Below are 230,686 nucleotides of genomic sequence, written 5' to 3'. Positions count from 1 at the left end.
GGGATCAATGAGTATACCTGAATGCTTGCCAGAGAGCCATTGGTGGCGCGTTGAGCATTGCGCAAACAGCCCTCAAACTGGAAACCAAGCCGTCGGGGAATAGCCGCGCTACGTACATTGCGCTCATCGCAGCGAATAAAGACCCGGTTCGCCTGTAGCTCAGTAAAGAGAAAGTCAGTTGCCAGGCGAACCGCCTCCGTCACATAGCCCCGACCGGTCGCCGAGGTGCGCAGCCAGTAGCCAAGCTCAAATGAGCCCGCATCCCAATCATGCGGATGAATGCCAAATCCGCCCAGAAAACGCCCCGTGCAGGTATCCCACATATGGAGCGGCATATCCTCACGCAAGAGCCAGTTCGCCATTCCTCGCATGATCCACGGGCGCACTTCCTCCAGCGTCTGATAGGCATCGGCAAACGCCAGCCAGGGCCGTAGTTGAGCTCGCGACTCCGAAAGCGCTTCAAAATACGGTGCAATGTCACTTTCGCGGAAAGGGCGCAGCGTCACACGCTCTCCCCGTAATTCATCAAATAACTTCAAATGTACCGGTCTGATTACACTTGCCATCATGCTATCTGCTCATCTCATGTATTTCGGGGGCCGCTTCCGCTTAGCCCCCGAAAAAAAACAATGTGCTACAGGTATTTTTCAAACCAGCGCAAGATACGCTCATCGATATCGATATTATGTTTGCGTTCGCGTGGTCCATGTCCCTCACGTGGATAAATGACCGCCTCAACAGGAACGCCGCGATCCATCAACGCACGATAGAAACCATATGCCTGATTTACCGGGCAGATAACATCTTTCTCGCCATGCAAGATCAGGCATGGTGTCTGCACCTGTGCAGCATATGTAATCGGTGACCAGCGTCGATACGCGTCAGGGTTGCGCAAGTAATCTGCCTTCATAAAGCGTATATCCCAGTCCGAGATAGCAGATTGCGCATGGAAGCTATGCCAGTCGGTAATGCTGGCCCCGATGACCGCCGCCTTAAAGCGCTGGGTCTGCGTTACAGCCCAGGCCGACATAAAGCCGCCATAGCTCCACCCCATAATACCAATGCGGTTGGGGTCGACCAGTCCTTCATTGACCAGATACTCAATGCCAAACAGGATATCCTGATAATCATTGCCACCCATATCGCCGACGACCGCATCAGCAAACGTCACGCCTCTCCCCCAACTTCCGCGAATATTTGGGCGGAACACGGCATAACCAGCGCCTGCCAGCAACTGCGTCCAGCGAAGCGCCGCGTCATCGATCCAGGCTCCTGACGGCCCCCCATGCACATGAACCACCAGCGGTGGCAGTTCGTCCGTCTTTCGTACCAGTGGCATAGTCAGTAAGGCGTCAATCTCCCAACCTTCCAGGCTCGAATAGCATAGCCGCTTCGTTGGAGCCAGGGCATAGGTTGCCTCAAAGACAGGATTAAGCTGCGAGACGCGCCGCCACTTCAGGGATTCAGCGGACTCTGAAAGCTCGCCAAGCCAGATATCGGTAGGTTCCTGTGATGTCGTGTGCAGTACCAGTAGCGAACGTGCATCAGGAGTGATTGAGACATCGGATGCCGCTTCCAGCGGGAAATCATGTTCCAGATAGTTGATGGTTCCGTTCTCGACTTCCAGCGTTGCGACGACATGGGTGACTCCCTGATAGGCAACAAAGAGCAAACGCCGACCATCAGGCAGCCAGGTACACCAGCACGGGCTGTACTCGATTCCCGGGGTCAGATCACGCGTTGTGCCATCAGCAACCGAAACCAGAAAGATATCACCAGCGCCATGACAGCGATCACTCCAATCACCCGAAATGTACGCAAGATATCGACCATCAGGCGACCACGCAAGATTGCTGGCCTGACGATCCAGCAAAGAGAGCTGACGCACAGAACCGCCATGAGCCGAAATCACGCCGACCTGACCGGCGTACCAGCCGTTTTCACCCGGACCGGTAGAATAATAAAGAGCCAACTGCGAGCTATCTGGGGACCAGGAGAATTCCCAGATGCTCAATTCGGGACATGTCAGAGGATAAGGTGCATCACTATCAATATGGACAGCCCAGAGACGTCGATAGCGATCGGGGGTCAACACCAGTGGATCACCCTCCGGTTCATCGCCTTCCAGTGTGGTAAAAGCCAGATACTGGCTATCGGGCGACCAGGCAAGATCAAGCACACCATTTGGCATAGTGCAGACGCGTCGGGGCTCTCCCCCGGCAGCCGGAGCAAGATATATCTGCGCCTTTTCATTTTCACCCTGAGGGGTTGAAATATAGGCGATATATTTTCCATCCGGTGACCAGCAGGGAGCTTTATCACCCTGAGTCTCTCGGGTTAAGGGTCTGGGTTGCGCCTTCTCTCGGGACAGATCAAGCGTATAGAGACGATCAATACGATACGTCTCCTGCTCACGCCACTCGCCCAGAATAAAGGCGGCTTGCTTCCCATCAGGTGAGATTCGCACCTGCATCGGGGAGCGCAGTTGCAGCCGAGATCCCGGCTTCAACGGGATGCGATCGGGTGGAACTGAATGAAGACTGCTTATTGTCGGTGTTGAAACACTACCCATAAAGTCTACTCCTACTTCGAGATACGAAGGGACAAGCATCAAAGATAGTATAACAGAAACGCACCGATCAATAGAGAGTAATTTGACACAGCGAGAGTCACAGCAAAACTTCATTAACCACCAGGAGAAAGGATGAAGTAATGAAACTGCAAACACGCCTCGCGCGTGGAGAATATAGGCTGAAATTCCAAACATTCAGAGAGTAAAGGGACGCAGCTTTTGCCTTGTCTCGTTCTATAGATAGAATTTGGAGGGAGAGATGCCCAGGTTGCTCGAACGAAAACAGACCCGTGCAGATAAAACGAAAGATACCATCAAGGATCTGAAAGGATCTGCACAGGCAACTTATGGAAACATGCAAAACAGCGTACGCAACGGCTTTGGGAAAACCCAGGCAGCCCTGATCGGGGGTCTGGCTCTCGCTCAAGGTCTGTTAAAGCTGAACCAGAAACGCATGGAAAAGCAGGCCAAACAGTCGCGTAAGGATCTGAACACGCTCATGAAAGAACAGGTTCAGCCCCGCCTGAACGCCACACAGGCAACCCTTCAAAGTGGCATGCAGACCGCGCAAAGCGTTCTGGGCGAAAATGCCCGAAAGGCGCAGCAGAACTTGAAGTTCTTACAGGAGAACGTGCAGAGCGCAATGGGCAGCGGCCTGCAAAAGACTCAGGGCCTGCTGGATAAAGGTTCCAAGCAGGCAGGGAAAGCGCTTGAACAGGTCTCTAGTAGCGCCAGAGACATGAAAGAAAGCATGCAGGACCAATACCAGCGCTACCAACGCAGACGTCAGCGCGCACGAACCATGTTCCGTGTAGGGCTGCTTGTCGGTATCGCAGGTGCGCTGCTCCTCACGCCCTATCCCGGCTCTGAGGTCCGTCAGCGGATTGGAGAGCAGTGGCAGAAAGTCCGCGGCTATCTTGGCATGTAAGCGGAAAAGGAATCACAGTTGAGGGCACGCCGTTGAAAAGGCGTGCCCCTTTTGTATCTCTGCTATAGATTGGTTAGCGGCGACTCCTCATAGTGGTGAAACAAATCTGCTGGATCATCATAAATGGCAATTGCTCCCTGTAAATCCTGATCGCTCCATCCCCCACAGCGCAGCGCAATCGTCTGAATACCAACTTTCTTCGCCGCCTCAATATCATACGCTGTATCACCAAGCATCACCAGTTGTTCCGGGGCCAGCCCGATACGCTCTACTGTCGCCTGCATCACGTCGGGTGATGGCTTGGAGCGCGGTGCATCCTTTGAAGAGGTCTCTTCCTCGAAAAAATGGCTCGCATATGGCCCAATAACCGCAAGCAGGGCATCCAGCTCATCCTTCTCCGCCGAGGTCGCAATAGCCATTTTCAGCCCCTCATCATGGATATGGTGCAGCAGTTCACGCGCCATTGGAAAGGGCTTGAGGTCGGGTAGATAGCGCTCCATAAAGATCTTCTTCCGTAACTGGCTGATCTGCTTCCCCTTCTCGCTGTCCTTCTCAAGTCCGACCGTATCGGGCAAAAGTTTATCTCCTCCCATGCCAATCAAGGGACGCACTTTGTCAAAGGGCACCTGATATCCATAGTGCTGAAATGCCTCAACCCACGCATACGCATGCGCATCATTACTATCAATCAAGGTTCCATCTATATCAAAGATCACACCCTGTGGATGAGCCATTATGCCTTTACTCCTTTACTATTCAGCCAAAAACACTCAGTAACTGTAGCACGTTTCAGGACAAAGGCCGGTTCAGTTCCAGAAATAAGGGTACGAGCAGGCAGACAAAAGAGCACCGGCGGTAACAGAGCGCATTCCCCTGCTACCGCCGGTGACGTCCTCATCCCTACCTGACCCCTGCTTGATAAGGTCATCCTTACGTTCCGACGTCAGGCCTGAGCCATTTGCAGTTGAGGTGCCAGTGATTTACGCAACAGCATCTTCGCCCGATGGAAGTAGGTCTTTGCTGTCGCTTCAGGCATACTCAACGCCTGCCCGATTTCCGAAAAGCTCAGTTGCGAGGCGTAGCGCAACAGCACAACCGAGCGGAACTTCGGCGGAAGCGTCTGGATGGCAGATTGTAGAGTCGACTGTAAGTCATGTCGCTCTACCTCTTCTTCAGGCAAGGGGTGAGGATCTGGAATATCGTTCAGGAAGGAAAGGTCATTATCGTTATTCTCGGCCGACGCTTCCAGTTGTGAAAACTGAATGGCATAGCGTTTGCGACGTCTTAACTCGTCAATACAGCAGTTACGCGCTACCTGAAACAGCCACGGCTTAAACGGCTCACCGGTTCCCAATCTCGGCAATGTCGTATAAAAGCGCAAGAAAACCTGCTGCAATACATCACATGCCTGGTCATAATCACCCAGAAAGTGATAAATAAAGTTAAATAACGGGCTCTGATACCGTTGCACCATTGCTTCAAACGCTCTATTATCACCTTCAAGCACTTTCTCGGCAAGAATCGCGTCTGACAATTCGGGGAACACCTGAGCAGTTGTATAGTCCTGTTTCCGCAGCACAAGAAACCTCCTCAATTCTCTATGTACCAGTTCTCTATGTACCAGTAAACTTACCACGTTCTTTTATCTGCATTCATTTCTCTTGTTTTATCTCTCTGTAATTAGGGTATCTCGTTTCGAGAGGAAATACAACCAAATTCAGCACTGATAAACTCTGCGATAAACAGTTATAATCAGAAACTAAACTTCTGAAGCTGAATCTAAGATTTTTCTTAATTTTAACAAATGGACCTAAATCAGATCGATTTATTGTAGAGTTTCAATAAGTAGAAGAACGAAAGGAGCGGGGAAGAAGAAGGAGAGACCCCCTTCTTCCACCCGAATTCACAAGCGATCAGGCATGTTCCTGACGCCGAAGCTCGATTTTGCCATTGCGAACCCGCACCGCAAATGTGGGCTGTGCATAGACAGCCGGGCTATTAGCGACACTACCATCACACATATGGAAGCCGGAATTATGCCAGGGACAATAGACCACGCCATCTTTATACTCTCCCTTATCCAGAGGGCCGCCCATATGCGAGCAGGTCGCAGCAATCGCATAGATTCGTTCTCCATCCTTCAGCAGGACGGCGGGAACCCCGGCCACCTCAACGCGGGTCAGTTTGCCGGGCTCTAACTCGTTAGCGTTCATTACTGGCACAAAATCATCACTCCCACCCTCGGGAGCCACACGATTGACCATAATCGCATCAGAGAAGGACAGCTCACCACCCAGATACGCCGAATAGAGAGAGAGTGCATAGCCGGTCGAGGAGAGCGCGATCGCGGCATTACGCCGCCCTGTCTTGCGCAACAGCGCGGAGGCAAGTTGTAACACCAGGGTCCCGCCATTGAGCAGAGCATGCATGGTTCCAGTACGCCGCTCCGGTCCATCCGTATCGACCCAGTTCGTCGCTCCGGTCACAGCAGCAGCACCAGCGCCAGTAATACCCGCCCAGAGCGTCAGATCAGCGGCGCGAGCAGTGCCTTTCTCCTTGTCGGCCATCCAGGCGATATCAAGCAACAGGCTTGAGGTCCAGCACCCTAGAGGAAGCACAACCAGGAGCGGGTGCAACGGGTGCCCAAGCCAGGTACCATTCAACAGATCCTTCGCCTTATACGTGGATGATCCCGGTGCACCAAAGAATTTGGCCAGTCCATCCTGAAGAGGCTGCGCCAGTTTATCCAGCCACGGCAGCCGATTAATCAGCCGCATGCTCCAATGGCGCAAAACCGGCCCTCGGGGTGGAGTATCAACCCAGCTTGTCGTAGGCTTTGTTTTGATTTCTGTAACCATCTTATTTACCCATCCTTTCCTGTCACCTGTAACCAGCAGTAGTCATTTAACGGCTTGACACCCACAATTGAGCAGGGGACCGCTGAGCAACGTCGCGAGAGGATGTAGTCTAACATGGCCCTGTTGTGTGCATAGAAATGGCGAGCACAACGTACCGCGGCCTCGAAAGAGCGAAACTGAATCACGCTCCCATCAGCCGGGAAAGAGACATGCTGGAAGCCTCTGCCCTGAAACCAGGGCAGATCTACCATACGAGGCGCGAGAATAAGAATCTTGCCTCCATCTCTGGTCACACGGCGTAATTCAGCCAGACCGGGCTCGCCACCCTGCTCATCATCCGCGGTAAAGGCGGAACAGGAGAGCGCAATATCAACGCTCTTATCAGCAAGCGGCAACGCATCGAAGCGCCCGGCAAGACACCGCACCCGTTCCCCCAGGGGGTCCTGCTGACATTTGCACTCTAGCAAGTGACGCAGGCCCGGAGACGGCTCCACTGCATAGACCTGACGCGCTCCGTGGCGCAGACAGGCAAAGGTTGCGCGACCGGTCCCGGCTCCAGCATCCAGAACCACCCGATCTTGTATCTCGGACTGAAGCTGACGAAGTAGCTCAGGATGCAGGCGCTCTCCCTCGGTCAATTCCTCATAGAGTTCGGGAGTCTTCCAGTAGGTCAAGTCCCAGAAGAGCGCTTTCAACAGACGTCGACGCGCTCGTTCTCGGCAAACTGTGGATATCGGCTGATGCAAGGCTTGCTCAAACATGGGGAGCCGTTCGGCGGGAAGCTGTGCTCGCACCCGCTCGACAAAAGCAGGAGCAGCTCCATCCTGCATACTCCAGGCGAGGCCAGGTACGTCAAAAGCAGGGGAAGAAAGAAGATGATGAAGCATCTCATCATCAAAAACGTCAAGATCATGTATCTGAAAGGGATAAGCGTCGATTGTCTCAGGAGTCGTTCGCCGGGAACACACAGAACTTCTATCCTTTCCGAAAAATCTCCGCCGCTTCTGACCCGCCTCCTGGTGGATCAGGAAACACCTACAACACGAAAAGAAACGGCAGAGAGTTTCTCGGAAAGCAGTTCACATCAGGCCAATAGCCTATTTACGAGCTCATCTGTAAAGCGGAGCGAACAGAATGGATCAAGACATCAAGATCAAAGGGCTTGCTCAAATAGCCGATAGCCCCCATCCGTTCGGCTTTCTCCGCGGCATGCCCTCCAGCGGTCATTGTGAGAATAGCAATGGAATCTCCATACGCAGAATGCAGACCCGCGGCAACACCATGCCCATCAATCACCGGTAAGCCAATATCCAGCAACACCAGAGCAGGCTTTGATTGCAAAGCGCGCTCCAACGCCTCACGACCATCCGCGGCGGTCTCAACTGCAATCCCCTCATCTTCCAGCATCCATTGGATGGTCTCTCGCAAATCTGCATCATCTTCAACCACGAGAACGACCTTCTCACTTGTTTCCGTATCGACGGTTAGCGGTGTCACAATTGTATTCATCGGCTCTAAACACTCGATCCCTCTCTATTGGCGCTTCATACTAGATGGGAGAGGACGGTCAGCGGTATCTCCCCCGAAAAAAGAGCTTACAGGAAGGTTTCTGTCTTACAACAGCACATAGCATTGAATTCGCATTCTTGCTTCAAATATAAGCGGTATTCAAGGAGTTGTCAATTCTAGAAAAGAACAGAAACGTCTCTTTCTATTGTAGAGTTAATCAGAGGAGACAATTGCAATTATAAGCTCAACAACAAAGGAGAAGAGAAGCAGCCAACTAAAGAGTGCCTGTCTTCCTAAACGGTATCCTCCTCATAGAATATGCTCTTTCAAGAAACATTTTCATTGCACTTTTTCTGATCTATTTGGCAAATATTTATACTGATTATATCTAAAGAGAGGTGACCAGGCGATACACTCTACGAATAACACAGCAATGAAAGGAGTACAGTATGCGTACAATCACAGATTGGGGAACAGCTATCTGGCAATCTTTTGTCAATGCGATGAACATGATTATCAGCTTCATCCCCAAACTGATAGGCTTTCTGGTGATCCTGCTTGTTGGCTGGATCGTCGCTAAAGCGATCTCGAAAGCTGTGACCTGGCTGTGTCAACGCTTCAACGTCGAAGCCGCTGCCGACCGCATCGGACTTCATCAATTAGGCAGAAAAGCGAACATGCACATGGATGTCTCGGGAATACTGGGCAAAATTGTGTACTGGTTTGTTTTCTTAATTTTCCTGGTGCCTGCCTTTGACTCTCTCGGCCTGGGCTCGATCAGCAGCCTTCTTGGAACGATCGTTTCCTACATTCCGAACGTCTTTGTAGCCGTGATACTGCTCTTCCTGGGTGGTTGGATCGGCACCCTCGTTGCCGACGTCATCCGTAATACCACTGCCGTTAGCCGCATGGGAAATCCGAACATCTTTGCCAATATTGCCCGTATCGCCATCATCTTCTTTGCTGCTATCGTCGCTCTCTATCAGCTTCGGATCGCACCGGCCATCCTTCAGACACTCTTTACCGCCATTGTCGGCGCGCTGGCCCTGGCATTTGGTCTGGCCTTCGGTCTGGGCGGACGAGAGAGTGCACAGCACTGGCTGCACCGTGGAGAAGAGCGGCTTACTGCGGGGAGAAGCACGGCGCCAGCCGAGTCGAGAAAGCCAGGTGGGAGCGCAGGGGGTGGAGGTCGTCTCCAGAGCGCGGCTTCCGCGCCAGCAGACGAACAACTACGAAAGGGAACCTTTACGCAGAAACCGTATAACGAAACCCCTCCCTACAAACAGTAACGATCCGCAGGAAGAAGCTGGTTGCGTTCCAGCTTCTTCTTTATTTTGTGCACTATTTCTGATACAGAGGCAGAGAAAACCAGAACGTTGAGCCTTTGCCCGGAACACTATCAACGCCCACACGCCCGTTATGATACTCAATAATCTTCCCGGCGATATGGAGTCCCAACCCCAGACCGAGGCTTGAGCCATCTTGCACCCGTTCCACCTGATAGAAACGTTCCCATATCTGTTCCTGCTCCTCAGGTGTTAGTCCCGGGCCCTGGTCGTGAACCAGCACAATCACCTGATCCTGCTCAAGCTGTACCTCAACGGTAACAGGGACCTCGGCCCCCGAGAACTTACAGGCATTCGACAGATAGTTCGTCAATACCTGCCCGATACGCGTGGGATCAATCCGAACCGGAACCGTCTCGACTTCTTCAGGAAGCCGCAATCTGATCTCGCGTCTGCGTGTCCCCTGCTGTTGCTCCTCCACTTTCTGCTGAACAATCGGCAATAGGTCATGCTCTTCCAGCACCACTTTCAGTTTATTGGCCTGGATCCGGGATACGTCCAGTAAATCACCCACCAGGCGATTCAGGACGGCAACCTGACGCTCGGCCCGATCCAGCAGATCAAGCGGGTTTGTCTGTCCACTGCCCGGCTTCTCTCCCCGCTTGCGCAACACTCGCTGAGCAAGCTGCACACTGGCCTTCACGGTCGTTAATGGCGTGCGCAACTCATGCCCGGCAATACCGAGAAACTCTTCCATGCGCTGCTGTGTGCGACGAATCTCTTTCTCGCTACGCTTCAGCTCGGTAATATCATGGGCCAGCCCTACAACGCCCTCTAGCTTCTGATGCGGGTTATAGACATAGAAGGGGGCAGCGCTAAAAGCCATATCACGCTCATTCCCGTCTACATCGATCCAGCGCACCGGCTGCTCAACAACAGTTTCCCCCTTGAAGGCACGCCCAATGGCCAGTTCGTCCGCCGTAAGTTTCTGACTCTCAGGCGAAACAATATGATAGGGCTGAATCAATTCATCGGAATACCGCTTTGCTTCGATCTGCAAAGAGGGAAACATAGTCCTGGCCGCTCGATTCAGCAGGATTAACTTTTTCTCTGCATCGAAGATCATTAGTGCATCGGGGATGGCATCAATCACCGTATTTAAAAGGGCACGTTCAGAGAGCAATGAGTCCCGCAACATCTCGGCAGTGCGTCGCTCACTCTCTTTGGTACTCGCCAGAATACTGACACAAGCTCCAATCAAAACAAACAGGAAAGAGCCCATTACACCACGTGGCTCAATTGGTAAGGTATTGGTAGAAGGGGTCAGCATCACAAACAGAAGCAGTGCTCCCAGCACTGTCGTAATCAATCCCGGGCCAGCTCCCCAGTTCAGTGCAACAAAGACAACCAGCAGGGTAAAAGGAAGACTGGGGAAGAATGCGCCGGGAAGCGTTTGCAAGAGCAACAACAGCAGCGCCAGCCCCGCCAGGAGAACTACCGGCACAAAATAGCAGGCCAGCGGCCCCCGCAGATAGCGCGGCACCCATACAGGAGCAAACGTATGAAGAGAAAACCAGGAAAGAACCCGTGCAGGCATACTCGCAATCTTCCTTCTCTGTCGTGTTATCACGTTTCTCCTGGTGAAATAATCGTGCGCCGCCTCGTTACTCTGACCCTCTATCGCCATGTTTTTGACTCCTCCTGGAACTGAGAAGATCCCGCTTCGCGCAGACATAAGCCCTGTCTCGCTTTTACCTCAACGGGAACTCACATATAATACGGGCGTGCTTGCTAATCCGTTGAGCATAGCTTCACGGTACCAGGAGAGGAGTGCGACCCTTGTAGACGCACCCCCACTTCTCCTCATCTTTTGCTTTAGGGCCAGCTCGTTTCGGTAAACGGCGTAATCAACGCCTCCTGTAAGGCCGAGTCAGCCGGAACCCGCGTGGCAAAAACAATCAGTTCAGCCACATTTGCCGGATCCTGCAAGTTTCGTTCTTCCGGCATCGGAATTCCCTGTTCGGCAAAGCGATCAAAGAAATGAGTCTTCATGCCGCCAGGAATAATGGTCGTAACACGAATCCCGTGCTCACGGCCCTCGACTCCCAGACCCCGACTAAATCCGACCAGCCCCCACTTGGAGGCATGATAGGCTGATGCATTGGCCCAGGCACGGGTGGCCGCCGTTGAAGCAACATTGACAATATGCCCGCTCTTCTGGCGCTGCATATGCGGGAGTGCCGCCTTCGCGAAGAGAAACGGGCCACGCAGATTGATCGAGATAACCTGATCCCACTGTTCCACACTCATATCAGCGACCGAAAGGGTATGGTCGATTGCCGCACAATTGACAACAATATCCAGACGCCCAAAGCGCTCTACAGCAGCCTGTACTGTCTCAAAAACAGCCGCTGCATTACTGACATCACACGGAAAAGCCGCCACTCTCCCATCTTTTTGCTGAATTGCAGTACATACACTTTCAAGCTCTTTTTGCTTGATATCGACACACGCAACCATACACCCCTGCTCGGCAAATGCACGTGCGGTCGCTTCACCCAGACCGCTTCCGGCTCCGGTCACCAACACCACTTTATCGCGCAGTGAAATCGGTTCTATTCCCATATTAATTCCTCTTTTCTCCTCTTTTTGCATAGTGATTCTTTATAGTAGAGATTGGTGTCAATTCACCGATCTCCTCCAGTAATTCAGCAAACAGTTCGGTTGCATTGTGGCTTCGATCCACTACAGAGGTAGGCAATCCCAGATGATACGTGCCGCTCGGAAGAATACCACAACCTCCGTACTTCCGAATTAGCAGGAATTGCACAACCACTTCTTCTCCTGCGTGATTCACTGGCAGACGCTTCCACCAGGAAAACCCTCCTACGCTCAGCAGCTTGGCACGGTCAAAAAGCACATTGGCCCCGCCAACCCACGCAACCTTGTACCGTACCGTCTCCCCATTGTGGACAAGCTGCTGTTCCAGGTGAAGCGGATTCGCCGCGTTATTCACAAGGTGGCGATCCCAGGGCAGATTCTCAGGAGTGAATTGCTCCGGCCTGACGGGGCCCTCCCAGAGCTCGATATGCTGCTGATGGGGGCGATAATCATCCAGGTAGCCAAGCCCGGTCGCGGGGCAGCCAACAAAGCCGCACCCTTCCTGTTGCAACACGGAAAGCATCCGCTCCATGACGGTTGGCTCCAGCAGCACATCATCATCAATAAAATGGACATAAGGTGCGCTGCTCTGTTCAAGCAGAAATTGACGCTGCTCCGCCATGCCTCGTTTCTCCGGATGGCGCAACAGCGTGACCTGGTGCCCACGCCAGCGCAGCGCCCGGACAATCGTCTGTATCTCCTCACTATCCAGAAAACAGGCCTCCTCCTCTGTCTGATCAGAGATAAAGATATTGAAATCCTGAAATGTCTGCCCGAACAGGCTGGTCAGCACAACCGCCAGAGCAGTCTTGCGTCGATAGGTCGGTATCAAGACATCTACCAGAGCCATTCGCGTTACCTCCTGCTAGAAGCCCGGGTTATCGTCGATACGGGCTGCCGCCATTCCTGCAACAGCGCTTGATACAGCTCCGCCGTGCGCCGAGCGGCAACCGGCCAGGTAAACTCACGCTCAACTCGCTGGCGGGCAGCCTCTCCCATGCGTTCACACAATGCCCGATCCTTGAACAATTGATACAGACGCTCAGCCAGTGCAGCGGGATCACGTGGCGGAACCAGTAACCCGGTTTCGCCATCGGCAATCGTAAAGGTAATGCCGCCAACCGCCGAACCGATTACCGGACGTCCGCAAGCCTGCCCCTCAAGCGGAGTCAGCCCGAACGGCTCATACCAGGGAGTCGTAACCGCAACGTCGCCTGCACAGTAGTAGTAGCGCAACACCTCCGGCTGCCGTTTCCCGACAAAGACGACTCGATCCGCAACCCCCAGTTCAGCAGCCAGTTCCTGTAACGCCCCGATCTCTGGAGTCAGTGTAGGATCTGGCTCCATTGACTCGCCCCCTACAAGCACCAGTTTGACAGAAGGAAGCGGTCCATGCTCATGCAGCAGGATCGCAAGCGCACGCACAATATTTCGTGCATCCTTGCGGGGCAGCATGCGACCAACATAGACAATCACAAAGTCATCGCTGTGCAGTTCACAGGTTACACGACGGCGGGCCTCTTCGCGGTTCACCGGGTAGAACAGGGAGGTATTGACCGCTGAGGGAATCATCACTATTTTGGCGGGATCAGCCCCATAATCTTCAATCAGTTCGTGTTGTTCCCCGGGACACTGAGCAATCAAACGATCAACACGCTGGATAATTTCATGCTCTACCTGGATACGCTCGCTCGGACTGGTATCCGCCTCCTGTTGATGACGGCGCTTGGTGATCCCCATCGCATGAAAGATCTGGACAGCGGGAATCCGTAGCCGCTCACGGAGCTCTGCCGCGACCCAACCGGAGAGCCAGAAATTGCTATGGATCAGATCATAGTGCGTGCCGCTCCGCTCCTGAAAACGCAGAAAAGCATCGCGGAACTCTGGCATCAACGGCCAGAGCTCGTCTTTCAGCATGAAGGTAGCCGGACCCGCTGTCAGATGGATTACCCGCACGCCCGGCGCCCATTCGATCACTTCTGGTGTATCCGGGTTATCACGCCGGGTAAACACATCCACGGTATAGCCCAGTTGCGCCAGGTTTCGGCTGATCTCATCAACGTAGACGTTCTGCCCACCCGCATCAACACCTCCAAGAAGGGCAGTGGGATCGGCATGTTCACTGAGAAAAGCAACGCGTCTCGACTTCCCCATAACACATTCTTCCTCTCTCATAGGGAGACTACCGGGATTGTCTTCTTTCCAGAATCCAGAACCCGCTCAAAGGCCGCATTCCAAGCATGAGTAAAACGTTTCAAACTGAAGCGCTCCTGAGCGATCGCCCGGGCACGCGCCCCGATCTCGCGCGCGAGCGACGGCGAACGAAGCAGCTCCTGCATAATCGTGACCAACTCATCAACATTACAGGAGATAAAACCACTCTTGCCGTGTTCTATAACGGTGGGGAGCTCGGTTGTTGCCAGCGCCACGACCGGCATACCCAGCGTCATTGCCTCAATCACAGCCAGCGGCAAGCTTGTATAGCGAATAGGGCTGAAGAGGAAGCGGTATTGCGCCACCAGGCGATGCAAATCACGATAGGGCACATCACCGAGTCCCCCCAGTTCCTCCGTCTGCATCCCTGCCGCATCCAGCGGGATCCGCTCACGCACCTGCTGGAAAATGTCATACCCGGCAATACGAGGACGCTTCTGCATCCCGTTAATCACCGTGATGCCGCGCTCGATCTCGCCTGTATAGTGAGCAGAAGGATCGATCGCCACGCTATGCTCGATCACCATCGTGGGAGTTCGTCCGTTATCCCACATCAGGTGGTTATAGTGCGTGACATGGACCAGCAGCACCGAGGGATCATCAATCGGATGCTTTGTATCACAGGCGTGTGGCTTTGGTGTATTATGCTCAAGGTAGATTTTCGGTAAACGGCGCTGAGCCGGGCTCAGAATCTCCTCCTGATCTTCATAGTAGTTCTTCGGGGTCTGGAAGATAATCAGGTCAAGATCCAGATTCCGCACCTCTTCCGCCGGAACCTCATGCACAGAGTCGGGCAGGTCAAAAGTCGGCCCTCGCCCACCATAGCCCTCCGGTCTGCCAGGCTTTACAGGCAGGTACCATTCATGTGGAATACGAGCCAGCGCATTGAGATAACTTCCATGAATATGCCAGATCAAAATCTTTAAGCGTTTCATAGCATCCTCATCATTTCTGCTCTTTATGAATGAACTTGAACCGGTGACCGCAGCGCAGGTGCCGCAGCGCGAAGCTGTCTTTCAGCCAGATCAAACACCCGGGCGGGATCGAGCCAGCGCATACAGCGATGATCGATCGGGCAGGACCAGTAGCTACAGGGACTGCACACGACTGGACGCCGAACCAGCTTATGTTTTTCCTGGTCCAGCGGCTGCCAGCGATGATAGTCGGCAGGCCCGAAAAGCGTAATTGAGGGACAATTAACCGCATAGGCAATATGAGCAGGACCGGTATCATTCGTGATAAACAGGTCCAGCTTACTGAGCAGCGCCCCTAACGCGCCAAGAGAGGTCTGCCCCACCAGCGAGATAGGGTGTGTCTGCATCAGGGCAGCCACCGTCGCAACGGTCTCTTCTTCACCCTGGCTTCCTGTCAACAGGATTTGCGCCTGACAAGTTCTGGCAAGCATATCACCAACCCGGGCAAAATACTCGGCGGGCCAGCGCCTGGCCGAAGGTCGAGCGCCTGTATGCAGCGCGATCCAGGGGCGTTCGGCTCGGGGCAAGGCCCGCAACAAAGCCGTTGCCTCCGCGTGATCCTGTTCGTACAGAGGGAACTCCAGCCAGGGATCAAGCCGCTGACAACCAAGTATTGCAGCGAGACCCAGGTTACGGTAAATCTCATGCACATCATCGGGATAGGGAGCCCCTACGGTCAGTCCCTCAGGTTTCCCGTATGCTGGATCATAGTAGCCCACAGTGACCTCTGCCCGAAATTCTAGTGCCAGCGCATCGCTTGTTCGCCCGTTTCCATGCATCTGAATGACCAGATCATAGCCATATGCCTGCTGTGCTCGCAGAAACGCCTGCGACCGGGTCTCTTCATAAGACACCTCTTGAATGCCAGGGTAGCCCTGAAACTCGACAAAGCGATCAAGGTAGCGCTGAAAACGCCGCACAAACTCCTTCGCCCACGGCAGCCCGACCAGTGTGATTTCAGCCTGCGGAAAGCGATGGCGAATAGCCCGCAGCGCTGGAACCGCAACCAGCAAATCCCCCACGCTGAGCGCTCGAAAAATTGCAATACGACGCGGCTGCCATACTGGTGGAAGCTGCTCCCGCTGCAGGCATGCAAGCAGCTCAGACCCGGTTCGCGACATGGTTCCCTCCTTTCACGCTCTCAAGCAGCGTCTCCTCATCAAGCGGCGCACCAGTAAGCAGTTCATTGGCTGCCATCACAACCTGTTCAGGCGAGACCAGCCGCAAACACTCATGCTGATACGGGCAGATCCGGCTATAACAGATCCGGCAAGGGACATCATGATAGAGGAGCCGATGCGCCACCCGCCACGGTCCCCACTGTTCGGGCGGATTCGTCAGGGCAAAGAGCGCCACCACCGGCGTCTTGACCGCAGCCGAAATATGCATTGGGCCAGTATTATTGGTTACGGTCAGCGCAGCTTGCTGAATTAAGGCACAGAGCTGATCGAACGGAAGCACGCCAGCCAGAGGCAGCACCGAGGCCCTGTTCTCAGGCGCGACCTGACGTACAATGCCCTCCACAAGTTCCTGTTCCTCCGGCCCACCTGTGACCGCCACAAAGACCTGCAAGCGCTCTATCAGCAAATTGATGACCTGCGCATACATCTCAGGGGGATACGTTCGGGCTGGCATACTGCACCCGGGATGTACCACAATGAAAGGGCGTCCCTGTAGAAGCGGCGAGAGACGCTGCTGTATCTCCTCGCGAGCAGACTGCGGCACACGTAACACTAGATCCTGTTCTTGCGTTGTCATGCCAATCGAGCTCACCAGATCAAGACCACGCTGCACCTCATGCATCATGCGTTCCGGGTGCTTATGACGTGTGGTCAGCAGAGAGCCGGGGCCATCAATTGAGGCGGCAACCCGCAAGGGAATCTCGACCAGATAGCAGAGATAGGCTGCCGGGAGCGAGCTCTGTCGGAAAGAGGTAAAGATGATCGCTCCATCAAAGCGCTCTTCTTTGAGGCGGGCAATCATCCGCTGCTCACGTTCCGCATCAAGCGGTAGTTTGTGCCAGGGGTCCATCCAGGGGGCCTGATAGACCAGCACAGAATCAAGATCCGGGTCTAAACGGCCCACCTGCGCACCAACCGGACCCGCCAGAAGTGTGATTGAGGCGTGTGGAAGTGCCTGTCTGACAGCATGAAAGGCCGGCGTCATCAATAAGACATCGCCCAGATTATCCAGCCGCACAAGTAATACCTTGCGGACTGAACGCCAGCGCTCATCAAGCATAGCATTTTCTCTTCCGTGATATGTTTCCATCGATAAGCCAGCCCTCTCTTTTCTCATTGACTGCGTGCTTCAATATTCAGCTTATGCTGCTCTGCAAGAGTCACGATCCGGTGGATCACGCTGCTTGTGCTGACCGTTCCAATCAGGGGCACAATCACGATCTGGCCACCGACGGCCCGTACAGCCTCTGCTTCCGGTAATTCCTCATCAGCATAATCGCCACCTTTGACATGAAGATCAGGGCGCAAAGCACGAATAAGCGTGTTTGGTGTATCTTCATTAAACAGCACCACATGGTCCACCATATCAAGCGCGGCTACCAGCGCCATGCGATCGCGCTCACGAATAATGGGGCGTCCCGGTCCTTTGAGGCGCCTCACGCTGGCATCACTATTGATACCAACAACCAGAATATCCCCAAGCGCTTTCGCCTGCCGCAAGAACTGCACATGCCCGGCGTGTAGAATATCGAAGACCCCATTGGTAAACACGATACGTCGCCCCATCACACGCTCGATTGCCAGTAATGTTGCCAGGCGGGTAATCGCCTCCTGATGATCGGCGCCATAGGCCGAGCCAAATGAGCGGGCATGTGTGGTATATTCTCGAACACTGACTCGCTGCAACAATTCCTGCAATTGCACAATGGCGGTTCGTGGCCGACTAACCGCGATGGAAGCGGCATCCAGGCCAATCTGCACCGCGGTCGGAAGAGGCGCCCCGGCAGCCAGCGCCAGAGCCAAAGCAGAGGCAAACGAGTCTCCGGCTCCGACATCGTAGGCCTGAGCGACCGAATGAGCGGGCAGGAAAAACTCCTGTTCCTGACGCCCCCGCACAAAGACGCCATGCGGTCCCAGCGTGATCGCTACATGTTCTACCGAGAGCATCGCGAGCATTTCTTGAGCCAGAGGACGCAAGACATCCTGTAATTCCTCACGCTTCAGAGCGGTCAGCGGTTGTATCGGGCTGCCAACCAGTGTGCAGGCCTCTCGATAATTTGGCGTCACAATGGCTGCAGGCAGTTTCCGAAAACGCTGTAGGGCTTTCGAGTCGATAACAAGAGGCTTTGGCTGCTCAACAAAGAGATCATACAGGCGATCAAGCACAGCATCATTGCAGACCCCGTAACGATAATCGGAGATCACTACCAGTTCACACCGCTGATAGCAGAGCTCAAGTTGCTGTACAAGCCGTTGCTGACACGCACGCATCGCCTCAGGGTTCAGGTAATCCTGCGCCGCCCCCTCATCGAAGCGCACCACATATTGCCCTCCCGCCAGAATACGCAATTTATGCAGCGTGGGAGCCTGCGGATGCTCGATCAACCAGCGATCAGAGACGCGCAGCCGCTGCAACACCTCACGCAACATCCGTCCGGTACTGTCGTCGCCAAGCATGCTTACGAATAGCACATCAGCCCCTAAAGCCTGCAGGTTTGCCGCAACGTTGGCCGCTCCGCCAGGAATATGGCTCTCCGCCGTTTTATGCACGATTGGAACGGGGCCCTCGCTACACAATCGGGTAGCATCTCCCTCAAGGTAGGTATCGAGCATGGCATCACCAAGTACCAACACCCGCTTGCCACGAAACCGCCGCACCAGCTCAACTGAGGGAACTTCCGGGATGGGTGAGTGCGTATTTTTTAAATGGTCCATGCCTCTCCTCCGAATGCTCTGCTTTCCATGCCTGAGGGCGATAGAGCAAATCCAGTTCTGTGCTATCTTGTAGGGCGGTAACAGCCTGTACAATCCGCAAGGCATGCAGGGTATCACGCGCCACGAAAGCCGGACAACGCGACGGAGAAGCAGGCGGTTGCTCGGTCCCAAGATCAACCAGAACGGTACGGCATCCTGCCCTGTTTCCTGCTTCGACATCATCCAGAATGTCACCAATAAACCATGATGCCTGAAGATCAATGTCGCGTTCTGCTGCAGCACGCAGGAGCATCCCCGGCTGCGGCTTGCGACAAGCACAGCGAAACGCCAGCTCTGGAACCACGCCGTCTGGATGATGGGGACAGTGGTAGAAACCATCTAAAAAGACACCTTGAGCGGAAAGGTTGGCAGAAAGAGAGGCATGCATGCGCTGTAAGTCGGCTTCAGTAAAATAGCCCCGCGCAATTCCTGACTGATTGGTAACGACGATCAAGAGAAAGCCCATTGCCTGTAACTCGCGCAGGGCGGGCGCAATCCCATCGTACAGGCGTAACTGTTCCGGCCGAGACGGGTAGTGAACAGAATGGACCAGTGTTCCATCACGATCCAGAAAAACTGCTCGATTCATGCGTTCTTCTCCCTCACTGCTACGCGGAAAGCTGGACTTCCGCAATATCGCAGAGAATATGCGTGACAATCATATGCAATTCCTGTGCTGTGTCGGTTTCTACGACCGGGACACGCACCGTTATATCGGCAAGTTGTTCCAGGCTGCTCTGACGCTCACCGGTCACTGCTACAACCGTTAGTTCCTTTTCGGCGGCCACCCGTGCGGCACGAAGCAAATTCTCCGATTCGCCACTTGTACTGAATGCAAGAAAGAGGTCACCGACCTGTCCAAATGCATCGATCTGGCGCACAAACACATCCTGAAAACCGTAATCATTGGCGACAGCCGTCAGAATGGAGCTATCGGTTGTCAGCGCCAGGACGGGATAGGGTGCACGCTCACGTTTAAAGCGCCCGACCAATTCTGCCGCAAAGTGTTGCGCTTCAGCGGCGCTACCACCATTTCCGGCAACCAGCACCTTATGGCCACTCTTCAAGACCTCAACCAGCCGGGTAGCTACCTCGGCCAGCTCTTCGGCACGTGTTGCCAGTTGTCCGATTGCAGACGCAAGCACCACTTTACGCCGGGACAGCGCGTTCACAACCGAGGAATGATGGACCGGGTGTTCTGGCTGTGGCAAAGAAAGCGCCATGGCTCTTTTTGCTCGACGATACATGCTTTATCCTCTTCTCTCTATCTCACCTGGGTATCAAAACCATGCCTCATCACGTTGATGTGTTCATTACCGAATAACACGAATAAAATACGAATATCGCTTTACATTTATTTATCAAAATGTTCCACAGCAACTACGTTATCGATTAAATAGTAACCTCAGGTTTTTGCATTTCACAAGTCAGCAATACGATTATTAATGTTTCTCTAAACTTCTACTAATCTTTCTCATACTTCTCTCTTTTTTATAGAATGACCCGGAAGAAAGTACCTGAGACATCCGAGGCTAAAGGTGCGTGATATACTTGGGATACAGAGATTGAAAAAACTGCATTCTCATGGAAGAAGGGACGAAGAGATAATGCCCGACGAGCATTCTCAAACAGCATCGAACAACGCCGATAGCCGCCCGACCGTCAAACTCCCACAACTTACCGAAGCCGTTGAGAAAAATGTCAAACCAGTGATGGCTGAGGCCCAGCGCGTTGCCGCTCAGACATCCGTTTCGGGACGGAATGCCGTCTCACGCGGGACGATTCTACTGGCCTTCTACCTCTGGCTGCTTTCTGGAGTTGTAATGCTCTCATTTATTGCTCGAAAGACACGCTTTTTTCCTGGCGACCGGGAGATTACAGAAAAACTACAACGCCTCCGGTCTCCCTGGATGCGAATCTTCTTTCACAGCGTCTCGGAGATCGGGTTTCCCAGATGGGCAATCCCGCAGATTCTTGGATCAGCAGGCGTTTTCTGGGCCCTTCGCTTTCGGCTGGAGGCACTCTTCTTGCTGCTGACCAGCTCTTCAACCCTGCTCAACGCGATCGTCAAACGCCTGATTAAACGTCCCCGCCCATCCAAAGAGCTGGTAACAGTGGCAAAAGTCATCAACGAGCCCAGTTTCCCGAGCGGACATGTGATGCACTACACCAACTTCTATGGCCTGCTGATCTACCTGCTCTCCACAAACTGGCGCTCTGGCCGCCTGCGTAACCTATTGATCTCACTCTTTCTGATCCTGATCATCAGCATTGGTCCGTCCCGTATTTATCTGGGAGCCCATTGGCCCAGTGATGTGCTGGCTGGCTATATGTATGGTGGGCTCTGGTTCAGCGGCCTGATCGCACTCTATTTGCGAGTGAAAGCCTGGGTTCATCCGGGTCAAGGGAAGAAAGCGCCAAAAGCAAGCCTCCCGTTGCGGCAGCCCGGCGACGAGGAGGATAACCAATAAAAAAAGGCCATCCCATTTCCGAGATGGCCTGTGCGGTTAGAGAGCAATATCTTTCTTGAAACTGACCCTTGTGGGAGTTAGCCGAACAAGCAGCTCCCCCTCAACGCTGTTGCGCTTTCCATACGCCTCGCCTCGATCAGCTCCCATGTAGCGGGCACCGATGCGAGTTGCCCAGTAGCGCAACTGCTCTCTATCCTCAACAAGGGTCGCATCTCCTTCGATCAGCACATAGCTGAAAGGCGGAAGTTCATCATCAATACAGAGGCTGGCCCGAGGATCGCGCCTGATATTGTGCGCCTTCACCGATTTGCCCCATGTAGTGAAGACAATGTCATTGCCGTCAAGCAAAAACCAGACAGGAACCACATGCGGGCGACCATCGGCACGAACCGTCGCGCACTTCCCGGTACGAGTACTATAGAGCAGGAATTCACGAACTTCCGGCGTTAAGTCAACCATAACAACGATTACCCTTTATCCTTATTCGACCAAATTTAACCGACGTTCTTTGCCAGAGAAGGCTTCTGGACGCTTTCCTCTTCCCGATAGGAAAGCTGATCGACTTTGCCTCGGGGGAAGAAGAGCGCTACCACTACTCCCAGTATAGCGACTATCGCTACAAGCAGATAAACCCAGTCGAGACTTTGTGCCAGTGCTTCCTGCAACTGAGTCAGGATCTGTTGCGGCAAGAGCGCGCGCGCATCAACGTTCACCAGGATATCGGCAGGGGATACGTCTTTTGGCAGCCGAGCCATAACATTCGGATTGCTGTTCAGCACCGGCGTGAAACGGCTGGCAAGTTGTGCATTCAGCACCGAACCCATAATTGCGATTCCGATCGTGCCGCCCATTGTGCGCACGAACTGCGTTGTAGCCGTCGCCACACCACGTAGATTCCAGGGGACCGCGCTTTGCACCGAAATGATCTGTGTATTACTCGCAAGGCCCAGGCCTCCACCGACCAGCGCCATCCCCAATCCCGTGTAGATCGGAGATGAGTGCGTCGTCATAAAGGTGAGCATGACCACACCGATCGCGGTCAACGTCGTGCCGATAGTGCCAATCAAGCGATAGCCATAGCGCAGAATTAACTTTCCACTGAGCGCCGCCGCAATCGGCCAGGCAAGCATCATCGGTGCGAGCGCGATTCCGGCATCAGTTCCGGTACCGCCTTTGGCACCCTGCACAAACAGCGGAACATAGGAGCTCAGCCCGAAAAGAATCGGCCCAATCACCAACCCGCCCAGGCTCGCGATCGCGATCACCCGGTTCTTAAAGAGAGACAACGGCAACACAGGTTCCGCAACACGCGACTCTGTCACAAGGAAGAGTGCCAGCAGCACAGCAGCAACCACAAACAGGCTAATACTGGGTACCGAGAACCACGGCCACGCATTGCCCCCCTGCTGGATCGCGAAGAGCAAGGCTACAATTGCTCCGGTCAGGGTCGCTGTTCCCATATAATCAAGCTGATGCTTTGTGCGCACAATGTTCTCGCGCAAGAAGATCGACAGCAGAACGATGCTGATCAAACCGAACGGGATATTGATGAAGAAGACCCAGCGCCAGCTAAAATGGTCAACGATCAGACCCCCAATCGCCGGCCCCACGATACTGGAAATACCCCAGACACCACTGAACAGGCCCTGAACCCGCGCCCGTTCCTCGACGCTGAAGATATCACCAATAATGGTCAACACGATGGGCTGCACCGCACCGGCCCCAAGTCCCTGCACCGCACGCGCAATGATAAGCTGCACCATTGTCTGCGAGGCACCACTGGCAGAAGAGCCAATCAAGAAGAGCAGCGAACCAACAATAAAAATGGCCTTACGGCCATAGAGGTCAGCAAGCTTCCCATAAATCGGCACTGTCGTAGTCGAAGTAAGCAAGTAGACGGAAATAACCCAGGAGTAGAGCGAAACCCCTCCAAGTTTCCCCACAATACTTGGCATAGCTGTCCCAACAATCGTGGCCTCAAGCGAGGCAAGGGACATCCCGAGCATCAGGGCAACTATCACAAAGAACTTCGATGATTTCTGCATGCGAATATTCCTATTTTAACTTCAAAATGAAAAACACAGCTACAATCCCCAATCATAGAAGATGTTTACACTTCTTAGTAACACAAGGGCTTGATAGGAATATTCCCGACCTCACATCCCGCCTGCACAACACAGAGCCAGCGATGTCATCAGCGCATCCGCTGCAAAAAAGCCAGCGGGGAACGTTTCTCTCCTCGTCTCGGGTGCATCGAGGGAGGGGGAATCTCGGGTCTTGCAGCCTGGAGAGGTGGAATATAGACAGGAGTGGATGGTTGAACACGACGCGACCTCTCACGCAACACTAACCCCGGTGGACATTGTTTGAGAATGCGTTCCAGGCCCTGCTTTACTGCGATTACATTGAGCGGACGTTTGCGTACATCGGGATCTACCATCGCCAGCAGCAGCGAATTAATACCCAGATATTCAGGAAGATCCAGCGGTTCAAACGAAAAAGGGGTATAGGAAGGGTCCTGGCCACTCAGGAGATAATGGAGCGTTGCTCCAAGACTGTAGATGTCGGTCTGAGGGGTGGATTGCGCCTTACCATATTGTTCAGGAGCAGCAAAACCGGGCGAGCCCAGCGCGACCGTATCTTTTGTCTGCCCCTGCTTGAAAATACGCGCAATGCCAAAATCAATCAGATACACCTGCCCCTGCCGCGTGCGCATGATATTAGAAGGCTTGAGATCCCGAAAGATTATCGGAGAAGGACGGCTATGCAAATAATCCAGAACGGTGCAGAGCTGGATACCAATATGCATCACTTCGGCAACAGAAAGACGATTGCCCGGCATCTTCCGCAGATAGTTCTCCAGCGATAAGCCCTCAATAAAGCTCATCACTAGAAACCAGTTCCCATCCTCGGTAAAGTAGTCAAAGATGCTCGGCAGATTTGGATGCACCAATTTTGCAAGCAAAAACGCCTCCTGCTTGAAGGCCTCAGCGGTTTCCTGCTTCTCTTTCTCACTCATAGCACGGCATCGGAGCTCTTTAATTGCGACCAGGCGATTTCCAAACTCGCGATCCTCGGCCTGATATACCTTCCCATATCCGCCACTGCCCAGGTGGGCAAGTACATGATAACGTCCCTTTAACACACGCTCTTCGGGAGTTACAGCATGCGAAAGCGCAAGAGGGTGCCCACATACAGTACAGAACCGCGCCTGTGGCCTGTTCGTAGTGCCACAACCTGTGCAGAGGTACTGTGCATCGGTCGCCATTATTACTCCTTAACCAAGAAAGTAACCTTCTTTTTCTAAAGCAATTTTACCAGAAAATATCCTAAAATAGCTACTGTTCTGGCCGAAAGAGAAAGATAAGAGAGAAAAAATACTCATCCACCAGTAATCATAACAGGAAACAAGGCTGACATACAGTGAGCTCTTTCACAGCGAGGTGTCAATTCCGCATATTGGTGCGCTCCTCCTCGAAGCGACCGCCATCACTCCTTTTGAGCTGTCCTAAAACAGGATGAAATGCCGAGATTCAAATTTTTACCCGGCATTTTTGCAATAGTTTAACACGCTCTTAACATTGGGATAACATTGAAATTCTACTATATTATCGATCTCTTGTGGTTAACATACTTATCCTTATAGCAAGGAGCATATCATTATATGCAAGTACGAGAAAGCAACGCTGCTCAAGTAGACCCCCACAGTATGGGAGCGAAGGACGTTTTAGAAGCATTAGACAACAGTAAACTTTCCGGCTTTCACTGGAAAGCCATGATTACCTCGGGAATGGGCTTCTTCACTGATGCCTACGACCTGTTCATCATTGGTGTGGCACTCCAAATTCTCACTCCTCTGTGGAATCTCACCCCCTTTGAAATCGGGCTCGTTGGCAGTACCTCGCTGATCGCAGCGGCGCTTGGCTCGATCGTCTTCGGTCGCATGGCAGACTTTATCGGGCGCAAGACCATCTATGGCTGGACACTGGTTATTCTTGCCATCGGTGCGTTGGCCTCCGCGTTTGCCCCTAACCTGATCTGGTTGCTGATCTTCCGCTTTATTCTGGGTCTTGGTATCGGCGGCGACTATCCGCTGAGCGCAACCCTGATGAGCGAATACGCAAATAGAAAAGACCGCGGCAAGCTGATTACAATGGTCTTCTCAATGCAGGGACTTGGCCTGATCTTTGGGCCCCTGATCGCAGTCCTGCTGCTTGCCCTCAACATCAATCATGATCTAACATGGCGCATTATGCTGGCTCTGGGTGCGGTTCCGGCCCTGGCAACCTTCTATATGCGACGTAACATCGCTGAGACGCCGCGCTTCTCCCTGATGATGCATGGGGACGTTGAGGCTGCTGCGCAGACCGTTCAGGAAGTGACCAGCAACGACGCCAGCAAGAAACAAAAGAAACAGGCTGTAGCCAGGAAGCAAAACAAGAAATCATCGCTCGCCGTGCTGCTGAAAGGGCGCTATCTGCCGTGGATTATCGGTACTGCCGGCACATGGTTCCTGCTGGATATCGCATATTATGGCACCACCATTGCAAGTCCGCTGGTGCTGAAGTCGCTCAACGCACATGAGAACCTGATCACCAACACACTGTACACACTGATCATCTTTGTGATCGCAGCAATGCCCGGTTATATCATCGCCGCCTTTACGATCGACCGTCTGGGACGCAAACTGATTCAGGCTCTTGGGTTCGCGATGATGGCGATCGCTTACGCGGTGATCGCGCTGGTTCCGGGGATGACGCACCTGACGGTTCCGTTCCTCATCGCCTTCTCGGTCTCGTACTTCTTCACCGAATTCGGACCGAATGTCACAACGTTCGTCTACCCTGCCGAACTCTTCCCGGTTGAGGTTCGTTCGACAGCACATGGCCTCGCCGCCTCTATCGGTAAGCTTGGTGCGTTCGCTGGTGCTGCGATCTTCCCGGTCTTGCTTGAAACGTTCCAGCTCTCGGGTGCAATGGCAGTCGCTGCTATCGTCTCGGTACTTGGACTGCTGCTGACCATCTTCACGCTGCCTGAGCCAAGCGGACGTTCGCTGGAAGAGATCTCAGGCGAAATCGAGCTGCTTCAGGAGCAGACAAAAGAAACTGTCAAAGAGCGCGAAGTGGTCGCACTTCACTAGAGCAGTGCAACCTTCAAGAGATCCTATGTAAACGAATGTACAGTAAATAAAGAGCACCGGCCACCGCTGTGGGGACTATCCTCAGCGGTGGTATTATTTGGTGCAGCACAGAGACGTGATTATAGACTCCCTCCTGACGCGCAATGAAGCCTTCCTGAAGCTGAAAGCAACTCTCGCCCTCTACACGGAAAGGCCGTGCCCCGCAGAAACGCGGTCCGTTCCCTTCTGCGAGCCAGCGGACTCGCACCTGTGAGCTTCCCTCTTCAAAAACATCAACGGGCTGATAGGTAATCGTGGGCGTACTCCGAAAACGCCACAGAAACCATTGTCGAATCTCCTCGTGTCCGCGTCGGGGCGCTGGCATCCCCGAATCAGCTAGCGTTGCGTCTTCCCGATAGAGCGACACCAGCCGTTCAACCTCATGCGCGTTGAACGCTCGTACCCACGCGGCAACAGCAGCCGATTGAATATGCTCCTCTTTCACAATTCTCTGATTCCATGCCCTTCTACAGATGGCACATCCCTATACATATGTATGTTTATTTCATCATGTATCATAGTATATGCTAAGCAATGTTCATGATTGTGCATGTATATGCGGGTAATCTCTACTATAAAAAGCGCTCTCTTTTTCGGAGGAACGATTGCAAAGACAGGTATGGATTACAAATGATACTTTTCATGCTGATGTACAGTATATAGAAACGCTCTGGAAGCGCCATTCACTGAAAAAACTGGATCTCCCGCTTATTGATATCGGCCAGGGCATGCCACTGGTCTTTGTGCCCATTCTGGAACACCTTGAATTTGTTTATGCCCGGCAGGTACGCAGCCTCAGCCAGACTCGCCGCGTGGTGCTCTATCGTCGTAGAGAAACACGTCAACCTCCTGCGATCTCCCTGCAAGAGCGAGCGGAAGAACTGCGTGAGGTGCTTGATAGCCTGTATATTGACCGGGCTGATCTGGCAGGACATGGAGATGCAGCGATGGTCTTGTTGACCTTTGCCCTACGCTATCCGCAACGATGCCGCTCGCTCATCATCATTTCGCAAGGAGCTGACTACCAGATCTCTCCACATCCGCTTATCTGGCTGTTACATGAGCTGCTGCTGCGCCTTCCGATCGAGGGGATCGTTCCCACCTCTTTGCTTCAACGTACTGTGATCAACTACATTACGTCATGCGCGAAAGAGAACACCACCGCCCCGGCACTTCCCCGTCGCCTGATTGAAGAGCAGTTCCACAAGATTCAATTGTGGCCGCTTGTCTATAAATATTCGATTCTACCGGTTATCCATACCTTTGATATTCGGGAACAGCTCGCAGCGCTTTCCACACCCGTTCTGCTGATTAATCGGGCAGATGATGCGCTGGCCCCGGAAGCAAAAACGGCCTGGATGGCACAACAGCTTCCAGATTGCCGCGCCTACCATGTGGTGCCGGGCCGCGAGCGCTTTTTTCTGTATTCGCAGGCCGAAGTTGTAACGCCGTTGCTCCACCACTTTCTTGAGCAAGTTGACCACATAGGAGAAGGGAAAGCTGTATGAGCGAGACCACACGCCGCGTAGTGATTACTGGCCTCGGGGTCATTGCCCCCAATGGCAATACCCGAGAAGCCTTCTGGCAGGCATGTATACAGGGACATTCGGGTATTCGACGAATTACCCGCTTTGATGCCAGCGCCCTCCCGGTCAAGATCGCGGGCGAGGTTCACGACTTCTCACCCATGCAACACGGCCTGACACCAGATGAAGTGCAAACGCTGACGCGTCCAACACAATTCGCGCTGGCAGCGGCGAATCAAGCACTCCATGATGCCACACTGGATACCAACTTCTGTACCGAAGAACGCGAGCGCACCGGCGTCTATGTGGGCACAGCAATGTCCTTCGTTGAAGAGGGGGAACGACTCTGGACGCATTTTACAAACTATGGACGCTACGATAACGAAGAGGTAAATGACGCGCTTCAGATCTGCATTACACCCGCCACACTGATGCCCGATGCCGCCGCCGTCAGTATTGCCGCCCATCATCGCTTCTATGGCCCCTGCGCCACCATCGCAACGGGCTGTTCAGCCGGCGCTGATGCTATCGGTGAAGCGTTCTGGCTCATTCAGGAAGGACAGGCTGATCGTATGCTTGCTGGAGGGACCGATGCCGCAATCTGCCCTATTGGTTTGAACGCCTTCAGTGTGATAGGAGCACTCAGCACCAGCTATAACGATAGGCCGAAAGAAGCATCCCGCCCATACGATCAGAAACGAGACGGCTTTATTATGGCCGAAGGTGCTGCCATGCTGCTATTGGAAGAGCGTGAGCTTGCGCTTGCGCGTGGTGCGCATATCTACGCCGAAGTTCTTGGCTTTGCCTCTAATAGCAACGCCTATCACATGACCTCTTTACCGGAGCATGGAGAGCCACTTCAGCAGCTTCTTAAGCAGGCTTTAACAGAATGCGCTCTTTCGCCCGCCGACGTGGATTATATCAACTCACATGGAAGCTCCACTCAGCCCAACGAGCGGGCCGAAACCGCAGCATATAAAGCGGTTTTTGGGAAACGAGCCTACGCTATCCCGATCAGCGCCACAAAATCCATGATCGGCCACACGCAGGGAGCTGCCAGCGCCATCGAGGCAGTTGTCACCGCTCTGGTGCTGGATCAGCAGCTTATTCCTCCAACACTGAATCAGGAATACCCTGACCCTCTCTGCGATCTGGACTATGTACCCAATGTTGCCCGTTCACACCCGGTCCGTATAGCGCTCAGTCATTCCAGTGGCTTTGGCGGGGTGAACAGCGTTCTTGTTTTCGCACAGACAGGGGAACATGATGAGCAAGCAAAATAAGCGAGTGGTCATCACCGGCCTGGGAGTTATCGCACCAAATGGAACGGGAAGCACGGCCTACTGGCATGCCATCAGCAATGGTATTACCGGGATCAGACCGCTGCCAGCGGAACACGAGGCCTTTCCGGGTGGCGTTGCAGGTACTGTTGAGCCATTCTACCAGGAACAGACTCTCGACCGCAAGCTGATTCACCGGAGCGACCGCATGACGCACCTTGTCCTGACGGCACTACATGAGGCACTTACTGACTCCCGGCTTCAATTGAGTAAGGAGAACCCTCACCGCATCGGAGTTGTCATCGCAAACACGATGGGAGGAATTGGGTTTGTACTGAGGCAACTTCAGGCGCTCTACACGAAAGGCCCGCATTTTGTCAGCGCGTATACTGCCATTGCCTGGCTGAATGTCGCTAATGTAGGTCAGGCCGCTATTCATTATGCCATTCAGGGATATTGCAAGACGCCCATCAACGATACTGCCGGAGGGCTGCATGCGCTGTGCATGGCAACGCAAGCGATCAAAAGAGAGGTCGCCGATGTTATCCTTGCAGGCGGCTGCGAAGCCTTTCTCCATCCGCTACTCTTGCGGATCTTTGCACAACGCCAGATCTGTGTTTCCGGCAACGATCCCCGGGCCTATCGCCCGTTTGATCGCCGGGCCGCGGGGTTAATTCTGGCTGAGGGTGCAGGCATCTGCATACTTGAGGAGTATGAGCATGCATGTCGGCGAGGGGCTCCCATCTATGGCGAAATCATCGGAATCGGCCAGACCAATAGCGCCGACGGGCTGACCATACCTTCACCCGATGGTCGGCAGTATGCCCGGGCACTCCAACAGGCTGCCGATAGGCTTCAAAGCGATGAGCTTGCATATATCAGTCTGGATGGTCGTGCCCTACCAGCCTTAGATCAAGGAGAGGTTGAGGCACTCACATTGACCTTCGGTGCAGATGCCGCCTCAATCCCGGTCAGCGTGCCTCGTACCATGATTGGGCATAGCTATGCCGCCGCCGGAGCGATTGATGCTATTACAGCCTGTCTGGCGCTTCGGCATCGACAGATCCCGCCAACCGTTCACTGTGAAGAGCCTGGCTACCCCTTGAATATGGTTCGGGAGCGAGCGCGCCCACTGGATCGAGGGACAGCCGTGCTATTGGGTGCACGGGGAACAGGTGGAAGCAATATCGCGCTGCTTCTTAAGCGATGTGATGAGCAATCAGGAGAGTACACTTGATGCAGGAGACACAGATTGTTGTGATCGGCGCAGGCCCAACCGGACTGACAGCAGCCAACCTGCTCGGGCAGGCGGGAATCAGAACCAGGGTTTTCGAGCGTGCTCCGGGCCTCTGTGACCATCCCCGTGCCATTACGCTTGATGATGAAGGGCAGCGCGTGCTTCAGGCAATTGGACTCGTTTCTAAACTTCCAATGAAGCAGGATATTCAGGTACGCTATCTCTCTGGATGCCGGACTCTGGCTCGGGTCGCGCCGAAAGAGCAACCGAATGGCTTTCCTCCAATCGTCACTTTTCATCAGCCAGCTCTGGAAACCCTGCTCTTCGACGGCCTGAAACGCTTTGCCACGGTCTCTATCCACTTTCATCATCGGGTAACAGCCATTCAACAACAGAAAGATGCGGTAACTGTCAGCGGGCTAACAGAGCAGGGGGAGCGCTTTCAGGTTCGCTGTAATTATGTGCTTGCCTGTGATGGTGGACGAAGCGATACACGCCATATGCTCAATATCCCGCTACGGAGACCATCACTGCTCCTGTTTGGGAGTCCACAGCGCTGGCTTGTGGTTGACTGTATTGATGACAATGAGGACAGCACCATCTTCTTTTTCTGTAACCCTGCTCGCCCAGCCGTCACAGTGCCCGCACCCGGCAGGCGCAGACGCTGGGAATTCATGCTCTTCCCACATGAGCATGCGCTTCCAACACGGGAAGAAGTGCAAACACTAATTCGGCAGGCACGGCAATCGCTTCAGCCCTCTGCTCGCCCGCATCCAGCACATATTGAGCGCCACACCATCTACACCTTTTACGCGCTCTATGCACAGCGAATGCGCTGTAATCGTGTCTTCTTGCTCGGTGATGCCGCCCATCTGATGCCCCCTTTCGGAGGCCAGGGCCTGAATAGTGGCCTGCGCGATGTCCATAATCTCTGCTGGAAGCTCTGCTTTGTGCTCCAACGGGGAGCTGCTCCAACACTGCTCTCCTCCTATGAGCAGGAACGCCAACCGCACATCTCACAGATGATTCGTTTCTCTTCCCTGCCTGGCACGCTCATAATGAGCGTGCCACAGCCCCTGGCACGCATACGCGACCTGTTGATACGTGGGATCATGTTCTCTCCGATCCGCCATGCAATACGTGAGATACGGATTAAACCACAGCCATGCTATCAGAAAGGGCTGTTCCTGCCAGCATCTGAGAGGCGTTTTATCGGGCGCATTTTGCCCCAGGCAACCGTTCAAACGGAGCAGGGGCAAGTCTGTTGCTTCGACGAGATTGCAGGCAACCATTTCACGCTTATTAGACTATACGAAGATCCCACGACAGCATTTCAGGCGCTGGAAGAATGGTACTTCTTCAACTGTGTATGCATCTGTGTTCTCCCGGCCAGTCAGCCATTACCCGGCCTTCGGCTTCCCTCCACATTGCGTTGTGTACAGGACAGCATGGGAACCATCGAGCGCCTGTACAGAGGGAAACGTGACCTCTTCCTGCTGGTACGCCCCGATCGCTTTATTATGAGCGCCTTCACGCTGAAAGAGGCCTCGACTGTGCTCAAACGCCTGCACACGCTGCTTGGCTACAATATCGATGCCGGGGGCACGCTTTCGCCGCCTCCAAAGAGCAAATGATAGAGCGCCTCCTGACGCAAAGCGGCGCTACGATAGATCTTCCCGCGAGCGAGATCGGGATGTATCGGATCTCGAAGGTGAGGCTGTACCTTCGCCACATCCTCGATCTCTCCCATTGCCTCCAGCGCCAGCAAAGCAGCTCCACGCGCTGAAGCCTCCTCATCGCTGGAAAGATAGAGATTTGTGCCCAGAGTATCCGCGATAACTTGCTGTAGCGTCTTTGAGCCAAGCAGCGCCCCACCACTACCAAGCAGCCTCGGCATGTCTGGCTTATCAACCTGCAAGGCCAGCAATAAATATCTATAGACAATCCAGAGACGATAGGCCAGCGCCTCGGCCCCAGCCCGCATAATCATTGCTGGAGTTGTATGCAATGAGAGCCCCGAAATCGTCATCCGCGCTTCCGAATGCCAGCCAATGCTGCGTTCGCCTGCCAGAAACGGCAAAATAGTCAGACCATGCGAATCGGGTTCCAGTTGAGCCGCCTGTTGATCAGCCTGTTTTAGATCGGGCAATTGGAGCGTTTCACTAAACCAGCGCAACAGATTGCCGCCCTCACTCAACGCACCACCAAGCAGCCCACGCTTCTTATCGATCAGATACAGCCAGAGCCCATGTGGCGGCGTGACTTTCGTGGGGTCAACCACCGCCCGCATGGCACTTGATGTGCCGATGGTCAGCGCCCAGTAGCCAACGCCGGACGCGCCAGAACCCACATTTGCAGCGGCGCCATCACCTACAGGCAAAAACCAGGGCACATCTTTGAGCACGGGCCAGCGCTGAGCATACTCCGGGCGCAAACCTTGTATATACTTCTGAGACTCGCTTAATGATGGCAACTGCTCCGGTCGAACCCGCACAAAGCGCAGGAGTTCCTCATCCCAACATCCCTCTCTGGTCAGCAGCAGACCGGTGCCGGAAGCCATTGAGAGGGTTGTCATTGAGCGACCAAGCAGCCTATATAACAGATAATCGCCATAGGAGAGCCAATACTTCGTCTGCTGAAATACATCCGGCTGTTTAATCGCCATCCAGAGGAGTTTGGCAGGCCAGTAGCTAGCATGAAAACCAACCCCCGTCCGGGCACGAATCGTCTGCTCATGAAATTGCTGACGAAGCAGTCCGACCGAGGCAACCGCACGGGTATCATTCCAGGCGATAACAGGAGTTGTTGGCCGGTTTGTTTCATCGACACCAAGCAAGGAGTGCCAGAAAGTATCGATCGCTACCGCGCCAATCTGCTGAGCGCCGGGACCACAATGATGCAGTACCTCATCAATCGTGCGCACGACAAGTTCAGTTAGCGTATCGGCGTCAACAGAGACTTCTCCTTCGTTGGACGTCTTCATCTGGTAGGTGTATTGTGACTCACTCTCAGGAAGTACCACGCCTCGTGCATCCACCAGCAGCGCACGAGTGGATGACGTTCCTACATCCAGCGCCAGTATAAATGGCGGCTTGAACCGGGACCATTCTGTTTTCAAAGAGACATCATCTGTCATTCGTTAACATCCTACTCTATCCGATGTCCCGCAAGCGCAGGCAAGCAAGGCAGGAGAGTGTGACGCGGTCACTTCCCTACGGAAGCCGACAGAAAGCGAGCAATAGGGGACTCAGAAGAGTTCAGAGGACCCATTTCATCAACCGGTATCACACCCTCCTGCTTACTATTTACACGTATTACAAAAAGCAAATGATTGTCAAATAGCCAGATACTAGAATATCGAGGATGTTCATTTTCACTTGTTAGTCAGACAAGACTAATTGCACTAGCCGATGAGTAATTCTTTTCTAGATTATGTGGCTACCTGGAACAGCCAAACGTTCTGTGAACAGAACAATAACTTCTAGATTCTTTTTCTCTTCTATACAATTGTGGAGGTTGCCGTATGTTCTACAGAAGAAAACTATTGCTTGCTCTGTTAGAAACTTGGGGAGGAGCTCTATCAATTAAGGCTTGTAATCTACTTCTCTGCCTATTTTGTTTGAATAAAGGGAAAAATTACTACGATTTTTTTCCGTACCAACACAGCTATCTTAGTTTCACCCTTTTACAAGACAAGCATAGATTAACAAACCTGGAATTTCTCGCAGTGGAGCCTGACTTTCATCTTAATCAAGATCATTCATACAGGGATCAAATCAAAGCAGAAGATAGAATATTACTTCAAAAACTGGTAGCGAAATATAAACGATCCTCAGAAGATGCATTATATGCTTCTCTCCTGCACGTATTACAAACCCAGGTTCCCGAACGCAATAATGTTCAAATTACCAACCTGCCAGCTCTCCAAACACCACACTTATTTACTATAGGATACGAAGGGATCTCCATAGATGCTTATATTAATACCCTATTAGCGCATCATATCGCCGCTCTAGTGGATATCAGAAAAAATCCCATTTCAAGAAAATTTGGTTTTTCAAAACAACAGCTTATTAATGAGACAAAAGCCTTTGGCATTCAATACATTCACCTTCCCGATTTAGGAATAGAGTCATCATTAAGAAAAGACTTATCAGACTATCAGGCATATTCGCAGCTTTTTGACTATTATTCACAGCATATTCTCCCCAAACAAAAGAAATCCCTGGAACGCCTTAAGCAAATAATAAGCGAATATTCCCAAGTTGCGCTTACTTGTTTTGAAGCCGACCCACATTGTTGTCATCGGCATAAAGTAACGGAATATCTAAGCCAAGATCCTAACTTTTTCGTCCCTGTTGTCCATATAACTAATAAGGATATTCAAACTAAACCCTTGGTAGATAAATCTAATATTCCCTCTCGTATAGTGAAACAGATAAAAAATGGGGTATACTATATTTCATAATGTACTTGTTTCCATCTCATCAAAGGAGGGAACCTTGTATCTACCTTATGAAATACCTAATGCCCGTGTCCTTATATCTGTAAAGACCTATCCTCTTCCATCTAATAAGTACAATGAGTTAGTATGTACAGCAGGGTTTCTCTCAGATGGGAAATGGATCAGGATATATCCGATTCCATTTCGAGATATGCCATATGCTCAACAATATAACAAATACCATTGGATAACGCTTGATTTAGTACGAAATGCTCGAAAGGATTTTCGTCCCGAAAGCTATCGCCCAAAGAGTGGTTTGGAAGCCATCAAAATAGAAGGGAAAATAGGAACAAATGATTCCTGGGAATCTCGAAAGAAATATGCGCTAAAAGAAGTTTTTACATCTATGGACGAGATCATCCGTCTTGCCAAAGGAGAAGAATCAAAATCTCTAGCTACGCTCAAACCTAAAGAAATTCTAGATTTTGTTATTGAGGAGCAGCAGGAACGTGAATGGAAAGAACAATGGTTAAATCAGCTCAGGCAATACAACTTGTTTGACCTGGATGAAAAAGGAGCAGGGAAAGAAAGAAAGGTGCTGTCCAAATTACCATACAAATACTATTATCAATTTCTCAGTAAGGGTGATAAGAAGCCAAGAAAGCTTATGATCGAAGACTGGGAGCTAGGTGCACTTTACTGGAAAATGTTCAGAAAAACAGGCAGCGAGCATGAGGCAAATCAGAAAGTAAAGAGAAAATTCTTAGACGAATTTTGTAATCAAAAAGATCTTTATTTCTTCCTTGGCACAACGCTACAATACCATAAAATAGCTCTCAATCCCTTCATTATTGTAGGTTTGTTCTACCCACCAAAAGCAACAAAATCCAATGAATTCAGTAAGACTACACCAAGTTATGTACTTGATTCACAGACTTTGAATCAATGCTCTCTATTCGATGAATATCCATAGACTCTTATGGAGCATGGATACTCCAAATATGTGAAATATCCATGCCCACACAGGAAGACGTGCAGAGCAAGCCAGAAGTCCCGTTAACAGTCAGGAATCTGCCAGTTAATTTCCGGTTTGCCGTCCGCACGCAGGTACTCGTTGATCTTCGAGAAGGGACGGCTGCCAAAGAAGCCCTGCCGCGCCGACAGCGGAGAGGGATGCGCCGATTGAATGATATGGTGTCTTGAGGTATCAATCAGAGCAAGCTTCTTCTGGGCGTAACTTCCCCAGAGCACGAAAATGACCGGCTCGGGCTTTTCGTTTACCTTGCGAATAATCTCATCGGTGAACTTCTCCCAACCATGATTCTTGTGTGAGTTGGGGGAATGGGCTCGCACTGTCAGCACTGCATTGAGCATCAAAATGCCCTGCTCGGCCCAGGGAGCCAGGTATCCACATTTCGGGATACGGAAGCCAACATCTGCATGCAGCTCTTTGTACATGTTCATCAGTGAGGGAGGCGGCTTAATGCCTGGGCGCACCGAGAAACAGAGACCATGCGCCTGGTTGTTGTCATGATAGGGGTCCTGACCAAGCAGCAACACATTGACTTTCTCATATGGGGTCAGGCGTAATGCGTTAAAGACATCCTCTTCAGGAGGGAAAACGGTATGTTTCTGTCGCTCTTCATCAACAAACTGCTCTAGCTTTTTGAAATAGGGTTTCTCAAACTCATCGGCCAGAAGCTGCCGCCAGCTCTCAGGAATATCTATCTGCATGTACTCTACATCCTCTATTATGATTTTTCAGCCCGCAATAGTGGCTGCTCTGCTCCTCTTTTCTTTTAACCTGGAGGAAAAGCGGTAATTCCTCTTCAGTGTAAACGAGGAAAGCCGATGCAGACAAGTTCTCCCTTTTTCAGGTACTTTTTTCTCTCCAAAAACAGCGAAAAGCTGCCGCTCAGAGAGCCTGAACGGCAGCCAGTAGACGACGATAGAACACTACGGGTTCTCTGTGAGGAATTTATCAATCTGCTCAAGCTCAAGATCTGTCAGGCGAAGCTCAGCAGCGGGTAACAGGTTTTCAATCTGCGCTGGTTCACGCGCACCGACAATTGCCCCGGTCACGGCCGGATTACGAAGCGTCCAGGCAATCGCGACGACGCCGGGAGGCACGTTATGCGGGAATGCCAGATCACTCAGCAAACGCTGCAATGCAAGATTGCGCTCAAGGCGCTGTCCCTGAAACTCGGGATCACGCTTGCGCCAATCGTCAGCAGGCATTTGCTCCAGGCGCTCTTTTGTAATCGAGCCAGAAAGCAGGCCGGAAGCCATTGGAGAGTAGACAATCACTCCCATATGCTGCTGCTCGCAGTAGGGTAGAATCTCCTTCTCAGCATCGGGGTGCACAAGCGAGTAAGGGGGCTGCAAGGTCTCTACAGGCGCGATTTTGCTGATCCGCTTCAACTGCTCAACCGAGAAGTTTGAAACACCAATATGCTTTACTTTTCCCTCTTCTTTCAGCCGTACCAGTGTTTCCCATCCCTCCTCGATCTCATCTTCGGGGTCAGGCCAGTGAATCTGATAGAGGTCAACCGCATCAACACCAAGTCGCCGCAGACTACCCTCAAGCTCCTTCCGAATAGAGTCAGCTTTCAGGCTCCCATAGATCTTCCCCTGCTGATCCTGCAAGCGTCCGCATTTGGTGAAGATATACGGCTTCTCCTCATGGTTTCGTTGTTTCAGCGCCTTCCCGACGACTTCTTCGGAGTGGCCTATCCCATATACAGCCGCCGTGTCGATCCAGTTAATACCCAGATCCAGAGCACGGTGAATCGTCTTTATCGACTTTTCGTCATCCTGCGGTCCCCATCCAAAAGCCCAGCCGCCACCGCCCATTGCCCAGGCCCCAAGACCGATAGGAGTAATTTGCATGCCAGTTTTGCCAAACTCACGAGTCTGCATACAACCATCAACCTTTCTTTCAAGAAACTAGCCCATAGCACACATCTTTTAACACGGATGGTTCAGTATTCATGTTACAGTACGGGCCATAAGCACAAATAGATGAAACGATTTTTGCCCTCGGGAGAGAAGAACCAAAAAGAAAGAAGGCCACCCATAGATGACCTTCTTTTCCCGACCAGACGATCAGTATTATTTGTCGTGTTCTTTGTCTGCCAGTGCCTCTAATAGCATATCGCCTTCCTCCGGTGTGATCCGTCCCTCAGCAATCATGCGTAGAATCGCTTCGCGCTCCTGCTCAATATTCGCAGCCTCTTTCTTCTCGCCCGGTGTCTGTTCAGCGAGCGAAGGTGGCACGGGTGGCACGGGCGGCTGCATCCGTTCCTGTTCGGCTGGCGGCACCGGAGGCACAGGCGGCTGCATCCGTTCCTGTTCGGCTGGCGACGGCGGCGTTGGTGGCGTTGGTGGCGTTGACGGCCTCCCGTATTTAGGAGGAAGTGGAATATGAAGATTGCGCAATGCCTGTTCTACAGCATCAAGCGCTCCATACACGCCTTCGGCCGCGGCCCTACTCGCCTGATCGATCATCCGCTGAATGCGATCGTCATCCATCCGCCATTCACGATCATTAATGCGCACATGTACCTTCCCCGCCTGTTTACTGGCCTGGCGCGCAAGCTTTGCGGCCTTCTGCTCCTGCTTTTGTGTGAACAGGTGAGCTCGGCGGAGCTGCTCTTCCACTTTATGAGAGATATCCTGACCAACAGGAGCAGTACCACGCAACGCATTCTCAATAGTGCGTCCGAGTTCTTCCCCCAGGCGCCCCATCTCCATACTGAACTGCGCCATATCTTGCTCAAAGCTCTCCCATCCCCAGGCGCTGCTACTGGTGCTGCTGTTGCGCGGGCCCTCATTGCTCCGGATCTGTAGATCGCCGCCAACCTGAAGCGTCAGTTTCGCAAGCCCCTCACCATAAACCAGATTGACCACGCTCCCTCTTCGACTCGCCGGGATAGAGCGTCCGCTAATCTCTCCTCCGACACTGGCAGAAATGGTCAGGTTGGGACTTTCCGGCAACTGAATCATCGCATCTCCCCCAACGACGACATGTGTTTCTTCATCGGTCGCGAAAGCAGCCTTCAGGGAAAGATCGCCGCCCACGCTCGCGATCTGTACGCGTCCACCGATTCCCTCCAGCGTCGCATCTCCACCAACACCAGCAAGCTGTACATCGCCAACAACACCCATAATTGTCACATCAGATCCGATCGCTCCCAGGGTCACATCACCCTGGATGTCACGCAGTGTACAATCGCTACTCACATTGCCGACCTGAACGGAGGACGCGCCAACAACCGTGAAATCGCCGTCCACATTGAACAGGGCAATGACACATTGTGCTCCCCCTGAGAAAGTAGCGTCACCGGCGATATAATTGATCTTGACCTCGGAACCACCGTCAATCGTGAAATCGCCATTTACGACACTCAGTTGTATCTGAGCGTTTCCAGCATGCTTGAGTGTGCAGTCCCCATCAATTGACCCCGCCTGGAGCGTTGCGATATTTCCATCACTCACCAGATCACCACCAACATTCGCTGCGATACATTCCTGCACATCCCTCAAAGCCAGGTCACCACCAACCGGCCCCACACGCAAAGATCTGACATCACTCAAGACCGCATCGCCTCCAATTGGGCCCGGGATCTGCAAGATGTCCATCCGCTTAGCAACCAGGTCACCACCAACAGAATCAAGAGAGACATTTCCTTTAATGTTGGTCAGGGTGATATCACTGGCACAGTGATCCACCCGCAGGTCTCCATTCAGGTCTTTCACAGCAATATCGCCATCTACAGCAGCGACTTCCACATGCAACACATTATTCATTTCCACATCGCCCTGAATGCGGTGCGCAACAATGCTCACCTCATAGGGAACCCATAATTTCAGGGAATCATCGCACCCGCTAATCAGCAATGTCTCCCCTTCTGGTACAAGCTGCGAAATAGTCTCTCCGCAGGCAACCTTGATTGCCTGTTGACTCCATCCCTCAACGGAGAGATTATCGCTCACATCGCTGATTACCACTCGTCGTATGGCCTCGGCAGGAAAAGTCTGTTCCATCGTCAAAACTCCTTTAGTATGATGCTCGCCACAACCTTTCCCCTCTACCAGCAACCGCTTCAAGGACAGAACATCCCATACCGGCTTGCACTGTGCAACCGGCTGATACGGTTTCTTCTTCAAGCTTGTCTCTTTATAGCGCCCAGGCTACTCTACAAAAACTTCAAAGCGTTCGCCTTTTTCCAGATCCTGAAGATCCAGCAAGCGGCCACTTGCTCCCTCTTCCAGGCCACGCAGCAGATCCTCAGCCGCATGGGCATCCATCTGAGGCACAAGCTGTAAACCCAGGCGCAGGCCAGTCAGGACCACCTTTACGGGCATGACCGCAACAATATTGCGATGCGGCTTTCGTACGGCGTCCTGCTGCGTCACTCGGAATCGGACAACCCGCTCCCGCCTGGGCCTCAGGCGCTCTAACTCTCGCGCCCGTATTCGCTCTTCCTCTTCAAAGACATCCAGTAAAGCGGCCGCCTCTACAGCGTTTAACTGTCCGTTCTCTACAAGCTGCAAGATCCGGTCACGCTCTTCTTTAACCGCAGACATGAACCTTTATCCCTTCAATAGCCGCATAGCCTCCTCAACGGTAATCTCTTTTGCGGCCAGACGGTCCAGAATCGCTTTTCGATCAACTCGGCCCGCGCCCTCATTCTCAGGCGTTCCACCAAGCGCGGCAACGATCTCATCCAGGCGGCTCCGAGCTGTGTTGTAGGCAATATTCAGTTCCATTGCAAGACGCTGAATATTTCCGCGATACTTGACCATCATCTCAACAAAATCCAGTTGCTCACGGGTCAATCTTCCAATCCAGCCCAGGCTAAACTGACCTTCGATCACAATGCCACTTTCCGGGCATTCCAGCCGGGTCACAACAAGTTCCTGACCGCTGACCGGATCACGTGTAATCAGTGGGTGCATCTATTTACTCCTTCACCAAACAGGCAAGAAAGCTCATGGCAGATCACATGAGAGAACATGCACATGCTTCTCCGCAGGCCGCTTTTCACAGCGCACCATCCACGTGCCCAGGACAATAAATCCTCGTCCTACACAGGCGATGGCGTGAGCCCCCGCTTCGGTGATGCTACGCCGATTACCACTAAGCAGCATCTGGCACTCTGTTTCCATCTCTAGCCTCTGTAGACGCTGCTGCCATACAGCGCTATGTGCATGATAGTTGAGCATCTCGCCTCCATCCTTCTCTATAATATTACTTATCGTTCTGCAAAAATTTGATGAACTATATGGTAATAATAACATCACCTCACAAATTTTGTCAATACTATTGGCAAATAAAATCAAAATCTAGACATTTTTTACCACGTATCTGGCAAGCTTTGAAGGAAGCCCGACGGAAGCGCCGGCAGCATATGTATTACCCTCTGTGCGTCTATAACCGTTTACACGTGATTTTTGAGGGAACTAACACCGTAATATCAAGAGAGTCGAGCAAAAACATCCTGTTTCATCTTCAATGCCGGGTAGCGAAACAGTAGATCTTCTATTTTCTTCAGCTGATTGAAGGGATTTTTCTATGTCTGCAACTCTTATGGGCGGAAAGAAAGCCGGTCCACAGCGTATACAGCCGCTCTCAATCGTGACATTAGCCATCTGGCGTTTTCGCCACACCAGATTTCTGCTTCTGGTGACAACACTTGGCTTGATTGCTGCGGTGATGGTTGCCTGCGCCGTGCCACTCTTTACTCGAACCACGATTACTGCTGGCCTGCGTAACCTCCTGACCAGCAGCCTCTATACCGGAGGACAGCCCGCCGGGCAACTACAATACACGTTCTCGTCCTGGGCCTTTACCTCCTCCTATGTAGATGAGGTGCTGCGCGATGATATTCGGGGTGGGCTGCAACAGAATCAGCTTGACCAATTCCTCTCCTCGAGCATCGAGACCATTCACTATACCTATGGCCTGCAACTTACCACGAAACTCAAACCAAAGCCAGCTCAAGTAACGGTTACCTCCGGGGACTTCGCGACCATTGCCCCATCACATATTCAGCTTCGTCAGGGGCGCATGCCCAATCCTCACAGCAAAGAGCTTGAAATCATTATCACCCCTGACACCGCCGATATTTTTCATCTACATCTCAATCAAACCCTGAATCTCACGCTCCCCTATGCCCTACAACCAGGCATCACTGAAAAGCAGAAGGCACAGCTCGGAGAGCTGCAAGTGACGGCTCATATTGTCGGCATCTTTTCGGTTCCAGATCAGGACCGCCCCTTCTGGGATGGAAACGATTTTACCGTTATTGATCTGGGCAACGGACAAAGCGGGGCCTTTTTCCTGACTGATAACATGCTTCTGCGTCAGATCTACGATCAGGCAAACGAGAAGGGGACACAGGGCAAAGCAGGAGGTGAACCGGGCATCTATCAAATTGCCGACAGCGCCTATAGCTTCCCGGCCACTATCTGGCGGTTGAGTATCGACCCACGCAAAGTCAACGCCGATCAATTGGATACACTGGCAGAGCGCTTCAAAGCCTATCAGAGCTATCTCAGCAACAAATACGGCAATATGACGCTCAACAATACCACTATGCGCATCCTGAATCGGCCAACGATCAAATACGGCGGATCGCTCTTTATTTACAGCGAGTTGCTGCGCTCGAATGAGACAACGGGCATTCTGGATCAATACCGAGAACGCATTTCTGTCACCACCTTGCCGGTAAACATTATTGCCATACAGATTATCGCGCTTGTGCTCTTCTTTGTAAGCCTGAGCGTTAGCCTGCTGATCGACCGCCAGACGGAAGCAATTGCCGTCTTGCGCAGCCGGGGAGCCAGTGGGGATCAGATTTTCGGCTCGCTCTTTCTTCAGGGGATTTTCCTCTGCCTGGTCGCGCTGCTGCTTGGCCTGCCTCTGGCCCTCCTGGCCGCCTTTTTTCTGGCACAACAGGCATTACCCGAGACCGACAAGAACGCGCTGGATGTGCTGACGGCCGCGCCGTTTCAGACATTCGTCCAGGCGCTTCCCTATGCCCTTATCATTCTGCTCATCTGCCTTGTAACTCTGTTTTTCTCGCTCCGCCGCAGCGCCTCTATGGACGTACTGGCAGTACGACATGAAGCCTCGCGGCCACGCCGCCAGTCGCTCTTTATGCGTCTGCATCTTGATATTGTTGCCGCACTCATCGCCCTGCTTGGCTACGGCATCGCCATCTACGCAGGTAGCACCAGTGCCCAACTCGATGCCAGGGCACAAACGCTGTTACTCACGCCACTGACACTCCTCGCACCCATTCTCCTGATTCTGGCAGGGGTATTTCTTTTTCTGCGTTTCTATCCTAAACTGGTTGCGCTTCTGGCAGGCATCGCCAGCCGCTGGAACAGCTTCTCTCCTGTACTGGCTCTAGCCCAGATGGCTCGTAATCCCGGACAAAGTATCCGGATGATCCTGTTGCTCTCGCTGGCGACCTCCTTTGCCATCTTTACGCTTGTCTTTAGCGCTACGCAGGAACGCCACGCGGCGGAGACAGCCAGCTATATTGCCGGCGCTGATATCCGCGTGAATCTACCTTTTACCTACAGCCCGGAATCCGCGGCACAGCTCCTTCAGCGCTTACGACAGTTGCCAGGCGTGCGTTCGGTCTCGACAGGCTTTAACTCTGATGGCTCAATCAACGGGACCACAGGTGATATTCCGCTCTCGCTCCTGCAACTCCGGGCAGTCGATGCTACAACCTTTGCACAAACAGCCTACTGGCCCGATCATGCACAACTTGAACAGATGATGAACCGTCTCGTCTCGCTACGAGAACAGGCCAAACAGCAGGATGTCGTGCCCGTCTACGTTGATGAACTGCTCTGGCAGCAACTGCACTTAAAGGAGGGAGCGACCTTTGAGGCACAGATCAATAACCTTACGGCACGCTCAAATGCCTGGTGCTCGGCAAGGTTGCGCATATCCCGACGATCACCGATAGCACAGCCGGTCAGTTGAGCGATAGCCCGCCACCTCCTGGCGGCATCCTGCTCGACTATCAAACTTACCTCAACTACTATCAGAAGCTTTCAAGCGACTCCAATCTGAACAGACCACTCAACATCAATCAGCTCTGGTTCCGCACGACGGATGACGAAAGCGTGCTGAAGACGCTGCGGAGTGAGCTGGAAAAGTACTCTCACGATAGCTTTGATCGGCGCGCGATTAAGCAGAGCCTGGACGTTGATCCTCTTAACCTGAATATGCTTGGCATTCTAACCCTGGGCGCAATAACCGCTCTGCTGTTAGCCACCGTTGGTGATCTCATTGCCTCGGTGCTTGGCATTCGCCCTCGTCTGACCAATTTTGCAGTGCTGCGTGCTCTGGGAACTGCTCCGCGCCAGCTTGCCAGTATCATCGGCTGGGAACAGGGCTTTATTTACATCCTGGCTATCTGTATCGGGCTCCTCTGTGGCAGCCTGCTGACCTTCACTATTGTACCCAACCTGATTCATATGAGCTTCCCGCGCGTTGGTATATTGAGCTCGCTATCACCCGGTGATTTCTACGCATTACAGCAAATCATACCGGGAACGCCGGTGCTGTCACCGCTCTTACTGATCGCGCTTGGCCTGCTTGTACTCACGTTTGCCGTTGCGCTCTGGCTGATGCTTCGCACCGTGGCCAAACCCTCTATGAGCCAGGTGCTGCGCTTAAATCAAGACTGAAGGGACATCGTATGGCAAAGATGAAGAAACAGCCTGTCATCAAAGATACTATGCCCTCTATTCTGACGCTGGTTCGCTGGCGCTGGAAGCAGAGCCTCTTTCTATTGCTGGTAGCCGGGCTCGGTATACTGGGCTCAACGATTCTGATGAGTATGGTGCCCCTGTTCTCTGCTGTCACAGCAACCGCAGGACTGCGCAGCACCCTGGCAACCACATCACAGAATAGAGAGCTAACCTTTGATTCCCGGCTTCATGGCCTCTCTACCAGTAATTTCGCCGCGCTACAACAGCGTTTTCACGAATTACTGCAAAAGCCACTCGGCCCCTATCTTTCTAAAGAGGAAGAGCATAGCTTTCTGGTCCCACTACTGACCATCGAACGGCCCACACCCCGCAAACAAGGGGATCAAATGAATATTTTTAGCTCACCTGCCAAACAACTGACAACGCATGTGACGATGATCGGGGGCCGGCTCCCTGACGATACCAGCGAGCACATTGAAGTGATGGTTACTCAGGAGAGCGCCAAACAGTTGCATCTCAAGATTGGAGATACCATTGAGCTACAGCTTTCTATGCTGACCAGTGCACAGAGTCGCACGTCAACCACGCGACCGCTGACGATGCGGCTTGTGGGCATCTTCGAGCCTGCTCACAAGGAGGATCGTTTCTGGCACAGTGTGGCCCTGCAACCCACGCCTGCGAGCGACTGGACCTACTATACGGCTGTTGCAGGTGAATATGGGCTGCTAAACACGTTTGAACAGCTTGCGCGAGAAGCCGGGCAGCGCACCATGCTGCAAACCTCCGAGATCGAATATCATCACACCTATTATCTCAATCCCGACGCCTTTACACCTGCCACCATTCCTGATTTCAATAATCGGGCTCAGACAGTACAGCGCACGCTGCGTGAAGCCTTTCCCACCTTTATAGACAGTCAGAAGCTGCCACCACCACCCTATGTGAGCAAGCTGCAACTGACGGGAAGCCTGATCCCGACCGGAGAAGCAGATACCATCCTTGATCAGTTTCAGACCCAGATCGCAATTGCCCGCACCCCAGTCCTTCTTTTGTCACTGCAAATTGTGGCCCTCATTCTGATTTTTATCAGCATGATAGGGCAACTATTGGTTGAGCAACAAACAGAAGCAATCGCCGTTCTTCGCAGCCGGGGAGCCAGCGCCCAACAAATCTTTGGCTCACTGGCAACCCAGGGTATCGTTCTCTATGTGCCCGCGCTGCTGCTCGGCCTTCCCCTCTCGTTGTCCTTAACCATTATCCTGACACAAACCCTGTTGCCTGCACAGTATCAGAGCTCCCTGAGCGTCATTACCACGCGCCCCTTTGAGGCACTACTTGAAGCCAGCCCGTACGCGCTTATCGGTGCAGCACTGGCACTGCTTTCAATGATGCTCACGCTGCGGCAGGCGAGCCGTATGGATGTGTTGAGTGTACGCCATGAGACGGCCCGGGCGACACAGAAACCGTTCTGGCTTCGCTTCAATCTGGATATCATCGCAGCTATAATCTCGCTCTTTGGCTACGGCATCTCTCTCTATGTGAGCGGAACACGCAACCTGCTGAACATCCAGGTTGAGACGCTACTTGCGGGCCCACTCTCGCTGATTGCGCCGATCTTTCTGCTGATCGCCTGCGTTCTGATCTTCCTGCGCGTGTTCCCATTTCTGCTCCGGCTTGGCGCTTCTCTGGCACGACAAGGACGAAGCGCAGCCCCGATGCTGGCGTTGGCGCAGCTCTCACGTGCCCCCGGTCAGCCACTTCGCATGACCCTGTTACTCTCTCTGGCGACGGCCTTTGCAATTTTCACCCTCGTTTTTTCCGCTACCAACATTCAGCATATATATGATTTGGCCAGCTATCAGGCTGAGGCAGATATCAGCGGAGAGATCAAGCCAGTCGCTCAGGATATAGAGCAGATGAAACACACGCTTGAGGCGAAAACCCGCGAATATAGTGCGCTTCCCGGCATTGCTGCGGCCTCGGTTGGCTACCAATCGAATGGAGCAACCGCAGGCTTCAATAATAATGTCTCCTTCCTGCTGAAGGCTGTCGATCCGAAAACGTTTGCCCGAGTCGCGTTCTGGCCGCCGCAGGCATCACGCCAACCGCTTCCTGAGCTATTACATATCATTGAGCAACCGGCCAGCAGTCCTATCCCGGCTCTCATTGATCGCGTCATGGCGGACTCGCTTAACCTCTCACCGGGCTCAACCTTCACTGCGCTTGTCGATGATCTCAACCTGACACTGAAGGTTGCCGCTATCGTCGAGCATATCCCCCCCGCTATTGACGCCCTCGCAAACATCAACAATGGTATTCAGCGCTCAACGGGCGCAATTCTGCTTTCCTATGAGAATCTTTCCCGCGTCTATGCTGACACAACCATGCACCAGAAGCAGGAAGCGTTGCAGCAAAAGAACGAGGAGCGAAAGCAGAAAGGACAAGCGCCAATCGATCCATCAACGCTTGCGGTTCCCCCGCTGCCAGTCAACTATGTCTGGTTCAAGACAAACGATCTGCCAGAGGCACAACAGCAATTTCAGCAAGCGCTGGCAGCATCGAGCCATAACCTGCTGAATATGAAGAGCCGAGACGATCTGCTTCACGCGATAAACACCGACCCGCTTACCCTGAACCTGTTCGGAGTGCTGATAGCCGGGGCTTTTACCACGCTCCTGCTGGCGTTGCTTGGGAGCCTGCTCACTACCTGGCTGAGCGCACGCAAACGCCTGGTCAACTTCGCCGTAATGCGGGCCCTGGGAACCTCACCCAAACAGATAGCCAGCGTGCTGACCTGGGAACAGGCGATTATCTATACCGCTTCGGTGCTGCTCGGGCTTGCCTTTGGTGTCCTGCTTGCCTTTACAGTGGCTCCGGTCCTGACTGCAAGCACGATGCCAACCACAATGATAGGGCACTTCTCAGAAAATGAGCTCTTCGCGATACAGCATCTTTTGCCACCACAGATCGTGTTCCCGAATACGCTTCCGCTGGTGCTTATCGTTCTGGCACTGCTCTGCCTTGTGGCACTACTCGTGATGACACGTCTCGTCTCGAAGCCTTCGTTGCATGCCACGCTCCGTATCAATGAAGACTGAGAAAAAAGGAGTTTATATGACTGAACCTATTGTGCTCTGTGAGAATCTGGTCAAAATCTATAAAGTGGCTGATCTGGAGGTAGTGGCCTTGCAAGGGCTTGATCTGGAAGTCCTGCCCGGAGAAATGCTCTCTATTGTCGGTGCATCTGGCTCAGGGAAGAGCACCCTGCTGAATATACTCAGTGGTCTGGATGTGCCCAGTGCGGGCCGCTGCGTGGTTGATGGAAACGATCTAACGCGCCTGACCCCGACCCAGCGCATTCACTATCGGCGTCATATTGTCGGTCAGGTCTGGCAGCAGAGCGGGCGGAACCTGCTTCCCGAATTAACCGCCGAAGCAAACGTCGAGCTCCCTCAGATGCTCAGTGGCGTTGGGCGCTCTCAACGGCTGCGCCGCGCGCATGAACTGCTCGATATGGTTGGCCTCGGCGATAAATACCAGAAGAAGCCGGTCCAGCTTTCAGGCGGCGAGCAGCAGCGCTGTGCGATTGCTGTCGCTCTGGCAAATGCTCCCCGTGTGCTTTTCGCTGATGAACCAACAGGTGAGCTCGACTCGGTGACAGCCAGCGAGATCTATAAACTGCTGCGCTCCCTGAACGAGCAATTAGGTCTGACCATCATCACCGTAACCCATGATGCGGCACTGGCCGCCAACGTTGACCGCACCATAGCCATTCGCGATGGTCGTACCAGTACCGAAACGGTGCGACGCGAGAGTGAGCTTGAGGAGCTGCATGAGCATATGCAGGAGGCAAGCGCCATTATCGGCCTTTCAGCAAAAACGCATCGCGAGTCGATCTTGATTGACCGGGCCGGACGCCTGCAACTGCCAAAAGAAGCGCTTGAACGGCTCCCCTTCAATGGACGGGCTGAGGTGCGTATTACTGAAGACCATGTAGAGCTCTGGCCGCTGCTGCCAGAGACGAACGGCAATAGCAAGCATGGAGTAGCTACAAGCAGAGAAAACGAGGAGTGAACCCATGACCGCAGAAACCGCCAGGGCTCTTGTTGAAGCCCATGCCATCACCCGGGATTATCCTTCGGGGGGCGGCATTGTACATGCCCTGCGAGGCATCGATCTGATTATTCAAGCCGGGGAATTTGTGGCACTACGAGGCCGCTCCGGCTCGGGCAAAACCACGCTGATTAATATTCTCATCGGCATCGATAACCCGACGACCGGCGACGTGTTTGTGCTCGGACACCATCTCAAAGAGTTGAACGAGAACGAACGCGCTCGCTTGCGCCGAGAGAGCATCGGCATTATGTTTCAAAACGCTCATCTGTTCCCGGCATTGACCGCGCTGGAAAACGTCGAGCTGCCATTGCGTCTTGCACGGACCCCGGGCAAAGAGCGCATCCGCCTTGCCCGCGAAGCGCTGGAACATGTCGGGCTTGGCAAACGCTGGAACCATCGCGGGCTTGAACTCTCCGGGGGAGAACAACAACGTGTCGCCCTTGCCCGCGCCCTGGTGCATAAGCCACGCTTTATCGTCGCCGACGAACCAACGGGGAATCTGGACTCGCTGACCGGACGCGATATTGCACAGCTCTTGCGCGATATCTCTCACACGGAAAAAATTGGCATGCTGATCGCCACGCATGATCCCATTATCTATAACAGCGCGGATCGTGTCCTTCAGATTAATGATGGTCTGATTGCTGAGCACCAAAATAAGACTACGGGCGACCCGCAACAGAGCCGATTTCAGATGCGAACGTAGTGTCAGACAAACAAGAGAGGTGGACCGCTTCTGGCCCACCTCAGTTTCTATCCTTTGCGTGAGGATGAGAGCGGCGTATCATCACTGCCATACGCTCGAAACGATTGCACAGCCTCAACAATGCTCCCGCTCAACGCGAGCGCGATGCCCAGACCATACCCCCACAGGCCAAAAATAGGAGCGCCATGCACAGGAAGTGCCTGGTGCGCATTATCCACGTCTTTATAGAGAGCAGCAAAAGCAACCACACACAGTCCAATACCGATAAATGGCAGAATGACAGAGCGTCCCGTTTTCTTGCTCCTCTGGCGCAACAACTGCACAACCGCAAGCACAAATAAAATGACAGCAATTCCGACTTCGAGCGAAGAGACCAGCACAACCGTCATTGCGGTTGGACTCTGCGGCAATCCGACCTGCGAGCTTCGTTGGATCAGCTCCGCGAAGGAGGTAAGCATCTGTAGATTTGCAATGATACTTCCAGTAGGAAGAACAAAGACGATGATTGATACAAGACTACCTAACAGGAGAAGACCATTCCCGAGAAACTTTTGTATGCTCATACATATTACCGCCTTTTTCAGATACTTTTTTATAAGAAGAATGCATGCACTTTAGAAGAATACTTCTTCATTATGCCATGCGCTGCCGAAACAGACAAGCGCATATCGGAGCTTCCACAGGAAGACGGCGGAAGCAGACATACATGCTGAGCATGAGAAGAGAAAGGCAGTAATGAACAGGACTATGGTCATACTTCAGATGAAGAACGTCAGGAGATCTCGTCCGATACTGATCGTTCCAGCGTAGCCACGGGCCCGCGCCTCTCGCTGCAATGCCGTTGCATCCAGCTCTCGATACAGGTGCGAGCAAAGGATATGCTTCGCCTGAGAACGCGCCGCCAACTCAACAATCTGCTCATCCGAGAGATGCCCGGAGTCAATCACCGCAAGGTCAACGCCCTGTAAAAAGGTAATCTCCTGCTGATGAAAGTGCGAGTCACCGGTAAAGGCGTACTGTTTCCCATTCCAACGAAAGCGCAAACCATGATTGCCAGAAGGCGGCAAACTGAGAAACTCAAAGGGATATGGCCCAATCGTAAATGCTCCCTCTTCAAGCTCATGCACCAGAACACGATAGCCCTTTGTCTGAAAACTGGAAGGACTGAACAGGCTTCGCATGCCATCAAGCCAGCGCCGCAAGCCCGGCGGTCCATAGATATGCAAATCATCTTTCCGAGGCTGAGCAGGTGACCATGAGCCTGCATGCAAGAAGGGGATCAGGTCTGACACATGATCCGGGTGAAAATGAGAAATCACAATATGGTGCAATTGATTGTGCGGTATCCCCACTTCAAGTAGACGCTGTACGATTCCATGACCACAATCAAAGAGGATAGGGAAACCATCCAGTTCCAGCAGAATGCTTGAGGCACGGCGTTCAAATTCGATCTGACAGGTTCCGGTTCCTAACAGGGTTAAACGGCTCATACCAGTTTCCTCATCTTTTTTTCAGAGATACCAGCAGTGTACGTTGCCCCCTTTTCCCTGTCAATATGCTTTAAGGCTTGGTCCGGCTTCCCAGGCTTATTCCGCAAACCTATTGACGAGACTGCCTTCTCAGGATAAAAATAGAGAGAGAACAATGCAGACAGTTAAGGAGAGGACTCCATTGACAGAACCCGTCGTTCAGCCTTTTACAGAGCAGGATACTGAATGGAAAACACGTTTCTTTCATGAGCACTGGGGCGGCACCCTGATGATCTCACGGGGCGTGACTCATCACCTTGATACCCATCCCGGCTTTATCGCGCTGCTTGAGGGTAATCGTGCCGGTTTACTCACCTATTATATTCAGAATCAGGAGTGCGAGATTACCTGTCTTGAGAGTCTGAAGGAAGGGCGAGGCATCGGCACTGCCCTGATCGAGGCTGCCAAAGCAGCGGCACGCGATGCCGATTGCACACGCCTCTGGCTGATCACCAGCAACGACAACGTTGATGCGCTTCGCTTCTATCAGAAGCGCGGCTTTACACTTGTCGCCGTCCATCGTGATGCCATCACCGAAGCGCGCAAGCTCAAGCCACAGATCCCCCTCACTGGCAACTACGGTATTCCTATACGCGATGAGATCGAGCTGGAGTGCCCGCTTTCAGGAGCTCGTTAAAAACACTTTTTCTGCTTTATACAACAATATATCGGTTTTATTCGATATCCTTTTCAAGAAAGGAAAAGGCCGAGTACAATAAAGGAGAAGCATTCCAGGCAGATGCTCGCTGATGCGCACCCCCCTGGATACTATTCCATCGGTCTGGAGAGGAGACACAATGCTTTTCCTGACAGAGCCAAGCATGCAGTACAAGGATCAATACATTGCCGCCATTCGCGAGTTTCAAAAAGAAGGACGACACCTGTATAACAGCATCCAGACGTTAAACAACAACTTTACGGGATTCCTCCAGAAGCTTGAGGCGCAGCGGAATATTCGCCCTTATCCTCCCGATCAGGTTCCTTCTACTGATCTCTGGCTCATTGACGACAACGAATTCATTGGCAGACTCTCCATTCGCCCGGTCCTGAACGACTTCTACCTGAAACTAGGTGGTCATATCGGCTATGAAATCCGCCCCTCCAAACGCTGCCAGGGCTATGGCAAAGAGATTCTCCGCCTGGGCCTGCAAGAAGCGAAGAAATTAGGGCTTGCCCGTGTGCTCATCACCTGCGACGTCAATAATATCGGGTCGAAAAAAGTGATTGAAGCCAACGGTGGTCAATTTGAAAATATCGTCTCTGTTGAAGGCTCAATGATTCCCAAACTCCGGTACTGGATTGATCTTGGTTGACACTCTCGCTATAGTATAGGGGTCCTTTATATTGTACTGTCGAGATGAGAGCAAGAGAGAATGAAAGCAACCAGCCTTCAGATCACATCTATCAAAGACCCGAAAGTTGTTGAAGCCCGTGAGCTGCATTCGGCCTCGGGACGCCAGCGGCACCAGAAATGCCTGCTCGAAGGCAGCGACGCGATTCGCTGGGCGCTGGAAGCCCATTTTCCCCTGGAACATGTCTTTTTCAGTCCGGAACATGAACGACACGAGCTTCAGAACCAGCTCACACAGGCCCGGATTCCCTGCTATACAACGTCCGATGGTGTGCTGAAGAAGATCAGCGAGACCACCTACCTGATCCCCTATCTGGCGGTCGCCCGGATTCCCGCCGAGCCGACTTCCACAATGGGTGATTTTATTCTGGTGCTGGATCGCGTGGTCGACCATGGCAACATTGGAACCATCATCCGTACCGCCAGCGCCTTCGGCATCCGCGATATTGTTTCGACCACACCAGACCTCGATTTGTTCTATAAGAAAATCATCGATGCCTCTCGTGGACGCGTCTTCGAGACCCATGTAAAGCGCTATCGGAGCGATACTGAGACCGTTGCTGATCTCAAACGCCGGGGCTATCAGATTATTGCGACCAGTCCGCATGCACGCGAGTTGCAGGCAATGGCTCCTCTGCAAGCCAAACCTATTGCACTGATTGTCGGCAACGAAACCGAGGGCATTTCCCGGGAAATCGAACAACAGGCCGATATTCTTATCCAGATCCCGATGAGCGGGCAGGTAGAGTCGCTGAATGTCGGAGTAGCAACCGGAATCAGCCTCTACGAACTGAAATTCAGGATGGTGTTGACAATGCTGATTCACTATATTCGTTCAAATATCGGGCGTGAAGTCAATGTGACCGGACGTATTATTCAGCAGGCCTTTGACGCCTATATTCGCCGTTTCTCAGATCTTACCGGCCAGCAAGCTATTCTGCTCATGATGCTTGTTTGCGACCAAAAACTGTCACACGCGGAGATCACCCGCGAGACCGGAGCCTTCGGCGATGAACTGACCACGCTCCTCACCCCCCTGATCGAGCAAGGGTACGCCCGCTATACCAGCGACAAGCAGGATGAGATCGCGCCAACCGAGACGGCACAGCGTACGCTTGCCCAGTTGTGGGCAGTGATCGAACGCGCCGAGCAGGCCATTCTTGACGGTTTCTCCGAGCCGGAAAAGCAACAATTCAATGATTACCTGAAACGTATTCAGGAGAACTGTCAGCGGTTACTCTCCTAAAAGTCGCTTCTGCGACCTCTTGTCCGCAGCAAAGTGCACACGTGTATAATAGCACTCCTGCTTTCACTCATTTCGCCGTTCATTGAACGGCATTTCGGGCAGATTGGTGTTGATAGCGTCATCGGTCGGGGCTCAACCTTCTGGTTCCAGCTTCCCCTTCAAGAAGTCCAAAAAAGGAGGCTGTTCCACTGTTGGAACAGCCTCCAATCCTGTTTAGCGAGCCTCCTGTGACATTCCTTCCTCGCCACTTCCCAGAAAACAGACATCACTCGGCCCGCGAATAGAGAGCCACCAGGGTGATTCAACAGCGAGTTCTTCAACAGAGGGCTGTGCAGGATCGCGCTCCTTCTTCGGCAGACGCGCCATCATGGGATCTTGTTGCGAGAGCGCATAACGTGGTCGCAGCGCGTCTCGATCACCAAGCGCCACTCGATCCATTGCTGCGCTGCGCCCTCCCAGTGTACTGTATACAGGATGTGGCGCGTACGATTCCAGCGGCTCGCTGACCAGCGTGGCTGTGATCTGCTCCTGGCGCCGACGCGCCTCCGCCAGTTGCGCTTGCAGCGCTTCCCAGGCCCGCTGCTTCTCTTCAAGCTGACGACGCAGAAACTCCTGCTGCTGTTGCGCGGCTCGCTCTTTCTCCTGCCTCTCCTGCTCGATCTGCTGCAAGCGTTTCTCCAACGCCTCTGGTGTCATCATAGGATCGTGTGCCATTGCCTCCCGTTGCCGGTGGGTAATCACTCCCCGAGAAAAGGCGCTTTCTTCGTGGAAGAGATAATGTGATGACATCGGGTCAAGAGCGCCCGGAGGAGCCTCTTCAACCATACGAGCAAAATTGCTGAGGTCCGTCTGCAAAACGCTCTCGAAGTAGGAATTGACCCACAGCGTCTCACCGAGCTTTCCCAGAGGGCCGGTCGGCGGCTCATACGAGATATAGACAGCGACTTCCGTGCGATTCGTCCCCATTGGGCGGAATTTCACCTTCCCAGAATTGCGTAGCCCTCGCGTTGAGCGCCACCCGACCTGTCGATTGGGTATCCAGTCTTCATTTACAGCATCCCATTCATGCGTTGTTACCACCTGCACTACCCAATGGCTACGCTGCTCATCATAGTAGGTGACTTCCTTAACAAAACGCATAAATTTCGGAAAATCATTAAAATGAGTAAAGAGCTGATATACCTGCTCTACAGGAGCTTTTACAACAACCGAGGCGGAATGTTCTACCATAGTTTCCCCCCTTTGTGTGGCAACAACTTCTTAGACCGGGGTTCCCTGATATACACATCACACGATGAAAAGACACACTACGTTGCACAAAATCGAGAATACACCGTTGAGGGGGAGAGCTTCACTGCTCTTAACCATTTCTGCTCGCTGTTGCGTCTTCGCAAGCAATCACCCATCGCATAGCGACACATTTTAGTATACCATATTACCTAATTTTCCTCCATCCTTCGCACAATATCATACCTTCACCACTATTTAAACTCTTCCATTAAGAGATTATCAGAAATCTGTTACCCTTCTTTCTTTTTTTATACGGATCAGAAAAATAGTGATACTATAAAAGACGCTTTACAGGAGTGATACGTTCTATCAACAGGGAATGCAAAAACGAAGAGGAACACACAGAAATTTGTCTTTTGGATGAAGTTCTGATTATGTATGGAAATCAGAACTCATAGAAACGCAGGCATTTCCCTGTTTAGCGAAAGTGTGTGAGAACCGTCTAGCGTCTGCGGCGGGCTATCTCTTCCTCGGTCGTATTGGTTGTCACCAGTTCATAGAGCAGCGCGACATCCTCTTTCGGACGCAACACCCGGCCTAAGCGCTGGATATATTCGCGCTTTGTGCTATTGCCGCTGACAATAATCGCGACTCGACAATCAGGCACATCAACACCCTCATTCAAGACGCGGCCCGTCACCAACTTGCTATAGCGGCCGGAGCGAAAGCGCTCAAGAATCAGACGGCGCTCCTCAGCCGGAGTCTTATATGTAATACTGGGGATGCAAAAACGACGACTGACCTCATCCACCACATAGTTATATTCCGAGAAGAGAATCACCTGATCCTGCACATGCTGTTGCAGGATGCGCTCGATCTCGTCATACTTCGCGGGTGCGTTCAGAGCGATATTTCGCGCCTCACGCCAGGCAAGCATGGCTTCACGTGCCTCCTTATCTCGGGCACTCATATAGATGATCTTCTGCTGAAAATCCTCGGGGCTACGAATCACGATCCGCCGTCTTCGCAAAAAGGAGGTATAGATCTTGCGCTGTGCAGCATAACGCTCGGCATCCTCTTCAGAAAGCGCCACATCTACCTTGATTTCACGGAACTGAGCAAGATAGCGCTCTTCCATAAGCTGATCAGGCGAACGACGATAGACCTCCGTCCCAATGAGCTCCACCAGATCGGCATGTGCCATATCACTGCGCTCTGGCGTTGCGCTCAGCCCGAGGCGTAGCGGCGTAAACGCGCTCTCTGCGATCAGGCGGTAGGTTGGGGCAGGCAGATGATGACATTCATCAAAAACCAGCAGACCAAAATGGCGAAGCTCCCGAGGATACAGGGCCGCCGAATCATAAGTCATGATCGTAATCGGCTTGATCTCTTTTTCGCCGCCACCAAAAACGCCGATGTCACCAGCAGGCACATTTAATGCAGCACTCAGCGCGGCTCGCCACTGCTGAAGCAGGTCAATAGTTGGCACAACAGCCAGTGTCCATAGCCCCGTCTCGTGAATCGCCAGCGCTGCCAGAAAGGTTTTACCGGCACCGGTTGGCAACACCACAACGCCCATATTGCCTGTTGCCAGCCAGGCATCAAGCGCCTCCTGCTGATAAGGACGGGGCTTCATCATCAGTTCCGTTTTGAAGGGTAAGGCTGGCATCTCCTCAAAAGCAACCTGAAACGGTATCTGCCGGGCAGCGAACGCCTCCTTGAGGTACCGCAGATAGTAAGGCTTCGTCCGGAGAAACGGCTGTCGTCTGTCGCGCTCAACCTCGGCACGAATCAACGCAGGCAGAGCCTCGCCGAATAAATGATCAAGCAGCGCTTCCTGTGGCAGCGTCTGCAACTCAGGGGGAACCATCAGCGTCAAATCACGTCCCCGCAACTCCAGAGAAATAGCGTTCATGCTTTTTTCCATCCTTCCCGACAAACGACATATGCTTCTTTTCTCTCCAGCCTACACCGATCCGGAAATATGTCGGCTCTCTTTTTTTACCCGGATTCATCCAAAAAGAGAACCGCCGGACGTTCCGGCGGCTCTCCAACACTGAAAGGTTTCAGCCATCCCGATAGTTCTATATCGACGCGCATTCAGGATTGCTGAAGGCCTATTCGCGCTTCCAGTTCGCGCGCGACGCTATAGGGGTCACGCTCGCGCCTGATAATCTTATCGATCAGACTACTCCATTCATCCTCGCTCACGGAAGCCGTGAGTGCGTGAGAGACAGCCTGCAAAATCAACGCCCGAAGCTCGCTCTGCACCTGTCGCTGCTCTCTCGTCTCCATCATGCCGCTTTCGTGCAGGAACGTCCGATGCTCCTGAAGTCGATCGGCTAACTCATCAAGGCCGCTCTCTTTCAGGGCTGACGTTTTCACGATGGGAATACGCCAGCTTGACTTCTTGCGATTTGGATCGAGGCTGAGCAGCATCGCAAGCTCCGCTACCGTTTGTTGAGCGCCGGGTTTATCCATCTTGCTGACTGCAAAGATATCAGCGATCTCAAGAATGCCGGCCTTAATTGCCTGGATGTCATCACCCATTCCGGGAGCGACCACCACCACGACACTCTGTGCCGTGCGCATAACCTCAACTTCCGCCTGACCGGTTCCGACCGTCTCGATAATGATGGGATCATAGCCCGCCGCGTCCATTGCTCGGACCACATCGCGGGTTGAGGCGGAGAGCCCACCCAGGCTCCCCCGGCTCGCCATACTGCGAATAAACACATTTGGGTCGCCAGATAGTTCCAGCATGCGGATACGATCACCCAGAATGGCACCGCCGCTAAAGGGGCTGGTCGGATCAACAGCCACAACAGCAACCTTCTTCTCTCGCTTGCGCAATTCGCGAACAAGGCGCGAAACAAGCGTGCTCTTCCCGGCCCCCGGAGAGCCTGTAATACCGATGATATGCGCCTTCCCGGCATGCTGATGGAGCTGTGCCAGATAACGAGTGGCAACCGGGGCTTCACTTTCAATCAGGGTTACCATGCGCGCCAGTGCGCGTCTATCACCGTTGAGTAAGCGTTCTACGATGTTTTGCAATGTGACACCTATACCTCGGTCGCGAGTCGCTCAGGCTGAACATTTTCTTTCACAAACTGAATAATTGTTTCGGTCGATGTGCCCGGGCCAAAACAGCCCTTGATGCCCATTTCCTTGATCGCAGGAATATCCTCATCCGGCAAAATACCGCCAGCGGCGACCAGCACATCATCAACGCCATTCTCGCGAAGCAATTCCATGACACGCGGGAACAGCGCCATATGAGCGCCGGATAGAATGCTCATCAAAATGGCGTCTACGTCCTCCTGAATGGCAGCCTCAACAATCATTTCAGGAGTTTGCCGTATGCCTGTATAAATGACCTCCATCCCCGCATCACGCAGGGCGCGAGCGATCACTTTTGCTCCTCTGTCATGTCCATCCAGACCTGGTTTCGCTACCAGAACTCGTATTGGGCGTTCTCCCATTAAGAGACTCCTTTGTCTGCTATCAAGTTCTGTACTTGAGGCAGGAATATATAATGTGTTTGTTTGCCATGAAGCGTTGCATCATAGAGCCTGTAAATTGCCTGTTCCAGCTCTTCATACAATGCCTCTTCTTTTAATTCTACTACGGCGCCTATCGCTCCGCAAGCAGTCTGCATTTCTCTGGCTAGCTGTATGATATGGTCCCGCTCTTCTCCAACATTCCAGGGAATTGGCAACGAACGTAACACATGCTGCTCCAGTTGCGGCTGCACCCACTTATACGCGCTATGCATCACATAGATATAGTTTCGCAACAGCCGCGAGTTGAGCAGGGCCAGCAGGTAATACAGAGCATCGAGCCCATCAGGGCTGCTCTCCGGCTGCTTCAATTGCACACAATAGAGCGTCTGAAGAACGACATGACCTTGCAGATCGAGGGTTGCCTGTAAGCTACCTGTACTTTTGACAACCAGTAACTTGGGGGCAAGATAGCGCTCAAGTGGCTTACTGATAGCATGACGGGGAAGCCAGCGGGCAGCCTGAAGCGGCGCGTAGGGACGAACATCAACCCCACCACGCAAAACCGGGTAATATTCGCCCTCTTCAGGACACGCGGCTAGCAAGCGTTCATTGCGCTTGCTCAACTCCTCGCCACGCCGGATCGAAACCAGCTCGCCCAGGAGTACCAGAGGCGCATGAGAGCGCTTGCGAGGAGTACAGGTAATCGAGTGAAGACGTTCTATCATCGTGTTTCGGGAGACATCCAGCAGATAGCGAAACTCAGCCCCTGGCTGACGAACAAGGGTCGCCTGACTGACTGAGCCATGCAGCATCTCGCGTCGAGAAAAAAGGCATTCTGCCAGCTCATCACGCTCCACATCGATCGACGTGTGCTGCTCCTGCAACAACGTCATTGTTTTGTGCCAGGAAGATCGTCGCCAGGCAATCTGATGGTGTGCCGCGGGGGGGCATTTCTGCGCAACCAGCACGACAGCCCCAACAAACGCGCTAAAGACTCCCGCAAGGTGCCAGATATGATGGATCGTTGTCTCTTGTAGCAACTGCTGACGGTGAAGCGCGGCATTGGCTCGAGCGAGCAACGCATCCGGCACTACAAGCCCAATCCAGCCGCCAGGCCGGACAATTCGCAATCCCAGCTCCAGAAAGAGCAAATAACTATCAAGCTGTCCTTTTCGATGGGTCGCACGATAGCCACTGAGATCGGTATTCTTGGCCGCAAGATAGGGAGGGTTCGCCAGAAAGAGATCAACATTCTGTGTGTCCTCCCAGGGAAAGGCTAGCGCATCCGCCTGATGAATATGCCAGCGAAAGGAAGGGCGCACATTGGCTTCCTCTAGCGTTCGCGCAAGCTGCATCTCAGCCAGAAAACAGGAGACAGGATCAACATCAAAGCCCCAGATATTACGGCGGAGCAGTGCCCGGATCCTTCGCTCAGAAAACCCCTGCTTTTGTCCATACAGAAGCAATCGGCGGGCAGCTCCGGCCAAAAAGTTCCCTCCGCCACAGGCTGGATCAAGCACTCGTAACCGTGAGAGATCCTGTTCGGCACTGTAGCCACAGACATCTAATATCTGCTCGACCAGGAAAGGCGGAGTAGAAAAATGTCCCCAACGCTTGCGCTCGGTGGATGACAGGGAGATCTCATACCAGTTCTGGAAGTCTTTTTCTATCATCTATTCTGTGCTACTTATTATCCATTTTTCCTTCTTAATGCCTCCAGCGCTTCCTTTGCAGCCAGCTTTCCAGCCTCTTTAATGCTGGAGGCCCTCCCCATCCCCAGGAGATGCTCTTGTTCATAGACGCCAACCAGAAAGACGCGATCATTGTTGCGTCCACTCTGTTCCAGGACACGATAGCGCGGCAGATTGCCAGTTCGCTGTAAAATGACCTTCTGTAATTTTCCTTTTGGGTTGATATCGGCTTCCTGACTGACCTGTTCCACCACAGGCAGAATAACCCGAGCAATAAAATCACGCGCCACTTCTGGTCCCTGATCAATATGGATCGCGCCCACAATTGCTTCTAACACATCAGCACAGAGCGAGTCTCGTGAGCGCTCATTGAACGTGCGCAGGTTCGCCAGATCGATACGAATAAAGGGAAACAATCCTAGCTTCTGCCCGATACGGGCAAAGACCCGCCGACTGACAACCTCCGACTTGAGCGCGGTCATCTCACCCTCTGTTGCATTGGGGTAGGTGCGATAGATATGTTCAACAACGTGAGCGCCAATAATGGCGTCACCCAGAAATTCCAGCGTATCGTATGAATCATGTACCGCTGTTTCTACACAACAGGAATGATGTGTGATCGCCCGTTGTAAGAGTGTGCGATCATGAAACTGCACCTGTAGCAGTTCTTCCAGCGCGGTGAGATCAGCTACTTTTTCATTATCTCTCATGATACATCATTATATATCAGCATCAGCACGAGGGTCTATCCGCTTTGCCTTCTTTCCTTCTTGCTGTACCGACACAACATCAGGACGCTTCTACGATCCCGGTCCCTCTCCAACGCATATACATGCCCATAAATATACTTCATTATACGACGACACCTCTCCGTTTGTCGTCATACAGAATGCACAAGTGAGACTTTCTTGACCTCGCAGAATGCTGTACAATCCGTTTAAACGAAAGGTAACGTATACCCGGGGAAATGGTTCACACTCCCCTGAATAGTATAGAAGGTTCGCCGAAATAACATGGATAGAATCGCTACACATCCGCGCCTCCTGCTCGGGATCTTTTTGCTGCTCGGTCTGCTAATGATCCCCGGCACAGTCAGTGCACATCCTCTGACAACGCAGCTCCTGCGCGCAGAACCGACATCAGCAGCGCTGCTCTCGGCTGCTCCATCGCAGGTCAGACTCTGGTTCAATACCGCACTACAGCCCGGACAGAGCGTTGTTGCCGTCGTCGATGCCCATCAGAAGCGAGTCGATCGAGGTATATCGCTGGTTTCTCCATCAAACCCTGACGAACTGACAGCCCGGCTACAAACCCCCCTTCCTCCCGGAAACTATTTCGTGGTCTGGCGTGTCTTTTCAGCAACCAATGGGCAGATTCTGAGCGGAACCTACTCGTTCAGCGTGACAGAACCAAACGGTGTTGTCCCCGCATCGACTGCGGCACCACACCTCACCTTTCAGGGCGAGCGCCTGCTGATAAATGGGGCCGCAACCAGTCCGCTTCTGCCGTCTCTGCTTGCCGCTATCATGGTATGTGTTTTGCTGGCAACGCTCTTCTTCTGGTTTGGAGCCCAATGCTGGCATCTCTGGCTTACCTTCGCTTCTGGACAGCCTGACGGCTATGCTGACACTCAGACAAAAGCGCTCAACCGCTTTGAACAGCACTTTTCCTTTCCGACGCTGACCCTTTTCCTGCTTGCATCTGCCGGGACGCTGGTCGCGCAATCCCTGCAAATCCAGGGACAGAACTGGGCACAGGCGCTCTCGCTCACAAACATCACCGCTCTGCTTGGCGGCTCATACGGGCTGCTCTGGCTGGCCCGTATCATCATCGCCGTCCTGGCAATCGTGCACTCCCTGGTGATGACATCGCTGAAAACACCCTCAACCCGCCTGCTGCATATCTCGACCTGGATCAATTTTGTGCTCGGGCTGGCGCTGCTGGCAACTGTCATCCTGACCGGTCCCGCTGCTGCGAACGAGGCAAACATCCGAACCTATGCCTTGATCGCTGAAGGGGCAACCCTGCTCGGGGCGGCACTCTGGATCGGGGGTCTGCTCTATCTGGTTGGCGTCTTCCTGCCCCAACTGCGAGGCGCTACAGAACAGGTCTCCCTGCTTCTGGCAACGCTGCGGCGCTTCGCGCTGTTTGAGCTTTACGGTTTCCTGCTCCTCATCCTGGGCACAGTGTTTCGGCTCCTTCTTGAAGGGGTGGGCCCCTGGTCCTCTCTCTACGGGCTGAGCCAGATAATCGGTGGAGTCTCGCTTCTTGTATTGCTTGCTCTGACGCTTTTCCTGACGCGTATCCTCATACCGCGTGTCACACAGCTCCGTCAGAGTGAGTCAAAAACCGCTCAGGAAACATCGAAACGACAAGAGCCAGAAGAATCTCAATTTACAGGTAAACTGAACTTCTTCTATAGAAAACTGCTTCGGGGCTTGCACTGGCAACCATTACCCGCTATAGTGATACTCGTATGTATGGGGTTCATGTTTGTCTTTGCGGAACCAGTGCAAACGACAGCACAGCAGCAGACGCCACAGACCGTGTCGAACCGGCCATTCTCGGCAACCCTGGAAACGACCGACCGGGTAGTGACCGTCCAGCTTGCAATCGCCCCCAATCGTTCCGGACCAAATACATTTACAGTGCGTCTTACTGATCGATCAGGAAAACCAATCACCAACGCGCAGGTTTCGTTGCGTACTACCATGCCCGATATGGTAATGGTGACCAGCCCGATTGAGTTCCAGCATGTTGCTTCGGGAGAATATAAAGCCGAAGACGTGCTTGCAATGAGCGGGCGCTGGCAATTCCAGGTCTTGATTCGTCTGCCAGATTCATCACTGCATGAAGCACGTGTCGAAGAAGTCGTTCCATAAGGTAATCAGAAGAAGGATGAAAGCCGAATCGCGATGAGAACAAAGACAAGAACAGCAACCGGGAAACAGCTTCCCTTTCCAGCAGCACTCTTACTCTTGTCCCTTGTCTGTCTGTTAAGTGCCTGTAACGGTTACAATGCTCAGTCTTCTGTCCCACCGCAGGAACGCGTGAATGTTTTTGGTACCAACGCCAACCATCCACACTCGCTCCTGGTCTTTCCCGGCAAAGTCATTCTGCTCGCTACCCATTACGGCCTCTTCCGTTCAGAGGATGATGGCGCGACGTGGCGCGTGGTTGCCGCCGGACCAGGACAGATAATGGATGGCTTAATGACCTATTCGATGGTCAGTAGTCCGCTCGATTCACAGCGCATCTATGTGCTCTCACAGCCCACAGATAAAGCCTCGAAAGGCACTCCCGGCCTATATATGAGTACAGACCAGGGGGCCACATGGCACATGAGCATTGCGGCTGAGAGCATTACAGCGAACAATATTTTCCTCGTCGCAGCGGGCAACAGCTCAGCAGACGAGGTCTATATCTACCTCAACAACCTCGGGAATCTTGGCCTGAAGGTCAGTACCGATGGCGGCCAGAGCTTTACACAGACGGCTCCGCTGCCCTTCCCGATGATTACCAGCCTGCTCGCCGTCCCTGGCCTTCCCGGTACCCTACTGGCAGGGGGCCCAAATGGGTTGGCGCGTAGCACCGATGGAGCCGCTCATTGGCAGAAGATTCCGGGTATCAGCGGGAGCATTTACGAATTGACCGCAACAGGGCCGGGAAGCCCGATTTATGCCAGCGGGGATAGTGGTATCTTTGTCTCAAAGGATGGGGGAAAGACCTTCTCCCTTGTATTCAGCAAATATACCCTCAATTCGCTTACCGCCGCCCCGGGTAATCCGCGCATTCTCTACGGGCGAACTGGCACCGCGATCTTTCGCAGCCGCGACGAGGGTCACACCTGGGACAAGCTCCCGGCATTAAAAGGCAACTACTTCAACCTGACAGCCGACCCTGCCAATCCCGAGCAGGTCTATCTTTCCGAATCCTATCCCACCGCTGTTTTTCACTTCGATCATGTGAGCAACAGCTGGAAATCATTAACGCCAAAACCCGAATAAAGGGGAATAGATAGATCCAACATGTCAACACCAGACATGCAAAAGCCAGAACTCAACCGAGGTCGGGGATATAAAGGACTGAACATGCATAGAAAAAGAATACTCAGTATTGTTGCGGTACTCGCGCTCACCGCGCTCCTCCTCCTGCCCGGCTCGCTACCTGCCTTCGCGGATGGTGGCGCGCCTAATCTGGCCTATGTGGCCGGGACAGCCCGAGGAATCAGCGTGATTGATGTAGCGCAACAACGGGTTACAAAAACGATTAATATGCCCGGCAACCCGCATACGATTCTGCTCAGCAAAGATGCCAGCCTTCTCTATGTCACGCAGCCAGAAGTTGACCGCATCTCAGTCATCGGGGCAAAAGAGGGGAAGACGATTTGCACCACTGATATTCCGGGTCAGCCCTCTCACCTCGTCATTGATCCCTCAACCGGTCTGATTTATACAGGCGGCAAGGGTGCTTCTGGTGTGCGTGAAGTCGATCCCAAAACGTGCACGGTACAACGCACATTTGAGACCAATGGTCCTGTGTATGGCATGGCAATTGCTCGCACATCATCATCACTGACCCACTCGGCCAACCAGCTCTGGATCTCCACGGACCGGGAACTTGAGATCTTTGACACGAGCAAAGGGTCACAGCTTGGCCCTGTGCCAATCGCCGGAAACCCGCAGTATATTTCAATTCCACCCGGCTCCACAGCCTATGTGACCACCCGCGCAGGAAGCATTGTAGCGGTCGATATCAGTACGCATAAGGTGGTGCAGGTGATCGCCGGGGGTAAGTATGGCTCGATGGATTACGACGAGACAACCGGGGAAATCTATGTGCCTGAGCAGGAAAAGAACCGTCTGCTGGTGCTGGCTCCGGTCATTCCCGGCTTTGAAATGCCACGCGAGCCAAACCGGGTGATTAACATTGGCGTGCAGCCTCAATCAGTCGCCATTACCAGTGATGGCCTGCTTGGTTTTGTGGCGCTTGAGGGAGGCAATGTGGCGATGCTTGACGTCCCGGGGCGTACGATCACCAATACGATCTTTGTGGGAGGGCAGCCGAATTTTATTATCACCGGGCTTTATCCGCCATTGGTCGGCGCACCGGCACAGCAGGAACCCATCTGGGGAACGCTTGTCAGCATCACATCATATGTACTGATCGCCGCGCTAATTATTGTTCCAGTGCTGCTCTTCCTGCGCCGACGTCGCATGCATTATCGTCTCCCCGATATCGAGTTCACGCCTTCCACAGTTACCAAACATCAGTACACCACGCCATCAGAAACCAACGCATCCGCCGAGGAGTAACAAAAGTGGGATGGCTGTTAACAAGCCATCCCACTTACAGCAAAACAGCTTGCAGGGAAGTACTGCAAGCTGCTCCGCCCTACAGAGACATATCAAAATAAAGCTACTTATTCGGTTCTTCACATTGCAAGGGCGAAGACACAACAACAGGAAATTGCTCGATTTTCACTCTTTTTAAAAGAGGGTCCACCGTAGGCACAAGGAGGCAGGCCTGATAACGAGGCTCTTCCTCCTGTTGAGTAACAACAGGCTTCTGCACTTCGCTACTGACCCGGGTTGCCAGGGCACGCGTTAAAGCCTGCGTCCCTCCTCCGACAATCACGACCAGTAGTACCAGTGCAAGAGCTCGAATCTGCCACGCTGTAACATGTCGCAATCCTTCGCGCAACGTCTTACGATTCCGCATAGCACTAGAAATTCCCTCTATACGTCCAGGTTAATTCATCCACTCCTTTGGGGGCAACTTGACTCCTGCATCCTTCTTCATGTCACGACCATCCTGCACGATTCGTTTCGGCAGCTCGGTCAAATTCACACGATTCCAGAACGCAGCGGGGAACAGACCGATCCCAAAGGCCAGAGCAGCACCGATGTCGATGCGATCCACAGGTAAACCGGGAGGGAGGTGGAACGGAACCGATGTAATAACCCCCACTCGCACCAGCAAAGCCACAACAAAGACGAGAGCTTCTAGAACGCACACGGCATAATAAGAACCGACTTCTGCTTTTCTTCTCTTGCGATAGATAATCGCCAGCAGCACATTTAAACAGAATAAAAATGCACTGATCCAGAGCGCAACCGTCACAACGGTCATCTGTCGCGAGCTAATTGCGGCTATCACAGTTCCATTTTGTAATGATTCAGCATGCAAAAGCAGTTGAAGCAACCGTTACCTCCACCCTCTAAGATACAGAGAACAATGAACAAATCTGTTTTCTAAGTTCTTTACATACAAGAAACCTGCACATCCCCACATTCTCCCCTCTATAATCAAGAACGATCCGCCTGTAGAGTTTGCTACACTCTACAGGCAAACCGTACTTTTGTCATAGGAGCTGGTTTCATCTTCTCGAATCAGCGTTTTCGTACTTCAAGCTTCGAGAATGCAACTTCAGCATCCAGATAGACAAGCATTCCAAAAAGTCCATTCTTCAGACTTTTCTCGGTGAAGTCTCCAATTTTCTTACCGTTGACGTAGAAGGTGTACTTATCCTTCTGTGCAACCACTTTCAGGATGTTTTCCTTCTTATCCTGCTTATTGAATTCTTTGCCTGGATCCCATTCTTTCAACGGCTCCCCCCACGCCGATTCACCATCTCCTCGGGTCGAATCAAAGAGCCAGAGCTGATACTTTGGCGAGTCATCAGTGTTCCGGATATCAAAGAGATAGAATTTCTCGTACTGACTGCCATCTTTGTTCGTCTGCACCCGGAAGATAATGCCATACTCGTTGTATGGGTTATCTCGTGGGCCGCTGATCATTTTGGTTGTCAGCGAGTATTCAAAGGAATCCGGGAGCGTGATACCCGGCAACGCAATCATCGCGGGCTGTTCATTTGACTTCTTCACATGGTAGGCGCCATCTTTGAACGAAGTGGTCACGCCTCCATTAGATCCATCCGGCCAGTCACGATACTTCTGATCCAGCGGATCCACCAGAATAATGTTCGCCACCGAAGTCGCCGTAGCCTGCACCTGAGCAGTGACCGTTGCATTGACCTCATCATTGGTGAGCTCATGGTTTCCCTGATAGCTCTTCGCGCCGCCAAGCACCAGCCAGGTCAGCCCGCCCCCTGCTCCTACCAGCACCGCAAGGATCAGAATGATGAGCACAGCGTTATGCATGCCACGTTTCATCCTGCCCTTGAGCGAGGTATCAAGCGTGTCATCTTCATCGGCTGGAGGATTTTCCAGGGAAGGCAACATCGCGGTCACGTATTTCCCGGGTTGCCCGGCCACCGGTATTTTAACCATTTTCGCCGGTTGCGTCAAACGCAGCATACTGGTTGTACTGCCCGTCTCGGGGTTCGCGATCTCGCCAATCGGAGCCAGCAGGCTGGTTTTGCCCAGTGAACCGGTTGAAGGCGGCAACAGGCCAGTCCCGCCTTGCATGTTCGCGGGTGCATTCATCAGCGTCCCGCTTTGCCCTCGCGCAGCTCCCCCACCACCAGGCGACAGACCCAGAATGCCGCTGGGATTGCTCCCATACTGTTGCTGATCGAAGCCAGGAAAGGTATTCGGCATTCCCGGCACATTCTGAGCACCTTGTGTACTATTCTGCTGATTTGGTTGATTCCACTGAGGCGCTAGCTGGTTCTGCCAGGAATTCCCGGCCTCGGGGGAAGGTTGCATAAGCGGTACTCCCTCTCCGCTATTGGAAGCCGGAGACCATCCAGGTTCGCTGGATCGCTCCTGTCGCATTCCTTGCTGATTATTTGCCAACTGCTGCGTAGGTTCCAGACCCTCAATTCCGGCAGAAGAGAGCAGACTGGTTTTCCCAAAGCGGAAGCCCACGCCTGCCCCGTTTCCATTTCCTTGCCCGTCCTTTGGCGGCAAGAACCCGGGAAGGGTCATACTTGTCTTTGCTACCAGATCGTGCCGGGCCTCCATAGGTCTGGGCGTAGCAGGAACAACAGATTGAGCGGCTGCTGCCGGTGTAGCAGCATTCATCCCGGCAGCCGCAGCATTCTGCTGATCGGCTGCCGAGCCTCCCTGAGAGGGACTATTCTGCTGCCACATCGGATCAAACAGGCCGCGTCGCTTAAATACTCTTGAATCAGATCCGTTTTGCATAAGCGCACCTGCACTTGTTTTTGTCGCTTCTCCTAGCGAGACTCCGGCAGCCGTCAGAGCCTCACGAAAGGCGAGAGCGAGATCATGGACACTGGCATAACGTTCATCGGGTTGCTTTGCCAGAGCTCGCACAATGACCTGTTCAGCACCTTCTGGCAAATCGGGCCGCAATGCGCGGGGAGATGGCGGCTGCGCATTCATATGCTGCATGCCGACCTGCATTGGCGTGTCCCCGCTAAAGGGGGCCGTTCCTGTCACCATGTGGTACAGAATACAGCCAAGCGAATAAATATCAGCACGCGCATCAATCTCTCTGCCACCAACTACCTGCTCTGGTGCCATATAATCGGCGGTATCGGCAGGGGCTCCGATGGCCGTGATTCGCGCCTGTTCTGGCTGTCCTTCAGAGATGACCTTGACCAGACCAAAATCACTGAGCACCAGACGCCCTTCAGGAGTAAGCAAAATATTTGAAGGCTTCATATCGCGATGAATGATCCCGCGAGCATGCGCCACATCGAGAGCTGCTGCCATTTGATCCAGGTAGAGCATTATCTGAGCAAGCGGCAAACGTCCTTCTCGCTCCAATACCTCGCGCAATGATCCGCCACTCAGGTAGGACATGACGAGATAGGCCAATCCATCCTGTTCCCCATATTCGTGCACAGGTATGATATTTGGATGGATCAAAGACGCAGCCGCATCCGTCTCTCGAAGAAAACGCTCGAAGAACGCTACCTGTTGATTGGCAGTTAATGGAGCGTTTGGGAACAACACCTTGACGGCAACACGTCTGCGTGGACGTGACTGCTGCGCCAGAAAGACGGCCCCCAGTCCTCCCCGCCCGATAAGCTGTTGCAGCGTACAGGTACCGAGCACCTTTCCAATCAATGCTTCTGCGTTCATTGACACCTTCCTGATGTTGTTTTCGCTGCCATTCTGCTCATCACACCTGTTTCTCAGGTGGATTGACATGTTCTTTATCCATTCCTCTTTCTGCTCATCACACAGCCAAGAGGAGACTATCCCCCGTCGTCGAAGGGGCCGTCCTGCGATTTATGCACTTCGGGTGATCCGCAGATTTTTAAATGCGACCTCTGCCCCCTTCTGATTGACAAACATCCCGACCGATCCATCCGAAAGCGAGCCATCCTCAGCCCTCATAACCTCTTTTCCGTTAACGCTGAAGACAAACTTCTTGCCATCCATAAAGACTGTCACCCTGTTCTCTTTGTTCAGACCCTGCTGAAACTCCTTGCCAAAATGAACGCTCTTGCCAATCTGCGTCCAATGGTTCTCTTTCGTTCCGGTACTGCTATCATACTTCCAGAATTTATACTCGCCGTCCTTCTTATTCACCACCTCAAAGGTATAGAAAGCGGTATAATCCTTATTACCCTTCTTCCCTTGAGTAAAGCGGAACATCATGCCATAGGTGTTCAAGTCGCTCTTTGTATCTCCCTTGATCTGATTCATCGAGAGGGAATAATACACGGAACCCGTAATGACCGATGTTTCAAGTAAAGCCGCTTTTCCCTTTCCTTGATCGGTGTTGGTGATATGGTACGCACCATCTTTAAAGGCGTAGTTCTCTTTCGGCGTTTCGATCCAGTTATGTCGGTTTGTATCCAGCGGGTCTTCAAACAGAATATTCGCGACAGCCGTTGCCGTGGCATTGGCCTCGGGTGAGTTCACCGCCGTTGTCGGCTGCGGGCTGTTTCCTCCCTGCTGAGGCGCGTTCCGCCACTGAAGGAAGAAGAGACTTCCACCACCAAGCACCGCAATCGCCACAATCGCGGCCAGAATCGTCATCCAGACCGGGGGACGCTTCTTCTGTCCCTCGTCTTTTCCGCCATCGGGAGGAATCACGGGCAGAATCCCCGTCATATAGCGTCCCGGTTGTCCCGGAACAGGCACTTTCACTACTTTTGCGGGGCCGCTCAGTTTCACCATCTGGCCACTATCACCGGGATTCAGCGCCCCGGTATTACCTGTACCAATGGGAAGCATCGCTCCAGTGTTGCCTTTCCCAATCGGGTTCAGTGCCCCTGTATTGCCTTTCCCAATCGGGTTCAGTGCGCCCGTGTTGCCTTTCAGAGGGCCGGTAGCCCCTTTCTGCGTTGCGGTCTGATTTTCCGTTTGCTTCTGCTCTGTTGGTGTATCAAAGATAGGCGCGACATCGAACAGTGCACCTTCAAACGGCTTTTCTTTAGTGGTTGCTTGCTCAGGCTGAATTTCTTCAATATTTGGGGCAGCTGCATTTCCAACCAGCGGGAATTTACCGGTACGCGACAACAGGCCGCCACCACCAGCGGGAGTGGCCGGAACTTTCGCCGTGGGGCTCTTCACGGAGGCGCGTGACAGCAGGCCACCGGGGTTTTTCCCTCCGGCCTTCATGGCTGGCAATGAGCTCAGGGTCAGGGCCGGTCCTTTTGCGAACTGTCCCTTCTCGGTTTCTTTTGACTCTTCAACCAGGGTGGTACTCCGTTTCGTGTCCTTCTTTTCCAGCGTAACGGCAGGCATACGCGTGCTGGTCTTGCCCGACTCGATGACCCCCTTCGGCACAAAGATACGTCCGGTGCTGGTTGTCAGCACCGGAGCCGCAGCCGGACCGAGCTCTATTCCGGCCATTTCCAGCGCATTGCGGAAAGAAGCGGCCAGTTCTTGCGCGGTCGAATAGCGGTCATTCGGTCGTTTCGCCAGTGAGCGCAAAATCACCTGTTCGGCAGCAATGGGAAGATCCGGTCTGAGCATCAGAGGAGAGGGAGGAGGAATCTGCAAATGTTGAGCGGCTATCTGCATAGGAACTTCTCCCTGAAATGGCGTGGTTCCTGTCACCATCTGATACAGGATCACCCCCAGGGAGTAAAGATCGGCACGAGCATCCACATCCTCACCGATAACCTGTTCGGGAGCCATATAGTCAGGAGTGCCAACCGGCACCCCTTCGCCTGTTAGCCGAGCCAGCGGGGTACGCCCATCAACATTAATCTTGACCAGTCCAAAATCACTGAGCAAGAGGCGTTTGTCCCGGGTCATCATAATGTTCGCGGGCTTGATATCGCGATGAATGACGCCATTTTCATGCGCAAAATCGAGCGCTGCCGCCAGCTGTTCCAGATAGTTGACGGTCTTATCAAACGGGAACTGCCCCATCTGTTCCATCTCGTCACGGAGCGTTCCACCGTCAATATACGGCATCACCAGATAAGCGATCCCATCTCGCTCACCATACTCATGTACAGGCACGATATTTGGATGCTCTAGAGACGCAGCCGCATCAGTTTCACGGCGGAAGCGCTCCAGGAACGCGGCTAACTGCTTTGGATTTAAAGGAGTAAGCGGCATGAGTACCTTAACCGCTACCTGACGCCGGGGACGCGATTGTTGTGCGAGGTATACGGCTCCCATTCCTCCCTGTCCCACCAGCTTTTGCAGCGTACAGGTACCCAACACTGTTCCTACCAATGCTTCTGCGTTCATCGTAAAATTCTACCTCATATTATGCAGACGTGGTTACGTGCAGGCTCAATTCCGTCTTTTCGTTTCCCCCTCCCTGCCTCTTCAACGTAGCAGCATCTTTGTACATATTAGTCAACTTGCATAGTTCTGACAACTTCTTCACCTAGTAAGCATGACCAAAGTAATGTTGTAGTGATATTTGTGAACGCATATTGCATACTCGAGACGCTTCAACCTGATATATAGATATTTCTCTCTTTTCTCCTTCATTCTACTCTGAAACAATATTCACCTATTCCGCCAGGCCCGCTCGCGCCTGTCCTCCCTTGAGAAAAGGGAAGCGCCCCCACCAAACGGTGAGAGCGCTCGCGATCCTGTTTGCGTCTGCTACAGCTCAGACCTCTCCAACAAATGCTTCTGGATCACGCAGCCCATACGCGTCACGATCCTCTTCAGCATCCACCGGGACCTCTTCTTCCTCACCGATCTGAGCCACCATTGAGGGTACAGTGCGGCTCTGCACGATAATGCCACGCAACAACGAGGCCGAGGCCTGAGCCAGCAACGGGCGCAGGTGTTCTAACCGCTCACGCATCTGCTGTAACTGAGTGATGCGATTTCTGGCCCGAACCGAGGCTGCACGCTCGTTGATAATGCCATCTGTCATCAGCGGCACCACCGTTTCCCAGGCATCCTTTGAGTCCAGCACATGGCCCATCGCGGCCTGTACCTGCTGAATCAGGTCAATGGTCTGGTTTAACAGCATCAGGAGGTCGCCTTCAGCCAGATCAATTCTTCTCAACAGCCCGTTCAACGACATGCCACGCGCCCACGAAAGCGCCACGCCATGAAACTCCGGCACAACGCCCGGCGTAATGGCAATACCTGCCCGCTCCTCAATGCCCTGCACGTGTTGCAGCACCATCCAAAGATCACGTCGCACCTTCGCCAGCCGCGGGATCACGCCGTGCTTATTATTGAGGCGCTTATCATTGCTGAAGGTAAACCAGCTACAGACCTCCGCCAGTTCATGGGCAGACAGATCATCAAGGAGGCCACGCATCACCAACTCAACAATGATAATGCCCGCGGGATGGAAGATACTCCGCAACAGCCGCCCCTTCAGAGTAAGCTGGTCATTTTGTCCAATGTAGCCCAATGCGCGTAGTGCAAAGATGGTCCCATCCAGCTCGGCGGCTCCCGCACGACTTAATGGGTACTCACCAATCCGCTTGCGGCGCCGTTCCAGTGCTTCCAGCGCCTGCTCTGCCGCAACGCGTTTCTTCTTCTTCCCCGATTGGCGAGCGCGAGCATACTGCCTTTCCAGCCGCTGTAGCTCATTGTACTCCCAGACAACATAGCGCTGATATTCGCGCAGGCTGGATGCACAAATCCGCCGCAAATGCTGAACATCACCGGGCCGCCACAGGTTTAACACCGAGTTGTAGCGAATCACAAACGAGCTGGAAACCGGATGCAGTTCACCGGTAATGCGACGGAATGAGTCTTCAAACGGCTCCCAGGGAGAATAAGGGATCACCGCCGCGCCGCGTATATCCATACCTCGGCGTCCGGCCCGACCAGTCAACTGGCGGTATTCATTCGGCGTTAGCAGGCGCATTTCCTGCCCATCGAACTTGCTCAGGCTGCCCACCACGACCGAACGAGCGGGCATATTCACGCCAAGCGCCAGCGTATCAGTGGCAAAGACGGCACGAAGGTAGCCCTTCGCAAAGAGCGTCTCTACCAGCACCTTTAAGCCCGGCAACAGACCCGCATGGTGAAAGGCCAGACCACGAGGCAATAGACGCGTCAGCGTATGCACCTGCTGAAGCTTCCGATCCTCTTTCGGCAGTTTTTCAAGCCAGACCCCGATCTCTTCGCGGATAAACTCCTCTTCTTCCGGCGTCGTAAAGCTGTGAAGCGCGGCGCTCATCGCACCCTCTTCAACAACCCGCCGCCCGGGCAGGAAGTAGAGACAGGGAAGCAATTCAGCATCACGAAGCGCTGTCAGAACCTCACCCGGCTCTGGCGCCCTGCGTGGGCGCGGAATACGCTTCTTACGTGGGGGAGTCTCTTCCTGTTGCGTTGGGCCCAGCTCATTCGCAATCTCGTTCCGTCCGTGTTTGCCCCGCTTTTTGCCTCGTTTTTGCTCAAACTCTTCTTCGGCCTCCTCGTCATCATCCACCACATACACCCGGCCTCTACCCAGCATACGCGCAAGCTTGGCCTCTCCGCCGACATTTGGAAAAGTTTCAACACGCTTGCCGTCGGCATCCTGAACAAGATGGAGCTTTCCATCCAGGAAGTAATAGTGTTCCAGAGGAACCGCCCGCTGTTCGTGTATGATCAGATCTATTGGACGATGGACACGCGTAATCCAGTTCGCCAGATCCTGTGCATTGCTTACAGTGGCAGACAGACCAACCAGTTGTACATGTTTCGGTGAACAGATGATCGCTTCTTCCCAGACCGGGCCACGCTCAAGGTCACTCAGATAGTGTAATTCATCAAAAACAACAAAGCCAACATCTTGAAGAGAAGCCGGTCCAAAGCGCTCCCCATCGGAGACAACAGTTCCTGTCCCGCCCTCTTCCAACAACATATTTCGATAGACCTCAGTGGTCATAATCACAATCGATGCCCGACTGCGCTCAACAATATCACCCGTTACCAGCCCGACATTCTCAAACCCATACTGCTCTCGTAAATCACGGTACTTCTGATTCGACAACGCTTTGAGTGGAGTTGTGTAGATGACGCGTTGCTGTCTCTGCTGCGCCAACCAAATGGCAAACTCGGCAACCATCGTCTTCCCTGTCCCTGTCGGAGCCGCTACCATTACCGAGTGATCCATTGCAAGGCGTTCCATTGACTCTAGCTGAAAATCATCAAGCGGAAAGGGGAAACGCGCTGCAAACGCCTCGACTATATCCTGAATGCCGTGTCCTGTTTCTACGTATTCGTCCATATCTTCTTTTCTTTAACTCAATTCTGTAACTCTCTTCCGGCACGCCCTTACTGGTAGCACCATTGTAACATTCTCCCTGACTCGCTACAAGCAGGACGATTTACAGCAGACATCTATTCAAGCAACGAAACGGGACTCCTTCAGGTTTCAGGCATCCATTAACGCCATTTTCAGATGTTCCAGCGATGTATTACCCCCTGAACAGACAATGGCGACCCGCTTGCCTTGTAGTTCCTCTCGTCTTTGATATGCTGCTGCCAGTGCCGCTGATCCCGCGCTCTCCGCCAGCGTATGAGCCCGCTCAAGATACCAGACCATTGCCCGCTTGATCTCATCATCGCTCACCAGCATAAAATCATCCAGCAGTTCCCACAGGATCTTCTGAGGCAGCTCAAAGGCGGTGCCCGTTGCCAGCCCCTCAGCAAAGGTGCGGTTCTCCGCGGTAACCAGTTGTCTCTGCTTCCAACTCTGCCAGGCGGCGGGCGCTTGTTCAGCCTGCACCCCGATCACTTTGATCTGTGGGTTGATCGCCTTCGCCACCAGACAACAGCCAGCAGCACCACTACCGCCGCCAACTGGCACAAAGATCACCTCTATCTCCGGCTGCTTTTCCAGTATCTCCAGCGCATAGGTACCCACGCCAGCGATTAACAGCGGCTCATTCCCGGAATGGATGTAGCGATAGCCATGTGTGGCGGCCAGTTCTTCACAGTACAAGCGAGCATCATCAAAATGCTTGCCATGAAACAGCACCGTGGCACCGAGCCCCTTCATGGCCGCAACCTTCCCCGGGTTCGCGCCCTCAGGCACCACAATGCGCGCTTCCACACCGAACAAACGTGCGGCATAGGCGATCGATTGTCCATGATTTCCGGTCGATGCAGAAATAACGCCTCGTTTCTTCTCCTCCGGGCTCAGTTGCGAGATCAGATTGATGCCTCCGCGAACCTTAAACGCACCTACTGGCTGATAGTTCTCATGCTTGATATACACCCGGGTGCCAAGCAGTTCATTCAAGGGAGCGTAGCTATAGAGAGGTGTTGGCGCAAGATAAGGGGCGATAGCGCGACGCGCCTTCAATACATCCTGAAACGTGGGGCTCTTCATTACGGTGGTTCCTTTCCACTGGCAGTACGCCAGAGAGCATACCTGTTGCTTCTTCTTTCTTCTCTAATTACCAGATATCGCGCGGAAAAGCAAGCATACGTCCTCTCGCTCCCAGGATTAGCGTAAAGACGAAATATGGTATGCTATAAGTAATGTTCAAGGGAAAAGTCACGAAAGGATTTTTGATTATGGAGCACGCACAGAAGAAGCGGGTCTTCACCTTCGTCTATGCCGGGCTGGCCCTGTTTACAGCGATCAGCACGATCGTTCCCATCATCTGGGAGAAGAAGGCACGTCGGGAAGAAAAGAGTGTGCAAAAACGTTTATACTAAAAGTATGACTGTTGGTTCAGACACTTGCATTGCTGTTCCGTCTCAGCTATACTAGCTAACCACAAGATCTCTTTTCTATTTCCTTCAATGCAAGAGAGAGCCTCTTGCGAAGTGCATACACAATTGAACATGATGCCCGGCGTTGAAGAAGAGGAGTAGCCTGCACGAGGTTTCAGCGAGCCGATAGATGGTGCGAGATCGGCAATCTACGACAGGTGAACGGCGCTTCGGAGTCGGGTTCCTGATAAAGAGGAGCTTCACTGTTTGTTCTGGTGAAGAAGCAGGGTGGGACCGCGCATGTCGTCGATATCATAGAACTGGCCCCGGGCCTTTTATCGACGTCATTCGTCCCTGGGTGCATTATGCATTGCCCGGGGTCTATTCTTATTGTGGAGGAGAACCACAACATGACACAGACAGAAGAGAAGCTCGAAGCACAAAACACTCCTCAAGTTCCTATTGATAAAATCGTCTCGCTCTGCAAGCGCCGCGGTTTTGTCTACCCCAACTCAGAAATCTACGGTGGAGTCGCAGGTTTTTACGACTTTGGCCCGCTTGGCGTTGAGCTCCGCAACAACATCCGCCGCTACTGGTGGTGGTCAATGGTCCAGCTCCATGACAACGTTGTTGGCATTGAGGGCGCAACAATCACCCATCCGCGCGTGTGGGAAGCCAGCGGCCATGTGGAGAACTTCACCGATACGCTGGTTGACTGTAAAAAATGTAAGCGGCGCTTCCGCGTCGATCATCTGCCCGCGGAGAATCTGGCCTCCAATAGCTGCCCGGTCTGTGGTGGCGAACTGACCGAGCCCCGCAAGTTTAACCTGCTAATGGAAACGTACCTCGGCGTGGTGGAAGGCGATAAAATGAAGACCTACCTGCGCGGTGAGGCCTGCCAGAACATCTATCTGGACTACGATAATGTGCTGAAATCTTCCCGTATGCAGATCCCGTTCGGCATCTGTCAGATCGGTAAGGCGTATCGTAACGAGGTTACACCGGGTAACTTCCTGTTCCGGCAGCGCGAGTTCGAGCAGTGGGATCTACAGTTCTTCGTCCACCCGAGCGAGATGGACAAGTGGTTCGACTACTGGAAAGAGTACCGCTTCAACTGGTATAAAGGCATTGTCAACCACAAGGACCGCCTGCGCTTCCATGAGCATGGCAAGGATGAGTTGGCCCACTATGCCAAGAAGGCGTTCGATATCGAATATCAGACTATTCTGGGCTGGCAAGAATGGGAAGGCATCCACTGGCGGCAGGACTGGGACCTCACCCGCCATAGCGAGTACAGCGGTCAGGATCTGGCATACACCGATCCCAACACCAAAGAGCGCTATGTCCCCTGGATCGTAGAGACCTCGGGTGGTGTTGATCGAACCTTCCTCTTCTTGCTCCTCGATGCCTACGAGGAAGAGACCGACCCGAAGGGTGATACACGCGTTGTGCTACACCTGCATCCGTGGCTGGCCCCGGTCAAATGCGCGGTCTTCCCATTGCAGAAGAACAAGGAAGAGCTGGTCAACAAGTCTAAAGAGATTCATCGCATGCTCCAGCGCTACATGGTCTGTCAGTACGATGATGTCGCCAATATTGGCCGCCGCTATCGCCGTCAGGACGAGATCGGTACCCCATACTGTGTCACCATCGACTTCCAGACGCTGGATGACCAGACTGTGACCGTGCGCAACCGCGACACGATGGAACAGGTCCGTGTTCCTATCTCCGAGCTGACCATGTACCTGCTTGAGCGCGTAACCTGGAAATAGCTCATACCTTCTTGAGAGCCATCTTGTAAAGACAGGTGGCTCTCTTTTTTATTATGAGTACATTGGTGGCTTTCAGCTTATTGATTCGTCTGATATAGTGAAGGTAGAATAACTCAGCCATGTACAGAATACAAGGAAAAAAACGCTATGACACGCATTGTTTCCTATAATATTCTGGCAGGCGGATATAACCTGCGTGAAAGCGGCGCTCGTCGAACCCAACAGCTTGCTCGCATTATCCGTTCTGCCGATCCCGATATCGTCGGCGTGATCGAAGCAACCCACCCACAGATGACCACCTCCCCGATGGTTGTTGAAGAGCTCGCAGAGACCCTGGGAATGCAACTGGTGATTGACGATGAAGCCAGAACCGCCCGCGAGTATCAACCGGCTCTGCTGACCCGCCTCCCGATTCTCTCCACCCGGATTCATAAGCGCCCGGGGTTGTTCAACCGATCCCTTATTGAGGTCTGTGTTGAGGAGCGCAACGGTCAACCGCTCACCATCTTTGTCACCCACCTCTCCGCCCTCTTTTATAAAGGATGGGCCGGGAATGGTATTCGCGAGCGCGAGATGACCGAGATCCTGCGCATTATGGCCCCCTTGCGGCAACAGAACAAGCCCCATCTGTTAATGGGCGACTTCAATTCCCTTTCCCCTTCCGATCCCTTCAAGGCAAGCCACTTACTGCGTTATATTGTCAATATGGATGGGCTGAAAAGCAAGACCCGCGCCGATGACGGACACCCTCATCTGAGCTATGTTGTGCCGCCCAAACTGCGCTTTCTCAAGCCAATTCTGCGTGTTATTCCACAAAGTCAGCTTCTCTGTAATCTCTTTGATCTGGCTGCTTCCTGTTATGCGCCACGTGGCTGTATGCGCCTGATTCTCAATGCAGGCTATGTCGATTGTTATAGGCGCGTGCACCCACACGAGTGGGGCTTTACCTGTCCGGCAGCGGCACCAGCCGGACGCATCGATTATATCTTTGCCTCACCAGATCTCGCCGCACGTGTCGACATATGCGAACCCATCATTGAAGGCGACGGGCTTCGCGGTGAAGATGCCAGCGATCACCTGGCAATGACCGCACGTTTCAGTCTCAGTGTACCAGCAATGCCACGAGTGGAAGAGGCAGACAGCGCCACCATATCTTAGGAGAGGTCGGCTGACCTCTCCGCCTTTCACTGTCTTAGAAGCTCTGGCCCCACCGATTGAAGATCGCATTAATCACAATCAGCGCGACAGTCACGACACCAAGCACGGCAAAAGAGAGCCCGAAGCCCGGAGCCCAGGCAAACGAGATCAGGGTAAACATCGCAATAAAGGCAATAAGGGAAACGGAGACAATTGCCAGAGCCAGTCGCATATTTGCAGAAGGAAGCGACGAAGAAGGCATACCGGACTGAATCTTGCCTATCGACATCCGTTGAGCCATGCGCCGCGTCAGAGAATCAAGGAACTCATCGTCGAAGGTGGCGCCCGGCGGCATATAACTCGGCTCATCGGATGCACGAGGCTGCTCATAATGCTGTGACGTTCCCTGGTAACCTCGCTGCCCCTCAGGATACATTTGTTGCATAGAAACACCCTTTCAAAAGCAATAGATAAGAGAGGATCGATCTTCCTACATAGTTACGAACAAACAAAGGCCACAGTTGCCTGAACAGAGCAAAAAAAAGTAGCTACCAGCCCTGCTGATAGCTACCCACGGTATCTGATCCTACTGGAAAACATCTTTTGTTTTCTCAAAAAGGTTGCGGAAGATGTTCTTATCGTTCTGTTCGCTCTGTTCGCGTTCGAGGCGAGCAAACTCCTCAAGCAAGCGCTTCTGCTCGGGAGTCAGGTTGGTCGGTGTAACCACCTTCACGATCACGTGTTGATCGCCACGTGCACTACTATGGACTACAGGAACTCCCATACCTTTTAAGCGGAAGGACCGTCCACTCTGTGTCCCCGCAGGGATCTTCAACGTGGCAGTCTTGCCATCCACGGTTGGAACCTCAACCTCATCGCCAAGCGCCGCCTGTGCGAAACTGATCGGCAACTCATAGATGATATCATTGCCCTGGCGCTTGAAGAACGGATGAGGTTTCACAGTCAGGACAACATATAGATTACCGGGAACGCCGCCGCGAGCGCTTACCTCGCCAGCACCGGTGACACGGACATTAATTCCATCATCAACACCGGCCGGAATATTCACCACCACACGGTGAATGTTCCGTACACGACCTTGCCCACGGCACTCTTCACAGGGAGTCGTAATGACTCGACCCTCACCCCGGCAGCGTTCGCACATCATCACGTTCACAAACTGACCGAAAACGGATTTCTGCACGCGGCGAATCTCTCCGGTCCCCTGACAGGCCGAACACCGCGAGGTTGAGGTACCGGGTTGTGCGCCGGAGCCGTGACAATTGGAACACGTCTCCCAACGCGGTAACTCAATCTCTTTCTGGCAACCGAAGACCGCCTCTTCAAAAGTGATGGTCAGCTCGTAGCGTAGATCAGCCCCACGCTGCGCACCAGAACGACGGGTTGCACCTGTAGCTCCCGCAAAGAACGTCTCAAACAGGTCATTGATATTAAACCCGCCAAAATCAGCAAAACCTGCGCCTGCGCCGCTGCCAACACCTGAGTGACCATAGCGATCATAGGCAGCACGCTTTTGAGGATCGCTCAAGACTTCGTAGGCCTCGTTGATCTCGATAAAGCGGGCTTCCGCTCCCTGCTCTTTATTTGCGTCAGGGTGATATTGCTTTGCCAGTCGCCGAAATGCTTTCTTGATCTCATCGTCGCTGGCGCTACGCGATACCCCCAATACCTCGTAATAATCTCGTTTATTTGCGGCCATCTACCGGTCCTTTACCGTCAGAAACAGGGCGCGTTCTTTCTCCGCGCTACTGCATTCTTCTTGTCGTCTCTTAAAAATGCGAAAAATGAATACCGGTTTACAAGCTTACACTATTTACCGAGTATACGCAATGGTGGTAATCCAAGCTTAAACATATTGTACTATATTGTTTCCCCAAGGGGCCACCGTGCACAGGAACAGCGAAGGGGACAGGAGTGCTGCCCCCTTCCTGCAAGAGATTACATCTCTTTATATTCGCCTTCAATGGTATCGTCGTTCGGGTTGCTGCCACCCTGCGACGGATCAGCGCTTGCTCCGGCTGCTGCACCGGCCTCAGCGCCCTGGCCATAGATGGTCTGACTGATCTTGAAGAACGCCTGCTCCAGAGCTTCGCGGGCCTCTTTGACGCGCTGAATATCGCTCCCTGAGAGGGCCGAGCGGACATCGGCAATCTTGGCCTCCAGCTCGCTCTTCTGGTCTGCTGAGAGCTTATCGCCCAGCTCAGACAGGCTCTTCTCGGAACGATACACCACTGCATCGGCGTTGTTGCGCTCCTCAACCTCGGCCTTGCGGCGGCGATCCTCTTCAGCGTGCGCCTCAGCCTCGCGGATCTTCTGCTCAATCTGCTCTTTCGAGAGACCGCTCGAAGGATGGATAGTCACTTTCTGCTCGCGTCCGGTGCCCTTATCGCGTGCCGACACATTCACGATACCATTGGCATCGATATCGAAGGTCACCTCGATCTGTGGCACACCGCGCGGGGCAGGTGGAATACCATCCAGGATGAAGCTACCAAGCGAATGGTTGTCAGCAGCGAACTCGCGCTCACCCTGCAAGATGTTGACCTGTACGCTTGGCTGATTATCGCTGGCGGTCGAGAAGATCTGGCTCTTTTGCGTCGGGATCGTGGTATTGCGCTCAATCAACTTGGTGAAGATACCGCCATAGGTCTCAATACCCAGAGAGAGCGGAGTGACGTCGAGCAGCAGCACGTCTTTCACATCGCCGGTCAAGACTGCGCCCTGAATGGCAGCACCGATTGCAACCACCTCATCCGGGTTCACACCACGGTGCGGCTCGCGATCAAAGATGCGACGTACGAGCGACTGCACGGCTGGCATGCGGGTCTGACCACCGACCAGCACCACCTCGTTGATGTCTCCAGGGCGAACGTCTGCATCAGACAGCGCGGAAAGCACCGGCTGGCGGGACTTCTCAACCAGGTCCTCGGTCAGCTGCTCAAGCTTGGAGCGGCTCAAGGTCATGGTCAGGTGCTTCGGGCCATTCGCGTCAGCCGTGATAAATGGCAGGTTGATTTCGGTCTGCATCGAGCTGGATAGCTCTTTCTTGGCTTTCTCAGCGGCCTCTTTCAAGCGCTGCAAGGCCATACGATCCTGACGTAGATCAATGCCATGCTCCTTACGGAACTCATCGGCCATCCAGTTGATGACGCGCTGATCAAAGTCATCACCACCCAGGTGGGTATCACCGTTGGTGCTCTTTACCTCAAAGACACCCTCGCCGAGTTCCAGAATGGAGATATCGAACGTACCACCACCCAGGTCATACACGGCGATGCGCTCGTCCTTTTTCTTATCCAGACCATAGGCCAGCGAAGCTGCTGTCGGCTCATTGATAATACGCAACACTTCGAGGCCAGCGATACGACCGGCGTCACGGGTTGCCTGACGCTGTGCATCGTTAAAGTAGGCCGGAACCGTAATCACCGCCTGAGTGACAGGCTCGCCCAGATAGGCTTCTGCGTCGGCCTTGAGCTTCTGCAAAATCATGGCCGAAACTTCAGGCGGGCTGTACTGTTTGCCCTGAATCTCAACCCAGGCATCGCCATTGCTGGCGCGTACAACCTTATAAGGAACGAGGCGCTTGTCGCGATCAACTTCAGGATCGTCATATTTGCGACCCATGAAACGCTTGATCGAGAAGATGGTATTCTCAGGATTGGTGATCGCCTGACGTTTCGCGACTTCACCAACGAGACGCTCACCATTTTTATTAATTGCTACAATTGAAGGAGTCGTTCGCGCACCCTCTGCGTTCGGAATAACAACGGGCTCGCCGCCTTCCATAACAGCAACACAGGAGTTTGTAGTCCCTAAGTCGATACCAATAACTTTTGGCACAGTTGCCTCCTAAAAATTCTCTATTTCTTCCAGTTCGGGTCTTTTTTATGTTTGTTCGCTTTTATCGGAAAAGCTACATTTATTCGTAGCCGTACAATTCGGATATGAGTTCAGTCATTACATTCGCCATATATCGCACAACAGCGATAGCGCGATCATATTGCATTCTGGTTGGACCGATTACACCAAGCAAACCGCCAACCTGTCCTTCTTTGCCATACCGCGCCACAACCAGGCTCACATCTTTCATCTCATCCCACTGGTTCTCGCCACCAATAATCACCTGAACCCCACCAGATGGAGTTGAATGGAGATGCGAGGCCAGAGCGGGTAAGAGCCGATTCTGCTCCAATACTTCCAGGACATGGCGAACGCGCTCATTACGCACCTGCTCGGGTCCAAGACGGCTGTACTCCGGTTGTTCCAGAATATTAATCAGTCCCTCGCGATAAAAGATATCGCCAAACAGATCACCATGCTGTTCCAGAATACGGGTAATGGTATCCGCAATCAATCGCTCAACCGGTGAAAAATCATGCTCGGTTAAGATCTTGTTGATTTCGACCGCGTTTTTGTCCTGGAACAGCTTGTTCAGCCGATTCGCCATGATACTCAGCTCTTCCTGCTGGATCGACTGATCCAACAGAAGCCGCTGCTGTTTCACTGTTCCATCTGTCAGAACCAGGACAACATGCGCCGAGAGGTCCGTCACCGCAAGCACTTCAAAGTGCTTGAGCCGCCCTTCAACCGCACGCGGTGGCGTCATAATCGCAGCATTATGCAACAGACGCGCCATCACCGAAGCCGTCAGGCGTACCCATTGGTCGAGTTGATCCTGCACCTGATAGAACTGATGACGAATAAGCCTTTGCTCTTCGAGAGACAGCGTGGACTCTCGCATTAAATGTTCCACAAAATAGCGATAGCCCAGATCGGTAGGAACCCTACCGGCAGAAGTATGCGGTTGATAGATCAGGTTTGCCTCTTCCAGACCAGCCAGCTCATGGCGGACCGTCGCAGAGCTAAACTTCAACCCATACTTGCGTACAAGAGTCTCGGACGCAACAGGGGTTGCGGTGTGTATGTATTCTTCAACCAATGCCCGCAAGATCTGCTGTTTGCGTGGACTCAACGGTGTCATGGGAACTGCCCTCGATACTGCTGGTGCATCACCCCCAACCTCGAAAAGGTACTTATAGGATGATACAATACTTGTCAACCAGGATTGCTAGCACTCTCACTTTGAGACTGCAAATAAAGCATAGCACTCTCCCTATCGTATTGTCAAGGGGAAAACACATGTAATATCTCTTTGTAGCAGGGATTGCAGGACTTAGACCATTGAAGGAGTGAGAAGAGGAGCAGGCATGTCCCCTGCTCCTCCCATTTTCAGAAACTATTGTTTTTTATCGAATGGAGGCCACGCCGGAAGAGATGGGATAGGAAATGTTGGCATGGTGGGCGGTGTTGTGGGTGATTGGTTTCCGTTGTTACCGGTATTCCCATTATTGCCACCATTTCCATTATTCCCGTTGTTCCCATTATTGCCCTTATTGTCCTTGCCCGGAAGCACCTTAGGCGGAACCACACCGGTTGTCTGCGGCTCGGTTCCCTTGATGACGTAATCGCAGTTCGTCTCACCTCCATTTCTGTTGAGGCCGTCAGAAGCCGCGAATTCGCAGGAGTTGACCACGTTTGCCGGTTTCTCGAAGACCGATGGCTGTGTGAGCCCTGCTTTTTTCGGATCAAATGGTTTGGACGGGCACTTGATCGAACCCTCACTGATCTCTTTACAGGGACGGCCAGACGCGTACTCCATCACGCTATGCCAGATAGGACCGGCTCCGGTGATACCGGTCGGCCCATTCTCCATAGGCTCGTTGTTGGCATTCCCCGCCCAGACACTGGTGACGATGTTTGGGGTATAGCCAACCGTCCAGTTATCCTTAAATTCATCCGTTGTTCCGGTTTTTGCCGCTACATCATGCGCACACCGTGGCAAGCCATACCATTCCTGGTTGCTGCACTCCTGATCCCAGTCCCAGAACGAGAGCGTGTGGGCATTCAGGAACTCGAATGCGCGGGCTTTCTCATCGGTCAATACCGAGGTCATCAGATAGGAGACCTCGGGCGAGAAGACGCGAGTCTTCTTCACTTTTGCCACATCATACTTGTAGAGCTGGTGCCCGTAGTTATCCCAGACCTCCAGAATACCCGTAGGCGGAATACGCTCGCCACCATTCGCAAGCGCTTGATACGCACCAGCCATCTGCAATGGGGAGGCGGTAAAGGCTCCTAAAGCCATTGTCAGGTTCTGGTCCTGCTTGCGCGGGTTCAAACCAAGCTGATTTGCGACCTTTGTAAAGTTGTCGACTCCAACATAGGCCAGCGACTTGACCGCCGGGACGTTAAAGGAGTTCGCGGTTGCAACACGAATGGTAGAATCTTTGGTGCCTCCACTTGCCGCACGCCCATTATAGGTATCGTTATAGTCCTTCGGGTGATACATGGACTGATCGTCGGGCGTTTTGGGAGCAGGCGTTCCGGCAGGCGCTCCATTCGGGAAAAAGGTTTCAAAGTCGGGCAGGACAACAGCCGGATACCACCCCATCATAAAGGTGGTGGAATAGATTAGCGGTTTCACAGTTGAACCAATCTGTCGCCCACCAGCCGCAGCAGCGTTATACTGACCGCCCGCGCGCTCATCCTGGCTGTAGTAGTCAGGGCTGCCATTCATTGCCAGGATTTCGCCCGTTTTCGCGTTCAGCACGACCACAGCCGCCGAATGCAGATTATAATAGTCGCTTGCTGTCACCGTGATGTTTTTGAGGGGCTGATAGTCCGGTTCATAGAGGTGACGCTTGACCGCGTTTTCGACAAATTCCTGCAACGAGAGATCAATGGTTGTACGAATATTAAAGCCTCCCGTCAGGAAGAGCCGATGCCCGAGCTGGACATCTCCATTGCCTAAGATCTGCTCCATCTGGCCCTGAATCCAGTCCACAAAATGAGGCGCCTTTTTGACCGCCTTATAAGGCGTAAAGGTCATTTTCTTCGTCAGTTCATGCGCCTTTTCCTTGAGCTCAGGCGTCACTACACCCAGACCATCAACAGTGACCTTTGTCTCAATCATGCGCTGCAACACCTGCTCCTGACGCTCTAGCGCCCGCTCTTTGTTCTTCTTGCTAACCGTCGGGTCAAAATAGACCGGGTTCTGCGGCAAACCGGCCAACAAAGAGGCACGGGCCAGACCTAACAGCGGATCCTTCTTGCCCTGCTCGTTATACTCAAGCCGGGAAATGGCAGGTGTGCATTTAAAAGTCTTCTCGTCGCAGACTGGCTGAAGATGGAAATAGTTCTGCGCCGCGCTTTCTACCCCGAGATTCTGTGCCCCATAACCAGCCACATTAAAATACATTTCAAGAATCTTCCACTTGGGGTATTTCTGGGTCAGGCTGATCGCGAGAACAGCTTCTGTCAGTTTACGATCATAGGATATCCTGTCATCGCCACTCAGGTTCTTGATTACCTGCTGTGTCAGGGTACTTCCGCCACCGCTGTTTTGCAGGAACGCACGCATAATACCGGTGGGATCAATGCCAGCATTTTCCCAGAAAGACGCATCCTCAATTGCTATTTGAGCATCCACCAATACTTTTGGTACATCATTATAAGAAACGGGAATGCGTCGACCTGTATTCGCGCTATCCTTATCGTAGACCTCGGCGATCAGATTATTATTCCGGTCATAAATGCGGGTATTCTGTTGAATATTTTTGTTCGCCAGGCCATCAATGCGCGATGATTGCTCCTGATAATACTGAAAACCAAGTACTCCACCAATAGAGACCCCGATTACCAGCACAACCATCAAGCCAAGCGCGGTCCAGCCAACAACTCGCGCCGCCTTCGGGTGCTTCTGGCTCCAACGAAGACGCCGCTTCTTCTGAATAGAATGACGTACAGCACGCGAGCGCTTCCACTGTGTGTGCTCCGGGCTTCCATTGCCATCAGATTGAGCGGGACGTATCGCCCTCATCTTGCCCGAGACTTGCCGCACAAAGTTCACGGCATTTGTCATCCAGCCGGGCTGTGACTGTTGCGGCACGGGCCTCACTGGCGGCTGAACGTTTCCGGGTGCCTGAGCATCCTGCAACGGCTGTGATGGCTGCACCCAACCGTTTGAAACGGGCTTTGAAGGTAGTCTCGGAGGTAAAGAGCCGGTTAACCTCTGTGAAGGCATTCCCTGAGCGCTCGCAGGTCTCGTTGGCTCCTGTGGAACCGGGGAATACGGGATTTCCGGTACAGCCTCTGCTGAAGATGGCTGTTGTGCCTGGTTCTGCTGTTGCTGGCGGTAGCTGCTCAGAAGCCCGGTTCGTGGCTTCTTGTCTGGCCCCTCTGGCTGAGTACCAGGCAAACTCAAGTTGTTACTCATAGCCTACCCTCATATTTTTGCTGTGAACACTTCATCCTGCTGGTTAGCTCGAACATGCTGCTCCTCATAATATATTGCTTTCGATCTTTCTTTAAAAACCGTTTTTCCATACTGTACATTCATTGCTGACTATGTATTCAGGAGAAGCTCAAAATCGACCCCCTCGCCACATTACCATATTCCAAAAACAGAGACAAAGAAAACGAGCTACCTTTTCTATACCCCTTCGTTTTACCGAACGGCTTAGTCTGAACGGGGTTAACATTCTTACCAATAAGGACTAGGCAAAGCGTAGGATAACCCCATCAGTCTGATACAAGAATACTATGAGTCGTTCTGTTTCCCGAATCCAACCGTGCTCCATAGCCGGAAAGGGCTAGGCATAGGTTGAGGTTTTCCGCACTATTTCATTATATTCTACCATGTTTTACATCTACACATTTTAACAATCGAAATATAACAATACTACTGCTATGTCTTCTTTCTTCCCTTAGCTCTCCCTTCTTTTTTTTACAAAAGGGAAGATAATCAGACAGAAAGGGTTCCCGCATGGGAAAGAAGAAACGTAGAGAGAATCCCTTTTCTTTTCGATACAACAGACGTCAGAGTTCTCTAAGACTTTTTGCTCATCTCTATACAATAATCTCAACCGTGGTGTACAATAAATGACATTCTCCCCGGACGAATCGTCAGGAACATTTCAAAAACCGAAGGGGGCGTATGAGCAAACGTCTGGCTATTGTATTCCGCCTGCACCGCATTGGCATATTACTATGCATTACTCTATTTTTCTTGACCGCAGCGCCTGCTTCTGTGCATGCTCAGCACACGGTAGCTCATTCTGTGACAGTCCTTGAGCAAACCCAGACCATCCATTATCCCGACAGTATTACATTTACCCTCAAGGTCAGGGCACCCGGAACCACATTTTCTACAGCCTGGATCTCCATCGATTCGGATACTTCCTCTTTTCAGGGTGTCGAGCAGGTGACACCCCGAACAAGCGGAGATACGACGGTTTTCACCCTGGATCAAAAATTGACCAAATATAATATGCCTTCGGTCGGAACCACTGTCGAATATCACTGGGAGCTAAAAGACTCGGCAAACAATAGCGAGAGGCTCCCTTCTCAGAAGTTCCTGGTCTTCGATAATCGTTTCCCCTGGCAAAGCAAACAAGAAGGCAATATTCAGATTAAATGGTACAATCAGCCCGACGAATTCGGGCACATTGCCCTCCAAAAAGCAAAGGAAGCAGAACAGCGCATCTGTCAATCACTGGGCACATCTCTGACAGAGGTTATCACTATCTGGATCTACGGAAATCGCGATGACTTTCAAAAATCGCTGCCGCCCAGAATTTCAGAGTGGGTCGGAGGCGTCACTTTCTGGGGCAGTCACGAGATCATGATGGAAGCTGAGGGCATAGGAGATCTCAACCTTGAAAGCACGCTCCCACATGAACTCACCCATGCGATTGAGATGAACATGCTACAGGAAAAGGTAAGAACGCCTTCCTGGTTCGATGAAGGGCTTGCCGTCTATCACGAACGCTTCCCCCGACCACAATATCAGGAAATCTTCGAGCAGGCAGTGAAAGAGAATAACCTGATACCTCTTGTTGAGCTTGATACCTTTCCTGAAGAGGAGCTGCAAGCCGAATTGGCCTATGCGCAAAGCTGGCAACTGGTGAGCTACCTCTATACAAAGTATGGAGCGGACAAGATACGCGCCTTCCTGAACGAGATGAGACCCGGGGACCTCTCCTTTGAAGAGGCGCTGAAAAAAACGTTCGGAGTTGATATCACACAGCTTGAAAATGAGTGGCATCTTTCACTCAACCTTCCGGCCACGCTGACACCAACACCTACGACGAAAGTAAAGGAGACTCCAACCGCAGAGATCACGCCAACTGTCCAGGTAACTCCACAGTCCACACCTGCATCAGAGGTTACGCCGGAAGAGCCACTGACACAGCCGAATATACTAATCATCACCGGTGGAAGCGCTATCGCTGTCGCAGCCTTCCTGGGCATCGTGTTCCTGCTTGCCAATCAGCACAGACTGAAGAAGAAGCGTGAGCGCGAGTGGTTTGAACAGCAGATGGCTTCTATCTTCACCACATGTGAGACTGCTGGTCCTGTCTGCCCCAAATGTGGCTATCAGAACCGCATCGGGGCAAAATTCTGCCGTCTGGATGGGGAGCCATTGTCCCAGAGTGGTGCGTCAGGCTTTACGCCTCGCCCGGATCTTCCTTACACGCACCCTGATCGCTATACGGTCCAGCATCCTCCGACTCAGGAGCAGCCGGACCCACATCTATCTTTACCGGATCAACATTAAAACGAAAAGGAGTTGTTCACTATGGGCCCTATGGAGCGGTTGACGATGGTAGTCGGGGAGGGAAAGGCCCGCTACTATCCATCTCAAGTCCTTTCGCTACAGGAGCTACAATACTGGATTGCATTCAGTCGCGTCAGAGGAATCGGCCCTGTGCGCTTCCGTAAGCTCCTGACCTACTTTCAGGACGATGTTGCCGCAGCCTGGAAAGCGGACCAGCGGGAACTACAAGCAGCGGGACTGGAACCAAAAACCGCTACTTCGTTTCTGCGACAACGCGGCAAGATCGAACCCGCCCAGGAGCTGGAGCGCCTGGACCGACGACGCATCCAGGTCATTACCTGGAAAGATCCAACCTATCCGCCACTGCTCCGCGAGATCGATTACGCGCCACCGGTTCTGCATGTGTGTGGCCATCTCACCGAGGATGATTACAACTACACGCTCGCAATTGTGGGCACACGCTCCATAACCACCTATGGCAGAGAGGTCACAGACTATTTTGCCTCTCAACTGGCAACCAAAATGACCATCATCAGTGGTCTGGCCCTCGGCGTCGATACAGTCGCCCATACAGCGGCTTTAGATGCCGGAGGCCGCACCATCGCGGTGCTTGCCTGTGGCCTCGACAACATCTATCCTCCCCAGAACTACGAGCTGGCCCGCCGCATCGTTGAATCAGGTCAGGGAGCGCTCATCAGCGCGTTTCCACTGGGTGTTCGCCCCGATTCTGGCAATTTCCCTGCTCGCAACCACCTGATTTCCGGACTTTCTCTCGGCGTACTCGTCACCGAAGCGCCCGAGAGCAGTGGGGCCCTGATTACCACTACCAGCGCCCTTAATCAAGGGCGTGAGGTCTTTGCTGTTCCGGGGAACATCACGTCACCAAGCAGCCGGGGCACGAACAAACTCATTCAAGACGGGGCATACCCGGCAACCTGCATTGAGGATATCATCCACAATCTGAACCTGCACAATGTCCCTCTGTTGGCTCCTGAACTGCCGTTGCCAGATACACCAAATTCCAGCAGTACGCCACAGCCCAAAAGTCCCACACCCGAACGCCCGGAATCTCCTGATTCCAGCCCTCAAAGTCCTATATCTCAGGCAGATACAGAAGAAGAACGTCTGCTTCTTGCCCTGCTCGGTCAGGAACCGATCCATATTGATGAGCTCACACGAGAAACAGACCTGACCGCAGCACAGGTCAGTGCGGCATTGACAGTTCTAGAAATAAAGGGCATCATAAGACAGATAGGCAGTATGCGTTATGTACTGAGTTGACATCTTCCCCACGCGTTTTTGCGGGGAATTCCTCCTCTCAAGGGAGGGCCTGCCCGACTCAGGCCAGGCCAACGACGCGAACCGAGGGCCTCGCTCCAGGCAGGCAACAGGTTTTTTACAGCAGTCCCGGGCATGGAGGGCAAGAATTCAAGGTACGCCTGAACGCTACTATTCAGGTTGGGAGGATTTCGAGAAGATGTCTACACGTAGAGCAACCCATCAACACAAAAGAGTCCATTCACGCTGCCAGAACAGACGCGCCAATCCTCCCCTGTGCTTTTTCAGCCCATAGGAAAGCTTCTGGCGCAAAGCGGATAAAAGGAAAGTGAAACGATGCAGAAAGAATACAATAAACTGGTTCGAGATCGGATTCCTGAGATGATCGAGGCAAACGGGGCAACCTGCCAGGTCACGGCTATGGATGAGGCCGAATACCAACAAACACTGCATACAAAACTGGTTGAAGAGGCGCTGGAAGTGGCAGCAGCCAAACAGCGCGGTGAGCTCATCAAAGAGCTTGCTGATCTGCAAGAAGTGGTCTCTGCACTGCAAGCCCTGTATCAGATCGACCCTGCTGAGGTCCAGGCAGTGCAGGAACAGCGACGCAATGAGCGGGGAGCCTTTGAACGTCGCTTGCGCCTTATCAGCGTCCAGATCCCCGATGAATCCTATACCAATTAGCGCAATAACACTCCTGAAAGGGCTACTTCTCATCAGTAGTAGCCTGTCAGGAGGTACAATAACAATGAAACAAACTCTACAAAAATATATTATGAAATCTGATAAAACTATGCTCTTCTCTCACAATGGCCAACATATGGAGGTCCTGCTTTGATCTATCTTTCACATCTTTTAGAAGCGACACGAGGCGTGCTACGCTCCGCAGGCAAACAGACTCAGTTTTCCTCCTTCAGCCACGATACCAGACAACTCCTGCCGGGTGAAATGTTTGTCGCAGTGCGCGGCGAGCGAGGTGATGGGCATGACTATCTTTCCGATGCCATCCATAAAGGAGCCGCAGGCCTGCTTATTGAGGCCAGAGTCTATAACCAGTTGCCACAGGAAACGTTGAAAGACCTGGAACAGGGCACTATCGTTGTTGTGGAAGATACCCGCGAGGCACTCCAACAGTATGCCAGTGCGATTCTGCAACGCTGGAAACCTGTTGTCATCGCGGTCGCCGGAGGTGTTGGCAAAACCAGCACCAAAGAGGCCATCGCAACCGTGCTCAGCAAAAGCTTTGCCACCTTCCGAAGCTGGCAGAACTACAACGATCTGCTTGGTATCCCGCTCTCTCTTGGCCGTCTGGAACCCCAGCATGAATACGCTGTTCTGGAACTGGGAAGCGATCATCCGGGAGAGCTCAGCACCCTCTGCGAACTTGTTCAGCCCGCCATCGGCGTTCTTACTAATAGTGCTCCTGTTCAGCTCCAATATTTTGAATCACCAGAGAGGCTGGCCGCCGAGTTTGGTGTGCTGCCTCAGAGCCTCGCACCTGCGCAGACATTCCTTCTCAATGAAGATGATACGGTCATCAGTGAGCTCGTAGCAGCTATACCTGTCGAGAAACGCCCTCGCTGTATTGGCTTTCGCGCCTCATCTATACAGCCACAGGTCTCGCGCGAGAGGCTCATCTTCTCCTTTCAAGACGACGAGACAGGCCAGAGCATCCGGCTGGAATCACGCCTGCCAGGCCCACATCATGTCGCAACAATGTTGATCGCCTGGAAAATCGGGCGTCTCTGTGGCATGAGCATCGAAGAGATTGAGGAGGGAATGCGTCAGGTCGCGCCAATGCCCGGACGCCTCTTCCCGCTCCCGGGGGTCTATCAGAGCCTGCTGCTTGATGACACCCATAACTCCTCACCGGCCTCCCTTCGAGCAGGCTTACACACACTCTCATGCCTGAGCGCCGCCGATGGTAAGCGCATTGCCGTGCTCGGCGATATGCTCTCTCTTGGCGATTGCGAGGAACGTTTTCACCGGGAGGCCGGAACCCTGGTCGCGACTGACCCTGCTTACCAGGTCGACTATCTGATTACCTGTGGCGAGCGGGCTGCCTTGATTGCTGAAGCGGCTCGACAGGCAGGCCTCAGTTCAGAGCAAACCTTTATGACCTCAACACAAAGCGATGCCGCCAGTATTGTCAAATTCCTGCTCGAATCCACACCGGGAGAGCACACTATCCTCATCAAGGGGTCCGAGGCGACCCGCATGGAGAAGGTAACAGAGCTTCTGATGCGGCATCCTGAGCAGGCTCCTGAGCTTCTGGTCAGACAAACTCCGGGCTGGAAGCAGATCGTGATCCTGCAAAATGAACGGCCGACCTGGGTTGAAATCGATTTAAGCGCGATCGGGAATAATACGCGGAAGATCAAAGAGATGGTCGGCCCCGAGGTGCGCGTGTTGATCAGCCTGAAGGCCGATGCCTATGGACATGGAGCCTTGAAAGTGGCGCGCACCGTGCTCCACAATGGGGCCAGTATGCTTGGAGTGGCTACACTGAGTGAGGCGATCACGCTGCGCGAGGCTGGCATTGATGCGCCTATCCTGATTTTTGGCTATGTGCCAAACTGGCAGATGCGTGAGGCCGTTCGGCAAGAAGTCACTTTTACCCTCTATACACGCGAAGCCGCACAGGCGCTTTCTCGGGCCGCTCAAGCCCTGCGAAAAACGGCCCGCGTTCATGTCAAGGTTGATACTGGCATGGGGCGGCTTGGGATTCGCAGCGAGCAACAAAGCGAGATCATTGAGCTCATCGAGCTGATTCGTTCGCTGCCCGGGCTTGAGCTTGAGGGACTCTACACACATTTCGCCAGCGCCGATGCTGAGGATAAGACCCATGCCTATATGCAGCTTTCGCGCTTCCAGCACATTTTAACAACGCTCGACGAGCGGCAGCTACGCCCACCAATCGTTCACGCTTCTAACAGTGCCGCAACCTTGAGCATGCCCGAAGCTCGTTTTGATATGGTACGTCCGGGCATCGCCATTTACGGTCTGGATCCTTCACCCGAAGTGCCTCTGCCACCCGGTTTCCGGCCTGCGCTCTCGTTTAAGACACAGGTTGCACAGGTCAAAATGATCCCGGCAGGCGAAGGGATCAGCTACGGCTGTACCTACATCACTACCAGGCCAACCCGCGTTGCGGTGCTTCCCGTCGGGTACGCCGATGGCTTCCGTCGCTCACCACAGAACTGGGGTACCGTCCTGATTCACGGTCAGGAAGCGCCTATTCTAGGACGCGTCTGTATGGATCAGTGCATTATCGATGTCACCCATATTCCACAAACACGGGTCGGTGATGAAGTGGTTCTAATTGGCAAGCAGGGGAACGCCTCTCTGACCGCCGAGAAGGTCGCTCAGCGGCTTGGCACCATTAATTATGAAGTGGTCGCTGAAATTCTGGCTCGTGTGCCACGGGTCGGCTAGAAGCAGCTTTGCTCTGCCTCCCTCAACCGTTTCCGCTGCTCAAGCGTATCTCTAAACAGGATAGAGAAAAACAGCACCGTACACGCTTCCTGGATTGTTTCTGATACAGAAAGGGATGAATGGGAACGTTAGAATGCAGCATAGCACACTCAAAAATCCAGAGGCAGAGCATCAAGCCCAAACCCGGGCTATTCTGATAGCAAACCCCACTTCCGGGAGCTATCTCTTACATGCGCAACAGATTAAAGAAACAGTCACCTTTTTGCGTGAACATGGATGGCAGACCGAATTAAAGCTCACTCAGCGAGCGGGAGATGCACGCCGTTTCGCACGTGAGGCCGTTGAACAAGACATAGGTGTTGTTGTTGCTACCGGCGGCGATGGCACAATTAATGAGGTTATTCAGGAACTGGCGGGAAGTGAAACAGCGTTAGGCGTACTCCCAAGCGGCACGGTCAACGTCTGGGCCCGCGAGATGAATATTCCTCTTGATAATTACGGGGCCCGTAACGTCCTGTTGAATGGACAAATCAAACGGGTCGATCTGGGCAAGCTGAATGATAGTGCCTATTTTCTCCTGATGGGTGGAGTGGGCATGGATGGAGATATCACACATGCCGTGGAGAGAAAACCAGCCAAGCGCCTTGGTATCCTGGGTTACGCGCTGGTTGGGGCATGGCTTGGTCTGGGCTATCAGCCATTTCGCACCTATCTTCAGGTTGATAAGCACAAAATTAAAGTCAATGCCTTACAGGTGATTGTTGGTAACACACAGCTCTATGGAGGCGCTATTAAATACACCTGGGAGGCCAAATGCGATGATGGCATTCTCGATGTTTGCATTGTCCATCAACGCAACATTGTCGAGCGGCTGCTGGTTGTTCTTGATTTTCTGTTAAGGCGCAAGCGACGGCATCAGTGGGTACGCTACGAAAAATGTAAGGAACTCACGATTGTCACACAGCGCAGGATTGGGATTCAACTGGACGGCGATCCGTTCGGCTACACCAATGAAGGTCTGCCCGCAACCCGTTTCTCCATTGCACCGCGGGCGCTCAAAGTGATTGTCCCTCAAAATGCTCCAGCCAACCTGTTCACCGAAGAAATTGAAGAAGCGTGAGAGGGGGCCTTCCCCCTCTATCTTCTGGTATCATTAAACACTGCATTTATCATAAAGACAGTTATCGCGAGAATGCCAAACGCGATCAATCCACTCACACCGCTGAGAGTATCCAGAAAAATCGTTCCCAGAGCCAGCAACAAAACCAGTGAGGCAAGTGCCAGCACCAGACGTTGTCCGGCAGAAGGACGATCTTTCCTATTCAGGGTAGTACGCTCATCCAGAAGCTGTACCACGCGGTGCGCAAGCTTTTCCGCCATTTCCTCATCAGAATGGCGCGCCTGATCTTCCTGTGAGCGAGCTAAGCTTACACGCTGTTGTTCCCGAGGATCAAGGTGTTGCATAGAAACTTCTTCTCCTGTTGCAAGGCATCAGTTTCGTCGTCCGCCTTATTATATCAAGCAGCTATGAAAAAAAGGCATAGAAAAAGACGACGGAGAATCACTTCCCCGCCGTCCGACAGCATGGAGACCGACTACTTCTCGCTAACTGCGACGTGTTTTAGCCCACCTTCTTCTGAACCTTCTTTTGCCAAACGACTATGTTGCTGTCCGTAGACAAAGTAGAGGACAACGCCAATCGCCAGCCAGACAAGGAAGCGCACCCATGTAAGGAGAGGCAAACCAAGCATCAGATAGAAACAGATCAACACAGCCAGAATCGGGATCCAGGGCACCAGAGGCGTTCGGAACGCACGACGCAGGTTAGGGCGTGTTCGCCGCAACACAATCACCCCGATCGACACCAGAATAAACGCAGTCAGGGTGCCGATATTGGTCATTTCTTCCAGCGCCGACACCGGCGTAAAGGCCGCTGTGAAAGCCACCACAATGCCGACAATGATGTTAATACGATAGGGTGTCTTGAAACGCGGATGTACCTGTGAGAACCAGCGTGGCAACAGGTTATCCCGGCTCATTGCAAAGAACACACGGCTCTGTCCAAGCATCAGGATCATGATCACAGCCGTCATGCCGCAAATAGCACCAATCGATACCAGGACTGCCGCCCACGACTGCCCAATAGCCGAAAAGGCAAGCGCCATCGCCGCGGTATTCTCACTGGTCGCCAGTTGGGTATAGGGCACGATTCCGGTCATCACAAGCGATACCGCGATATACAGCACGGTGCAGAGCGCCAGAGACCCAAAAATCCCGATAGGCATATTCTTCTGAGGGTTACGCGTTTCTTCCGCCGTGGTTGCAACGATATCGAAGCCGATGTACGCGAAAAAGACCAGCGAAGCACCAGACACAACACCGGGCCAACCATATTCCATCGGACGCGATCCGAGCATTTGCAGCACAGTTGTATCCCAGAACGGCTTTGTTATTGCCGCCGGGATCGCGGGTGGGATAAAGGGAACCCAGTTTGCAGGCTTGACAAAAAAGATTCCCAGACCGATGAAGAAGAGAACCACCACCACTTTAATACAGGTAATGACCAGATTCACAATTGAGCTGGTACGAATGCCCACAGTAACCACCGCGGTGAGCAGCAGAGCAATCAGGGCGGCTGGAAGATTCATTACGGCCCCGGGTCCGCCTGCTATCACCGCTGGCAGGTGAATCCCCAGACCTTTCAACAGCTCTCCGAAATAGCTGGACCAGCCTACAGAGACAACTGATGCACCTACCATGAATTCAAGAATCAGGTCCCAACCGATCACCCAGGCAATAAATTCTCCTAAGGTCGCATAGGAAAAGGTATAGGCGCTCCCGGATACCGGCACCGAACTGGCAAACTCAGCATAACAGAGGGCTGCCAGACCACAGGCAAGGCCAGCCAGCAAGAAGGAGATAACAATAGCGGGGCCAGCATAATCAGCGGCAGCTTTTCCTGTCGTCACAAAAATGCCGGTCCCGATTGTGACTCCTACTCCAAATACGATGAGATCAAGAGGGCCAAGCGCTTTTCTTAGCTGATGTTCAGGCTCCTCTGTATCTCTGATGGATTGCTCAATTGATTTTGTACGAAAAATCTTCATACGTTTTCCTGCTTCCCCTCCATCAGTAGAATCTATACGTATTAATATAATACACTACACGGATATAACTTTTCCAGTATTATGGAGATCACTATGTAAATAACCCAACACTACTAAATATAAATACAGCAATATATATAAACACATCTGTAACAAATGACAAACAATCTCTACTTTACCTGTGCACTATCAGGAAACAAGCAGAGACTGCACGGCATTGTACAGCCTCTTCGGCAGGAAAGTGGAAGGATTCTGGAGAAAAGCTGTTTAGAAGGAGAGCGCCCGAACAAAGTTGAGCAGAACTTCTTTTTGCTGAACCATTAATTGGAGTACAGATGTGGCGGGAGTGGCATCAAGCAGATGTAAGTCAAGCGCCTTGCCATGTTGTTGAAGTGCCTCTTGATATCGTTGAGCCTGCTTTAAAGAGTAGCGTGGATCAGTGCGCCTCTGAAAGAGAAGCAGGGGGGCCATTACCTCTGCCACATAAGAGATAGGAGAGTAGCGTTTATAAGCAGCACTCTTTTCCGCAGGCGTTCCCTCGAAGATAGCTGTAACAAAGGTGCGGTCCTCATCCTCCTCATAATTGAGCAGCCAATCAGTCACCGCCTCTCCCGCGATGCCCGCAGCCCAAAACTCGGGCTGCATCCCGAGGGCAAGCAATACCAGCGAAGCATTATAGCGCCAGCCCGTCAGCACCACAGCATGCTCAGCAGCGATTCCCTGTTCGATCAGCCAACCGCGCACGAGCTCCAGATCAGCCAGTTCATGCTGTCCGGGATGTCCTTCAATCCGCTCCTGAAGCGTCAGCGGAGCAGCCACAGGCGGCGTTCCCGAACTATGGATTTTCACATAGGGAGCAGCCTGATGAGGCAGAGCAAGCACCAATGGCACATTGATAACACAATAGGCGAAGCCGTGGTCAAGCCACATCCCGGCCAGCGGAGAAAGCCAATCCTCAAGAGCAACCTCAGGGCCTTCATGGATCTCCAGAATCGTCGGGAAAGGCCCCTTCCCCTCTGGCACACCAACCCACCCATGTAGCAGCACGCGATCGCGAGCCCGCAGTGAGATCTGTTTCCACTGCTTCCCGGTAGGAAGACGCCAGTATAAACCCAGTTCACGCTGTAATAAGTGGGCCTGCGAGCTAATCATCTCACGCCGCAAATAGGCGGTATCAGGATGATGAGCCTTCAAGATTTCATTAACCTGCGCCTCTGTATAGAGTCTTCCTTCCTCAAAAAACTCCGTCAGCCATCTTAAGATCACCATGCGTTTCTTGACGCTCGAGGGAATCTCTTTAATACGAGAGTCTTCCAGAAAATCGCGCAAGACCTTTCGCTCCCATGCATTGCCCTCAATGTCAGTCACCAGTGAAGCCATGCGCTCAGGCGTCAGCAGAAGCTTGTTTGTTTGACGCAGCGTCTCCACATTAAGCCAGTAATAATGGATATTCCCTTCGCTCCGCATCCCGACCAAATCGAGCTCTTTCAAGCGTGCCAGATGGTGTGAGACAGTGGGAGCACGCAGATGGAGCAAGGCCGCAAGCTCCTCAACGCTTCGTTCTCCATTTGCCAGAATCCCCAGTAATTTCAACCGAGTTTCGTCTGCCATTGCTTTAAAAAACTGAAGAAGCGCCTGAAATTCCTCTTGCGGCATGATTAATACTCCATTATAGTATACGTGGAAAGTTTCTTTCTGATACCTGACAGGTACTATGTAGACTGAAGTCTAATTAGAAGTATATCGAAAAAGAGGTTTTTCTGTCAAGCTGAACCCACAACAAATCGATCAGGGAGAATCTGGTTAGCGTCATTAGCGCGAATATCCTATTCTCGTTTGGAATAACCACCGGGCATGATAGGATACTATCTATATTGAAAAACCCGAAGACACCCGAAAAAATGAAAGCATTTTGAGGAACACCCTGAAAATGGAGAAAATCATCTACTATACCCGCCTTTTTCTACCACAAATTCTCTGTATTGGCATTTGTAGTTTGCTGTTTTATGGATACAGCCTGTTCTGGGCATCCATTGTTCAGACCTATCAGCTTTCGACCAAATGGGCGCTCAGCGGTTGGCTCCTTCTTATCGCGATCTATCTAATACTTGGCTGGTTTTATAGTAAGTTTTATGCCCATCACATTATTCGCCCTCTGTATCCTCATGATGCCTTCAAACAACGAAGAACAGCGTATATTGGAGGAATGCCCTTCTACGTGCTCCTTGTCCTCTGTCTGGCAGCGTTTGTTGAAGCCGCATTTCTGGAAACGCTACGGCACATTCTGGCAGGGGCTTTCATCGGCGCTCTCATCTTTGGCGGAGCTGCCGCCTTTTATATTGCAACAATGCGCGTTCACCTGGTGCCCTCCCGCTCCGATAATATCTATCGCCTCTTCCGTTCTGAGCGTGAAACCTCTCTCAACGGCATTACACCATATCCATATATGCAAACCCACATTGATATGCAACCGGAAAACATGCCAATGCTTCCGCCATCAAGCGTAGAAGAGCCAGAAACGCAGATCTCTGAGATGCCCCGGGAAGCGTTTGAGTCTGCTGACTCCGGTGTATTTTCTCTCGATATCGAGCAAGCAGGAAGTGCCAGCGCACAGCAGCACGAAGAGATGCCCCAGGAAGCGTTCGAGGATACCAGCTTAGATGTAGTTCCTACCTCTCCTCAAACCATCAGTCAGGTAGAGCAGGAGGCGTTCGAGCCCACCAGCACTGCTACACACTCCTTCTTCGATCAGCCTCCTGAGGACAAAGCAGACGACGAGCATGAAAGTGAGGTAGTTCCTCAAGAGGCTTTCCCTCCCCTTGAACCAGCGCAACTCTCTGAGACCACCACAACAGAAGAAGCAACGCACGAGGTAGTTCCTCAAGAGGCTTTCCCTCCCCTTGAACCAGCGCAACTCTCTGAGACCACCACAACAGAAGAAGCAACGCACGAGGTAGTTCCTCAAGAGGCTTTCCCTCCCCTTGAACCAGCGCAACTCTCTGAGACCACCACAACAGAAGAATCAGCGCACGAGGAGGCTCCTCAGGAAGAGTTCCCGCCCTTTGGGCTTGATGAAGACGAGCAGGAAGAAGATACCGCCAAACATGTTGCGGTGCCCTCTCCTCACAAAGACCGGTAATCGAGCAGGCTCCGTTCTCCCGAAGGAGAGAGAACGGAGCCTCTTTTCATTTAACCAGCAAGCATCTGTTCCAGCGAGCCACCAATTACCAGCACATGCCCTGATGGTAGTGTTTTATTGCATGCGGCTTCTGCGATCATCTGCCCCATCTCTTCAGCGGTAGGCAGATCACCAGCAGCCTGTTTACGCTGCATAGCAAGGCCGGGGGCTGAACGTTCCAGCAGCTTCGGCGTGATGGTATCCTGAATCAAATCGCCTGTCACAATGAGCAGACGAATTCCGCTGGCATTCAGTTCATCCTGACGTGCCAGTAGCGCCTGTTCACCGGCATATTTTGAGGCTGCCACCGGTTCATATGCCGGGATCTGAGGTACTCGACCATAGAGATGCGCCCAGTGACTGGTGACAAAAACGATGGTGCTTCCCTGCGGCATCAGTGGCAGCGCCTGCTCAAGCAAGGCAACCTGAGCATCTCTATTTATTACCATCGGATAATCTGGATTTGCTGCTACAAGATCACGTTCCAGACCGCCAGAAGCGTTCAGTACCAGAAGGTGCAGCACCCCAAATTCCTCGCGGATCGTCGCAAACAGCCGCTCACGATCAGCCGCGTTCGTGATATCACAACCCACAGCGCAGGCCCTCACCCCATAGCTTTGAGCCTCCTGCACGACCGCTTCGGCCCGGGCCGCTTTATTTCGGTAGATAATCACGACAGAATAACCTGCCTTCGCAAGCGCTAATGTAGTTGATGCACCGATTCCGCGCGAACCACCGGTAATCAAAGCCACTTTTCGCAGTGAACCATCCATTACAACTCTTGTCCCTTCTCAGTTTCTATGCCAAGCGCAACTTCACGTCCCTGCAAGGCGGAAGCGTAGCAGGCATCTATGATACGGGTGCGTTTTAACCCTTCCGAGCCATTATAGAGGGACCAGTTGCCACTGGCAATTGTTTCCACAAAGCTCCGTACCACAGCCAGGTGATACTCACCACGCTGCACCGCAGGTTTCACCTCTGCTGGCACGCCCGCGACGTCTGTATAGATGCGCAAGGTATCCTGATATGCATGATTTCGGACCCGGATCTCCGCGCCGCCTTCAGTTCCATAGAGGATCACGCCAAAGTCATCTTCAGCACTGCTGTGGGTTGCCCAACTGCTTTCAAGCAGGAGTGTCGCCCCATTTGAGAGGCGTAAGAACGCGCTCGCCAGATCCTCAACCTCATAGGCATGCCCTGCCCCTGACTTGAACGCCCGAGCATCAAACCCTAGCCCGCGATGACCGAGCTCGCTATACGTCGATGCGCTAACTGTCAATACGTCTGGCTCATTTAACAAGAAGAGCGATAAATCCAGCACATGCACCCCCAGATCAATCAGGGGACCGCCTCCGGCTTTCTCTTTGCTCACAAACCAGGAACCTGCACCGGGAATACCTCTGCGCCGCATCCAGAACGCCTTTGCATAGTAGATCTTGCCAAGTTTACCTTCATCAATATAGCGCTTCAATACGGCAATATCACCGCGTTCACGATGGTTGAACACCACCTGCAAGACACGATTGGCCTGTGTCGCCGCCCTGACCATCGCTTCTGCTTCCTCTGTGTTTCGAGCCAATGGCTTCTCACAGAGCACGTGCAGCCCACGTTCCAGTGCGGCAATCGCAACGGGAGCATGTAAGAAGTTGGGGACCGCCACGCTCACCGCATCAAGGTCAGGATGTTCCAGCAATTCGCTATAATCTCGATAGAGATGGGGAATCTCAAAACTCTTCCCGAGCTGCGCCAGACGGTCTTCTTCCTGCCCGGCAAGCGCAATAACCTCTACATCAGGCAACGTCTTGTATGCCCGGAGAGCGCTTTCACCACCAAAACCAAGCCCGATCACGCCCACGCGAAGCGGGCTCCTCTGCAATTCTTTTTCCATCATTGTTCTAACCCTGAACGGCCTTCCTGTGCCGCTCATTCCCTCCATAATACCGATATAATTACCGAACGACTTCCTCCCCCATTATAGAAGGAAACGATGGGTTTCTACAAATAGCAGGCCTTTTCTCACGCGTTGGTACGCCGCACCAGCCCCTGTTGCCACGCATAGACGGCAGCCTGTGTACGATCAACCATATGCAGCTTGCCCAGAATATTACTGACATGCCCTTTCACGGTCTTCTCACTGATGACCAGCTTTTCGGCAATGGCAGCATTCGAGAGGCCATCAGCAATCAGACGCAACACCTCAAGCTCACGATCGCTGAGTTCAACAAACAGGTTCGGTGTATCCCGACGCACGCCCCGAATCTCCTGCACAACCCGTGCTGCGACTCTGGGATGCAGCACAGATTCACCACGGGCCGCTTTGCGAATAGTATCAGCCAGTTCCTCCGGGCTGACATCTTTCAGAACATAGGAAAGCGCTCCTGCACGCAAAGCAGGGAAAATATATTCATCATCATAGTAGGAGGTCAAGACAATAATCTGAGAGTGCGGGCTGACCTGCTTCACCTTCCGGGTTGCCTCAACACCACCTATTCCAGACATAACCAGATCCATCAATACAATGTCGGGAGCCAGTTCACCGGCCATATGTACAGACTCCTCCCCCGTCCCGGCCTCGCCAACCACAAGCAAATCTGGCTGGATCTCAAGAAAACCGCGTACACCCTGCCGCACAATCGCATGATCATCAACGATTAAAACTGTTATTTTCTCATTCATAGCATTCGTTTCCTCGCAGGCACAACTCGGCAGAACAACCTTGTTTAGTGTATCATATTCTTACGCCAGCACCTCACTCTTCGTTTGAAGGGCAAAGACGGCGTGCAATCCTGCCGAAGAAACAGGAAGAAGGCCAGCAACAGAAACAGAATACAGTAGAACGTGAGTCCTCCGACGATGCCCCAGAACGGAAGCAGATTTCCCTGCCGCTCCAGGTTTTCAGTCAGGCCGACAAAAGAGGCAATTTTCTGTTCCGCATCGACAAACAGCGGGTTGGCACTCATCAGCGCCCGGGAAAGTCCAAAAGGCGTGCAGGACACCAGCACCCGCATCCACTGACTGTATCGCCCAAGCACCTCAAAAAGCGGATATACACACAAGGACAAAAGCAGGATACAGACGATCCCTTTAAGGGATGAACGCAGACCTAATGCCAGCACAAAACTCAGTAGAAGCAATGGTAGCAAAGCATACGTCGCTTCACACAGGCTAAGCGCCATTCTCTCTACCTCTGACCATTCAACCCCACCCGCAACGCTCCCATCAAAGAGCGAGACCAGGCTGACAGAGACAATTGAGAGGATGATTGTCAGGCCCAGTGTCAGGAAAAGCGTCACGACTTTCGCCGTGAGCAAGAGCCAGCGCGGTACTCCCCGAGTCAGCCAGAGATGGAATGAGCCCCATGTAAACTCCTGTCCAGCCAGAAGCGCCGATAGCACCAGCAGGACAAGACCACCAAGATGCACAAAATAGAGCTGAGAGACCACGATCACCAGATTGAAGGGCCAGTGAAATACCTGTGCCGCGTGGTTCAGGCTATTCAGCGGGAGAACACGCAACAGAAGCAGACAGGTTTCCAGTAACAGGTTACTGAAAAGAACCAGGGCCTGCCCTATCCAGAGATGAGGAAGAGCACAGACTTTCTTGCACTCTACATACAGGATCTTCCAGAACATCTTGCGCTTTTCTATCCCTCCTCAAAATCAGATACAGGCAGAAGCCCTTTTTGCTGCAACTCGGAGATTGTCCCCTGGGCAACAATATGCCCCTTTTGCAACATGGCGATCCGATCACACAGGCGAGCCATCTCTTGAGGAAGATGACCACCCAGTATAATCGTGATGCCCTGTCGGGCCAAGCGCTGCAACAACTGGCGGAATTCCTGTTTCCCGGCAGACTCTAAATATAAAGTCGGTTCATCGAGAATGAGCAGCTTCGGGCTGTGGAAGAGCGCCAATCCAAACAGCAACCGTTGCTTTTGTGCCGCCGATAAATACCGAACTTTCTGGTGTGCATCCTGTTGCAATCCTACCAGCTCAAGCAGTTCATCGATCCGCGTTTGAGCAATATCCGGATAAAGATGTGCCAGCAGCAGAAAATGGTCGCGCACAGAAAAAGGAGAGAGCAGCGATGGCATCCCGATTGTCGAGCCAACATGGCGCAAAGGAGCGGTATGCCCGGGGGTGACCGCTTCCCCGAAGATACGCACCATACCAGCCGTTGGCCAGAGCAGCCCGAGTAGCAGCCCGAGTAGAGTCGTCTTCCCGGCTCCCTGCTCTCCGAGGAAGCCAAATACTTCCCCGGCATGGACCACAAAAGAAGCTTCCTTCACCGCATAGCACTTTCCAAACCGTCTGGATAAGCCGATTGCCTCCACAATATAGTCTCTCTGTGTATTGTCCTTCATTGCGCCTCTTTACGCCATCACATGTTACTCTCAGGTCAACCAATAGCCCATACACTGAACTTTAGAGGATGAGCATGACACAGGCAACCACCTGAAGAAGCGCATACCATAAGACCTGAGAACTGACATATGCGGCCTGTTGAGTAATGATTACAGATCCTTCTGTGTGAGCGGACAGTGAATACAGAGGGTTGTACCCATATCTCTCTCGCTCTCAATCGTCACTGATCCGTTGATCGCCTCAATACGTTCTTCTATCGAGAGGAGCCCTACCCCTTTTCCACGTGCCGCCTCCACCTGAAAGCCAATCCCATTATCGCTAATTTCCAGGAAGACCGCATCTTCCTCGTAGCGCAATTGGAGCTCAACGCTTGTAGCTTTGCTATGTCGTGCAATATTGGATAACGCTTCCTGCATCACCCGATACAAGGCCTCTTCCACCTCAAGTCCCAATGGATGTTCTCCCTGTATCCGTACTACTGCCGGAATGCAGGTCTGCTGCTGCCAGTGCAGTGCATATTCCTGAAGTGCCAGCGCCAGCCCCTTTCCCTCCAGACCAACCGGGCGCAGTTCACGGATCAGCGCAGTCAATTCCTGCTGCACCTGTCGTACCAGATGTTCGGCCTCATAGAGATGCTTCTGTGCGGCCTCCTGATCGCGTGACATCAGCCCCTTGACAGTACTGAGTTGCATTGAAACCGCAAACACCTGCTGCTTGACACTATCATGAAGATCCCGCGCCAGACGGTTCCGCTCTTCCAGCGTTGCCAGCTTCTGTCGCATTTGAAGTTGCCCCCGAAGCTGCTCAGCCATTCGATTTAACTGACGCGCCAGATACCCAACCTCATCCCGCGACGTATCTTTTGCAAAGAGCGAGAAGTCTCCCCGGCTCCACCGATCCACAATTGCGTTGAGATGGTTAAAGCGGCGCGTCAGGCCACGCGAGACCGCAAAGCCAAAGATCATCCCCACAGTACCAGCAAACAGAAAGAGCAACACACCCAGAATCAGCAGCAACAGAAGGAAAGACCAGAAGATACTGGCAAACTTCCAGTGTAGATCCGAGATATGCAGGACTAACGCCCCAAGTACCTGCTGCCTCCCCTCAATGGGAGCCATAACTAGCCAGAAATTCTTTTCCTTATACAGCGCTGTCTTCGACTTTCCATGCAGGATATCCTGCAACTGTTGTGCCGGGCTGCCACTTAAACGGAGCCCAATCTGCGTATTTATCGCGGGCGCTTCCTCACCAGAGGAGGCTAAAACGCGACCAGCAGAGTCAACAACCACCACGTATTTTCTGGCAGCCATAAACGGGTCAAAATCAAAGTGACTCTCCAGCTCCTTGCTCATGCTCTGCAAGCCGTGTCTATCGGGCTCGCCAAGAAGCAGCGGCGCGGCCTTTCTGGCGGAATCCTCCACATCCCCCTGATAGAATTCCGGCATTGGCACAAGCACCATAAAGATGCCAAATAAAGCCAGAAAGAACAGGATTGCCAGAAGCAACTGTGCCAGAACAGTTGTCACAGTGTAGGAAAGCGTCAATTTCCCCTGAAGCCGAAAGAACGGGCTCAGAAAGCGCCTCAGGAAACGGCGGAAAAGTTTCACAGCATGGTACTCCGGTTACAGTTTCGATTTCCCCATTGTAGCACCATCAGTCCCGTCCGTTTACCCCCTACCCCTGCTCCCCGGCTCTGCCTCGGACCTGAAACACTATCCAGGCACCCAGGAGAAAACTCATTGTATACGCTGCAAGTCCCAATGCAGGCGCCAGCAGATTCTGCTGCACCGGGACAGCCGACTGCAACGATATCGCGTTCAACTGAAGCAGCGCCGCCGACAACTGCGAGGGCAGATATTGCACTACCCACCCACAGGGAACACCCGGCAGGCCAAGCAGCCAGACAAGTAATGGTTCCAGCACGAAGACTATGACCAGCGGAAGACCACAGGCCAGCGGCCACGAACGCGTTACAAGAGCCAGCATAAACGCCAGCGCCACATAGGGAAGCTGCGTATAGAGCGTACGCGCACAACTCAGAACCACCTGCACCGTGCTCAGCGGCACAAGCGGAACAGAGCCATGCATCAGGAAGGTGTAGAAAAGAGATAGCGCCCCGATCCAGAGCAGGGAGAACAGAAGCAGCAGGACCATCAGTCCGAACAGCGCCACAAAACGGGCCCCCAGCATGATCGAACGCGTCACACTGCTCTGATACCAGAGGGCTCCTGTTCGACGAGAAAGACGTTGCACATTGTATGCCGCCACCAGTACCAGCAGGACAGCGCCCCCAATATGACGAATCGAGACCGTATCAAAAGCCATCAGAAGCCCATTCGGCCAGAAGTAGTCACTTGAACTGATGAAAAGAGGTGTGGTCCAGGCCAGCGAGGCAAGCAGTGTAGAAAGAAAGGCAAAGAGGAGTAAGCCCCCCCAGAGGAGAGGGAAATTCCAGAGTCTGGAATTTTCTCGATAGAGTACAGACCAGAACATCAAACCAGCTTTCTCACAAGAACAGCATATTCCTGCATACAGGGAAGGAAGAGGAGCAGAGAGAACTGGAGGCCCCCGCTCTCTAGCTCCTCATTTCCATATCGAATAGCAGCAATAGCTCCACCGAGCAACAGTGTACCCGAACAGGCCAGCCAACACATCCGGCTCCGGTCCTGTTTCAGATAGGACTATAGATGCACGTCCCTCTATACATTATGGCTTATTCAGCACATGAATTGCACGTGCAAGTGCATTCTCCGCACCCTCAAGCACAGCCTCACTCAACGCAGGATGAGCATAGAGGATCTCTGTCAGGTCCGTGAGTGTCGCGCCCATTTCAATGGCAAGCGTCAGCGACGCGAGCAGATCAGCGGCACGAGGTCCAACCACCGTCCCACCAAGCACCGTCTCATGCTCCGCATCAGCAACCACAAAAACGGCCCCAAGATCAGCCCCGAGCGTTAAGGCCCGCCCGTTCGCCGCCAGTGGGAAGCGTCCCGTTTTTACCTGATAGCCCGCCCGGGTTGCTGCCTCCGCTGTCAGGCCTGCCGCAGCCAGCTCTGGCCAGCCCTGGACGACCTGAGGCACAACCATCGGCGCGAATTGCACACGCATCCCTGATAGGACTTCCGCCGCGACCTTCCCTTGCTTCAGCGCGACCGCCGCCAGCGCATGTGAGCCCAGACAATCACCCGCCGCATACACAGCAGGATTGCTGGTACGCATCATCGAATCAACCTTGATCCCGCCTTGCTCATCCACCTGTACCCCGGCCACATCAAGTCGCAGTCCTGCTGTTGCGGGACGCACCTCCTTGCAAACGACTAACGGGCGCGCTTTGAGCTGCTCCACCACAACGCCGGTTTTGACACGAATCTTGAGCTTGCGCAGGCCGGTCTGTAGCAGGCGTACCGCCGCTGGCTCAACCTCAGGTAGCAACCGCTCCCCGGGAACCGCAAGCTCGACTGTCACCCCCAGGCGCGCCAGCGCTGTAGCCAGTTCCAGCGCGATATAGTCATTTCCTGCAATCGTCACTTGTTCAGGCAATGTGTCCAGCTTTAACGCCTGCTCTGGCGTCAGAACATCGGTGGGCAACAGCGGAGCTCCGGCCCCGGTGGCGATGACACAGTGCTCAAAGGCAAAACGCAGCGAGCCATGTTCTCCTTCAACGCGTACCTCTTTTTCATTGAGAAACCAGCCAATCCCTTGCACAAGCTCTACCTGATTCCCGGTTAAGAGACGACGTACGCCGTTTGAGAGCCGCTCGATGACGCCCTGCTTCCATGCCTGCATCTTGCTCCAATCAAATGAGACTGTCTCGGCAGAGATGCCAAACTGTGCCAGTTCCTCAATCCCCGTCCGGGCATAGCGCTCACTTGCCTCAAGGAGCGCTTTGAGAGGAATACACCCACGATTCAGGCAGGTACCCCCGACCGGTCCCGGCTCAACCAGTGTAACCTTGCGCCCCAGTTGCGCGGCCCGAATCGCCGCCGCATATCCAGCAGGCCCAGCACCGAGAATCAACACATCCACAGCCGTTGTCACATCACCAACAACCATAGTCCATCACCTCTTTTCTACACCAAATCCAGGAGCAACTGTTGAGGCTTCTCGACCATCTGCTTGAAGCGCTCAAGGAAACGTCCGGCAAGCGCTCCATCGATCAGGCGGTGATCGAACGAGAGCGCCAACTGCATCATCGGTCGAATCTCGATTGCCCCATTGCACACAACCGGCTGTTCCTGCAAACGTCCAACCGCCAGAATTGCCGCCTCCGGATAATTAATGATCGGGACGCCGTTACTACCGCCAAAGCTACCCACGTTATTCAGTGTAAAGGTACTGCCCGACACCTCTTGTAACGCCAGCGCCCGCTTCTGAGCTCGTGCCACCAGATCCTCAAGCTTCTGTGCGATCTGGATCACACTAAGCGTATCGGCGTTGCGCAAAACAGGAACCATCAGCCCTTCTTGCGTATCGGCCGCTATCCCGATATGAAATGAGCGCTTATAGATAATCTCGCGTCGCTCCTCATCCAGTGTTGCATTGAAAATCGGGAATTCCTTTAAAACAGGGATCAGAAGCTTGACCAACAACGGCAGATACGTCAGTCGAACACCACGTTCTTCCGCCAGTGGCTTGAGTTCCTGGCGCAACCCGACCAGCGCGGAGCCATCCAGTTCCCCGAAAGCAGTTGCATGAGGAATGGTGCGCCATGAGCGTTCCATGCGTTCAGCAATCTGGCGCCGCAGTCCGGTGAGCGGCAGGCGCTTCTCTTCTGCTTCCTCCTTCAGTTGTGCCGCACCATTCAGCGCGGGCTCGGCGCTCTTACGCTGAAGATAGGCTTCAAGGTCTGGCATAGTGATGCGTCCATTGGGTTGCGAGGACGGTACCTGAGCCAGATCAATATGCAACTCAAAGGCGCGTTTCCGGACAGCCGGAGCAGCCAGAACTGTCTTTGCCGAAACAGAAGAACTCTGCGTGGCAACCGGCGGCGCAGGTGTTTCCGGGGCCACCTGCTTGACGTTTGAGGTCTTTGTGACATTCCCTTCAAAGGAGAGTAGCGGCGTCCCAACCTTCGCCACCTGTCCCTCAGGGACATGAATGGCCACAACCCGAGCGGAAACAGGAGACGGAATCTCAACAACTGCCTTATCCGTTTCGACCTCAACCATTGGCTGATCTAGCTTCACCAGCTCACCCGGCTGAACCAACCAGCGGCGAATTTCAGCTTCCTGCATTCCCTCGCCCAGATCCGGTAACTTAAATTCCTGCATAGTGACGATCTCCGTTCAAACACTGTACAACTTTCCTGAGAGGGAACACAGCTTTACGGTTCCAGCACGCGTCGAATCGCATCTCTTACCTTTCGGGCGTTCGGCAAATAGTAATCCTCCTGGCCGGGAACAGGGAACGGCGTATCATAGCCGGTTACACGCTCCACAGGCTTGAGCAGCGAGTACAGACACTGCTCGTTCAGAATTGATACGATCTCCGCGCCGACGCCGCCTGCTCGTGGAGCCTCATGGACCACAACCGCGCGTCCTGTTTTCGAGACAGAGGACACAATAGCCTCCTCGTCCAGCGGCCAGATGGTGCGCAAATCGATGACCTCAACCGTTGCCCCGGTTTCCTGCTGGATCTGTCGCGCCGCGTCCAGCGCAACCGGAATCATTGCGCCATAGGCGAAGAGGCTGACATCCTCCCCTGCCTGCACAACGTTCGCCTTTCCGAGCGGGACCGTATAGTAATCTTCTGGCGTCTCCTGCCGAAACGAGCGATAGAGCTTGATATTTTCCAGAAACACCACCGGGTCGGGATCGTCCACAGCAGACACCAACAATCCTTTCGCATCATAGGGATTTGAGGGAATGACCACTTTCAGGCCGGGTGTTTGCAGGAACAATCCTTCCAGGCTATCCGAATGCAGTTCAGGAGTGCGCACACCTCCGCCATAGGGAGCCCGCACCACCAGCGGACAGGTAAATACGCCACCAGAGCGAAAGCGCATACGAGCCGCCTGCGTCACTAACTGATTCATCCCCACATAGAGAAAGCCCGCGAACTGGATTTCCGCGACCGGGCGCATGCCATAGACAGCCATGCCAACCGAACTCCCAATAATAGCCGACTCGGCCAGCGGTGTATCAAAGACACGCTGCTCGCCAAAACGCTCTTGCAGCCGCTCAGTCACACGAAAGACACCGCCATTCGCTCCGATATCCTGGCCAAGCAGGACAACCCGCTGATCCCGCTCCAATATCAGCGCCAGCGCATTGTTCAACGCCTCTATCATCGTCATCTGCATAGCAGTTTACTCCTGTGCATACTGTTGAGCATCGCGGCGCTGCGCCTGCAAACGGGGCGTCAGAGTCGCAGCAGTCCAATCGAAGAACGCATCAGGAGCGTTGGGAGGCAAAGCCAGCGCCTCATTCGCCGCCTGATTGATCTCTTCCTCAACGGCGGCCACAAGCTCGCGATCCTGTTCCTCGGTCAGCATTCCCTCAGCCAGCAGGAAGCGCCGCAAACGGGCAATCGGGTCTTTTGCCTTCCATGCCTCCACTTCCGCCTCATCGCGGTAGCGTCTGGGATCGTCGGCAGTGGTATGCGCCCCGATTCGATACGTCAGCGTCTCAATAAGCGTGGGGCCATCACCGGCACGGGCCTTCTCCACAGCCTGCTTCATAACCTCAAAGACGGCCAGTACATCATTGCCATCAACAAGTACGGAGGGAATGCCGAAGCCGGGACCACGCAGCGCAAGCGAAGGGGCCGCGGATTGCTTCTTGCGTGGCACACTGATTGCCCAACCGTTATTCTGTACCACAAAGACAGCAGGAGCCTGATACACTCCGGCAAAGTTCAGCGCCTCATTAAAATCTCCTTCAGAGGTCGCGCCATCGCCACACACACCAACGGCCACCACCGGATCGCCGGAGAGCTTCGCCGCCATCGCCAGACCGACAGCATGCAACATCTGGGTACCAATGACAATTTGAATCGGGAGAGTATGACACTCGGGTGGATAGGCAGCGGTAAAGCCACGGAAGCCATAAATAAGAGTGGGAAGAGGAATTCCTTTCCAGATATGTGAGGCAATTTCGCGATAGGAGGTTGCAAGCCAATCTTCCTGGCGCAAGGGTGCGGCGAGACCGACCGCCGTTGCTTCCTGCCCGACCAGCGAACCAAAAGTTGTGGCTCGCCCCTGACGCTGAAGCGCAATGATTTTGTGCGAGAACGTACGACCGAGCTGCATCGCACGATAGAGTTTGAGGAGCATCTCCTGCGGAGCGGGTCCAAGATCAGGCATGTTGCTAACAAGGGTACCCTCTTCATTGAGGATCTGGTATGCCACCATGCCACTATCAATCTGCCGGGTAGTCATGGACATTTCTCCTTCTACGACGCCGATAAGACGGCGCGGTGGGCCTTTACAACATTGTCACAAGCCAGAGGGAAAGGGTACCGACGCTGGTACCCCCTACCTTCTTCAAGAGCTTCAGGCACTGGTAGTTATATCAAAGAGCCAGGGTGCATCCTGCCTGCGGCGCTGCTCATAGGCTGCAATCTCATCCGCATGCGAGAGCGTCCAGCCGATATTGTCCAGGCCCTTGAGCATAGCATCTTTCTTAAACGCATCAATATCGAAATGGAGCACAGTGCCATCGGGCTTCACCACCGTTTGCGCTTCCAGATCAACCGTCAATTGATAGCCCTCGTTTGCTTCTACCTCTCTGAAAAGCTGCAACACCGTCGCTTCCGGCAACACGACAGGCAGAATTCCATTGTTAAAGCAATTATTGTAGAAAATGTCAGCGAAGCCAGGTGTGATAATAACCCGGAAACCATATTCCCGGATTGCCCAGGGAGCGTGCTCACGTGATGAACCACAACCGAAGTTCTTGCCGCTCAAGAGAATACTTGCACCCTGATAGCGGGGCTTGTTCAGCACAAAATCGGGATCGGGTTCACGCGTATCACCGATGTAGCGAAAGTTCGCAAAGAGCGCATCAGCAAATCCAGTTCGTCTGACAGTCTTCAGAAAGCGTGCAGGAGTGATCTCATCAGTATTGACATCGGTGCGATCCAGCGGCGCCACCAGCCCGGTATGTGTGATAAATGGTTCCATCTCTTCTGTTCCTCTCGCTTAAGAATGGACGGTGACAGGGGAAAGTTCGGCAGGTTGCCACTCACGAATATCAACAAAGTGCCCGGCAATCGCGGCAGCAGCGGCCATAGCCGGACTGACCAGATGGGTACGCCCACCACGTCCCTGACGGCCTTCAAAGTTACGATTGCTGGTAGAAGCGCAGCGCTCGCCCGCCTCAAGGCGATCACCATTCATTGCAATACACATACTGCATCCGGGCTCGCGCCACTGGAACCCGGCCTCACGAAAGATATCAGCAATGCCTTCCTCTTCAGCCATACGCCGCACGTTCATCGAGCCGGGTACCACCATTGCACGCACATGTGGCGCGACCTGCTTGCCCTTCACGTAACGAGCGGCAAGGCGCAGGTCTTCAAGCCGCGAATTGGTACAGGAGCCGATAAAGACCGTATCCAGTCGTATCTCGGTGATCTTCTGCCCCGGCTGGAGCCCCATATACTTCAGCGCACGCTCCATCGCCAGACGTTTGATCGGGTCCGGTTCCTCTGCTGGATCGGGCACAGCTCCGGTGACCTCAACGGCCATACCGGGCGTTGTACCCCATGTCACCTGTGGAGCCAATCCCTCAATCGAGACCTCATAGACGGCATCGAATTGGGCATCGGGATCACTGGCAAGCAGCCTCCAGGCAGCAACGGCTCGCTCAAACAGCTCGCCTTCAGGCGCGTAGGGCCGTCCCTTGATATAGGCAAAGGTTGTCTCATCAGGGGCGACCATCCCGGCCCGCGCGCCCGCTTCAATCGCCATGTTGCAGAGCGTCATGCGCCCTTCCATCGAGAGGCTGCGCACGGCAGAGCCACTAAACTCGATGACATGACCTGTTCCAACATTGGTCCCGAGCTGCTGAATAACATACAGGGCAATGTCTTTGGCCGTGACGCCGGGAGAGATCGTGCCTTCAATACGAATATTCATTGTCTTCGGCTTTTTCTGTAAGAGGCACTGCGTTGCCAGAACATGTTCAACTTCACTGGTGCCAATTCCGATCGCGAACACACCAAAGGCGCCATGCGTCGATGTATGAGAGTCACCACAGACAACTGTCATGCCGGGAAGAGTGATTCCCAGTTCTGGTCCGATAATATGAACAATTCCCTGACGCTGATCCTGCATGTTAAATAGAGTGATACCAAAATCACGGGCATTCTGCTCAAGAGTGGTGATACAGACTTCGCTGTCCTTATCAATGACATCGAGCATGCGCCGCCCCTGCACCGTCGGCACATTATGATCCAGAACCGCAATGGTAGCATCGGGCCGCCGAACGGGTCGTCCTGCCGCACGAAGCCCGGCAAATGCCTGCGGGGAAGTTGCTTCATGCACCAGATGACGATCAATATAGATCACCGGAGTTTCTCCCGGCACGTCGCGTACTACGTGAGCATTCCAGATCTTGTCAAACATGGTTTTTGACATAGTGGTCTTCTCCGTAAGAGCAAAGAGTGATAAGCCAGACACAGCGTGTGAGGCCAGAACCAATACCAGAAAAGTGGGATCGTCTCTGTTCCCGGTTAGAAACAGGCCTATTACTTATTATATGCCAATCATTCTCGGAGCGCTAGAAAACAGGCAGGTTCTTTTATCGCGAGCAGGACAAAAGAAATACACGATCAAGAATCTTTTGCCCTGCTCAAAGCGCTAATCCGCGGTCTCAACGTTCAGCGAGGATTGTACGGTAGCAGAAGCAGCGGTACGGCCCAGTGCGGTTTCGGCGATATAGCGCATGTCCAGTTCTTCGAGTGTCTTTTTCTTACCAAGCAACAGTTTCGCCATCTCAAAGGCGCGTTGCAACTGTGCCTGCTCCAACTCATACCCGAGCTCACGCAACTGATGAGCAAGCGCAGCCCGGCCCGAGAGCTTCCCCATCGAGATACGACGTTCGTTCGCGCTCAAGCCAACCGATTCGGGGGTCATGATCTCATAGGTACGCGCATCCTTGAGCACACCATCCTGATGAATGCCACCGCCATGACTGAACGCGTTGCGCCCAACAACCGCCTTCGTCCATTGTGGTTGCATACCTGAATACTTCGCCACCAGACGGCTGACAGACGCGATTTTGGTCGTATCAATATGCACATCCATTCCCAGATCAGCGCTACGGGTGCGAATCGCCATAATGACCTCTTCCGAAGCAGCATTGCCCGCGCGTTCACCCAGACCATTGATACAACTATCCACGCGTTCCGCCCCGTTGCGCAACGCCTCCATCGCATTCGCAACCGCCATTCCCAGATCATCATGGCAGTGCGCGGAGATACGAAGTGTGGGGAACTCGCGCTTGACAGAAGCAACCAGTTGACCGAACTCCCAGGGAAGCGCATAGCCGACAGTATCGCAGAGCGTCACAAAGCGCACCCCTTCTTTCACCAGCGCCTCACAGATCTCAAGGACAAAGTCCTGTTCGGTTCGCGTGGTATCTTCAAGGGCAAAGTCGATATTCTCGGTATACTGGCGCCCATGAGCTACGGCAACTCGGGCGAGCTCAAGTACTTCTTTGCGGGATTTTCCCAGTTTGATTTCACGATGAAGCGGAGAGGTGCTGATAAACGGCTGAATGGCCGGTTTAGCGGCGCGTTTCACCGCGTTCCAGGCACAGTCGATATCGTCGAGATTGGCACGAGCAATTGCGCACACCTCTGATTTCTGAACCTTTGTTGCAATCAGGTGAACCGCTTCAAATTCGCCCGGGGAGGAAATCGGAAAACCACAATCCAACGTATCAAACCCCATCTCCTCCAGTGCCAGAGCAATCGCGAGCTTTTCGCCGGGGAAATAGTTCACGCCGGGTGTCTGCTCGCCATCGCGCAGGGTCGTCTCATAAAACTTGATAATCCGTGGTTCCGTAGTCATAATCAGGCCACTCCTTTGTGAAAAACACTACCTGATCTCACCGAGTTTGGGTGCCAGTAGCGGGACATACTACGACAGAGCGCGTACTATTTTTCAGTTACCCGGTTACTATACCTCATCGTACAACTACACACTTAAAAATTGTACCATGCTTTCTTAAATCATTGTATAGTTACAGATGGAGAAAATCATATACTGAGGAAGGGAAAGCGAATTTCATTGGAAGAGGGAACATCAATCGCAGAAAGGTGGGGAAAGGCGCCAGAGAGAAAGGCGCAAGGGAAATCTCCTCGCGCCTTCCGGGTCTTCAGGAAATCCAGCTATACGGGTAGTTTGGATCGTCGACGGACTGTGCCGTTGTGGTAAGCTTCAGGGGATGGAAGGTATCTATCATGACGGCCATCTCCTCAGTTCGCTCCGCGCCGAGACTCTTTTCCACGGCGCCCGGCTGTGGGCCGTGAGGAATACCCCGCGGATGCAGCGTAATCGAGGCCACTTCCACGCCTCGACGGCTCCCGAAGTTCCCGTTGACATAATAGATCATCTCATCACTATCGATATTGCTGTGATTATAGGGCACAGGGATCGACAGCGGATGATAGTCCAGCTTGCGCGGCACAAACGAGCATACTACAAAGTTTGGACCTTCAAACGTCTGATGCACAGGTGGCGGCTGATGCACGCGTCCGGTGATAGGCTCAAAATCATGAATATTGAAGATCCAGGGATACTCGTAGCCATCCCAACCAACCACGTTCAGGGGATGATGGTCAAACCAGTAGCTCGTAAAGGTATTGCCGACCTTTAAGCGGACCTCGAAGTCGCCTGCTTCAAGGTGCGTTATCAGCTCTTCCGGACGCCGAATATCGCGCTCGCAATACGGGGCATGTTCAAGCATCTGCCCGTACTGGTTGAGATAGCGCTTCGGTGGAACCAGCGAGCCCCGCGCCTCGACAGCGAGGAAGACCGTCTCCGGGCTATCGGCTTCGATCAAGAAGCGGAACGTCGTTCCCCGAGGAATAATGATATAGTCGCCCTGGTGGTAGGGAAGCAACCCGAAGTTCGTTTCCAGCGTGCCATGTCCCTCATGGACAAAGTACATCAGATCGTTTTCGGCATCGCGGAAGTAATAGTTCATCGGCTCCGTCGGCTTGGCAACACCGATCACCACATCATCGTTATACATCAAAGCCTGGCGCCCGAACACAGGATCTCCCCCACGAGGCAACTGCGCGGTTTTGAAATGGTGATGCCGCTGATAGCCTTCATCCCAGAGTTCGTGCCGGGTCGGAGGCGTATATTTTTCCACCTTTTTCACTGCGGTTGGCGGATAGTGATAATACAGGATCGAGTAGTTCCCGGAAAAGCCTTCAGTCCCGAAGACCTCTTCAGCATACAGACCACCATCAGGCCTGCGAAACTGCGTATGTCGCTTTGGCGGAATCTGCCCCAGGCGATGATAGCTAGGCATTAGAAACCTCCTGAGTTGTCGATCAACCAGAAAACAGGGAGGGCCGCCCTCATAGCAGCCCTCAAACGAAACACCGGGCCTTTACCCGACCGTATTCCGTAACACTCCTATACCTTCAATTTCCATCTCTACAAGATCACCGGGTTGAAGCCAGCGGTGCACCTCAGTACCCAGTTCAAGAATGCAGCCGGTTCCGACCGTTCCTGAGCCGAGCACATCACCAATCCGCAACCGCGTATTCCGGGAAGCATACGCGATCATTTGAGCAAAACTGAAGTGAATGTCTTTGAAATTGCCCCGTGAGATCTCACGGCCATTGATACGCGTAATCATCGGCATATCATACCGTTCACTCGCACCGGAGCCGGTTCGACGCGTCTCCAACTCATCAGGAGTGACAAGGAAAGGGCCAAGCGAAGTCGCAAAGTCCTTACCCTTGCCAGGGCCTAGATTCAGTTTCATATCCTTGCGCTGGAAATCCCGGGCGCTCCAATCATTCATGATCGTGTAGCCCGCGATATACTGCGCGGCATCTTCAACCGGGATATCTTTTCCCTCTTTGCCAATCACACAGGCAATTTCGAGCTCAAAATCCAGTTCCTGAGATCCACGCGGATAGGGAACCACGCTCTCAGGCCCATAGATCTCGCTCGTGTTGGAAAAGTAGAACGTCGGGATCTCGTACCATTCCGGGATCATGCCCAGACCACGCTTTGCCCGAGCCGCCTTCACATGCTGCTCGAAAGCATAGAAGTCACGCAGAGTGGGCGGTTCTGGCACGGGCGCAAGTAACTGGACCGCATCTAACTGATCTGTTGCTTTGCCGCGCTCTCGGGCCTCAGCAGCCCGTTCAAGCCCGGCAGGATCCCGCAACAGCTCCAGGAGATCGGGATAGGAGACACTGGCAAGCGCCTGCTCGTTCAGCATCACTCCGGCAAACGTTGTTCCATCAGCACGACGAAAGGTAACCAGCTTCATTAGAGATTGCCTCGCAGCGCCTGCTCGCGCTCCAATGCTTCAAAGAGCGCCTTGAAGTTGCCGTCGCCAAACCCTTTGGCTCCCTTGCGCTCAATGACTTCAAAGAAGACCGTGGGCCGGTTGCCAATCGGTTTCGCAAAGATCTGCAACAGGTATCCCTCATCATCACGATCAATCAGGATGCCCTGCTCGGCCAGATCTTCGAGGCGCTCATCAATCTTGCCCACACGATCAAGAATGGTATCGTAATAGGTCTTCGGCGTTGCCAGGAACTCAACCCCACGCGCCCGCAGCTCAGCAACAGTGGAGACAATGTCACTGGTATTCAATGCGATATGCTGCACGCCAGGACCACGATAGAAGTCCAGATACTCTTCAACCTGTGACTTCCGACGACCCACAGCCGGTTCATTGATGGGGAACTTGACGCGACCGCTTCCGTTCTGCATGACCTTTGACATCAAGGCAGAATACTCGGTGCTGATCGTCTTGTCATCAAAATGGATCAACTGCGTAAAGCCCATCACCTTCTCAAAGAAGGCAACCCATTCATCCATCTTGCCAAGCTCAACGTTACCAACCATGTGGTCGATGGCAGCAAGACCGGCAGGGCGTGCGCGGCGCGGCTGCTCCGAGGGAAGCGGCTGGAAGCCCGGCATAAAGACGCCATTGTAGTCGTTCCGCCCCACAAAGGTGATAATCGTGTCGCCGTAAATGGCGATCGAGGAGAGCGTGACTGAGCCATTATCATCTTTGAGCGTATGCGGCTCGGCAACACCCTTCGCCCCTCGTGAGGTTGTTTCCTTATACGCCTGGGTGGCATCATCAACACGCAGGGCAATCACTTTGACACCATCACCATGCAGCTTGATCTCTTCCGCCATCGCGCCCTCGGGCCCATAGGGAGAGGTCACGACAAAGCGAATGTTCCCCTGCTCAAGTACATAACTACAATGATCGCGTATTCCGGTTTCCAGACCCGCATACGCTATCGGCACAAACCCCCATGCATGGCAAAAATAGTAGGCGGCCTGTTTGGCGTTACCAACATAGAATTCGACGTGATCGAAGTTCTTAATTGGCAAGAAATCCTGTTCTGTCATGGATGTGATCCCCTTTTTTTCATCCTGCTTCTGGCCCTTGCACCAGAAACAGACAACACCAAACAACTCAACACTTCGAGCGGGGCACGTCCGGGGATAAAGGGCAGACTGAGACAGCCCTGAATTTGCTTCACCCTGGCACCTCAGGCAAAGCTGTTGCTATGCGTTTTACCCGAAACCCCCTTGTTTCGTTGCACCACAACTCCGTGAGAAAGCAAAGTTTCCTGCTTCTTCTGTCATTATACGAAACCAGGAGTCAAAAATGCAAGCAGCTCATCCCCTGGCAAATGCAGGCAAGCGGCGATCCTTTCTTAAACAGGGGTATTGACCTTTTGTCAGGGAATGATTGCATATATTTCACGGTTCTCGTTCAATTAGAGAAGAAGCAACAGTTTTTGAGCTACCCTTCTTCCTGGTGAGCTTGCCGCCTACAGGCTAAGGAATACTGAGCCGTGGGAAATAGCTACCTGAATACGCCAAAAAGGGGTACAATAAGAGGAAAGTGATAAGGGCTCAGCAAGGAGATTTTTTGTATGTCGTATCATCCCCCGTCGGGACCAAATCGACCCAATCAGCAGTATCAGCAACCCTATTTTACCTATCAGACGCCTCCTGTAGTTGAGGGACCGGAACCAGAAGCCGCACTCTCTTTGCAGGAGTCTCTTCGTCAGCTCCCTGCGCAATGGCGTAAGGTGCTCTTTCGCCCTGGAGCGCACAGCTTTGCCGAGGAAAAGAGCAAAGCAACCTGGGATTCTGTCTGGATACAACTGCTGCTTTACAGTATTATCAGTGGTCTGCTTGCCTATCTTGCAAGTCTGCTCTTGCCAAATGTCAACAGCGTCTATCAGACAAATACGATCCTGCAATTGCTCCCACAGGGCGCGCGTCAGCTTTTCTATTTACTGGCAGCCAGTATGCAAAGCGTGATGGTTCCCATTTTGTTCTTTCTCTGGAATGGTATTGTTTTTGGCTGCGTCCGGCTGCTTCTGGGTGGTAAAGGGTCATTCCTGCAACAATGCTATACGTCGCTTCTCTTCACAGTGCCTCTGGGGCTACTAACCGATATCATCTCCCTTATTCCGGTCGTTGGCTCTATTGTTTCGGCAATCGTAGGGCCCGCATCATTTATTTATGGTATCGTACTGACCATCTTCTCCTTGATGGCGGTTCATCGCTTCAGTGGCGGTCGCGCCAGCACCGCGGTGTTTCTACCGGTCGGTATTCTCTTTATCCTGTCCTGCCTGTTGATACTGATACTTGGCTCACTCGTCGCGGCCTTTGGCCTGTTTGCGGCCTTCTAAGATGGCCGTGTGCTTGTATTACCGGGAAAAGCAGCAACAGTACTATTTAGCCGATACATTGAACCGCTTCCATATGCCCCTTATAATAAAGACCTGACCGCTGCGTTTGTTCGCGGAACATTCAGACAAACGCAGCGCTATTCGGAAAACGCTTTGCAATAGCACTCTACCATATGCTTCTGCGCTTTCTTGATCGTAGAAGAAGTCATCAGGAGAAATAGACATGCAATTTCAAGGTAGTCGTAAGCTGAATGCGTCACCTGACGCAGTATTTCAGGCACTCCTTTCCCCCGAGAAGCTGAAGAACAGCATTCCCGGTTGTGAACACGCAGAATATGTTGATGAGGGCGACAGCCGCCAGATCAAGCTGATCGTCACCCCTAACCTGCCGGGCCTCAAAGGAGCCTATAAAGTGCTTATTCAGCCAGCTGACGTAGTTCAGCCCTCGCACCTCGTCTATATTGCCGAGCCGTCCAGCTCTATTGGCAGCATCAAGGCGCGTTGCACCATTGATCTGACCAATGATGCAGGCGGAACTCTGTTGAACTATGATGCACAGGCCACGCTCTCAGGTAGCCTCGGCGCGATCCCCGAGATGATTGTCAAGCCAGCCGTCAAGAGCGCCCTTGAGCATTTCTTCAAGAACCTTGAGAAGCAGATTGGCTAACAGGCAGTGGGAAGGGGAGGGACAATCCCTCTCCAGCCCCTGCTATCGGACATGGACCTGTGTCAAACCGACCAGCAGTATGCGCATTGGCAGAGCACGCACTACAGGAATACGCGTGAAGAGCCGCAACACCTTCGCGCTCCCGCTTCCCTTTCCTGTGCGCACAATACGGCCCAGAACCTCATCTTGCACCATATTTTGCAGCGTCTGGACCGCGATCGTAGGGAGCATTCGCTTGCGCTGTACCCGCGCCAGATCCTCCACCCGAACCCGTCCGGTTTTGAGCCTTGTGGCCAGAACATTCGCCGCAACCACCGCATCCTGAACTGCATAGTTGATTCCCGTCCCTCCAACCGGTGACATCACATGAGCGGCATCCCCGATCATCAGGAGCCCGGGCCGATACCAGCGCCGCAGCCGGTTTGCCTCAACCGAAAGAACCGAGATCTGTTTCCAGTCCTGCAACACCTGCACTCGATCAGCCAGTTCAGGCGCGACCTTCACAATTGTCTGCCGAAAGTGCTCAAGCCCCTGAGCATGAAGATGCTGATATGAGCCTTTGGGAATCACATAGCCTATCTGCCAGTGATCGTGACGAGCCAACATCACAAAAATGACCCTCCCCTGTACCCGGCCCATTGCCTGCTCGGTCTCCTCAGGATGACGCGGGAGACGGAACCAGAGGACATCAATTGGCGCCGAGCTTTTCGTTGGCTGAAAGCCAGCCAGACGACGCACACGAGAAAAGCGCCCATCTGCTCCAACAGTCAGATCAGCGCGGATCTCATGCCAGCCATCACGGCCCCGATAGCGAACCCCTCGAATGACTCCCTGTTCCTCAAGCAGACCATCCACTTGAGCGTTCATTATCAGGCGAAAGGTGGGATAACGCTGCGCTTCTTGAGCCAGAAACCCGAGAAACTCCTTCTGCGGAATTAAGGCCACAAAGGGATATTTCATATGCAGACGTCGAAAGTCGACAAGCGGAAAGCGCATTGCCCCTGCCTGGATGCTCCCGCTAAAGGCACGCGAATGATGCAATTGCTGCAACATCGGTTCAGTCAGCCCGATCTCATCGAGAATAGAGAGCGTCGAGGGGTGCACGGTATCGCCACGAAACTCACGGTCAAAGTCAGCATGCGCCTCTACCAGGAGCACACGAATCCCCTTGCGGGCCAACAATAAGGCCAGAATCATTCCGGCAGGGCCAGCACCTACAATGCAGCACGTCGTCTGTTCCACACTTTGGATGGTGGGTTGTGATGTACTCTGCTGTTCTGAAGCGTTCATCCTGGATGCTCCTTTGCATACCCGCCATTATTAATTAACCAGTTAATTAATAAATGACACAAAAATGGACTACCGGGGCAATAACCCCTGTAACGTCACGTCTAGAATAGAATCTACAAGCTGTTCCCGCGTATATTGGAGCGCCTGGGGATCGTGAAAAATGTGGCGCCGCAATACTGAGCCTATAACACACCCCATCAACGTTTGAGCAGCCAGACGTGGATCTGCTTTGCGGATCTTCCCAATGCTCATTTGCCGCTCAAAATAAGAGCTTAAAAAAGTGATCTCCTCATCAATAATGCCAGAGCCAACCGGCTGCATGGCCGGGTTATAGAGTATTTCCGGTAACACCGTTCGCACAATCTTGATAAACTGCTCGCCCTCAATGATATGCAACACATTCAGCAGCAGCGACCGCAAAAACACCTCGGGCGGCTGCTCAAGCTCTGTAGGAGAGGTCGCCCGAACAACGCGCAAGGGAGAACGCTCATTGATAATCGCCTGCAATAACGCCTCTTTACTCTCGAAGTAATGATAAATCAGCCCGGGCGTAATGCCAGCTTCGAGGGCAATGTCCTTGTTGGTTGCCCGGCTATAGCCCTTGTGAGCAAAGACATTCATTGCAGCATCTATAATTTGTTCGCGTCTATCTTCAACAACTTTTGGTGTTCTCGCCATTTGCGCCGCTCCAGGTTGTTAATTGTTCGATCAATTAAAGTATAGCACCGGGCAGAGAGAGACGTCAAGGTGAGCAGGAAGGGGGAATAGAAGCGGCATTGCCCCGGGCTGCCCATTCCATAAACCGCACCTGTTCACCACCAGCTTCCCGGTTCCACACCTGCGTTTATGCTTCCCCGCTTCCATCCAATGCAGCCTGTTAGCAAACCGTGATTACCACAAAGAGGATGTAAATGATATATATAATTGCTCAGGGCTCCTCAGGAGAGGATGCCCTTTTATCGGGTACTCAACTTGATTGTTTCTATAGGGGGAACCCCCCACTCGTTCGCTTCAAGTGACGTTCAACATCGGGTGTCATGAAATAGAACGAGACAAAGAGACTAACTCAAAGGTCGGAACTTCGAGCACACGAGCCAACATCCGCAGATGATAGGGCTGTGCCTGTACGCGACCGGTTTCAAGGGAAGTAATAGTATCCCGGCGTAAGCCAGTAAGATCGGCCAACTGACCGAGGCTCAAACCTCTACGCTGACGCAGGATACGGAGGTTAGGGAGACCACGAGAACGTGTCTTGGAAAGCATTTGCTTCATATTCCTCTCCTTTGAGGTCGGGATCTACTTCATCGTCAACATTGCCAACGAAGTGTCTGAAATGGAGAACATATGAATTCATCCATTATTCAGACGTATCCCTATGACTACCCATAGCATACCAGATGACAAGGGATATTGTCCAGTAACAGCGTGTAGCATCTCACACCATCCTGCTGGTATCCGGGAGTCCCCTCAACAACTAATAGCGCCAGTTTGTTTCAGCTACTCATAGTGTTTTACGTCGCAAGCCGGATAAAGGTTGCAGCCATAAAAAAGCGATCCAGGATACCCACCATCAGAGCCCCCACTGTAGACCCGCACCACTTCTTAACATCAACCCCCATAACTTGGATGGCTTGTCCAACAACACTCTCCACTAAAAGATATCGCAGCAATAAGCAAAATGTGACAAAATTGTTTATTGCTGCGACATCGTAGGCCCTGTTTGCTGTCCGTTAGTAGTTATACACGGGTCCGGTTAAATCTCAGTTAGAATCTACCCACCAATCTGCAATATTCCACAAATTGAGAACAGGATCTGCGTGCGGCATTACGTTTCTGGTTCCCATGCGCACAAGCATTCTGTTCTCTTCGCTATAGAGCGGAACCGTATAGACCTGCTCGGCGACACGATGGAGAAAGCGCTGATAGGCCGCCTTCCTCGCCTGAAAGGTTATCGCGGCGCGTCCCTGCTCAAGCGCCGCATCAAGCTCTGCATCGCGTACACGTCCATAATTCAGCGCCTCTGGATGCTGTACTGAGGGAACCTGTGACGAATGAAAGACCGCATACTGATCGTCGGGTTCTGGCCCGAGAGAAGAGGCAAAGAGCGCCAGATCAAAGGCCCCGCTTGCCAGCACACCGCCCCGCGTTAACCCACCGAATAGCTTCCCCGCACTGACATAAACCGGCTCAAGCTGAATACCGATCGCCCGAAAAGCCTGCTTGATGGTCTCTACAAGCGGCCTGCGCTGCGACGTCGTCACCAGGCGCAATGACAGCGTTTCCTCTCCCCGCCGGAGCAGGCCGTCTGGACCTTGTTTCCAACCACTTTCAGCCAGTAAATGGAGCGCGCCTTGCTGATTGTATGGCACGCCTGGTAATGATGGATCAGCATAGAGAGAGGGGGGCGGCTCAACCTGGTTCACCCGCCGTGTACAATCGTTCTGTTTGAGCTGCTTCTGAAGCAATGAACAGACATCCAGCGCGGCCTGAAGCGCTTTCCGGACTCGAAGATCCTGCAACAATGGCTTTTCCAGGTTAAAATCAAGGTGTTCATACGAGGCTGCCCGTATCGTCATCTGCTGCATCTGTGCGCCGCCCGGCGACAATGCGCCCTGAATGACCGTCACCGTGCCAGCCTGAAGCGCTCTCTGCATGGCAGCCTCATCAGAGTATACCTGATAGATCAGGCGCCTGAGATAGGGACCATGAAAGGTCGAAGACGCATATCGCTCATGGGGAACCAGCACATAGCGTTCCGTCCCTTCAACATGATCCAGCTTATAGGGTCCGCTGGTCACTGCCGGATACTGAATCACGGTTTTGGTATTCTGTAACTCGATCGGGGGGAGCTTGCCCCACACATGTTCAGGGGCGGCATAGGGAAGATAAAAAAGGTAGGGGCCGAACGGGCGCTTCAGGTGTAACACAACCGTATACCGATCGGGCGTCTCGATGTCCGCGATCATATCATAACCACCAGTGATGGTGGCACCCGTCTCCCGCTGTTGATTCAGGCGCCACCAGAAACGAAAATCGCCCGCCACAATAGGCTCGCCATCTGACCAGAACAGGTCCCGCCGCAGATGCAGAATGACCTTTTTACCGCCATCCTGTACGCCCCCATTTTCTGGCAGCGGCACTTCAAGCAATTGGTCGGGGAGAACATGAAACTGCCGATCAAATACCACGGGGCGTCCCCAGAGAGCGGAATTCAGCGTGAAATCACCAGCAGTACTGGCAAAAAGTGGATTCGGCGCTGCGGGAGCATCAAGCGTCCCAACCGTCACTTCTCCGGTCCGAGCGGGAGCAGGAGTAGCCGTATAAGAGCCCAACAAGGGAGAAGAGACAGGTGAGGGCGTATAGGGAGGCGGGTCCATGCAGGCGGATACACCCACAAGAACCCCGAGCAGAAGCCCAAGCGAGAAGAGTTTCTGCCAGAGAGAGCAATGCACGCTAAGACCTCCTCCATGAGAAAAGAGCCAACAACAATCGTTGCTCTCACTATACATACAAAAAGGACGCCATTGCTACATGGCGTCCTGATCGCATGCATTCCCTTGAAAGGATATTAGCGGACCCTGTTAGAAGGGTACGGTGGATAGTCTGGCGGTGGGACAATCAAATACGGACCGTCAGAACTATCCGAATCAACCAGTTGTGCGTTTTGCATCCAGGATGGATAATCAAAGGTCTGCCAGATATGATTGAAGGGAGCGTTGTACCGCAAAGCCGCCTCAACATCGAACGGCTTTAAGTTCTCTGCAATCGAGACCAATCGATCCTGGGTTACTCCATCACGAACGTCGCCCTGAATCCAGAAAATGACTCCATTTTTTTCAAAAATAAGCTCGGAATATCCGTTATATACCCATTTATGAGCATTAGAGTCCTGCAAGGGCATCCATTTGCCATTCACAATAATAGCGGCTTTGCCATCAGGGCCCACCTTTAGCTCGTGAACCGAGCCAAGCGAGACACTTTGTACCACCTTGACACGGGGCTTAAATTGCCAGATGGCAATTTCACCCACGCCATGTGGCTTGATGCCCGGGCGGTTATACGTTGCCACCAGTTTCAGGATCGGACCATCAGTCCACTCCTGCCCGGGTCGCTGAATTAAACTCACGCTTTCGGTGTGGAAATTGGGTGGCCATTCAAAAGCATAATAGAAAGGGAAGTGGAGTAACCGCTGCACGTCAGGCAGACTGAGATGTTCGGGTTCATCAGTTGTCTTATGTTCTGATTGATGTGATACCTCCGTTTGAGGAGTGTGAGACTGAACCACGCCGGTGTGAGGACCAACAAATAGAAAGAGTAAGCCATTCGCAAAGGCATTGCCGGTAGCAAGCATTGATACCAGCATAAATAACAGACAGGCCATCCCAAAGGCGACCAGAGAGCGATGGAGATGAAGGGGTGGAAGCAACGAAGGAAGCCGCCACCTGTTTCGTTTAGCAGAGCGAAAGAGTCGACGTCGCAACTTTAATCGACGGAAGACACGCGCTTGTGTTCTTTGCTCTAACCCCCTGGGTGCCTCCTGATACCTGGTATTATCGGCATCCAACAGTGTTTGAGCAAAATAGGGAGGCAATTCATCCTGATCAGCAGGAAAGAGCGTGCCCAATTCTCGGGCAAAAGCAAGGTCTTCTTCTGAAAAGTCCTCAGGAAGTCCCTGAGCCCGCAGGCACGAATCAAGCCAGGCGTCATCGTCGTTGTGCAATCGTCTGTCAAATTCGCTCATACTCATGTGCATGCTCCTTGAGCGCCTCACGTAAGCTTTTCCGCGCTCGCCAGAGACGAGTATCTACTGCATGCCGGGTCAGTCCGGTCTTGGCAGCCAGTTCCTCGGTACTGGCGAATCTGAAATACCGCTGATAGATCAAGTAGCGGTCCAGCTCAGGCAACGTCGCCAAGGCAAGGCGCAGTTCTTCGCGCCTTTCACTTTGCTCTAGCAGATGTTCCATACTGGCTTCAGGATGTGGGGGAAGAGCCACTCTGCTCTCGTGTTCATAGCCCCAACCAGAAGACTTACGGCCACCGCCATCTGACGAGTTCCATTGACGATTCTCATCAGCCGATTGCAAATTATGGGCCTGTCGTCGACAGAGTTGACGTCGACGATCCAGGGCGATATACTTCGCCCGCATGGTCAACCAGGTACGCAGTGTGCCGCGGCTGGCATCGAAGGTATCAATCTCCTGCCAGACGGCGACAAAGAGGTCATTGACACATTCCTCTGCGTCCTGAGCGACGCCGATACCGTCTAAGACGATACGGATAAAATAAAACACTTCACGCGAATACCGGGAGATGAGAGTTTCCAAAGCGTCCGGGTCACGTTCATACAGCCGTCGGGCAAGGTCATCATCTGACCAATCATGTCGCACCATCTTCGCTCCTCGAAGACCTGTGTACATCTTGACTTTCGGGCAAGTCCGCCCCTGAAAAGAACCACCCAGACTACTTAAGACCTGCCGAGGAGGAGGAAAAGTCGAAGATATACCTGATCCAATGGTACACTCGCCTTTCCATGTATATACGTCGATCAAGATGTATATCTCTCATGGAAAAAGGCTTTTTTCAATTTTGCGTAAAAGATAGACAAAAGTCAAGAGTTTCTATCCACGAAATTGAGCATCCGGTTCTAAAAATCGAGTACTTTCCTGTTTTTTCCGCCTGCATCACTCCCCCCAATTGGGCCAGACACACGGAGAGAACCCGAATGTATAGGCGGTGCTGTGTATTAAGAACAAACGTCCTGCTATGATCTCCCTTCTTCCTGTATCTCTTTCTATATTTGCATGCTATAATAGCACCATATTCTTATTTCGTACATGGGGGGTTTTCGTAAATGACATACTCAATTGTTGCCCGTGATCCTCAAACTGGCGAGCTAGGGATAGCTGTTCAATCACGCTTTCTCGCCGTTGGTTCCGTTGTTCCCTGGGCAAAAGCAGGAGTAGGAGCCATTGCCACCCAGGCTTTTGCGAACACCAGCTATGGACCGGAGGGACTGGCCTTGCTGGAAAGCGGTCTTTCTCCTCAGGAAACGCTGGAACAGCTTCTCCAGCGCGATGCGGACGCCGCTGAACGACAGGTCGGCATTGTGGGAGCAACCGGCACACCAGTGACCTTCACCGGTGAACATTGTTTTTCCTGGGCAGGCGGCAAAACAGGCGAGCACTACGCCTGTCAGGGTAATATTCTTGTCAGCGAAGAGACCGTGCTTGCGATGGCTCATACCTTTGAAACAACTGAAGGTCTGCTCTGCGATCGACTGCTTGCGGCCCTGGCCGCGGGTCAGGCTGCCGGAGGAGACAGCCGCGGCCAACAATCAGCCGCCTTGCTGGTCGTGCGAGAAAAAGGCGGCTATGGCGGTTTTAACGATCGCTTTATCGATCTCCGCGTTGACGATCACCCCACTCCAATTGAAGAGCTCAAGCGCCTGCTTCAGTTGCATAAACTTTATCTTTTCCCTCCTGATCCTGCCGATATCCTTCCCATTGACCAGACGATTGCCCATCAGCTTCAAATCATGTTACAGGCCACTGGCGATTATCACGGTGAGCTTACTGGCGTCTATGATCAGGCGACACAGGAAGCATTCGAGCATTATATTGGACGTGAGAATCTTGAGGAACGCTGGTTCAAAGATCAGCACATTGATCGCGTCGTACTTAACTATATGAAAGAGCACATCCAGATCGTCAAATAAGCGCCATCAGGCTCTCTGTTTCCGGGCTTCAGGAGGAAATTCAAGATAACGTGCCGGGATCGGATCGGAGAGCCAGATAGCGTCATTGCCAGGTGCAAAGAAGATTCCATCTTCATAGGCCGCTCGTGAGCGCACCACAAGCAGCACCGGGGTAGAGGTACGGCGGAGCGCCACCATGCGAGCAGTCTCACGCTCCTCGGAGAGGTGAACATACTGCCTTCTCATTGGACGCAAGCCCTGTACCTGAATGATACGAGCCGCTTCGGGAGTTGTCCCGTGATAGAGCAGTGTGGGAGGAGGAGCCGCTTCACGCTGTATTTTCGCGGGGAGGGAATGGCCATAATACGCTCTGATCCTGCCATCTCGAAGCTCGAAGCGTTGCTTATCCGCGTTCGCCATCACCATATGTATAGTATCTTCTCCGATATGGCGCCATTCCGCACGTCTCTTTCGCAGCGCCGCAAGCAAAGCATCCAGCGAGACCCACCCTTGCACATCAAGCTGTAAGCCAAACTCATCGGGATGGTGTCGCAAAGCGTATGAGATTGTTTTACTCAGGCGTTTCAGATCCATTACGCACCCTCATTTCAGACAAAGAAAGGGCACTTCTCAAGAGAGAAGCACCCTTTCCCGCGCATTCTTCTTTTAGACATTGAGTACCGGGATCTTGGAGACACTCCAACGCTTGTTCGGGCTGGAGACCTCGAACTGGATCATAGAGATTGCATCTGTCGGGCAGCGCACAACACAGAGGCCACACCGGATACACTTCTCTTCATCGATGATCATATCGGCACCACCGCGCCAGGTCTCGGTTCCCTGATGCATCGGATCGCCCTTCACCACGCGCGAGAGGCCTTCCATGCTGATACAGTCATAGGGACAGATATCGACACAGCCAGAACAGAGAATACAGATCGAGGGGTCGATCATAATATTCAACTGACACTGCAAACAGCGTCTCGCCTGTACCACAGCCTCCTCTGGGGAGTAACCGATTTCGGTTTCGCGTGTATGGCTGTAGCGATCCTTCAACGGCAGCGAAGGAATTAGCTGATGTGGAATGGACTCATAGTTGTCGACCATACCACGGCGATAGTCGGGTAGCTCAATCTCGACTGGAGGTTCAGCCGGGATATCCTCACCACCAAGATAGCGGTTAATCGCACCAGCAGCATCGCGTCCGTCACCGATCGCGGAAATCAGGTTACGAGCGCCCTGAGTGTAGTCACCGCCGGCGAAGAGGCCAGGGTGGCTTGTCATCCAGGTCTCATAATCGATCAACGGCACGCCCCATTTGTTCACCTCAAGCCCGAGTTCCTCGGCCTGAAGCCAGGAGGTGTCGCTATACTGACCGAAACAGGGCACCACCGTATCAACCTCAATCTCAAACTCGGTTCCAGGGATTGGAACCGGGCGGCGGCGACCGCTGGCATCGGGGTCACCAAGCTTGTTACGGATAAAGCGAATGCCACTGACATGGACACCATCCTTTGAGGTGACTTCGGTCTGCGAAACGAGGTACTGGAACTCAACGCCTTCCAGCTTCGCCTCATCAACCTCGTACTCATCGGCGGGCTGCTCTTCTTCGGAGCGGCGATACATAACGTAGACCTTCTCCGCACCAAAGCGAATCGCGGTACGGCAGCAGTCCATAGCCGTAAAGCCAGCACCGATAATGGCCACCCGCTTGCCGATAAAGGCAGGCTCACCGAAGTTCGTCTTATCCAGCAGCTTAATGCCGTCTTCGACGCCGAAGAGGTCTGCGCCTTTCACCACTTTCCCATCAGGGCCGGTCATCGGGTTCGGGATGTAACAGCCAGCACCGATAAAGACCGCATCATATTCTTTCAGCAGATCAGTCAACTGAACGTCACGGCCAACCCGGGTATTGTATTTCACCTCAACACCCAGATCCTCCATGTACTCGTCACACTCCTCGCGAGTGATCTCACGCGGCAAGCGCCATACAGGAATACCGTTGATCATCACGCCGCCAGCGACCGGATACTGCTCATAAATGGTGACTGGATAGCCCATTTCACGCAGATCGCGGGCACAGGCCAGACCAGCCGAGCCGGCGCCAACAATCGCAACCTTTTTATCTTTCGTAATAGGAGGAGGATCGGCATGATGGCGATATTCGCGATGGTCGGCTGCTGCACGCTTCAGCCAGCAGATCGCGATCGGTTTTCCATCAACCTTGTTACGACGACACACCGGCTCACAGGGACGCGCACAGGTACGACCGAGGACACCGGGTACGACGTTCGCTCTGCGGTTCAAAAGATAGGCTTCGTCAAAGCGGGCCTGAGAGATCAGGCCGATATAGGTGGCGACGTCCGTATGTGCTGGACAGCCAACCTGACACGGTATATTTGTTTGATACCAATCTGGCGTTGTAATTACAGATTGATACCTGGGTTCCAATTCGCTATCGGGATCAATCATAGAGCTAAGTCCTTTCCTGAGCAACCTGCGCTTCTACCCTCTTAGCTACGGTCTGAGCACGTGCAACAGGGGAGACATGAAGGCCTACCCCTCGCGGGCGGCCCCTTTGTTTATTGCTAAATAGATTTCGCAGTGTAACAGGCACTGCACAGAATCAATAATTGCTTCTATTTTCGGTACGTTATAAGCACATGCAGAGCTACTTTTCCTCGTCAGATTATAGCATACGGCGTTAAGACCAAACAAGGTAGAAGCAGGCAGCAAAAAGGTATTCCGAGAGACCAATGCGAGAACAACAATAGCCCTGGCTTACCTCTGACGGAGATTCCTTCTTCGGCATGGCCCATCGCGCCCGGATACGGTATACTCATTACAGACTTCGCATTTTACAATCCATCCAGAAGAAAGGAACAGAAAGCTATGCCCAATAATGGACAGGCATCTTCAGCAAAGACGCCGAAGACGTCAGGACCACGTACGGTACACGCGCCTCGCGGCACCACTCTGAGCTGTAAAGGCTGGCAGCAGGAAGCTGCCTTGCGCATGCTCATGAATAACCTGGACCCGGAGGTCGCGGAGCGCCCTGATGATCTCGTGGTCTACGGAGGAGCGGGACGCGCCGCTCGTTCCTGGGCGGCCTTCGATGCTATAGTACGTTCCCTCCAGCAACTTGAGAATGATGAAACTCTCCTCGTTCAATCCGGGAAACCGGTTGGTATTTTTCGCACTCACCCCGATGCGCCCCGTGTGCTGATTGCTAACTCAAACCTCGTCCCCCATTGGGCCAACTGGGATGAGTTCCGCCGTCTTGAGGCGCTTGGCCTGACAATGTACGGTCAGATGACTGCGGGATCATGGATCTATATTGGCTCTCAGGGCATTGTGCAGGGTACCTATGAGACCTTTGCTGAAGCCGCACGCCGCCATTTTGGAGGATCGCTTAAAGGGAAGTTTGTCCTCACCGCAGGCCTCGGCGGTATGGGTGGCGCTCAGCCACTTGCCTGCACAATGAATGGGGGCGTCTGTCTGGCCGTAGAGGTCGACGAAAGCCGTATCCGCCGTCGTCTCGAAACAGGCTATTGTGACGAGATTGCAAGCACACTCGATGAGGCGCTGAACCAGGTTCGCGAAGCCTGCGGCCAGGGGCAGCCACTCTCTATCGGCCTGATTGGGAATGCCGCTGAAATTTATCCTGAACTGGTTCGTCGGGGGATCATCCCGGATATGGTAACTGACCAAACGTCGGCTCACGACGCACTCAATGGCTATATTCCCGCTGGCTACACGCTCGAAGAGGCAAATAAGCTGCGCGAACGCGATCCACAGGAGTATATCAAGCTGTCTCGCGCCTCTATGGTCACTCACGTACAGGCCATGCTGGAAATGCAAAAGCGCGGCGCTGTTGTCTTTGACTATGGCAACAATCTGCGTGGTCAGGCATTGGAGGCCGGAGAGAACCATGCAATGGACTTTCCGGGCTTCGTTCCTGCGTATATTCGCCCTCTCTTCTGCCGCGGCAAGGGACCATTCCGCTGGGTCGCCCTCTCTGGCGATCCTGAGGACATCTACCGCACCGATGAGGCGCTGATGGAGCTCTTCCCGGAAAATGAGTCTCTGCATCGCTGGCTCAAGATGGCCCAGAAAAAGATTCACTTCCAGGGCCTTCCCGCCCGTATTTGCTGGCTTGGTTATGGCGAACGCGATAAGGCGGGGCTCAAATTCAATGAGCTGGTCGCAAAAGGGATCGTCAAGGCTCCTATTGTTATCGGACGTGATCATCTTGATAGTGGTTCGGTTGCTTCGCCCTATCGTGAGACGGAGGCGATGAAAGACGGCAGCGATGCCATTGCGGACTGGCCGTTGCTCAACGCGATGCTGAACACCGCTTCAGGCGCAACCTGGGTCTCACTCCATCATGGCGGAGGTGTCGGTATTGGCTACTCCATTCATGCTGGACAGGTCATTGTCGCTGATGGAACACCGGAGGCCGCCGCACGCCTGAAACGTGTGCTGACCAACGATCCCGGAACCGGCGTGATGCGCCATGTCGATGCCGGTTATGATGAAGCAATTGACTGCGCCAGGGAGCTTGGTGTGCAGATTCCTATGCTCGACTAAAAACCCACTTTATAGCAGCAGGGAGGACAGTTCTTGTTCTCCCTCCTTTTATACTTATTTCTCGGTGAACTGCATTCTATCTCTTTCCTGATGATATATACAAGAACCATGTAACGCCACACGCCTTCTTTTCCTTTTTATTCTTCTACATTCTGTGCCCTTTTGACATAAGAATGACTTGCCAGGAACAAAGAAACCATGCATACTAGGCACATACACCGTAACGAACCGCTAGTCAGAAAGTGTCAGCACACAACACATTGTGTGTACTGCTTTCCAGGGACAAGGAGCTATAAAGAGAGCTTATGTCATCCCTTTACGATAGAGATGTGATTATTCGGACAGATAGATTAACCAAAGCATTCGGGAAGCTTGTTGCTGTGAACGATCTGCATTTGCAGGTTATGCGAGGCGATGTCTTCGGTTTCCTCGGGCCAAATGGCTCCGGCAAAACAACGACGATCCGTATGCTACTTGGCCTGATTCGCCCGACAGCGGGCCGGGCCATCCTCTTTGGCATGGATACCGCCCTTCAGCTCTCGGATATTTTGCAGCGGGTCGGCGCGATTATTGAAACGCCCGTCTTTTATCCCTACCTTTCCGCGCTCGACAATCTGCGTGTGACCGCGGCCGCCTCCGGGATGATGTCGGGAAAGTCAAACGATCGCCGCCTTGCCGAAGTGCTCGACATCGTTGACCTGAGCGCTTATCAGAAGCTCCCGCTGCGCAAATACTCGTTAGGCATGAAACAGCGTCTCGGCATTGCTGCGGCTCTGTTACATGACCCAGAACTGGTGCTACTGGATGAGCCAACAAACGGACTCGACCCAGCGGGTATGGTTGAGATTCGGCGGCTGATTCAGCGCCTTGCGGCATTGGGAAAGACAATCTTTCTTTCGAGCCACATCCTGAACGAGGTGCAGCAGGTCTGTAATCGGGTTGCCATTTTACGAAAAGGGAACCTGATTATGCAGGGAAATGTCAATGAACTGCTTCAGGGCAATGAAGAGATAGAGCTTCGCCTGAACACAGCAGAAGAGTGCCAGCAAGCGCTTCAGCTCCTTGAAAAGGCCCGGCAAGAAGATTTGAACTGGATTTCTTACGTCCAGCAAGTGCCCGAAAAGGATACCATGCTCATACTGAAAGCGCCAGCAAGTCATTCATCCGCAATCAATGCGTATCTGGCAAGGCATCAGCTTTTCGCAGCCGAACTACAACCGCGAATCGGCAGTCTGGAAGATCTCTATCTGGAACTGACAACCCCCACAGCTGGCACAGGCCATACTGGCATGGAGGCCCTGGCGAGCGGTCCTATCAAGCGCGTCGTTCCTTCAAAGAAATCAGGGGAAGGGAAGAAAGAAGAAGTATGACAGCACAACCACCAGCTCGCACCAATCCTCCAGCCCTCATTCGCCGGGATACTGTTGTGATGGGACGCGCAGATTATCTCAGTACGGTGCTGCGTTTAATCGGAGTTGAACTGTATAAATTTCGACGGCGTCCCATGTCAAAGGTGCTGCTGCTTATCGGTATCCTCTCTATGATCATCAGCTTTGCCTTTAAAGGGGGACCGGCGATTTTTCTGGCTCATACGCCAACTCGAAACCTGCTACCGCCCGACTGTTCAAGCGTCGAAACAACCATTGATTGTTTGAACCATGAACCCACCCGAGAAGAACTGAATCTGGCAGAGGCGGAGAGACAGCACCGATTGCAGGAATATGCCAGCCTGCTCAGCCTGCCAGGCTCAATCGAAGGAGTCACTCAAACCATCCAGCTTGTTGAACTTATCCTTTTTATTATTCTGGCTGGAACAATTGTCGGGGGCGAATACAGCGTAGGCACTGTGCGCCTGATGCTCACCAGAGGGCCAACACGCACACAATTCTTCCTCGCGAAAGTTGGTGCAATCCTGATCTATGCCATAGTGGGAGTCGGCATTCTCTTTGTGGTTGGTATTCTCTCAAGCGTGGTGCTTTCGATGCTGGCAAACATTCCCCAGAGCCTTGCATTTCTCTCCGGGCCGTGGTTGTTCAATTGCTTCCTCTATATTCTTGCCACGATCCTCTATACCTTTACCTACTGCATGCTTGCGCTCTGTCTGGGAACCCTGGGAAGAGCCACCACAGCAGGCGTCGCAGGCGCGCTCGTCTGGTGGGTCGTGGAAAGCGCCATACAGAGTATCATCCTGAATCTCCCGAATTTTCATGGTATCATAGGAGCAGTTCTAGAAGTACTCCCGGGCTATTTTATGGCAAATAATCTCGCAGCACTGATCCAGAATCGCTCATCGTACCTTTTCGGGAATCAGCCGTCGCCGTTTCCGGACCTGCACGCGCTCCTGGTGGTTGCCTTCTATCTGGCACTCTTCCTTCTTCCAGCGTGGTGGGCCATCAGGCGACGAGATATTACGAATTAACACTATGTTAGATACACAGACTATCAAAGAACAAGCATACGCGCTTGGTTTCGATATAGCAAGGGTGACAACTGCACAGCCCTTTCCAGAGGCTAAAAAGGTCATCAAAGAGCGCATAGGACGCGGCCTGATGGATGGTCTCTCCTGGTTCACAGCCGAGAGGGCAGATGTCTCCTGTCATCCCGAAGCGCTTTTGCCTACAGCGCAATCTATTATCTCTCTGGGCATGGTCTACCTGACGGAGATGCCTGAAGATGCACATGAAGGCACACCCCGAGGACGAATCGCTCGCTATGCCTGGGGAGATGACTATCACGATATCATAAAGCCCAAACTCAAGCAGTTTGCCGAATGGCTGCGCGAATACGCTCGTTCAGAGGTCTCGCGGGAGGATTTTGAAACGCGCCTCTTTGTCGATACTGGACGCATGGTTGATCGTGCGGTGGCCCAACGGGCCGGGCTTGGCTGGTATGGCAAAAACACCAACATCCTTACCCACGGTTGGGGCTCATGGCTCTTTCTCGCTGAGATCGTCACGAATTTGCCTCTGACCCCAGACGAGCCGCTCAAGGCGAACTGCGGAAACTGTGAGATCTGTTTGCATGCCTGCCCGACCGGCGCGCTTCCCAACCCCTATGAACTGGATAACACCCGCTGTATCTCGTTTCTGACAATTGAGCTACGGGGCAGCATTCCCTTAGAACTGCGTCCGCTTATGGGGACATGGATCTTTGGCTGTGATATCTGCCAGGAAGTCTGCCCGGTTAATAAAGTAGCAGAGCGACGACTAGGTGTTCGTCAGGAAGGGCAGAAACAGATGATCGCAGTTGATAGCATCACCCGCAGAAAGAGCGGCCCATTCCAGCCACATCAGGAGTATCGCGTACGTCCGACAGTCGGCAGTACGCCTGAACTCCTCCCACTGCTTGAGCTGAGTGAGGAAGAGTTTCGTGAGCGTTTTCGTCGAAGCCCTATTAAACGAACCAAGCGCCGCGGCTTATTGCGCAACGTTTGTGTAGCGCTAGGCAATATCAGAGATCCACAGGCAGTCCCGGCGCTGATCAAGGCGTTGCATGATGATGAGCCGTTAATCAGAGGTCACGCCGCCTGGGCACTTGGCCAAATCGGAGGCGAGCAGGCAACCAATGCCTTGCAGGAATGCATGCAGACAGAGGAAGATAGTGAGGTGCAAAAAGAGATCCGTTGTGCTCTCACGGAACTGGTGGCTTCCTCTTAATAAGGAGGAAGCGCCTTTGTTCTTTGTACACAACAAAAAACCACCGCTACGTTTTTGTAGGGTGGCAATTGTCAGTTATCACATGCGCAGTATCTAAAGGCGATGACATATGGTTCATCGTTTTTAGAAACTTTACTACACCTGAAAAAGTAGTTACCTCAATTTTGCCGAACTGTCATCGATGCTGCACCCGCTCGGGCACCTTCCTCTGCACCACCTCCCCTCACCTGCGAGGCTACGATTCAACAAGCCGTTCGACTATTAGTCCCGTTCCGCTTCGCCTGTTACCAGACGTCCACGCACGGTCTATCTACCAGATCTTCTTTCTGGGGTCTTGGCTCCCTCCTCTCAGAGAGAGCGGGAAGACTCTTCTTGGGGTCGGCTTCGCGCTTAGATGCTTTCAGCGCTTCTCCTTTCTTGACGTAGCTACTCAGCTCTGGCCCAGGCAGGCCAACTGACGCACCAGCGGTCAAGCCATCTCGGTCCTCTCGTACTGAAGATGACTCCCCTCAATCTTCCTGCGCCCACGACGGATAGAGACCGAACTGTCTCGCGACGTTCTGAACCCAGCTCGCGTGCCGCTTTCATGGGCGAACAGCCCAACCCTTGGGACCTACTCCAGCCCCAGGATGCGACGAGCCGACATCGAGGTGCCAAACCCTGCCGTCGATGTGAACTCTTGGGCAGGATCAGCCTGTTATCCCCGGGGTAGCTTTTATCCGTTAAGCCACACTCCTTCCACTCGGGAATGTGGGATCACTAAGCCCGACTTTCGTCCCTGCTCGGCCTGTCTGCCTCGCAGTCAAGCTCCCTTCTGCCTTTGCACTCTCTTCGGGTGATGTCCATCCACCCTGAGGGAACCTTTGGACGCCTCCGTTACCCTTTGGGAGGCGACCGCCCCAGTCAAACTACCCGCCTGACCCTGTCCGCATGCCAGCTTATGGCTCACGCGTGAGAAACAAAACACAACGAGAGTGGTATTTCACTGCTGCCTCCCCCTCCCCCACAAGGAAGGGTTCTCCGGCTCCCACCTATCCTACGCACGTCCTGCCTCGTTTCCAGGCCAAGGTGTAGTAAAGCTCCACGGGGTCTTTTTGTCCTGTCGTGGGAAACCCGCATCTTCACGGGTACTTCAATTTCGCCGAGTCCTCTGCCGAGACAGTGCCCAACTCGTTGCTCCTTTCGTGCGGGTCGGAACTTACCCGACAAGGAATTTCGCTACCTTAGGACCGTTATAGTTACGGCCGCCGTTCACCGGGGCTTAGATTCATGGCTACGCTCACCACTCCTCGTAACCTTCCGGCACTGGGCAGGAGTCAGCCCCTATACTTCCGCTTTCGCGTTCGCAGAGACCTGTGTTTTTGGTAAACAGTCGGTTGGGCCCATTTCTTGCAGCCTGCTCACCCCCGTGCCTCTCAGCACGAAAGCTACTCAGGCCCCCCTTCTTCCAAAGGTACGGGGTCATTTTGCCGAGTTCCTTAGCAGAGGCTCCCTCGATCACCTGGAGAGACGTCTCCCTGCCTACCTGTGTCGGTTTGCGGTACGGGCAGAGCTCGATCTCGCTAGAGGCTTTTCTTGGCGGCATGGGGGCCGATGACTTCCGCACCCTCTTCGGGCGCTCGGCCCTGCTGTCACGCTCGCTGTGGCCGGGATTTTCCTCGTCCACGCGCTTCAGACAGGGCACCCGTCCTGTCCATTCGACGGGCTCACCTTCCTGACCGCGTCCCCCCTTCACTCAAACGATCTGCTCTGGTGCAGGATTGTCCTACCTGCTCTCCATCGCCTACGGCTTAACGCCCTCGGCTTAGGTCCCGACTAACCCTGGGACGATTGACGTTGCCCAGGAACCCTCAGGCATTCGGTGTATCTGGTTCTCACAGATATAACGCTACTCATTCCGGCATTCTCACTTCTTTTCCCTCCACCAGTCCTCACGGTCTGGCTTCTCTGGTCAAGAACGCTCCCCTACCATTGATCTCATAAGAGATCAATCCACAGCTTCGGTAAGATGCTTGAGCCTCGGTACGTTGTCGGTGCCAGTTCACTCGACCAGTGAGCTATTACGCACTCTTTCAATGATGGCTGCTTCTAAGCCAACATCCTGGCTGTTATTGCGCACTGACTCCCTTTCACACTGAGCATCTTTTAGAGACCTTAGCTGGTGGTCCGGGCTGTTTCCCTTTTGACGACGAAGCTTAGCCCCCGCCGTCTCACTCACAGGGACGCACTCGTGGCATTCGGAGTTTGATTGGGTTTGGTAACCAGCACTTGGCCCCTAGCCCATTCAGTGCTCTACCTCCACGAGGGTTCTTGCCTGTGGCTGCACCTCAATGCATTTCGGGGAGAACCAGCTATCTCCGTGTTCGATTGGCATTTCACCCCTACCCACAAGTCCTCCCCCAGTTTTGCAACACTGGTGGGTGCGAGCCTCGACGAACTTTCACATTCGCTTCACTCTGCTCATGGGTAGCTCACACGGTTTCGGGTCGGTTCCTTGCCACACACTGCGCCCTCTTCAGACTCGGTTTCCCTCTGGCTCCCCTTCTTTACCGAAGGTTAACCTGCGACAACGAACCACTCGCCGGATCATTCTACAAAAGGCACGCCATCAGTCCTTGGTCCTCCTTGAGGACAGTGACCTCTGACAGCTTGTGAGTACGTGGTTTCAGGGTCTCTTTCATCCCCCTCTCGGGGTGCTTTTCACCTTTCCCTCACGGTACTGGTTCACTATCGGTTGCCAAACGTGTTTAGCCTTGGAGGGTGGTCCCCCCAGCTTCCCACAAGGTTTCACGTGCCTCGTGGTACTCAGGATCCCTGCGCTTGCACCGCCGCCGTTCTCTACGGGACTCTCACCCGCTCCGGTCAGGCGTTCCAGCCTGTTCGAGTAGCGATTGTGCAAGGGAGTGCAGGTCCTACAACCCCACCCGTTCCGAAGAACGAATGGTTTGGGCTCTTCCCGGTTCGCTCGCCACTACTACGGGAATCTCGGTTGATTTCTTTTCGTCGGGTTACTGAGATGTTTCAGTTCACCCACTGCCCTCCACCTTGCCTATGGGTTCAGCAAGGGGTATCCAGACATCACTCTGGATGGGTTGCCCCATTCGGATTCTCAGGGCTCATCGCTTGGATGCAGCTCCCCCTGAACGTTTCGCCGGTCTCCGCGTCCTTCATCGGCGTTTGGCACCTGGGCATCCACCTCGTACTCTTGTGCGCTTGTGTGCAATCTGTGCTCTCTTGATGATGAGGTGTTCGTGGTCCTTCGGACTGCGTCCTCCTGGATGCAGACCGATGACCTTTTCAGCAAAATTGAAGTAACTACTATTTTCAGTTGTAAGTGTGCTCTGATTTTCTGTTTTCGCTCCGCTCTCAGCGGCGCGAGGATAATAATGCCACACTTTTCATTCCTTGTCAACAGTTTTTTCGCCGAATTTTCAAAAGAGCAGCAAGGGGATCTGCATATTAGCCTGATAGTACCAAATCGACGCGCATGCACACGAGAAATGCGCATGAAACCGCGACGCTTCATCTATAATATATTTGTATTGTTTTTCGCACACTGTGGGTTTGTTAGTGTGAAAGGGACCGGTATGTTAGTCAGGAACCCCACGCCTGAAGGCGGGGACTTGTGTGCACAAGTCCAAACCTGACCGGCCTCAAGAGTCACAATCATAGAGATTGACGAGGCCGATATCCTCGCAAACAGTGGCTCGAACGAGCGAGGTTTACCAGAGGAAAGGGGTTCACTCTTTCCTTCCCATGCCTCAAGGCAGGGGGCTCCAGAAGTGGAAGGGTTTTATGAAATACTTTTTCTGGACTGCTTTTGCGGTCTTTCTCGCGGCCTCTATCCCTCATGTGGCCTACTTCTTCGCCTCCTTTGAGCCTTCAAACGGCCCTGAAGGTGTCTGGTGGTGGGCAGTCAGCTACGCGATTGCCATCAGTATTGATGTCACGGTCTACCTGCTCTCCTGGACAGCCTTCCAGCGTTATCGCAAATATCGTACCTGGCGTGCAGTCTGGCAACATTGGCTTCTCATCTTGCTCTGCACCGTGTTCTCGTGGGCAGTTAACTGGGCCTATGCCAAGCAATTTCATAACACCAACATGCTCAGTGCAGCGGAGAGTACCGCCCCCTGGCTTGCCCATGTGTTCCCATTTATGGCCAGCTCCTTTCCGCTCCTGGGCATTGTGTACACAATGATGGCAGAGACAATCACGGAAAGCGCGGCCGAGGAAAAACGGAAGAAGACCTTTGCCGGATTGCCAGGCCGACAGGAACCCCACCTTCCGATTGCCAGTCTGCGACGTGCCCTCTCCAGCGGCTCACGCCTGACCGCAGCAGATCTTTTGAGTGGCAAAACAGCGGTGGAAATGGCATCCAGCACCGACGACCTGGAGCCTAACCGCCCCATCACCGGCCATTTTGTTGCAGTTGAAGAGAAGAGCAAGTCACATCGTGAGAAAGAACAGCCCGTCGTCTCGATTCATATGGATAGCGCCCCGGATAAATTGCAAATGACAATAGAAGCGCTAAAAACACAACCAAACATGACAGACGAGGCATTGGCAGAATACCTCTCCCTGAAAAGGCCAGCGAGTGCCCGTTTCTGGCGCTTAAAAGCCATCGAGATTCTGAATGCACCCCAGCATGAACAATTAGCCTCCGCAACCGCATCCACAAAAGTTGTTAGTGGAACTGGCGCGAAAAGATAAACTTGACGTTCATAAAACGTAATGATACAATATTCGGAGTGTGGTGGTGAAGCATGGAACAGGCGAATCATCAATAGAGATGGTGGTGGAAAGAAGACACACCTTGACATAGGAAGGGAAAGTGTCATATCCTCCACATGAATGGAAATCAATGTGCATATTCATCTCAGTAACGCGTGTCTGACAGCGTTCACTGAGTTATCCCGTAAGGGAATAGAAAGAAAAGGATGCACGCGTTCTTCCACAGCTTCTTTATGGGCAGAAGAACAAGTGTGTCCCTCCGTTGTTTGCTAACGGTCTGACAATGGTGTCTGATCGTAATACACTCACAGTCTCCGAATATTTAGGGAGGGTTCAATGCCGGCCACGTTTAGTTATGCGAATATTCTGCATGCCATTGGGCAGCTCCTCGACCAACTTGGTGTGAAGAGCTTCGCGATTCGAGAGGAAGAAGATGGCCTCTTCGTTGAGGGGTTTAACAGTGACGGCCAACTCCAGGTACAAATGCGCTACGATGTCGCCAGTCTGTATGAATTGCTGAAAAAACAAGAGGAGCCAACAGAAGCAGAGCAGAGTACCGCAGAAGGTGCAGACCTGCTCCGACGATTTTTAGCAGATCATGATCGTTCGTTGGTAGGGTCCATTCGTTAAATCCATCTCTTTTGCATGCGTTTAATCGAAGAACCGGGGGTCCTCCTCCGGTTCTTGTCTCATCGAGTTTGAAGGGGAGGTCGACAGTTCGTAGGGAGTCAGAATAGCTTAACAGAGCCATTTCTTCCCGTAGCTACGCATATATTCAATCACAGCAACAAGATCTTGCCCTTTCTCAGTCAGAGAATATTCAACACGGGGCGGCACTTCAGCGAAGGTCCGACGAAGGATGATTCCTTCCTCTTCCAATGAGCGTAGACGCTCCGAAAGAGTCTTCGGACTGATGCCGCAAAGTGATCGTTCTAACTGATTAAACCGTTTTACCCCGGTGGCAAGATCCCGGATGATTAAAAGGGTCCATTTCCCGCTGATAATTTCGGCAGTGCGGGCAACGGGACAGATTGTATCGTCGAGCCGATATTTGGTTCGCTCCATGATGCAAGAAACTCTTTATTCATTGTACTTTCTTAACTTAAAAATATACCATAGCAGGGATGCAAAGTAAAGTTTGACCTCTCGACTTTGCAAATAAAGTATGATATGCTCATAGTATTAGGATTGACTGCAAGGTTGTCCGAGCACCTGAACAATCTTAAATCTTGGCCTGCGCGGTTTCTCCTAATGAGAGGAGAAGGTTGTGCCCGAAGATATTGCTTTATTCATTGATTTTGAGAACATACGTTATAGTATGCTAAATATTCAGCGACGGGAACCCGATCCACAAGAATTAATAGCTGTGGCCCGTCGCTATGGGACAGTTATGGTTGCGCGTGCCTATGCGGACTGGTCTCGACAACCGGAGCCATTTAAAGGAAGCCTGACCGCGGCGATGATCGATCGCGTCGACTGCCCGGCAAAGCAACGAGACCGCATACGTGTGGGATCCGTTCATCATACCTCGGGGACTCCCACCGGATCTCTTGGTTCTTCAGGCTTTCTTCCGGATTCAAGAGGGTGGTCCGGCAACACTGGGGCACTTCCCGCAATTAAACCGAACTACGTCCCTCAGAATGGGTGGTCAGCGGATACTGATCCCTCTCTCTCGCTTCCCCAGGATTATGATTCAAACCTCCAGGGAGACGAGCAAAGCCCAGAGGAGAATGGCTCTGACTACCAGAATCGTGACCTGTATCGTCAGTCTTTCTATCAGCGTTCTTGTGACTCTAATCAACCTACTGGTCCTTTAGGGCAGAGTAGTATTACCGGACCGTTAGGATATCCATCTCAGCATTCTTCAGGCAATACTGGTCACATGCCTGCTATCACTCCGGGCAATACCATTGTGCAGAGCACGGTGGTGCAAAGCACGGTTGACCTGAATATGTTAATGGATATCATTGAAACTGTCTTTGACCGTCCTTCAATCACTACTTTCGTTTTGATGACCGGTGATAAAGATTTCACTCGTATTAGTGCTCGTTTAAAGTTACGTCTAAATAAAACTGTTATAGTCGTTGGTATTCCAGGAACCGTCAGCCGAGATCTTATAAGCAGCGCCAATCAATTTGTACCTTTGGTTCCAGGTGGCTCAGGTTCAAGTGGTATCTCTGGTAATACAGGTGCTCTTCCCGTACCCAATTTCTCTACTGGTAATACAGGTGCTATGCCTGCTATCAACTATTCTATGGGTGGGTCTCAGTTCCAACAATCTCCTTATGGAGCGCCACCAATCGATGTACTCGATCCTCAGTTCTTACAATTCCTTGATTACATCGATCGCCATTGGTCGTGGCGCACGATTATAGGAGTATCAAATTTTATCGGAGATCCCGTCAATCCTAAGAACCGTTTTCGTGGTCGCCTTACCCGAGAATCTGCCCGCGAATTGCTGAATGCGTGTATTCAGCAGGGTATATTGCTCGTTCAAACAGATCCAACTGGTGCCGAGGATCTGCGTCTCAATCGCCAGCATCCTGGCGTCGAAGAGATTCTCAAACAATTTGTTCGCTAGGTCGCTTAAAGACAGCAGAAAGCGACCCCAGAGGTTATAGATACTACCTCTTCCCGCTCATCATCGAGCAGTTGAGGAAGCTCCCTGACCCCTGGGGTCGCTTACCCATATTCTTACACCTGTTCTTTTCGCACCCGCTATACATGCTCCTCCGGCCCGTACCGGTGTGGCATGTCTTGTATGCGTATTTCTCTAGAGGAGGTTTCTCTATGGAAGAGTCACGTGTGGCCTTTCTCCGTCGCCTCATTTCTAGCCCTAGCCCTTCTGGCTTCGAGCAGCCCGCTCAGGCGACTGTCCGCGAGGAAGTCAAGCTCTACACCGATGAGATCAGAACCGACATTCACGGGAACGTGATCGCCTCGCTCAATGGGCAGGGCGCTCCCCGGGTCATGCTTGAGGCTCACTGCGACGAGCTCGGTTTCCTCATCCGGCATGTTGATGAGAACGGTTTCCTGTATTTCGCGACTATCGGTGGCTTTGATCCTTCCACCCTTCCCGGCAACCGCGTCCACATCCACACCCCTAACGGCATCGTCAGCGGTGTTGTGGGGCGCAAACCGGTCCATTCACTCAGCCAGGAAGAACGCGGCAAAGCGCCAAAACTCACCGACCTGTGGATCGATATTGGAGCCACCAGCAAGGAAGAAGCTCTACAGCGGGTTCCCATCGGCTCCGCTGGCACTCGTGCCGCCGACCTTGAAGTCCTGCATGGTGACATCATCGTCTCGCGTGCCCTCGATGACAAATCCGGGGTCTTTGCGATTACTGAAGCAATGCGTCGCATTCACGAGCGCCGTGCCCAGCTCAAGGCGAACGTGGTCTTCGTCTCGGCTGTGCAGGAAGAGATCGGCCTGCGTGGGGCCCACACAGCCGCCTATTCGGTCAATCCACAGCTTGCAGTCGCCGTTGATGTGACGGCAACCTCAGATATTCCCGGCGCTGTGAAAACGCAGATGGGCGATGTTCAGATGAACAAGGGACCAATCCTGACGGTCGGTGCACACATCAATCCACGCGTCTATCAGTTGCTCGTGAAAGCCGCCGAAGAGGCCGGCATTCCCTATCAGGTCAGACCATCCGCAGGCCGTACCGGCACAGATACCGATATGATTCAAGTTGCCCGTGGCCCGATCGCGACCGGCCTGGTCAGCATTCCCTGCCGTTACCTGCATACTGGTTCAGAAATGGTTTCGCTGAAAGATGTCGATGCTGTCGCCGAACTGCTTGCACGCTTCGTGCTCTCGCTCGACGCAAATACCAATCTGATTCCGTAAGCGTTCTTTGGCCCGTCCAGTTGTCCCGGTAACAGGGTCCGTCTTACAGGACAGATACAATTGATGTATAGGGTGTTCAACAACTGTTTGAAGTGATCTCAGAGGTAAGCGATTACCCCGCTTAAGGATCGCTGGCCCCTGAGACCGCTTCAAACTCCTGTATCACGGTCCTCACAGAGACGTGAAAGCGCCTCTCAGGCCTTTTAATAGGCCGATACTTTGTCTAGCACAACTAAGGAGGTTTCTCTATGGAAGAGTCACGTGTGGCCTTTCTCCGTCGCCTCATTTCTAGCCCTAGCCCTTCTGGCTTCGAGCAGCCCGCTCAGGCGACTGTCCGCGAGGAAATCAAGCTCTACACCGATGAGATCAGAACCGACATTCACGGGAACGTGATCGCCTCGCTCAATGGGCAGGGCGCTCCCCGGGTCATGCTTGAGGCTCACTGCGACGAGCTCGGTTTCCTCATCCGCTATATCGATGAGAACGGTTTCCTGTATTTCGCCCCTGTTGGCGGCTTTGATCCTTCCACCCTTCCCGGCAACCGCGTCCACATCCACACCCCTAATGGTGTTGTGAATGGTGTCGTCGGTCGCAAACCGGTCCACTCGCTGAGTCCTGAAGAGCGTGATAAGGCACCGAAGCTCACCGACCTGTGGATCGATATTGGAGCCACCAGCAAGGAAGAGGCTCTACAGCGGGTTCCCATCGGCTCCGCTGGCACTCGTGCCGCCGACCTTGAAGTCCTGCATGGTGACATCATCGTCTCGCGTGCCCTCGATGACAAATCCGGGGTCTTTGCGATTACTGAAGCAATGCGTCGCATTCACGAGCGCCGTGCCCAGCTCAAGGCGAACGTGGTCTTCGTCTCGGCTGTGCAGGAAGAGATCGGCCTGCGTGGGGCCCGCACAGCCGCCTATTCGGTCAATCCACAGCTCGCGGTCGCCGTTGATGTTGCTCCCACTTCGGATATTCCCGGTGCAGCGAAATCGAAAATGGGTGATATCCAGATGAGCAAGGGGCCGGTTTTGACGGTCGGTGCACACATCAATCCACGCGTCTATCAGTTGCTCGTGAAAGCCGCCGAAGAGGCCGGCATTCCCTATCAGGTTGAGCCCGCACCGGCAGGTACCTCGACCGACGCTGACGTGATTCAGGTTGCCCGTGGCCCGATCGCGACCGGCCTGGTCAGCATTCCCTGCCGTTACCTGCATACTGGTTCAGAAATGGTCTCGCTGAAAGATGTCGATGCCGTCGCCGAACTGCTTGCACGCTTCGTGCTCTCGCTCGACGCAGACACCAATCTGATTCCATAACCTGATAGACATAAATAAAGAACCGGTAGCCTTTTCCATCGCTATCGGTTCTTTGTTTTTCCGCTTACTGCCTCATTGGCGGCATCGGTGGCATCTGTTCTGGATATTGCGCCTGGGGCTCTTCATAATCTCGATATACGCTGCTCTGTTTCGGCGGCTGATAGTAGGCAGTTTCGACTTTCTCCTGATAGCTCTCTGCTGGCTGATAGCCGCCTTCGTAGGACATCGGCTCTGCCTGCTGCTGACTGCTCATATTTGCGTAGTAGGCATCTTGATAACGGGTATCCTGTGGCTGAGAGGGCGGTTGATAGTAGGGCTGGCCCCATTGCATAGCTGCATCCTGATACCCTTGAACATGAGAAGGGCGTCTCCCCAGGAAGCTAAACAAAGCCACAAAACAAAAGATAATCACCAATGTAATAAACACGCCTCCCAGCCCCGAATTATGGAACAGGCCACTGAAGAGGAGCATCGGCACTACAAAAGGAATAAAGAAAAATCGTATCGGATGCCGCCCGCGTCTGTATCTCATCTGTATGCTCCCTTGCAAATAAGAAGAACCAGAATCCGTCTTCTCTCAACTATGCTACTGTATTACAACATCACATGTCCAGCCAATTATTTCATATTACGTATCGTTATTTTAAATATAACACTCAGCTATTTTGCTGTCAATGGATCCGGCCAGGAACAGAGAAGCACACAGGTTTTCCGTAATCCAGAGCACGCTTTTTCGTGTATAATCTCCATATTATTATTGATCTGTGCCATTCCTGTTTTCAGGTCTGACAGATCTCCTGTATTTCGCATATCGAGCCCATGCATTTTGAGAATAAGAAAGTGAAGCCATGATGATTCAACAGGTGCAACGACCAACGCGAACGATGCTGCATAAGATGCTTCTTCTCAACAGCATTGCTATGTTTCTCTTTGTTCTTGTCTCCCTCCTCCTGTATGTCATCCTTCGCACAACCATCGGGCCACAACGTTTCGGTCTCTATACCCTTATCGGTTTGCTCTCGCTTGACTGTATTCTGCTTGAAGCTGCACTCTACTGGTTTTTAAAGTATCGCGGACTCTTTGAACGACTCTCTCTCACCACGCGCCTTCTGCTGTTTCGCGTCCTATACCCATTCAACTGGCTCCTTATGGCAATCGGCCCGGCTATCGTGCTCATAGAGGCTGCACAGGGTAGGTTTGTCTATTCGCCTGATTTCATTCTTGGTCTGCTGCTCTTCGTCTTCGGCCTGGGCGAATTCATTAATTATTGCTACTTCAAAATTAATATGTCTCGCGAGGAAAAAGAACGGATGGCAGAGCAGAGGCGGCGGCCCGCTGGCCGCCTGATGCGTGAGAAGCAGCGTGTGGAGCAGCGTCTTCGGGCCAATACCCGCTAACTCCTCATTCGTTGGTGAACTAGATGGAGATATGGTGGTGCTGAGCGTATCGTCCAGATCGTTAACCCGGTGGCTCCGACAACGAGCACTCCTGTTAGTGGCCAGGACCAGAGAAATAAGGTGACTGGAATCGTCACCGGGAGCAGCGCCAGCATCGTCGGCAAGAAGAGCAGGCCAAACACGGCCAGCGCCAGCGCGATACGAGTATAGCGTTTCCAGGATGGGTCTGTGCGCGGCGGGCCCAATTCTGGAAGCAAATAGAGATGAGCGATAAGAACCGCCAGGATCGGGCTTCCAAGCTGATGCCAGGAAAAAGGAAAGGTCCAGGACAGCCAGAGCAGATGGTCCAGAAGCACGGAGAACAACAGCCCCAGTAGAAAGACCGTAACATAGCAGTTTCTTCGCCACGCCCATGAAGGCCGGGGTAGATGCGTCTCGGCCCAATTATCAGCAAAAGCCACCGGATCACTTCCCACAAGGGCTTGTAAAGAGGCTCCTTGCTCTTTCTCTCGACGCAAATGCTCTTCCAGTGAAGCAACCAATTTTTCCACCTCGCTCTTCGGAATACCGGCATAGTGCCAGCGAGCACAACATATCAGGAGATACTCGCGTAACGAATCGCGTCTTCCCTCCTTCTGCGGCGGTTTCCCCGATGATGTCTCATCCACCTGATTACACCTCTCCATAGAAACCTCACTCTTCTCCACATAAACACTACCAGGCGCTCTTCTACATATTGTAATAACAATAGCCTCAATCTGGGTACCATTCAGTACCATTGTATATCAGATCGCTTTCTAAGCAGGAGCATTGGGAGCCAGGAAAACTGTTTTTTCTCGTTGAGTTATACAGGAAATATGAAGTGTTTTGTCATGCTATAACCTTTCTCATTCCAGTTTTCTATACTATTATCGTAGCATTTATTTCCTTCCCATAAAGAGCCAGAAAATACCTCTAGAATTGAGTACATTCAGAAAAGGGAGCAAACTTTTCAGTCAATGCGATTGAAGAACCCAGAATGCAGCTCTCACTACAAAGCCGGGCAAAAAAGAGAATGGATGGAGTATGTATGCAACAGCAATCTCTGCAAACACAACGTCTTTCGGGGTTTGAGGTCTGGAATGCATCCATCTCGTATGAGGAGCTCCAACGCATTCGCCAGCGCAGCCGGTACCGCTATCAACAAACACAGGAGATTGTGACCATTCAACGCTTCTGGCTACTGCTTACAGGGATAGTCAGCCTGCTCTCAATCCAGATCATCTATCCACTCGGTTACCGCTTGAAGCTCCTTTCAGGGACAGGAACGTTCTCCCCTCCTCTGGCACCTGTATCCCCGGGTGCAATCTTCGCTAGCTACATGTTATGGGGGCCTATTAGTTGCTATATGATCCTCTTCTGGCATTTGCTTCTTCATCGCCAAACTGCTCGTATCGGAGCCTGGCGAGGCGCATTCGCGGGCTTCCTGGCTGCTATCTTCGGACCGATATGCGCTCTGGTGATACATCTTCTTTTCTCTTCGATCTATGTTGATGTATACTATCTACCTATGTTTCTTTTTATCTATGATTGCCTTCTTATGCTCATTTCAATGCCACTTCTCGTTGTCGTAGGGCAGTCCTGGGAGGGATTGAGCACAAACTAGTCCAGAGAAGACGAACAAATATGAGTTAGTCTCAGAGAAAGAGGAGTTATGCAATCCGCAGAACAATCCTGGTGGGATCGAGAGCCACCCGAACAACAGGATGCGATCAGGCAGCAACGAAAACGCCGCCAGCAGGCATATACAAAAATCCAGTGGGCCAGAAGACAGCAGCGCCAGAAGCAATGGAGTTATATTCGCCTGATGCTTATCACTATTATTGCGCTCTGGCTTCCCTCGATGTTAATGCCGATCAGTCCGCTCTCGTTGCTTCTGGGTATCCTCTGGCCCTCCATCTTTTCAAAAACAATCAGCGGAGGAGCGTATGTCTGGCTTGCAGTGATCTCACTCGTTCAGGCCACCAGCATGTTCTTCTACTGGAGACATTTCATCGTTGCCTCACAACATCCAAATAGCAATGAAGGCTTTACTGCGGGCTGTACGGTTCCCTTTTTTACGTCACTTCTGATATTTGGTTTCACTGCAATTCTGGTAACGTTCTTCTATCCGCTGCTCGGGGCAGATTTCCCGGGCTACGCTTTTCAGCTTTCCTGTATGAATATCTTTCTTGCACCTGTTCTGATCCTGCTTGGAACGATCCTGGCCGAGATCGAGCGGCGCTCACGAAAGACTCATCGATAAAAGTATATACAACAACAGGGAGTAGGAAGAGAACTACCGGGGCCAGAAGCCACCGTTCGACCGGCAACTGACCCGGGTGAAACGAGACGCAGCCTATCAGGCAGTCCGTGAGGCCGGGAAGCAGCGACGTGACAGCGTATGGCTACTCCTGAGTATAACACTCTATGCATTCCTGCTCCCCATAGGAACCCATTACATGCCTATCTGGGTGGTGATTCCCTTTTTTGCCTTCCTGCCGCCACTTCTGTTGCGCTCTCCGGTGCTGGCTCTCTTATAGCATATGGGAGGGGTATATCCATATAGTTCGTCGAGCAGCATCTGCCAGGCTCACGGCCACCTTTCACGCGATTTTTCCCAATATCCTCATGCGGTTCTTCTTCTTGTTCATAGTGCAAGATATCCTGTTTCCCGGGTTCTGTAATATCGCTACAGTCGCATTTCTTTCTCTTTTGCTCTGCCCGGTTAGTGCTTTGCTGGCACCTATCGAAAAAAGACGACGGAACAACAGACTCTATGCCTCCATGCGTTCTTTTCAGCGTTAAAAAGAAAACAGTGCGGGAACGACGTTAAGCCGCTCACCGCACTTAAAAAGCAGGGCAAACATGATTTTTTGTTACCAAATCACGTAGAATGGGCATTCAAATGTACCGACCATACTTCGCCATCCATAGCGGAGCGAAAAAGCAATACACTATACCCTACATCTTTACTGTACTGAATATCTCATCGTATTTCAAGTTTCGCATGTGCCTATTACCGAATTGGCTATATCCAGATGTGCTATAGGTAGAGCGAGCATCAATTGATCCGGTCAAATTGCAAAAGAGAAAGAGATGTGCTACCCTTGTTCACATGGTTGGTGACCGGGCATTTTGAGTGAGAGGTACAACACATTTGATGCAAAAATATCAGGGAACCGTCTTTTTAACTGGCTATATCGTTGCGCAGCTCGGAGCTTTTTTCACGCTTTTGGTCTTTTTCGCTTTTCCCTATCTGACCATTGGTGGTAGTGCAACAGGCAACGAATCAGTAACGCTGATGCTCAGTCAGGCTCCACTTAGTGGCCGACTGCTCCTTATCCCGATCCTGTTTGTGATGCTCACCTGTGCACTCCCGCTGCTCTCTTCGGGCAAGCTTCACTATTGGCCGCTCTGGATCATTTGCATTATCATCGGGAGTATTGCAGGTCTGCTGCTCTTTCTTGCGGAACTGGTTGGAGCGCTCGCGATGGCCTTTACCCCGCTTCCCGGCCTGACAGCAACCATTGGCCCGGGAACATGGAGCGGCGTTCTGGGAGAAATCGTGATCTTTGCGGGTGCTATTATTGCCTTATTTCAACGTCTGCGTATGCGCTTTCTCGCAAAAGCCGCACAGGCGGCACCACCATTTCCCCCACAACCTTTTTATAGAGAATATACTTCTGTGCCACAAGCCAGGCCAGAAGAGCAACCGGAACACCCTTCGACACCAGCAGAGAAGCAAGATTGGTAATAAGGCGCCACAGAAGCTCTATGACGCCTTCCCATTGTTAGAGCAACAGAACCTTCACCAGTGCGACACCGGCAATGGAGCCATCAGCGTTGCTCGTTGTAAAGAGACCGATCAGTCCTTCCTGCGCTCCGTTCTTGAAAGGAGACTGATAGGATACCTGCGTTGTAAACGTGGTCTCGCCCATCCCATCTTTGCCTCTTGCCTGTGCCTGTCCAATTGTAGCCGCTGTATGATCTAACACCTTGATCTCGCCAATCACAGCTTCAAAGGCGCGGCCCTTCCCTGCCACCGTTGCAGGACTGGAGACTCGATCGCCGCTGCCCGGGGTAGTGATTGCCAGTTCCTGAGACGTGACCGCCGTAACAAGCCAGATCCCTTTCTGCGCGTCACCTTCGAGCCGACTTAACCGAACCTGCAAGGGCATTGTTCCCGGTCTCGGGCTCTTCACGGTGGCAGTCGCCTCGTTATCTCCTTGCTTCCCACCTCCGATCACTGTCACCTGTGTCTCTTCTGGGAGCTTGAGCAGTTCCACCGCCATACGCTTTGCCACCTGTGCCGCATCAAGTCGCCAGGGCTCGTGTCCCTGATCGACCTGCTTTTGCGCCTCTTCCGCCTCATACCGTGTTATCTCTGGATAGATACCCGGAAAGGCAACCTGTACCAGTCCTCCCGCCTCAGGTGACCATTTGAATTCTCGGCCCAGATTGCGCTTGTTGCCATCTTTCTTCTGCGTATCTACTTCACCGGTAACAACCGTGCTATAGCTACTGATACGCGCCTCACCATTGTAGAGCCCCTGCAAGGTCAACAATTTCCGTGGAGACGGACTTGTCAGGTCATCAAAGACATAGACATCCAGCATACCACCCGTCCCTGTATAGCGCACCGTTACCAGCGCTTGGAGCGTTTCTTTTCCGGTCAGATGCGCACAGGAAACCTGTTCAACCGCGTTCACCTCTTGCTGGACCCCGAGAATAGGGCCCCAGTGGGATGGAGACGCGACAGTCTCAGGACATTGCTGCACGCCTGGCTTCACCTTCGTGTCAGGAGTTGACTCGTCCGCCTGCGTGTTCTGAATCACAGTACTCGTTGCAGTTGGCTGTGCTGTACTCCCTTTTTGCTCGGAGCCGCCACAGGCCGAAAGCAGTAACAAAAGCAAAAGGAGCGACACACAGCGGATTACTTTTCGCTGAAACAGAAACATCATATGTATCTCCCCGACTTTCTCTGATACTCACCTGGGTTATACTACCCCTACACATAGCATATTTACAAGCAAAACACGGAAATACCCAGAACTGCGAGCCCGTTCCTGCTCCCAGAACGAGATGTAATGCATGAGTGTCCTCTTGCTGCTCTCATTTCGTGCTCAGTAGAGAGAGAAAAAACCTGTACATCTTTCCTATAAAGAAAGGAGTGTTGAACGGTGGCAATGCAGACACCGCTTGAGCTTTTCCTTCACGAGTTGAGCGACATGTATGATGCTGAAAAGCGCATCGCGCAAACGCTGCCTATCCTGGCGAACGAGAGCACAGATCAGCAGCTCAAGGACGCCTACCAGCAACACGAAGCCGAGACACAGCACCATATTCAGAATCTCGATCAGTGCTTTCAGGTGCTGGGGAAGCAGCCGAGCTCAACAACCTGCTACGCAATAGCGGGCCTCAAACAGGAGCATGACGCCTTCCTGAAGGAGCAACCCACACCCGAAATTCTGTCCCTGTTCAATCTGGGTTGCGCAGCCAAAACCGAGGCCTATGAAATCGTCTCCTATAAGGGACTGGTGGAAAAAGCAGCCGCGATGGGTTATAACAAATGTGCCCAACTGCTTCAGGAGAATCTGGGGCAAGAGGAGGAGATGGCAAGACGCATTGAACAGTTTGCCCAGCGCCTTAGCAAGACCAAAGTGACCAGCCAGCAAAAATCCAGCGGCTAAAACAAGCGAGAAAAAGGTAGTGGGACCGCGCAAAAAGCGTGATCCCACTGTACTCGTTTTGTGACGGGTTTCCTCAGGCGTACTTCGAGACGTTCGCACAGGGCGAATCGGTCGAGATGTAGATGTCGGCCCATGCCTCAGGATCAACCTGACGCATCGAGTTGTGCGGCATATTCTTGACGCAGGGCTTCATCACACCATCGCCTTTACCCTGGCTGATGGGAATCCATGCGGCGTCGTTCACCAGAGCCTGCTCGGCCTGATTGTACATCTGCATACGCTTGGTCTGATCGGTTTCCTGATCAGCTTTGCGCATCAGAGCCTGAACTTCCTGCTGTTCTTTGGTCATGCCATAGTTCCAGTTGTTCTGGGCAGTCTTATCGAACTGCAAAGTCAGCCAGTCCTGCGGATCTGGATAGTCAGCGATCCAGGCACCAACCCACATCTGAAGACCCTTCGGGTTGTTGGTCGAGTTAGTAGTAACATCCAGGAACTTGGTCCAGTCAACGTTGTCGATCTGAACTTTCACGCCTAGTGTCTTCTCCCACATCTGCTGCAAAGCCTGGTAGGTCTGCATAGAAGCGGCGGAAGCAGCAGAAACAGTGAGGCGCAGCGGACCCACGCTATCGGCGGTCATGCCCTCTTCTTTCAAGCCCTCTTCCAGAAGCTTCTTCGCCAGAGCAGGATCACCGTTGATATTCTTCACACCAGCAGGGCCGGTCAGGTCCTTATTGTAGCCCGGCTGTCCATCAGGAACGATATGGTAGGACGGAATGTTACGATCCTTTGAGATATTGTGCGAAAGCTGTTCGCGGTTAATCGACAGAGCAAACGCCTGGCGAACCTTAACATTGTCGAACGGCTTGACCAGATAGTTCATGGTCACATAGCTCACGGAGAGCTCAGGAACACTCCAGTACTGGTTTTTCGGGAGCTGTTTCGCATGTTCCGTCTGAGCAGCAGGAACATTTGCAGCCATCAACTGATTGCCCTCATAGGCCTTCCAGGCAGTCTCGGTTGTCTTATAGAAGGCGTAGACAACTTTCTTCAGTTGAGGTTTCTTGCCATAGTAGTTGTCGTTCGGCACAACCTGAAGCTCAACACCATGATTCCACTTGCTCAGGGTGAACGGGCCAGAACCAGCGCCCTCACCGATATGCTCTGCCCAGCGATCACCATACTTATCAAGAATCTTCTTGTTCAGTACATAGGAGGTCGGATACGTCAGAGTCTGCAAGAAGTACGATGCCTTCTGTGTGGTCACAATCTTAATGGTGTTATCATCAGGAGTCAGCAAGCTATAGCCGATCAGGGTGGAGCGCTTGCCATTCACCATCTCATCAGCACCCTTGATCAGAGCGAGATAGGTGCCAGCAGTGGTTGACTTTGTCTTGGGGTCCAGAGCGCGGTTAATACTCCAGGCCACATCTTTGGAGGTCAGAGGATCGCCGTTGCTAAACTTCAAATTCGGTTTCAATTTGAAAGTCCAGGTCAGACCATCACTCTCCAACTGGTGGCTTTGTGCCAGCTCATCCTTGATATTCAGGTTGTTGTCAAACTCAACCAGACCGGTAAACATCTGCTGAATAATCGGGGATGACTCAGAGTCGGTAGTAATCGCGGGATCAAGCGTTTTGATATCCGCGGCACCGATACGAGGGACAACATAAATCTGGTCTTTTGCCTTGCCGCTATTACTGCTACTGTCGGTACCTCCACCACAGGCAGCAATCAGCAACGTGAGCAGACAAAGAACAGCCATGAGTGTACCACTCTTAAATTGCTTACGCACGTGCATGTCCTTCTCCACTAGGGACCGAAAAACCCATCGGCCCAAATAGAAACACTAGTTCGATCGACGATGAAGAAAATGCGCTTTCCTGCCGTTTGTCCGACTGCACTACCTGCATCTCTATATACATATATGTATACATATAGACACAGATAAAAAAAAGAGCATAGCCAGTCGCACAAAACATCTTTCTGGAATTCGGGCAGTTCAAGGAAGCGCCACTGTTCAGGGGATCATAGTTCCCGCTACGAGCCAGAGCGTATTGCTCCAGTCTGCTTAACAGCTATCCTACCACAACCATTCAGCAACAAGCAATACACCATATAGCACCATTGCAAGCTCAAATTCTTGGAGCAGAGAGTGAGAAGCCCTCTTCATCCTCCCCTACAGAAGCAGGTACCATCGCGTCCCCCCCACATTTTTGTACTCACTTACATACTACGTCAGCAGCTTGCTTGATTCTCACACAAAAAGCAGAGTTTTTTTCCGCGACCAAAAAAATCGTTGCAAGAGAACCACGTGCGAATTCTCTTGCAACGAAACGTCGATCAGAACTAAGTGGCGATAGCGAATATGATCTGGCTTTTATTTAACCGCCCACTTCGAGACATCCGGGCAGGGCTTGTCGTTTGAGATGTAGACATCTGCCCAACCATCCGGAGTCATAATACCCATCGGGTTGTCAACGAGATTCTTGACACAGGGCTTCGTAACAGATGCTTGCTTGTTCTGGCTCAGAGGAATCCAGGCCACATCATTGACTAGCTGCTGCTCAGCCTGATTGTACATCTGCATACGCTTGGCATTGTCGCGCTCGGCGTCAGCCTTCTTCATCAACTCCATGTTTGCTTTCTGCTCGGCCAGGTTCGGAGACTTGGACTTGTCGTGTCCATAGTTCCAGCTGTTCTGAGCAGGAACGGTGAACAACAGAGTCAGCCAGTCCTGTGGATCGGGATAGTCAGCGATCCAGCCGCTTTCCCAGATCATTGGTGCCTTGTCGTTGTCACGGGCGTTGTTAGTGACATCGAGGAAGGTGTTCCAGTCGAGATTGTCGATCACAACCTTGATCCCGAGCGTCTTTTCCCACATCTGCTGAATCGCTTCAGCGGACTGCTTACCAGCAGAGGAGGTGAATGAAGTGGTGTACTTAATGGTCGGCATCGTCTCACGGGTCAGGCCTTTCTCTTTCAGGCCTTCCTCGAAGAGCTTCTTCGCCAGCTCAGGATCACCTTTGGTGTCTTTCACCCCTCCAGGGCCTGTCAGGTTTGGATTGTAGCCGTCAGCACCCTCGGGAACGATATGGTTGGTCGGGATCGTCGCGCCTTTGTCAATGTTGGTCGACAGGATATCTTTGTTGATTGCCAGCGCGAACGCCTGACGGATCTTGATGTTGTCAAACGGAGAGATCAGGTAGTTCAGCGCGAAGTAGGAAATCCACAACTGCTTGGTCTCAGTGAACTGGCCGTTCGGCAGCTTCTTGGCGGCATCACGCTGTGCCGCAGGAACACCGGAACGCATCAACTGGTTCGACTGATAGGCCTTCCAGGTCACGTCACCGCTCTTATAGAACGGGCGCACGACGCGCTGAAGCTGCGGCTTCGGACCAAAATACTTCTCATTGCGGTCCAGGATCAGTTCAACAGAGCGCTGTGCTTTGGTCAGGACAAACTGGCCAGAGCCTGCACCCTCGCTGCTGTGATCGGTCCACTTGTCGCCATATTTCTCAACCAGCTTGGGGTTCACAATGTAGCTGGTTGGATAAGCCAGAGACTGCAAGAAATACTGCGCAGGCTGGCTCAGGATAATTTTCACGGTGCCTGGATCGGGAGCAAGCAGGCTGTACCCGATCAGCGTGGAACGCTTGCCCGCGTTGAACTCATCCACACCTTTGATCATGCTCATGTATGAAGCTGCGCTCGGAGACTTTGTCTTCGGATCAAGGGCACGGTTCAGGCTCCACACGATCTCTTTCGAGGTCAGGGGATCGCCATTGCTGAAGGTCAAATTGGGCTTCAATTTGAATGTATATGTGACGTTATCATCAGCAAGCTGGATATCCTGTGCCAGCTCACCCTGTAACTTCAGATTCTTATCAAAATTCACCAGCCCACTATATACCATACGAATGATAGAGCTGGAGTTCGCGTCAGTCACCATTGCAGGGTCTAACGTTTTGATCATCTCAACGCCTGCGATAGGCGAAACATAAATCTGGTCTTTTGCTTTTTCACTGGAATTGTTGTTCGCGGTCCCACCACCACAGGCAACAACCATTACAGCAAGCAGACAGAGCAGAAAGGAAAAGACTCCGCCTTTTAGCTGTTTTCGTACGTGCATGTCCTTCTCCACTAGGGGTTACTACAACCCGAATAGATGTTGAGGATACAAGATAGGAACTGCTGTATTTTTCTTCGCCTGCCCGTTGAAGTTAAATGACCAGCGCATCTTAAGCCAGAAAGGAGTACTTTCAGCGATACGCTTGTTTTTTCTTACACTTCACCCTAAAATAAAAGCAAAGAGAAAATACATGGCGGCACTACTGAAGCCTATCCTCAAAGCTTCAGCCGGAGACATACTACCACCATAGTTCTCGACGCTGTTTTACTACTCGGTAGCATCGAGTAGGCACAATCTATGTATAGTACTACGTATACATAGTCTTCATTTCTCACACATCCAGGTCCCTCTTTTTCCTCACCACTGATTTCTTAGTTTCAGTTCTCTAATAGCAACCTGGCAGTGTTCTAGTAATTACGCCACCTTTTCGTCATTTCTCTCACCGTCGCCTTCTTTTTCCCTTTTCAAAAAAAAGTCATCGTGAGGAGAAGTGTGTTCACTTCCTCACGATGACTATAAAGCTGACTACTTTTGCCAGGTGTTTCCCTGTTTACCTATATTGGGAGACATTTGCACAGGTCGAATCATTTGAGATGTAAATCTTTGACCAGCTATCAGGATGCGTCTGACCCATCGCGTTATCTTTTATCCCTTTCACACAGGGTTTGCGCACACCAGAGGCAAGAACCTGATCAATAGGCACCCAGGCCGCATGATTTGCCAGTTGCTGCTCTGCCTCATGATACATCTGCATACGCTTTGTCTCATCCGTTTCCTGATCGGCTTTCTTCATCAGTTCCTGATTGGCCTTCTGCTCAGGTGTCACGCCATAGTTCCAGCGGTTCTGTGTGGGATCAGCGAACAGCAAGGTCAGCCAGTCCTGTGGATCTGGATAGTCGGCAACCCAACCATGCAACCACATCTGCAAGCCTTTGGGGTTTCCGGCGGTATCGTTGGTCAGCGAGAGATACTTATTGTAGTCGACATCGTCGATCTGAACAGTAACGTCCAGCGTCTTCTGCAACATCTGCTGGATTGCTTCAACCTCCTGCTTACCAGCAGCAGAAGCAGTTGAAACGGTGAAGTGAATGGTTCCCAATGACTCACGTGTCATATTGGACTCTTTCAGCCCTTCATCGAAGAGCTTCTTCGCCAGCTCGGGATTTCCTTTGGTATCTTTCACACCAGCAGGGCCCGTCAGATTCTCGTTATAACCCGGCTGCCCTTCCGGAACAAAGTGGATGGTCGGAATAGTGCGATCCTTGTTGATGTTGTGCGAAATCTGGTCACGGTTAATTGCCAGCCAGACGCCCTGACGCACTTTGATGTTGTCAAATGGCTTGACCAGATAGTTCATGGTCAGATACTCAATCCAGAGCTGGGGAACCTGCCAGTACTGATTCTTGGGCAGCCCTTTTGCCTGCTCGGTGTAGGCAGCAGGAACACCAGAAGACATTAACTGGTTCGACTGATACGCCTTCCAGGCCGTTTCAGAAGTCTTATAGAATGGACGCACAACCTTCTTTAGCAGCGGCTTCTCGCCAAAATAGTTCTGATTGGGCTCAAAATCAATGCGCACGCCATGCTGCCATTTGGTCAACGTGAAGGGACCAGAACCGGCACCCTCGTTAATATGCTCTGTCCAGCGGTTTCCATACTTCTCCACAACCTTGCGGTTCACGGTGTAGGAAGTCGGATAGGTCAGCGCCTGCAAGAAATAGGCGGCCTTCTTGGCGGTCACGATCTTCACAGTCGATGGATCAGGAGCAAACAGGCTGTAATCTTTCAGGGTATCGCGCTTGCCTTCAACGCGCTCATCCGCCCCCTTAATCAGACCCATATATGCTCCAGCAACCGTGGACTTTGTCTGTGGATCAAGAGCGCGATCGATACTCCATATGACATCCTCAGAGGTCAGGGGATCACCATTGCTGAATTTCAAATTAGGGCGCAACTTGAAGACCCAGGTCAGACCATCGCTTTCAAGATGATAGTCTTCGGCCATCGTTTTCTTGATGTGCAGATCATCGTCAAATTCCACCAGCCCGGTGAACATCATCTGGATCATTGCACCGGAACCGGCATCGGTGGTTAGCGCCGGGTCCAGGGTCTTTACATCGGATGACCCAACATAAGGGGATACATAAATCTGGTCCTTAGCCATATCTTGCGGACCATTTCCGTTGGTGGTCTGCTGTGTTCCAGTATTTCCCCCACCACATGCAACGATCAGCATGGAGAACAGGCAGAAAAGCACCGGCAGGATAAGCCTGGTCTTTTTACGAACATGCATGTTTACCATTCTCCTTTGAGAACTTCTCGACGACAAAGGGAACGTACTTTCAGTTTTGTGCAACTGATAAGCCGTCGTAGCCTTGCATAGGCTCCATATGGTCAACAGAACGTGCGTCAGAACGTCTACTACAGTGCCATACGTAATTCTGTTGCCACTCCAGATAAGCTTTCTTTCCGCTAGGCATGAAAGTCCGGTCTAACACCATTTCAAACGCAGTTTCTCGCCCGATGATATCCCCTCGATAATACTTTTGGCACCAGGATATCCCCCAAACCTCTCAATCTCTCTGGCTTACTGCAAATAGTGTCGTATACTACTACGTAGAATTTCGTCCTTTTTTCACATCATTCTGGCCCTTCTTTTTCGCTTATTCTTATAAGGATGAGCTTTCCATTTCCTGCCGCCCCTTCGATGCAAGCGCTCTGATGCTTTGCACATCTCATCCATGCTATACTGTGAAAGAAGTGGATTGAGGAACCACATTTCAAAGCATGAGGGAGAGACAATGCGTGCATTAAACTATCAGGATCACGGCCTTGTGCTGGAACGCGACTATCCACGTCCAACCCCTGTTGAAGGGGAGGCGTTGATTCGCGTGACACAGGCTGGCATCTGCAATACTGACCTTGAGATCGTGCAGGGGTATATGGGGTTTCATGGCGTTCTGGGTCATGAATTTGTCGGGGTAGTAGAAGAAATATATGGAGAAATCACGCTCGACCAATATAATGCACTCTATGGAAAGCGAGTTGTCGGCGAAATTAACGCAGCCTGCAATCGGTATACCTGTTACTATTGCCGCAACGGCATGCCTACCCACTGTCCACAGCGCACGACACTCGGCATTGATAAACGTGATGGCGCTTTCGCCGACTATGTACAGCTCCCGATAGAGAATCTCCATGTTGTTCCAGATACCGTCAGCGACGATGAAGCAATCTTTGTTGAGCCACTGGCCGCGAATTTTGAGATTCTCGAACAGGTTCATCTCCGACCAACTGAAACCGTGCTGGTTCTTGGAGACGGCAAAATGGGACAGCTTGCTGCTCAGGTCCTGGCCCTCAATGGCGAAAAGGTGATTATGGTAGGCAAGCATAAGGAGAAACTTGCCCTTGCCTCACAACAGGGAATCAATACCTGTCTACTGACCGATCCCGAAACGTTTGCTTCTCCATTCGGTCGCCGCGCTGATGTCGTTATCGAATGCACCGGTTCAGAACAGGGGCTTCAAATGGCGCTGCGCCTCGTCCGTCCTCGTGGCACGGTAATTCTGAAGAGTACTGTTGCAGCGACCAGCAATCTGCATCTCGCTCCGATTGTGATAGATGAGATTCGGGTACAGGGCTCACGGTGCGGTCCATTCCCACCTGCACTCCAGGCACTCAAGCGCAAAATGGTCAATGTCAAACCACTTATCAGCGCCCGCTATTCCTTCGATCAAGCGCTTGAAGCATTTGAGCATGCCAAACAGCCCGGTACGCTCAAAGTGGTACTCACAATGTAGAACCGGGAACGACAGGGGCGACTTGGATCAGTCGTCCCTTTTATCCTGCTTCTTTTCCTCTTGCTTTTCCTCTTCTTCCCGGGGCAACCATTGTGGTCGGAATTCCGGACCTGTAGGGATATGAGGCAACAGCCGCGGGTCCCGAGAGGGCTGCTTTCTACGAAGCTTTTCGTCTTTTTCTTGCTTTTTTAGCTCTTCTTTTCTCATAAACACTCCTTCTTTTCCACTTCCGTTTAAAAGATATCACATTCGCCTACTTCTTTCAAACATACTAAGAAATAAGCAGACAAGGAAATAGCATTTTACTATCTATGTATGTGAATATACCTATTTTCTTATTTTAATAAATTTACAATAGACATATGCCTCTCTACTCACTATAATATGAAGCATCTCCCAGAAAGTAGAAGAGTGGAAAGGCGGGTCTATGGGGAAAGAATACGACAAAGGCTTCAAAGTGCTCATTCAACAGGACCCCGAGCGCTTTGTTAATTGGCTGATCGCTGGCGCACACTTCGTCGACTTTAAGAACGGTCAGCTCAATACCCTCCAACTGGACGTTGATGCTCTGATGGAAATAGAGGTTGATGGCGTCCATATGCTTCTACATGTCGAGTTTCAGGCAACGCACCGCCGCAATATGCCCATGCGCATTCTAAGGTATAATGTGTTAGTACGATGCGCACACGAATTGCCTGTCCTCTCCTGTGTCATCTATCTGTACAAAGATGGAGGCAAGCCGGAAGAGTCACCATTAATCTGGCAACTTCCCACAGGTCAGGAAGTGCTTCGCTTTCACTATATGCGCATCGCCCTCTGGGAACTCTCACCAGAGGACATCTGGAAACAGGGGCAAAAATTTCTGCTCCCTCTCCTGCCATTAACCAGGGGCGGAGCCAACCAGGCGGTTGTTGAACGTATGTTGGAGGAATTACATCCAGAGGAAAATAAGGAACTGGCACTGATCGGCTTTAGCCTTGCCACCAGCACATTTAAGCGGCTTGGAGCAAGCGCCGATCTTTCATGGTTGATAAGGAGATATCATATGCTCAACGATATTCTGCGGGACTCCCCCATCTTCCAGCTTATCGAACAAGAAGGTATTGAGAAAGGGCGCCGGGAAGGTATCGAGAAAGGGCGCCGGGAAGGTATCGAGAAAGGGCGCCGGGAAGGTATCGAGAAAGGGCGCATTGAAACCTCCCGTCATACCGCTCTCGCCATTTTGCAGGCTCGGTTCCCTCAGCAGCCGGCTCTCCATGCTCTTGCTCAACGGGTACTTGCAGGGCTCGTCGATCTCTCGCTGTTGCAGCAGCTTCCTGTCCGCTTCAGCACCGTTTCTTCTCCTGAAGAGGCTCAGCAGCTTCTCCTCTCGCTCAAGCCGGATTATGGGAGCTGATATGGCCGACGATATTCTGCGGGACTCCCCCATCTTCCAGCTTATCGAACAAGAAGGTATTGAGAAAGGGCGCCGGGAAGGTATCGAGAAAGGGCGCATTGAAACCTCCCGTCATACCGCTCTCGCCATTTTGCAGGCTCGGTTCCCTCAGCAGCCGGCTCTCCATGCTCTTGCTCAACGGGTACTTGCAGGGCTCGTCGATCTCTCGCTGTTGCAGCAGCTTCCTGTCCGCTTCAGCACCGTTTCTTCTCTTGAAGAGGCTCAGCAAGCGCTCTTACGACTCGAGAACTATCAGGAATGAAGCAGGCCGCCTCATGCGAACCAAAGAGGAGTGTTTCCGGTCGGGAACACTCCTCATCAGCAGTATGTGTTGCTTACTTGTCTTTTTCGACTTTACTCAGTGCGGCCTGTGCAGCAGCCAGTCGAGCAACCGGAACGCGGAACGGTGAACAACTCACATAAGCCAGACCGACTTCATGGCAGAAGGCAATACTATCAGGATCGCCCCCATGCTCACCACAGATGCCAAGCTCAATCTCAGGCTTGGTCTTGCGCCCCTTCTCAACAGCCATTGCGACCAACTGGCCGACACCATCACGATCGAGAGACTGGAACGGGTTGACGGGCAGAATCTTGACCTTTTCATGCGTGCCCGGGACCTCAAGCCCATCAACATATTTGAGTAAGAACTTCCCTTCCGCATCGTCACGGCTATAACCGAAGGTCGTCTGTGTCAGGTCGTTGGTACCGAAGCTAAAGAAATCGGCAACGGTTGCGATCTGATCCGCGGTCAGAGCCGCGCGTGGTACCTCAATCATGGTGCCGAACTTATAATCGACTGCCTCGCCGGTCTCTTGAGCAATCTCTTTCGCAACGGTCTCAAGCTGTCGGCGCACTTCCCTCAACTCATTCACATGCCCGACCAGCGGGATCATAATTTTCGGGTGAACCTTTATCCCCTTCTTAGCGACTGCCGCCGCTGCTTCAAGAATCGCACGGGTTTGCATTACATTGATCTCAGGGAATAACAGCCCCAAACGGCAACCGCGTAGCCCGAGCATCGGGTTCATCTCGCGCATCGCCGCGACCTCTTCGAGCAACTGCCGCTTTTGCTCCAGTTCCTCTTCATGCCCTCCCTGAGTCTCAAGGCGAGTAACATCAACCAGCAACTCCTCGTAGGAGGGCAAGAACTCATGTAAAGGAGGATCAATCAGGCGGATTACCACCGGGTATCCCTCACCGGTCTCCGGGTTCACCATTGCCTCAAAGATTCCCTGAAAATCTGCTCGCTGGAACGGGAGCAAGCGATCAAGGGCGGCCTGACGCTCTTCTCTGGTCTTCGCCAGAATCATACGCTGCACAATGGGCAGCCGTTCCTGTTCCATAAACATATGCTCGGTACGGCACAGACCAATACCTTCAGCGCCGAAGACTACAGCACGGCCGGCATCACGTGGATAATCAGCGTTTGCCCAGATCCCAAGCTTGCGGAACTTATCGGCCCAGGCAAGCAACGTGCGTAGATTCTCTTCCTTCTCGAAATCGGGATCAACCGTCCGAATAGAGCCCTGGAAAACCTCGCCAGTTGCCCCATCAATCGAAATAGGATCGCCTTCTTTGATCACCACGTCAGAGCCTTCGACACGGAAGACCTTCTCATTTTCACTGACACGAATCGCTTCACAGCCCGCAACACACGGCAGGCCGAGACCACGAGCAACCACCGCCGCGTGGCTGGTTGCGCCACCACGAGCCGTCAGAATACCTTTTGCTACCAGCATCCCATGGACGTCATCAGGGCTGGTTTCAGGGCGTACCAGTACAACAGGAACGCCGGCTTTCCCCAATTCCTCCGCGCGATCCGCATCAAAGACAGCCTGCCCACAGGCAGCACCGGGTGAAGCATTCAAGCCGCGCGCAAGCAACCGGCCATTCAGTGTCGCAGTCGCTTTTTCTTCCTCATCAAAACGAGGGAGCAACAACTGATAGACCTGCGCGGGCTCCACACGTTTCACAGCCTCCTCCTCGGAGATCAGGCCCTCTTTCACCATATCAACCGCAACGCGAACGGCAGCCGCGGCAGTCCGTTTCGCCGAGCGCGTTTGCAGCATATACAGGCGGCCCTTCTCAACCGTGAATTCGAGATCCTGCATATCGCGATAATGCTGTTCAAGGCGCTGTGCAATCTCAAGGAACTGCTTGTACACCTCGGGGAGCTCTTCCTGTAGCTTGCTGATCTTTGAAGGGGTACGAATCCCGGCCACCACATCCTCACCCTGTGCATTCAACAGGTACTCGCCGTAGATCTCTTTCTCGCCAGTCGCGGGGTTTCGGGTAAAAGCAACGCCAGTACCACTATCATTCCCCATATTCCCAAATACCATTGTCTGGACATTCACAGCGGTACCAAGTGTATGAGGGATCTTGTTGAAGTTTCGATAATCTATGGCGCGTTTATTATTCCAGGAAGAGAAAACGGCTTCAATAGCCTTATGGAGCTGTTCGTAGACATCGGTAGGAAACGGTTGACCGGAGGATTGTTCCGCAATCTGTTTAAATTCGACGACAAGCTGTTTCAGAGCATCAGCCGGGATCTCAGCATCCGTTTTGACACCGGCTTTCTCTTTATACTCGTCAAGAACCTGCTCAAAATCCTGTGGGTTCGCATTCAATACAATTTTGCTGAACATCTGAATAAAGCGGCGATATGCATCATAAGCGAAGCGCTCATCCCCGGTCAGCTCGATCAGTCCTTGAACGGTCTCATCATTGATCCCCAGATTCAGCACTGTATCCATCATACCGGGCATCGAGAACTTGGCGCCGGAGCGAACCGAGACCAGAAGCGGGTTTTCTTTCTGGCCGAACCCTTTTCCTGTCTGCCTTTCCAGCACCTTCACTGCCGCAAGAACTTGCTCCCACACCCCCTCAGGGAACTGTTTCCCTGCCTCATAGTATGTATTGCAGGCTTCAGTAGTAATAGTAAAACCGGGAGGAACAGGTAATCCTGCATTGGTCATTTCAGCAACACCCGCGCCTTTGCCACCGAGCAATTCACGCATCGTTGCATTGCCTTCGCTAAAGAGGTAAACCCACTTACGAGGTGACTGCTTTACTGCTTCGTCCAGTTCAGTTTTTACGACCTGTTGTGTCATAAAATCCTCCACTATCATTTAGAGCCGTGCAGAGGGAGGTTCCCACCCGACACAGGGGTAGGGACTCCTCCACCGTGGGCATCCAGTCGACAGAAAGCGCTCCAATCCTCCAGGCAACACAGCCCGAAAGCACAGGAGGTAGAATCGATCGATGCCTGTACTTTTACATACTCAAAACGATGTTCCTCGCCCAACGCAAGATCTTACGAGCTCCCTCGACATATCTGGCCGCATCTTCTGCATTGATGACCTCATCGGCTTCCTCCGGTGGCGTATCCATATAGAACGCCTCTGGATGGAAAGGGGTGAGTTTTTCCATCTCCGCCAGAATCTCCGGGGGCGCTCCGACCCGCGAACCCAGGGCATGTAAATCATGGTCATAGCGCACGCGACGACCGAATTTCAACAGGCTGACGGCTTGCGCGGATTTTTCCGCAACCTGATTACAGTAGTCAACACAGGCGAAATGCCTACCAAGACTCAGTTCAAGTGCCGCGGTCGCCATATCTTGCGCAGCCTCTGCGAATAATCCACAGGCACCCTGAACATCGCTGTCCGGGGAAGCATCTTCATCCTCTGCATCAGAAGAGAGCTGTGGATCTACTCGCGGAACAGAACGGTCCTGCTCAAGGGAAACACCCTCAATGAGTAGATGTTCTATTTCTTCTTCCTGCATATTATATTTCTCTTCTTCCATCTGTGACATAGCTGTATCCTCGCTGGGTGCCTGATCATCGGGCCTGTTGCAATTGCGTATGGCAAAGCTTTTTACCTTGCCTTTCCACTATCCTCCGTTATGGTATTCCTGAGAGGTCTATTGTGTCAATGCTTTAGGAATTAGCTTCTAGTACCGTACAACCATGCAAGCACATTTTACTCACTTTTATCATGTACTGGAGATTGCACGTTCAGCCACGGCGGATTAAAACGCGCTATTTCCTGATACACAGGACATTCAGGGGTATGGGCTCCCGGGAGGTATCCAGTGCTCATCAGGAATTCGTTGACGATCTCCCCACCAGTAAAGACAAAGGTCTTTTTGAAGAGTCGACGCCACCGCTCTTTTGTCAGGGGATGATGATAGTCCAGCCAGCCTGCAAACGATCCATACTGCTCGCGCAGTTGGAGCAGGCGCCGAGCATTCTCTATCGTGGCCTGAATTTTCAGCCGATTGCGGATAATGCCCGCATCGGCCAGCAAGCGCGCTTTCTCCACCTCCCCATATGCAGCCACCCGTTCCAGTTGAAAGCCCTCAAAGGCACGCCTAAACGCTTCTCTTTTCTTTAAAATGATATGCCAGGATAACCCGGCCTGGTTGATCTCCAGAATCAGACGCTCAAACAGCGCCGCATCCTCACGCACCGGGAAGCCATATTCGGTATCATGATACACACGGTGAAGATCATGCGTTTGAGCAAACTCACAATAGGTCTGTGACATACAGCTTCGATCCTTGCTGTTCAAACCTCTGGCTTCTATAGTACCATCCGAAGTACTGTTTGTCTGCCCTTTTCCTCTGTTCTTTATCGGTACAAGAAAACTATGATAGAGATACCGGAAATCCCGATGTTCCCTCTTCAGAAATACACTCCTCTATCCACTTTTCCCGATCTGCTTTCTCGCCGTTTTTCATGCAATGCCGTATTCCTCGTCGCCAATGAGTGAATATTGCTCAGAGGGAGCAAGTGTGCTATAGTGTGCGCCAGAAGTGCAAACACATATTGACAAAACCGTTTTTTTGATCTATTCTCCAAGCGAGAGAGAATAGCTACTAAGGCAAAAGCAAGTTCTGTGAGCGAAATACGAGCCATTTCATACAATCCGGGATGGTCAAGCACAGGTGTGACGGTGTATCGCAGGCGCTCGCTGTGCCTGAATCGGTCATGGTCCATCTATCACCACATCTGCTGAACGCTCCTCATACATTGCTGGAATTCCTACAAAGGCGGACTGATTGTTCATTGAAAGACAAAACACCATTGGCAGAATCGGACAATCTGGATAATATGCAACCGGGCTACCTCGGCCCTACTCCTCCTCCGGGTCAGCTTCCTCCCAGAGGTGAGCGCCTGTGGGTTGAGCATCCAGAACAACTCCTACAGGCAGTATCCCGGCTCCAGCAATCCAGAATTATTGCAATTGACGCAGAATTTACGCAAGGACGTTCGCGCAACAGTGCCAGCACAGTCCCTCGTCTGGCTCTTTTGCAACTGGCTATCGACAAGCAGTGCTTTGTTATTGACGCGCTACGCTTGCATGATCTCTCCCCTCTGGCATCCGTCATCGGCAACCCGGAGCAGATTATCCTCTTGCACGGTGCAGGCGCAGATATTCGTGTGATGGCTGAGCGCGGACTGCATGTCGCTCACTATTTCGATCTTGAAGCCACCTGTCGTTCGATCTTCGGCCAGCATGAATCCTCACTGGCAGCCATGTTACAGCGAGCCTTTCATATCCGACTGGATAAAAGTCTCCAGCGCACCGATTGGACCCGTCGTCCCCTTCCTCCCGCCATGATCGCCTATGCAGCTCGCGACGCCGAGGTCACGCTTGCGCTCTACTACTGGCTTGATAAACACTATCATGCCATCCTTCAGCTTCACGAGAACACCGACACTATTGAGCCGGTTGCCCCATGGATTGAGCCATTTTTGCGAGGAACGTCCCATACGTCAGCCGAAGTTGCCATTGCAGAAGCGCGCACCCGGGGTCTCATTCGCAATAAGGCACAAATCTACGCTGATTGCCGGGCAGCTCTCTCCAGTATTATACATCCAATGCGACGCAATCGTCTCTTACGCCTGATCACAGATCTATCACTGGTTCAACTGGCCCCTGAGATTATGCCCCTGTTGAACGCTCCCACCTCCGATGAGCGAGCTGGAAGCGCCCGGGCTCTGGGCCGTCTGGGGATTCGTTCAGCGCGTGAGGCAGTAGAGGCACTATTACAGGATCCAGTGCAGGATGTGCGTAAATCAGCTCAGACCGCGCTTCGCAATCTGGATGATCGCCACCCGCGTCACCAGCGTCCCCTTTCCAGCAAAGCGGCCAATGGCGCGCGTAGCTGGATCCTTGACGAACCGGCATCCTCGGAGCAATCTGATGAAGACAATGACTGGAAAGCCCGCCTACGCTCGATGATGGGCTAGCATATCCGGGGGGACTTCCCCCGGATAGAGTGATTACGTACGCTTCTGTTTCCCTGCTTATTTTCTTCTGGGCAAACGCGTGCCAACCCACACGAGGAATAAAAATAGGGAGATAAGACCAATCTGGCGTATTCGCTTTGCCCAACGCTGCTCTTCTTCTGGATTATGCGCACCGATTCCAAGCAGGCGCACACATTTCAAGGTCAACGGAACAGCCTCGTCTTCCTCTTTCAGTTCGGGAGGCGGAATAATGATGATATCTCCTCGCGTCTGAACCACTGGCTCTTCTCGTTCCGCAGTCGCCACACTGCTCCCTCGACGGGAACGCAATTGATCAGCCAGCGCCATAAAGAATTGCTGTGTCAAATGCTTGGCCGCACCACGCGCCATAGGTACAGTCAGCCGCGCACTGAGATTCCCAAAGGCCAACGATCCCTTGTATGCAAGAATCGTATTCCCATTTCGCTCATTGAGATGAATAACCCCATCTCCATTGACACAGTTCTGTTGCTCCCCTTCACCAGTAATAGTGAAGCGGCAGAAGTAGGGGTACTGAAGATCATCTATCGTCACTCGCCCTGTATATCTTCCAGCCAGTGGAGCCTGCTTTACATTCAACGTTATTTCGTACACATCTTTGTCAAGACGCTTGATTTGTTCCAGGCCGGGAAGCGCCTGCCGCAATACTGCCTCATCAGACAGACATTGCCACACCTCTTCCAGTGGTGCCTGTAGCGTGTACGTTCCTTCAATGTTCATAAAGAGCACTTCCTTCTCAAAAAAATTGTTGCTCTACACGTACGGCTTTACGCCCATTATAGGGGAGAACCAGTAGCATCGCAACGTCCTATGGCATATTTCCCCTCTTCCTACCAGTCGTTCATGCTCTAAAACAGATACGTCTCAGCCCCTCGGATGGTACTTCTAGATGCACATCCCTGGCCTCTCGGCCTGCTATCTCCTGTAAAAACGGCCTTTCTTTTTCACCCGGATGTGCTATATCTCTTGTATTGAAAAACCAAAATATGGTATGTTACGGCTAAATGCTCTCTTATTTCTCTGAGAGTATCTTTTGATGGACTGGATCGTTCGGAGGGTTGCTGATGTCTGAGCGCAAACTGACGGGGAGATCTATTCCCCTGCGCGTCCGTTTTCGTCCTTCAACCAAACAATTACAGAAGCAGTCAGAACATCCGCTGACGTCACCGCCGCCTGCCGCTACACAATCAGGTGAGCGGCGACAGGTCACACCACAGATTCGCGATCAGATCAGCGAGCTGCTTCGTCTCGGGCGCCTGCTGCGCGCAGATCTCGGGCTGGATGAGGTGCTTCAACAAATCGCTTCCTCGATCGCCGCCTGTACTGGCTTCCGTATTTCCGTCATCAATCTGATCGAGGAGAAAAACCCCTACATCATGCCCGTTGCCTTCGTTGGCATCCCGGAAGAACAACAGGAGATTCTGCGCTCAACGCATGATCTGGTAGAAGATTTCCTCAATGTGATGCGCCCGGAATTTCGCATCAGCCAGAGCTATTTTATCTCACATAAACAGAACATTGACTACAGTATCTCGTTACTTACCGCGCCGCTGAAAGAGCCGGAAGAAGAGAACGACTGGCATGCAGAGGATGTCCTGTTGATCCCACTGTTCAGCCCCCGAGCACAAAAGCTGCTTGGGTTGCTCTCCCTTGATGATCCCGTTGATGGCAAGATTCCTTCTGAAGAGCGCATTGAGGTTATCGAGCTTTTTGCCCAGCAGGCAGCAATCGCGATCGATCACGCCCGGCTCTTTCAGGAGCACGAACAGGAACAACAGGCACTTGAACAGAGCATCTCCCGCTTGCAAGAGGATATGGAGCACCTGAAAGGTGGCGATCTGCGCACACCTCTCCATTCTACTCACCCCAGGCTCCAACCTGTTGCCGAAACCTTCAATCAGGTGCTTACTGCGATTGGCTCACTCCTTGGTCATGAGCAGCACACCACACAGGAAGTCGATGAACAGACCAGAACCCTCTGGCGCTATTCAGAACTGCTCACACGCAACACCGATCAACAGGCCCGACAGATACAACAGATCTCCTCGGTCATTCAGAATTTCTATACGCTCCTTCAGCAGGTCTCCGAGCAAATCACCCGTCTCTCAGCCCATGCCGCTGAGGCGATGGAAGTATCAACCGAGGCACAGAACATTGTGGATCGCACCATGAACGGCATGAGTCTGGTTCGCGAGGCCACATTACAAACTGCCCGCACTATGAAGACGCTCGGTGAGAGCAGTCAGGAAATCAACGAGACGATTTTGGACATCTCAGACCTGACCGTGCGCATGCATCATCTGGCACTCAACGCCGCGATTGAGGCAACACGCGCAGGCGAACGCGGACAGGGATTCGCGTTGATTGCTCAAGAGCTCCGTGGTCTGGCCTCGCAAAGTTCAGAGGCTGCTCGCAAGATTGGCTCCTATGTGCGTTCGGTGCAGCATGAAACGTCAGCGGTCGCGCATAGTGTGGAACAAAGCACACAGCAGGTTGTGCTACAAACAGAGCTGGTAACTCAGACCGGAGTTGCTCTTGACGCATTAAGTACTGTGATAGAGCGGCTCTCGGACCTGATCCAGGACGTTTCGGCCTCCGTTCAGCAGCAGGCGCAGGGATCACAACTGGTTATCAGTGCGATCAATGAAACACCGCAGATGACGGACGCTATTCATCGCCATGCCCTTGAGATTCAGCAAGCCCTGACTCAACTCACAGAACAGACAGCGGCTCTTCGTTCACAGCTCTCTGTTTTTCGAATCCCACTACGCCCAACCGAGGAAGAACGCTGACCCTGCAACGGCTCCGCATTTTCACCTCGAACCTGTGAACTTGTTCATAGCCTCATGTCCATATTTCTCTCTACAATACAGGTGCTTGCAAAACAAAGCAGATAGCCCAATTCGCTATTCAGTGGTAAAAATACCTATCCAGTAATACATTTTTCCAACGTCTACAGGATATAATACATAGCATTCAATCTATTTCTCAACCAGGAGTGCCTTGATGAACGCAGCGAGTAGCCCGCCGGGCCCTATCTCGGTCCAATTCCTCACCGGTCCATTGAAAGGAAAATCGTTTCCACTCAATAAGCCGCTTATTACCCTGGGGCGCGAAGGAAGCAACGATGTTGTGATTCCTGACCCGAAAGTGTCCAGACATCACGCTCGTATTACCTGGAACAACGGTAGCTGGATGCTGGAAAACCTCTCGCAACACAGCATTGTTACCGTCAACCAGAACAAAATACAACAAGCCGCGATCTCACATAATACGATTGTGGGATTAGGAGAAGATACCACATTTGTCTTTCTTGCGCAGGCTGTATCCCCACCGAATCAGCCATCAAGCCCACAACAAATGGTGCTTTCTGCACACCAGCCGGCGGCAGCATTCGCGCCAACGCCTCCACCCGTAGCGGCTATGCCCAATGGGCCTGCCAGCCCTGTACCTCCTCCTTCCAGAGGACTGGCACCAGATAAAACAGCCATCGAAGGAATGCCATCCCTGGAAGTAAGCAGTAATATTCAGCGGGAGAAGCAGTCGCATCGTCTGCTCAAGCCAGTGATCAATATCGGGCGCAATCCCCAATGCGATATTATCATCAATGAGCCGGTAGTCTCAGGCTTTCATGCACAGATTGTTCGCGAAAATAATCAGTGGGTGCTGGTTCACCCTCATCCCTCACGCGGCCAGACCTTAAACGGCTTGATGTATCAAGGCCGTATCATTCATGGCAATGAGCAATTTCGGAAGCCTCTGGTACATGGGGATATTTTTCGTATCGGCGACGAACACGGCACTCTTGTCACGCTGACATATGATGATGGCAGCGGCACTTCTCAGGAGATTCCCCCTGAGATTCATCCGATACCGCTTGGTGCTCCATCGATCACACTCGGTCGCGCGCCTAACAACATGGTTGTGCTTAATCATCCCCAGGTCTCGGCTCACCATGCCCGCCTCGATCAGCAGCCTAATGGTGGCTATCGCTTGCTCGACCTTAACAGCACCAACCATACTTACATCAATGGACGTCAGGTCACCAACCATCTGCTTGCAGCCGGCGATGAAATCCGTATTGGTCCCTATCGTCTGACCTATACCGGCACACAGCTCACCCAATATGACGAGAGTAACAGCATCCGTATTGATGCACTCAACCTCTACAAAGAGGGCAATAATAAAGTTATTCTGCTCAATGATATCTCTCTCGTCATTCCGCCACGTAAGTTTGTGGCGCTGGTCGGTGGCTCAGGCGCTGGTAAGTCAACCCTGATGGATGCATTGAACGGCCTGCGTCCTGCTCATAAAGGAGTTGTCCTCTACAACGGGCAGGATTATTACCAGAACCTTGCCGCCTTCAGCACGCAGCTTGGCTATGTGCCACAGGATGATATCGTGCACCGCGAATTGACCGTCGAGCGAGCGCTCTATTACGCGGCGAAAATGCGCCTCCCCAGCGACTTCACCAGGGAGCAAATTGAGCAACGCATTAACGAGGTCCTGGAAGATGTTGAGATGACACAGCGCCGTAAATTACTGGTCAATCGCCTTTCTGGCGGTCAGCGCAAACGCGTCTCGATCGCACTGGAATTGCTGGCAAACCCGAGCATCTTCTTCCTGGATGAGCCAACTTCAGGCCTTGATCCCGGCCTGGACCGCAAGATGATGTATCTGCTGCGTCGTCTGGCAGATCGCGGACGCACCATCATTCTGGTAACGCACGCGACCAACAATATCAATGCATGTGATTATGTCTGTTTCCTGGCTCAAGGGGGTCGTGTCGCTTACTTCGGGCCTCCAAATGAGGCTAAGGCGTTTTTCGGGAAATCGGACTTCGCGGAGATCTATAGCGCTCTCGAACCCACTCCGGAAAACCCCCGAATTCCAGAAGAGGCCGAGGCCCGCTTTAAGAACTCGCCTGATTACTATCAGTATGTGGTGACCCCGCTGAACGAGGGGCAGGCCAAACGCGCAAACGGACAGTATCAGCAGCAGCAAATCAAGCGGGTCAAGCGCGGCAATCCCTTCGCGCAATTCTGGTTGCTTGCCATGCGCTATGTTGAGTTGCTCAAAAATGATCCTGGTAACCTGGCTCTGCTGCTTTTACAGGCACCGATTATCGCGCTTCTGCTTGTCTTTATGGTCCGCTTTGAGATCGGAACCGGCATCTTTAATACAGACAAGATCGTGATGTGCCGCACGCAGACGCTGGTGGAAGTCACAGACAAGCAGACAAACCACACCCAAAAAGCGCCGCTGATGATGCCTGAGGCAAAAGAGAAAGATACTGTCACCTGCGATAAGGCGCAGGACTTCCTGCAGAAGTACAAGGACGCAAAGGAGGGCCCGGAAGCCGCACGCGATCAGAATTTTATCCCGGCAAAAGAGCTGCTCAAGCAGAATGACAATGATGTGAAGAAAGCACTGCAAGAGTTCCTGATGCCGGGCTATGGTCAGGATGCTCAGACGGTCCTCTTCATTATGGCCTTCGGCACCGTGCTATTCGGCTGTATTAACGGCTCACGCGAAATCGTGAAAGAGGCGCACATTTATCGCCGTGAACGCGCTGTCAATCTTGGCATTCTACCCTACATGTTCTCGAAGATCATTGTGCTGAGCATCCTCTGTCTCTTCCAGGCCGCTGTGTTGCTCGCCATTATCCATATCGGCGAACCATTACAGAAAGGGGTCTTTCTCCCGGTACTGCTGGAAGTCTATATCACGCTGGTGCTCTGCTCAATTGCCGGTCTGATGATCGGTCTGACCATCTCCGCAATCGCGCCAAACAATGACCGAGCCATCAGCTTTGTGCCGATTATCCTGATCCCGCAGGTCATTTTTGCTGGAGCTATCATTCCCTTTAAGGACTGGTTCCTGCAAATACCGGCCTTCATCTTCCCAACACGTTGGGCAATGGCCGCGCTTGGCTCATCAGTCGGCCTGCATAGTGATAAGATCAACGGAGACAAGCTCTTCGGTGACACCTACACCTATCAGGGTCAGCTCTTCAGCACCTACTCGCAGAATGAGTCGGTTCAGCGCATTCTCCTGGCCTGGGGTGCACTGATAGCCATTATTGTTGTCCTCACAATCCTGATCGGCCTGTTCCTCAAGCGGAAAGACGCTCGTGTCTAAACCGGACCAACAAAAAGGGAGCACCTGTCTGAAACAGATGCTCCCTTCTTTTTCGTGCTAGAGATTGCTTAGTGTCGGTACCAGAACTGGTCCCATGCTTCCCAGAACGTATTTGCCGTTGAATAGACAATACGTGAACCATCAAACTGCACGCCCTTACGCCCGATAAAGTCGCTGACGCGATCCGGGGTTGCTAGCTCGACCTTGAAGGTGACGGGGCCTTCAAATTTCAATGGTTTGGGCCAGTTCTTCTGGCTTAACGCCTGTGCAACACGCATCTCGATCAGAGCACAGGCATCTTTCGGAGCCAGGCTACGAGCAGTGAAACGCCCCAGCCCTTTTTTCACAGCAGCCGTGACGACCTCTTTCCCGAGCAAAGTATGAACCTCACGGCAGGTTGCCTCATCACCCGAGGCAAACGCAACCGGCACATCCCAACAGCCCGCAATAGCCGCCAGAATGCCGCTCTCACCAACCGGAATATCATTGATCCAGGCATTGTGCCACGACTCGGTTGAGACCGTATGGCACAGTACACCATCGGGTGTCCCGGCCATCGCATGCGCACCGACAAAGAGAATGGCGTCACATCCCTGTTCAAAAGCTTCGATATAGCGCGCCCACGGATACCCGAAAACATACTGAGCCCCCGATTCCAGGCGATCCGTTAAAAAGCTTCTGAAATTATATGCGCCTCCGGCGCCATGACAGTCGACAACGATGACCTCATTTGCCCCGGCAGCACGCGCACCGCGCACCGCTGCATTCATTTCATCGGTATAGAGTTTTCTTCCTTCTTCATACAGAGCGGTTCCCCCTGTCACCTGTTCCCAGTTTTCAATACAGGAGATTCCTTCCATATCACAGAAAATAACTACACGCATTCTCTCCTCGCTTTCACTCCAGTTTCAGAATCCCTTCTTGAAACAGAGAAAGTTGATATGTCTTTTTATTGTACACTCAGATACGCCCCTTCCGTCCAGCCCTTTGCCGCTCTCAAGCGTTTTTTCCCGTCCTGAAAGAGGGTCAAATTGAGTGCACAAGCGTGCAGCCAAAAAGAAACACTATACCGTCTGTCCGCGCTTTCTCTCTCTGCGTGCCTGCTTCTCTGCATACTCCTTTTCGAGGCGAGCAAGCCGTTCACGCTGTCGTGGGCTGAGCTCATATTCACGATACACCTTTTTCCCGACCCACCAGCCAATCACCCCGCAGATGACCGCGCCTGTCAGCGAGATAGGCAGAGCCCACCCGCCAAGGATAGAGCGCTGAAAGATGAACAGTGAAAGCCCGACCGTAATCATCAGCATACCCATCATGCCAATAACGACGCCCATACAGCATCCCAGAGGCCCACCGTGTGCCTCGGGCACCTGTTGTTCAGCCTCTTTGGCCTCGGTTCCCGGCTCCTCTTCCCCTTCACGGACTGTCTGCTCTTCACGAGCCGAAGAATATTCTTCTACTTGAATATCATCGAATGCATCCGACACTCTTTAAAATCCCTTTTCCCGAATGATCTGGCTGACTTAGAATGTGCCAAACTGGCGGTCTCCCGCATCGCCAAGACCAGGGACAATATAGCCATAATCATTGAGTTTCTCATCAAGCACAGCGATGTAAATGTCGATATCTGGATGCGCCTGAGAGAGTTTGAGCAGACCATAGGGCGCTGCAATGATCCCAACATAAGAAATGCGCTTGATCCCCTTGCGTTTCAGAATATTGACAGCATCGATTGCTGAGCCACCTGTTGCAAGCATTGGATCAACCGCATAACAGATCTGAAGATCAACTTTGTGTGGCAACTGGTTGTAATACTCCATCGCCTGAAGTGTGCGTTCATCACGCTTCAAACCGAGGTGCCACACCTGAGCATCCGGAATTACCTCACGGAAGCCTTCCGCCAATCCCAGGCCAGCCCTGAGAATGGGAGTAATGCCAATCCCGCCCGCCAGTCGATAGCCGGTCGTACGTTCTAGCGGCGTATCAATTTCCCACGGTTCTAACGCGAGATGGGCCGTTGCCTCGTATGCAAGCAGTGCTCCAACCTCTTTGACGAGTTGATAGAACTCCGCCGATGAGGTATGTTTATTCCGCAGTGCCGTCATCTTATGGGCCATCACAGGATGAGTGGAGATATGCACACGCGGAAGCTTTAATACTTCCTCTCGTGTTGGCTGCGGCACCCCTTGCATAGGAAGCTTCTGCCTCTTTTCCTGGGTATTTGTATCGATCATCTCTACTTGCTCCTTTGCCTTATGGCAACTTCTCTCGGAATTGTAGCAAAGTTGTCTTTCGTCGTCGAGTATCAATTCAGTTCACACCCAACCATTACGGGTTGTCCCTCGTTACAGCGCTCGGAGGGTATGTTATACTACATGCATGGTAATAGGAGTATGTTCTATCACGCTTTTTCTGCCTGCATCGCAGACACTCAAAGACAAGCGGCAGATCGTCCAATCAGTGGTCACAAGGATACGCAACCAGTTTTCCGTTGCGATCGCGGAAGTTGCGGAACAGGACCGCTGGCAACTCGCAGAACTTGGCGTTAGCTGTGTCAGCAACGACAGTCGACACGCCGCCGAGATTCTTGAACATGTCCGAAATTACATTGAAGAAACGCGCCCTGATATCGAAATTTCAAACTTTGAGACTGAAATCATGCACTGGTAAAATGCTATGTCAACACCTATGATAGATATACCATCGCACCCGTCGCCCCCCTCTACAACACTCCTGGGCGTACGGGTTGATCTCCTCTCACAAGCTGAAACACTTTCCAGGATTGACCAAATTGTAGCCCTTCATCGTAATACTACTGATATACCCTGTCGACAAATCGTCACTGTTAATACAGAGTTTATCATTACAGCTCAGCGGAATCCGTTATTCCGCCAATGCATCAATCAGGCGACGCTGGTTGTCCCCGATGGCATGGGCGTTGTCTGGGGCACGCGGTATAAAGGGGAGCCAGCACCGGAACGCGTCACAGGGACTGATACACTGGCGGCATTGGCTCCACTCTGTGCCGAAAAAGGCTATCGGCTCTATCTGCTTGGAGCCGCACCAGGTGTTGCCGAAGCGACGGCCCGCATTCTGCAACAGAAACATCCGGGGCTGATCATTGCCGGTACCTACGCGGGCTCTCCCGCCCCGGCTGAAGAAGAGGACATTCTTGCTCGTATCCGTGAGGCAAAGGCCGACATACTCTGTGTCGCTTATGGCGCCCCCGCACAGGAGCTCTGGATTAGCCGCAATCTCTCGCGCCTGCCCGTTGCGGTTGCGATGGGCGTCGGTGGTGCGTACGACTTTCTTTCTGGACGCACGCCTCGAGCCCCCAAACTGATGCAGCGTCTCGGACTGGAATGGCTCTACCGACTCTACCGTCAGCCCTGGCGCATCTGGCGGATGCTGGCTATTCCGCGCTTTATGGTACTGATTTTCTTGAAGGAACAGAAGAAGAAGAAGAAGAAAAAACAATGACAGCGCAGGTTGGAAACACCTCCTATTTGAGGTCTATCATACAGGCATTTAAGGGAAAGCGGGTACTGGTCATAGGGGATATGGTAGCCGATGAATACTTGATTGGCAACCCGACCCGCATCGCTCGGGAGGCTCCCGTGCTGATACTGGAGCTTTTCGAGGAACGCCTGATTCCCGGTGGCGCCGCCAATGTGGCAGTCAATGCCCGCACGCTGGAAGCTGAGGTCTATCTTGCAGGCGTGGTCGGCGATGATGCGACCGGCGAAAAGCTTCGCGCCGCCATTCGGGAGCTTGGCATGCATCAGGATGGGCTGATTACTGATCGCTCGCGCCCCACCTCAACCAAGACCCGCATTATGGCCGGAAGCTCACAGGTGGTCCGGCAGCACATTGTGCGCGTTGATCGCGTCGATACATCGGAGATTAACGATGGCTGTAAAGGCCCGATCATCGATTATATTCGCGATCTCTTGCCCGAAATTGATGCTATTGTCCTTTCTGATTATGAAAACGGGGTCATCAGTCCGGATATTATCAACACCTGCATCCCGCTGGCTCGGGAACAGAACAAGGTTGTCGTGGTTGACTCACATGGTTCCCTGTTCCGTTTTCAGGGCGTAACCGCACTCACACCAAATCAGCCAGAAGCCGAACTGACGCTTGGCATGAAAATCAAAACGCTGGACGATCTGCATGCTGCGGGGGAAAAGCTTTTGAAGGGAAGCAAGGCCAACAGCGTCTTGATTACGCGTGGTAGTGAGGGGATGAGCCTGTTTGAAGAGGGGCAAGAGCCGTTGCACCTGCCGGTTTACCCGTTACCGCATGCCAGCGAGATCGTTGATACCAACGGCGCCGGCGACACTGTTGCCGCTACTTTTACGCTGGCTCTGGCCGCCGGAGCCAATAAGGCTGATGCCGCCTATCTGGCAAATGCTGCCGCGTCACTGGTGGTGCGTCGGCTTGGCTGCGCCAGCAATACTCAAGAGGAACTGATGAGCATTCTACGATGAAAAGTATGAAAAATAGAAATATGCAGCTTTCAATCCAACAAAAGATACTCGCGCGTGCCACGCTTGCAGACATCGTACGCCAACGCCAGGCCGCAGGAGAGCAAGCTGTATTCACGAACGGCTGCTTTGATTTGTTACATCTGGGCCATGTACGCTATTTGCAGGAGGCGCGTGACCTCGGAGATTTCTTGATTGTCGGCCTGAACGCGGATGCCAGCGTGCGTCGCCTTAAGGGAGAAGAACGCCCACTTGTGCCACAGGAGGAACGCGCCGAGATTCTGGCGGCGCTTCAGATGGTCGATTATATCACTATCTTTGATGAGCCAACCGCCGAGGAGCTGGTGAATACGCTCCGTCCCTCCATCTACGTGAAAGGCGCGGACTATGCCAGCGTACAGAACAGCCTGCCCGATCCAAAACGTTTACCCGAAGCAGCCGTCGTCCAGGCATATGGTGGAAGTGTACGTTTACTTGCCTATATTCCGAATCACTCCACAACTGAGCTTATTGCCAGAATCCAACGCCTCCCGTCACGTTCCTGAAACAGGATCTTTGTGCTATAGCAGGGGGAAAATGCTTTCCCCCTTCGTTCTTTCTGTAGAATTCACACAAATAGAGAAACCTCCGCCTGCCCTCTTGGTTTTTTGATATCCGGTAAGGAGCACCATTATTGATGGCAAAAGAAAATAAGGTAACAAAAAAAGAACAAGACATATCGCAATCATCTGAAGAGCAAACTTTGATAACGGTTCCATCCTCTTCTACTGATACCATTGCCCCCGAAGCTGAGCCAATCCCCACTGTCGCGACAGCTACACAGGACGCTGAACAAGCGGCTCCACGCGGCGGCCTGATGAAGTCCGCTTCGCTTGTAGGGCTGGGGAATTTGGTCAGCAGCCTGGTTGGCATGGTCCGTCAATCAACGGTGGCCTCGCTTGGCCCGGTCCTTGCAGCAGCCTTTAGCGCAGCCCTTAGCCCGGCACAGCGCTTTATCGACCTGCTGGTGACGGGAGCAGTCACCGGAGCTCTGGTTCCTACCTTTAATGATTATGCGGCAGATGAGAAGCGCACCGAGATGCGCCGGATTGTCTATACTGTCGTCAATCTGATTCTGCTCATCACGATTATCTCAACGGTGGCATTTTATTTTCTGGCTCCAGTCTTCTTTGATAGCTTTCTGGTTTCTGGCTTTGATGCGACAAACAAGCCACTCACCTTACAATTTGGACGCATTATCTTCTGTTCACTGCTCTTTCTTGGTCCTTACTATGTGCTTTCGGCAGCTCTCTACGCCCTGAAAGAATTCGGCTTCCCACCGCTGGCTCAGGCAAGCTACCATATTGGTATCATGATCGGTGTGGCAGGAACGACGCTACTCGGAGCGCATTTTATCGGCCTCTACGCGCTACCGCTTGGCACCATTCTGGGCACAATGGGTGAGGTTGCAATTCTGATTCCCGCACTTCGACGGCATCGTCTGGGCTATATGTTCGTGCTGGATCTAAGTCACCCGGCGATTCGACGCATCCTGAAGCTCTATGCACCGATCGCGGTCAGCTTTATCGTCAGCATCGCGGTCACCTTTCTGGATACACACCTTGCCTCGGATGCACCCTGTGCCGCGGTGCTTAATAATACAAGCGCCTGCGGTGAAGCCAATATCAGTGCAATGACCTTTGCAACGACATTGATTCAGTTTCCACAGGGGTTAGTTGGAACTGCACTCGGGGCGGCTGTGCTCCCCTTTCTGAACGAGTTTGCCCGTGAGGGAAATCTAGAACGCTTCAAAGAAATGTTGCGGCTTGGTTTCCGCCTGGGATTGCTGCTGATGGTTCCGGCGATGGCGGGACTGCTGCTGCTCCAGTATCCCATTATGAGCGCCCTCTTTGAACATGGCGGCTTTAAAGCTGAAGACGCCCTCAATGGTGCGCTGGCGCTCCAATACTACTCTTTCCAGCTTCCCTTTATCGCCATTGATCAGCTCGCGATTTCCGCCTTTTATGCGCGGAAAAATACGGTTATCCCGGTGATTGTCTCGTTCATCAGCGTTCTGGGGTACCTTCTCATAGCGCTTCCCTTTTCCCATACATGGGGCATGCCCGCGCTGGCTTTCGCGAACAGCGTTCAGAACTCGCTGCACGCGATCATCCTGTTGATCTGGCTGCGTTTCGCGATTGGCGAACTGCATCTGCGCACCATGATTCCGTCAGTGCTCAAGATTCTTGTTGCCACCCTGATTATGGCGGCGGCGGTCTGGGGGCTCCTGCAAGGTATTTCCATTGTGCCCTTGCCAGTGAACAAATTCATTGGCAACGTTATCAAGCTCGCGGTGTGCGGTGGTCTGGGGGCGGCGCTCTACTTTGTGGTTGCTTCGCTGTTGAAAGTGGAAGAGATCAGTATGGTCAAAGGTGTCCTGCTGGCAAAACTGGGCAAGAAAAAAGCGTAGGAATCGAAAAAGAAGGCGGGGAAGGTCAGCTTCTTCGCCTTCTCATTTCTCAGGGGACTCGGGCAAAGAGGTCATTTTCACCAACCACATCTTCACCGACACGCGATGTCGCGAGCTGATAATATTCGGTTGCGCGCCAGCGCCGTTGTAGCTCTGGCGGGATCTGGGCAAACGGGCTACTCGGATTGACCAGTGTTCGATGACGAGACATCGCCCACTCCTTGCGATCACTCCATTGCTCTACATCAAGCACCACGCTGATCTGTTCATCGGTCATTCCTAACTTTGAGGGATCAAGGCCCTTAAACGCGCCCTCAAAGTCCTGCCCTTCCAACCAATCTTCAATCATCCGAATCTGGCGCCGAGCAAAGGCACAATAATAGAGCTTTGAGACCGCGTGCGCAGGACCCAGTTCAGGATAGAGAGCGCCATCTGCGGCTGCATGAAACGCGCTGGTCGCATACCGATACATCAAAATATGATCCGGGCTACCATACCACCCTGTCTCATCGAAGGTAATAAGCACCTGCGGTTGAAACTCTCTGATGACTTTCACCAGGCGTCCAATCACATCTGCTCGCCGGGCATTCAGCAGCGCCAGGGGATGATGGTTTGCCTCAACACCGGCCATCCCGGAATCTCTGAAGCCTAAGAACCAGAGATGCTTCACATTGAGCATCTCAGCAGCCTCACGCATTTCCTGTTCTCGTATCTCACCCATATTTGCAGGCGCGGTCAGCAAGGGATCTGCAACCTCTCCTACCTCGCCTCTTGTAGCGTATGCCAACCCCGTTTCAACACCCTCATGTGCATAGTGTAACAATGCTCCACCAATCATCCCTTCATCATCGGGGTGCGCAAACACGCCGAGTAGTCGCTTCGCTGACATAGCTCTTTTCCTTTGTGTGCTTTGTAGTCGGTTACTCAGGTGGAACCTATTGCTAATGTAGCGTATCCACCCAAAATCTGCAATAGAGGACGGGCCCTCTGGTTGTTACTCTCTCTATGACTGCTACGCTATTCCCTCAGGAATAGAAAGTTTTTCTAGTATATTTCACTATATTTTCTATGCAAAATATGTTACAGTATCTTTGGTGGATCGTCCGTCTCCTCTGAGGATACGATGTTGACGCCGGAAAATCACGGAATGTACTCCTTCGTTGGAGGGACTCATTTCAAAGGAGATCGCTGCATGACACGAGCAACGCTTGACAAAGAACTCAAGCTCTTAGATGAGCAGATCCTGCGTCTGGGGCAGATGGTAGATGACGCATTGGGGCAGGCGCTTGAAGCGCTAGCAACCGGTGATCTGGCAAAATGCAGCCTGGTCATCGAAAATGATAATCTTATCGATAGTCTACGCGCCGCAATTGAGGAACATACAGTGCGCCTCCTCACGCTTCAGCAGCCGCTTGGAGGGCGTGACCTGCGCTTTCTGGCCTCAACACTCTCCATTGCCGGTGACCTTGAACGCACGGGCGATGGCGCAGCCGGCATAGCGCAAAATGTCCTGCGTATGGCCCCCTTGCGCGGCGAAACGATGCCACATGTAACCGTTGATAAAGCCGCCAAAACCGAACCCGGAGCAAACCACGGTGAGATCACAGAGCAATCCATAATGGATGGCTTACAGGATCTTGGTAAAGAGGCGCGCCGGGTGCTTCAGGGCACAATGAAAGCGTTTAAAGATCGCGATGCCCATGCCGCACGCTATATCTGGGAAGAGGACGATGTGGTCGACGTCCGTTACCATCTGGTGCGACATGATTTAATGGCAATGCTATCCGGCGCTCGTGCCATTCCAGCCCTTCAAAGTGATTCACTGATCCTGCAACGGCTGACATACTTGCTCTGGATTGCACATAAACTAGAGCGCGTAGGCGATCATTGCTCGAATATCTGTGAACGTCTGCTCTTTATTATTGAAGGTGAGGCCTACAATCGCCCGACCAGTGAGCAGTAAAGCAGCGAAGGCACATCCTTCCCCGGGTATGCGCAGAGCGTCAAAGCGGATACCCGGAGAAGGAAAGGAGTATTTTAAGCGGCTCTTGTATCGCGATCTACAACGGTTAATTCACCGGTATTGATATCAATCACCAGGCCGTGGACCGGGATGCGCGGCAGATAGGGACTCTTGCGAATCACCTCGACGACCTCCTGCACATTCAGGTGGACATCATGGAACGCGCCCATCCACTGCATCAGCTTTTCGATGCTCCCCAGTCCTTCTTGCTCAATCAAGCGCTGCGGGTCCACCCCCAGAGCTTGCATTGAAGCAGAGAGCGAGATTGGATTGATCTTTGTCAAGCCGCACTCGGTATGACCAATCACCAGCACTTCACGCACACCCAACAGATAGACACCTCCAGCAATCGAGCGAATCAGGTCATTCTGCTGATGCTCGCGCTCAGGCTCAGAAATCGTTGCTCCTGCTGTTCGCAGTTCCAGAACGTCACCGCGTTCCAGGCCTAGCGCGTCCTCAAACATGCGCACGAGACGACAATCCATGCAGGTAACAATCGCGGTATGCTTCCTCGGGGCCGACGCAATCTGTGGCGGCCTCTGATTTTTTACAAACTGTTGGTTATGCTGCAAAATCTCATCTAACATCATTCACTGCTCTTCTTCCTTGAGATATTAGCGCTTTGACCACGCCTGTTATTTGAAAGGAACATACTGCCCGTTATCCTCATAACGATAGATCGGATTTCCAGGCTTATATTCTAGCTTACCATCATCTGTACTACTTAACCAGAGGAGCACCGGTGTATTATCAGGAACCTTGACCGGATACTTCCAGTGATTCAGTCCGCCCGCACCGCCAACCGCCAGCAACCAGGAGCCACCATCATCTTCAATGGTATTCGGTTCCAGACTGCGACAGCGCCGAACATCGGGATCAAGCTGATCGTCGACCTGAAAATAACAGGCCTGTAAGAGATAGTTCCGGGCTGTTACTCCCGGTTGTGCGTATGGGTAATTGGGAAAATTCTTCACAGTCTGACGCACAAACTGGCCCTGTACCCAGACCCATGCACCTTCCTCAACGGTCAACGAGCTATACACGAACACGGTCACTGTATCCTGAGACTGTTTTCCCACCTGTACCGTCAGCTTACAGCCCTCGGCACAATCCGGCTTCTTCTCTTCCTCATCATCTGAAGCTGTCGCGCCTTTCGGGATTGTGATAAGCGGGGTAGGAGTAGGAACTGCTTTCTCCTGCGGCGTTGCCGCGAGCTCCACTTTCTTCACAACGCCTCCAAGCGCCACCAACGGATATTGAGGAGCGAGCCGCAATTTCATGCCCGGTTGCAGCTTATGGCAGTCCTGCCCTATCGCTTTATTCAGGATAGCGACAGTCTCCGGCTTGCTATCACTGAAGATCGTTCCGGCCTGATTCATATTCATCTGATAGGTCAGCACACTGTTACAGGAATCACCTTCCGCCACAGTATAGGTAATAGTTCCAGCAACAGGCAGAACAGCCGGGTACGGAAAAGGTGGACGGGGTTTTGTTTCCGCGGTATCATCCTTCTTTGGATCACCCATGACATAAAAGAAATTTGAAAGTGCCGGAAATACATTACTTCCCGCATGGACCGCAAAGTTAAATCCATCAACCAGATATCGGTAGGTTGGAATCAGAAGCACGATTAAAGGGACGATAATCAGTAATGATTTCCAGCGATGAAATTGAACAATAGAAGCTACGCTTCTTCTGGCAGGTTGTGTGTAAGAACGCCGAGCCATAAACCAGACTCCCATCTCCATAGCAAATGATACGTTCAAGAAGGCTCTTCGCGACAGTAAAAAAACACGTCTGGCAGCAAAGATCGTTCACAATCCGTTGACTGAACAAACGCTTCCTCCACACCTCACACCTTCCCCTATCATTATAAATGATAAGGCCGAGACTTTTTCACTCACAAATTTGTCATCAGGCCGCCAGAACACACCTTCTCTCGCCTCCTCTGCCCCTTTTCCTCTTACTCCGTTTCTACATCCAACAACCAAAATAAAAGAAGACAGGGAACGATGATCTTTCCCTGCCTGCATACCACATTGACGGAGCCGTTATGCGACCTCTGCTTGTTTGTTGCGTCTGCCACAGAGCAAGAGGACAAGCAGGCCAATTCCAAGCAGGCCCGCCCAGAGAGGGAGAGCGAAGAGCGTTTTGTCATCTTTCCGAACAGAGATGATTTTCACCTCATGCAGTTTTCGCAATACAGACATTTTACACACCTCACAAAATAGCTTTTCTTGATATATATTTTTAATTCTATCTATACGATACACCTGAGCAAACTGGAAGTCAATGCAATGCCAGAAAAATACCTACCAGTACTATATTTCCCCCTGAAAAAGGCCAAAAAAAACAACTGCCATCGGAGCGATGGTCAGTTGTCCTTTTTCTGCGACTCCAGGATTAGCGTCCGCGACGCTGTCTACGACGCTGGGCTTCAGCCTTGCGCTTACGACGGGCCTGAGGACTTTCATAGAATCGGCGTCGGCGTGCTTCCGAGAGAATCCCCGCTTGCTGCACCTTGCGGTTAAATCGCTTCAATGCAAACTCGAAAGAATCACCCTCATGTACGACAATATGTCCCATAGCGACTACCAACGCGATCTACGGGACGCACCCTGTGACTGGTAACAGTCATTGCAATAAACGGGACGATCATCGCGAGGCTGGAACGGAACCTGTGCCTCATTGCCACAGCTAGCGCAGATAACGGTATACATCTGACGGCCACCGGAGCGCTCTCTTCCGGCACCACGACCACCGGCATTCTGACGGCGTGCAGCGCGGCAGGAAGGACAACGTGAAGGATCGTTGGTCAAGCCCTTGCTTGCAAAAAACTCTTGTTCACCAGCGGTAAAGACAAACTCCTGATTGCAATCGCGACAATACAGGGTCCGGTCAGTATACATCATGTCAACAACTCTCTTTTCTGACTGAACTGATTGTTTCGGTTAACTTTGAACTACTTACCTGCATTGCGAGCTTCTCGTCACTAATAGATTGTGGCTCATCCGTTTCTTGGCCTCAGTGATCTTTCTAACCTTCCTGACACCTGTGCGCTGTCGCGACAGTTCTCTTAGCCTGATAACCCGCTGGTTTTGGCACTGTCTCGCATGTTCTGGACAAACCATAGAACTATTCAGAGCAACTCTGCACCTTACAGGTCAGCTCAGTATACCACAGAATACTAACCAACACTAGTCTTCTTTTTGCCTACTTACATTTTTCTAATTAGAATCTAATCTTTCCCCGTACTCTCACTTTTCCCGCTATGATTGCAAAAACGTCTTTTATCTGCCTTTTGGCACAACAACTCTCCTTTTTGTCTCCCAAACTCAACAAAAATATCCTCTTCTTGGACTCAACCATATGGTATAATAGGGGCGGTAGAAGGGGATTCCCCCATCTCCTCTTTCTCTTCACGAGAAAATACTATAACGTTTCTATTCAATCTATCTGTTTACCTTTCTGCTGGCTTATCCGTTCTTCTTGGTCGACACGCATCTACTCTCAATCCTATACCATGAAAGAGTGTCATGAAAGAAGTGGATCACTGTGTAAACGGGGACTTGCGACCATGTTTGATCTTTTTACATCGAGATTCAGTGAACAGGCTCTGGCAACTGTCCTTTCCGCTGAGATTCGAGGCAACCGTATCCGCGACCACAAATTTCACTATGAGTTTTTGATAGAGGTCAGGCCAGATAATCGAGCGCCTTTTCGCACAACCATTCGGGGATACTTCAATGCTGTCGCCTTACGTCCACGCGTTGGGGACGTTCTGCGCGTACGCTATAACCCCAAAACGTTGAAAGCTCGCTTTGTGCTCAAAGGCGATGTGCGCTATGATCATAATGTCCTTGAATATACTGGCGACATCAGAAACGACTATAAGTTGCTGGCAGCCGATCCCCTGCGCTACCAGAAGCTGGCGCAGAAACATCGCCCTGCCCAACTCAAGCAGCCCGGCTCACATCCTTATGCACCGAAGCCCGATCATCGGCAAAACTCCAGATCAACCGACGAATTCGGGAAAATCCTGCAATAACCCTGTACGGGAAGGCTCTGCCTTCCCGTCGTTTCTTCTCCAGAGACGATGTGATACACTGATACAGGCAACCTCCCTTTTCCGCTCATAGGAAGAGAGAACGCCAACCACTCTCACAGACAGAAGGAAGCACATGACTGACCCCGAGCAGAAACCCACTTCTCCCAGACGCCGCCCGGGTGGCCGCAGCGCCCGCATTCGTGCCGCCGTGATGGAGGCAACCATGCAGATGTTAAAAGATCGGGGCATAGAAGGGCTGAACGTCGCCGAAATTGCCGCCAGGGTTGGCGTCCCTGAATCAACGATCTATCGGCGCTGGAAAAGCCGCGAAGGCCTCGTCGTTGAGACAGTTCTTGCCCGAATGAACGACACCATTCCGCTTCCGGACACGGGTAGTTTTCGCTCTGATCTTCATGCACTGCTACAGCAAAGCGCCTCTTTTCTGGAATCTCCTGACGGCGTCCTGCTGACACGCTCGATGTTTTCAACCATGAACCGCACCGACTCCGAGGCCCGCCAGCTCTACTGGCAGACGCGCTTCAGCCATCTGGGCACGCTCGTGCAACGTGCGATTGAGCGGGACGAGGTCAGACCGGACACTGATCCAGGCGCTTTCATTACGGCGATGACCGGCGCCCTCTATGTGCGGATGCTGGTACTGGAAGCTCCTTTAGATGCTGCTTTTCTTGACCAATTAGAACAGATGTTTCTGCAAGGCGTCCTCAAACAGGACAAAAAAATTGATGCATAAGGAAGGAATGCGGTTCCCTATACACCAATCATGGTTAGAAGAAATAGTTCTGCCCTTTGCACTGGCTGTACTCTCTTATGAAAACGACCCCGATCTATGAAAGCTCCTCCAGAGCCCGGGATACTTCGGTATAACATGGTTCCCACTGCTCCAAAAGCATCGTAAACCTTTCTATTGTTTCTCTATCATCCGTTTCTGTCAGCCACAGTTTTGCTTCTTCTATCTGGCGTTGCTGACCAACTAACCAGGATTGTACACGCTCTATCACATCATCGGGCCTTCCTCCACGGGAGGTCAGATAGGCTATGACCAGTTCTTCGCCTGAAGCCAGAACCAGTGAAAGTTGCAATAATGCTGACCGCAATACCCGCTCTCCCTTGCACACCAGAACTTCCCGCAGCTGAAAGCGCCCATACTGCTGCACGATCTCACCAAGCTCTTGTGTTAGATACATCGCTTTCACCATTGAAAGAGCCTGCTTTTCTATGAATAAAGCAGGTTTTTCAGTAAACATTCTACAGCTTCAACACTCTCTACAAAAATGGTGGTATGTAGCGTTTCCTACAAAACAACAATCACTACATAAAACGCAATATGTCCCTGTTTGTTACTGGAATAGCCATTCCTCCTATTCCCATTCTCCCCTTGAGCGTGGCCTACCAGGACGAATGGGCCACCTCTCTACTGTGGACAAGCAGTATTGCGCTACTACCTCTTCTTCAGCAAATATCCCATCTCTGTTATACGTAGCTTTTGCGCCTTCCCTCACCAGTAAGACGAAAGCCACCCGTGCATAGAAAGCCGTTGCCTCATCAGTAGAGATCAAATCAAGGCGCGTGCGTGGATACAGGTCCTGGCAGACCTGTAGTAGTGTCTTGCCCACTTTTCTGCCACGATAGCGGGCATCAACCAGCAGTTCCGCTATAAACATCGTAATCATCCCGTCAGTTGATCCCACGCACAATGCCAACGATCTGTTCAGGCTGACTGTCGACCGTGACCAGCGCGATAGAAGAGTTTTCCAGACTTGCAGCGCCTCTATGGGCCGCAAGGCGGGAGTCAGCCATCCCTGTTGTATAGAGAGACGCTGAACCGCGGAGAAGTCTGCTTCCGTCCAGGTGTACAGAAACAGGGTCGGTTGCCCCTCAATGGGCCAGCGTTGATCGGATATAGACATTGCGGCTCCTCCTTTTCATCGATTCATATGACGCTCCACATTCATACAATAGAGAAAAGGAGGGAAAAAGGTGCATTACACATGAAGTACCAGTCAGAGAAGATCCTTTTTGGCTACTCATGGCATTCTCAAAACGGTGCAAGCATATGCCCTACAACCTGAATAACAGGGAATTTTCTGTATATCCATACGGATATCACTATACAATGATTGACATTGTGCTACAATACACTTAGTATTCATATTGTGTCAAATAGTTATGTGATGCTGGAAGGGTTGGAGGTATTGTATGTCTACAGACTCGATTCAAGATTCGTGCCCGGCACCTGTTGAACTACGAGCATCCTCACCGCGTCCGTCTCCCTACCTCCTTTCACCCGGTGAATATGGAGTGGGCATCGGGAGTTTCCTGACAACACTGGGATATGAACTTCCGTTATCGCTGCTGGCGGCGCTCTTCATCCAATTCAAAACGCCCATTCTCCTGGTCACCATCATAGAAGGGGGGGCAATCGCACTCGCCATCTTTGCCTCAATTCTTGGAACCCATCTGGCAACCACTCCCCGGCGTCGTCTCCTCACCATTCTGCTAGGCCACTGTGCCACGACCTGCTGTTATTCCTTGCTTGGCCTTGCCACCACCACAGCTCAACTCGCCTTGTTTCGCATCTCAGCAGCCACCAGCCGGGGCCTGTATACGCCGGCATTCAAGGCATTTCTGGCTGATCTGGGCCCCTCGTTTACGTTCAGGCGAACGTATGGTCTGGTTCGGCTTCTGGAGCATATGGGGAATATCGCCGCTCCGCTCCTGGCACTGGCTCTGGTATTCTGGCTTCAGTCGGGAGCCGCGTTTGTGATCTCGCTCTTACTGGGCGTGCTGGCGCTTGGCTTTCAGTTGCTTACCTTCTTCTTCCGCCGCCGCTCAACGATACGTGAACAGCCTCCGACCTCGCTTCAGGCGCTCTCGCTGTTACAACGCAGTGTGGGTCTGGTCCTTGCGGCTCTGGGGCTCTTCTCTGTCTGTCAGGTCACCACGACGCTGCTGCTTCTACGCACGATCCAGATGCTACCTGAACAACTTAGCAGTACCACGATTGTGCTGGTTTCGCTGCTGCTTTACGCCGTCTTTAACATGGTTACCTCGATTAACGGCTTCTTCTCTGCGTGGCTCAGCGAACGCTGGGGCTCAGTCACGCTGCTCTCACTTGGCCTGCTGCTCTACCTGCTTTCTTACCTGGGCTTCGCCTTCTCGCTCGCGCATCCAGCCTGGTTGATGCTCTGTTTCACGCTGGCCGGGATGGGCAACGGCTGTATTCAGGCCTGTCAGAAAGCCGCGATAGTGGCACTTTCACCCGCCGAACTACGTCTGTCCGCGCTCCGGCTGTTGCCGGTTTTTCAGGCCTGTGGAAGTGCGATTGCGGGGATCATGGTTGGCCTGCTCTGGACCTTCTTTTCACCAATGATCGCCTTTATTCACCTTGCGGTCTGGACACTGCTTGCCTTCCTGATACTGGTCACAGTCGCACTCTCTGTCCAGCGCCAGTCGTTTGATTCCCTACCCTGAACATGCTTTTCCTGCAAGGTCTGATAAAAGATCTGGGCAAGGCGCTTATAGCCCGCAGCGCTGGGATGGAAACCATCCTCGCTGATATACTCTGGATGCTGTTTGATCTCTGACCAGCGCTGATAGAGGTCGACCAGAATCACCTGTTGCCGGGTGGTAATCGCCTTGATGGCGCTGTTGTACGCGCTGATCTGCTGCATTAATGCCTTACGATCGGTTGTCCGAAAGCGTGGCAACAGCGTCAAATCGGGCACATTGGCAACCGCAATGGTTACCTGAGTCTCGGCCTGCTTCAGACTGGTTATCATGGTTTCGAGATCGTGTGCATAGCTGGTTGCTGGCACATGCTCTGCCAGATCGTTGACCGCCAGCCAGATCGTCACCAGCCGAGGATGCACTTCCAATGCCGGAGGCAATTCAGAAGCCAGAGCCTCATGCATGGTAATACCGGAGAAGCCCAGATTGACCAGCCGGGTCTTATGGTCAAGGAGCTCAACCAGACGTGCGGGCCAGCTCTCTGTTTCAGGGTGCTCAGTGCCAACACCGACCGTATCAGAGGCACCAATAGCAACGTAGATATTCTCTCTGGGTGAAGGCTTCTGTGTGGGGCTACCCGATTGCAGGATCGAGCCCGCGCAACCGGCAAGCACAAGCGTTATAAGGGATAGGAGGAAAAGGTATTTGAGCCATTTCATGAGAAAACAGTTTCTCGCTGAATTCAGGACGCTCTTTTTTCAACCACCGAAGAAAAGGCTGGCCTCTCACCGCATAGAGAGGCCGCTTGATTGCTTTGTGGCCTCTCCCGACATCGTATGCATTACCGAACGAGGCCCGCGGTGAGAAGTGCCAGCCCTGCAAAGAGCACAACACAGACAATCGTGATGTTAAAGACAAGACGCTCAACGCCACGGCGTGTCTTAAAGACTGATCCTGCACTGCTACCGCCAAACGCGCTACCGAGACCAGCACCACGCGCCTGCATCAAAATAAAAAGCATCGTAGCAATACTCAGGATAATCTGAATACCATAGATCGCTGGAAGCCATTGCTGTGGCAACTTTGATCCTCACTTTCAGGCTGAAAGGCCAGCCATCCTACAAACAGCAGAAAAACACATTGGATTCCTGCACAGCCGCTCAGCTTACAGTACTCCAATTCTGGGAGATTATACCATAGTTCACTGTTTTCGTCGAGTCGGTGCATTCAGAGTCGAATTGCAGCGCAGGGGAGAGCATAGCAGCGGTAGCAGCTCGCCTTTTGCGCAGGGATCAGCAAAAGCAGGCACCCTCGCGGCCCTGTTTATTCAGAAGTGTTATTAGCAGAGAGAAGGGGTCGGCTCGCTAAAAGCGGGGGTTACGGGATATCGGTCAAACGGGCTATACCCTTGTAGCAGACATGTCCTTATGGTACAATACACACCGGGCGAGGACAACAGGGTCCCCGCCCGAACTTATGTAGAAAAGCGAAAAACACAACTATGGAAATTACTTGGCTGGGCCACTCCTGTTTTCAAATACGTGGCAAACAAGTTACACTCGTAACCGATCCATACACTCCACTGCAAGGGTCCTCAGAAGGGGAGCAGCCCCGGCTGAGTCAGATAAACGCCCGCATCGTCACCGTCAGTCACAATCATCCCGGACACAACAACGTGAGCGCAGTAGGCGGTACTCCTTATATTGTGCGTGGCCCCGGAGAGTATGAGATCAGTGATGTTCTCATTACCGGTGTTGCGTCTTTCCATGATAAAGAGTACGGAAAGAAGTTCGGACGCAACACTATCTACGTCATCCATATGGATGATCTGGTTATCTGCCACCTGGGAGACCTAGGGCATACATTACAGGAAACGCAACTCGAAGCGGTTGCAGACGCAGATGTCCTTTTGCTGCCTGTTGGCGGTGAGCACGTCATTAATGCCGCTCAAGCAGCGGAAGTCATCAGTCAGATTGAACCTCGTATTGTGGTACCGATGCACTACACCTCTGGAGAATCTCAGGGGGTTCTCGAAACGTTCTGTAAAGAAATGGGGATTGAAACCATCACCCCACAGCCAAAGCTTGTAGTCACACCAAATACACTCCCGACAGAGACCCAGGTTGTGATACTTACCTCACATACGTAGTCATCGTAGAATCTTTTCATAAACAGTTGAACGGCAAGGCTCCGAATCAAGGAGGTTTTTTTAGTATGTCAAAGTTTATCTTTGTGACGGGAGGGGTGGCATCTTCGGTCGGTAAGGGTATCAGTGTCGCCTCCATCGGGCGTCTCCTCAAAAATCGCGGAGTCTCCGTCTCGCTCATGAAGCTGGACCCCTACATCAACGTCGATCCCGGCACGATGTCACCATATCAACATGGAGAAGTCTTTGTTACCGATGACGGGGCTGAGACAGACCTTGATCTTGGGCACTATGAGCGCTTTACTGATGAGCCAGTGTATCAGGCCAACAATATTACCACGGGCCAGGTCTATGCTTCGGTCATCGCCAAAGAGCGACGCGGAGAATATCTCGGCGGCACCATTCAGGTTATCCCCCACATCACCAACGAAATCAAAGAGCGTATTCACGCTGTAGCCCGCCGCTCCGATGCCGATGTTGTCATTGTTGAGGTTGGCGGTACCGTCGGTGATATTGAAGGGGAACCGTTCCTTGAAGCTATCCGCCAGATGCGCACTGATGTAGGGCGGCGCGATGTTCTCTATTTACATGTTACACTCCTACCCTATATTGGCGCATCAAAAGAATTAAAAACAAAGCCGACCCAGCATAGTGTGAAAGAGCTGTTGCGCGTCGGCATTCAGCCAGATGTCATTCTCTGCCGCTCAGACTATCCGGTCAGCGACGAAATCCGCGAGAAGATTGCCCTCTTCTGTAACGTCGAGACCCGCGCGGTCATTCCAATGGAAACCGCCGAGACCATCTACGAAGTGCCTCTCACGCTGGAAGAAGCTGGGCTGGGCGAGTATATCGTTCAGGAGCTTGGTCTGAAGCAGCAGGAGCCCAATATGCAGGAGTGGCGTGATCTGGTCGCCAGGATCAAGAGCCCACGTCCCGAACTGACCATTGGTCTCGTTGGAAAATATGTTGAGCTGCACGATGCATATATGTCGGTCGCGGAGGCGCTACATCATGCGGGCTGGCACCATGACGTCGATGTACGCATCAAATGGATTAACTCGGAAGCGCTGGAGAAGATGAACGAGGCCGAGGTGCTGGAAGATGTGGCAGGTATCATTGTTCCCGGCGGCTTTGGACATCGCGGTATTGAAGGCAAGATCAAAGCAGCCAGCTTCGCCCGTCGCAACAAGATCCCCTATCTGGGTCTCTGCCTGGGTATGCAGGTTGCGGTGATTGAATTTGCACGCAATGTGCTTGGCTTGCAGGATGCAAATAGCTCCGAATTTGATCCTCAGAGCCCGCACCCGGTGATTGACCTCATGCTCACTCAGCGCCAGGTTGCCGATAAAGGTGGCACGATGCGTCTTGGGAACTGGGTCTGCTGCCTGACCAAAGATACCAAAGCCTACAAGGCCTACAACGAGCCCATCGTATTCGAGCGTCATCGTCATCGCTATGAGTTCAACAACGAGTATCGCAAACGGATGGAGGCGAATGGTCTGATTGTCAGCGGTCGCTCTGCTGATAACAGTCTGGTCGAGATCATTGAGGTAAAAGACCATCCGTGGTATGTTGCCTCACAGTTCCACCCGGAATTCAAGAGCCGCCCGACACGGCCACATCCACTCTTCCGTGATTTTGTTGGCGCTTGTAAGCAGTCTGTACAGCAAAGGACACTGGGAACCGAAAGTGAAACCTCGCTCGATGTCCGCGAGGTCTTGCCCGACTCCCGTGTTGAAAGGTAATTCTACCTATCATGTTGTACTTGAGCCAGTTGCTCGGTAAAACAGTTGAAACAGCCCAGGAGACACGAGCGGGCAGAATTATTGATGTCCTTGTCCCGATAGCACAGATAGGGCATAATCAGGCGTCATACCCGAGTGCCCTGGTGTTAGAGGATGATAACGAACAACAATGGCGAGTTCTTCCCACAACCCTTGAATGGGATCAGGCGGGAGAACTTCGCCTGGCTCTCCCGCTTGAACAGCGAGAAGACGCTACCACCTCATCACAGGATGAAATCTCCCTGGCTCAGGAAGTCTTCGACAAGCAGGTTATCGACATCAAACGCAAGAAAGCCGTACGCGTCAACGACGTCGTTTTTGACAGTGATTGGCAGATCCTCGGTATCGATGCCAGCACCTTTGGACTGGTCCGGCGACTGGTTCCCGGCTGGCTCCTCGGCTCTAAAAGCCAGAGCACGCCTACCCAATTTATTCCCTGGAACCAGATTGAGATTATCGGGCTCCAGCGGCCCGGCAATCAGGATATCGAGGAGACCACGTTAGAGCCAACTCCACCCACACACCCGGGATTAAGCGGGCATCTGGCCGAACTCCATCCGGCAGACATCGCTGAAATCGTTCATCAGCTCTCACCCGGTCAGGGAGCACGCATTATTGAGAAACTCGATAATGAGACCGCCGCTGATACTATGGAAGAGATTGACACCGAACGACAACAGGCTATTCTGGAAAATCTGGACGAGCACCGCGCAGCGGAGATTCTCCAGGCAATGGGACCGGATGAGGTCGCGGATCTTCTGGCACAGATACCTGAGGAACGAGCGCAAGAACTGCTTCATCTGATGAAGCCAGAAGACTCAGAAGAGGTTCAGGAGCTCCTGGAATATGCAGCCAATACAGCTGGCGGCCTGATGACGACCGACTATGTCGCACTCAAGCAGACACATACCGTCGCGGATGCGCTCCAGGCTATCCGTACGAACCTGCATCAGTACGATATCCATAGTCCATATGTCTACTGTCTGGCTGAAGAGAGTGAAGAGGAAGAGACACATCTTGTAGGTGTGATCGATATCTGGAAGCTGATCGATGCCGCTCCGACACAGGAGCTTCAACAGCTTATGCACACCGACCTGATTACGGTCTCACCTGAAACAGAGGCGCAGGAAGTTGCCGAGACTATCGCCAAGTATAACCTGCTGGCCGTTCCAGTGGTCAATGAGCAGGGTATCCTTGAGGGTATTGTCACGGTTGACGACGCGCTTGATGTGCTGCTTCCTCCCAACAAACGACGGAGACCACCAAAAATGTACTGATGGGCAGCAGCTTCCCGGGAGCGGCCCAGGAAGCTCCCGTCTTCAGGCGGGAGAGGAATGGCGGCTGCTCAAGCGTGCCAAAGCGAGAACTGCTGCGTCTCCCTCTCAAACAGGACACTTGTTTCAGCATGATTGACACGCTCTTCATCGGATGATACGCTCCCTGGTATGGAGCGAGAGCGGGCCGCGCAGTGAACTGCCACACACGTTGAACGAAGAATGCTTCTCGCCCGGTCCTGCCGGACGAGAACGGGGCAGGTGTCACTTGTCCCTGATGTGTCGAACAAGGAAGCCAAAGCAGAGCGCCTGCAATGGTACTCTGAGGTGCGGTGAAGTTCAGACACAAGCCCCCTCCTTCTGGCGGAGGTGATTGACTGGCAGCAAGAAGCAAGGAACACAGGCTTCACCCTCTTTCAGGGAGAGAGCCCGTGTCAGTGGCAGTGTGTTATCCGTCCTGAAGATGGCTGCTTCGTATCCTCACGCATTCCCTCCCGGATGTAGTCTGCATCCGGGAGTCTTTTTTCAGCGTTAGAAAAGCGGATGGGGCGGCAAGGACAGCGCGGCATCCATTGCCTGTAACACACAGATGATATCCTGACAGACATCCTGCATTACCTGAGGAAGCCACAGCTCAGGATGCGGTGTCGCAACCTCAACACCACCTTCCTCAACCTCTTCGCGCTCATCAGGATAGCTGCTATTCTCATATCCATCGAGTTCCGGGGAATCATCCAGCAGCCCTCGCATTCCATCAGGATGCCAGATCGGGATCTCAACTCGCTGCTGAAGCGTTAACACATCGGGAACTAACCGATTATCTTGTAACACGACACTGACGCCCGGGCGCGTCTCAGTCGTTCTTCTGCTATGCTCACTTGCCCGCAAGCGGAGCAATTGCAAGAGCGAAAGCAGCGTTTCTTCTGAAATGGCCGTGCCGTGCAGGGGAAGCGTATAAGAAAGATCCAGCACCAGCGGCGGAATAGCGCTGGTTTGCAAATGTGGGCAACTCGGGTCAGGACCGTGGAAGAACTCACATACGCCAGCAGGACCATCCAGGGAGAGCGCAGTATCTAGCGAGCCCCAGGTAAATGAGATGGAGCAAGAACTATGCTCTTCCGCCTCGTCACAGCTCCCTATGTGACAGGTGCAGGCGAATTCCCGCTCAAGCGAGCGAGTATTCATCCAATACTCGGGATGCACGGTCAGTCCAGTGGCATCAGCCGCTTTCAAAAAGTACCCTGTCACCTCTTCGTATGTCAACACGTTAAAAACTCCTTGCGCCATACTATAGCCAGCGCACACGCCGTTCCCGTCATGTTATCCGCCCTCATATTACCTGAAGACATCCATAAGTGTCAATCGAACGTCAACGACGAGCTCGAGTGCAATACAAGCGCAATCTATGCGAAGGAATAGAGCAAGATGTTCCGAGAGGGAACATAAGAAATTTGGGAACCCGCAAGGTGCGAGTTCCCATTTTCTTGCTCTCAGGAAAAAAGGATGCGTCCGTTTAGATCATAGGACTGATCGAAAGGATCGTATAGTTTGTCACACCACCAGGGGTCGTAACGCTCACCTCGTCGCCCTCTTTATGTCCGAGCAGTGCTTTCCCAACTGGCGATTGATCGGAGATCAAACCCGCTTTTGGATCTGCCTCATACGTCTCAACCAGCTTAAATGTACGCTTGACACCGCTCTCGTTCTCGACTTCGACCCTCATGCCAATACGTGCAGTCAGGGGGCCGTCGGTCTGAAGCATATCCGGTGACATAACCTCGGCGACCGAGAGCAACTGCTCCAGACGCATAATCTCGCCTTCTACCTGTGCCTGCGTATTTTTTGCATCTTCATAGGCACTACTTTCACTGATATCACCGGCCTCTTTCGCCTCGTGAATGTAGTCCGCCGCCTCTTTTCGCTTGACATTGCGCAGATAATCAAGGCGCTCCTTCATTTTGGCATAGCCTTCAGGAGTCAATCGATACACTTTGCGCTCTGAATTTGTGTCACTCTGTCCACCAATAGTCATTGCAAAAACTCCTCCTGGTACCAGGTTTCCCCTATGCCGGGTTTTCCCTGATACCCGCCTCTAGTAACGTTATAGTTTTTCAGACCTCACTTATTATTCATATACCATTTTCCCCACATCTCTCACACCCTCCCGACCTCTTCCTGTGGGAGAATGTACCGGATCCACCGGAATAGCCATTCATAGCGGCAAAGAGGACGAACGTACAGACAGGCTCCCTCTCTTCTGGCGAGAGGGCATGCCGTCAGGTTAAGGTCTGGAATAACTGGTGCACACTGCATACATTACCAGTATTTTTTTACAGAAAATACTGTGCAGTGGACCACACACATGAGGGAGATTATAACGTTGAGATATCGTCCTCGTCAAGTAATTTGCAGGCAAATTTGCGGCAATTCGTGCATATTTTTTACGAATCCTGCCTCATTTTGTGTATCTGCGTTGCATGTCTCCCCTCGCTGTAGGAGAAAGGCATGTTTCGTCCGAGCAAGCTCTAACAGCATACATGTCTAAACAGAAACATGCACAAATCTATTCCCGGTTTCCGGAAACAAAACGGAAGAGTTTTGTCCCGCATTCAGGACAGACTCCCGTAACGGCCTGCCGCCCGTTTTTGGTTGTTGTCTTTTCTGGATGAGCCAGAGGCCGCTTTTGCCGGCACCTGACACAATAGGCTTCCACCATCATAGTTTGTGCTTCCGCTGGTTCAGGTTCCTTCCTTTCTTCATCGACCGATGTAGATGATTCTTCAGGTTGCTCTTCTGTTTTCCCTTGAGGCTCAAGCGTACTCAGATGCTCATCTTCAACCTGTGCTTTCTCCGGCGTGGCCGGTTCTCCCTCAGAAACCGGTTCGGGAACCACATATGTTGAAGCTGTACTCGCGTATGGAGCCTGACGCATACGATATCGTATCAGTATAGCCAGCAACCCAAACGCAACAAAAAAGAACACCCCGAGACACAGGAGCCTGAAATTTCGGCGCATCCATACCTCCTGACCGTCAGCCCTGCCGGGTCCGACCAAATAAGTGAGCACCATAGTTAGAGTATAGCATGTCAGTATGCATCACGGTAAGCAAGAGGCTGCCCTTTTCCCTGCCAACAAAACACCTGGAAATTTCATCCCGATAAGACTATAATGTGTCCACACCTCTCGATCTGTCATCCAATCGGGGGGAAAATAACCGAAAGTTCTTATGTAGAGACGACGCCAGCGCTGAGTCATCATCGCTCAGCACGTCAGTTCGGGCATCTTGTTTCTATTCGCCAGTTCAGGTGAATGGGAAGGAAGCCAGCTTCCAGCCCAGGTGTCGTAAAAGGAGGCGCGATGCCCATGCTTGTAGGAATTATTCTGATTGCACTTATTGCCTATCTCTGGGGCTCTATTCCTTCCGGCTACTGGATGGGAAAGCTCTTACGAGGAAAAGACTTCGATATTCGCCAGTATGGAAGCCATAAAATCGGGGCAACCAACGTCCTGCGCACTCTGGGAAAAGTCCCGGCCTTGATCGTTTTTCTGGTTGATATTTCAAAGGGACTCGGGCCAACTCTTCTGGCAACCTTTGTGCCATTTTTTGCCAATGGCGGTTGGGGGCCTGCGGTTGCCGGTCTCTGTGCACTGCTCGGGCACTGCTTCCCAATCTTTATTGGCTTCAAAGGCGGGCGCGGCGTTGCGACCGGCGCGGGAGCGCTGCTGATTATTTCACCCTATATCTTTCTTATCAGCATGGTTGTGGTCATTGCCACTATCGCCATTTCGCGCTACGTCTCGCTTGGCTCAATCCTCGGTTCCGCAACGGCCATCATTTGCGGAATCATCTTCTATTTTGTCAGCCAGAACAACCCGCAGTTCCTTATCCAGGTCAATCTGGCAAACCTCTTCTTTCTCGTGGTTGTCCCCGCGCTGATCATTCTGTTCCATTACGACAATATCGGCCGCTTGCTCAAGGGGCAGGAACGCAAGATAGGACAGAAAGTCACCGTCCAGCCGGGAGATCAAAAGGCATAAGTGACCTGCTCCATAACACAAAAAAACCGTGACACATCCGTCACGGTTCTCTTTTTTCCTTCGCTCAGCGCTTTGCTTCGTCTCGAAACAGGGGTAGGGCACCGAGGATATATTCAACACCGGAGAAAATGGTCCAGATGGTCGCCACAATCATCAACACATCAGCAACCAGCAAAAGAATTTCGCTCAAAACCAGCGTCTGACTGTTAAAGGTCAACATGAGCGGGAAGAGCCCGAGCAAGTGCGCACCCAGACCTTTTGCCAGCAAGATACCCCCCATCGCGACAAGCGTAATAAAGGTCTTCTGTTTCCCCCACATACCAGCAGGAATAACTTTTCCTTTCGCCGCCGCAATCGAGCGTAGACCAGAAACCATAAACTCCCGGACGACAATAATAGCAACAATCCAGGCTGGCACCAGGCCAATTTGAACCATCGCGATCAGGATTGCAGCCACAAATACTTTATCAGCGGTCAGATCCAGGAAGACACCCAGAGAAGAGACAACTGAGAATCGGCGCGCAAGGTAGCCATCGAGGAAGTCAGTCACTGACGCCAGCACAAAAAGCACTGTCGCCACCAGATAGGCCCAGGGCTGATTCACCAGAACGAGAATAAAGACGATGACCGTTGAGATCAATCGACTGATGCTCAATATATTGGGAATATTACGCATTACAACACCTCAAACAAGTGCCCGACCGGGGATACACACCCGGGCCTCGAAAAGAGAACTTTCTGTGACTGCCCTACAAACACCTTGCCTGAACCCCTGATCACCTGAGACCTGGCACTCATAGTATTATATAGGCAAATAACCTCGTTGTATAGCTCTCGCATTGGCACGCGAAACCACACCAGATCCGCTCTCTGCTACTCAGTCGGAGCGACAGCGACCAGAATATCACGCCGCTTGACGACACGATCAACCCCATGCGCAAAATCGCTATAGGGCGGCTCGTTCAAAACCTGCAACCGGGTATGGCGTTCAACCAGATCCACCAGGATAGAGCGCTCTACGCGGGTCGCATTCCATGCCAGCGCGAGCGTGCCACCAGGCAACAGGATTTTTTCCCACGCAGGAAGAACTGCCTGTAGAAGCGCCGAGACATCCCCGAAGCGCTGCGTTTCTCCCGTAACATACCGAGAGCTATGCTGAATATTATAAGGGAGATCCGCGACAACCGCATGCATATGAGGTCCTCCAGGCACCTCTCGCATATGCACCAGCGCTTCTTTACTATCTCCTTGTGCCAGCACAAAGTAGCGGGCTTCGTCCGCATGCGCCTTCGAGAGCCGGGTTCCCTTCATCCCGATCTCAAACTGATAGCGACGTCCGGTCTTACGGCGCTCGTCAATCTCCTTGAAAGGGATCTGCTCCCCGGTTAAAAACTGGCGGGTATAACCAATTGTTGTCTCTATATCCTGCCGATTCAGCTCAATGCCAAATGCATCATATCCATGTTCCAGCGCGGTAAAGAGCGTGGTTCCGCCTCCTGCCAACGGATCTAGAATTCGTAAACGCTCGTTATATTGATTGGCATAGCGTCCGGCAAAGACCGCAACATTGAGCAGGACCTTTGTAAAGAGCTCGTTCGTTTTCCCTTTATAGCGTCGAGCTTCGGCCATTTCAGGCGGAATAAAGGGTGTATAGAGCGTTGAGAATGGACGCAAGAACGGCCCTTCCATATCGCCTAGCCGCTCAAAATACTCAAAGGCCTCACTGGTCGCACCGAGGGAACCCAGGACGGAACGCACAAAGTGCGCATCCAGCCGCTCAGCCTCAGGACGAAACGAAACCAGAAGGTAATCATGGCCCGCCATCGTGATACGTTCTACATGGTCAATAGCGGAGCGTAAGGGACTGGCAAGTAATTCAGGAGTCGCTAAAGCGGTTGCCAGTTTCGTGTATTGAGTGCTACGTTGTGGAGCAATTTTCAGCGCGAGTTTCATGAAATCCAGTATAGCATAGCCCTGTACGACAAAGCTATACTCTTCCCAAAGCGTATACACTGGGTTTAGAATATTTCCAGAGCCGGAGAAACACACAAACTACAGAGAGACGGGAGGGTAGCTTCCAGTCTCCCACCTGAACAGAGCTTGGAGGCGGTTTTCTATGCACATTGTTACAGTTGCAGAAATGCGCGAGCTAGAGGCCCAGGCAGACAAGCAATACGGGCTCTCCTCGCCAATCCTGATGCAAAACGCAGGTAAAAGCGCCGCAGACATCTTTATCGAGCATTTACCCTCACAGCAAGATATTCATAACCTCAATATCCTGCTCCTCATCGGGCCGGGGAACAACGGTGGTGATGGTCTGGTGATGGCGGAACACCTGAAAAATGCCGGTGCAAGCATCAATCTCTATCACTGGAAACAGCGCAGATTGATTATTCGCGGCGAAGAGATCGAGTCCGAACATGTTGCGCGCGAGTTTGAAGCAGCGCTGCAACGCGCCGATTATATTATTGACGCCCTCTTAGGCACTGGAACTTCACGACCACTTACCGAAGATATGCGGCACCTGCTTCAGCGGGTTGAGCAAGAACGCAAGCGCCGCAAGTCCGTGCGCGTTGTCGCGATCGATCTACCCACCGGGCTAAACGCGGATACCGGCAAAGTCGATGAGGGCTGCATCCGCGCCGATATGACGATTACGCTGGCCTGTCCCAAACAGGGCTTCTTCTTCTTCCCGGGGCGCGATTACATTGGCGAGCTCTATGTTGGCTCTATCGGGCTACCTGAAGCCCTTGAACAGGATCTGCACACCGAGATGCTAACGACAACGCTGGTGCATCGCATACTCCCGGAGCGCCCACTGAACAGCAACAAAGGGACATTCGGCAAGGTCATGCTCTTCTGTGGCTCACCTCCCTATCCGGGGTCTGCCTATCTCGCAGGACGTGCTGCGGCCCGGGTTGGAGCCGGTTTGATTACGCTGGCAGTCAGCGAACAGATGCTGCCAATCTATGCCAGCTCCTTCCATGAGGCAACCTTTGCGATTCTACCTGAACGCGCCACTACGGCCGGTCCGACTGAGAACGAGACCACGGTCAAAGTACGCAGCTTGATTGCACATATGCAAGGATATCGCGCTCTGCTAATCGGTCCTGGCCTGGGCCAATCAGCACAGACCCGCGAAATGATCCTGCAACTGCTGGAATACCTGCGCTCTCAACCCCGCGAACAGCGCCCGCGCCTGATTATCGATGCGGATGGCCTCAACAACCTATCGGCACTTGAGCACTGGTGGACCTACCTGCCGGAGGACACCGTAATTACCCCCCATCCAGGCGAAATGGGGAGGCTCTGCAATGGTCACAAGGTGTCAGGGGGCGATATCGAGAGGCTGGAGCTGGCACGCGAGAAAGCCCGGGAATGGAAGGTAACACTTGTGCTCAAAGGGGCCTGTACGATCATCGCGACCCCCGACGGCAAGACACGCATGAACTGGTATGCTAACCCTGCACTTGCCTCTGCCGGTACAGGCGATGTGCTCGGGGGCATGATTGCGGGCTTTCTGGCTCAAGGGCTAGCGCCGTTTGATGCCGCCAGCGCCGGTGTCTATCTACACGTAGCAGCCGCGCAACTGGTCAGTCAGGAAACAGGGCCCGCTGGTCTGCTGGCCTCGGATCTGCTTCCTCAGATTCCTCGGGCCATGCTGCAGACAACGAAAGAAGACCTCTAGCCAAAAAAGAAGAGGCCGTCTTCAACTGTATGCCAGTAGGGGACGGCCTTTAATAGTAACAATGGCTTGGTAGGGTCTAGCAAAGCTACTCGGCGCTGGTCTCAGCGGTCTCCGCAGCGCTCTCTTGAGCCGGAGCAGCATACTTGCCAGCCTCATCAACCACATGCACTGTGATCTTCGGTTCCAGTTGGGATGCAACCTTGACGGTAACGCTATATGTACCAACGGAACGAATTGGCTCAGGTAGAGTGATAGAGCGACGATCAACCACAATACTTGCGTTGCGCAGTGCTTCCGCAATATCCTGTGAGGTGATCGACCCATACAGGCGACCCTCGCTACCAACTCTCTCCTTAAAGGTCAGAGCAACCTGGCTCAAACGCTCCGCGAGCTGGCGCTGCTGCTCAGCCAACTTCTCCTGCTTGCGCTTCTCGGCAGCAATGCGCTGTTCGCGATTAGCAAGCAGACTGGGAGTGGCCCCCGCCGCAAGCTGACGCGGCAAGAGATAGTTGCGGGCATACCCATTAGCCACATCTTTTAAGTCTCCGGCCTTTCCAAGACCTTCGACATCCTGTAAAAGAATTACTTTCATCTTAATAAAGCTCCTCAAGAGGTGTAGGGCGATAAATGACCCGGCTACCTCCTCACGCAAAGTCAACGCCGAATATTATATCGCTTTGAACAGGGTTTGTCCAGAAAGCTTTTTCAGCCGAAATACCGCTTCCCTGCATCATCTCCTCTCCTGTCATCTCCAAATCAGAGTTTCATCTTCCGAAAATGAAAGAAAAGATATGAACACGCATGGAATTTCGTCGATCTTGAATCAAAAAGCCAGTCTTTGCCTCCCAAATGGTAGCCCTTACAGGCCATAGAAGCGCTGTGCTTTTCCCTGATATAGCTGGAACACTCTCTTCTCTTTCGCCGTGGCACATGCAAGAGGTGGTTTCATCCTTTGCCAATTCTTGAGTGACATAACCTTCCACCTCTCTTTTGCTTTTTCACCGAGCGGGCAACAGACAAAGGATCAGAAAGACATGGGAAACACATCACGGCAACAGGGTGAGCGCTGGTTTGCAACGCTCATCGAGCAGAGTCATGACCCTATCGCGCTTGTGCAGCTAGACGGAACTATCACCTATATCAGCCCATCTATTGAGCGCCTTACTGGATATTCTGTTGCGGAATATCTGAACAGGAACTTCTTTACTTTACAACACCCTGATGACGTTGCCGTGGTGCGTGCGCGTATTGACCAGATCAAAGACAAGGCAGGAGCCACCACTACGGTCAAGTATCGGCGCCAGATTAAAAATGGCGCCTGGATCTGGATCGAGGCCGTCGTCACCAATCAGCTCGCACACCCACAGCTCCAGGCCCTGTTGATGAACTACCACGATGTCACCGAGGCCGAGCAGACCAAACGCCAGATTCAGGAAAGCCAGGAACAGTATCGCGCCCTCATGGAAAAATATCAATGCTTACTTGAGCGGGAGAAACAAGCACGCGCCGAGACCGAGGCAGCCAGACAACACCTGTATGATCTGTTCATGCAGGCCCCCGCCAATATCACCATTACCAGTGGCCCGGAGCATCGTATCACGTTAATGAACCCTAACACACAGCAAACCATCGGACGCCGCGATATACTCGGCAAGCCCCTGCGCGAAGCTATACCAGAACTGGTCGAACAGGGCCTTCTATCGCTGCTTGATCAGGTTTATCGGACCGGACAGCCAGTTATCGGCAAAGAGCGCCTGATCCGTTTCGATAAATATGGGACCGGCCATCTAGAGAACGGCCACTTCAATTTTACCTATCAGCCGGCCCGTAACGCGCAGGGCGAGGTCGAGGGAATCATGATCTACGGTGTTGAGGTCACGGAACTGGTCGAGGCTCGGCAGCGGGCCGAAGAGCTGGCAAATCAGCTCGAAGCAGAACATGCACGCCTGGAACAGGTACTTCAGCAGATGCCCTATGGCGTCATAATTGTTGAAGCGCCCACTCATAAAATCGTGCTGTGCAATCAGCAGCTTGAACAGATCCTGGGGCTGACGTTCCCAGCAAACAGCATACTTGAGTATGACCAGTATCGTGGCTACCACCCCGACGGACGCCGCTATGAGCCTGAAGAATGGCCGCTCTATCGCGTCGTCACAAAAGGGGAGACAATCCAGGGCGAAGAAATCACGTATGTGCGTGATGATGGCACATCCATTATCCTGCGGGTAAACGCGGCACCGATCTATAATACTCGTGGGGAGATTATCGCCGGTGTCACGGTTCTCGATGACATTACCAGGCGGAAGCAATTCGATACACGCAAAGATACCTTCATCAGTATGGCAGGCCATGAGCTGAAAACGCCCCTTGCCGCCCTCAAAGGCTATTCACAGCTACTTCAGCGCCGCCTGAAGCGCCAGAATGACGAGCAAGCCAAACAGTTTATCAACAAGATCGAGGCTCAGACAACACGACTCCATCGCCTGATTGATGACCTGCTGGATCTCTCAAAGATTCAGAGTGGCCGCCTGGAACTGCATACTCAGGATCTGATGCTTGATATCCTGGTACATGAGGTCGTCGATGATATCCAGATGACGACCCAATCTCATACGTTGCGTATTGAGGGCAAAACAGATGCCATTATCCACGGAGACAGAGACCGTCTCGGACAGGTGTTCACCAATCTGCTGACTAACGCGCTGAAATATTCGCCCGACGCCGATACTATCATCATTCATCTGCGTACTGAAAACAAGTGGGCAGTGGTCAGCGTGCAGGATTTTGGTATCGGCATTTCCAGGGAGCATCAACAGCGCATCTTTGAGCGCTTTTATCAGGTACGCGATGATACCGGACGTACCTTTTCCGGGCTTGGCCTCGGGCTCTATATCACCAATGAGATTATCAAAGCACATCAAGGGCAGATGCACGTTGAGAGCACTCCGGGGCAGGGCTCCATCTTCAGTATTCTCTTACCAATCAAGTCGTAGCATGACAGAAGGGCACTCCGAACAGAGCGCCCTTCTTCGAGCTGCTCGCTTAATAAGCAAGTTCCCTCTGGAACGTCGTTACAAAGGGACGATAGAAGGCGGCAATTGAGCGAGGTAACCGCCCGATCAAAAGTGTCCCCTGGGTCTGGTATTCCATGTGCTCCACATAGCCCCGCCGATGGAACAATTCAACAAGATCGCCACGATCAAAAGGGATCACCACTTCAACGGTGCCCATATGCGTCGCCAGCACCGTCGCAATCATGTCACCTAACGCTTCCAGCCCCTGTCCCTCGCGAGCCGATACCGGCACCGCGTTCGGATACAGAGTAAGGTCAAGGTCAGTTGGATCATCCAACAGATCCACCTTATTCAGGACGGTCACACGTGGCTTCTCTCCTGCACCTAGCTCATCCAGCAACATATTCACTGTCACACTCTGCTCAATCGCATTAACATGGCTGGCATCAACCACCTCAAGCAATATGTCAGCGTTGAGCACCTCTTCCAGTGTGGCCCGAAACGCGGCGATCAGATGCGTGGGCAGCTTCTGGATAAAGCCGACTGTATCAGAAAGCAGGATTTCCTGATTTCCGGGTAACACGAGATGACGGGTAATTGGGTCAAGCGTGGCAAACAGCTTGTTCTCGGCCAGCACTCCAGCAGCAGTGAGCGCATTAAACAGCGTCGACTTGCCCGCATTGGTATAGCCAACCACAGCTACATGTGGCATTGAACGCGTAATACGCTGTCTTCTCTGCACGGCACGCTGCATCCGAATCTGCTCAATCTCCTCCCGCAACTCGGCAACGCGCCTGCGAATGCGGCGACGGTCAACCTCCAGCTTTGTCTCACCGGGGCCACGAATGCCGATAGCCCCACCAGCAGCACCAACCCCACGCGAGCCACCGCCCTGCCGGGAAAGCGCCAGATTGTTTCCAGCCAGCCGGGGAAGCCGATATTCAAGCTGAGCCAGTTCAACCTGAAGCCGTCCCTCGCGGCTCAAGGCCCGGCGGGCGAAAATGTCGAGGATCAACGCCGTACGATCAATCACACGGGCATGCAGCATCTTTTCCAGGGTGTGCTGTTGCGTGGGAGTCAGTTCGTCATCAAAGATCACGAGGTCGCAGTGTAACTGTTTTTCCAGGTCAGCAAGTTCCTGGGCGCGTCCCTTCCCCAGGTAGGTCAGAGGGTCGGGATGAGGAAGGCGCTGAACAAGAGAACCCACAACCAGAGCTCCGGCAGTCTGGGCAAGGGCTGTCAACTCAGTCAGAGAATCCTCCGCACTCCACATCCCATCATGCTCATCAGCCTCTACAGCTACCAGCAAAGCCTGTTCCGGCCTGGTTCGGGTATGCGTATAGTGAAGACGTTCGCGGTTCGCCGTAGCTACCTCCAGTCTGGTACTGAGAAAACCAGCTCGACTGATGCTACTGTCCCAAAAACGGGGCAGCAACATGGACACCAAAAATCATCTATACATTTCAAGAGTAGTCTTTCTTCTCCGAAAATGCAAGCATAGCAATCCTGTTTCTTCCGGTTATGGCATCGGGGGCAGCGTGTGCAGGAAGAGACTGTTTATGCGAACGAAATAGCTCCCCTGAAGCATTCTATTGTAGAAATCCCGCCAGGGCAGATAGTCTTCTGTCTGAAGATGCAGAGCCGCCAGTTGGGGATCTTTATTCTGCAAAGCCAACAGAAAACCGCCGAGCAGCATCAATAAGAACAGCCATAACAGCCATGACTCAACCAGGCCAAGCGCTCCACCGACCAGCAGATCAACCACGCCAGCAGCCGGAATGCTCTGGATCAGCCCGCGAATCACCGTTCCCAGGATATGCAGCAAGAGCACCGCACCCAGAAACAGCGCGATATAGACAATGACCGGAGTTGCCGCAAGCCCATTTGAGGAAAGGAACGCCACCAGTTGCGGACCAAAGAAAAAAACCACAGCAATTCCTACAGGAATACTGAGGAGATGTATCAGGCTAAAAATAGCCCCGTTCCGTATTCCATTGAAAATGAGCAACAAAGCACTTATCAGAATCAGAATATCAAGAAGCATCTATCCCTCCAACCAAAAAACAGGAGTAACGAATAGGAATAATATCTTCTATTAGGATACGTCCCTGCTCCATTCTCCGTCACAAAAAGCGCCTTCTGAAAAGCCTGTAGAAGAGGAAGAACAAGGAAGAGCTACGACGAAGGCAGCGCTTACCAGTAGACAGATAGGATATAATGAGGAAAATTGCTGAAGCCAAAGGACATCCATGCACGCCAGCAAAGAACAGAAACACACCGAAAACGGGGCACGCACGCTCCAGCTTCCTCACGGGCTCCTGAAACTCCCGGTCTATCTACCTGATGCCACCCTCGGAGTGGTCCGCGCCGTTGATAGCACAGACCTTGAACAGTGCGGGGTACAGGCACTCGTGATGAATACCTATCACCTGATGCAGCGCCCCGGCTCATCAACCATTCAGGCCCTCGGCGGTCTCCATACTATGAGCGCGTGGGAGCACCCGATTATCACCGATTCGGGCGGCTTTCAAGCCTACTCTCTGATTCAGCAAAACGCCAGGTTTGGCACGCTGGACGCGGACGGCATCACCTTTAAGCCCGAAGGAGCTACCCGCAAATTTCAACTGACACCGGAAAAGGCGGTCCAGCTTCAGTTCAGCTATGGAAGCGATATCGTGATGTGTCTGGACTATTGCACCCATGTCGATGCACCCGATGATGTTCAGCGCCTCTCGGTCATGCGCACCATCGAATGGGCCAAACGTTGCAAACGCGAGTATGAGCGCCTGCTGAAACAGAAGAAGCTGGCGGAAGAGAAACGCCCTCTGCTCTTCGCGGTGATTCAAGGTGGCGGCTCAAGGGAGCTGCGCAAACAGTGCGCTGAAGCCCTGCTCGACATTGGCTTCGATGGTTTCGGCTATGGCGGCTGGCCGCTGGACAAACAGGGACGTTTACTCGCCGATATCATCAGATACACGCGTGAGCTGATTCCCGCGCAGTATCCCATGCATGCCCTGGGCGTCGGCCACCCGAGCAATGTCGCGGAATGTGTGCAGATCGGCTACGAGATCTTTGATAGCGCCATGCCAACCCGCGATGCACGTCATGGGCGCCTGTATTGCTTTCAGGATAGCGCACAGGAAAAATGGTTCCAGTACATCTATGTGGGCGATGACAAGCATATCAAGAATAAGCGCCCGGTCTCCGAAGTCTGCGACTGCCTTTGTTGCCGTCACTACTCGCTCGGCTACCTGCATCATCTCTTCAAGGTGGGTGACACACTCTATTACCGACTGGCAACCCTGCACAATCTGCGTTTTATGACCATGCTCACCGAGCGACTGCGAGCGCATTATGTCCACAACTGATGAGCAACTGGAACGCCTGGTTAGCGCCGTACTGGACAGCAGCAAGTATAGCGGAGTTTGCCCTGACCTGGTACTACAGGTCGGGCAGAGCGAACTTGCCAGGCGGAAAACCTTCAAGGAAGCGGTCAAGAGTACCAAAAACAAGCTGCACCAGGTCAGCGGCGCGTACTTCACCGGCAAGGAAGATTACACGCGTTGGCTTGGGCGCTTACAGCAGGCAAAAGACCAGACACAGCAGAAGGAAGCATGCACAGATATCATGCGCTATCATGCCTCAACCAGAGAGCGCCTTCCTTTTCTTGAAGAGTTCTATGCCAGCCTCAGCCCCGAACTCTCCTCAGCGCACAGCATTCTGGACCTTGCCTGTGGCTTCAATCCGCTCGCCCTGCCGTGGATGCCGCTCGCAGAGGATGCAAGCTACCATGCCTGTGATATTCAGCAGCCAATGATGGACTTCCTTCAAGAGTGGTTTCGGATCAGCGGTGTTCACGGACATGCCGAGAGCCGGAATATCCTGCTGCATCCGCCACAGGAGCAGTTCGACGTTGCGTTCCTGCTGAAAACGCTTCCCTGTCTGGAACAGATCGACAAACAAGCAGGTCTCCATCTTTTACAGGCGATACAGGCCCGCTACCTGATCGTCTCGTTTCCGGCCCGCAGTCTGGGAGGCAAAAAGAAGGGGATGGAGACCTACTACGAGGAGCATTTCCGCTCTCTGGTAGCAGGCACTCCGTGGGAGGCTCGAAGCATTCAGCTTCCAAACGAACTCATTTTTGTTGTTCACAAACCCGAACTCAGCGCCGAGAAGCCGACATAGGTGGAAGCTCCTGCGGTTGCCCGTGTGGAGGTTGCTGCTTTCGAGATGGAATAAACCGCGAGGCCCACCAGCAGAACAGCAGCATACAAGCCGAGAAAAACCCGATCAACAGGTTCAGACCCAGGAACTGAGCGATAGCGCCCGCAAACAACAGAACGGGAATCGAGCCAATGTTATAGAGCATAAATTGCAGCGAAAGGACACGGGCTCGCCCGGACTCTGGCGCCCGCTCCTGCATAATCGTGTTAGTAGGAATATTCACACAGGCCAGCGCTCCGCCAAGCAAGAGCACCAACACAATCGTAACGATCATCACCCACGGTGCGGATGCTCCCTGTGTATGATCGATCCGCAGAGCCACCCAGTGAATCAATGGAAGCAGCACAAAGCCCACAGCCAGCGCCACAAAACCAATGACCGTCAGCCGAATCTTGCCTATCTTCTCGCTGATCGGCGTCATCAGGATCGAAGCCACCACCAATCCAATACCTGCCGGAGCCAGAATCAGGGACATATCCTCGGGAGGTCGATTCAGGAACTCGCGCACGAACGGCCCGGCCAGCTCACCAATCAGCAATTGAATGATCCCGACCACAGAAAGCTGAACCACCGCGAAGAAGAGCAAGCGATCAGCCTGCACAATGCGCCAGCCCTCAAGCATATCCTGCCACAGGTTCATCAGCAGCGAGCGATATACATGGGTCTCCTGTAGCTTCGGTTTCTGCTGCACCTGACGCTTTGCGGTAAAGGCACGCGCCGGGATCAGGAGAATCAGGATCGCACACACCACATAGAGCGCCCCTACCAGCAGGAATAGCATGTCTATCGGCTCTGTATGCAGTGTGACTGTCCCGAAATGGAAAGTAAAGGGCGGAAAGAGCGCTACCACAAAACGTCCCAGAACCAGAAAACCAAGCGCTTGAGAAACGGTCGTCGAGATATTAAACAGCGAGAGGGCCGGCATAATGTCGCGCTCCCCAACCAGCAGGGGAATAGAGGAACCTTCAGCGGGAATAAAAAACTGACCAATGAGCGATGTAATATACGTCAGCACAAACAAAGGCCAGACGTTGGTACGATCGTAGAGCAGGCTGACAAACATCACTACAACTGTCACCATGCGCAGAAGATTACTGAGCCAGAGCACCGTGCGTTTATCAAAACGATCAACCAGTACCCCGGCCACTGCACTGAAAGGCAGTGCGGGCAACGTAAAAGAAATAATCGCAAGTCCAGCCATAAACACGGAATGCGTGACATCATTGACCAGCACAATCACACCATAATTCGTGGCATTCAAAATGGTCAATGAGATGAGTTGTGCCAGCCAGAGCTTGAGGAAATTCGGATTGCGCAGTACTTGCCGCACACTTGCACTGCTGCCTCCCGGCTTGGTAGACAACGACATTGTCGAGATACTCCTGAAAACAAACAGATAATGGAGGATATGGCTTCACGGCTCATAGAAACACTGCTCCGAAACAGGCTCCACTGCTTTTTTAAAACCTCATCCTCTGAGTTTTGTTGCTTTCTTCTCTAAACGAATAAGCCATATGAAAAGTTTGATAAGGAGCGTCACGCAACAAGAAATAATGAAAAATTCCTGCTTTCTCCGCGTTCAGAACCGCGAGAAAGCGCGATATTCACTCTCATCAAAAGAGGGAGGTCATGCGCTCTTTGATTGACAAGCCAGGAAACCAGACCAGAGAAAAATTGCAGTAATAGTTTCGCGTACACAAAGCCGATCCCGTTCCAAAGCGCGTCCATCCTGACAAGGCAATTACGGCACAGAAACGCTCCTGCCTGCTTGATATAGTAGTACATCCCAATACACAACGCAAGCAAGATAGAGGCAAGGCGGCAGCGAGATCAGCCCGTTACCTTGCCTGAGCTTCAATTCGTGCTATAATTTGGGGTCAGGAGAAAATAACGTTGCAAGAAGAACAGCAGAACAGGCACCAGAAGAAAGAAATGAACACAATTACGCAACCATCTACGACACAGCAACACCAGCAGAAGACAGATTTGCTCTCGTTGACCCTGCCCGAGATGAAGGCATGGTTTGTCGAGCAGGGAGAAGAGGCCTATCGCGCCAAGCAGGTCTATAGCTGGATCTATCAACGGCTCGTCACCGACTTTGAGGAGATGACCAACCTGCCCAAAGCGCTACGACAACGCCTTGCCGATAAAGCCAGCATCGGGCCAATCGTGGTCCGGAGTGAGCTGCATTCAAAAGATGATCGCACCCGGAAGATCCTCATTGAGCTGGAAGACGGCAAACTGATCGAATCGGTGCTGATGCTGTATCCACCACTGGGAGAGAGCAGCGCCCGCGCAACCGTTTGTGTGTCCAGTCAGGCGGGCTGTGCCTATGGCTGTACCTTCTGCGCAACCGGACAGATGGGTTTTGATCGGCACTTACGCGCGGGTGAAATCGTGGCCCAGGTGCTTTTCTTCGCCCGAGAGCTCCGCAAGGCTCCCTGGAAAGCCGCAGGGCTGCCTGCAAGCGCCCCCATCGACCATATCACCAATATCGTGCTGATGGGCATGGGCGAGCCACTGCATAACTACAAGAATGTCCTTCAGGCACTGCGTATCCTCAACAGCAAGGACGGCTTCAACCTCGGCGCACGCCATATGACGGTTTCAACCGTCGGGCTGGTACCAGCCATCCGCAAGCTCAGTCAGGAGCCGCTTCAGATCAACCTGGCGATCTCACTGCATGCACCAAGCGATGAGGCACGTAGCCAGACCATGCCGATCAACCGGAAATATCCGCTCAGGGAGCTGCTAAGCGCCTGCCAGGATTATATTCAGGCGACAGGCAGACAGGTGACATTTGAGTATGTGCTGCTTTCAGGAGTCAACGATACGCCCGATCACGCGAATCAGCTCGGCGAACTGCTTTCGCCCCTGCATCAATTCGCCCATGTGAACTGTATCCCGGTGAACCAAACCGCGGCAGGGTATCGCCCGCCAACGCCGGACGCGATCCGAACATTCAGAGCGATTCTCAATCAGCATGGAGTCAGTAACAGTGTGCGTGCCGAACGAGGAGATGATATCGCGGCGGCCTGTGGTCAGTTGCGCACGCGCTTCGAGCAGCGGAAACAACTGAGCGTCATCAACAACTAGCGAGGAAACAAACAAAGGGTGTCCGCAAGGAATATCTCGAAACGAGTGTACCCCTTGTGGACACCCCTGTTTGATCGCACTCTTGCATATGCAAAGCCGGCTCTTAGCGAACTTTGGGGAGCTTGCTCATAGTGCGCAAGCAACGTGTGCAAATGTTCACCGTACGAGGAGTGCCATTGATTGTCAGGCGACGGCGCTGCACATTGAGCACGAAACGACGACGAGTGCGGTGCTGCGAGAATGGTACATTGTTACCATACATGGGCTTGCGCTCACAGATATCACAACGACCTGCTGCCATAGCTCTATCTCCTTCCTTATCAGCTTCTACGATACACAAAAACGCTCCCCAAAGGGAGGTCAGCGCATCGCACAGCGACTGATTCTTGATTTATGAAAGAGGACTCTGGTATACTGCTTCCGTGGTTTCCCCTCAATTGCGAGGATTGCTGGTTTGATACCAGGGCCACACCGCAATGATGATAAGCGGAAACAGAAACGTTGTCAAGAGTGATAGCCCTTTCAAGGCATAGAACTCCGACACGTTATGCGAGTATACCCGATATCGCCTCATTTGGCAAGAGAGAAGAGCATCATATATGTCGGAAGCCCATACACTACAACCACAAACGGGGAACCGCCCACGAGGGAAAATCGAAGTGTTGCCAAACGCAATCCAGAGTATTGCGGTACAGGCAACGACTCTGTGTTATGGCGTGCTTGGCCTGGCCTCACCGCGTCTACGCAATGGAGAGGCCGTACGACTGGATGCAAAGCAAGCCAATCAAGGGGTACGTGTTAACGTGGTTAATGGTCAACTCATAATCGACGTATACGTTGTCCTGGAATATGGACTGCGTATCTCCGAAATTGGTCACAATATCATGAGTACCGTCAAATTCTCAATCGAAAAGATGCTCGGCATTCAAGTTGCTGAGGTCAATGTGAACGTTCAGGGCTTGCTCCACAGTCCTGACTCACAACCTGAGCAAGCATAATTCATAACAAAGGTAGTTAAATCCCCAATGCAGGAACAAACACCACGCACACTACGCCACCGGACCAGACGGATCAGCGTCTTTGATGGTCAGGACCTCAAAAATGCCATCCTGGCGGGAGCAGCCTGGTTAGAAGAAAATAAAGAGACAATTAACGCTTTAAACGTTTTTCCCGTCCCGGATGGTGATACCGGCTCAAACATGTCTGCTACGCTAAAGTCAGCTATCCGCACGATCGCAACCAGTGAAGAAACCTCCGCCGCCGCCATTGCGGCCCGAGTCGCGCACGATGCCCTGCTTGGCGCACGCGGCAATTCAGGCGTCATCCTTTCACAGACCCTGCGTGGTCTGGCTCAGGGGCTCGATAAAAAGACAACCTTTACCGCGCCCGATCTGGCCCAGGCATTTCAGGAGGCCTCACGCCTGGCCTATCGTGCCGTGCTCAAGCCGGTAGAGGGCACGATCCTGACTGTCGTTCGTGAGACAGCAGAGGCCGCGCAACGCAGCGCCCAACAGGGTGATGACCTTGTTTCTCTGCTGCATGAAGTCGTTATAGCCGCTCGTCTGGCAGTCGCACGGACACCAGAACTTCTCCCCACCCTGAAACAGGCAGGCGTTGTCGATTCTGGAGGGCAGGGTTTTTATATCTTCCTTGAGGGCATCTGGCGCTACATTCGAGGCGAAAACGCGACCGATGAGGCCATTACACCGCAGCCCATAGCACCCCAGACCAAAAAAGGACGCGTCACGGTTGAAGAAGAGTTTGGCTATGAGGTTGTCTTCCTGCTCAAAGGGAAGAATCTCAATGTTGAGCAGATTCGGCAGGCCATCATTGATATGGGTGGCGTCTCAACCGTTGTCGCCGGTGATGATACCCTGCTCAAGGTACACACGCATACCCTGACCCCGGGCAAAATCCTTGACTATGGTGTTAGCCTCGGCAGCCTGTCAGATATCAATATCGAAAACCTTCAGGAACAGAGTCTCTCCTATGCCGCGGAAAGCGCACAGGAACACGCCGAGACAACGAAAGAGCAGGAGGCACTTCCAATCGCTACCATTGCCGTCGTTGCTGGCGTGGGCTTTGAAAAGGTCTTCCAGGGCCTGGGAGTCTCCTCCATCGTCTCTGGTGGCCAGACCATGAACCCAAGCATTGAAGAGCTCCTCGAAGCCGTTGAGAAGGCTCCTTCCAGACAGGTCATTCTCTTACCCAACAATAGCAACGTCGTGCTCAGTGCACAACAGGTCAGTTCCCTCACCGAAAAAGACGTCTACGTCGTTCCAAGCAAAACCTTACCACAGGGGATTGCAGCCCTGATCGCCTTCAATTTTGACGCCGATTTCGCAACCAATTGCTCCACCATGACCGCGGCCCTGCAATCCGTCCAGACAGCAGAAATCACTACCGCCGTTCGGACTGTCCAACTGGGAACGGTCAACGTTCGTGAAGGCGACTTTATCGGCGTGATTAACGGACACCTTGCAGTGGCAGGACAGGATCTTCAACAGGTCATGACTGATACCCTGCTCCGTATGCAGATAGATGCATATGAACTTGTCACCATTTACTACGGGGCAAGCGTTTCAGAAGAAGATGCAGCAGAGATCAGTAAGTGCCTGAAGGAACAGCATCCCCACCTCGAAGTAGAAGTTGTCTCAGGTGGTCAACCATACTATGCCTACATTCTTTCGGCAGAATAAAAACATTGCAGGAGGCCAGAATGCCCGTACGAATAGTCACCGATAGCACCGCCGATATTCCCGCAGAACAGGCTCAAGTGCTTGGCATCACTGTTGTTCCACTGACCGTCTTCTTTGGTGAAGAGTCGTATCTTGATGGCGCTGAACTCGATACCGCTACGTTCTATCAGAAATTGCAGGAAGCACCAGACCTACCACGCACCTCACAGCCCTCACCAGCTCGCTTTGCAGAAGCATATACCCGCCTGATCCAGGAGGGAGCCGATGGCATCATTTCAGTCCACCTCTCATCCGGTTTGAGTGGCACATACCAATCAGCATGCACCGCCCGTGACAGCCTCCCGGAAGAGCTCCGCCAGGTCCCGATAGAGATCATTGATTCACGCAGTATTAGCGCCGGTATGTCGCTGGCAATTTTGAAAGCTGCCCGAGAAGCGCAAGAAGGACACAGCCTGGACGAGATCAAGAGTGCCTTGCTTGACCGCCTCTCACGGAGTCGCGTGCTCGCGATTCTGGATACGCTGGAATATCTGAAACGGGGGGGACGCATTGGCGCAGCAAAAGCCTTTTTGGGCAACATGCTCAGCTTTAAACCGATCGTGACCGTTAAGGAAGGCGTTGTTGCCCCGCTTGAACAGCCACGTACCCGCAGTAAGGCCTATGTCCGGGCCGCACAGCTTGCGAGCGAGTTCGCCCCCTTTGAAGATATTGCCATTGTAGAAGCCAACGACGAGGTTGGACAGCAACTGGAAGCCACGCTGCGCACAATCTATCAGGGAGAGATCACGCATTATAAGTTTGGCGCGGTCCTCGGCACCCATACCGGTCCGGGCCTTGTTGGTGTAGCCTTCATCAGTCAGAGGCAGCTCGACTGAGCAGACACCCGGAGTGTATGGGCGAATGCTCCATACACTCTGCATTTCATCCCTTCCTCGCTTTATTCCTGGATTCCCCCGCTTCAAGCTGTGCGCCTGCTCTTTGTCCGCTGTTTGAGGCTTTTTCTCGCTCTACCAACATCAAGAAACGTGTTGACAAGCATTGACTAATAATACCATGTCACGTACAATAGAACTAAGATCATGCTTTTCTACTGGAAAAGCGACATCACATGGTAGAACGAGAAGGGTGTGCATCCAGAAAGGAGTACGAAACGAACCGCTAGAGCGAAACGTGGACCATCAGAGAAGAGTGAAGACAGGCATCGGTTCAGGAGAAGTAATCTCTAGCAAGCTCTATAGCATGTCCTGTTATACTCGATATAGACATAGGCAATCACCATAGCATGGTTGCTTCCGACTCATAGTTTCATGTAGGAATTGCCAGCATGGCATAAACTACAAAAGGAGGAACGACTGTGGGAATGTTACGGGTGATGTCAAGACGTGGTGACGACCGTCTGACATGGGATGAACAAAAGGTTCTGGTAAAAGACCCCGAAGCCCTGGCCGCAGTTCGAGAAGCAGAGCGCATCTTTGAGCAAGAGCGTAGCAAAGGCGCAACTGCATTCCGTATTGAAACAGGCAAGCCGGCACAGCGTATCGACAAATTTGATGCTACTGCTGAACAAATCATAATGGTTCCGCGTGTCGTCGGAGGATAGATCCTTTTCCTTGCCTTACGACTTGCGCTGAGCTCTCGGTGTCTTCGGCACATCTCGCTCCGTCCTGACAGATTACTCCATATCCGCGCAGAGGTTACAGCCTCTCTAAAAGCAGAAGGGGGAGCGCTCCATTCTCCCGAAAAAGGGGTACAAGACAACGCTGTATCTTTCATCAAAACACAAGAGGGTATGGAGCGCCTTCCCGAAGCGCCAGGGCGCACACAGACGTGTTTGTCATTGGAGAAAGCAGGGTCTCACCGTTCCCGGGCATTGAAAGCACCGGGCAACTCGCTCTGTCGGTTTATGCAATCAGGTCAGGGGGTAAGGGCGCACAAAAGAGCGTCCTTATTCCTCCTCATCTTCATCCTCAGAGCCACGCAGTTCAATACGTGCGATCTTCTGATGACCATTCTGTTTCGCGCATGAATGCGGGCCATCCCCGAGTGGAGCTTTACAGTAAGGACAGGTGGGCCGCCCTGCCTCCATTAACAGATTGACCTCATTGGCAAGGGCAAGGGCATCCTGTGGCAAAAAGTGGAAGATAATAGCATCATCCTCACGAATAATCACTTCCGGCTGCTCGTCCTCATTCAGCGCGATCTCAAGCGGAGTTAGCAGCAACAGGAATGTATCATCCTGCTCATCATAATTGAGCTTGATTTGGCCGATATGAAATTCATAGGTAGGCAGCGTCGGGAAATCGTCGGGCATTCCACTGGGTTCAGGAAGCCCCCCGGGACGCGCTTCAAGCCGAAGCACCTCCCCTTCAATCACAATTTTCAACACTTCATCTAGCGTCTGCGCCAGCGTTCGCAGATACTCTTTCTCCATCCAGACGACAGCTGTAGCGTACTCGCTTCGTGCGAACAGCCGAAAGCGCCTCTGACCAGGAGCGCCTACTGCATCCGCTCCTAAAAGATTGACACGACCAAGATCAGTACTCATTACACACCTCTTATTCCAGGAACCTCACTCCTCACGAGTGGGAAGATTTGCCGTCTCTTCTGTATACCAACGAGCAGGCAAGCTCAGGATGTACAATCGCCTCATACACGTTTAACAAACTGGAATGTTGACAAAATAGCCCTGCTTCTTTCCGCGGCCCTATACTCGCTTTCATGGCGTCATCGGCCTCGGCCACAAAAGCGGGTACAGTATGCCAGCCACCTGGCGGGTACACGTCACCAGGCGGCTACGGCGGGTACCACACCTTAATAGCCACGATTGGGATCATACACATTTTGCAATGGTTGACCGGCAGTGTAGCGTGCCAGATTTTCTGCGAAGAGATCGGCCAGCCGCTTTTCATAGTGGATATTCTCTCCAGCAATATGCGGCGTAATGATGACATTGGGCAGGGAAAACAACGGACTTTCCGCGGAGAGCGGTTCTTCTGCAACAACGTCCAGCCCGGCACCAGCAATCCAGCCTTCTTGAAGAGCCTGAATTAGTTTTGGCTCATCGATCACCTGACCCCGCGCAACATTCACAAGATAGGCATTTCGTTTCATTGCTCGTAGCTCGGCTTCTCCTATCATGCGCTCGGTCGCGGACGTCAGCGGAACCGCGATCACGATGTAATCGCAGTGTGCAAGCATCGCCAGCAGATCCGAGGCTGGATAGAGTAAATCAACATCGGGATCTTTGTCTCCTGGCTGCGCCGAACGCCGCGTCCCCACCACATTCATGCCGAATGCTCTTCCCAGTTGTGCCACTCGTCGTCCAATATGGCCCAGACCGATGACTCCGAGCGTCTGTCCGGCCAGTTCCCGCCCTTGCAGCCGATACCAGCTCGCACTACGCGGCCAGATATGGCGATCCTGTAAACGAACCATTTCAGGCCAGGAGCGATTGAACATGAGCATGCTTCCAAACACATATTCACCGATACTGGCCGCATGGATACCAACCGCGGTTGTAACCAGCACACCGCTATCAGGAGCAAGAATACCGGTATGTTGCAGATTATCAATACCTGCTCCCGTTGCCTGAAGCCAGCGCAGCTTGGGCGCCAGCTGACGCCAGTTGTCTGGCACCCAGTATGAGCAGAGAATCTCTGCATCATGGAGCTGAGCCAGAAACGCATCTGGATCAGTGATACACAGGACAGGCTCTCCAACGATCTGCTGAAAGCGCTGTACCGAAGCTGTGGCAAACGGAAATGTACTGATAATAGTCATAGAACGTACGCTCCTCCATCACTGGTAACGACAACACAAGAGAGGATCCCGCAAACGCCTGTAGAAGGGGATCACGCGGGAGATTGACCGCTGCTGAGCGGACAGTGGCCCGGCCTCAAGAACTGGTCTGTCAAATAATGCCAGGCATAAAACACTTGCACACAAAAAGAACCATCTTCTCCTATTTTACACCGAAGATGACGTAACAGCTTGGCAGCACTTATCTGGCATCAGACTGAAAGCCCTGTTACAGATCGGTCATCTCGCGTCAAATGCCCCTTCTCCCTGCTATAGAGACAGGAGAGCAAGGAGGTCCCATCCTTCAATGACAGTAGCAGACGTCACGTGCTTTGATCTACCAGCACGCACACATAGTACACTCATCATGGAGAGCGGGCGGACTCATACAGAGGGTCGGGTCAGGGAGGGCGTCAGGAAGGGGGAGAACGGAGTGATATTGCAGACTATACGAAAAACCGAACGTAAGTTACACGTGTGAAAGAGAGAAGGGGAGAGCAAGGACAGAGAAGGATCGAGGGCATAAAGGGAAAAAGGCCGTTCTTTTTGAAGGTAAAAAGAGAAAAAGAGAAGAAAAAGAGAAGCAGGAAGCAGAGAGAAAAGCCAGACAGGCAAAAGCAAGGCGACAGATAGGAGAATACACGATCATGTATCTACTGTTGCATTTATTTAACTCGCTGTGCTATAATCCGAGTGGCTAAAATGGTGGGTACAATGTGAAGTAAAACAGACAGGGTAAACCAGGATGAAGCAAGAGCCGCCCTCTGTTTGGGGACCGTTAGTGTTAGTCGGTCAATTAGGCTTCACTATCGCCATTCCCATTGCGTTGTTAGCATTACTTGGATACTGGGTCGATGGCAGGTTCCATACCGCGCCATTATTTATACTGCTCGGGCTGCTGCTTGGCCTGATCTCAGGGATCTTCGGAGCATACCGTTTATTGAAGACTGCGGGTATTTTCCGATCCTACGAAAAGAAGAAGGATCGTTAACGATACTATGAACAAGAGACAAGATTTCAAGAACGGAAGCCGCCTGTTCATCATTGGGATTCTGCAAGCAGTACCCCCACGCATAATGGAGGACGTCGCGTGCAGCTCTGGAAACTTCCTCATTTTCAATTAGCGCCAGAAGAAATTTTTCATCTCGGGCCTATTCCTGTAACCAACACACTTCTCTGTACTATACTGGGAATTGTAATCATACTCGTGTTATTCTTCTTTGCTGGTCGGCGCAAAGAGATGGTCCCCCGTGGCCTGCAAAACGTCGCGGAGTGGGCGCTTGAGTCTCTCATGAGTCTCGTTGAGAGCATTGCCGGCAAAAGATGGGCGAAAAAGTTCTTCCCCCTGGTTGCCACTCTCTTCATATTTATCTTTGTCTCGAACCTGGTTGACATTCTGCCGGGTGTTGACTCGATCGGCACCATTCACGGCGCAGTCAAAGCAGGCGAGCAGATGGGTCCGTTCCTGTTCGGTGACTCATCCAACAAAATCATACCCTGGCTTCGCCCCGCGACGACAGACCTGAATCTGACGCTTGCGATGGCGCTGGTCACGGTTCTCACCGCGCAGGTTTTCGGTTTCTACGCACTGGGTGCGAAAGAGCACATCTTCAAGTACATCAACTTGCCAGCGCTGAAGCAGGGTCCTGTCGGGTTTATTACCTTCCTTGCCACCCTGCTGGAAATCGTACAGGAATTCAGCCGCATTCTGTCGCTCTCCCTGCGACTCTTTGGTAACATCTTCGCAGGTAGCGTCGTGCTGGCGGTTTTCGCCTTCCTGCTTCCAGCCCTTGTGAATATCATCTTCATTCCCTTCGAGATGCTGGTTGCATTCGTGCAGGCATTCGTGTTCTCGCTGCTGACGCTGGTGTATCTCCAGTTGGCAGTGACCAGCCATAGTCACGAAGAGCATGGAGAGGAGCACAGTGTTGAAGGACAGGCAGTAGCGACACACTAAGACCCATCAAGCCACGGGAACAGGCATTACCCGCCTGTTTCCACCAATCCTTGTGACACTTTTGTCATGCTACTCGCGACATCACGTTGCGATTGCATAAATGAATTCATTTAATTACGAAACAACAGGCTTTGTCCTTAAGGAGGATTTTTCAAATGGATCTCAAACCACTCGCAGCAGCTATCGCAATTGCAGTCGGCGCACTTGGCCCTGGTCTTGGTATTGGTATCGCAGCCGGGCAGGCATTCAGCGGTGTTACCCGCAACCCTGAATCCGCCCCTGTGGTTTTCCCTCAGCTGATCCTGGGTCTGGCCTTCGCAGAAGCTATCGCTATTTATGCTCTGGTCGTTGCCCTGATGATCCTGTTCATCTAGTCCAGGTGCTATCTGAACATTGCCAATTGCAAGCGCGAAGAGACACAGCACTCCGTATGGAGCATCTCTAGAACAAGAGGCAACATACGTGAGGCTGCGTCTCAACGCGCGTAACAGTTAACTATCTGGACGCCAGGAGAAAAAAGCATGCAAACACTGTTGCATACAATGGTTATCGCTGAAGAATCGAGCGGTGGCGTCAGTGCGCTTGGCATTAACACATGGTTCTTCGTTTCACAGCTGATCAGCTTTCTTGTTGTTCTGGTCATCCTCTGGAAGTGGGGCTTCCCGATGATTCAGAAAACAATGGAGAAGCGCCAGCAGATTATTCGTGAAGGGCTTGAGAACGCAGAGAGAGCCAAGCGAGATCTACAAGAGGCACAGGCTCGCGCAGACCAGGTTCTGCAAGATGCACGCCGCCAGGCCCAGGAAACGATTGAAAAAGCGGCCCGCGACGCACAGCAACAGGCAAACCGCATTATTGAAGACGCGCAGGCTCGCGCCAAGCAGGTTGAGCAGCAGCAACTGGCCCGCATTCAGCAGGAGAGCAACCGCGCTCTGGCCGATATTAACCGCTACGTTGTCAACCTGTCAATTGAGGCAGCCAGCAAAGTCATCGGCAAATCGGTTGATTCAAAAGACAACCGCCGCCTGATTGAAGATTTTGTCGTCGCCGCCGACAAAACGAGGAATAACTGATGTTAAAAGGAGCGATTGCACGGCGCTACGCCGAGGCCATCTTCAACCTTGCGCGCAAGCAAAATACGCTTGATCGCACCCTGGAGGATGTAAAAGGGATCGCTCAGCTATTCTCAGGGCGCAAGCTGTCCTATCTCTTGCAAGAGCCAAAGGTACCGGCCAAACGAAAAGAGAGTGCCTTGCGTGAGGCTCTGGCCTCTCATGTGTTACCAACATCACTCAATCTTGCCCTGCTTGTGGTACAGCGTGAACTGGTTGAAGTGATGCCCAACATTGCTGCCGAGCTGGAACAGCTTCTACTGAACTACCGGAATCAGGCAGTAGCAGAGGTCACAACCGCAATGCCGATGGACGACGAGCAGCGCACCATCGTTCAGCGAGCCCTGGAAAAGACAACAGGCAAATCCATCATTTTGCAGACTCGGGTCGATCCGAGCATCCTGGGTGGAGTGGTTGCACGCGTGGGAGATCAGCTCATAGACGGCAGCGTTCGCAACCGCCTGCATATTTTGCAGCAGCAGTTGCTGAACAAGGCCGATACTATCAAGCCTGACTTTCAGTCGAGGGAGGAACTAGCCGTTTAGCCTTAGATGCAACGGCTCTCCCCCCTTTTCAAAAGCAACATTCTGTTTCATCCACTCAGTCGCGAAAACGCTCAACTTTTGACCCCGGATAAACGCATCCACACCCCGTTGTGGAGCAGCAAGACTGTATTACAAAAAGAACCACTAGGATAAAACTAGGAGGACAACGATGGCATCTTGGGCTGATGAAATCAGTGCCATCATTGAGAAAAACATTGCAGGGTTCGGAACCGAGACCTCGACCGCAAGCGTCGGCACCGTTATCGCAGTGCAGGACGGTATTGCGCGTGTCTACGGCCTGCAAGATGTGAAGTATCTGGAACTGGTAGAATTTCCGCGTACAGGCTTGTATGGCCTCGCCTTCAACCTGGAAGAAGAAACCGTAAGCTGCCCGATCCTGGGCGATTTTACCGAGATCCGAGAGGATGACGAAGTTCGTACGACCGGACGTATTATTGAGGTCCCCGTTGGTGACGAGCTTCTCGGTCGTGTCGTCAACCCACTCGGTCAGCCAATTGACGACCGCGGTCCAATCAACACCACCAAAACGCGCCCGGTTGAGCGTGTCGCTCCCGGCGTTATCACCCGTCAGTCGGTCGATACCCCGGTTCAGACTGGTATCAAAGCGATTGACAGCGTTATCCCTATCGGTCGTGGTCAGCGCGAGCTTATCATTGGTGACCGTCAGACCGGTAAAACCGCGATCGCGATCGACACGATTCTGAACCAGAAGGGGAAGAATCTTATCTGTATCTATGTTGCTATCGGTCAGAAGAACTCCTCCATCGCTCGTATCCGCTCGATTCTGGAAGAGCATGGCGCAATGGAGTACACTGTCATCGTGGCCGCAGGCGCTGCCGATCCCGCTCCGTTGAAGTACCTCGCCCCCTACGCAGGCTGCGCAATGGGTGAAGAGTTCATGGAGAGCGGACGCGATGCTCTGATCGTCTATGATGACCTGACCAAGCACGCAGAAGCGTATCGTAACATCTCTCTTATCATCCGCCGCCCGCCGGGCCGCGAAGCATTCCCTGGTGACGTGTTCTACCTGCACTCCCGCCTGTTGGAGCGCGCTGCACGCCTGAACAAAGATTACGGTGGTGGCTCGCTGACCGCGCTGCCAATCATCGAGACGAAGGCAAACGACATCTCGGCCTACATCCCGACGAACGTCATCTCAATTACTGATGGTCAGATCTTCCTGGAAACCGACCTCTTCAACTCGGGCCAGCGCCCCGCTATCAACACCGGTATCTCGGTTTCGCGTGTGGGTAGCTCCGCTCAGACTCGTGCAATGAAGCAGGTCGCAGGTACGTTGCGTCTTGACCTGTCGCAGTTCCGTGAACTGGCTGCATTCGCACAGTTCGCTCAGGACCTTGATAAAGCCACCAAAGCTCGTATCGAGCGCGGCCGCCGCGTCAACGAAATCCTGAAGCAGCCGCAGTACAGCCCGGTTCCGGTTGAGCATCAGGTTATGATTATCTTCGCCGCCACCAATGGCTATCTCGACGATGTGCCTCTGGAGCTGGTCGGTGAATGGGAAACCGGTCTCTATCGCTTCATGGACGCAAGTCACCGGGATATCCTCAATGAGATGGTTGAGAAGTCTGTGAACGGCAAAGAGAAGATGTCGGACGATCTTCTCAAGAGAATGCGTAACGCTATCGAAGAGTACAAACAGACAGCAGCACCGCGCCAGGAGGCTTAATTATGCCATCAACCCGTGAAATACGGCGGCGTATACGGTCTGTGTCTAACACGGCGCAGATTACGAAGGCTATGCAGATGGTAGCCAGCAGTAAGATGCGCCGCGCGCAGGATCGGGTACAATATTCCCGTCCTTATGCCGAGCAGATCCGCGGCCTGGTCTCGCGTCTGGCAAGCGTGACCGACACCGAGGAACTGGGCGAAGAAGTTGAGTTGCTCAAGCAGCGTCCGGTCCGCAAGGTCGGCTATCTGGTCATTTCGCCTGATCGCGGTCTCTGCGGCGCGCTACCCGGCAATATCAACAGAAAACTGGCGAACAGCGCACTGGAAGAGCAGCGCCGACTGGAAAGCAACGGCATCACCCCGAACATCGAATATATCGCTGTCGGGCGTAAGAGCCGCGATTTCCTTGTGCGCACGCAGCAGCAACTTATCGCGGAGTTTACCAATCTCGGTGATCGTCCGGGTATGAATGATGCCAGCGCCATCGCACAGGTCGCAGTGGACGCCTTTATCAAGGGCGATGTTGACGTTGTCTATCTGGCCTATCCAAAGTTCGTCAACACCGTCACCCAGGTTCCCACTGTGGAACAGCTTCTCCCGGTTCAGCCGCCAACAGGAGAAGCAGACACAAAAGAGGCTCTGGATTATATCTATGAGCCAGACGCAAAAGAGATTTTCAAGGCGCTGCTCCCTCGTTACGTCGATGTGCAGGTCTATCAAGCACTGCTCGAAACCATTGCAAGCTTCTATTCAGCACAAATGGTAGCGATGAAAAACGCAACCGACAGTGCAAAAGAACTGATTCAGGACCTGACCTTGACCTATAACAAGGCTCGCCAGAGCGCGATCACGACGCAGATTCTCGAAGTGGTCTCTGGTGCAGAAGCCCTGGGATAAGCAATTAACACGTCGTTTCATAGAAAACAGAGAGAACAACGAGAGGCATTTGCAATACGAACTGCCTCGATGATGGAGAGATACATACTATGACGCAAGCACCAACCCGTACGAAGGGTAAAGTCGTGCAGGTTCTGGGGGCAGTTGTAGACGTCGAATTCCCCACAGATAAACTGCCTGAAATTTACAACGAACTTCGCGTCCGCCCTGCCGGTGCTGATGAAGACCTCTCTTTGGAGGTGGAACAGCACCTCGGCAATAACTGGGTCCGCTGCGTTGCTATGGGTCCTACAGATGGCTTGCAGCGTGGCGTTGAGGTCGAAGATACCGGCGCACCGATCTCTGTTCCAGTCGGCCCTCAGACGCTCGGTCGTATCTTCAACGTTCTTGGTCAACCGGTAGACAACAAGCCGGCCGTCGAGGGCACCGAGCGCTGGCCTATTCACCGCCCGGCTCCTGACCTAGAAGAACAGGCTTCTACTGTTGAGATCCTGGAAACCGGTATTAAGGTTATTGACCTCGTCTGCCCCTTTGTAAAAGGTGGTAAGATCGGCGCGTTCGGCGGTGCCGGTGTGGGCAAGACCGTTACCATTCAGGAGCTCATCAACAACATCGCAAAAGGTCACGGCGGTTACTCCGTGTTCGCTGGCGTCGGTGAGCGCACCCGCGAAGGAAATGACCTCTACCATGAAATGGAAGAGAGTGGCGTTATCGACCGTCTGGCCATGGTCTTCGGTCAGATGAACGAGCCTCCTGGCTCCCGCCTGCGCGTGGCGCTGACCGGTCTGACGATCGCTGAATACTTCCGCGATGTCGAGGGCCGTGACGTGCTACTCTTTATCGACAACATCTTCCGTTTCACTCAGGCCGGTGCTGAGGTGTCCGCGCTGCTCGGTCGAATGCCGTCCGCCGTGGGATATCAGCCAAACCTGGCTGAGGAAATGGGTGAGTTGCAGGAACGCATCACGTCGACGAAGAAGGGTTCTGTTACCTCGATGCAGGCCGTGTACGTCCCCGCTGACGACTACACCGACCCCGCACCGGCAACGACCTTCGCGCACCTTGACTCAACACTCGTGCTTGACCGCGGTATCTTCGAGCAGGGTATCTACCCGGCGATCGACCCGCTGGCCTCGACCAGCCGCATTCTGGACCCGCAGGTTGTCGGTGAAGAGCACTACAATGTGGCCCGTGGCGTACAGCGCGTCCTTCAGCGCTATAAGGACCTTCAGGACATCATTGCCATCCTGGGTATCGACGAACTGTCCGATGATGACAAACTGATCGTGGCCCGCGCTCGTAAGCTTCAGCGCTTCTTCGCACAGCCGTTCGCTGTCGCTGAGGTGTTTACTGGCCGCCCTGGTAAGTACGTTTCTCTGAAGGATACCGTTACCGGCTTTAAAGAGATTCTCGAAGGAAAATATGACCATATTCCTGAGCACCACTTCTATATGAAGGGGAACATCTCAGAGGTCGTCGCTTCCTACGAGGAAGAGAAGGAATAAGAGAAAATGGCAAGTAGGGCTCCAGAAAAGACCCTGCATGTCGAAGTGGTGACCGCAGAGCGT

At 52.7% G+C, this 230,686-nt stretch carries 196 protein-coding genes and 1 rRNA gene (2 of these 197 running past the window's edge); 85 read left to right on the top strand and 112 right to left on the bottom strand.

Annotation, left to right across the window (positions count from 1 at the left end; all coding sequences use genetic code 11):
• A protein-coding gene (locus KTH_RS27225) for a GNAT family N-acetyltransferase (RefSeq protein WP_111324234.1) crosses the window boundary here: on the bottom strand, positions 1 to 569 show its 5' portion. It extends 40 nt beyond the left edge of the window; the window shows 569 of its 609 coding nt (coding positions 1-569); it begins with the start codon at positions 567 to 569; its stop codon lies beyond the left edge, outside the window.
• 65 nt (positions 570 to 634) lie between these two features.
• Positions 635 to 2,572 carry a S9 family peptidase gene (locus KTH_RS27220; RefSeq protein ID WP_497622049.1) on the bottom strand — a complete coding sequence of 646 codons (1,938 nt, stop codon included), beginning with the start codon at positions 2,570 to 2,572 and terminating at the stop codon, positions 635 to 637.
• Between the two features lie 355 nt (positions 2,573 to 2,927).
• Between KTH_RS27220 and KTH_RS27215 the strand changes: the two genes are divergently transcribed.
• Entirely contained in the window at positions 2,928 to 3,500 is a 573-nt protein-coding gene (locus tag KTH_RS27215; RefSeq protein WP_497622047.1) for a YtxH domain-containing protein, read from the top strand.
• A gap of 62 nt (positions 3,501 to 3,562) precedes the next feature.
• On the opposite strand, the gene KTH_RS27210 is transcribed toward KTH_RS27215, so the two are convergent.
• The 5 genes from KTH_RS27210 to KTH_RS27190 all read right to left on the bottom strand — a co-directional run bounded on the left by KTH_RS27210 (position 3,563) and on the right by KTH_RS27190 (position 7,867).
• Complete coding sequence (locus tag KTH_RS27210) at positions 3,563 to 4,234, bottom strand: HAD family hydrolase (protein WP_497622045.1); 672 nt, start codon at positions 4,232 to 4,234, stop codon at positions 3,563 to 3,565.
• Positions 4,235 to 4,443: 209 nt separating this feature from the next.
• Positions 4,444 to 5,079: an RNA polymerase sigma factor gene (locus KTH_RS27205; RefSeq protein ID WP_246046351.1), complete on the bottom strand. Its 636-nt coding sequence runs from the start codon at positions 5,077 to 5,079 to the stop codon at positions 4,444 to 4,446.
• 334 nt (positions 5,080 to 5,413) lie between these two features.
• Positions 5,414 to 6,358 carry a Rieske (2Fe-2S) protein gene (locus KTH_RS27200; protein ID WP_497622043.1) on the bottom strand — a complete coding sequence of 315 codons (945 nt, stop codon included), beginning with the start codon at positions 6,356 to 6,358 and terminating at the stop codon, positions 5,414 to 5,416.
• Positions 6,359 to 6,363: 5 nt separating this feature from the next.
• Positions 6,364 to 7,326 carry a class I SAM-dependent methyltransferase gene (locus KTH_RS27195; RefSeq protein WP_497622041.1) on the bottom strand — a complete coding sequence of 321 codons (963 nt, stop codon included), beginning with the start codon at positions 7,324 to 7,326 and terminating at the stop codon, positions 6,364 to 6,366.
• Positions 7,327 to 7,459: 133 nt separating this feature from the next.
• The gene (locus tag KTH_RS27190; RefSeq protein ID WP_497622039.1) at positions 7,460 to 7,867 is read right to left on the bottom strand and encodes a response regulator; all 408 of its coding nucleotides are present in this window, start codon (positions 7,865 to 7,867) and stop codon (positions 7,460 to 7,462) included.
• A gap of 449 nt (positions 7,868 to 8,316) precedes the next feature.
• Here KTH_RS27190 and KTH_RS27185 point away from each other — a divergent pair, with 449 nt between their 5' ends.
• Complete coding sequence (locus tag KTH_RS27185; protein WP_497622037.1) at positions 8,317 to 9,156, top strand: mechanosensitive ion channel family protein; 840 nt, start codon at positions 8,317 to 8,319, stop codon at positions 9,154 to 9,156.
• Positions 9,157 to 9,208: 52 nt separating this feature from the next.
• Here the strand turns inward: KTH_RS27185 and KTH_RS27180 are convergent, their stop codons facing one another.
• The 10 genes from KTH_RS27180 to KTH_RS27135 all read right to left on the bottom strand — a co-directional run bounded on the left by KTH_RS27180 (position 9,209) and on the right by KTH_RS27135 (position 20,160).
• On the bottom strand, positions 9,209 to 10,840 hold the full coding sequence (locus tag KTH_RS27180) for a PAS domain-containing sensor histidine kinase (protein WP_497622035.1): 1,632 nt from the start codon (positions 10,838 to 10,840) through the stop codon (positions 9,209 to 9,211).
• A 188-nt stretch (positions 10,841 to 11,028) separates the two neighbouring features.
• Complete coding sequence (locus KTH_RS27175) at positions 11,029 to 11,778, bottom strand: SDR family oxidoreductase (protein WP_497622033.1); 750 nt, start codon at positions 11,776 to 11,778, stop codon at positions 11,029 to 11,031.
• Position 11,779: 1 nt separating this feature from the next.
• On the bottom strand, positions 11,780 to 12,664 hold the full coding sequence (locus KTH_RS27170) for a glycosyltransferase (protein ID WP_497622031.1): 885 nt from the start codon (positions 12,662 to 12,664) through the stop codon (positions 11,780 to 11,782).
• 5 nt (positions 12,665 to 12,669) lie between these two features.
• Entirely contained in the window at positions 12,670 to 13,968 is a 1,299-nt protein-coding gene (locus KTH_RS27165; protein WP_497622029.1) for a glycosyltransferase, read from the bottom strand.
• 17 nt (positions 13,969 to 13,985) lie between these two features.
• Positions 13,986 to 14,963, bottom strand: coding sequence for a glycosyltransferase (locus KTH_RS27160; protein ID WP_111324247.1), 978 nt, complete (start codon positions 14,961 to 14,963; stop codon positions 13,986 to 13,988).
• 23 nt (positions 14,964 to 14,986) lie between these two features.
• On the bottom strand, positions 14,987 to 16,123 hold the full coding sequence (locus KTH_RS27155) for a glycosyltransferase family 9 protein (RefSeq protein ID WP_111324248.1): 1,137 nt from the start codon (positions 16,121 to 16,123) through the stop codon (positions 14,987 to 14,989).
• The gene (locus KTH_RS27150) at positions 16,104 to 17,273 is read right to left on the bottom strand and encodes a glycosyltransferase family 9 protein (protein WP_497622027.1); all 1,170 of its coding nucleotides are present in this window, start codon (positions 17,271 to 17,273) and stop codon (positions 16,104 to 16,106) included. The genes KTH_RS27155 and KTH_RS27150 overlap by 20 nt, the downstream gene beginning before the upstream one ends.
• A 23-nt stretch (positions 17,274 to 17,296) precedes the next feature.
• The gene (rfaE2, locus tag KTH_RS27145; protein WP_111324249.1) at positions 17,297 to 18,898 is read right to left on the bottom strand and encodes a D-glycero-beta-D-manno-heptose 1-phosphate adenylyltransferase; all 1,602 of its coding nucleotides are present in this window, start codon (positions 18,896 to 18,898) and stop codon (positions 17,297 to 17,299) included.
• Positions 18,846 to 19,526 carry a D-glycero-alpha-D-manno-heptose-1,7-bisphosphate 7-phosphatase gene (locus tag KTH_RS27140; RefSeq protein WP_111324250.1) on the bottom strand — a complete coding sequence of 227 codons (681 nt, stop codon included), beginning with the start codon at positions 19,524 to 19,526 and terminating at the stop codon, positions 18,846 to 18,848. Before KTH_RS27140 ends, rfaE2 (KTH_RS27145) begins: the two co-directional genes overlap by 53 nt.
• 19 nt (positions 19,527 to 19,545) lie before the next feature.
• A complete protein-coding gene (locus tag KTH_RS27135) occupies positions 19,546 to 20,160 on the bottom strand; it encodes a D-sedoheptulose-7-phosphate isomerase (RefSeq protein WP_111324340.1) in 615 nt (204 codons plus the stop codon).
• Between the two features lie 384 nt (positions 20,161 to 20,544).
• Here KTH_RS27135 and KTH_RS27130 point away from each other — a divergent pair, with 384 nt between their 5' ends.
• Positions 20,545 to 21,408, top strand: coding sequence for a phosphatase PAP2 family protein (locus KTH_RS27130; RefSeq protein ID WP_111324251.1), 864 nt, complete (start codon positions 20,545 to 20,547; stop codon positions 21,406 to 21,408).
• 36 nt (positions 21,409 to 21,444) lie between these two features.
• Here the strand turns inward: KTH_RS27130 and KTH_RS27125 are convergent, their stop codons facing one another.
• From KTH_RS27125 to KTH_RS27115, 3 genes are all read right to left on the bottom strand, one after another.
• Positions 21,445 to 21,867: a PPOX class F420-dependent oxidoreductase gene (locus KTH_RS27125; RefSeq protein WP_111324252.1), complete on the bottom strand. Its 423-nt coding sequence runs from the start codon at positions 21,865 to 21,867 to the stop codon at positions 21,445 to 21,447.
• A gap of 35 nt (positions 21,868 to 21,902) precedes the next feature.
• The gene (locus KTH_RS27120) at positions 21,903 to 23,453 is read right to left on the bottom strand and encodes an MDR family MFS transporter (protein WP_111324253.1); all 1,551 of its coding nucleotides are present in this window, start codon (positions 23,451 to 23,453) and stop codon (positions 21,903 to 21,905) included.
• A gap of 149 nt (positions 23,454 to 23,602) precedes the next feature.
• Positions 23,603 to 24,676 carry a serine/threonine protein kinase gene (locus KTH_RS27115; protein WP_111324254.1) on the bottom strand — a complete coding sequence of 358 codons (1,074 nt, stop codon included), beginning with the start codon at positions 24,674 to 24,676 and terminating at the stop codon, positions 23,603 to 23,605.
• Positions 24,677 to 25,072: 396 nt separating this feature from the next.
• Between KTH_RS27115 and KTH_RS27110 the strand changes: the two genes are divergently transcribed.
• Complete coding sequence (locus KTH_RS27110; protein WP_211326257.1) at positions 25,073 to 26,548, top strand: MFS transporter; 1,476 nt, start codon at positions 25,073 to 25,075, stop codon at positions 26,546 to 26,548.
• A 13-nt stretch (positions 26,549 to 26,561) separates the two neighbouring features.
• Here the strand turns inward: KTH_RS27110 and KTH_RS27105 are convergent, their stop codons facing one another.
• Positions 26,562 to 27,032 carry a nuclear transport factor 2 family protein gene (locus KTH_RS27105; protein WP_170142754.1) on the bottom strand — a complete coding sequence of 157 codons (471 nt, stop codon included), beginning with the start codon at positions 27,030 to 27,032 and terminating at the stop codon, positions 26,562 to 26,564.
• Positions 27,033 to 27,192: 160 nt separating this feature from the next.
• On the opposite strand from KTH_RS27105, the gene KTH_RS27100 reads away from it, so the two are divergent.
• Genes KTH_RS27100 through KTH_RS27085 form a run of 4 tightly spaced genes read left to right on the top strand, consistent with a single transcriptional unit; the run spans position 27,193 to position 32,264 of the window.
• Positions 27,193 to 28,095, top strand: a complete 903-nt coding sequence (locus tag KTH_RS27100) for an alpha/beta fold hydrolase (protein ID WP_111324256.1) — start codon at positions 27,193 to 27,195, stop codon at positions 28,093 to 28,095.
• Complete coding sequence (locus KTH_RS27095) at positions 28,092 to 29,396, top strand: beta-ketoacyl-[acyl-carrier-protein] synthase family protein (RefSeq protein WP_111324257.1); 1,305 nt, start codon at positions 28,092 to 28,094, stop codon at positions 29,394 to 29,396. Before KTH_RS27100 ends, KTH_RS27095 begins: the two co-directional genes overlap by 4 nt.
• Positions 29,377 to 30,630: a beta-ketoacyl-[acyl-carrier-protein] synthase family protein gene (locus KTH_RS27090; protein WP_111324258.1), complete on the top strand. Its 1,254-nt coding sequence runs from the start codon at positions 29,377 to 29,379 to the stop codon at positions 30,628 to 30,630. The genes KTH_RS27095 and KTH_RS27090 overlap by 20 nt, the downstream gene beginning before the upstream one ends.
• Positions 30,630 to 32,264: an FAD-dependent monooxygenase gene (locus KTH_RS27085; protein WP_111324259.1), complete on the top strand. Its 1,635-nt coding sequence runs from the start codon at positions 30,630 to 30,632 to the stop codon at positions 32,262 to 32,264. Before KTH_RS27090 ends, KTH_RS27085 begins: the two co-directional genes overlap by 1 nt.
• Here KTH_RS27085 and KTH_RS27080 read toward each other — a convergent pair.
• Positions 32,213 to 33,766: a gluconokinase gene (locus KTH_RS27080; RefSeq protein ID WP_111324260.1), complete on the bottom strand. Its 1,554-nt coding sequence runs from the start codon at positions 33,764 to 33,766 to the stop codon at positions 32,213 to 32,215. The two genes, KTH_RS27085 and KTH_RS27080, sit on opposite strands and share 52 nt — an antisense overlap.
• A 387-nt stretch (positions 33,767 to 34,153) precedes the next feature.
• Between KTH_RS27080 and KTH_RS27075 the strand changes: the two genes are divergently transcribed.
• Entirely contained in the window at positions 34,154 to 35,098 is a 945-nt protein-coding gene (locus tag KTH_RS27075; RefSeq protein WP_111324261.1) for a DUF488 domain-containing protein, read from the top strand.
• 34 nt (positions 35,099 to 35,132) lie between these two features.
• A complete protein-coding gene (locus KTH_RS27070; RefSeq protein WP_211326258.1) occupies positions 35,133 to 36,047 on the top strand; it encodes a DUF8757 domain-containing protein in 915 nt (304 codons plus the stop codon).
• Between the two features lie 83 nt (positions 36,048 to 36,130).
• Here the strand turns inward: KTH_RS27070 and ung are convergent, their stop codons facing one another.
• The 6 genes from ung to KTH_RS27040 form a co-directional block, all read right to left on the bottom strand.
• Positions 36,131 to 36,808: a uracil-DNA glycosylase gene (ung, locus tag KTH_RS27065; protein ID WP_111324262.1), complete on the bottom strand. Its 678-nt coding sequence runs from the start codon at positions 36,806 to 36,808 to the stop codon at positions 36,131 to 36,133.
• Positions 36,809 to 37,030: 222 nt separating this feature from the next.
• A complete protein-coding gene (locus tag KTH_RS27060; protein ID WP_111324263.1) occupies positions 37,031 to 37,993 on the bottom strand; it encodes an aldo/keto reductase in 963 nt (320 codons plus the stop codon).
• A 192-nt stretch (positions 37,994 to 38,185) separates the two neighbouring features.
• Positions 38,186 to 40,120: an SHOCT-like domain-containing protein gene (locus KTH_RS27055; protein ID WP_497622020.1), complete on the bottom strand. Its 1,935-nt coding sequence runs from the start codon at positions 40,118 to 40,120 to the stop codon at positions 38,186 to 38,188.
• Positions 40,121 to 40,267: 147 nt separating this feature from the next.
• A complete protein-coding gene (locus KTH_RS27050; RefSeq protein WP_497622018.1) occupies positions 40,268 to 40,663 on the bottom strand; it encodes an SHOCT-like domain-containing protein in 396 nt (131 codons plus the stop codon).
• A gap of 6 nt (positions 40,664 to 40,669) precedes the next feature.
• Positions 40,670 to 41,035: a DUF2089 domain-containing protein gene (locus tag KTH_RS27045; RefSeq protein WP_497622016.1), complete on the bottom strand. Its 366-nt coding sequence runs from the start codon at positions 41,033 to 41,035 to the stop codon at positions 40,670 to 40,672.
• A gap of 33 nt (positions 41,036 to 41,068) precedes the next feature.
• Positions 41,069 to 41,302, bottom strand: coding sequence for a hypothetical protein (locus KTH_RS27040; RefSeq protein ID WP_497622014.1), 234 nt, complete (start codon positions 41,300 to 41,302; stop codon positions 41,069 to 41,071).
• 349 nt (positions 41,303 to 41,651) lie between these two features.
• On the opposite strand from KTH_RS27040, the gene KTH_RS27035 reads away from it, so the two are divergent.
• The 5 genes from KTH_RS27035 to KTH_RS27015 are packed head-to-tail and all read left to right on the top strand — an operon-like array spanning position 41,652 to position 49,637.
• Positions 41,652 to 44,081 carry an FtsX-like permease family protein gene (locus tag KTH_RS27035; RefSeq protein WP_497622012.1) on the top strand — a complete coding sequence of 810 codons (2,430 nt, stop codon included), beginning with the start codon at positions 41,652 to 41,654 and terminating at the stop codon, positions 44,079 to 44,081.
• On the top strand, positions 44,024 to 44,791 hold the full coding sequence (locus KTH_RS27030) for an FtsX-like permease family protein (RefSeq protein WP_137686187.1): 768 nt from the start codon (positions 44,024 to 44,026) through the stop codon (positions 44,789 to 44,791). The genes KTH_RS27035 and KTH_RS27030 overlap by 58 nt, the downstream gene beginning before the upstream one ends.
• Positions 44,792 to 44,802: 11 nt before the next feature.
• A complete protein-coding gene (locus KTH_RS27025) occupies positions 44,803 to 47,913 on the top strand; it encodes an FtsX-like permease family protein (protein ID WP_111324270.1) in 3,111 nt (1,036 codons plus the stop codon).
• A gap of 16 nt (positions 47,914 to 47,929) precedes the next feature.
• Entirely contained in the window at positions 47,930 to 48,889 is a 960-nt protein-coding gene (locus tag KTH_RS27020; protein WP_111324271.1) for an ABC transporter ATP-binding protein, read from the top strand.
• Positions 48,890 to 48,893: 4 nt separating this feature from the next.
• Positions 48,894 to 49,637, top strand: a complete 744-nt coding sequence (locus KTH_RS27015) for an ABC transporter ATP-binding protein (protein WP_111324272.1) — start codon at positions 48,894 to 48,896, stop codon at positions 49,635 to 49,637.
• A gap of 47 nt (positions 49,638 to 49,684) precedes the next feature.
• On the opposite strand, the gene KTH_RS27010 is transcribed toward KTH_RS27015, so the two are convergent.
• Both KTH_RS27010 and KTH_RS27005 read right to left on the bottom strand, forming a co-directional pair.
• Positions 49,685 to 50,200, bottom strand: a complete 516-nt coding sequence (locus KTH_RS27010) for a hypothetical protein (protein ID WP_111324273.1) — start codon at positions 50,198 to 50,200, stop codon at positions 49,685 to 49,687.
• A 195-nt stretch (positions 50,201 to 50,395) separates the two neighbouring features.
• Complete coding sequence (locus tag KTH_RS27005; protein WP_497622009.1) at positions 50,396 to 51,127, bottom strand: MBL fold metallo-hydrolase; 732 nt, start codon at positions 51,125 to 51,127, stop codon at positions 50,396 to 50,398.
• A gap of 181 nt (positions 51,128 to 51,308) precedes the next feature.
• Here KTH_RS27005 and KTH_RS27000 point away from each other — a divergent pair, with 181 nt between their 5' ends.
• From KTH_RS27000 to KTH_RS26990, 3 genes are all read left to right on the top strand, one after another.
• Positions 51,309 to 51,803: a GNAT family N-acetyltransferase gene (locus KTH_RS27000; protein ID WP_497622007.1), complete on the top strand. Its 495-nt coding sequence runs from the start codon at positions 51,309 to 51,311 to the stop codon at positions 51,801 to 51,803.
• 160 nt (positions 51,804 to 51,963) lie between these two features.
• The gene (locus KTH_RS26995; RefSeq protein ID WP_497622005.1) at positions 51,964 to 52,479 is read left to right on the top strand and encodes a GNAT family N-acetyltransferase; all 516 of its coding nucleotides are present in this window, start codon (positions 51,964 to 51,966) and stop codon (positions 52,477 to 52,479) included.
• 60 nt (positions 52,480 to 52,539) lie between these two features.
• Positions 52,540 to 53,763, top strand: coding sequence for a TrmH family RNA methyltransferase (locus KTH_RS26990; RefSeq protein ID WP_111324276.1), 1,224 nt, complete (start codon positions 52,540 to 52,542; stop codon positions 53,761 to 53,763).
• Between the two features lie 213 nt (positions 53,764 to 53,976).
• Here KTH_RS26990 and KTH_RS26985 read toward each other — a convergent pair whose 3' ends face one another.
• The 6 genes from KTH_RS26985 to rnc form a co-directional block, all read right to left on the bottom strand.
• Positions 53,977 to 54,993 carry an SRPBCC family protein gene (locus tag KTH_RS26985; RefSeq protein ID WP_497622003.1) on the bottom strand — a complete coding sequence of 339 codons (1,017 nt, stop codon included), beginning with the start codon at positions 54,991 to 54,993 and terminating at the stop codon, positions 53,977 to 53,979.
• 502 nt (positions 54,994 to 55,495) lie between these two features.
• On the bottom strand, positions 55,496 to 56,908 hold the full coding sequence (locus KTH_RS26980) for a DEAD/DEAH box helicase (RefSeq protein WP_497622001.1): 1,413 nt from the start codon (positions 56,906 to 56,908) through the stop codon (positions 55,496 to 55,498).
• 185 nt (positions 56,909 to 57,093) lie between these two features.
• Positions 57,094 to 58,047 (bottom strand): methylmalonyl Co-A mutase-associated GTPase MeaB, encoded by a 954-nt coding sequence (gene meaB / locus KTH_RS26975; RefSeq protein ID WP_497621999.1) that lies wholly within the window; start codon positions 58,045 to 58,047, stop codon positions 57,094 to 57,096.
• Positions 58,048 to 58,055: 8 nt separating this feature from the next.
• A complete protein-coding gene (locus KTH_RS26970; protein ID WP_111324279.1) occupies positions 58,056 to 58,475 on the bottom strand; it encodes a cobalamin B12-binding domain-containing protein in 420 nt (139 codons plus the stop codon).
• Positions 58,475 to 60,169 carry an HsdM family class I SAM-dependent methyltransferase gene (locus tag KTH_RS26965; protein ID WP_497621997.1) on the bottom strand — a complete coding sequence of 565 codons (1,695 nt, stop codon included), beginning with the start codon at positions 60,167 to 60,169 and terminating at the stop codon, positions 58,475 to 58,477. The genes KTH_RS26970 and KTH_RS26965 overlap by 1 nt, the downstream gene beginning before the upstream one ends.
• A 17-nt stretch (positions 60,170 to 60,186) precedes the next feature.
• Entirely contained in the window at positions 60,187 to 60,897 is a 711-nt protein-coding gene (gene rnc / locus KTH_RS26960; RefSeq protein ID WP_497621995.1) for a ribonuclease III, read from the bottom strand.
• A gap of 303 nt (positions 60,898 to 61,200) precedes the next feature.
• Here rnc and KTH_RS26955 point away from each other — a divergent pair, with 303 nt between their 5' ends.
• The 3 genes from KTH_RS26955 to KTH_RS26945 all read left to right on the top strand — a co-directional run bounded on the left by KTH_RS26955 (position 61,201) and on the right by KTH_RS26945 (position 65,502).
• The gene (locus tag KTH_RS26955; RefSeq protein WP_497621993.1) at positions 61,201 to 63,069 is read left to right on the top strand and encodes a copper resistance CopC/CopD family protein; all 1,869 of its coding nucleotides are present in this window, start codon (positions 61,201 to 61,203) and stop codon (positions 63,067 to 63,069) included.
• Between the two features lie 33 nt (positions 63,070 to 63,102).
• Positions 63,103 to 64,194: a WD40/YVTN/BNR-like repeat-containing protein gene (locus KTH_RS26950; protein WP_497621991.1), complete on the top strand. Its 1,092-nt coding sequence runs from the start codon at positions 63,103 to 63,105 to the stop codon at positions 64,192 to 64,194.
• A gap of 84 nt (positions 64,195 to 64,278) precedes the next feature.
• Complete coding sequence (locus KTH_RS26945) at positions 64,279 to 65,502, top strand: YncE family protein (protein WP_111324284.1); 1,224 nt, start codon at positions 64,279 to 64,281, stop codon at positions 65,500 to 65,502.
• Between the two features lie 103 nt (positions 65,503 to 65,605).
• On the opposite strand, the gene KTH_RS26940 is transcribed toward KTH_RS26945, so the two are convergent.
• From KTH_RS26940 to KTH_RS26915, 6 genes are all read right to left on the bottom strand, one after another.
• Positions 65,606 to 65,908: a hypothetical protein gene (locus tag KTH_RS26940; RefSeq protein WP_497621989.1), complete on the bottom strand. Its 303-nt coding sequence runs from the start codon at positions 65,906 to 65,908 to the stop codon at positions 65,606 to 65,608.
• Positions 65,909 to 65,938: 30 nt separating this feature from the next.
• Entirely contained in the window at positions 65,939 to 66,346 is a 408-nt protein-coding gene (locus tag KTH_RS26935) for a hypothetical protein (protein WP_497621988.1), read from the bottom strand.
• Positions 66,347 to 66,579: 233 nt separating this feature from the next.
• A complete protein-coding gene (locus tag KTH_RS26930; RefSeq protein WP_497621986.1) occupies positions 66,580 to 69,204 on the bottom strand; it encodes a protein kinase domain-containing protein in 2,625 nt (874 codons plus the stop codon).
• Between the two features lie 150 nt (positions 69,205 to 69,354).
• Complete coding sequence (locus KTH_RS26925) at positions 69,355 to 71,781, bottom strand: protein kinase domain-containing protein (RefSeq protein WP_497621984.1); 2,427 nt, start codon at positions 71,779 to 71,781, stop codon at positions 69,355 to 69,357.
• A 373-nt stretch (positions 71,782 to 72,154) separates the two neighbouring features.
• Positions 72,155 to 74,731, bottom strand: coding sequence for a DEAD/DEAH box helicase (locus KTH_RS26920; RefSeq protein ID WP_497621982.1), 2,577 nt, complete (start codon positions 74,729 to 74,731; stop codon positions 72,155 to 72,157).
• Between the two features lie 147 nt (positions 74,732 to 74,878).
• Positions 74,879 to 75,838, bottom strand: coding sequence for a threonine ammonia-lyase (locus KTH_RS26915; protein ID WP_497621980.1), 960 nt, complete (start codon positions 75,836 to 75,838; stop codon positions 74,879 to 74,881).
• Between the two features lie 188 nt (positions 75,839 to 76,026).
• Here KTH_RS26915 and KTH_RS26910 point away from each other — a divergent pair, with 188 nt between their 5' ends.
• The 3 genes from KTH_RS26910 to KTH_RS26900 all read left to right on the top strand — a co-directional run bounded on the left by KTH_RS26910 (position 76,027) and on the right by KTH_RS26900 (position 79,097).
• Positions 76,027 to 76,170: a hypothetical protein gene (locus KTH_RS26910; RefSeq protein ID WP_170142756.1), complete on the top strand. Its 144-nt coding sequence runs from the start codon at positions 76,027 to 76,029 to the stop codon at positions 76,168 to 76,170.
• Between the two features lie 407 nt (positions 76,171 to 76,577).
• Positions 76,578 to 77,939, top strand: a complete 1,362-nt coding sequence (locus tag KTH_RS26905; protein ID WP_497621978.1) for a glycine--tRNA ligase — start codon at positions 76,578 to 76,580, stop codon at positions 77,937 to 77,939.
• 147 nt (positions 77,940 to 78,086) lie between these two features.
• Positions 78,087 to 79,097, top strand: coding sequence for an endonuclease/exonuclease/phosphatase family protein (locus tag KTH_RS26900; RefSeq protein WP_497621976.1), 1,011 nt, complete (start codon positions 78,087 to 78,089; stop codon positions 79,095 to 79,097).
• 34 nt (positions 79,098 to 79,131) lie between these two features.
• Here the strand turns inward: KTH_RS26900 and KTH_RS26895 are convergent, their stop codons facing one another.
• The 5 genes from KTH_RS26895 to KTH_RS26875 form a co-directional block, all read right to left on the bottom strand.
• A complete protein-coding gene (locus KTH_RS26895; RefSeq protein WP_111324293.1) occupies positions 79,132 to 79,521 on the bottom strand; it encodes a hypothetical protein in 390 nt (129 codons plus the stop codon).
• Between the two features lie 141 nt (positions 79,522 to 79,662).
• Positions 79,663 to 80,796: a molecular chaperone DnaJ gene (gene dnaJ, locus KTH_RS26890; protein ID WP_111324294.1), complete on the bottom strand. Its 1,134-nt coding sequence runs from the start codon at positions 80,794 to 80,796 to the stop codon at positions 79,663 to 79,665.
• A 239-nt stretch (positions 80,797 to 81,035) separates the two neighbouring features.
• A complete protein-coding gene (gene dnaK, locus KTH_RS26885) occupies positions 81,036 to 82,937 on the bottom strand; it encodes a molecular chaperone DnaK (protein ID WP_497621973.1) in 1,902 nt (633 codons plus the stop codon).
• 79 nt (positions 82,938 to 83,016) lie between these two features.
• Complete coding sequence (hrcA, locus tag KTH_RS26880; protein WP_111324296.1) at positions 83,017 to 84,078, bottom strand: heat-inducible transcriptional repressor HrcA; 1,062 nt, start codon at positions 84,076 to 84,078, stop codon at positions 83,017 to 83,019.
• Between the two features lie 255 nt (positions 84,079 to 84,333).
• Positions 84,334 to 87,372: a transglycosylase domain-containing protein gene (locus tag KTH_RS26875; protein WP_497621971.1), complete on the bottom strand. Its 3,039-nt coding sequence runs from the start codon at positions 87,370 to 87,372 to the stop codon at positions 84,334 to 84,336.
• A 720-nt stretch (positions 87,373 to 88,092) separates the two neighbouring features.
• Here KTH_RS26875 and KTH_RS26870 point away from each other — a divergent pair.
• The 5 genes from KTH_RS26870 (at position 88,093) to KTH_RS26850 (ending at position 95,548) form a co-directional block, all read left to right on the top strand.
• The gene (locus KTH_RS26870) at positions 88,093 to 89,715 is read left to right on the top strand and encodes a peptidase MA family metallohydrolase (RefSeq protein ID WP_497621969.1); all 1,623 of its coding nucleotides are present in this window, start codon (positions 88,093 to 88,095) and stop codon (positions 89,713 to 89,715) included.
• Between the two features lie 21 nt (positions 89,716 to 89,736).
• Entirely contained in the window at positions 89,737 to 90,996 is a 1,260-nt protein-coding gene (dprA, locus tag KTH_RS26865; RefSeq protein WP_497621967.1) for a DNA-processing protein DprA, read from the top strand.
• 333 nt (positions 90,997 to 91,329) lie between these two features.
• Positions 91,330 to 91,677: a nucleoside triphosphate pyrophosphohydrolase gene (locus KTH_RS26860; RefSeq protein WP_111324299.1), complete on the top strand. Its 348-nt coding sequence runs from the start codon at positions 91,330 to 91,332 to the stop codon at positions 91,675 to 91,677.
• Positions 91,678 to 91,827: 150 nt separating this feature from the next.
• Positions 91,828 to 94,428 carry an alanine racemase gene (alr, locus tag KTH_RS26855; protein ID WP_497621966.1) on the top strand — a complete coding sequence of 867 codons (2,601 nt, stop codon included), beginning with the start codon at positions 91,828 to 91,830 and terminating at the stop codon, positions 94,426 to 94,428.
• Between the two features lie 133 nt (positions 94,429 to 94,561).
• On the top strand, positions 94,562 to 95,548 hold the full coding sequence (locus tag KTH_RS26850; RefSeq protein ID WP_170142757.1) for a diacylglycerol/lipid kinase family protein: 987 nt from the start codon (positions 94,562 to 94,564) through the stop codon (positions 95,546 to 95,548).
• 17 nt (positions 95,549 to 95,565) lie between these two features.
• On the opposite strand, the gene KTH_RS26845 is transcribed toward KTH_RS26850, so the two are convergent.
• The 3 genes from KTH_RS26845 to KTH_RS26835 all read right to left on the bottom strand — a co-directional run bounded on the left by KTH_RS26845 (position 95,566) and on the right by KTH_RS26835 (position 99,191).
• A complete protein-coding gene (locus tag KTH_RS26845; protein WP_111324302.1) occupies positions 95,566 to 95,892 on the bottom strand; it encodes a hypothetical protein in 327 nt (108 codons plus the stop codon).
• Positions 95,893 to 96,023: 131 nt separating this feature from the next.
• On the bottom strand, positions 96,024 to 97,535 hold the full coding sequence (locus KTH_RS26840; protein ID WP_111324303.1) for an amino acid permease: 1,512 nt from the start codon (positions 97,533 to 97,535) through the stop codon (positions 96,024 to 96,026).
• Between the two features lie 267 nt (positions 97,536 to 97,802).
• Complete coding sequence (locus KTH_RS26835) at positions 97,803 to 99,191, bottom strand: metalloregulator ArsR/SmtB family transcription factor (protein WP_497621963.1); 1,389 nt, start codon at positions 99,189 to 99,191, stop codon at positions 97,803 to 97,805.
• Positions 99,192 to 99,465: 274 nt separating this feature from the next.
• Between KTH_RS26835 and KTH_RS26830 the strand changes: the two genes are divergently transcribed.
• Positions 99,466 to 100,674 carry a hypothetical protein gene (locus tag KTH_RS26830; RefSeq protein ID WP_497621962.1) on the top strand — a complete coding sequence of 403 codons (1,209 nt, stop codon included), beginning with the start codon at positions 99,466 to 99,468 and terminating at the stop codon, positions 100,672 to 100,674.
• A gap of 50 nt (positions 100,675 to 100,724) precedes the next feature.
• Here KTH_RS26830 and KTH_RS26825 read toward each other — a convergent pair whose 3' ends face one another.
• The 17 genes from KTH_RS26825 to hppD all read right to left on the bottom strand — a co-directional run bounded on the left by KTH_RS26825 (position 100,725) and on the right by hppD (position 119,646).
• On the bottom strand, positions 100,725 to 101,486 hold the full coding sequence (locus KTH_RS26825) for an SDR family oxidoreductase (RefSeq protein WP_497621960.1): 762 nt from the start codon (positions 101,484 to 101,486) through the stop codon (positions 100,725 to 100,727).
• Positions 101,486 to 102,604: a Gfo/Idh/MocA family protein gene (locus KTH_RS26820; protein WP_497621958.1), complete on the bottom strand. Its 1,119-nt coding sequence runs from the start codon at positions 102,602 to 102,604 to the stop codon at positions 101,486 to 101,488. The genes KTH_RS26825 and KTH_RS26820 overlap by 1 nt, the downstream gene beginning before the upstream one ends.
• Positions 102,605 to 102,729: 125 nt before the next feature.
• Positions 102,730 to 103,389: a response regulator gene (locus tag KTH_RS26815; RefSeq protein WP_111324308.1), complete on the bottom strand. Its 660-nt coding sequence runs from the start codon at positions 103,387 to 103,389 to the stop codon at positions 102,730 to 102,732.
• A 44-nt stretch (positions 103,390 to 103,433) separates the two neighbouring features.
• Positions 103,434 to 104,345: a DUF2705 family protein gene (locus tag KTH_RS26810; protein WP_497621956.1), complete on the bottom strand. Its 912-nt coding sequence runs from the start codon at positions 104,343 to 104,345 to the stop codon at positions 103,434 to 103,436.
• Between the two features lie 11 nt (positions 104,346 to 104,356).
• Complete coding sequence (locus tag KTH_RS26805) at positions 104,357 to 105,076, bottom strand: ABC transporter ATP-binding protein (protein WP_497621955.1); 720 nt, start codon at positions 105,074 to 105,076, stop codon at positions 104,357 to 104,359.
• A gap of 150 nt (positions 105,077 to 105,226) precedes the next feature.
• A complete protein-coding gene (locus KTH_RS26800; protein ID WP_111324311.1) occupies positions 105,227 to 106,684 on the bottom strand; it encodes a HAMP domain-containing sensor histidine kinase in 1,458 nt (485 codons plus the stop codon).
• Positions 106,685 to 106,751: 67 nt separating this feature from the next.
• Positions 106,752 to 107,570 carry a hypothetical protein gene (locus KTH_RS26795; RefSeq protein ID WP_111324312.1) on the bottom strand — a complete coding sequence of 273 codons (819 nt, stop codon included), beginning with the start codon at positions 107,568 to 107,570 and terminating at the stop codon, positions 106,752 to 106,754.
• A 213-nt stretch (positions 107,571 to 107,783) separates the two neighbouring features.
• On the bottom strand, positions 107,784 to 109,130 hold the full coding sequence (locus KTH_RS26790; RefSeq protein ID WP_111324313.1) for a dihydrolipoyl dehydrogenase family protein: 1,347 nt from the start codon (positions 109,128 to 109,130) through the stop codon (positions 107,784 to 107,786).
• 17 nt (positions 109,131 to 109,147) lie between these two features.
• Positions 109,148 to 110,347, bottom strand: coding sequence for a dihydrolipoamide acetyltransferase family protein (locus KTH_RS26785; protein ID WP_111324314.1), 1,200 nt, complete (start codon positions 110,345 to 110,347; stop codon positions 109,148 to 109,150).
• 53 nt (positions 110,348 to 110,400) lie between these two features.
• The gene (locus tag KTH_RS26780; RefSeq protein WP_497621953.1) at positions 110,401 to 111,378 is read right to left on the bottom strand and encodes an alpha-ketoacid dehydrogenase subunit beta; all 978 of its coding nucleotides are present in this window, start codon (positions 111,376 to 111,378) and stop codon (positions 110,401 to 110,403) included.
• A gap of 6 nt (positions 111,379 to 111,384) precedes the next feature.
• Entirely contained in the window at positions 111,385 to 112,455 is a 1,071-nt protein-coding gene (gene pdhA, locus KTH_RS26775) for a pyruvate dehydrogenase (acetyl-transferring) E1 component subunit alpha (protein WP_170142758.1), read from the bottom strand.
• Positions 112,456 to 112,569: 114 nt separating this feature from the next.
• Entirely contained in the window at positions 112,570 to 113,199 is a 630-nt protein-coding gene (leuD, locus tag KTH_RS26770) for a 3-isopropylmalate dehydratase small subunit (protein ID WP_111324316.1), read from the bottom strand.
• An 18-nt stretch (positions 113,200 to 113,217) separates the two neighbouring features.
• Entirely contained in the window at positions 113,218 to 114,657 is a 1,440-nt protein-coding gene (gene leuC / locus KTH_RS26765; RefSeq protein WP_111324317.1) for a 3-isopropylmalate dehydratase large subunit, read from the bottom strand.
• A gap of 222 nt (positions 114,658 to 114,879) precedes the next feature.
• A complete protein-coding gene (locus tag KTH_RS26760; protein ID WP_497621949.1) occupies positions 114,880 to 116,094 on the bottom strand; it encodes a 2-isopropylmalate synthase in 1,215 nt (404 codons plus the stop codon).
• 307 nt (positions 116,095 to 116,401) lie between these two features.
• A complete protein-coding gene (locus KTH_RS26755) occupies positions 116,402 to 117,565 on the bottom strand; it encodes a homogentisate 1,2-dioxygenase (protein ID WP_111324319.1) in 1,164 nt (387 codons plus the stop codon).
• A gap of 81 nt (positions 117,566 to 117,646) precedes the next feature.
• On the bottom strand, positions 117,647 to 118,543 hold the full coding sequence (locus KTH_RS26750) for a fumarylacetoacetate hydrolase family protein (RefSeq protein ID WP_111324320.1): 897 nt from the start codon (positions 118,541 to 118,543) through the stop codon (positions 117,647 to 117,649).
• Positions 118,543 to 119,646, bottom strand: a complete 1,104-nt coding sequence (gene hppD, locus KTH_RS26745) for a 4-hydroxyphenylpyruvate dioxygenase (RefSeq protein ID WP_111324321.1) — start codon at positions 119,644 to 119,646, stop codon at positions 118,543 to 118,545. Before hppD ends, KTH_RS26750 begins: the two co-directional genes overlap by 1 nt.
• A gap of 533 nt (positions 119,647 to 120,179) precedes the next feature.
• Here hppD and KTH_RS26740 point away from each other — a divergent pair.
• A complete protein-coding gene (locus KTH_RS26740; protein WP_111324322.1) occupies positions 120,180 to 120,947 on the top strand; it encodes a Yip1 family protein in 768 nt (255 codons plus the stop codon).
• 223 nt (positions 120,948 to 121,170) lie between these two features.
• On the top strand, positions 121,171 to 121,614 hold the full coding sequence (locus KTH_RS26735) for an SRPBCC family protein (RefSeq protein WP_497621946.1): 444 nt from the start codon (positions 121,171 to 121,173) through the stop codon (positions 121,612 to 121,614).
• A gap of 42 nt (positions 121,615 to 121,656) precedes the next feature.
• On the opposite strand, the gene KTH_RS26730 is transcribed toward KTH_RS26735, so the two are convergent.
• The 6 genes from KTH_RS26730 to KTH_RS26705 form a co-directional block, all read right to left on the bottom strand.
• A complete protein-coding gene (locus tag KTH_RS26730) occupies positions 121,657 to 122,904 on the bottom strand; it encodes an FAD-dependent oxidoreductase (RefSeq protein ID WP_497621945.1) in 1,248 nt (415 codons plus the stop codon).
• A gap of 69 nt (positions 122,905 to 122,973) precedes the next feature.
• Complete coding sequence (locus tag KTH_RS26725; RefSeq protein WP_111324325.1) at positions 122,974 to 123,582, bottom strand: TetR/AcrR family transcriptional regulator; 609 nt, start codon at positions 123,580 to 123,582, stop codon at positions 122,974 to 122,976.
• A gap of 357 nt (positions 123,583 to 123,939) precedes the next feature.
• Entirely contained in the window at positions 123,940 to 124,176 is a 237-nt protein-coding gene (locus KTH_RS26720; protein ID WP_111324326.1) for a helix-turn-helix domain-containing protein, read from the bottom strand.
• A gap of 488 nt (positions 124,177 to 124,664) precedes the next feature.
• Positions 124,665 to 126,356, bottom strand: a complete 1,692-nt coding sequence (locus KTH_RS26715; protein WP_170142759.1) for a peptide ABC transporter substrate-binding protein — start codon at positions 126,354 to 126,356, stop codon at positions 124,665 to 124,667.
• Between the two features lie 116 nt (positions 126,357 to 126,472).
• The gene (locus tag KTH_RS26710; protein ID WP_137686185.1) at positions 126,473 to 127,651 is read right to left on the bottom strand and encodes a hypothetical protein; all 1,179 of its coding nucleotides are present in this window, start codon (positions 127,649 to 127,651) and stop codon (positions 126,473 to 126,475) included.
• On the bottom strand, positions 127,632 to 128,294 hold the full coding sequence (locus KTH_RS26705; RefSeq protein ID WP_170142760.1) for a sigma-70 family RNA polymerase sigma factor: 663 nt from the start codon (positions 128,292 to 128,294) through the stop codon (positions 127,632 to 127,634). Before KTH_RS26705 ends, KTH_RS26710 begins: the two co-directional genes overlap by 20 nt.
• Positions 128,295 to 128,755: 461 nt before the next feature.
• On the opposite strand from KTH_RS26705, the gene KTH_RS26700 reads away from it, so the two are divergent.
• A complete protein-coding gene (locus KTH_RS26700; RefSeq protein ID WP_497621942.1) occupies positions 128,756 to 129,619 on the top strand; it encodes a DUF1028 domain-containing protein in 864 nt (287 codons plus the stop codon).
• A gap of 6 nt (positions 129,620 to 129,625) precedes the next feature.
• Here KTH_RS26700 and KTH_RS26695 read toward each other — a convergent pair whose 3' ends face one another.
• Together KTH_RS26695 and KTH_RS26690 are read right to left on the bottom strand one after the other, a co-directional pair.
• Positions 129,626 to 130,192, bottom strand: a complete 567-nt coding sequence (locus tag KTH_RS26695) for an RNA 2'-phosphotransferase (RefSeq protein WP_497621940.1) — start codon at positions 130,190 to 130,192, stop codon at positions 129,626 to 129,628.
• A 72-nt stretch (positions 130,193 to 130,264) separates the two neighbouring features.
• Positions 130,265 to 132,070 (bottom strand): FAD-dependent oxidoreductase, encoded by a 1,806-nt coding sequence (locus KTH_RS26690; protein ID WP_497621938.1) that lies wholly within the window; start codon positions 132,068 to 132,070, stop codon positions 130,265 to 130,267.
• Between the two features lie 420 nt (positions 132,071 to 132,490).
• Here KTH_RS26690 and hutU point away from each other — a divergent pair, with 420 nt between their 5' ends.
• The 4 genes from hutU (at position 132,491) to queG (ending at position 137,844) form a co-directional block, all read left to right on the top strand.
• On the top strand, positions 132,491 to 134,188 hold the full coding sequence (gene hutU / locus KTH_RS26685; protein ID WP_497621936.1) for a urocanate hydratase: 1,698 nt from the start codon (positions 132,491 to 132,493) through the stop codon (positions 134,186 to 134,188).
• A gap of 329 nt (positions 134,189 to 134,517) precedes the next feature.
• Positions 134,518 to 135,558 (top strand): ABC transporter ATP-binding protein, encoded by a 1,041-nt coding sequence (locus KTH_RS26680; protein WP_497621934.1) that lies wholly within the window; start codon positions 134,518 to 134,520, stop codon positions 135,556 to 135,558.
• Positions 135,555 to 136,607, top strand: a complete 1,053-nt coding sequence (locus tag KTH_RS26675) for an ABC transporter permease (RefSeq protein ID WP_497621932.1) — start codon at positions 135,555 to 135,557, stop codon at positions 136,605 to 136,607. The genes KTH_RS26680 and KTH_RS26675 overlap by 4 nt, the downstream gene beginning before the upstream one ends.
• 4 nt (positions 136,608 to 136,611) lie before the next feature.
• A complete protein-coding gene (queG, locus tag KTH_RS26670) occupies positions 136,612 to 137,844 on the top strand; it encodes a tRNA epoxyqueuosine(34) reductase QueG (RefSeq protein WP_497621930.1) in 1,233 nt (410 codons plus the stop codon).
• Between the two features lie 241 nt (positions 137,845 to 138,085).
• On the opposite strand, the gene KTH_RS26665 is transcribed toward queG, so the two are convergent.
• A 23S ribosomal RNA gene (locus KTH_RS26665) occupies positions 138,086 to 141,063 on the bottom strand.
• A 576-nt stretch (positions 141,064 to 141,639) separates the two neighbouring features.
• Between KTH_RS26665 and KTH_RS26660 the strand changes: the two genes are divergently transcribed.
• Positions 141,640 to 142,554 (top strand): hypothetical protein, encoded by a 915-nt coding sequence (locus KTH_RS26660; protein ID WP_497621928.1) that lies wholly within the window; start codon positions 141,640 to 141,642, stop codon positions 142,552 to 142,554.
• A 357-nt stretch (positions 142,555 to 142,911) separates the two neighbouring features.
• Complete coding sequence (locus KTH_RS26655) at positions 142,912 to 143,205, top strand: hypothetical protein (RefSeq protein ID WP_497621926.1); 294 nt, start codon at positions 142,912 to 142,914, stop codon at positions 143,203 to 143,205.
• Between the two features lie 108 nt (positions 143,206 to 143,313).
• Here the strand turns inward: KTH_RS26655 and KTH_RS26650 are convergent, their stop codons facing one another.
• The gene (locus KTH_RS26650) at positions 143,314 to 143,640 is read right to left on the bottom strand and encodes a winged helix-turn-helix transcriptional regulator (RefSeq protein WP_111326940.1); all 327 of its coding nucleotides are present in this window, start codon (positions 143,638 to 143,640) and stop codon (positions 143,314 to 143,316) included.
• Positions 143,641 to 143,842: 202 nt separating this feature from the next.
• On the opposite strand from KTH_RS26650, the gene KTH_RS26645 reads away from it, so the two are divergent.
• From KTH_RS26645 to KTH_RS26635, 3 genes are all read left to right on the top strand, one after another.
• A complete protein-coding gene (locus tag KTH_RS26645; RefSeq protein WP_111326938.1) occupies positions 143,843 to 145,156 on the top strand; it encodes an NYN domain-containing protein in 1,314 nt (437 codons plus the stop codon).
• Positions 145,157 to 145,365: 209 nt separating this feature from the next.
• Positions 145,366 to 146,430: a M42 family metallopeptidase gene (locus KTH_RS26640; protein WP_497621924.1), complete on the top strand. Its 1,065-nt coding sequence runs from the start codon at positions 145,366 to 145,368 to the stop codon at positions 146,428 to 146,430.
• 248 nt (positions 146,431 to 146,678) lie between these two features.
• The gene (locus KTH_RS26635) at positions 146,679 to 147,743 is read left to right on the top strand and encodes a M42 family metallopeptidase (protein ID WP_497621922.1); all 1,065 of its coding nucleotides are present in this window, start codon (positions 146,679 to 146,681) and stop codon (positions 147,741 to 147,743) included.
• A 64-nt stretch (positions 147,744 to 147,807) separates the two neighbouring features.
• Here KTH_RS26635 and KTH_RS26630 read toward each other — a convergent pair whose 3' ends face one another.
• Positions 147,808 to 148,275 carry a hypothetical protein gene (locus KTH_RS26630; RefSeq protein ID WP_497621920.1) on the bottom strand — a complete coding sequence of 156 codons (468 nt, stop codon included), beginning with the start codon at positions 148,273 to 148,275 and terminating at the stop codon, positions 147,808 to 147,810.
• Between the two features lie 316 nt (positions 148,276 to 148,591).
• On the opposite strand from KTH_RS26630, the gene KTH_RS26625 reads away from it, so the two are divergent.
• On the top strand, positions 148,592 to 149,140 hold the full coding sequence (locus KTH_RS26625; protein WP_111326668.1) for a hypothetical protein: 549 nt from the start codon (positions 148,592 to 148,594) through the stop codon (positions 149,138 to 149,140).
• On the opposite strand, the gene KTH_RS26620 is transcribed toward KTH_RS26625, so the two are convergent.
• Positions 149,137 to 149,808: a hypothetical protein gene (locus tag KTH_RS26620; RefSeq protein WP_137686182.1), complete on the bottom strand. Its 672-nt coding sequence runs from the start codon at positions 149,806 to 149,808 to the stop codon at positions 149,137 to 149,139. The genes KTH_RS26625 and KTH_RS26620 overlap by 4 nt on opposite strands.
• 401 nt (positions 149,809 to 150,209) lie before the next feature.
• On the opposite strand from KTH_RS26620, the gene KTH_RS26615 reads away from it, so the two are divergent.
• From KTH_RS26615 to KTH_RS26600, 4 genes are all read left to right on the top strand, one after another.
• Complete coding sequence (locus tag KTH_RS26615) at positions 150,210 to 150,785, top strand: hypothetical protein (protein WP_497621918.1); 576 nt, start codon at positions 150,210 to 150,212, stop codon at positions 150,783 to 150,785.
• A gap of 48 nt (positions 150,786 to 150,833) precedes the next feature.
• Positions 150,834 to 151,424, top strand: coding sequence for a hypothetical protein (locus tag KTH_RS26610; RefSeq protein ID WP_497621916.1), 591 nt, complete (start codon positions 150,834 to 150,836; stop codon positions 151,422 to 151,424).
• Between the two features lie 76 nt (positions 151,425 to 151,500).
• Positions 151,501 to 151,701 carry a hypothetical protein gene (locus KTH_RS26605; RefSeq protein ID WP_497621914.1) on the top strand — a complete coding sequence of 67 codons (201 nt, stop codon included), beginning with the start codon at positions 151,501 to 151,503 and terminating at the stop codon, positions 151,699 to 151,701.
• Positions 151,702 to 152,321: 620 nt separating this feature from the next.
• A complete protein-coding gene (locus tag KTH_RS26600; RefSeq protein WP_497621912.1) occupies positions 152,322 to 152,915 on the top strand; it encodes a hypothetical protein in 594 nt (197 codons plus the stop codon).
• A 37-nt stretch (positions 152,916 to 152,952) separates the two neighbouring features.
• Here KTH_RS26600 and KTH_RS26595 read toward each other — a convergent pair whose 3' ends face one another.
• Positions 152,953 to 154,122: a Gmad2 immunoglobulin-like domain-containing protein gene (locus KTH_RS26595; protein ID WP_497621910.1), complete on the bottom strand. Its 1,170-nt coding sequence runs from the start codon at positions 154,120 to 154,122 to the stop codon at positions 152,953 to 152,955.
• A gap of 225 nt (positions 154,123 to 154,347) precedes the next feature.
• Here KTH_RS26595 and KTH_RS26590 point away from each other — a divergent pair, with 225 nt between their 5' ends.
• Positions 154,348 to 154,851: a YciE/YciF ferroxidase family protein gene (locus KTH_RS26590; RefSeq protein WP_497623286.1), complete on the top strand. Its 504-nt coding sequence runs from the start codon at positions 154,348 to 154,350 to the stop codon at positions 154,849 to 154,851.
• 73 nt (positions 154,852 to 154,924) lie between these two features.
• Here the strand turns inward: KTH_RS26590 and KTH_RS26585 are convergent, their stop codons facing one another.
• The 3 genes from KTH_RS26585 to KTH_RS26575 form a co-directional block, all read right to left on the bottom strand.
• Positions 154,925 to 156,649: a peptide ABC transporter substrate-binding protein gene (locus tag KTH_RS26585; protein WP_111326682.1), complete on the bottom strand. Its 1,725-nt coding sequence runs from the start codon at positions 156,647 to 156,649 to the stop codon at positions 154,925 to 154,927.
• A 579-nt stretch (positions 156,650 to 157,228) separates the two neighbouring features.
• On the bottom strand, positions 157,229 to 158,980 hold the full coding sequence (locus KTH_RS26580; RefSeq protein ID WP_111326684.1) for a peptide ABC transporter substrate-binding protein: 1,752 nt from the start codon (positions 158,978 to 158,980) through the stop codon (positions 157,229 to 157,231).
• Positions 158,981 to 159,530: 550 nt separating this feature from the next.
• A complete protein-coding gene (locus KTH_RS26575) occupies positions 159,531 to 161,273 on the bottom strand; it encodes a peptide ABC transporter substrate-binding protein (RefSeq protein WP_111326686.1) in 1,743 nt (580 codons plus the stop codon).
• A 508-nt stretch (positions 161,274 to 161,781) separates the two neighbouring features.
• On the opposite strand from KTH_RS26575, the gene KTH_RS26570 reads away from it, so the two are divergent.
• The 3 genes from KTH_RS26570 to KTH_RS26560 all read left to right on the top strand — a co-directional run bounded on the left by KTH_RS26570 (position 161,782) and on the right by KTH_RS26560 (position 164,477).
• Positions 161,782 to 162,780, top strand: coding sequence for an MDR/zinc-dependent alcohol dehydrogenase-like family protein (locus tag KTH_RS26570; RefSeq protein ID WP_111326688.1), 999 nt, complete (start codon positions 161,782 to 161,784; stop codon positions 162,778 to 162,780).
• A gap of 427 nt (positions 162,781 to 163,207) precedes the next feature.
• Complete coding sequence (locus KTH_RS26565) at positions 163,208 to 164,176, top strand: RpnC/YadD family protein (RefSeq protein WP_111326692.1); 969 nt, start codon at positions 163,208 to 163,210, stop codon at positions 164,174 to 164,176.
• Position 164,177: 1 nt separating this feature from the next.
• Positions 164,178 to 164,477 (top strand): hypothetical protein, encoded by a 300-nt coding sequence (locus KTH_RS26560; protein WP_137686180.1) that lies wholly within the window; start codon positions 164,178 to 164,180, stop codon positions 164,475 to 164,477.
• A 73-nt stretch (positions 164,478 to 164,550) separates the two neighbouring features.
• On the opposite strand, the gene ppdK is transcribed toward KTH_RS26560, so the two are convergent.
• The 3 genes from ppdK to KTH_RS26545 all read right to left on the bottom strand — a co-directional run bounded on the left by ppdK (position 164,551) and on the right by KTH_RS26545 (position 168,771).
• Positions 164,551 to 167,331 (bottom strand): pyruvate, phosphate dikinase, encoded by a 2,781-nt coding sequence (gene ppdK, locus KTH_RS26555; RefSeq protein ID WP_111326185.1) that lies wholly within the window; start codon positions 167,329 to 167,331, stop codon positions 164,551 to 164,553.
• Positions 167,332 to 167,494: 163 nt separating this feature from the next.
• On the bottom strand, positions 167,495 to 168,037 hold the full coding sequence (locus KTH_RS26550) for a HEPN domain-containing protein (protein ID WP_111326184.1): 543 nt from the start codon (positions 168,035 to 168,037) through the stop codon (positions 167,495 to 167,497).
• 167 nt (positions 168,038 to 168,204) lie between these two features.
• The gene (locus KTH_RS26545; protein ID WP_111326183.1) at positions 168,205 to 168,771 is read right to left on the bottom strand and encodes a DNA-3-methyladenine glycosylase I; all 567 of its coding nucleotides are present in this window, start codon (positions 168,769 to 168,771) and stop codon (positions 168,205 to 168,207) included.
• Between the two features lie 539 nt (positions 168,772 to 169,310).
• Between KTH_RS26545 and KTH_RS26540 the strand changes: the two genes are divergently transcribed.
• Entirely contained in the window at positions 169,311 to 170,480 is a 1,170-nt protein-coding gene (locus KTH_RS26540) for a hypothetical protein (RefSeq protein WP_170211512.1), read from the top strand.
• 57 nt (positions 170,481 to 170,537) lie between these two features.
• Here KTH_RS26540 and KTH_RS26535 read toward each other — a convergent pair whose 3' ends face one another.
• The gene (locus KTH_RS26535; RefSeq protein ID WP_111326181.1) at positions 170,538 to 171,239 is read right to left on the bottom strand and encodes an SRPBCC family protein; all 702 of its coding nucleotides are present in this window, start codon (positions 171,237 to 171,239) and stop codon (positions 170,538 to 170,540) included.
• A 344-nt stretch (positions 171,240 to 171,583) separates the two neighbouring features.
• On the opposite strand from KTH_RS26535, the gene KTH_RS26530 reads away from it, so the two are divergent.
• The gene (locus tag KTH_RS26530; protein ID WP_111326180.1) at positions 171,584 to 173,311 is read left to right on the top strand and encodes a methyl-accepting chemotaxis protein; all 1,728 of its coding nucleotides are present in this window, start codon (positions 171,584 to 171,586) and stop codon (positions 173,309 to 173,311) included.
• A gap of 214 nt (positions 173,312 to 173,525) precedes the next feature.
• Positions 173,526 to 176,660, top strand: a complete 3,135-nt coding sequence (locus KTH_RS26525; protein WP_111326179.1) for an FHA domain-containing protein — start codon at positions 173,526 to 173,528, stop codon at positions 176,658 to 176,660.
• Positions 176,661 to 176,728: 68 nt separating this feature from the next.
• Here the strand turns inward: KTH_RS26525 and KTH_RS26520 are convergent, their stop codons facing one another.
• From KTH_RS26520 to upp, 3 genes are all read right to left on the bottom strand, one after another.
• Complete coding sequence (locus tag KTH_RS26520) at positions 176,729 to 177,544, bottom strand: M55 family metallopeptidase (RefSeq protein WP_111326178.1); 816 nt, start codon at positions 177,542 to 177,544, stop codon at positions 176,729 to 176,731.
• Positions 177,545 to 177,724: 180 nt separating this feature from the next.
• Entirely contained in the window at positions 177,725 to 178,147 is a 423-nt protein-coding gene (locus tag KTH_RS26515) for a hypothetical protein (protein WP_111326177.1), read from the bottom strand.
• 36 nt (positions 178,148 to 178,183) lie between these two features.
• Positions 178,184 to 178,852 (bottom strand): uracil phosphoribosyltransferase, encoded by a 669-nt coding sequence (gene upp, locus KTH_RS26510; protein ID WP_111326189.1) that lies wholly within the window; start codon positions 178,850 to 178,852, stop codon positions 178,184 to 178,186.
• Between the two features lie 187 nt (positions 178,853 to 179,039).
• Here upp and KTH_RS26505 point away from each other — a divergent pair, with 187 nt between their 5' ends.
• From KTH_RS26505 to murJ, 5 genes are all read left to right on the top strand, one after another.
• A complete protein-coding gene (locus tag KTH_RS26505) occupies positions 179,040 to 179,330 on the top strand; it encodes a DUF503 domain-containing protein (protein ID WP_111326176.1) in 291 nt (96 codons plus the stop codon).
• 6 nt (positions 179,331 to 179,336) lie between these two features.
• The gene (locus KTH_RS26500) at positions 179,337 to 180,140 is read left to right on the top strand and encodes a WecB/TagA/CpsF family glycosyltransferase (protein ID WP_497621904.1); all 804 of its coding nucleotides are present in this window, start codon (positions 179,337 to 179,339) and stop codon (positions 180,138 to 180,140) included.
• Positions 180,137 to 181,150: a bifunctional heptose 7-phosphate kinase/heptose 1-phosphate adenyltransferase gene (locus KTH_RS26495; protein WP_497621903.1), complete on the top strand. Its 1,014-nt coding sequence runs from the start codon at positions 180,137 to 180,139 to the stop codon at positions 181,148 to 181,150. Before KTH_RS26500 ends, KTH_RS26495 begins: the two co-directional genes overlap by 4 nt.
• Before the next feature lie 20 nt (positions 181,151 to 181,170).
• A complete protein-coding gene (rfaE2, locus tag KTH_RS26490) occupies positions 181,171 to 181,692 on the top strand; it encodes a D-glycero-beta-D-manno-heptose 1-phosphate adenylyltransferase (protein WP_497621901.1) in 522 nt (173 codons plus the stop codon).
• A gap of 131 nt (positions 181,693 to 181,823) precedes the next feature.
• The gene (gene murJ / locus KTH_RS26485) at positions 181,824 to 183,596 is read left to right on the top strand and encodes a murein biosynthesis integral membrane protein MurJ (protein WP_497621899.1); all 1,773 of its coding nucleotides are present in this window, start codon (positions 181,824 to 181,826) and stop codon (positions 183,594 to 183,596) included.
• 49 nt (positions 183,597 to 183,645) lie between these two features.
• On the opposite strand, the gene KTH_RS26480 is transcribed toward murJ, so the two are convergent.
• Entirely contained in the window at positions 183,646 to 184,485 is an 840-nt protein-coding gene (locus KTH_RS26480; RefSeq protein WP_497621897.1) for a PIG-L deacetylase family protein, read from the bottom strand.
• A 303-nt stretch (positions 184,486 to 184,788) separates the two neighbouring features.
• On the opposite strand from KTH_RS26480, the gene KTH_RS26475 reads away from it, so the two are divergent.
• Positions 184,789 to 185,559 (top strand): phosphate signaling complex PhoU family protein, encoded by a 771-nt coding sequence (locus KTH_RS26475; protein WP_111326171.1) that lies wholly within the window; start codon positions 184,789 to 184,791, stop codon positions 185,557 to 185,559.
• Positions 185,560 to 185,633: 74 nt separating this feature from the next.
• Here the strand turns inward: KTH_RS26475 and KTH_RS26470 are convergent, their stop codons facing one another.
• From KTH_RS26470 to KTH_RS26450, 5 genes are all read right to left on the bottom strand, one after another.
• Positions 185,634 to 186,209, bottom strand: a complete 576-nt coding sequence (locus tag KTH_RS26470) for a beta-class carbonic anhydrase (protein ID WP_111326170.1) — start codon at positions 186,207 to 186,209, stop codon at positions 185,634 to 185,636.
• A 45-nt stretch (positions 186,210 to 186,254) separates the two neighbouring features.
• On the bottom strand, positions 186,255 to 187,346 hold the full coding sequence (locus KTH_RS26465; protein WP_497621895.1) for a hypothetical protein: 1,092 nt from the start codon (positions 187,344 to 187,346) through the stop codon (positions 186,255 to 186,257).
• A 324-nt stretch (positions 187,347 to 187,670) separates the two neighbouring features.
• Positions 187,671 to 187,829, bottom strand: a complete 159-nt coding sequence (locus KTH_RS26460) for a hypothetical protein (RefSeq protein WP_497621893.1) — start codon at positions 187,827 to 187,829, stop codon at positions 187,671 to 187,673.
• A 193-nt stretch (positions 187,830 to 188,022) separates the two neighbouring features.
• Positions 188,023 to 188,205 (bottom strand): 30S ribosomal protein S21, encoded by a 183-nt coding sequence (gene rpsU / locus KTH_RS26455; RefSeq protein WP_111326168.1) that lies wholly within the window; start codon positions 188,203 to 188,205, stop codon positions 188,023 to 188,025.
• A 5-nt stretch (positions 188,206 to 188,210) separates the two neighbouring features.
• Positions 188,211 to 188,531, bottom strand: a complete 321-nt coding sequence (locus KTH_RS26450) for a zinc-ribbon domain containing protein (RefSeq protein WP_111326167.1) — start codon at positions 188,529 to 188,531, stop codon at positions 188,211 to 188,213.
• Positions 188,532 to 189,196: 665 nt separating this feature from the next.
• Here KTH_RS26450 and KTH_RS26445 point away from each other — a divergent pair.
• On the top strand, positions 189,197 to 189,667 hold the full coding sequence (locus KTH_RS26445) for a hypothetical protein (protein ID WP_497621890.1): 471 nt from the start codon (positions 189,197 to 189,199) through the stop codon (positions 189,665 to 189,667).
• Between the two features lie 133 nt (positions 189,668 to 189,800).
• On the top strand, positions 189,801 to 190,418 hold the full coding sequence (locus KTH_RS26440; RefSeq protein ID WP_497621888.1) for a TetR/AcrR family transcriptional regulator: 618 nt from the start codon (positions 189,801 to 189,803) through the stop codon (positions 190,416 to 190,418).
• 94 nt (positions 190,419 to 190,512) lie between these two features.
• On the opposite strand, the gene KTH_RS26435 is transcribed toward KTH_RS26440, so the two are convergent.
• Together KTH_RS26435 and KTH_RS26430 are read right to left on the bottom strand one after the other, a co-directional pair.
• Positions 190,513 to 190,872 (bottom strand): hypothetical protein, encoded by a 360-nt coding sequence (locus tag KTH_RS26435; protein ID WP_497621887.1) that lies wholly within the window; start codon positions 190,870 to 190,872, stop codon positions 190,513 to 190,515.
• Positions 190,873 to 191,046: 174 nt separating this feature from the next.
• Complete coding sequence (locus KTH_RS26430) at positions 191,047 to 191,595, bottom strand: GNAT family N-acetyltransferase (protein ID WP_497621885.1); 549 nt, start codon at positions 191,593 to 191,595, stop codon at positions 191,047 to 191,049.
• Between the two features lie 289 nt (positions 191,596 to 191,884).
• Between KTH_RS26430 and KTH_RS26425 the strand changes: the two genes are divergently transcribed.
• A complete protein-coding gene (locus tag KTH_RS26425; protein WP_497621883.1) occupies positions 191,885 to 193,159 on the top strand; it encodes an MFS transporter in 1,275 nt (424 codons plus the stop codon).
• Here KTH_RS26425 and KTH_RS26420 read toward each other — a convergent pair.
• Together KTH_RS26420 and secG are read right to left on the bottom strand one after the other, a co-directional pair.
• Positions 193,069 to 193,854 (bottom strand): SGNH/GDSL hydrolase family protein, encoded by a 786-nt coding sequence (locus tag KTH_RS26420; protein WP_497621881.1) that lies wholly within the window; start codon positions 193,852 to 193,854, stop codon positions 193,069 to 193,071. The two genes, KTH_RS26425 and KTH_RS26420, sit on opposite strands and share 91 nt — an antisense overlap.
• A gap of 122 nt (positions 193,855 to 193,976) precedes the next feature.
• Positions 193,977 to 194,216 (bottom strand): preprotein translocase subunit SecG, encoded by a 240-nt coding sequence (gene secG / locus KTH_RS26415; protein WP_211326405.1) that lies wholly within the window; start codon positions 194,214 to 194,216, stop codon positions 193,977 to 193,979.
• Positions 194,217 to 194,636: 420 nt separating this feature from the next.
• Between secG and KTH_RS26410 the strand changes: the two genes are divergently transcribed.
• The 3 genes from KTH_RS26410 (at position 194,637) to KTH_RS26400 (ending at position 198,342) form a co-directional block, all read left to right on the top strand.
• Positions 194,637 to 195,284, top strand: a complete 648-nt coding sequence (locus KTH_RS26410) for an MBL fold metallo-hydrolase (protein ID WP_111326160.1) — start codon at positions 194,637 to 194,639, stop codon at positions 195,282 to 195,284.
• Positions 195,285 to 195,349: 65 nt separating this feature from the next.
• On the top strand, positions 195,350 to 197,026 hold the full coding sequence (pyrG, locus tag KTH_RS26405) for a CTP synthase (RefSeq protein WP_497621878.1): 1,677 nt from the start codon (positions 195,350 to 195,352) through the stop codon (positions 197,024 to 197,026).
• 11 nt (positions 197,027 to 197,037) lie between these two features.
• Positions 197,038 to 198,342, top strand: coding sequence for a magnesium transporter (locus tag KTH_RS26400; protein ID WP_497621876.1), 1,305 nt, complete (start codon positions 197,038 to 197,040; stop codon positions 198,340 to 198,342).
• 528 nt (positions 198,343 to 198,870) lie between these two features.
• On the opposite strand, the gene KTH_RS26395 is transcribed toward KTH_RS26400, so the two are convergent.
• The 3 genes from KTH_RS26395 to KTH_RS26385 form a co-directional block, all read right to left on the bottom strand.
• Entirely contained in the window at positions 198,871 to 199,605 is a 735-nt protein-coding gene (locus tag KTH_RS26395) for a hypothetical protein (RefSeq protein WP_497621874.1), read from the bottom strand.
• A 247-nt stretch (positions 199,606 to 199,852) separates the two neighbouring features.
• The gene (gene greA / locus KTH_RS26390) at positions 199,853 to 200,371 is read right to left on the bottom strand and encodes a transcription elongation factor GreA (RefSeq protein ID WP_497621872.1); all 519 of its coding nucleotides are present in this window, start codon (positions 200,369 to 200,371) and stop codon (positions 199,853 to 199,855) included.
• Positions 200,372 to 200,902: 531 nt separating this feature from the next.
• Positions 200,903 to 201,355 carry a DUF5679 domain-containing protein gene (locus KTH_RS26385; protein ID WP_111325647.1) on the bottom strand — a complete coding sequence of 151 codons (453 nt, stop codon included), beginning with the start codon at positions 201,353 to 201,355 and terminating at the stop codon, positions 200,903 to 200,905.
• A 348-nt stretch (positions 201,356 to 201,703) separates the two neighbouring features.
• Between KTH_RS26385 and plsY the strand changes: the two genes are divergently transcribed.
• Complete coding sequence (gene plsY, locus KTH_RS26380) at positions 201,704 to 202,378, top strand: glycerol-3-phosphate 1-O-acyltransferase PlsY (RefSeq protein WP_170142928.1); 675 nt, start codon at positions 201,704 to 201,706, stop codon at positions 202,376 to 202,378.
• A 64-nt stretch (positions 202,379 to 202,442) separates the two neighbouring features.
• Here plsY and pgsA read toward each other — a convergent pair whose 3' ends face one another.
• Entirely contained in the window at positions 202,443 to 203,054 is a 612-nt protein-coding gene (gene pgsA, locus KTH_RS26375; RefSeq protein WP_111325645.1) for a CDP-diacylglycerol--glycerol-3-phosphate 3-phosphatidyltransferase, read from the bottom strand.
• Positions 203,055 to 203,251: 197 nt separating this feature from the next.
• The gene (locus KTH_RS26370; protein WP_497621870.1) at positions 203,252 to 204,391 is read right to left on the bottom strand and encodes a TRM11 family methyltransferase; all 1,140 of its coding nucleotides are present in this window, start codon (positions 204,389 to 204,391) and stop codon (positions 203,252 to 203,254) included.
• 103 nt (positions 204,392 to 204,494) lie between these two features.
• Between KTH_RS26370 and KTH_RS26365 the strand changes: the two genes are divergently transcribed.
• Positions 204,495 to 206,066: an NAD(P)H-hydrate dehydratase gene (locus KTH_RS26365; RefSeq protein WP_497621868.1), complete on the top strand. Its 1,572-nt coding sequence runs from the start codon at positions 204,495 to 204,497 to the stop codon at positions 206,064 to 206,066.
• 85 nt (positions 206,067 to 206,151) lie between these two features.
• Here the strand turns inward: KTH_RS26365 and rplI are convergent, their stop codons facing one another.
• On the bottom strand, positions 206,152 to 206,658 hold the full coding sequence (gene rplI / locus KTH_RS26360) for a 50S ribosomal protein L9 (protein ID WP_111325642.1): 507 nt from the start codon (positions 206,656 to 206,658) through the stop codon (positions 206,152 to 206,154).
• 442 nt (positions 206,659 to 207,100) lie between these two features.
• Between rplI and KTH_RS26355 the strand changes: the two genes are divergently transcribed.
• Positions 207,101 to 209,059: a PAS domain-containing sensor histidine kinase gene (locus KTH_RS26355; protein WP_111325641.1), complete on the top strand. Its 1,959-nt coding sequence runs from the start codon at positions 207,101 to 207,103 to the stop codon at positions 209,057 to 209,059.
• A 49-nt stretch (positions 209,060 to 209,108) separates the two neighbouring features.
• On the opposite strand, the gene hflX is transcribed toward KTH_RS26355, so the two are convergent.
• Together hflX and KTH_RS26345 are read right to left on the bottom strand one after the other, a co-directional pair.
• Entirely contained in the window at positions 209,109 to 210,518 is a 1,410-nt protein-coding gene (gene hflX, locus KTH_RS26350; RefSeq protein ID WP_111325640.1) for a GTPase HflX, read from the bottom strand.
• Positions 210,519 to 210,599: 81 nt separating this feature from the next.
• Entirely contained in the window at positions 210,600 to 211,124 is a 525-nt protein-coding gene (locus KTH_RS26345) for a CvpA family protein (protein WP_111325639.1), read from the bottom strand.
• 205 nt (positions 211,125 to 211,329) lie between these two features.
• Here KTH_RS26345 and tgt point away from each other — a divergent pair, with 205 nt between their 5' ends.
• Together tgt and KTH_RS26335 are read left to right on the top strand one after the other, a co-directional pair.
• Entirely contained in the window at positions 211,330 to 212,448 is a 1,119-nt protein-coding gene (gene tgt, locus KTH_RS26340; protein ID WP_111325638.1) for a tRNA guanosine(34) transglycosylase Tgt, read from the top strand.
• Positions 212,435 to 213,265 (top strand): Rmt family 16S rRNA (guanine(1405)-N(7))-methyltransferase, encoded by an 831-nt coding sequence (locus KTH_RS26335; RefSeq protein WP_111325637.1) that lies wholly within the window; start codon positions 212,435 to 212,437, stop codon positions 213,263 to 213,265. The genes tgt and KTH_RS26335 overlap by 14 nt, the downstream gene beginning before the upstream one ends.
• Here the strand turns inward: KTH_RS26335 and KTH_RS26330 are convergent.
• Positions 213,243 to 214,673 carry an MFS transporter gene (locus KTH_RS26330; protein WP_111325636.1) on the bottom strand — a complete coding sequence of 477 codons (1,431 nt, stop codon included), beginning with the start codon at positions 214,671 to 214,673 and terminating at the stop codon, positions 213,243 to 213,245. The genes KTH_RS26335 and KTH_RS26330 overlap by 23 nt on opposite strands.
• A gap of 563 nt (positions 214,674 to 215,236) precedes the next feature.
• On the opposite strand from KTH_RS26330, the gene rlmN reads away from it, so the two are divergent.
• Positions 215,237 to 216,400, top strand: coding sequence for a dual-specificity RNA methyltransferase RlmN (rlmN, locus tag KTH_RS26325; protein ID WP_111325651.1), 1,164 nt, complete (start codon positions 215,237 to 215,239; stop codon positions 216,398 to 216,400).
• A 103-nt stretch (positions 216,401 to 216,503) separates the two neighbouring features.
• Here rlmN and rpmB read toward each other — a convergent pair whose 3' ends face one another.
• Positions 216,504 to 216,701, bottom strand: coding sequence for a 50S ribosomal protein L28 (rpmB, locus tag KTH_RS26320; protein WP_111325635.1), 198 nt, complete (start codon positions 216,699 to 216,701; stop codon positions 216,504 to 216,506).
• Positions 216,702 to 216,999: 298 nt separating this feature from the next.
• Here rpmB and KTH_RS26315 point away from each other — a divergent pair, with 298 nt between their 5' ends.
• The 4 genes from KTH_RS26315 (at position 217,000) to KTH_RS26300 (ending at position 220,699) form a co-directional block, all read left to right on the top strand.
• Positions 217,000 to 217,398: an Asp23/Gls24 family envelope stress response protein gene (locus tag KTH_RS26315; protein WP_111325634.1), complete on the top strand. Its 399-nt coding sequence runs from the start codon at positions 217,000 to 217,002 to the stop codon at positions 217,396 to 217,398.
• 27 nt (positions 217,399 to 217,425) lie between these two features.
• Positions 217,426 to 219,099, top strand: a complete 1,674-nt coding sequence (locus tag KTH_RS26310; RefSeq protein ID WP_497621863.1) for a DAK2 domain-containing protein — start codon at positions 217,426 to 217,428, stop codon at positions 219,097 to 219,099.
• Positions 219,100 to 219,119: 20 nt separating this feature from the next.
• Positions 219,120 to 219,974, top strand: a complete 855-nt coding sequence (locus KTH_RS26305) for a DegV family protein (protein ID WP_497621861.1) — start codon at positions 219,120 to 219,122, stop codon at positions 219,972 to 219,974.
• A 485-nt stretch (positions 219,975 to 220,459) separates the two neighbouring features.
• Entirely contained in the window at positions 220,460 to 220,699 is a 240-nt protein-coding gene (locus KTH_RS26300; RefSeq protein ID WP_497623284.1) for a hypothetical protein, read from the top strand.
• A gap of 345 nt (positions 220,700 to 221,044) precedes the next feature.
• Here KTH_RS26300 and KTH_RS26295 read toward each other — a convergent pair whose 3' ends face one another.
• Together KTH_RS26295 and KTH_RS26290 are read right to left on the bottom strand one after the other, a co-directional pair.
• Positions 221,045 to 221,644 (bottom strand): DUF3090 family protein, encoded by a 600-nt coding sequence (locus tag KTH_RS26295; RefSeq protein ID WP_497621860.1) that lies wholly within the window; start codon positions 221,642 to 221,644, stop codon positions 221,045 to 221,047.
• A 266-nt stretch (positions 221,645 to 221,910) separates the two neighbouring features.
• Positions 221,911 to 222,879, bottom strand: a complete 969-nt coding sequence (locus tag KTH_RS26290) for a D-2-hydroxyacid dehydrogenase (protein WP_497621858.1) — start codon at positions 222,877 to 222,879, stop codon at positions 221,911 to 221,913.
• A 799-nt stretch (positions 222,880 to 223,678) separates the two neighbouring features.
• On the opposite strand from KTH_RS26290, the gene KTH_RS26285 reads away from it, so the two are divergent.
• From KTH_RS26285 to KTH_RS26245, 9 genes are all read left to right on the top strand, one after another.
• A complete protein-coding gene (locus KTH_RS26285; RefSeq protein WP_170142927.1) occupies positions 223,679 to 223,888 on the top strand; it encodes an AtpZ/AtpI family protein in 210 nt (69 codons plus the stop codon).
• Positions 223,889 to 223,987: 99 nt separating this feature from the next.
• A complete protein-coding gene (gene atpB / locus KTH_RS26280; RefSeq protein WP_111325627.1) occupies positions 223,988 to 224,854 on the top strand; it encodes a F0F1 ATP synthase subunit A in 867 nt (288 codons plus the stop codon).
• 155 nt (positions 224,855 to 225,009) lie between these two features.
• On the top strand, positions 225,010 to 225,228 hold the full coding sequence (atpE, locus tag KTH_RS26275) for an ATP synthase F0 subunit C (protein ID WP_111325626.1): 219 nt from the start codon (positions 225,010 to 225,012) through the stop codon (positions 225,226 to 225,228).
• A gap of 147 nt (positions 225,229 to 225,375) precedes the next feature.
• The gene (gene atpF, locus KTH_RS26270; RefSeq protein WP_111325625.1) at positions 225,376 to 225,927 is read left to right on the top strand and encodes a F0F1 ATP synthase subunit B; all 552 of its coding nucleotides are present in this window, start codon (positions 225,376 to 225,378) and stop codon (positions 225,925 to 225,927) included.
• Positions 225,927 to 226,511 (top strand): ATP synthase F1 subunit delta, encoded by a 585-nt coding sequence (atpH, locus tag KTH_RS26265; RefSeq protein WP_497621855.1) that lies wholly within the window; start codon positions 225,927 to 225,929, stop codon positions 226,509 to 226,511. The genes atpF and atpH overlap by 1 nt, the downstream gene beginning before the upstream one ends.
• A gap of 169 nt (positions 226,512 to 226,680) precedes the next feature.
• Entirely contained in the window at positions 226,681 to 228,219 is a 1,539-nt protein-coding gene (atpA, locus tag KTH_RS26260; RefSeq protein WP_497621853.1) for a F0F1 ATP synthase subunit alpha, read from the top strand.
• A gap of 2 nt (positions 228,220 to 228,221) precedes the next feature.
• Positions 228,222 to 229,118 (top strand): ATP synthase F1 subunit gamma, encoded by an 897-nt coding sequence (atpG, locus tag KTH_RS26255; protein WP_111325622.1) that lies wholly within the window; start codon positions 228,222 to 228,224, stop codon positions 229,116 to 229,118.
• A gap of 89 nt (positions 229,119 to 229,207) precedes the next feature.
• The gene (gene atpD, locus KTH_RS26250; RefSeq protein WP_111325621.1) at positions 229,208 to 230,623 is read left to right on the top strand and encodes a F0F1 ATP synthase subunit beta; all 1,416 of its coding nucleotides are present in this window, start codon (positions 229,208 to 229,210) and stop codon (positions 230,621 to 230,623) included.
• A 6-nt stretch (positions 230,624 to 230,629) separates the two neighbouring features.
• On the top strand, positions 230,630 to 230,686 hold the beginning of the coding sequence (locus tag KTH_RS26245; RefSeq protein ID WP_111325620.1) for a F0F1 ATP synthase subunit epsilon. 408 nt of this gene lie beyond the right edge of the window; only the first 57 of its 465 coding nucleotides appear in the window; its start codon is at positions 230,630 to 230,632; the stop codon falls past the right edge of the window.

Source organism: Thermosporothrix sp. COM3, from assembly GCF_059696735.1.
This window is presented reverse-complemented; position numbering and strand designations above follow the sequence as displayed.

Excerpts from the sequence above, each read along its gene's own strand:
- KTH_RS27220 (WP_497622049.1), bottom strand. The coding sequence starts at position 2,572 with ATGGGTAGTGTTTCAACACCGACAATAAGCAGTCTTCATTCAGTTCCA.
- KTH_RS27215 (WP_497622047.1), top strand. The coding sequence starts at position 2,928 with ATGCAAAACAGCGTACGCAACGGCTTTGGGAAAACCCAGGCAGCCCTG.
- KTH_RS27210 (WP_497622045.1), bottom strand. The coding sequence starts at position 4,234 with ATGGCTCATCCACAGGGTGTGATCTTTGATATAGATGGAACCTTGATT.
- KTH_RS27200 (WP_497622043.1), bottom strand. The coding sequence starts at position 6,358 with ATGGTTACAGAAATCAAAACAAAGCCTACGACAAGCTGGGTTGATACT.
- KTH_RS27190 (WP_497622039.1), bottom strand. The coding sequence starts at position 7,867 with ATGAATACAATTGTGACACCGCTAACCGTCGATACGGAAACAAGTGAG.
- KTH_RS27185 (WP_497622037.1), top strand. The coding sequence starts at position 8,317 with ATGCGTACAATCACAGATTGGGGAACAGCTATCTGGCAATCTTTTGTC.
- KTH_RS27180 (WP_497622035.1), bottom strand. The coding sequence starts at position 10,840 with ATGGCGATAGAGGGTCAGAGTAACGAGGCGGCGCACGATTATTTCACC.
- KTH_RS27175 (WP_497622033.1), bottom strand. The coding sequence starts at position 11,778 with ATGGGAATAGAACCGATTTCACTGCGCGATAAAGTGGTGTTGGTGACC.
- KTH_RS27170 (WP_497622031.1), bottom strand. The coding sequence starts at position 12,664 with ATGGCTCTGGTAGATGTCTTGATACCGACCTATCGACGCAAGACTGCT.
- KTH_RS27165 (WP_497622029.1), bottom strand. The coding sequence starts at position 13,968 with ATGGGGAAGTCGAGACGCGTTGCTTTTCTCAGTGAACATGCCGATCCC.
- KTH_RS27160 (WP_111324247.1), bottom strand. The coding sequence starts at position 14,963 with ATGAAACGCTTAAAGATTTTGATCTGGCATATTCATGGAAGTTATCTC.
- KTH_RS27155 (WP_111324248.1), bottom strand. The coding sequence starts at position 16,123 with ATGTCGCGAACCGGGTCTGAGCTGCTTGCATGCCTGCAGCGGGAGCAG.
- KTH_RS27150 (WP_497622027.1), bottom strand. The coding sequence starts at position 17,273 with ATGGAAACATATCACGGAAGAGAAAATGCTATGCTTGATGAGCGCTGG.
- rfaE2 (WP_111324249.1), bottom strand. The coding sequence starts at position 18,898 with ATGGACCATTTAAAAAATACGCACTCACCCATCCCGGAAGTTCCCTCA.
- KTH_RS27140 (WP_111324250.1), bottom strand. The coding sequence starts at position 19,526 with ATGAATCGAGCAGTTTTTCTGGATCGTGATGGAACACTGGTCCATTCT.
- KTH_RS27135 (WP_111324340.1), bottom strand. The coding sequence starts at position 20,160 with ATGGCGCTTTCTTTGCCACAGCCAGAACACCCGGTCCATCATTCCTCG.
- KTH_RS27130 (WP_111324251.1), top strand. The coding sequence starts at position 20,545 with ATGCCCGACGAGCATTCTCAAACAGCATCGAACAACGCCGATAGCCGC.
- KTH_RS27125 (WP_111324252.1), bottom strand. The coding sequence starts at position 21,867 with ATGGTTGACTTAACGCCGGAAGTTCGTGAATTCCTGCTCTATAGTACT.
- KTH_RS27120 (WP_111324253.1), bottom strand. The coding sequence starts at position 23,453 with ATGCAGAAATCATCGAAGTTCTTTGTGATAGTTGCCCTGATGCTCGGG.
- KTH_RS27115 (WP_111324254.1), bottom strand. The coding sequence starts at position 24,676 with ATGGCGACCGATGCACAGTACCTCTGCACAGGTTGTGGCACTACGAAC.
- KTH_RS27110 (WP_211326257.1), top strand. The coding sequence starts at position 25,073 with ATGCAAGTACGAGAAAGCAACGCTGCTCAAGTAGACCCCCACAGTATG.
- KTH_RS27095 (WP_111324257.1), top strand. The coding sequence starts at position 28,092 with ATGAGCGAGACCACACGCCGCGTAGTGATTACTGGCCTCGGGGTCATT.
- KTH_RS27090 (WP_111324258.1), top strand. The coding sequence starts at position 29,377 with ATGATGAGCAAGCAAAATAAGCGAGTGGTCATCACCGGCCTGGGAGTT.
- KTH_RS27085 (WP_111324259.1), top strand. The coding sequence starts at position 30,630 with ATGCAGGAGACACAGATTGTTGTGATCGGCGCAGGCCCAACCGGACTG.
- KTH_RS27080 (WP_111324260.1), bottom strand. The coding sequence starts at position 33,766 with ATGACAGATGATGTCTCTTTGAAAACAGAATGGTCCCGGTTCAAGCCG.
- KTH_RS27075 (WP_111324261.1), top strand. The coding sequence starts at position 34,154 with ATGTTCTACAGAAGAAAACTATTGCTTGCTCTGTTAGAAACTTGGGGA.
- ung (WP_111324262.1), bottom strand. The coding sequence starts at position 36,808 with ATGCAGATAGATATTCCTGAGAGCTGGCGGCAGCTTCTGGCCGATGAG.
- KTH_RS27060 (WP_111324263.1), bottom strand. The coding sequence starts at position 37,993 with ATGCAGACTCGTGAGTTTGGCAAAACTGGCATGCAAATTACTCCTATC.
- KTH_RS27055 (WP_497622020.1), bottom strand. The coding sequence starts at position 40,120 with ATGGAACAGACTTTTCCTGCCGAGGCCATACGACGAGTGGTAATCAGC.
- KTH_RS27050 (WP_497622018.1), bottom strand. The coding sequence starts at position 40,663 with ATGTCTGCGGTTAAAGAAGAGCGTGACCGGATCTTGCAGCTTGTAGAG.
- KTH_RS27045 (WP_497622016.1), bottom strand. The coding sequence starts at position 41,035 with ATGCACCCACTGATTACACGTGATCCGGTCAGCGGTCAGGAACTTGTT.
- KTH_RS27040 (WP_497622014.1), bottom strand. The coding sequence starts at position 41,302 with ATGCTCAACTATCATGCACATAGCGCTGTATGGCAGCAGCGTCTACAG.
- KTH_RS27035 (WP_497622012.1), top strand. The coding sequence starts at position 41,652 with ATGTCTGCAACTCTTATGGGCGGAAAGAAAGCCGGTCCACAGCGTATA.
- KTH_RS27025 (WP_111324270.1), top strand. The coding sequence starts at position 44,803 with ATGGCAAAGATGAAGAAACAGCCTGTCATCAAAGATACTATGCCCTCT.
- KTH_RS27020 (WP_111324271.1), top strand. The coding sequence starts at position 47,930 with ATGACTGAACCTATTGTGCTCTGTGAGAATCTGGTCAAAATCTATAAA.
- KTH_RS27015 (WP_111324272.1), top strand. The coding sequence starts at position 48,894 with ATGACCGCAGAAACCGCCAGGGCTCTTGTTGAAGCCCATGCCATCACC.
- KTH_RS27010 (WP_111324273.1), bottom strand. The coding sequence starts at position 50,200 with ATGAGCATACAAAAGTTTCTCGGGAATGGTCTTCTCCTGTTAGGTAGT.
- KTH_RS27005 (WP_497622009.1), bottom strand. The coding sequence starts at position 51,127 with ATGAGCCGTTTAACCCTGTTAGGAACCGGAACCTGTCAGATCGAATTT.
- KTH_RS26995 (WP_497622005.1), top strand. The coding sequence starts at position 51,964 with ATGCTTTTCCTGACAGAGCCAAGCATGCAGTACAAGGATCAATACATT.
- KTH_RS26990 (WP_111324276.1), top strand. The coding sequence starts at position 52,540 with ATGAAAGCAACCAGCCTTCAGATCACATCTATCAAAGACCCGAAAGTT.
- KTH_RS26985 (WP_497622003.1), bottom strand. The coding sequence starts at position 54,993 with ATGGTAGAACATTCCGCCTCGGTTGTTGTAAAAGCTCCTGTAGAGCAG.
- KTH_RS26980 (WP_497622001.1), bottom strand. The coding sequence starts at position 56,908 with ATGAACGCTATTTCTCTGGAGTTGCGGGGACGTGATTTGACGCTGATG.
- KTH_RS26970 (WP_111324279.1), bottom strand. The coding sequence starts at position 58,475 with ATGGGAGAACGCCCAATACGAGTTCTGGTAGCGAAACCAGGTCTGGAT.
- KTH_RS26965 (WP_497621997.1), bottom strand. The coding sequence starts at position 60,169 with ATGATAGAAAAAGACTTCCAGAACTGGTATGAGATCTCCCTGTCATCC.
- rnc (WP_497621995.1), bottom strand. The coding sequence starts at position 60,897 with ATGAGAGATAATGAAAAAGTAGCTGATCTCACCGCGCTGGAAGAACTG.
- KTH_RS26955 (WP_497621993.1), top strand. The coding sequence starts at position 61,201 with ATGGATAGAATCGCTACACATCCGCGCCTCCTGCTCGGGATCTTTTTG.
- KTH_RS26950 (WP_497621991.1), top strand. The coding sequence starts at position 63,103 with ATGAGAACAAAGACAAGAACAGCAACCGGGAAACAGCTTCCCTTTCCA.
- KTH_RS26945 (WP_111324284.1), top strand. The coding sequence starts at position 64,279 with ATGCATAGAAAAAGAATACTCAGTATTGTTGCGGTACTCGCGCTCACC.
- KTH_RS26940 (WP_497621989.1), bottom strand. The coding sequence starts at position 65,908 with ATGCGGAATCGTAAGACGTTGCGCGAAGGATTGCGACATGTTACAGCG.
- KTH_RS26930 (WP_497621986.1), bottom strand. The coding sequence starts at position 69,204 with ATGAACGCAGAAGCATTGATTGGAAAGGTGCTCGGTACCTGTACGCTG.
- KTH_RS26925 (WP_497621984.1), bottom strand. The coding sequence starts at position 71,781 with ATGAACGCAGAAGCATTGGTAGGAACAGTGTTGGGTACCTGTACGCTG.
- KTH_RS26920 (WP_497621982.1), bottom strand. The coding sequence starts at position 74,731 with ATGGACGAATACGTAGAAACAGGACACGGCATTCAGGATATAGTCGAG.
- KTH_RS26915 (WP_497621980.1), bottom strand. The coding sequence starts at position 75,838 with ATGAAGAGCCCCACGTTTCAGGATGTATTGAAGGCGCGTCGCGCTATC.
- KTH_RS26910 (WP_170142756.1), top strand. The coding sequence starts at position 76,027 with ATGGAGCACGCACAGAAGAAGCGGGTCTTCACCTTCGTCTATGCCGGG.
- KTH_RS26905 (WP_497621978.1), top strand. The coding sequence starts at position 76,578 with ATGACACAGACAGAAGAGAAGCTCGAAGCACAAAACACTCCTCAAGTT.
- KTH_RS26900 (WP_497621976.1), top strand. The coding sequence starts at position 78,087 with ATGACACGCATTGTTTCCTATAATATTCTGGCAGGCGGATATAACCTG.
- KTH_RS26895 (WP_111324293.1), bottom strand. The coding sequence starts at position 79,521 with ATGCAACAAATGTATCCTGAGGGGCAGCGAGGTTACCAGGGAACGTCA.
- dnaJ (WP_111324294.1), bottom strand. The coding sequence starts at position 80,796 with ATGGCCGCAAATAAACGAGATTATTACGAGGTATTGGGGGTATCGCGT.
- hrcA (WP_111324296.1), bottom strand. The coding sequence starts at position 84,078 with ATGACACCGTTGAGTCCACGCAAACAGCAGATCTTGCGGGCATTGGTT.
- KTH_RS26875 (WP_497621971.1), bottom strand. The coding sequence starts at position 87,372 with ATGAGTAACAACTTGAGTTTGCCTGGTACTCAGCCAGAGGGGCCAGAC.
- KTH_RS26870 (WP_497621969.1), top strand. The coding sequence starts at position 88,093 with ATGAGCAAACGTCTGGCTATTGTATTCCGCCTGCACCGCATTGGCATA.
- dprA (WP_497621967.1), top strand. The coding sequence starts at position 89,737 with ATGGGCCCTATGGAGCGGTTGACGATGGTAGTCGGGGAGGGAAAGGCC.
- KTH_RS26860 (WP_111324299.1), top strand. The coding sequence starts at position 91,330 with ATGCAGAAAGAATACAATAAACTGGTTCGAGATCGGATTCCTGAGATG.
- KTH_RS26850 (WP_170142757.1), top strand. The coding sequence starts at position 94,562 with ATGCAGCATAGCACACTCAAAAATCCAGAGGCAGAGCATCAAGCCCAA.
- KTH_RS26845 (WP_111324302.1), bottom strand. The coding sequence starts at position 95,892 with ATGCAACACCTTGATCCTCGGGAACAACAGCGTGTAAGCTTAGCTCGC.
- KTH_RS26840 (WP_111324303.1), bottom strand. The coding sequence starts at position 97,535 with ATGAAGATTTTTCGTACAAAATCAATTGAGCAATCCATCAGAGATACA.
- KTH_RS26835 (WP_497621963.1), bottom strand. The coding sequence starts at position 99,191 with ATGCCGCAAGAGGAATTTCAGGCGCTTCTTCAGTTTTTTAAAGCAATG.
- KTH_RS26830 (WP_497621962.1), top strand. The coding sequence starts at position 99,466 with ATGGAGAAAATCATCTACTATACCCGCCTTTTTCTACCACAAATTCTC.
- KTH_RS26825 (WP_497621960.1), bottom strand. The coding sequence starts at position 101,486 with ATGGATGGTTCACTGCGAAAAGTGGCTTTGATTACCGGTGGTTCGCGC.
- KTH_RS26820 (WP_497621958.1), bottom strand. The coding sequence starts at position 102,604 with ATGATGGAAAAAGAATTGCAGAGGAGCCCGCTTCGCGTGGGCGTGATC.
- KTH_RS26815 (WP_111324308.1), bottom strand. The coding sequence starts at position 103,389 with ATGAATGAGAAAATAACAGTTTTAATCGTTGATGATCATGCGATTGTG.
- KTH_RS26810 (WP_497621956.1), bottom strand. The coding sequence starts at position 104,345 with ATGTTCTGGAAGATCCTGTATGTAGAGTGCAAGAAAGTCTGTGCTCTT.
- KTH_RS26805 (WP_497621955.1), bottom strand. The coding sequence starts at position 105,076 with ATGAAGGACAATACACAGAGAGACTATATTGTGGAGGCAATCGGCTTA.
- KTH_RS26795 (WP_111324312.1), bottom strand. The coding sequence starts at position 107,570 with ATGTTCTGGTCTGTACTCTATCGAGAAAATTCCAGACTCTGGAATTTC.
- KTH_RS26790 (WP_111324313.1), bottom strand. The coding sequence starts at position 109,130 with ATGGTTGTTGGTGATGTGACAACGGCTGTGGATGTGTTGATTCTCGGT.
- KTH_RS26785 (WP_111324314.1), bottom strand. The coding sequence starts at position 110,347 with ATGCAGGAATTTAAGTTACCGGATCTGGGCGAGGGAATGCAGGAAGCT.
- KTH_RS26780 (WP_497621953.1), bottom strand. The coding sequence starts at position 111,378 with ATGCAGATGACGATGATAGAGGCGTTGAACAATGCGCTGGCGCTGATA.
- pdhA (WP_170142758.1), bottom strand. The coding sequence starts at position 112,455 with ATGACTACCCGGCAGATTGATAGTGGCATGGTGGCATACCAGATCCTC.
- leuD (WP_111324316.1), bottom strand. The coding sequence starts at position 113,199 with ATGGAACCATTTATCACACATACCGGGCTGGTGGCGCCGCTGGATCGC.
- leuC (WP_111324317.1), bottom strand. The coding sequence starts at position 114,657 with ATGTCAAAAACCATGTTTGACAAGATCTGGAATGCTCACGTAGTACGC.
- KTH_RS26760 (WP_497621949.1), bottom strand. The coding sequence starts at position 116,094 with ATGACTACGGAACCACGGATTATCAAGTTTTATGAGACGACCCTGCGC.
- KTH_RS26755 (WP_111324319.1), bottom strand. The coding sequence starts at position 117,565 with ATGCCTAGCTATCATCGCCTGGGGCAGATTCCGCCAAAGCGACATACG.
- KTH_RS26750 (WP_111324320.1), bottom strand. The coding sequence starts at position 118,543 with ATGAAGCTGGTTACCTTTCGTCGTGCTGATGGAACAACGTTTGCCGGA.
- hppD (WP_111324321.1), bottom strand. The coding sequence starts at position 119,646 with ATGACAGAACAGGATTTCTTGCCAATTAAGAACTTCGATCACGTCGAA.
- KTH_RS26740 (WP_111324322.1), top strand. The coding sequence starts at position 120,180 with ATGTCGTATCATCCCCCGTCGGGACCAAATCGACCCAATCAGCAGTAT.
- KTH_RS26735 (WP_497621946.1), top strand. The coding sequence starts at position 121,171 with ATGCAATTTCAAGGTAGTCGTAAGCTGAATGCGTCACCTGACGCAGTA.
- KTH_RS26730 (WP_497621945.1), bottom strand. The coding sequence starts at position 122,904 with ATGAACGCTTCAGAACAGCAGAGTACATCACAACCCACCATCCAAAGT.
- KTH_RS26725 (WP_111324325.1), bottom strand. The coding sequence starts at position 123,582 with ATGGCGAGAACACCAAAAGTTGTTGAAGATAGACGCGAACAAATTATA.
- KTH_RS26720 (WP_111324326.1), bottom strand. The coding sequence starts at position 124,176 with ATGAAGCAAATGCTTTCCAAGACACGTTCTCGTGGTCTCCCTAACCTC.
- KTH_RS26710 (WP_137686185.1), bottom strand. The coding sequence starts at position 127,651 with ATGAGTATGAGCGAATTTGACAGACGATTGCACAACGACGATGACGCC.
- KTH_RS26705 (WP_170142760.1), bottom strand. The coding sequence starts at position 128,294 with ATGGTGCGACATGATTGGTCAGATGATGACCTTGCCCGACGGCTGTAT.
- KTH_RS26700 (WP_497621942.1), top strand. The coding sequence starts at position 128,756 with ATGACATACTCAATTGTTGCCCGTGATCCTCAAACTGGCGAGCTAGGG.
- KTH_RS26695 (WP_497621940.1), bottom strand. The coding sequence starts at position 130,192 with ATGGATCTGAAACGCCTGAGTAAAACAATCTCATACGCTTTGCGACAC.
- KTH_RS26690 (WP_497621938.1), bottom strand. The coding sequence starts at position 132,070 with ATGATTGATCCCGATAGCGAATTGGAACCCAGGTATCAATCTGTAATT.
- hutU (WP_497621936.1), top strand. The coding sequence starts at position 132,491 with ATGCCCAATAATGGACAGGCATCTTCAGCAAAGACGCCGAAGACGTCA.
- KTH_RS26675 (WP_497621932.1), top strand. The coding sequence starts at position 135,555 with ATGACAGCACAACCACCAGCTCGCACCAATCCTCCAGCCCTCATTCGC.
- queG (WP_497621930.1), top strand. The coding sequence starts at position 136,612 with ATGTTAGATACACAGACTATCAAAGAACAAGCATACGCGCTTGGTTTC.
- KTH_RS26660 (WP_497621928.1), top strand. The coding sequence starts at position 141,640 with ATGAAATACTTTTTCTGGACTGCTTTTGCGGTCTTTCTCGCGGCCTCT.
- KTH_RS26655 (WP_497621926.1), top strand. The coding sequence starts at position 142,912 with ATGCCGGCCACGTTTAGTTATGCGAATATTCTGCATGCCATTGGGCAG.
- KTH_RS26650 (WP_111326940.1), bottom strand. The coding sequence starts at position 143,640 with ATGGAGCGAACCAAATATCGGCTCGACGATACAATCTGTCCCGTTGCC.
- KTH_RS26640 (WP_497621924.1), top strand. The coding sequence starts at position 145,366 with ATGGAAGAGTCACGTGTGGCCTTTCTCCGTCGCCTCATTTCTAGCCCT.
- KTH_RS26635 (WP_497621922.1), top strand. The coding sequence starts at position 146,679 with ATGGAAGAGTCACGTGTGGCCTTTCTCCGTCGCCTCATTTCTAGCCCT.
- KTH_RS26630 (WP_497621920.1), bottom strand. The coding sequence starts at position 148,275 with ATGAGATACAGACGCGGGCGGCATCCGATACGATTTTTCTTTATTCCT.
- KTH_RS26625 (WP_111326668.1), top strand. The coding sequence starts at position 148,592 with ATGATGATTCAACAGGTGCAACGACCAACGCGAACGATGCTGCATAAG.
- KTH_RS26615 (WP_497621918.1), top strand. The coding sequence starts at position 150,210 with ATGCAACAGCAATCTCTGCAAACACAACGTCTTTCGGGGTTTGAGGTC.
- KTH_RS26610 (WP_497621916.1), top strand. The coding sequence starts at position 150,834 with ATGCAATCCGCAGAACAATCCTGGTGGGATCGAGAGCCACCCGAACAA.
- KTH_RS26600 (WP_497621912.1), top strand. The coding sequence starts at position 152,322 with ATGCAAAAATATCAGGGAACCGTCTTTTTAACTGGCTATATCGTTGCG.
- KTH_RS26595 (WP_497621910.1), bottom strand. The coding sequence starts at position 154,122 with ATGATGTTTCTGTTTCAGCGAAAAGTAATCCGCTGTGTGTCGCTCCTT.
- KTH_RS26590 (WP_497623286.1), top strand. The coding sequence starts at position 154,348 with ATGCAGACACCGCTTGAGCTTTTCCTTCACGAGTTGAGCGACATGTAT.
- KTH_RS26585 (WP_111326682.1), bottom strand. The coding sequence starts at position 156,649 with ATGCACGTGCGTAAGCAATTTAAGAGTGGTACACTCATGGCTGTTCTT.
- KTH_RS26580 (WP_111326684.1), bottom strand. The coding sequence starts at position 158,980 with ATGCACGTACGAAAACAGCTAAAAGGCGGAGTCTTTTCCTTTCTGCTC.
- KTH_RS26575 (WP_111326686.1), bottom strand. The coding sequence starts at position 161,273 with ATGCATGTTCGTAAAAAGACCAGGCTTATCCTGCCGGTGCTTTTCTGC.
- KTH_RS26570 (WP_111326688.1), top strand. The coding sequence starts at position 161,782 with ATGCGTGCATTAAACTATCAGGATCACGGCCTTGTGCTGGAACGCGAC.
- KTH_RS26565 (WP_111326692.1), top strand. The coding sequence starts at position 163,208 with ATGGGGAAAGAATACGACAAAGGCTTCAAAGTGCTCATTCAACAGGAC.
- KTH_RS26560 (WP_137686180.1), top strand. The coding sequence starts at position 164,178 with ATGGCCGACGATATTCTGCGGGACTCCCCCATCTTCCAGCTTATCGAA.
- ppdK (WP_111326185.1), bottom strand. The coding sequence starts at position 167,331 with ATGACACAACAGGTCGTAAAAACTGAACTGGACGAAGCAGTAAAGCAG.
- KTH_RS26550 (WP_111326184.1), bottom strand. The coding sequence starts at position 168,037 with ATGTCACAGATGGAAGAAGAGAAATATAATATGCAGGAAGAAGAAATA.
- KTH_RS26545 (WP_111326183.1), bottom strand. The coding sequence starts at position 168,771 with ATGTCACAGACCTATTGTGAGTTTGCTCAAACGCATGATCTTCACCGT.
- KTH_RS26535 (WP_111326181.1), bottom strand. The coding sequence starts at position 171,239 with ATGAACATTGAAGGAACGTACACGCTACAGGCACCACTGGAAGAGGTG.
- KTH_RS26530 (WP_111326180.1), top strand. The coding sequence starts at position 171,584 with ATGTCTGAGCGCAAACTGACGGGGAGATCTATTCCCCTGCGCGTCCGT.
- KTH_RS26525 (WP_111326179.1), top strand. The coding sequence starts at position 173,526 with ATGAACGCAGCGAGTAGCCCGCCGGGCCCTATCTCGGTCCAATTCCTC.
- KTH_RS26520 (WP_111326178.1), bottom strand. The coding sequence starts at position 177,544 with ATGCGTGTAGTTATTTTCTGTGATATGGAAGGAATCTCCTGTATTGAA.
- upp (WP_111326189.1), bottom strand. The coding sequence starts at position 178,852 with ATGCAAGGGGTGCCGCAGCCAACACGAGAGGAAGTATTAAAGCTTCCG.
- KTH_RS26505 (WP_111326176.1), top strand. The coding sequence starts at position 179,040 with ATGGTAATAGGAGTATGTTCTATCACGCTTTTTCTGCCTGCATCGCAG.
- KTH_RS26500 (WP_497621904.1), top strand. The coding sequence starts at position 179,337 with ATGTCAACACCTATGATAGATATACCATCGCACCCGTCGCCCCCCTCT.
- KTH_RS26495 (WP_497621903.1), top strand. The coding sequence starts at position 180,137 with ATGACAGCGCAGGTTGGAAACACCTCCTATTTGAGGTCTATCATACAG.
- rfaE2 (WP_497621901.1), top strand. The coding sequence starts at position 181,171 with ATGCAGCTTTCAATCCAACAAAAGATACTCGCGCGTGCCACGCTTGCA.
- murJ (WP_497621899.1), top strand. The coding sequence starts at position 181,824 with ATGGCAAAAGAAAATAAGGTAACAAAAAAAGAACAAGACATATCGCAA.
- KTH_RS26480 (WP_497621897.1), bottom strand. The coding sequence starts at position 184,485 with ATGTCAGCGAAGCGACTACTCGGCGTGTTTGCGCACCCCGATGATGAA.
- KTH_RS26475 (WP_111326171.1), top strand. The coding sequence starts at position 184,789 with ATGACACGAGCAACGCTTGACAAAGAACTCAAGCTCTTAGATGAGCAG.
- KTH_RS26470 (WP_111326170.1), bottom strand. The coding sequence starts at position 186,209 with ATGATGTTAGATGAGATTTTGCAGCATAACCAACAGTTTGTAAAAAAT.
- KTH_RS26465 (WP_497621895.1), bottom strand. The coding sequence starts at position 187,346 with ATGGCTCGGCGTTCTTACACACAACCTGCCAGAAGAAGCGTAGCTTCT.
- KTH_RS26460 (WP_497621893.1), bottom strand. The coding sequence starts at position 187,829 with ATGTCTGTATTGCGAAAACTGCATGAGGTGAAAATCATCTCTGTTCGG.
- rpsU (WP_111326168.1), bottom strand. The coding sequence starts at position 188,205 with ATGGGACATATTGTCGTACATGAGGGTGATTCTTTCGAGTTTGCATTG.
- KTH_RS26450 (WP_111326167.1), bottom strand. The coding sequence starts at position 188,531 with ATGATGTATACTGACCGGACCCTGTATTGTCGCGATTGCAATCAGGAG.
- KTH_RS26445 (WP_497621890.1), top strand. The coding sequence starts at position 189,197 with ATGTTTGATCTTTTTACATCGAGATTCAGTGAACAGGCTCTGGCAACT.
- KTH_RS26440 (WP_497621888.1), top strand. The coding sequence starts at position 189,801 with ATGACTGACCCCGAGCAGAAACCCACTTCTCCCAGACGCCGCCCGGGT.
- KTH_RS26435 (WP_497621887.1), bottom strand. The coding sequence starts at position 190,872 with ATGTATCTAACACAAGAGCTTGGTGAGATCGTGCAGCAGTATGGGCGC.
- KTH_RS26430 (WP_497621885.1), bottom strand. The coding sequence starts at position 191,595 with ATGTCTATATCCGATCAACGCTGGCCCATTGAGGGGCAACCGACCCTG.
- KTH_RS26425 (WP_497621883.1), top strand. The coding sequence starts at position 191,885 with ATGTCTACAGACTCGATTCAAGATTCGTGCCCGGCACCTGTTGAACTA.
- KTH_RS26420 (WP_497621881.1), bottom strand. The coding sequence starts at position 193,854 with ATGAAATGGCTCAAATACCTTTTCCTCCTATCCCTTATAACGCTTGTG.
- KTH_RS26410 (WP_111326160.1), top strand. The coding sequence starts at position 194,637 with ATGGAAATTACTTGGCTGGGCCACTCCTGTTTTCAAATACGTGGCAAA.
- pyrG (WP_497621878.1), top strand. The coding sequence starts at position 195,350 with ATGTCAAAGTTTATCTTTGTGACGGGAGGGGTGGCATCTTCGGTCGGT.
- KTH_RS26400 (WP_497621876.1), top strand. The coding sequence starts at position 197,038 with ATGTTGTACTTGAGCCAGTTGCTCGGTAAAACAGTTGAAACAGCCCAG.
- greA (WP_497621872.1), bottom strand. The coding sequence starts at position 200,371 with ATGACTATTGGTGGACAGAGTGACACAAATTCAGAGCGCAAAGTGTAT.
- KTH_RS26385 (WP_111325647.1), bottom strand. The coding sequence starts at position 201,355 with ATGCGCCGAAATTTCAGGCTCCTGTGTCTCGGGGTGTTCTTTTTTGTT.
- plsY (WP_170142928.1), top strand. The coding sequence starts at position 201,704 with ATGCTTGTAGGAATTATTCTGATTGCACTTATTGCCTATCTCTGGGGC.
- pgsA (WP_111325645.1), bottom strand. The coding sequence starts at position 203,054 with ATGCGTAATATTCCCAATATATTGAGCATCAGTCGATTGATCTCAACG.
- KTH_RS26365 (WP_497621868.1), top strand. The coding sequence starts at position 204,495 with ATGCACATTGTTACAGTTGCAGAAATGCGCGAGCTAGAGGCCCAGGCA.
- rplI (WP_111325642.1), bottom strand. The coding sequence starts at position 206,658 with ATGAAAGTAATTCTTTTACAGGATGTCGAAGGTCTTGGAAAGGCCGGA.
- KTH_RS26355 (WP_111325641.1), top strand. The coding sequence starts at position 207,101 with ATGGGAAACACATCACGGCAACAGGGTGAGCGCTGGTTTGCAACGCTC.
- hflX (WP_111325640.1), bottom strand. The coding sequence starts at position 210,518 with ATGTTGCTGCCCCGTTTTTGGGACAGTAGCATCAGTCGAGCTGGTTTT.
- KTH_RS26345 (WP_111325639.1), bottom strand. The coding sequence starts at position 211,124 with ATGCTTCTTGATATTCTGATTCTGATAAGTGCTTTGTTGCTCATTTTC.
- tgt (WP_111325638.1), top strand. The coding sequence starts at position 211,330 with ATGCACGCCAGCAAAGAACAGAAACACACCGAAAACGGGGCACGCACG.
- KTH_RS26335 (WP_111325637.1), top strand. The coding sequence starts at position 212,435 with ATGTCCACAACTGATGAGCAACTGGAACGCCTGGTTAGCGCCGTACTG.
- KTH_RS26330 (WP_111325636.1), bottom strand. The coding sequence starts at position 214,673 with ATGTCGTTGTCTACCAAGCCGGGAGGCAGCAGTGCAAGTGTGCGGCAA.
- rlmN (WP_111325651.1), top strand. The coding sequence starts at position 215,237 with ATGAACACAATTACGCAACCATCTACGACACAGCAACACCAGCAGAAG.
- rpmB (WP_111325635.1), bottom strand. The coding sequence starts at position 216,701 with ATGGCAGCAGGTCGTTGTGATATCTGTGAGCGCAAGCCCATGTATGGT.
- KTH_RS26315 (WP_111325634.1), top strand. The coding sequence starts at position 217,000 with ATGTCGGAAGCCCATACACTACAACCACAAACGGGGAACCGCCCACGA.
- KTH_RS26310 (WP_497621863.1), top strand. The coding sequence starts at position 217,426 with ATGCAGGAACAAACACCACGCACACTACGCCACCGGACCAGACGGATC.
- KTH_RS26305 (WP_497621861.1), top strand. The coding sequence starts at position 219,120 with ATGCCCGTACGAATAGTCACCGATAGCACCGCCGATATTCCCGCAGAA.
- KTH_RS26300 (WP_497623284.1), top strand. The coding sequence starts at position 220,460 with ATGTTACGGGTGATGTCAAGACGTGGTGACGACCGTCTGACATGGGAT.
- KTH_RS26295 (WP_497621860.1), bottom strand. The coding sequence starts at position 221,644 with ATGAGTACTGATCTTGGTCGTGTCAATCTTTTAGGAGCGGATGCAGTA.
- KTH_RS26290 (WP_497621858.1), bottom strand. The coding sequence starts at position 222,879 with ATGACTATTATCAGTACATTTCCGTTTGCCACAGCTTCGGTACAGCGC.
- atpE (WP_111325626.1), top strand. The coding sequence starts at position 225,010 with ATGGATCTCAAACCACTCGCAGCAGCTATCGCAATTGCAGTCGGCGCA.
- atpF (WP_111325625.1), top strand. The coding sequence starts at position 225,376 with ATGCAAACACTGTTGCATACAATGGTTATCGCTGAAGAATCGAGCGGT.
- atpH (WP_497621855.1), top strand. The coding sequence starts at position 225,927 with ATGTTAAAAGGAGCGATTGCACGGCGCTACGCCGAGGCCATCTTCAAC.
- atpA (WP_497621853.1), top strand. The coding sequence starts at position 226,681 with ATGGCATCTTGGGCTGATGAAATCAGTGCCATCATTGAGAAAAACATT.
- atpG (WP_111325622.1), top strand. The coding sequence starts at position 228,222 with ATGCCATCAACCCGTGAAATACGGCGGCGTATACGGTCTGTGTCTAAC.
- atpD (WP_111325621.1), top strand. The coding sequence starts at position 229,208 with ATGACGCAAGCACCAACCCGTACGAAGGGTAAAGTCGTGCAGGTTCTG.